The sequence below is a fragment of the Alteromonas sp. ABV4_150 genome, assembly GCF_056311745.1.
This window is the reverse complement of record NZ_CM149971.1, coordinates 1,384,117-1,614,802: the sequence shown is the minus strand read 5'-3', so window position 1 is coordinate 1,614,802 and position 230,686 is coordinate 1,384,117. Positions and strand designations below refer to the sequence as shown.

At 44.6% G+C, this 230,686-nt stretch carries 201 protein-coding genes, 1 tRNA gene, 4 rRNA genes, 4 pseudogenes and 1 riboswitch (2 of these 211 running past the window's edge); of the genes and pseudogenes, 109 read left to right on the top strand and 101 right to left on the bottom strand.

The window, feature by feature from the left end; translation table 11 throughout:
* Nucleotides 1-2,264 carry the 5' portion of a DNA polymerase I gene (gene polA, locus ACYX4M_RS07035; RefSeq protein ID WP_476082436.1) on the bottom strand. 526 nt of this gene lie to the left of the window's left edge, so the window shows 2,264 of its 2,790 coding nt (coding positions 1-2,264); the start codon lies at nt 2,262-2,264; its stop codon lies off the left edge, out of view.
* Nucleotides 2,265-2,685: 421 nt separating this feature from the next.
* On the opposite strand from polA, the gene elbB reads away from it, so the two are divergent.
* Both elbB and ACYX4M_RS07025 read left to right on the top strand, forming a co-directional pair.
* Nucleotides 2,686-3,339: an isoprenoid biosynthesis glyoxalase ElbB gene (gene elbB, locus ACYX4M_RS07030; RefSeq protein WP_476082435.1), complete on the top strand. Its 654-nt coding sequence runs from the start codon at nt 2,686-2,688 to the stop codon at nt 3,337-3,339.
* A 254-nt stretch (nt 3,340-3,593) separates the two neighbouring features.
* The gene (locus ACYX4M_RS07025; RefSeq protein ID WP_474803290.1) at nt 3,594-5,045 is read left to right on the top strand and encodes a TrkH family potassium uptake protein; all 1,452 of its coding nucleotides are present in this window, start codon (nt 3,594-3,596) and stop codon (nt 5,043-5,045) included.
* A gap of 145 nt (nt 5,046-5,190) precedes the next feature.
* On the opposite strand, the gene trkA is transcribed toward ACYX4M_RS07025, so the two are convergent.
* The 4 genes from trkA to def form a co-directional block, all read right to left on the bottom strand.
* The gene (gene trkA, locus ACYX4M_RS07020; protein ID WP_476082434.1) at nt 5,191-6,570 is read right to left on the bottom strand and encodes a Trk system potassium transporter TrkA; all 1,380 of its coding nucleotides are present in this window, start codon (nt 6,568-6,570) and stop codon (nt 5,191-5,193) included.
* Between the two features lie 63 nt (nt 6,571-6,633).
* The gene (gene rsmB / locus ACYX4M_RS07015; protein ID WP_476082433.1) at nt 6,634-7,953 is read right to left on the bottom strand and encodes a 16S rRNA (cytosine(967)-C(5))-methyltransferase RsmB; all 1,320 of its coding nucleotides are present in this window, start codon (nt 7,951-7,953) and stop codon (nt 6,634-6,636) included.
* A gap of 2 nt (nt 7,954-7,955) precedes the next feature.
* Entirely contained in the window at nt 7,956-8,906 is a 951-nt protein-coding gene (gene fmt / locus ACYX4M_RS07010; protein WP_476082432.1) for a methionyl-tRNA formyltransferase, read from the bottom strand.
* Between the two features lie 8 nt (nt 8,907-8,914).
* Entirely contained in the window at nt 8,915-9,424 is a 510-nt protein-coding gene (def, locus tag ACYX4M_RS07005; protein WP_476082431.1) for a peptide deformylase, read from the bottom strand.
* Nucleotides 9,425-9,640: 216 nt separating this feature from the next.
* Here def and ACYX4M_RS07000 point away from each other — a divergent pair, with 216 nt between their 5' ends.
* From ACYX4M_RS07000 to ACYX4M_RS06970, 7 genes are all read left to right on the top strand, one after another.
* Nucleotides 9,641-10,714, top strand: coding sequence for a LysM peptidoglycan-binding domain-containing protein (locus ACYX4M_RS07000; RefSeq protein ID WP_476082430.1), 1,074 nt, complete (start codon nt 9,641-9,643; stop codon nt 10,712-10,714).
* Between the two features lie 38 nt (nt 10,715-10,752).
* Entirely contained in the window at nt 10,753-11,862 is a 1,110-nt protein-coding gene (gene dprA / locus ACYX4M_RS06995; protein WP_476082429.1) for a DNA-processing protein DprA, read from the top strand.
* Nucleotide 11,863: 1 nt separating this feature from the next.
* Nucleotides 11,864-12,340, top strand: a complete 477-nt coding sequence (locus ACYX4M_RS06990) for a DUF494 family protein (RefSeq protein WP_014947732.1) — start codon at nt 11,864-11,866, stop codon at nt 12,338-12,340.
* An 85-nt stretch (nt 12,341-12,425) separates the two neighbouring features.
* The gene (locus tag ACYX4M_RS06985; protein WP_476082428.1) at nt 12,426-12,968 is read left to right on the top strand and encodes a DNA topoisomerase family protein; all 543 of its coding nucleotides are present in this window, start codon (nt 12,426-12,428) and stop codon (nt 12,966-12,968) included.
* A 33-nt stretch (nt 12,969-13,001) separates the two neighbouring features.
* Nucleotides 13,002-13,607: an L-threonylcarbamoyladenylate synthase type 1 TsaC gene (gene tsaC, locus ACYX4M_RS06980; protein ID WP_476082427.1), complete on the top strand. Its 606-nt coding sequence runs from the start codon at nt 13,002-13,004 to the stop codon at nt 13,605-13,607.
* Complete coding sequence (hemF, locus tag ACYX4M_RS06975) at nt 13,604-14,536, top strand: oxygen-dependent coproporphyrinogen oxidase (RefSeq protein ID WP_476082426.1); 933 nt, start codon at nt 13,604-13,606, stop codon at nt 14,534-14,536. The genes tsaC and hemF overlap by 4 nt, the downstream gene beginning before the upstream one ends.
* A gap of 213 nt (nt 14,537-14,749) precedes the next feature.
* Nucleotides 14,750-15,430 (top strand): OmpW/AlkL family protein, encoded by a 681-nt coding sequence (locus ACYX4M_RS06970; RefSeq protein ID WP_476082425.1) that lies wholly within the window; start codon nt 14,750-14,752, stop codon nt 15,428-15,430.
* Nucleotides 15,431-15,554: 124 nt separating this feature from the next.
* Here ACYX4M_RS06970 and ACYX4M_RS06965 read toward each other — a convergent pair whose 3' ends face one another.
* Complete coding sequence (locus ACYX4M_RS06965; protein WP_476082424.1) at nt 15,555-15,986, bottom strand: group II truncated hemoglobin; 432 nt, start codon at nt 15,984-15,986, stop codon at nt 15,555-15,557.
* Between ACYX4M_RS06965 and aroE the strand changes: the two genes are divergently transcribed.
* On the top strand, nt 15,985-16,824 hold the full coding sequence (gene aroE, locus ACYX4M_RS06960; protein ID WP_476082423.1) for a shikimate dehydrogenase: 840 nt from the start codon (nt 15,985-15,987) through the stop codon (nt 16,822-16,824). The genes ACYX4M_RS06965 and aroE overlap by 2 nt on opposite strands.
* Here the strand turns inward: aroE and ACYX4M_RS06955 are convergent.
* Both ACYX4M_RS06955 and ACYX4M_RS06950 read right to left on the bottom strand, forming a co-directional pair.
* A complete protein-coding gene (locus ACYX4M_RS06955) occupies nt 16,821-17,363 on the bottom strand; it encodes a gamma carbonic anhydrase family protein (RefSeq protein WP_476082422.1) in 543 nt (180 codons plus the stop codon). The two genes, aroE and ACYX4M_RS06955, sit on opposite strands and share 4 nt — an antisense overlap.
* A gap of 26 nt (nt 17,364-17,389) precedes the next feature.
* Nucleotides 17,390-18,208, bottom strand: coding sequence for a glycosyltransferase family 2 protein (locus tag ACYX4M_RS06950; RefSeq protein ID WP_476082421.1), 819 nt, complete (start codon nt 18,206-18,208; stop codon nt 17,390-17,392).
* A gap of 741 nt (nt 18,209-18,949) precedes the next feature.
* Between ACYX4M_RS06950 and ACYX4M_RS06945 the strand changes: the two genes are divergently transcribed.
* From ACYX4M_RS06945 to rrf (ACYX4M_RS06930), 4 genes are all read left to right on the top strand, one after another.
* Nucleotides 18,950-20,482, top strand: a 16S ribosomal RNA gene (locus ACYX4M_RS06945).
* 329 nt (nt 20,483-20,811) lie between these two features.
* Nucleotides 20,812-23,687 (top strand): 23S ribosomal RNA (locus ACYX4M_RS06940).
* 119 nt (nt 23,688-23,806) lie between these two features.
* A 5S ribosomal RNA gene (gene rrf / locus ACYX4M_RS06935) occupies nt 23,807-23,922 on the top strand.
* A 140-nt stretch (nt 23,923-24,062) separates the two neighbouring features.
* Nucleotides 24,063-24,178 (top strand): 5S ribosomal RNA (gene rrf, locus ACYX4M_RS06930).
* The 16S, 23S and 5S rRNA genes sit together here, the layout of an rRNA operon.
* Before the next feature lie 156 nt (nt 24,179-24,334).
* On the opposite strand, the gene ACYX4M_RS06925 is transcribed toward rrf (ACYX4M_RS06930), so the two are convergent.
* From ACYX4M_RS06925 to ACYX4M_RS06890, 8 genes are all read right to left on the bottom strand, one after another.
* Nucleotides 24,335-24,865 carry an acyloxyacyl hydrolase gene (locus ACYX4M_RS06925; protein WP_476082420.1) on the bottom strand — a complete coding sequence of 177 codons (531 nt, stop codon included), beginning with the start codon at nt 24,863-24,865 and terminating at the stop codon, nt 24,335-24,337.
* A gap of 279 nt (nt 24,866-25,144) precedes the next feature.
* Nucleotides 25,145-25,936: a hypothetical protein gene (locus ACYX4M_RS06920; RefSeq protein WP_476082419.1), complete on the bottom strand. Its 792-nt coding sequence runs from the start codon at nt 25,934-25,936 to the stop codon at nt 25,145-25,147.
* Between the two features lie 137 nt (nt 25,937-26,073).
* A complete protein-coding gene (locus tag ACYX4M_RS06915) occupies nt 26,074-29,163 on the bottom strand; it encodes an error-prone DNA polymerase (protein ID WP_476082418.1) in 3,090 nt (1,029 codons plus the stop codon).
* A gap of 41 nt (nt 29,164-29,204) precedes the next feature.
* Complete coding sequence (locus ACYX4M_RS06910) at nt 29,205-30,713, bottom strand: Y-family DNA polymerase (RefSeq protein WP_476082417.1); 1,509 nt, start codon at nt 30,711-30,713, stop codon at nt 29,205-29,207.
* A gap of 2 nt (nt 30,714-30,715) precedes the next feature.
* Nucleotides 30,716-31,456 carry a recombinase RecA gene (locus ACYX4M_RS06905; protein WP_334058891.1) on the bottom strand — a complete coding sequence of 247 codons (741 nt, stop codon included), beginning with the start codon at nt 31,454-31,456 and terminating at the stop codon, nt 30,716-30,718.
* A gap of 251 nt (nt 31,457-31,707) precedes the next feature.
* Nucleotides 31,708-32,220 carry a hypothetical protein gene (locus tag ACYX4M_RS06900; RefSeq protein WP_476082416.1) on the bottom strand — a complete coding sequence of 171 codons (513 nt, stop codon included), beginning with the start codon at nt 32,218-32,220 and terminating at the stop codon, nt 31,708-31,710.
* A 2-nt stretch (nt 32,221-32,222) separates the two neighbouring features.
* Nucleotides 32,223-33,974, bottom strand: a complete 1,752-nt coding sequence (locus tag ACYX4M_RS06895) for a DUF885 domain-containing protein (RefSeq protein ID WP_476082415.1) — start codon at nt 33,972-33,974, stop codon at nt 32,223-32,225.
* Between the two features lie 39 nt (nt 33,975-34,013).
* Complete coding sequence (locus tag ACYX4M_RS06890) at nt 34,014-34,349, bottom strand: DUF1820 family protein (RefSeq protein WP_476082414.1); 336 nt, start codon at nt 34,347-34,349, stop codon at nt 34,014-34,016.
* Nucleotides 34,350-34,535: 186 nt separating this feature from the next.
* On the opposite strand from ACYX4M_RS06890, the gene ACYX4M_RS06885 reads away from it, so the two are divergent.
* Nucleotides 34,536-36,173 carry a M28 family metallopeptidase gene (locus tag ACYX4M_RS06885; RefSeq protein WP_476082413.1) on the top strand — a complete coding sequence of 546 codons (1,638 nt, stop codon included), beginning with the start codon at nt 34,536-34,538 and terminating at the stop codon, nt 36,171-36,173.
* A gap of 45 nt (nt 36,174-36,218) precedes the next feature.
* On the opposite strand, the gene ACYX4M_RS06880 is transcribed toward ACYX4M_RS06885, so the two are convergent.
* Entirely contained in the window at nt 36,219-37,061 is an 843-nt protein-coding gene (locus ACYX4M_RS06880; RefSeq protein ID WP_476082412.1) for an adenylyltransferase/cytidyltransferase family protein, read from the bottom strand.
* Nucleotides 37,062-37,170: 109 nt separating this feature from the next.
* Here ACYX4M_RS06880 and ACYX4M_RS06875 point away from each other — a divergent pair, with 109 nt between their 5' ends.
* Nucleotides 37,171-38,235, top strand: a complete 1,065-nt coding sequence (locus tag ACYX4M_RS06875) for a CDP-glycerol glycerophosphotransferase family protein (protein ID WP_476082411.1) — start codon at nt 37,171-37,173, stop codon at nt 38,233-38,235.
* Nucleotides 38,236-38,326: 91 nt separating this feature from the next.
* Here ACYX4M_RS06875 and slmA read toward each other — a convergent pair whose 3' ends face one another.
* Both slmA and coaBC read right to left on the bottom strand, forming a co-directional pair.
* Nucleotides 38,327-38,914, bottom strand: coding sequence for a nucleoid occlusion factor SlmA (gene slmA / locus ACYX4M_RS06870; protein WP_012516568.1), 588 nt, complete (start codon nt 38,912-38,914; stop codon nt 38,327-38,329).
* A gap of 121 nt (nt 38,915-39,035) precedes the next feature.
* Entirely contained in the window at nt 39,036-40,259 is a 1,224-nt protein-coding gene (gene coaBC, locus ACYX4M_RS06865; protein WP_476082410.1) for a bifunctional phosphopantothenoylcysteine decarboxylase/phosphopantothenate--cysteine ligase CoaBC, read from the bottom strand.
* Between the two features lie 205 nt (nt 40,260-40,464).
* On the opposite strand from coaBC, the gene radC reads away from it, so the two are divergent.
* From radC to mutM, 9 genes and pseudogenes are all read left to right on the top strand, one after another.
* Nucleotides 40,465-41,142: a RadC family protein gene (radC, locus tag ACYX4M_RS06860; RefSeq protein ID WP_476082409.1), complete on the top strand. Its 678-nt coding sequence runs from the start codon at nt 40,465-40,467 to the stop codon at nt 41,140-41,142.
* Between the two features lie 92 nt (nt 41,143-41,234).
* Nucleotides 41,235-41,588: a hypothetical protein gene (locus ACYX4M_RS06855; RefSeq protein WP_476082408.1), complete on the top strand. Its 354-nt coding sequence runs from the start codon at nt 41,235-41,237 to the stop codon at nt 41,586-41,588.
* 94 nt (nt 41,589-41,682) lie between these two features.
* Nucleotides 41,683-42,372, top strand: a complete 690-nt coding sequence (locus ACYX4M_RS06850) for a YjbF family lipoprotein (protein WP_476082407.1) — start codon at nt 41,683-41,685, stop codon at nt 42,370-42,372.
* Nucleotides 42,372-43,121, top strand: a complete 750-nt coding sequence (locus ACYX4M_RS06845; RefSeq protein WP_476082406.1) for a capsule biosynthesis GfcC family protein — start codon at nt 42,372-42,374, stop codon at nt 43,119-43,121. The genes ACYX4M_RS06850 and ACYX4M_RS06845 overlap by 1 nt, the downstream gene beginning before the upstream one ends.
* Nucleotides 43,118-45,249 (top strand): annotated as a pseudogene (locus ACYX4M_RS06840) (YjbH domain-containing protein). Before ACYX4M_RS06845 ends, ACYX4M_RS06840 begins: the two are co-directional and overlap by 4 nt.
* Nucleotides 45,250-45,579: 330 nt before the next feature.
* Nucleotides 45,580-45,816: a 50S ribosomal protein L28 gene (rpmB, locus tag ACYX4M_RS06835; protein WP_012516576.1), complete on the top strand. Its 237-nt coding sequence runs from the start codon at nt 45,580-45,582 to the stop codon at nt 45,814-45,816.
* 11 nt (nt 45,817-45,827) lie between these two features.
* The gene (rpmG, locus tag ACYX4M_RS06830) at nt 45,828-45,983 is read left to right on the top strand and encodes a 50S ribosomal protein L33 (protein WP_012516577.1); all 156 of its coding nucleotides are present in this window, start codon (nt 45,828-45,830) and stop codon (nt 45,981-45,983) included.
* Between the two features lie 364 nt (nt 45,984-46,347).
* Nucleotides 46,348-46,809, top strand: a complete 462-nt coding sequence (locus ACYX4M_RS06825) for a hypothetical protein (RefSeq protein WP_476082405.1) — start codon at nt 46,348-46,350, stop codon at nt 46,807-46,809.
* A gap of 3 nt (nt 46,810-46,812) precedes the next feature.
* Entirely contained in the window at nt 46,813-47,622 is an 810-nt protein-coding gene (gene mutM, locus ACYX4M_RS06820) for a bifunctional DNA-formamidopyrimidine glycosylase/DNA-(apurinic or apyrimidinic site) lyase (protein ID WP_334058866.1), read from the top strand.
* Nucleotides 47,623-47,710: 88 nt separating this feature from the next.
* Here mutM and coaD read toward each other — a convergent pair whose 3' ends face one another.
* Nucleotides 47,711-48,199: a pantetheine-phosphate adenylyltransferase gene (coaD, locus tag ACYX4M_RS06815; protein ID WP_476082404.1), complete on the bottom strand. Its 489-nt coding sequence runs from the start codon at nt 48,197-48,199 to the stop codon at nt 47,711-47,713.
* 109 nt (nt 48,200-48,308) lie between these two features.
* Complete coding sequence (locus tag ACYX4M_RS06810) at nt 48,309-49,034, bottom strand: 3-deoxy-D-manno-octulosonic acid kinase (protein ID WP_476082403.1); 726 nt, start codon at nt 49,032-49,034, stop codon at nt 48,309-48,311.
* A 72-nt stretch (nt 49,035-49,106) separates the two neighbouring features.
* On the opposite strand from ACYX4M_RS06810, the gene ACYX4M_RS06805 reads away from it, so the two are divergent.
* The 8 genes from ACYX4M_RS06805 to glpG all read left to right on the top strand — a co-directional run bounded on the left by ACYX4M_RS06805 (nt 49,107) and on the right by glpG (nt 58,031).
* Nucleotides 49,107-50,132 (top strand): glycosyltransferase family 9 protein, encoded by a 1,026-nt coding sequence (locus ACYX4M_RS06805; RefSeq protein ID WP_476082402.1) that lies wholly within the window; start codon nt 49,107-49,109, stop codon nt 50,130-50,132.
* 86 nt (nt 50,133-50,218) lie between these two features.
* Complete coding sequence (locus tag ACYX4M_RS06800; RefSeq protein ID WP_476082401.1) at nt 50,219-50,692, top strand: hypothetical protein; 474 nt, start codon at nt 50,219-50,221, stop codon at nt 50,690-50,692.
* Nucleotides 50,689-51,864, top strand: a complete 1,176-nt coding sequence (locus ACYX4M_RS06795; RefSeq protein ID WP_476082400.1) for a hypothetical protein — start codon at nt 50,689-50,691, stop codon at nt 51,862-51,864. The genes ACYX4M_RS06800 and ACYX4M_RS06795 overlap by 4 nt, the downstream gene beginning before the upstream one ends.
* Before the next feature lie 9 nt (nt 51,865-51,873).
* Nucleotides 51,874-54,318 carry a putative bifunctional diguanylate cyclase/phosphodiesterase gene (locus tag ACYX4M_RS06790; RefSeq protein ID WP_476082399.1) on the top strand — a complete coding sequence of 815 codons (2,445 nt, stop codon included), beginning with the start codon at nt 51,874-51,876 and terminating at the stop codon, nt 54,316-54,318.
* Nucleotides 54,319-54,480: 162 nt separating this feature from the next.
* The gene (locus ACYX4M_RS06785) at nt 54,481-55,677 is read left to right on the top strand and encodes a glycine C-acetyltransferase (protein WP_334058852.1); all 1,197 of its coding nucleotides are present in this window, start codon (nt 54,481-54,483) and stop codon (nt 55,675-55,677) included.
* Nucleotides 55,674-56,699, top strand: a complete 1,026-nt coding sequence (gene tdh / locus ACYX4M_RS06780) for an L-threonine 3-dehydrogenase (RefSeq protein ID WP_334058850.1) — start codon at nt 55,674-55,676, stop codon at nt 56,697-56,699. The genes ACYX4M_RS06785 and tdh overlap by 4 nt, the downstream gene beginning before the upstream one ends.
* Nucleotides 56,699-57,010, top strand: a complete 312-nt coding sequence (gene glpE / locus ACYX4M_RS06775) for a thiosulfate sulfurtransferase GlpE (RefSeq protein WP_476082398.1) — start codon at nt 56,699-56,701, stop codon at nt 57,008-57,010. Before tdh ends, glpE begins: the two co-directional genes overlap by 1 nt.
* A gap of 157 nt (nt 57,011-57,167) precedes the next feature.
* On the top strand, nt 57,168-58,031 hold the full coding sequence (gene glpG, locus ACYX4M_RS06770; RefSeq protein ID WP_476082397.1) for a rhomboid family intramembrane serine protease GlpG: 864 nt from the start codon (nt 57,168-57,170) through the stop codon (nt 58,029-58,031).
* A gap of 27 nt (nt 58,032-58,058) precedes the next feature.
* Here glpG and ACYX4M_RS06765 read toward each other — a convergent pair whose 3' ends face one another.
* The gene (locus ACYX4M_RS06765; RefSeq protein WP_136783227.1) at nt 58,059-58,472 is read right to left on the bottom strand and encodes a flagellar basal body-associated protein FliL; all 414 of its coding nucleotides are present in this window, start codon (nt 58,470-58,472) and stop codon (nt 58,059-58,061) included.
* Between the two features lie 148 nt (nt 58,473-58,620).
* On the opposite strand from ACYX4M_RS06765, the gene ACYX4M_RS06760 reads away from it, so the two are divergent.
* The 4 genes from ACYX4M_RS06760 to ACYX4M_RS06745 all read left to right on the top strand — a co-directional run bounded on the left by ACYX4M_RS06760 (nt 58,621) and on the right by ACYX4M_RS06745 (nt 60,865).
* Nucleotides 58,621-59,190 (top strand): chorismate--pyruvate lyase family protein, encoded by a 570-nt coding sequence (locus ACYX4M_RS06760; protein ID WP_476082396.1) that lies wholly within the window; start codon nt 58,621-58,623, stop codon nt 59,188-59,190.
* The gene (ubiA, locus tag ACYX4M_RS06755) at nt 59,187-60,047 is read left to right on the top strand and encodes a 4-hydroxybenzoate octaprenyltransferase (protein WP_476082395.1); all 861 of its coding nucleotides are present in this window, start codon (nt 59,187-59,189) and stop codon (nt 60,045-60,047) included. Before ACYX4M_RS06760 ends, ubiA begins: the two co-directional genes overlap by 4 nt.
* A gap of 163 nt (nt 60,048-60,210) precedes the next feature.
* The gene (locus ACYX4M_RS06750; protein ID WP_476082394.1) at nt 60,211-60,585 is read left to right on the top strand and encodes a type II toxin-antitoxin system RelE/ParE family toxin; all 375 of its coding nucleotides are present in this window, start codon (nt 60,211-60,213) and stop codon (nt 60,583-60,585) included.
* A gap of 1 nt (nt 60,586) precedes the next feature.
* A complete protein-coding gene (locus ACYX4M_RS06745) occupies nt 60,587-60,865 on the top strand; it encodes a helix-turn-helix domain-containing protein (protein ID WP_476082393.1) in 279 nt (92 codons plus the stop codon).
* Nucleotides 60,866-61,014: 149 nt separating this feature from the next.
* Here ACYX4M_RS06745 and ubiK read toward each other — a convergent pair whose 3' ends face one another.
* A complete protein-coding gene (gene ubiK / locus ACYX4M_RS06740; RefSeq protein ID WP_012516595.1) occupies nt 61,015-61,266 on the bottom strand; it encodes a ubiquinone biosynthesis accessory factor UbiK in 252 nt (83 codons plus the stop codon).
* A 111-nt stretch (nt 61,267-61,377) separates the two neighbouring features.
* Between ubiK and rep the strand changes: the two are divergent.
* Nucleotides 61,378-63,394: pseudogene (gene rep / locus ACYX4M_RS06735) on the top strand (DNA helicase Rep).
* 30 nt (nt 63,395-63,424) lie between these two features.
* Here the strand turns inward: rep and ACYX4M_RS06730 are convergent.
* Together ACYX4M_RS06730 and ACYX4M_RS06725 are read right to left on the bottom strand one after the other, a co-directional pair.
* A complete protein-coding gene (locus ACYX4M_RS06730) occupies nt 63,425-66,025 on the bottom strand; it encodes a sensor domain-containing phosphodiesterase (RefSeq protein ID WP_476082392.1) in 2,601 nt (866 codons plus the stop codon).
* Nucleotides 66,026-66,127: 102 nt separating this feature from the next.
* Nucleotides 66,128-66,535 (bottom strand): c-type cytochrome, encoded by a 408-nt coding sequence (locus ACYX4M_RS06725; RefSeq protein ID WP_474828778.1) that lies wholly within the window; start codon nt 66,533-66,535, stop codon nt 66,128-66,130.
* A gap of 265 nt (nt 66,536-66,800) precedes the next feature.
* Here ACYX4M_RS06725 and ACYX4M_RS06720 point away from each other — a divergent pair.
* Nucleotides 66,801-66,877 (top strand) — tRNA-Arg (locus tag ACYX4M_RS06720).
* Between the two features lie 2 nt (nt 66,878-66,879).
* On the opposite strand, the gene ACYX4M_RS06715 is transcribed toward ACYX4M_RS06720, so the two are convergent.
* The 3 genes from ACYX4M_RS06715 to ACYX4M_RS06705 all read right to left on the bottom strand — a co-directional run bounded on the left by ACYX4M_RS06715 (nt 66,880) and on the right by ACYX4M_RS06705 (nt 70,882).
* Entirely contained in the window at nt 66,880-67,737 is an 858-nt protein-coding gene (locus ACYX4M_RS06715) for a helix-turn-helix domain-containing protein (RefSeq protein WP_476082391.1), read from the bottom strand.
* A gap of 74 nt (nt 67,738-67,811) precedes the next feature.
* Nucleotides 67,812-69,209 (bottom strand): sugar porter family MFS transporter, encoded by a 1,398-nt coding sequence (locus ACYX4M_RS06710; RefSeq protein WP_476082390.1) that lies wholly within the window; start codon nt 69,207-69,209, stop codon nt 67,812-67,814.
* Nucleotides 69,210-69,385: 176 nt separating this feature from the next.
* Entirely contained in the window at nt 69,386-70,882 is a 1,497-nt protein-coding gene (locus ACYX4M_RS06705) for a sulfatase family protein (RefSeq protein ID WP_476082389.1), read from the bottom strand.
* Nucleotides 70,883-71,473: 591 nt separating this feature from the next.
* Between ACYX4M_RS06705 and ACYX4M_RS06700 the strand changes: the two genes are divergently transcribed.
* The 4 genes from ACYX4M_RS06700 to ACYX4M_RS06685 all read left to right on the top strand — a co-directional run bounded on the left by ACYX4M_RS06700 (nt 71,474) and on the right by ACYX4M_RS06685 (nt 79,647).
* The gene (locus ACYX4M_RS06700; protein WP_476082388.1) at nt 71,474-73,813 is read left to right on the top strand and encodes a TonB-dependent receptor; all 2,340 of its coding nucleotides are present in this window, start codon (nt 71,474-71,476) and stop codon (nt 73,811-73,813) included.
* Between the two features lie 240 nt (nt 73,814-74,053).
* Nucleotides 74,054-76,345, top strand: coding sequence for a beta-glucosidase (locus tag ACYX4M_RS06695; protein ID WP_476082387.1), 2,292 nt, complete (start codon nt 74,054-74,056; stop codon nt 76,343-76,345).
* Between the two features lie 11 nt (nt 76,346-76,356).
* The gene (locus ACYX4M_RS06690) at nt 76,357-78,063 is read left to right on the top strand and encodes a sulfatase family protein (protein ID WP_476082386.1); all 1,707 of its coding nucleotides are present in this window, start codon (nt 76,357-76,359) and stop codon (nt 78,061-78,063) included.
* A 399-nt stretch (nt 78,064-78,462) separates the two neighbouring features.
* Nucleotides 78,463-79,647, top strand: coding sequence for an MFS transporter (locus ACYX4M_RS06685; RefSeq protein WP_476082385.1), 1,185 nt, complete (start codon nt 78,463-78,465; stop codon nt 79,645-79,647).
* Nucleotides 79,648-79,689: 42 nt separating this feature from the next.
* On the opposite strand, the gene ACYX4M_RS06680 is transcribed toward ACYX4M_RS06685, so the two are convergent.
* Nucleotides 79,690-80,400 carry a GntR family transcriptional regulator gene (locus ACYX4M_RS06680; RefSeq protein WP_474834267.1) on the bottom strand — a complete coding sequence of 237 codons (711 nt, stop codon included), beginning with the start codon at nt 80,398-80,400 and terminating at the stop codon, nt 79,690-79,692.
* A 210-nt stretch (nt 80,401-80,610) separates the two neighbouring features.
* Here ACYX4M_RS06680 and ACYX4M_RS06675 point away from each other — a divergent pair, with 210 nt between their 5' ends.
* The gene (locus ACYX4M_RS06675) at nt 80,611-81,654 is read left to right on the top strand and encodes a Rieske 2Fe-2S domain-containing protein (protein WP_474805514.1); all 1,044 of its coding nucleotides are present in this window, start codon (nt 80,611-80,613) and stop codon (nt 81,652-81,654) included.
* A gap of 19 nt (nt 81,655-81,673) precedes the next feature.
* Complete coding sequence (locus ACYX4M_RS06670; protein ID WP_476082384.1) at nt 81,674-82,627, top strand: PDR/VanB family oxidoreductase; 954 nt, start codon at nt 81,674-81,676, stop codon at nt 82,625-82,627.
* Between the two features lie 85 nt (nt 82,628-82,712).
* Here ACYX4M_RS06670 and ACYX4M_RS06665 read toward each other — a convergent pair whose 3' ends face one another.
* The 6 genes from ACYX4M_RS06665 to ACYX4M_RS06640 are packed head-to-tail and all read right to left on the bottom strand — an operon-like array spanning nt 82,713 to nt 88,132.
* Complete coding sequence (locus ACYX4M_RS06665; protein WP_476082383.1) at nt 82,713-83,846, bottom strand: FAD-dependent oxidoreductase; 1,134 nt, start codon at nt 83,844-83,846, stop codon at nt 82,713-82,715.
* A complete protein-coding gene (locus ACYX4M_RS06660; protein ID WP_474834261.1) occupies nt 83,843-84,205 on the bottom strand; it encodes a Rieske (2Fe-2S) protein in 363 nt (120 codons plus the stop codon). The genes ACYX4M_RS06665 and ACYX4M_RS06660 overlap by 4 nt, the downstream gene beginning before the upstream one ends.
* A 9-nt stretch (nt 84,206-84,214) precedes the next feature.
* On the bottom strand, nt 84,215-85,138 hold the full coding sequence (locus tag ACYX4M_RS06655) for a VOC family protein (protein ID WP_474805522.1): 924 nt from the start codon (nt 85,136-85,138) through the stop codon (nt 84,215-84,217).
* A 12-nt stretch (nt 85,139-85,150) separates the two neighbouring features.
* Complete coding sequence (locus ACYX4M_RS06650; protein ID WP_474834257.1) at nt 85,151-86,308, bottom strand: alpha/beta hydrolase family protein; 1,158 nt, start codon at nt 86,306-86,308, stop codon at nt 85,151-85,153.
* A 53-nt stretch (nt 86,309-86,361) separates the two neighbouring features.
* Nucleotides 86,362-87,150, bottom strand: a complete 789-nt coding sequence (locus ACYX4M_RS06645; protein ID WP_474834255.1) for a cyclase family protein — start codon at nt 87,148-87,150, stop codon at nt 86,362-86,364.
* Entirely contained in the window at nt 87,143-88,132 is a 990-nt protein-coding gene (locus ACYX4M_RS06640; protein ID WP_476082382.1) for a fumarylacetoacetate hydrolase family protein, read from the bottom strand. The genes ACYX4M_RS06645 and ACYX4M_RS06640 overlap by 8 nt, the downstream gene beginning before the upstream one ends.
* A gap of 150 nt (nt 88,133-88,282) precedes the next feature.
* On the opposite strand from ACYX4M_RS06640, the gene ACYX4M_RS06635 reads away from it, so the two are divergent.
* From ACYX4M_RS06635 to ACYX4M_RS06625, 3 genes are all read left to right on the top strand, one after another.
* Nucleotides 88,283-89,182 (top strand): LysR family transcriptional regulator, encoded by a 900-nt coding sequence (locus ACYX4M_RS06635; RefSeq protein ID WP_474803097.1) that lies wholly within the window; start codon nt 88,283-88,285, stop codon nt 89,180-89,182.
* Nucleotides 89,183-89,429: 247 nt separating this feature from the next.
* Nucleotides 89,430-89,831: a protocatechuate 4,5-dioxygenase subunit alpha gene (locus tag ACYX4M_RS06630; RefSeq protein ID WP_476055339.1), complete on the top strand. Its 402-nt coding sequence runs from the start codon at nt 89,430-89,432 to the stop codon at nt 89,829-89,831.
* Nucleotides 89,824-90,663 (top strand): class III extradiol dioxygenase family protein, encoded by an 840-nt coding sequence (locus ACYX4M_RS06625; RefSeq protein WP_474803091.1) that lies wholly within the window; start codon nt 89,824-89,826, stop codon nt 90,661-90,663. The genes ACYX4M_RS06630 and ACYX4M_RS06625 overlap by 8 nt, the downstream gene beginning before the upstream one ends.
* A gap of 92 nt (nt 90,664-90,755) precedes the next feature.
* On the opposite strand, the gene ACYX4M_RS06620 is transcribed toward ACYX4M_RS06625, so the two are convergent.
* Genes ACYX4M_RS06620 through ACYX4M_RS06595 form a run of 6 tightly spaced genes read right to left on the bottom strand, consistent with a single transcriptional unit; the run spans nt 90,756 to nt 96,467 of the window.
* A complete protein-coding gene (locus tag ACYX4M_RS06620) occupies nt 90,756-91,724 on the bottom strand; it encodes an aldo/keto reductase (RefSeq protein ID WP_474857218.1) in 969 nt (322 codons plus the stop codon).
* 30 nt (nt 91,725-91,754) lie between these two features.
* Complete coding sequence (locus ACYX4M_RS06615; protein WP_474803085.1) at nt 91,755-92,693, bottom strand: Gfo/Idh/MocA family oxidoreductase; 939 nt, start codon at nt 92,691-92,693, stop codon at nt 91,755-91,757.
* Nucleotides 92,694-92,728: 35 nt separating this feature from the next.
* Entirely contained in the window at nt 92,729-93,619 is an 891-nt protein-coding gene (locus ACYX4M_RS06610; RefSeq protein WP_474803082.1) for an amidohydrolase family protein, read from the bottom strand.
* On the bottom strand, nt 93,616-94,635 hold the full coding sequence (locus tag ACYX4M_RS06605; protein WP_474857220.1) for an amidohydrolase family protein: 1,020 nt from the start codon (nt 94,633-94,635) through the stop codon (nt 93,616-93,618). Before ACYX4M_RS06605 ends, ACYX4M_RS06610 begins: the two co-directional genes overlap by 4 nt.
* 21 nt (nt 94,636-94,656) lie before the next feature.
* Nucleotides 94,657-95,775, bottom strand: a complete 1,119-nt coding sequence (locus ACYX4M_RS06600; RefSeq protein WP_476082381.1) for a 4-oxalomesaconate tautomerase — start codon at nt 95,773-95,775, stop codon at nt 94,657-94,659.
* Nucleotides 95,776-95,780: 5 nt separating this feature from the next.
* A complete protein-coding gene (locus tag ACYX4M_RS06595) occupies nt 95,781-96,467 on the bottom strand; it encodes a 4-carboxy-4-hydroxy-2-oxoadipate aldolase/oxaloacetate decarboxylase (RefSeq protein ID WP_474803073.1) in 687 nt (228 codons plus the stop codon).
* A 124-nt stretch (nt 96,468-96,591) separates the two neighbouring features.
* Here ACYX4M_RS06595 and ACYX4M_RS06590 point away from each other — a divergent pair, with 124 nt between their 5' ends.
* Nucleotides 96,592-97,788 carry a LysR family transcriptional regulator gene (locus ACYX4M_RS06590; RefSeq protein WP_476082380.1) on the top strand — a complete coding sequence of 399 codons (1,197 nt, stop codon included), beginning with the start codon at nt 96,592-96,594 and terminating at the stop codon, nt 97,786-97,788.
* A 10-nt stretch (nt 97,789-97,798) separates the two neighbouring features.
* Here ACYX4M_RS06590 and pobA read toward each other — a convergent pair whose 3' ends face one another.
* Nucleotides 97,799-99,013, bottom strand: coding sequence for a 4-hydroxybenzoate 3-monooxygenase (gene pobA, locus ACYX4M_RS06585; RefSeq protein WP_476082379.1), 1,215 nt, complete (start codon nt 99,011-99,013; stop codon nt 97,799-97,801).
* A 127-nt stretch (nt 99,014-99,140) separates the two neighbouring features.
* Here pobA and ACYX4M_RS06580 point away from each other — a divergent pair, with 127 nt between their 5' ends.
* Together ACYX4M_RS06580 and nhaC are read left to right on the top strand one after the other, a co-directional pair.
* Nucleotides 99,141-100,052 (top strand): helix-turn-helix domain-containing protein, encoded by a 912-nt coding sequence (locus tag ACYX4M_RS06580; protein WP_476082378.1) that lies wholly within the window; start codon nt 99,141-99,143, stop codon nt 100,050-100,052.
* 85 nt (nt 100,053-100,137) lie between these two features.
* Nucleotides 100,138-101,544 (top strand): Na+/H+ antiporter NhaC, encoded by a 1,407-nt coding sequence (gene nhaC, locus ACYX4M_RS06575; RefSeq protein WP_476082377.1) that lies wholly within the window; start codon nt 100,138-100,140, stop codon nt 101,542-101,544.
* A 112-nt stretch (nt 101,545-101,656) separates the two neighbouring features.
* Here the strand turns inward: nhaC and ACYX4M_RS06570 are convergent, their stop codons facing one another.
* From ACYX4M_RS06570 to ACYX4M_RS06560, 3 genes are all read right to left on the bottom strand, one after another.
* Complete coding sequence (locus tag ACYX4M_RS06570; RefSeq protein ID WP_476055328.1) at nt 101,657-102,076, bottom strand: DUF6691 family protein; 420 nt, start codon at nt 102,074-102,076, stop codon at nt 101,657-101,659.
* Nucleotides 102,077-102,096: 20 nt separating this feature from the next.
* Nucleotides 102,097-102,525: a YeeE/YedE family protein gene (locus tag ACYX4M_RS06565; RefSeq protein WP_476082376.1), complete on the bottom strand. Its 429-nt coding sequence runs from the start codon at nt 102,523-102,525 to the stop codon at nt 102,097-102,099.
* 90 nt (nt 102,526-102,615) lie between these two features.
* A complete protein-coding gene (locus tag ACYX4M_RS06560) occupies nt 102,616-103,068 on the bottom strand; it encodes an RrF2 family transcriptional regulator (protein ID WP_474805553.1) in 453 nt (150 codons plus the stop codon).
* A gap of 129 nt (nt 103,069-103,197) precedes the next feature.
* On the opposite strand from ACYX4M_RS06560, the gene ACYX4M_RS06555 reads away from it, so the two are divergent.
* The 4 genes from ACYX4M_RS06555 to ACYX4M_RS06540 all read left to right on the top strand — a co-directional run bounded on the left by ACYX4M_RS06555 (nt 103,198) and on the right by ACYX4M_RS06540 (nt 108,549).
* The gene (locus ACYX4M_RS06555) at nt 103,198-103,998 is read left to right on the top strand and encodes a sulfite exporter TauE/SafE family protein (RefSeq protein WP_476082375.1); all 801 of its coding nucleotides are present in this window, start codon (nt 103,198-103,200) and stop codon (nt 103,996-103,998) included.
* A 10-nt stretch (nt 103,999-104,008) separates the two neighbouring features.
* Nucleotides 104,009-104,863: an MBL fold metallo-hydrolase gene (locus tag ACYX4M_RS06550; protein WP_476082374.1), complete on the top strand. Its 855-nt coding sequence runs from the start codon at nt 104,009-104,011 to the stop codon at nt 104,861-104,863.
* An 11-nt stretch (nt 104,864-104,874) separates the two neighbouring features.
* Nucleotides 104,875-106,548 carry a bifunctional protein tyrosine phosphatase family protein/NAD(P)/FAD-dependent oxidoreductase gene (locus ACYX4M_RS06545; protein ID WP_476082373.1) on the top strand — a complete coding sequence of 558 codons (1,674 nt, stop codon included), beginning with the start codon at nt 104,875-104,877 and terminating at the stop codon, nt 106,546-106,548.
* Between the two features lie 231 nt (nt 106,549-106,779).
* Nucleotides 106,780-108,549: a BCCT family transporter gene (locus ACYX4M_RS06540; RefSeq protein ID WP_476082372.1), complete on the top strand. Its 1,770-nt coding sequence runs from the start codon at nt 106,780-106,782 to the stop codon at nt 108,547-108,549.
* 66 nt (nt 108,550-108,615) lie between these two features.
* On the opposite strand, the gene ACYX4M_RS06535 is transcribed toward ACYX4M_RS06540, so the two are convergent.
* The 6 genes from ACYX4M_RS06535 to ACYX4M_RS06510 form a co-directional block, all read right to left on the bottom strand.
* Entirely contained in the window at nt 108,616-108,831 is a 216-nt protein-coding gene (locus ACYX4M_RS06535; protein ID WP_476082371.1) for a hypothetical protein, read from the bottom strand.
* 21 nt (nt 108,832-108,852) lie between these two features.
* The gene (locus ACYX4M_RS06530) at nt 108,853-109,140 is read right to left on the bottom strand and encodes a hypothetical protein (RefSeq protein ID WP_476082370.1); all 288 of its coding nucleotides are present in this window, start codon (nt 109,138-109,140) and stop codon (nt 108,853-108,855) included.
* A 183-nt stretch (nt 109,141-109,323) separates the two neighbouring features.
* Nucleotides 109,324-109,557 carry a hypothetical protein gene (locus ACYX4M_RS06525; RefSeq protein ID WP_476082369.1) on the bottom strand — a complete coding sequence of 78 codons (234 nt, stop codon included), beginning with the start codon at nt 109,555-109,557 and terminating at the stop codon, nt 109,324-109,326.
* Between the two features lie 295 nt (nt 109,558-109,852).
* Nucleotides 109,853-110,050 carry a hypothetical protein gene (locus tag ACYX4M_RS06520; protein WP_476082368.1) on the bottom strand — a complete coding sequence of 66 codons (198 nt, stop codon included), beginning with the start codon at nt 110,048-110,050 and terminating at the stop codon, nt 109,853-109,855.
* Between the two features lie 241 nt (nt 110,051-110,291).
* Nucleotides 110,292-111,818: a nuclease domain-containing protein gene (locus ACYX4M_RS06515; protein ID WP_476082367.1), complete on the bottom strand. Its 1,527-nt coding sequence runs from the start codon at nt 111,816-111,818 to the stop codon at nt 110,292-110,294.
* 2 nt (nt 111,819-111,820) lie between these two features.
* Entirely contained in the window at nt 111,821-113,317 is a 1,497-nt protein-coding gene (locus ACYX4M_RS06510) for an McrB family protein (RefSeq protein WP_476082366.1), read from the bottom strand.
* 123 nt (nt 113,318-113,440) lie between these two features.
* Between ACYX4M_RS06510 and dcm the strand changes: the two genes are divergently transcribed.
* Nucleotides 113,441-116,377, top strand: coding sequence for a DNA (cytosine-5-)-methyltransferase (dcm, locus tag ACYX4M_RS06505; RefSeq protein ID WP_476082365.1), 2,937 nt, complete (start codon nt 113,441-113,443; stop codon nt 116,375-116,377).
* Nucleotides 116,378-116,625: 248 nt separating this feature from the next.
* The gene (locus ACYX4M_RS06500) at nt 116,626-116,742 is read left to right on the top strand and encodes a hypothetical protein (protein ID WP_476082364.1); all 117 of its coding nucleotides are present in this window, start codon (nt 116,626-116,628) and stop codon (nt 116,740-116,742) included.
* A 946-nt stretch (nt 116,743-117,688) separates the two neighbouring features.
* Here the strand turns inward: ACYX4M_RS06500 and ACYX4M_RS06495 are convergent.
* The 4 genes from ACYX4M_RS06495 to ACYX4M_RS06480 form a co-directional block, all read right to left on the bottom strand.
* On the bottom strand, nt 117,689-118,180 hold the full coding sequence (locus ACYX4M_RS06495) for a hypothetical protein (RefSeq protein WP_476082363.1): 492 nt from the start codon (nt 118,178-118,180) through the stop codon (nt 117,689-117,691).
* Between the two features lie 53 nt (nt 118,181-118,233).
* Complete coding sequence (locus ACYX4M_RS06490) at nt 118,234-118,380, bottom strand: hypothetical protein (RefSeq protein WP_476082362.1); 147 nt, start codon at nt 118,378-118,380, stop codon at nt 118,234-118,236.
* Nucleotides 118,381-118,581: 201 nt separating this feature from the next.
* Nucleotides 118,582-118,995 carry a restriction endonuclease gene (locus ACYX4M_RS06485; protein WP_476082361.1) on the bottom strand — a complete coding sequence of 138 codons (414 nt, stop codon included), beginning with the start codon at nt 118,993-118,995 and terminating at the stop codon, nt 118,582-118,584.
* Between the two features lie 232 nt (nt 118,996-119,227).
* Complete coding sequence (locus tag ACYX4M_RS06480) at nt 119,228-119,848, bottom strand: hypothetical protein (RefSeq protein ID WP_476082360.1); 621 nt, start codon at nt 119,846-119,848, stop codon at nt 119,228-119,230.
* Nucleotides 119,849-120,219: 371 nt separating this feature from the next.
* Between ACYX4M_RS06480 and ACYX4M_RS06475 the strand changes: the two genes are divergently transcribed.
* From ACYX4M_RS06475 to ACYX4M_RS06460, 4 genes are all read left to right on the top strand, one after another.
* Nucleotides 120,220-120,654, top strand: coding sequence for a hypothetical protein (locus tag ACYX4M_RS06475; protein WP_476082359.1), 435 nt, complete (start codon nt 120,220-120,222; stop codon nt 120,652-120,654).
* A 103-nt stretch (nt 120,655-120,757) separates the two neighbouring features.
* Nucleotides 120,758-121,450, top strand: coding sequence for a hypothetical protein (locus tag ACYX4M_RS06470; RefSeq protein ID WP_476082358.1), 693 nt, complete (start codon nt 120,758-120,760; stop codon nt 121,448-121,450).
* A gap of 91 nt (nt 121,451-121,541) precedes the next feature.
* Complete coding sequence (locus tag ACYX4M_RS06465; protein WP_476082357.1) at nt 121,542-122,135, top strand: hypothetical protein; 594 nt, start codon at nt 121,542-121,544, stop codon at nt 122,133-122,135.
* A 4-nt stretch (nt 122,136-122,139) separates the two neighbouring features.
* The gene (locus ACYX4M_RS06460; protein WP_333971141.1) at nt 122,140-122,373 is read left to right on the top strand and encodes a hypothetical protein; all 234 of its coding nucleotides are present in this window, start codon (nt 122,140-122,142) and stop codon (nt 122,371-122,373) included.
* Nucleotides 122,374-122,481: 108 nt separating this feature from the next.
* Here the strand turns inward: ACYX4M_RS06460 and ACYX4M_RS06455 are convergent, their stop codons facing one another.
* Together ACYX4M_RS06455 and ACYX4M_RS06450 are read right to left on the bottom strand one after the other, a co-directional pair.
* Nucleotides 122,482-122,733 (bottom strand): hypothetical protein, encoded by a 252-nt coding sequence (locus ACYX4M_RS06455; protein ID WP_474372292.1) that lies wholly within the window; start codon nt 122,731-122,733, stop codon nt 122,482-122,484.
* Nucleotides 122,734-122,785: 52 nt separating this feature from the next.
* Nucleotides 122,786-123,154 carry a DUF2442 domain-containing protein gene (locus ACYX4M_RS06450; RefSeq protein ID WP_476082356.1) on the bottom strand — a complete coding sequence of 123 codons (369 nt, stop codon included), beginning with the start codon at nt 123,152-123,154 and terminating at the stop codon, nt 122,786-122,788.
* Between the two features lie 966 nt (nt 123,155-124,120).
* Between ACYX4M_RS06450 and ACYX4M_RS06445 the strand changes: the two genes are divergently transcribed.
* Entirely contained in the window at nt 124,121-124,666 is a 546-nt protein-coding gene (locus ACYX4M_RS06445) for a hypothetical protein (protein WP_476082355.1), read from the top strand.
* A gap of 599 nt (nt 124,667-125,265) precedes the next feature.
* Here ACYX4M_RS06445 and ACYX4M_RS06440 read toward each other — a convergent pair.
* The gene (locus tag ACYX4M_RS06440) at nt 125,266-126,963 is read right to left on the bottom strand and encodes a class I SAM-dependent methyltransferase (RefSeq protein ID WP_476082354.1); all 1,698 of its coding nucleotides are present in this window, start codon (nt 126,961-126,963) and stop codon (nt 125,266-125,268) included.
* A gap of 200 nt (nt 126,964-127,163) precedes the next feature.
* On the opposite strand from ACYX4M_RS06440, the gene ACYX4M_RS06435 reads away from it, so the two are divergent.
* Both ACYX4M_RS06435 and ACYX4M_RS06430 read left to right on the top strand, forming a co-directional pair.
* Nucleotides 127,164-129,257 (top strand): TonB-dependent siderophore receptor, encoded by a 2,094-nt coding sequence (locus ACYX4M_RS06435; protein ID WP_476082353.1) that lies wholly within the window; start codon nt 127,164-127,166, stop codon nt 129,255-129,257.
* Between the two features lie 423 nt (nt 129,258-129,680).
* Nucleotides 129,681-132,407, top strand: coding sequence for a TonB-dependent receptor plug domain-containing protein (locus tag ACYX4M_RS06430; RefSeq protein WP_476082352.1), 2,727 nt, complete (start codon nt 129,681-129,683; stop codon nt 132,405-132,407).
* 124 nt (nt 132,408-132,531) lie between these two features.
* On the opposite strand, the gene ACYX4M_RS06425 is transcribed toward ACYX4M_RS06430, so the two are convergent.
* Nucleotides 132,532-133,752 (bottom strand): acyl-CoA dehydrogenase family protein, encoded by a 1,221-nt coding sequence (locus ACYX4M_RS06425; RefSeq protein ID WP_476082351.1) that lies wholly within the window; start codon nt 133,750-133,752, stop codon nt 132,532-132,534.
* 223 nt (nt 133,753-133,975) lie between these two features.
* Here ACYX4M_RS06425 and ACYX4M_RS06420 point away from each other — a divergent pair, with 223 nt between their 5' ends.
* The 4 genes from ACYX4M_RS06420 (at nt 133,976) to ACYX4M_RS06405 (ending at nt 138,530) form a co-directional block, all read left to right on the top strand.
* Nucleotides 133,976-134,911: a LysR family transcriptional regulator gene (locus ACYX4M_RS06420; RefSeq protein ID WP_476082350.1), complete on the top strand. Its 936-nt coding sequence runs from the start codon at nt 133,976-133,978 to the stop codon at nt 134,909-134,911.
* Nucleotides 134,912-135,102: 191 nt separating this feature from the next.
* Nucleotides 135,103-135,864: an MBL fold metallo-hydrolase gene (locus tag ACYX4M_RS06415; protein WP_476082349.1), complete on the top strand. Its 762-nt coding sequence runs from the start codon at nt 135,103-135,105 to the stop codon at nt 135,862-135,864.
* Nucleotides 135,865-136,065: 201 nt separating this feature from the next.
* Nucleotides 136,066-137,457 carry a YcjX family protein gene (locus ACYX4M_RS06410; RefSeq protein WP_476082348.1) on the top strand — a complete coding sequence of 464 codons (1,392 nt, stop codon included), beginning with the start codon at nt 136,066-136,068 and terminating at the stop codon, nt 137,455-137,457.
* A complete protein-coding gene (locus ACYX4M_RS06405) occupies nt 137,454-138,530 on the top strand; it encodes a DUF697 domain-containing protein (RefSeq protein WP_476082347.1) in 1,077 nt (358 codons plus the stop codon). Before ACYX4M_RS06410 ends, ACYX4M_RS06405 begins: the two co-directional genes overlap by 4 nt.
* Before the next feature lie 98 nt (nt 138,531-138,628).
* On the opposite strand, the gene ACYX4M_RS06400 is transcribed toward ACYX4M_RS06405, so the two are convergent.
* The 11 genes from ACYX4M_RS06400 to hemC form a co-directional block, all read right to left on the bottom strand.
* Complete coding sequence (locus ACYX4M_RS06400; protein WP_474828636.1) at nt 138,629-139,855, bottom strand: threonine/serine exporter family protein; 1,227 nt, start codon at nt 139,853-139,855, stop codon at nt 138,629-138,631.
* 211 nt (nt 139,856-140,066) lie between these two features.
* Entirely contained in the window at nt 140,067-141,200 is a 1,134-nt protein-coding gene (gene thiH, locus ACYX4M_RS06395; protein ID WP_476082346.1) for a 2-iminoacetate synthase ThiH, read from the bottom strand.
* On the bottom strand, nt 141,197-141,967 hold the full coding sequence (locus tag ACYX4M_RS06390; RefSeq protein WP_476082345.1) for a thiazole synthase: 771 nt from the start codon (nt 141,965-141,967) through the stop codon (nt 141,197-141,199). Before ACYX4M_RS06390 ends, thiH begins: the two co-directional genes overlap by 4 nt.
* Nucleotide 141,968: 1 nt before the next feature.
* Nucleotides 141,969-142,178: a sulfur carrier protein ThiS gene (gene thiS, locus ACYX4M_RS06385; protein WP_476082344.1), complete on the bottom strand. Its 210-nt coding sequence runs from the start codon at nt 142,176-142,178 to the stop codon at nt 141,969-141,971.
* Nucleotides 142,165-143,052, bottom strand: a complete 888-nt coding sequence (locus ACYX4M_RS06380; RefSeq protein ID WP_476082343.1) for a HesA/MoeB/ThiF family protein — start codon at nt 143,050-143,052, stop codon at nt 142,165-142,167. Before ACYX4M_RS06380 ends, thiS begins: the two co-directional genes overlap by 14 nt.
* Entirely contained in the window at nt 143,045-144,667 is a 1,623-nt protein-coding gene (thiE, locus tag ACYX4M_RS06375) for a thiamine phosphate synthase (RefSeq protein WP_476082342.1), read from the bottom strand. The genes ACYX4M_RS06380 and thiE overlap by 8 nt, the downstream gene beginning before the upstream one ends.
* Nucleotides 144,664-146,574, bottom strand: coding sequence for a phosphomethylpyrimidine synthase ThiC (thiC, locus tag ACYX4M_RS06370; protein WP_476082341.1), 1,911 nt, complete (start codon nt 146,572-146,574; stop codon nt 144,664-144,666). Before thiC ends, thiE begins: the two co-directional genes overlap by 4 nt.
* A 316-nt stretch (nt 146,575-146,890) precedes the next feature.
* A riboswitch (TPP riboswitch) is annotated at nt 146,891-147,002 on the bottom strand.
* A gap of 111 nt (nt 147,003-147,113) precedes the next feature.
* Nucleotides 147,114-148,289, bottom strand: coding sequence for a heme biosynthesis HemY N-terminal domain-containing protein (locus ACYX4M_RS06365; RefSeq protein WP_476082340.1), 1,176 nt, complete (start codon nt 148,287-148,289; stop codon nt 147,114-147,116).
* Nucleotides 148,286-149,458, bottom strand: a complete 1,173-nt coding sequence (locus ACYX4M_RS06360) for a uroporphyrinogen-III C-methyltransferase (protein WP_476082339.1) — start codon at nt 149,456-149,458, stop codon at nt 148,286-148,288. The genes ACYX4M_RS06365 and ACYX4M_RS06360 overlap by 4 nt, the downstream gene beginning before the upstream one ends.
* On the bottom strand, nt 149,459-150,190 hold the full coding sequence (locus ACYX4M_RS06355) for a uroporphyrinogen-III synthase (protein WP_476082338.1): 732 nt from the start codon (nt 150,188-150,190) through the stop codon (nt 149,459-149,461).
* 77 nt (nt 150,191-150,267) lie between these two features.
* Complete coding sequence (gene hemC / locus ACYX4M_RS06350) at nt 150,268-151,206, bottom strand: hydroxymethylbilane synthase (protein ID WP_476082337.1); 939 nt, start codon at nt 151,204-151,206, stop codon at nt 150,268-150,270.
* 197 nt (nt 151,207-151,403) lie between these two features.
* On the opposite strand from hemC, the gene ACYX4M_RS06345 reads away from it, so the two are divergent.
* On the top strand, nt 151,404-152,465 hold the full coding sequence (locus ACYX4M_RS06345) for a GGDEF domain-containing protein (protein ID WP_476082336.1): 1,062 nt from the start codon (nt 151,404-151,406) through the stop codon (nt 152,463-152,465).
* 164 nt (nt 152,466-152,629) lie between these two features.
* Here the strand turns inward: ACYX4M_RS06345 and ACYX4M_RS06340 are convergent, their stop codons facing one another.
* Nucleotides 152,630-153,301: an alpha/beta hydrolase gene (locus ACYX4M_RS06340; RefSeq protein WP_476082335.1), complete on the bottom strand. Its 672-nt coding sequence runs from the start codon at nt 153,299-153,301 to the stop codon at nt 152,630-152,632.
* A gap of 278 nt (nt 153,302-153,579) precedes the next feature.
* Between ACYX4M_RS06340 and gmk the strand changes: the two genes are divergently transcribed.
* The 13 genes from gmk to ACYX4M_RS06275 all read left to right on the top strand — a co-directional run bounded on the left by gmk (nt 153,580) and on the right by ACYX4M_RS06275 (nt 167,504).
* Nucleotides 153,580-154,221, top strand: a complete 642-nt coding sequence (gmk, locus tag ACYX4M_RS06335) for a guanylate kinase (RefSeq protein WP_476082334.1) — start codon at nt 153,580-153,582, stop codon at nt 154,219-154,221.
* Nucleotides 154,222-154,389: 168 nt separating this feature from the next.
* On the top strand, nt 154,390-154,662 hold the full coding sequence (gene rpoZ / locus ACYX4M_RS06330; protein ID WP_179981967.1) for a DNA-directed RNA polymerase subunit omega: 273 nt from the start codon (nt 154,390-154,392) through the stop codon (nt 154,660-154,662).
* Nucleotides 154,663-154,804: 142 nt separating this feature from the next.
* The gene (gene spoT / locus ACYX4M_RS06325; RefSeq protein ID WP_476082333.1) at nt 154,805-156,916 is read left to right on the top strand and encodes a bifunctional GTP diphosphokinase/guanosine-3',5'-bis pyrophosphate 3'-pyrophosphohydrolase; all 2,112 of its coding nucleotides are present in this window, start codon (nt 154,805-154,807) and stop codon (nt 156,914-156,916) included.
* Nucleotides 156,917-156,940: 24 nt separating this feature from the next.
* Nucleotides 156,941-157,327 (top strand): RidA family protein, encoded by a 387-nt coding sequence (locus ACYX4M_RS06320; RefSeq protein ID WP_014975316.1) that lies wholly within the window; start codon nt 156,941-156,943, stop codon nt 157,325-157,327.
* Nucleotides 157,328-157,330: 3 nt separating this feature from the next.
* Entirely contained in the window at nt 157,331-158,038 is a 708-nt protein-coding gene (gene trmH / locus ACYX4M_RS06315; RefSeq protein WP_476082332.1) for a tRNA (guanosine(18)-2'-O)-methyltransferase TrmH, read from the top strand.
* A gap of 194 nt (nt 158,039-158,232) precedes the next feature.
* Complete coding sequence (gene recG / locus ACYX4M_RS06310; protein ID WP_476082854.1) at nt 158,233-160,305, top strand: ATP-dependent DNA helicase RecG; 2,073 nt, start codon at nt 158,233-158,235, stop codon at nt 160,303-160,305.
* Nucleotides 160,298-161,098 (top strand): class I SAM-dependent methyltransferase, encoded by an 801-nt coding sequence (locus ACYX4M_RS06305; protein WP_476082331.1) that lies wholly within the window; start codon nt 160,298-160,300, stop codon nt 161,096-161,098. The genes recG and ACYX4M_RS06305 overlap by 8 nt, the downstream gene beginning before the upstream one ends.
* A gap of 1 nt (nt 161,099) precedes the next feature.
* A complete protein-coding gene (locus ACYX4M_RS06300; RefSeq protein ID WP_476082330.1) occupies nt 161,100-161,573 on the top strand; it encodes a redoxin family protein in 474 nt (157 codons plus the stop codon).
* Nucleotides 161,574-161,915: 342 nt separating this feature from the next.
* Nucleotides 161,916-162,725 (top strand): hypothetical protein, encoded by an 810-nt coding sequence (locus tag ACYX4M_RS06295; protein ID WP_476082329.1) that lies wholly within the window; start codon nt 161,916-161,918, stop codon nt 162,723-162,725.
* A 9-nt stretch (nt 162,726-162,734) separates the two neighbouring features.
* On the top strand, nt 162,735-163,769 hold the full coding sequence (locus ACYX4M_RS06290; protein WP_476082328.1) for an extracellular solute-binding protein: 1,035 nt from the start codon (nt 162,735-162,737) through the stop codon (nt 163,767-163,769).
* Nucleotides 163,766-165,289 (top strand): ABC transporter permease, encoded by a 1,524-nt coding sequence (locus ACYX4M_RS06285; protein ID WP_476082327.1) that lies wholly within the window; start codon nt 163,766-163,768, stop codon nt 165,287-165,289. Before ACYX4M_RS06290 ends, ACYX4M_RS06285 begins: the two co-directional genes overlap by 4 nt.
* A complete protein-coding gene (locus tag ACYX4M_RS06280) occupies nt 165,289-166,320 on the top strand; it encodes an ABC transporter ATP-binding protein (protein WP_476082326.1) in 1,032 nt (343 codons plus the stop codon). Before ACYX4M_RS06285 ends, ACYX4M_RS06280 begins: the two co-directional genes overlap by 1 nt.
* A gap of 2 nt (nt 166,321-166,322) precedes the next feature.
* Nucleotides 166,323-167,504: a BaiN/RdsA family NAD(P)/FAD-dependent oxidoreductase gene (locus ACYX4M_RS06275; protein ID WP_476082325.1), complete on the top strand. Its 1,182-nt coding sequence runs from the start codon at nt 166,323-166,325 to the stop codon at nt 167,502-167,504.
* Here the strand turns inward: ACYX4M_RS06275 and ACYX4M_RS06270 are convergent.
* Nucleotides 167,501-167,968 (bottom strand): hypothetical protein, encoded by a 468-nt coding sequence (locus ACYX4M_RS06270; protein ID WP_476082324.1) that lies wholly within the window; start codon nt 167,966-167,968, stop codon nt 167,501-167,503. The genes ACYX4M_RS06275 and ACYX4M_RS06270 overlap by 4 nt on opposite strands.
* 221 nt (nt 167,969-168,189) lie before the next feature.
* On the opposite strand from ACYX4M_RS06270, the gene ACYX4M_RS06265 reads away from it, so the two are divergent.
* From ACYX4M_RS06265 to ACYX4M_RS06255, 3 genes are all read left to right on the top strand, one after another.
* The gene (locus ACYX4M_RS06265; RefSeq protein ID WP_476082323.1) at nt 168,190-168,498 is read left to right on the top strand and encodes a hypothetical protein; all 309 of its coding nucleotides are present in this window, start codon (nt 168,190-168,192) and stop codon (nt 168,496-168,498) included.
* A 161-nt stretch (nt 168,499-168,659) separates the two neighbouring features.
* The gene (locus ACYX4M_RS06260) at nt 168,660-169,832 is read left to right on the top strand and encodes a diguanylate phosphodiesterase (protein WP_476082322.1); all 1,173 of its coding nucleotides are present in this window, start codon (nt 168,660-168,662) and stop codon (nt 169,830-169,832) included.
* A gap of 214 nt (nt 169,833-170,046) precedes the next feature.
* The gene (locus tag ACYX4M_RS06255) at nt 170,047-171,594 is read left to right on the top strand and encodes a diguanylate cyclase (protein WP_476082321.1); all 1,548 of its coding nucleotides are present in this window, start codon (nt 170,047-170,049) and stop codon (nt 171,592-171,594) included.
* Between the two features lie 7 nt (nt 171,595-171,601).
* Here ACYX4M_RS06255 and ACYX4M_RS06250 read toward each other — a convergent pair.
* Nucleotides 171,602-172,487 (bottom strand): annotated as a pseudogene (locus tag ACYX4M_RS06250) (ArgP/LysG family DNA-binding transcriptional regulator).
* Nucleotides 172,488-172,701: 214 nt separating this feature from the next.
* Here ACYX4M_RS06250 and ACYX4M_RS06245 point away from each other — a divergent pair.
* Together ACYX4M_RS06245 and ACYX4M_RS06240 are read left to right on the top strand one after the other, a co-directional pair.
* Nucleotides 172,702-173,304 (top strand): LysE/ArgO family amino acid transporter, encoded by a 603-nt coding sequence (locus ACYX4M_RS06245; RefSeq protein ID WP_476082320.1) that lies wholly within the window; start codon nt 172,702-172,704, stop codon nt 173,302-173,304.
* Nucleotides 173,305-173,415: 111 nt separating this feature from the next.
* A complete protein-coding gene (locus tag ACYX4M_RS06240) occupies nt 173,416-173,733 on the top strand; it encodes a DMT family transporter (protein ID WP_476082319.1) in 318 nt (105 codons plus the stop codon).
* A 116-nt stretch (nt 173,734-173,849) separates the two neighbouring features.
* Here the strand turns inward: ACYX4M_RS06240 and ACYX4M_RS06235 are convergent, their stop codons facing one another.
* Nucleotides 173,850-174,566 carry a DUF1499 domain-containing protein gene (locus ACYX4M_RS06235; RefSeq protein ID WP_476082318.1) on the bottom strand — a complete coding sequence of 239 codons (717 nt, stop codon included), beginning with the start codon at nt 174,564-174,566 and terminating at the stop codon, nt 173,850-173,852.
* A 164-nt stretch (nt 174,567-174,730) separates the two neighbouring features.
* On the opposite strand from ACYX4M_RS06235, the gene ACYX4M_RS06230 reads away from it, so the two are divergent.
* The 6 genes from ACYX4M_RS06230 to ACYX4M_RS06205 all read left to right on the top strand — a co-directional run bounded on the left by ACYX4M_RS06230 (nt 174,731) and on the right by ACYX4M_RS06205 (nt 183,484).
* Complete coding sequence (locus ACYX4M_RS06230) at nt 174,731-175,402, top strand: DNA-J related domain-containing protein (RefSeq protein ID WP_476082317.1); 672 nt, start codon at nt 174,731-174,733, stop codon at nt 175,400-175,402.
* 309 nt (nt 175,403-175,711) lie between these two features.
* Nucleotides 175,712-176,857, top strand: a complete 1,146-nt coding sequence (locus ACYX4M_RS06225) for an efflux RND transporter periplasmic adaptor subunit (RefSeq protein WP_476082316.1) — start codon at nt 175,712-175,714, stop codon at nt 176,855-176,857.
* 21 nt (nt 176,858-176,878) lie between these two features.
* Entirely contained in the window at nt 176,879-179,977 is a 3,099-nt protein-coding gene (locus ACYX4M_RS06220; RefSeq protein WP_476082315.1) for an efflux RND transporter permease subunit, read from the top strand.
* 58 nt (nt 179,978-180,035) lie between these two features.
* Nucleotides 180,036-180,533: an alpha/beta hydrolase gene (locus tag ACYX4M_RS06215; RefSeq protein WP_118490741.1), complete on the top strand. Its 498-nt coding sequence runs from the start codon at nt 180,036-180,038 to the stop codon at nt 180,531-180,533.
* 133 nt (nt 180,534-180,666) lie between these two features.
* The gene (locus ACYX4M_RS06210) at nt 180,667-182,514 is read left to right on the top strand and encodes a GNAT family N-acetyltransferase (protein ID WP_476082314.1); all 1,848 of its coding nucleotides are present in this window, start codon (nt 180,667-180,669) and stop codon (nt 182,512-182,514) included.
* The gene (locus ACYX4M_RS06205) at nt 182,504-183,484 is read left to right on the top strand and encodes a histone deacetylase family protein (protein WP_476082313.1); all 981 of its coding nucleotides are present in this window, start codon (nt 182,504-182,506) and stop codon (nt 183,482-183,484) included. The genes ACYX4M_RS06210 and ACYX4M_RS06205 overlap by 11 nt, the downstream gene beginning before the upstream one ends.
* Nucleotides 183,485-183,528: 44 nt before the next feature.
* On the opposite strand, the gene ACYX4M_RS06200 is transcribed toward ACYX4M_RS06205, so the two are convergent.
* From ACYX4M_RS06200 to ACYX4M_RS06190, 3 genes are all read right to left on the bottom strand, one after another.
* The gene (locus ACYX4M_RS06200; protein WP_476082312.1) at nt 183,529-184,260 is read right to left on the bottom strand and encodes a MauE/DoxX family redox-associated membrane protein; all 732 of its coding nucleotides are present in this window, start codon (nt 184,258-184,260) and stop codon (nt 183,529-183,531) included.
* Nucleotides 184,261-184,380: 120 nt separating this feature from the next.
* Nucleotides 184,381-184,899 carry a DUF6436 domain-containing protein gene (locus tag ACYX4M_RS06195; RefSeq protein WP_476082311.1) on the bottom strand — a complete coding sequence of 173 codons (519 nt, stop codon included), beginning with the start codon at nt 184,897-184,899 and terminating at the stop codon, nt 184,381-184,383.
* A 38-nt stretch (nt 184,900-184,937) separates the two neighbouring features.
* Nucleotides 184,938-186,419, bottom strand: a complete 1,482-nt coding sequence (locus tag ACYX4M_RS06190; RefSeq protein WP_476082310.1) for a methyl-accepting chemotaxis protein — start codon at nt 186,417-186,419, stop codon at nt 184,938-184,940.
* A gap of 172 nt (nt 186,420-186,591) precedes the next feature.
* On the opposite strand from ACYX4M_RS06190, the gene ACYX4M_RS06185 reads away from it, so the two are divergent.
* The gene (locus tag ACYX4M_RS06185; RefSeq protein ID WP_476082309.1) at nt 186,592-187,464 is read left to right on the top strand and encodes an ATP-grasp domain-containing protein; all 873 of its coding nucleotides are present in this window, start codon (nt 186,592-186,594) and stop codon (nt 187,462-187,464) included.
* 108 nt (nt 187,465-187,572) lie between these two features.
* Here the strand turns inward: ACYX4M_RS06185 and ACYX4M_RS06180 are convergent, their stop codons facing one another.
* The 4 genes from ACYX4M_RS06180 to ACYX4M_RS06165 all read right to left on the bottom strand — a co-directional run bounded on the left by ACYX4M_RS06180 (nt 187,573) and on the right by ACYX4M_RS06165 (nt 193,316).
* A complete protein-coding gene (locus ACYX4M_RS06180; protein ID WP_476082308.1) occupies nt 187,573-189,021 on the bottom strand; it encodes a DUF3300 domain-containing protein in 1,449 nt (482 codons plus the stop codon).
* A 242-nt stretch (nt 189,022-189,263) separates the two neighbouring features.
* Complete coding sequence (gene ribA, locus ACYX4M_RS06175) at nt 189,264-189,878, bottom strand: GTP cyclohydrolase II (RefSeq protein ID WP_334058690.1); 615 nt, start codon at nt 189,876-189,878, stop codon at nt 189,264-189,266.
* 132 nt (nt 189,879-190,010) lie between these two features.
* Nucleotides 190,011-192,851 carry an EAL domain-containing protein gene (locus ACYX4M_RS06170; RefSeq protein WP_476082307.1) on the bottom strand — a complete coding sequence of 947 codons (2,841 nt, stop codon included), beginning with the start codon at nt 192,849-192,851 and terminating at the stop codon, nt 190,011-190,013.
* A 147-nt stretch (nt 192,852-192,998) separates the two neighbouring features.
* Nucleotides 192,999-193,316: a hypothetical protein gene (locus ACYX4M_RS06165; protein ID WP_476082306.1), complete on the bottom strand. Its 318-nt coding sequence runs from the start codon at nt 193,314-193,316 to the stop codon at nt 192,999-193,001.
* A gap of 105 nt (nt 193,317-193,421) precedes the next feature.
* Between ACYX4M_RS06165 and ACYX4M_RS06160 the strand changes: the two genes are divergently transcribed.
* On the top strand, nt 193,422-194,090 hold the full coding sequence (locus ACYX4M_RS06160) for a glutathione S-transferase (RefSeq protein WP_476082305.1): 669 nt from the start codon (nt 193,422-193,424) through the stop codon (nt 194,088-194,090).
* 75 nt (nt 194,091-194,165) lie between these two features.
* On the opposite strand, the pseudogene recQ reads toward ACYX4M_RS06160, so the two are convergent.
* Nucleotides 194,166-196,008: pseudogene (gene recQ / locus ACYX4M_RS06155) on the bottom strand (DNA helicase RecQ).
* A gap of 267 nt (nt 196,009-196,275) precedes the next feature.
* On the opposite strand from recQ, the gene ACYX4M_RS06150 reads away from it, so the two are divergent.
* The 3 genes from ACYX4M_RS06150 (at nt 196,276) to rarD (ending at nt 199,346) form a co-directional block, all read left to right on the top strand.
* Entirely contained in the window at nt 196,276-196,776 is a 501-nt protein-coding gene (locus ACYX4M_RS06150) for a thioesterase family protein (RefSeq protein ID WP_476082304.1), read from the top strand.
* 85 nt (nt 196,777-196,861) lie between these two features.
* Nucleotides 196,862-198,199: a magnesium transporter gene (locus ACYX4M_RS06145; RefSeq protein ID WP_476082303.1), complete on the top strand. Its 1,338-nt coding sequence runs from the start codon at nt 196,862-196,864 to the stop codon at nt 198,197-198,199.
* Between the two features lie 220 nt (nt 198,200-198,419).
* Nucleotides 198,420-199,346 carry an EamA family transporter RarD gene (gene rarD, locus ACYX4M_RS06140; protein ID WP_476082302.1) on the top strand — a complete coding sequence of 309 codons (927 nt, stop codon included), beginning with the start codon at nt 198,420-198,422 and terminating at the stop codon, nt 199,344-199,346.
* Between the two features lie 65 nt (nt 199,347-199,411).
* Here rarD and ACYX4M_RS06135 read toward each other — a convergent pair whose 3' ends face one another.
* Nucleotides 199,412-200,689 (bottom strand): GGDEF domain-containing response regulator, encoded by a 1,278-nt coding sequence (locus ACYX4M_RS06135; protein ID WP_476082301.1) that lies wholly within the window; start codon nt 200,687-200,689, stop codon nt 199,412-199,414.
* Nucleotides 200,690-200,731: 42 nt separating this feature from the next.
* On the bottom strand, nt 200,732-202,903 hold the full coding sequence (uvrD, locus tag ACYX4M_RS06130) for a DNA helicase II (protein WP_476082300.1): 2,172 nt from the start codon (nt 202,901-202,903) through the stop codon (nt 200,732-200,734).
* Between the two features lie 497 nt (nt 202,904-203,400).
* Between uvrD and cysE the strand changes: the two genes are divergently transcribed.
* Entirely contained in the window at nt 203,401-204,198 is a 798-nt protein-coding gene (gene cysE / locus ACYX4M_RS06125) for a serine O-acetyltransferase (protein WP_476082299.1), read from the top strand.
* A 120-nt stretch (nt 204,199-204,318) separates the two neighbouring features.
* Here the strand turns inward: cysE and ACYX4M_RS06120 are convergent, their stop codons facing one another.
* Genes ACYX4M_RS06120 through ACYX4M_RS06085 form a run of 8 tightly spaced genes read right to left on the bottom strand, consistent with a single transcriptional unit; the run spans nt 204,319 to nt 210,644 of the window.
* A complete protein-coding gene (locus tag ACYX4M_RS06120) occupies nt 204,319-205,059 on the bottom strand; it encodes an HAD-IA family hydrolase (RefSeq protein ID WP_476082298.1) in 741 nt (246 codons plus the stop codon).
* A 20-nt stretch (nt 205,060-205,079) separates the two neighbouring features.
* A complete protein-coding gene (gene xerC / locus ACYX4M_RS06115; protein ID WP_476082297.1) occupies nt 205,080-206,000 on the bottom strand; it encodes a tyrosine recombinase XerC in 921 nt (306 codons plus the stop codon).
* Between the two features lie 5 nt (nt 206,001-206,005).
* The gene (locus ACYX4M_RS06110; protein WP_476082296.1) at nt 206,006-206,701 is read right to left on the bottom strand and encodes a DUF484 family protein; all 696 of its coding nucleotides are present in this window, start codon (nt 206,699-206,701) and stop codon (nt 206,006-206,008) included.
* Nucleotides 206,698-207,528, bottom strand: a complete 831-nt coding sequence (gene dapF, locus ACYX4M_RS06105; RefSeq protein WP_476082295.1) for a diaminopimelate epimerase — start codon at nt 207,526-207,528, stop codon at nt 206,698-206,700. The genes ACYX4M_RS06110 and dapF overlap by 4 nt, the downstream gene beginning before the upstream one ends.
* Before the next feature lie 35 nt (nt 207,529-207,563).
* A complete protein-coding gene (gene lysA / locus ACYX4M_RS06100; protein ID WP_476082294.1) occupies nt 207,564-208,814 on the bottom strand; it encodes a diaminopimelate decarboxylase in 1,251 nt (416 codons plus the stop codon).
* Nucleotides 208,814-209,011 carry an LPS translocon maturation chaperone LptM gene (gene lptM / locus ACYX4M_RS06095; RefSeq protein ID WP_334058666.1) on the bottom strand — a complete coding sequence of 66 codons (198 nt, stop codon included), beginning with the start codon at nt 209,009-209,011 and terminating at the stop codon, nt 208,814-208,816. Before lptM ends, lysA begins: the two co-directional genes overlap by 1 nt.
* A gap of 51 nt (nt 209,012-209,062) precedes the next feature.
* Nucleotides 209,063-210,130, bottom strand: a complete 1,068-nt coding sequence (locus tag ACYX4M_RS06090) for an MJ1255/VC2487 family glycosyltransferase (protein WP_476082293.1) — start codon at nt 210,128-210,130, stop codon at nt 209,063-209,065.
* 1 nt (nt 210,131) lies between these two features.
* Nucleotides 210,132-210,644 (bottom strand): phosphatase PAP2 family protein, encoded by a 513-nt coding sequence (locus ACYX4M_RS06085; RefSeq protein WP_179982012.1) that lies wholly within the window; start codon nt 210,642-210,644, stop codon nt 210,132-210,134.
* Between the two features lie 368 nt (nt 210,645-211,012).
* Between ACYX4M_RS06085 and rraA the strand changes: the two genes are divergently transcribed.
* Nucleotides 211,013-211,498, top strand: coding sequence for a ribonuclease E activity regulator RraA (gene rraA, locus ACYX4M_RS06080; RefSeq protein WP_014947855.1), 486 nt, complete (start codon nt 211,013-211,015; stop codon nt 211,496-211,498).
* 160 nt (nt 211,499-211,658) lie between these two features.
* On the opposite strand, the gene ACYX4M_RS06075 is transcribed toward rraA, so the two are convergent.
* The 3 genes from ACYX4M_RS06075 to mpl all read right to left on the bottom strand — a co-directional run bounded on the left by ACYX4M_RS06075 (nt 211,659) and on the right by mpl (nt 214,527).
* On the bottom strand, nt 211,659-212,468 hold the full coding sequence (locus ACYX4M_RS06075; protein ID WP_476082292.1) for a S1/P1 nuclease: 810 nt from the start codon (nt 212,466-212,468) through the stop codon (nt 211,659-211,661).
* A 2-nt stretch (nt 212,469-212,470) separates the two neighbouring features.
* Complete coding sequence (locus ACYX4M_RS06070) at nt 212,471-213,103, bottom strand: flavin prenyltransferase UbiX (protein ID WP_014975357.1); 633 nt, start codon at nt 213,101-213,103, stop codon at nt 212,471-212,473.
* Between the two features lie 65 nt (nt 213,104-213,168).
* Nucleotides 213,169-214,527 (bottom strand): UDP-N-acetylmuramate:L-alanyl-gamma-D-glutamyl-meso-diaminopimelate ligase, encoded by a 1,359-nt coding sequence (gene mpl / locus ACYX4M_RS06065; protein WP_476082291.1) that lies wholly within the window; start codon nt 214,525-214,527, stop codon nt 213,169-213,171.
* 309 nt (nt 214,528-214,836) lie between these two features.
* Here mpl and ACYX4M_RS06060 point away from each other — a divergent pair, with 309 nt between their 5' ends.
* The 4 genes from ACYX4M_RS06060 (at nt 214,837) to ACYX4M_RS06045 (ending at nt 218,076) form a co-directional block, all read left to right on the top strand.
* Nucleotides 214,837-215,811, top strand: coding sequence for a class 1 fructose-bisphosphatase (locus ACYX4M_RS06060; RefSeq protein ID WP_476082290.1), 975 nt, complete (start codon nt 214,837-214,839; stop codon nt 215,809-215,811).
* A gap of 165 nt (nt 215,812-215,976) precedes the next feature.
* The gene (gene ppa, locus ACYX4M_RS06055; RefSeq protein WP_014947861.1) at nt 215,977-216,507 is read left to right on the top strand and encodes an inorganic diphosphatase; all 531 of its coding nucleotides are present in this window, start codon (nt 215,977-215,979) and stop codon (nt 216,505-216,507) included.
* Nucleotides 216,508-216,648: 141 nt separating this feature from the next.
* Nucleotides 216,649-217,134, top strand: a complete 486-nt coding sequence (locus ACYX4M_RS06050) for a DUF3299 domain-containing protein (RefSeq protein ID WP_474828504.1) — start codon at nt 216,649-216,651, stop codon at nt 217,132-217,134.
* Between the two features lie 27 nt (nt 217,135-217,161).
* Complete coding sequence (locus ACYX4M_RS06045; protein WP_476082289.1) at nt 217,162-218,076, top strand: dihydrodipicolinate synthase family protein; 915 nt, start codon at nt 217,162-217,164, stop codon at nt 218,074-218,076.
* 6 nt (nt 218,077-218,082) lie between these two features.
* Here ACYX4M_RS06045 and ACYX4M_RS06040 read toward each other — a convergent pair whose 3' ends face one another.
* Nucleotides 218,083-218,781 carry a 2OG-Fe(II) oxygenase family protein gene (locus ACYX4M_RS06040; protein WP_476082288.1) on the bottom strand — a complete coding sequence of 233 codons (699 nt, stop codon included), beginning with the start codon at nt 218,779-218,781 and terminating at the stop codon, nt 218,083-218,085.
* Between the two features lie 22 nt (nt 218,782-218,803).
* Nucleotides 218,804-219,223: an acyl-CoA thioesterase gene (locus ACYX4M_RS06035; protein WP_476082287.1), complete on the bottom strand. Its 420-nt coding sequence runs from the start codon at nt 219,221-219,223 to the stop codon at nt 218,804-218,806.
* 186 nt (nt 219,224-219,409) lie between these two features.
* Here ACYX4M_RS06035 and ACYX4M_RS06030 point away from each other — a divergent pair, with 186 nt between their 5' ends.
* Nucleotides 219,410-220,912, top strand: coding sequence for an Hsp70 family protein (locus ACYX4M_RS06030; protein ID WP_476082286.1), 1,503 nt, complete (start codon nt 219,410-219,412; stop codon nt 220,910-220,912).
* Between the two features lie 64 nt (nt 220,913-220,976).
* On the opposite strand, the gene ACYX4M_RS06025 is transcribed toward ACYX4M_RS06030, so the two are convergent.
* Entirely contained in the window at nt 220,977-221,144 is a 168-nt protein-coding gene (locus ACYX4M_RS06025) for a hypothetical protein (RefSeq protein ID WP_025256952.1), read from the bottom strand.
* Between the two features lie 202 nt (nt 221,145-221,346).
* Nucleotides 221,347-224,178 carry an excinuclease ABC subunit UvrA gene (gene uvrA / locus ACYX4M_RS06020; RefSeq protein WP_476082285.1) on the bottom strand — a complete coding sequence of 944 codons (2,832 nt, stop codon included), beginning with the start codon at nt 224,176-224,178 and terminating at the stop codon, nt 221,347-221,349.
* Between the two features lie 367 nt (nt 224,179-224,545).
* Here uvrA and ACYX4M_RS06015 point away from each other — a divergent pair, with 367 nt between their 5' ends.
* Together ACYX4M_RS06015 and ACYX4M_RS06010 are read left to right on the top strand one after the other, a co-directional pair.
* Nucleotides 224,546-225,883 (top strand): MFS transporter, encoded by a 1,338-nt coding sequence (locus ACYX4M_RS06015; protein WP_476082284.1) that lies wholly within the window; start codon nt 224,546-224,548, stop codon nt 225,881-225,883.
* A 66-nt stretch (nt 225,884-225,949) separates the two neighbouring features.
* On the top strand, nt 225,950-226,534 hold the full coding sequence (locus ACYX4M_RS06010) for an HAD family hydrolase (RefSeq protein ID WP_476082283.1): 585 nt from the start codon (nt 225,950-225,952) through the stop codon (nt 226,532-226,534).
* 23 nt (nt 226,535-226,557) lie between these two features.
* Here ACYX4M_RS06010 and ACYX4M_RS06005 read toward each other — a convergent pair whose 3' ends face one another.
* Nucleotides 226,558-227,154, bottom strand: a complete 597-nt coding sequence (locus ACYX4M_RS06005) for a hypothetical protein (RefSeq protein ID WP_476082282.1) — start codon at nt 227,152-227,154, stop codon at nt 226,558-226,560.
* Between the two features lie 223 nt (nt 227,155-227,377).
* On the opposite strand from ACYX4M_RS06005, the gene ACYX4M_RS06000 reads away from it, so the two are divergent.
* On the top strand, nt 227,378-228,241 hold the full coding sequence (locus ACYX4M_RS06000) for an alpha/beta hydrolase family protein (protein WP_476082281.1): 864 nt from the start codon (nt 227,378-227,380) through the stop codon (nt 228,239-228,241).
* A gap of 433 nt (nt 228,242-228,674) precedes the next feature.
* Here the strand turns inward: ACYX4M_RS06000 and ACYX4M_RS05995 are convergent, their stop codons facing one another.
* Nucleotides 228,675-229,676 (bottom strand): LacI family DNA-binding transcriptional regulator, encoded by a 1,002-nt coding sequence (locus tag ACYX4M_RS05995; RefSeq protein ID WP_334058638.1) that lies wholly within the window; start codon nt 229,674-229,676, stop codon nt 228,675-228,677.
* A gap of 309 nt (nt 229,677-229,985) precedes the next feature.
* Between ACYX4M_RS05995 and ACYX4M_RS05990 the strand changes: the two genes are divergently transcribed.
* A protein-coding gene (locus tag ACYX4M_RS05990) for an aldose epimerase family protein (protein ID WP_476082280.1) crosses the window boundary here: on the top strand, nt 229,986-230,686 show its 5' portion. Its footprint extends 322 nt past the window's final position; 701 of the gene's 1,023 nt are visible here — the first part of the coding sequence; the start codon lies at nt 229,986-229,988; its stop codon lies off the right edge, out of view.

Genomic DNA, 230,686 nt, shown 5'->3' with positions numbered 1-230,686 from the left:
CGTCGCTGCTCCGTGGTTACCTCATCAAGTGGTACGCCGAATACTTCAGATGCCGTTGCTTTATGAATATCTTTGCCATGAGCAAAGGCATCGAGTAGACCTTTATCACCAGAAAGGTGGGCCATGATACGCAGCTCAATTTGAGAATAGTCAGCCGCGACAAACTTATTTCCTTTCCTAGGAACAAACGCCTGTCGTACGCGACGACCTTCTTCATTGCGAATAGGAATATTTTGTAAGTTAGGATCGGTTGAAGAAAGACGCCCTGTTGCCGTTACTGCTTGATGATAAGACGTATGCACCCGACCTGTACGATGATTGATCATTTTAGGAAGTTTATCTGTGTAGGTATTCTTTAGCTTAGTTAAGCCGCGGTATTCCATGATCTTTTTAGGCAACGGATATTCAAGCGCGAGTTCTTGCAGTACATCTTCAGAAGTAGAGGGCGCTCCTTTTGGCGTTTTCTTAATAATTGGCAGCGACATTTTTTCAAATAAGACATGCTGAAGCTGTTTTGTTGAGCCTAAGTTAAACGGCTCGCCCGCTTCCTCATGAACTTCACTTTCAAGTTCGGCAATTCGACTAGCAAGATCTTGGCTTTGTTGGCTAAGTCTCTGGCTGTCAATCAGCACGCCTTCTTGTTCCATGCGAGAAAGTACGCACGCAAGGGGAACTTCAACGTCTATCAACAAGTTTTTAAGTTCTGGAATATCTTTTAACTTAGTCCAAATAGCGTTATGTAAGCGAAGCGTTATATCAGCATCTTCCCCTGCATAAGGGCCTGCTTCTTCTAGGTCAATTTGGTTAAAGGTAAGCTGTTTTGCACCTTTGCCAGCAATTTCTTCAAAGTGAATGGTTTTATGACCAAGATAAGCTAGAGCTAACGAGTCCATATCGTGGCGCTGGGCGGTGCTGTTTAGTACATAGCTTTCAAGCATGGTGTCAAAGCCAATGCCATTTAAGGTTATGTCATAGTTCGCTAGTACATTTCTATCGTACTTAATATGCTGGCCTACTTTTATAATCTTGTCTGATTCCAAAATAGGTTTTAATGCGTTTAATACGAACTCTCGTGATAGCTGTGCCGGCGCATCGGGGTAATCATGGGCTACAGGTACGTAAGCTGCCTCACCTGCTTCTATACAAAATGAAACGCCAACTAATTCGGCATCCATGTAGTTAAGGCTAGTAGTTTCGGTATCAAAGGCAATTAGCTCAGCTTTTTCAAGCTTAGCGACCCAAGCGTTAAAGCGCGCTTCATCAAGTACGGTTTCGTATTTCGATTTGTCGATATCTACCGATGTACTTTGTTCACTTTCTTGTGCACTGCTGCTATCTTCACTGCTAGATGTTTGGCTATTCGAGGCATCACCGCCCGCCACAAGCGCACTTACTTCTGTATGCCAGCGTTTAAATTCATACTCAGCAAATAGATCGCGAAGTTGTTCATTATCGGGTTGGCAAGGCATCAAGGCTTCAACATCATAGTCTAAGTCAAGATCGATGCTAATAGTGGCCAAGGTGTAAGAAAGGCGTGCTTGCTCCTCGTATTCCTGCATCTTAGCCGCCATTGACTTGCTACCTCTAAACGATAGATCGGCGATTTTATCCAGGTTCTTATAAATATCGTCTATACCGCCAATACCATTCAGTAAGGCTTGAGCACTTTTATCGCCTACACCAGGTACGCCGGGTATGTTATCTACTTTGTCACCCTTTAGTGCAAGAAAATCAATGACGAGTTCTGGAGGTATACCAAACTTAGTATTTACGCCTTCAACGTCCATTACCTGATTGGTCATAGTGTTGATCAAGGTGACATGCTCATTAACCAATTGCGCCATGTCTTTGTCGCCAGTGCTGATGAGGGTATCTATGCCTTTCTCTGTAGCATGTTTGGCTAAGGTACCTATAACGTCGTCTGCTTCTACGCCCGACTCGACAATAACAGGTAAGCCCATTGCCTTAATGATGGTATGTAGTGGCTCGATCTGGCTTCTTAGCTCATCCGGCATAGGTGGACGATTCGCTTTATACTCTTTATAGATGTCGTCGCGAAACGTTTTTCCTTTGGCATCAAAAATTACCGCCATATGCGTAGGGTTGTATTGTTTGATCAAGCTTTTAAGCATGTTTACAACACCATAAATGGCGCCGGTGTCTTGGCCTTTTGAGTTCGTTAATGGTGGTAAACCGTGAAAGGCACGAAAGAGATATGACGATCCGTCGACAAGAATAAATGGAGGCTTTTTAGAATCTGGCATAGCGGGCGATTTTCCAATATACAATATGAGCGCAAGGATGCCACAGGCTAGGTCAGATCGCCATATCATGAAAGAAGATTAAACGTGACAGTCGATCACATTTCGCCTGTGGATAACTTTGTGATCTAAAGTTTCAGGCACAGTGATCCGGATGATCTTTGTCAAGTTAAAGATCACCTTCTAAATCAAGAAAAATAAGGGAATGAGACTAAGGTGTGAAAACAGCGTACCTGCTACTAATCATTCCATTTCATGTGGATAACTTGGTGTACGTTTATTTTTGGTTTAACCAAGTTGGTCAAGTAATGTAGCATAACCGTTAACATTGTATACACGTATTTATAAGAACTTTTTTTGTACACTTGTGTGTTTAATAGCCAAATTTTGAATAAGTAGATGGCATAACGTCTAGGAGGACAATATGAAACAGGTAGCCGTTATTTTAAGTGGTAGTGGTGTGTTCGACGGGGCAGAATTACATGAGGCGGTATTAACGCTGCTAGCCATTGAGCAAGAAGGGGCGTCTTATCAATGTTTCGCGCCTGATGTAGAACAACTTCACGTGGTCAATCACTTAACCGGTGAAGTCGCGGAAGGTGAAACCAGAAACGTACTGGTAGAATCAGCCCGTATCGCCCGTGGCAATATAAAGCCCGTCACTGATTGTGACGTTAATGCGTTTGATACACTTATATTGCCCGGCGGCTTCGGTGCGGCGAAAAACTTGTGCTCCTTTGCTGTAGACGGTGATAAATGTACCTTTAACGAAGAGGTATTATCAGTCTGTAAGGCATTTGCACAAGCTAAAAAACCTGCAGCTTATGCCTGTATCGCACCAGCGTTAGCCGCTAAAGTGTATGGTAACAAGACCAAGATGACTATTGGTGATGATGAATCTACAGCTAGCGGCTTGAATGCATTAGGTGCCACTCATGTAGAGTGCCCGGTAGATGAAGTTGTCGTGGATAATGATGCAAAGCTGGTAACCACACCTGCTTATATGCTGGCCCAAAGCGTTAGTGAGGCAAATGTGAGTATTAGCAAAATGGTAAAGACTGTGTTAGCCATGAAATAGAAAGCGTGGTGTTGGCTTTTCTATCACCGAAAAGTTAGCTCAATCCCATGTGATTTGCTTAACGTTGTGGGGAGACAAAGGTTTCCCCCTACTCATTATAGTCCTATAATCAAAACCCAATACGAAACACACAGAACTTTACCTTCCTTATTTAAGGTAGATAAGTTTGTTTTTTGTAGTTAGTTTAAAAAAACATAAAAAAACAGGGCGCTTCCGCCCTTATGCGCGCTATAAGAATAAAGGCATAACAAACAATGCACTACCGTGCCATCATACGAATACTTGGGTTATTAATAGCGCTATTTAGCGTAACCATGATCCCACCAGCTATTGTGTCGTTGATTTATCAAGATGGCAGCGGCCTTCCTTTCACTCTTGCCTTTATTTTCTGTGTTATTGGCGGTATGGCCTTGTGGTACCCCAATCGTCAGCAAAAAAATGACTTAAGGGCGCGAGAAGGGTTTTTGATAGTCGCGCTATTTTGGTCTGTACTGGCAAGCGTGGGTGCAATACCGCTTATCTTACTTGAGCAACCTAGCATGACAGTTACCGATGCTTTTTTTGAATCGTTTTCTGGCCTGACTACTACAGGTGCTACGGTGATTGAAGGGATAGACTTTCTTCCACATTCAGTGCAGTTTTACCGCCAGCAGCTTCAGTGGTTAGGCGGTATGGGTATCATTGTACTTGCCGTTGCCATACTTCCTATTCTTGGTGTTGGGGGCATGCAGCTCTATCGAGCAGAAACGCCTGGCCCGGTTAAAGATAACAAGATGACGCCGCGTATCGCCGATACGGCAAAGCATCTATGGTATATCTACCTAACTATCACCATTGCATGCGCCGGTGCATATTGGCTTTCAGGTATGAATGTATTCGACGCTATTTGCCATGCATTCTCAACAGTAGCCATTGGTGGGTTTTCTAACCATGATGCGAGCTTAGGGTACTTCAACAGCCCTATGGTAAACGTGGTTTGTACAGTCTTTTTGCTTATTGCTGCGCTGAATTTCTCGCTGCACTATGCGGCGGTAAGCTCACGCTCAGTAAAAGGCTACTTTAAAGATCCTGAATTCAAAGCTTTCTTTATTATTCAAGCGTCGCTAATTGGTATTTGCTTTCTAGTACTCACTCTATCAGGCTACTATAGCTCAGCAGAGCAAGCCCTGGATCAGGCTATGATTCAGGCGGTGTCCATTAGCACAACGGCCGGATTCGCCACTACTGACTTTTCTGTATGGCCTACGTTTTTACCCATAATGCTTATTTTTTCTAGCTTCATAGGCGGTTGCGCCAGCTCCACAGGTGGCGGCTTAAAGGTAGTACGTGTGTGCTTATTGTTTTTACAAGGCAAGCGTGAAGTAGACAGACTTATCCACCCTAAAGCCGTGTACAGTGTTAAGTTTGGCGACCGTGCTATGCCTGACAGAGTGGTAGAAGCTGTATGGGGATTTTTCTCGGCTTACGCCGTGGTATTTGTGGTAATAATGATAGGCCTAATTGCTACAGGTTTAGATAATCTAAGTGCTTTTACTGCAACGGCGGCCATGCTAAATAACTTAGGCCCGGGCCTTGGCAGTGTGGCGGCAAACTATGCCGATGTAACTGATGCCGGCAAATGGATCCTAGTAACGGGGATGGTATTTGGTCGACTAGAAGTCTTCTCATTACTGGTACTCTTCTCGCCAACGTTCTGGCGAAGCTAATATCTCGAACTAATGGCTTTGCCTAATCGTTTAAAACAAGCTAAAAAAACAAAGGGCGATAATTATTATCGCCCTTTGTTTTATAAGTCTATATTCGAATCACTGTGCTCGGATATATTTGCGAAGCCTTAATTAAGAGGGGTAGCTAGCCAAAGAAGAATGCACTGGGCTGGAACAGCTTTTCTACATCATTGATGTACTTCTTATCTACCAAAAACAAAATGACATGATCGTTCGCTTCTATCTTGGTATCACTATGAGCAATAATCACCTGTTCGTCGCGAACGATAGCACCTATAGTCGTACCTGGTGGTAGCTTGATGTCGCCAATTTGTCTGCCAACCACTTTAGATGTGTTTTCATCGCCATGGGCTATGGCTTCGATAGCCTCTGCTGCGCCACGACGTAATGAGTAAACGTTAACAATGTCACCACGGCGCACGTGCGTAAGCAATGCCGAAATCGTGGCTTGTTGCGGTGAAAACGCAATGTCTATCTCGCCACCTTGGACGAGATCTACGTAAGCACTTCGCTGAATAAGCACCATGGCTTTTTGCGCGCCCATTCGCTTTGCCAGCATGGCCGACATAATATTCGCTTCATCGTCGTTAGTAACCGCAATAAAGGCATCGACCTGCTCTATATTTTCTTCGCTAAGCAATTCAGGATCAGACGCGTCCCCACTAAAGACAATGGTTTTATCTAAGTTGGCAGATAGATACTTTGCCCGCTCTGGGCTGTATTCAATAAGCTTAACGTTATGATTGTGCTCAAGCTTTTTCGCTAACCCTGCGCCAATTAAACCACCGCCGGCTATCATAATTCGCTTATAGCTAGATTCGAGCTTTTGAAGCTCACTCATTACTGCACGAATGTGCTTAGTGGCGGCAATAAAGAATACTTCGTCATCTGCTTCTATAACCGTTGTTCCCAGTGGACGAATAGGGCGGCCGCGACGGTAAATGGCTGCAACCCGGGTTTCAACGTTAGGCATGTGATCTTTAAGCGCAGATAACGCGTGGCCTACTAACAAGCCACCGTAATACGCTTTTACTGCTACAAGGCTGGCTTTACCGTCAGCAAACTCAACCACTTGAAGTGCGCCGGGGTAATCTATTAGACGCTTAATGGCCTTAGTTACCAATTGTTCAGGGGCAATAATGTGATCAACGGGGATGTCTTGCTGCTTATATAGCTGCTCTTGATAAATAATGTATTGTTCTGAGCGTACGCGGGCAATTTTGGTGGGCGTCTTGAATAGGCTGTAGGCAACCTGACAAGCTAGCATGTTGCTTTCATCACTATTGGTTACGGCTATGAGCATATCAGCATCTTCCGCACCGGCTTTGCGCAATACATCTGGGTGTGAACCCACACCCGTAACAACTTGCAAATCAAGGCGATCTTGCAGCGCGCGCAGAATAGTGGGGTCAGAGTCAATAACGGTAATTTCGTTATTTTCGCCTACTAGGTTTTCAGCAAGAGTTCCGCCAACCTGTCCGGCCCCTAAAATGATGATCTTCATCGTTATTATTTTGCCTTCATATCTGTGCAGGCCATAACTATGTAACCTGCACAACTATTAAACTCAGTCTGCCGACTTTACCAGCCTCGCATAATAGAAACCATCCATTTGTTGTTCCCCAGGTGTTATCTGACGTCCAGGTTTATCTGTGGTTTCTGTTTTCACTACAGGCGATAACTTGGCATTTGGCGTGTCGGCTAGAAACTGCTGTATTTGCGCCATGTTCTCTTTTGGTAAAATAGAGCAGGTTGCATAAAGCAAGGTGCCGCCTGGCTTTAATAGGCCCCACAGCGTATCTAATATGCTGCGTTGTAGCTGCGCTAAATTGTCGATGTCATTGGATTTTCGAAGCCAGCGAATATCTGGGTGACGGCGTATAACGCCAGTAGCAGAGCAGGGGGCGTCTAGTAATATCCTATCGAAGGGCTTTCCGTCCCACCAAGTTTCTGGATTAGCTGCATCACCTTGCTTAATATCCACGTCGTGCTTAAGACGCGTCATGTTTTCTTCAACGCGTTTTAGGCGTGTAGCATCGGCATCAAGTGCCAACACGTACTCAGTATCCGGCGCGCATTCAACAATATGCCCTGTTTTTCCGCCTGGTGCGGCGCAACAATCTAAAATACGCTCATTTGCTTGTGGCTGTAAGTAGTGTGCGGCTAACTGCGCTGCACCGTCTTGTACTGCAAAGTGTCCTTTATCAAAGCCAGGTAGGGCAGTAATGTCTTCACGCTTAGTTAGAATTACTGCATCTGCGTGATTGTCGCTAAGGGTATATTCTACGCCAGCACTATCAAGCGCCTTGGTAAATGCTGCCAATGTTGTTTGCAGCTTATTTACACGAAGCCAGATGGGAGCCATAGCGTTAGTTTCACTACGTACTTGGTCGGCATCGGCGCCATAGGCGTTTTCTATTGCCTTAAACAGCCACTTGGGTAACCCGCTGTTTATAATGGCATCGTCTACGTTTTCGTCGGCAAGGTTCTCTCGCTGAAAATTGCGTAATACCGCATTCACCAAGCCTTTAAGCGCTGCTGCATTTAAATAAGACGCTGCAGCAACGGTTTCACCTACTGCAGCGTGGTTGCTAACACGTGAAAAGTTAAGCTGGTATAAACCAAGAAGTATAAGGTGTTCAATAACCTTTTTATTTCCCTTTAAGGGTCTATCTAGCAAAGAGCGCAGCCAATGCTGTAAAAGGGGAAGGCGACGCATCACCCCTAATGACATCTCTTGAATCCATGCGTTATCTTTGGCGTTGTGCCTGCGCTGAACGCGCTCTAAGCATTCACGCGATGACTTGCCTTGCTCTAAAATTTGATAAATAACCCACGCACAATCTGCGCGCAGGTTTTTTTGTTTGGGAAGGGGGAATGGTTTCACGTTTAGTCCGCTTGTGTCAGACAACGACCCACTTCAAACCATGTTTGGCGAGCATTGATAACTTCTGACGCTGGAAGCGCCTTTTTACCTGGAATTTGAAGTGTTGTGATGCAAAGTGCATCGCGCCCTGTTGCTACGGTTATGCCTTCTTTATTCGCACTGACTATCGTACCTGGCTTAACCTCTTTATCTAATGTTACAACGTTAGCTGACCACACCTTCACGTTTTGATCTTCTACCTTCATCCACGCTACCGGCCAAGGGTTGAAGGCGCGAATGTTTCGTTCTATTTGTGCGGCATCGTCAGCCCAATTGATAAGCGCTTCTTCTTTAGAAAGCTTTTGTGCGTAGGTGGCTTGAGAATCTTCTTGTTTGGTGGGCGTGTAGCTTTCAAAGTTATCGACGACTTCAACTAACGCTTGTGGCCCCAGTTCTGCAAGCTTTTCATACAAAGTGGCGCTGGTGTCTTCAGGTGTAATAGGTAATGTGGCGATGTGCAGCATATCGCCAGTATCTAAACCTTCATCCATCTGCATTATGGTTACGCCTGTTTCAGCATCACCCGCCCATATAGCGCGCTGTATGGGAGCTGCGCCGCGCCACTTTGGTAAAATAGAGCCGTGGACATTAATACAACCTAGCTTTGGTGCATTAAGCACAGCAGTAGGTAATATTAGGCCATAAGCAACCACCACCATTAAATCGGCATTTAGCAAGGCTAACTCTTTTTGTGCTTCTGGCGCTTTTAACGATTGAGGCTGATAAACGGGAATGGCATTTTCCTCAGCTAGCACTTTAACTGGACTGGCCGTGAGTTTCTTACCTCGTCCGGCGGGTCTATCTGGCTGAGTGTAAACAGCAATAACCTCGTGCTCACTATCAAGCAACGTCGACAGATGTTTAGCTGCAAAATCCGGAGTACCGGCAAAAATCACTTTTAATGAAGTTGTCACGTTATTCCCTAGGCTTTTGCAGCAAGACGCGCTTCTTTCTCAAGCTTTTTACGAATACGCTGGCGCTTAAGTGGCGATAGGTAATCGATAAAAAGCTTACCTTTTAAATGATCGAGTTCGTGTTGGATACAGATAGCCAGCAGGCCTTCAGCATCCAATTCAAAAGTGTCACCGTTTTCGTCTAAAGCTTTAACCGTTATTGCTTCAGCTCGTTCAACTTTGGCGTAGTTACCAGGAACTGATAAACAGCCTTCTTCGCTAATCGTGGAGCCATCTTTACGAACGATTTCAGGGTTTATAAATACGCGTGGCTCGTTTTGATCTTCCGATACGTCCATTACAACAACTTGAACGTGGCGGTTAACCTGCGTTGCAGCAAGGCCAATGCCGTTCTCGTCTTTCATGGTTTCGAACATGTCCGATACCAATTGTTTAATTTCGTCGTTAACCTCTTCTACGGGTTTAGCTACCGTGCGAAGACGTTCATCAGGAAAACTTAATACGTCTAAAATTGCCATTTCTCGCTTACTTCACCTTTTCGCTGTATAAATTCATATACGATCTAATTGCCAGCACGCTTTACAGTGCTTATTAAGTTACTATTCTAACGTATATCGGGTGGTTTCGTGCAGTTTTTTGCCTAAACTCTATAAGAATACGTAGTTCTGCCGATATAGTGCTATTGTCTGAAAAATCAACAATAAATGACAGTGAATAATTTGCAGGTGGTCAATTTGAAAAAGCGATTAATACGCGCGCGTCGTGCAGCAATATTTATTCTTGGAGTGCTTTTGTCTTTGCCTGCGTTCGCGCTTCAATTAAAAGACACTGCGCCTGAAACCTATACGGTGAAGCGTGGCGACACCCTATGGGAAATTGCGAGTATTTTTCTAAATGAGCCTTGGCTATGGCCAGAGCTGTGGCGAACGAATACGCAAATCGACAACCCTCATCTTATCTATCCCGGCGACGTCATCGTCGTAGGTTATATTGATGGTCAGCCCGTCTTAAGCGTGAAGCGCGACAAGCTAGCCTACAACCTGTCACCGTCTACTGATAAGCGAATAAAGCCAAAACCTGTTGACGTCTTGTCTTGGACTACTATATCTCCTTTTGTTAGACAGCATATGTTGCTAGACGAAGACGACTATTCAGTCTTACCTCGACTCCTAGGTAACCAAGACGGAAATGTAAGGTTTGCTTCAGATGACTTTGTGCTTAGCCAGCAACAATTCAGTACTAACGACCAGTACAGAGTGATTAGAAAACACGCTACTATCAAAAACCTAGATGGAGAAACGCTGGGCATTCAGGTCACTCATATATCCAATGCTTCGTTGGTAGAGAAAGACCAGGCAGACGATACCATGCTGCTGTTTATTGATGACGCCAATCAAGAAGCAAAACGTGGTGACAAATTGATGGCCGGTGGCTTTACTCATCCAGAAGGTTTCGAGCTTACGCCTGCTACCTCACAACGAGGAGCGGTCGTGGGTGATTTGCATGATCACGACTTACTTGGCAAATATGACGTTGTCATTGTTGACCTTGGTGCAATGGATGTAGCACCAGGCACAGTATTGGGGCTGTATGCTCAAGGCCCAGCCATTATTGATGAAGATAGCCCGCGTTACGTTGATGAACCCGGTGCTAAAAACGGTGGTGAGTGGTTTATCGATACGGTAGCACAGCCCGCACTCAAAGTAGGTGAGATGATTGTTTTTAAAACATTCGATGCGGCAAGCTATGGATTAATAACACGAGCGAATAAAGGAATTAAGCGCGGCTTTATTGTCGCTAAGCCTTAGACGCTGTAGGTTTCATTGTCGCTCACAAAGGAGCGACAATGAAACAGTACACTTATCAATCAAACGGCGAGCTATTCGCATGGATAGCACTAGCATCGGCTCAGGGCATCTCCCCTAAAATCTGGCTACAGTCCCTTGAACACTATCAACTATCTCCTGCTGATTTAGTCGTTAATGCATCATCACTTCCCGACGCTGTGAAACAGCTCGTAAATCAAATATCAAAGCCCCTTATTGATGCTGCCTTCTCATGGGAACAAGCAACTGATAATAGACACATTATTTCTTATTCGTCTTCATACTACCCCCAATCGTTAAAGCAATTGGACAGTCCACCCCTAGTATTATTTGCAACGGGGGATAGTACTTTGTTGTCGAGTCCGCAAATTGCCATTGTGGGTAGCAGAAGGGCTAGCATTCAGGGTAAGCGTATCGCCAGTGAATTTGCAGTAGGGTTGTCTAGTAATGGGGTTGCAGTAACAAGCGGCCTTGCTATGGGCATTGATAGTGCAGCGCATCAAGGCGCTTTGTGTGGTAACGCAGGGACAATCGCAGTAATGGGGACGGGGCCTGAAAAGGTCTACCCCGCGAAAAATCACAAGCTCTACGAGGAAATAAATAATGACAAAGGCGTTACCGTCACAGAGTTCTTTCCGGGGCAGGGGCCTAAGCCTTGGCACTTTCCTAGAAGAAACCGAATTATCGCAGCATTATCACTTGGAACCTTGGTGGTAGAGGCAAAAATTAAGAGTGGCACCTTGATAACTGCGAATTTGGCCGCAGATATGGGGCGAGAAGTATTCGCTGTGCCTGGTAGTATCTTTCACGCGTACTCTGAAGGCTGCCATTGGTTAATCCAACAGGGCGCCAAATTAGTAACTAATATTATCGATATTCTTGATGAAATTGGTTTTCAACCTGAGCAACTGGGCTTGGATGTAAACGAGCAAAACGAAAAAAGTGCAGCGAATAGCTTGGCAACCGATAAATTATTAGCTAGTGTGGATTATGACATCACCGCTATTGATGTTATAGCCCAGCGCAATGCCTTATCAGTATCGCAAGCAATGGCATCATTATTAGAATATGAGTTGCGTGGTTTAGTAGCCGCTGTCCCTGGTGGTTACGTTAAATTGAGGGGAAAATAATATGTTCGATATCCTCATGTATCTGTTTGAAAACTTCATTCACAGTGAAACGGAAATTCGTGTTGATCAAGACGAGTTAACGGAAGAGCTTGTGCGCGCAGGATTCCATCACGATGAGATTTATAAAGCCCTCGCATGGTTAGAAAAGCTAGCGGCTCTGCAGGAAACGGATATAAAACCGTATTTCTGTAAAGGGATTAGCACCAGCTTAAGCCGCATTTACACCCACGAAGAACAGATGCGTTTAGATGTGGAATGTCGTGGTTTTCTTATGTTCTTAGAACAGGTCAATGTACTAGATGCGTCTACACGTGAAATGGTGATAGACCGGGTTATGGAAATCGATTCCAATGAATTCTGTTTAGAAGACCTGAAGTGGGTTGTGCTAATGGTACTATTCAACGTACCTGGCAAAGAGAAAGCCTACGCGCAAATGGAAGATCTTTTGTTCGAAGAGCCAGATGGCGTGCTGCATTAATGCAGTCGTAGTCACTGATACTTAAATCTTTACTTACAAAATGCGCTGTGAAATTACAGCGCGTTAAGGCCTTAACGTCTAATACATGTCTAAAATAGACCACTCACTTTTTTCAGCGCACGAGCATGCTCTTGATGATAACTTCGGAGACTGCCCCGAGTGCGGCAAGTCCCTTCATATAAAGAACAGTAAATCAGGCCCGTTTATTGGGTGCACAGGCTACCCGGAATGTAACTTCAGTAAGCCGCTACACGATAAACAAACTACCATTCTTAAAACCTTAGATGGCATAGCTTGTCCCGAATGTGATTCTGACCTTGCTATAAAAAAAGGGCGATTCGGTATGTTTATTGGCTGTACAAATTTTCCTACGTGCCATCACATAGAGCCTATTAAAGAAAAAGAAGACACCTTGGTAGATTGCCCAAAATGCAAGAAAGGGCACCTGATCTCGCGTACTAACAAATACGGTAAACAGTTTTTTGCGTGCAACCATTATCCACAATGTCGATATGTGCTAAATTTCACGCCGGTAAATGAAAGCTGCCCAGACTGCGGTTGGGGAGTATTGATAGATAAAAAGGGACAGTTACAGTGCCCTCAGCCGGCTTGCGGCTATAAAAAGTAATCACATAAAGAACTATACGTAGAGATCAAAACCATGTCTGATAACCAAAATGGGAACGTAAACACGTTTACCCCCGTTGAGGCTAACTCACCTGAAGTAGACCCTGTTGTTGCTGCATTCCAAGCTGGCAGTTTAATCGTTTATCCAACCGAAGCGGTAATGGGCATCGGATGTGACCCTGACAATGAAGCCGCAGTAAATGCGCTGTTAGAGATAAAACAGCGACCGGTAGAAAAGGGAGTGATCTTGATTGCTGCGAACTACAGTCAGCTACTGCCTTATGTCAACGACAATGCCATTCGGCCTGACAGACGCACAGATATTTTTTCGAGCTGGCCAGGCCCTAATACCTGGCTATTACCCAAGTCGTCATCTGCGCCTGTTTGGTTAACCGGCAAGCACAGTAAAATAGCAGTGCGCGTAACTAATCACCCTGTAGTAGTGGAATTGTGCAACAAGTTAGGAAAACCGTTAGTTTCTACAAGCGCGAATTTGACCGGTCAACCGCCGGCTACCACTTCTGAAGAAGCAAAAGCCGTATTCGCCGATTCCGTTTTCTACGTTGACGGCGTAGTAGGCGGTGCAACTAAACCCAGTACCATTCGCGATGGTGACACAGCAGAGGTAATAAGAGCATGACATCAGCAGAATTACTGGACGGTAAAAACGCCGCTGAAGTAATAGAACAAGTAAAAGGCTATCTACTAGGGCTGCAAGACACAATCTGTCAAACCCTTGAGCTTGCCGACGGAAAAGGTCAGTTTGTTGAAGACAGCTGGCAGCGTGAAGAAGGCGGTGGTGGTCGCTCGCGCGTATTAAAAAACGGTGCGGTGATTGAGCAAGGTGGCGTTAACTTTTCTCACGTTTTTGGCAGTCAAATGCCTGCATCCGCAACGGCAAATCGACCTGAGCTTGCGGGGAGAAACTTTCAAGCAATGGGCGTATCACTTGTCATTCATCCACATAACCCGTATATCCCGACGTCACACGCTAATGTTCGCTTTTTTATTGCGGAAAAAGACGGTGAAGCACCTATTTGGTGGTTTGGCGGTGGTTTTGACCTAACGCCGTTTTATCCGTTCAAAGATGACGTTGTACATTGGCATGATACCGCAAAGAAATTATGTAAGCCCTTTGGCGATGATGTGTACCCTAAGTATAAAAAGTGGTGTGACGACTACTTTTATTTAAAACATCGCAATGAAACTCGCGGCGTGGGTGGGTTATTCTTCGACGACCTTAATGAGTGGGGCTTTGAACAGTCATTTGCGTTTATGCAGGCTGTTGGTAACGGCTTTATCGATGCTTACGTTCCTATTGTTGAACGCCGTAAGCAAACAGACTTTGGTGAAAGAGAGCGAGACTTTCAGCTATATCGTCGAGGTCGTTACGTCGAATTTAATCTAGTGTTCGACCGCGGCACCCTGTTTGGATTACAAACTGGTGGGCGCACAGAGTCTATTTTAATGTCGATGCCGCCGTTAGCCCGCTGGGAGTATTGCTATACGCCGGCTCCGGGTAGCGCTGAAGCTAAGTTAACTGACTGGTTAAAGCCTACTGACTGGTGAATTTAACGCAGTAAGGTCGCTTCTACTGTTTTAACTAAATTCTTCAATAACAAAAAACGCCGTGTGAAATGAACACACGGCGTTTTTTGATCTGCATCAAGTCCGAATATCATCTTTGTTTCAGTGAGTTATCAAGCTTGCGCTGGATCAATGTTTCTCTTAACCAAGGGCGTAAAGTAGCGTCATCTTAGTTAAACACAAAAGAGACACATCATGCGCAAACACTTTTTATCTGCATCTGCACTTTGTCTTACACTTGCTGCACTTTCACCTTTAGCTAGCGCTCATCAGCAAGGCGATTGGATTGTCCGAGGCGGTCTGACTACCGTTGCTCCAGACGAGTCGACTTCTAATATTGTCGCTGGTGGTACTGACCTTGGTGTAGCCCTTAATATTGATAACGATACCCAGCTAGGTTTGAACGTTGCGTACTTTATTACCGATAATATTAATATCGAATTGCTTGCAGCAACGCCCTTCAAGCACGACGTGAACTTTTCTGTTGCAGACCCGTTAGGTACAGGGAACCAGCTTGGTGAAGTAACGCACCTTCCTCCTACATTAACAGCGAACTATTACTTTAATGACGCCAGCTCTGCATTTCAGCCTTACATTGGTGCAGGTATCAACTATACCTTTATCTTTGATGAGGAGTTTACGGGCGCAAATGAAACAGCGGGTTTAAGCGACCTATCGCTTGATAATTCATTTGGCTTATCAGCACAGGTGGGAATGGATTACCAAATAGATACCAAATGGCACGTCAATGCATCGGTTCGATTCATAGATATTGATACAGAAGCCACCTTTAAAGTGGGTGAGGCTGATGGAGCGGTTAGTGATATTGAAATAGACCCTTGGGTGTATACCTTATCGGTGGGTTACACATTCTAATTATTAGTTTCACGCCTTACTAACTATGAGGCTTTCACAATTGCACTACTTTATGCGCCATAAAGAGCGTAGACAGTAACAGGGGAGTTGCGCGTTAAAAGGTTAATCCTTTCAACGCGCTTTTTTATTTTGTATTCACCATATGATTGGCGAGCTGATCAAGTGCGTCTATCAACTGTTGAGCTAAGGCGATATCTTCAACCGTTTTAAACATGGCTTTTCGCATACAATACATCCACTGTGCTTTTAACTCTGGTGTTACTGTGTAGGGAAGGTGGCGTGCACGCAAACGGGGGCGGCCATACTGCTGCTGATAATCATCAGGACCACCAAGCCATAAACTCAAATATAAAAAGAATACATGACGAATTCTGTCTAATGGCTGAGGGTGAATAGCAAGTAGTTCATTTGCTAATGGGTCGGTCTCCATAATGTCGTAAAACGTATTTGCTAATTCCCGCACTTTCTCCTCTCCACCTATACGTTCATATGGTGTACTCTGCGAAGCACGATTATCGTTTTTCTTCTTTATATTAAATAAGTCTCGTATTCCCATGAAAAAATTCGCTGTATTCGGAAATCCTATTGCACAGAGTTTATCACCAACTATCCATCAAATGTTTGCTGAACAAGTGGGAGAAAAGATTTCTTATGAAAAGATACTTGCGCCAGTAGACGGTTTTGTAGATGCCGCCAACGCGTTTTTAGCTCAGGAAGGCGCTGTAGGTTGTAACGTCACCATGCCTTTTAAGCTCGATGCATTCAACTTGGCAAAGGTAGATGACCAAGCAGCCAAAGATGCACAAGCTGTTAATACGCTAATGAATGGTGACAGCGGTGAACTGCTAGGGTTCAACACAGACGGTGTTGGACTAGTAAATGATTTACTAAATAGTGGCGTGAAAATTAAAGATAAACGCGTATTACTTATCGGTGCCGGCGGCGCAGCCCGTGGTGTTATCTCTCCGTTATTAAAAGCGGGCGCTGCTTCACTGACTATTGCTAACAGAACGAAAGCAAAAGCTGAGGAAGTCGCAAGCGCCGCGTCTAATGCTAAAGTGCAGGTGGTGCCTCTTGAAGATATCGCAACGATAGCACCTCATATTATTATTAATTCAACAGCCGCTAGTTTAAATAATGAGTTGCCGTGTAGTTTGAACGATGGTGTTTTACAACACTGTGAAGTGGTTTACGACATGGTATATAAAAATTCGCCCACGCGGTTTATGAGAGATGCGGCTAATTTGGGTGTAAGTACACAAATAGATGGGTTAGGGATGCTAGTTGAGCAAGCTGCCGAAGCATTCTATATATGGACACAAAAGCGCCCTGATACCTCGGACATTGTGAAACAGGTTAGAGATATTGTTGAGCAAAGTGAGAAGCGAAACTAGTTCGCTTCTTCTAGGTACTCATTTTTCAATACGACATAGTTAACGGCAGACTGTTTCAGGAATGCCATTTCAGCGTCGTTGAGCGGTCTTTTCTTTTGCATGGGGTTTCCAACGTAAAGAAATCCGCTCTCTAATCTTTTGTTTGGTGGTACTAATGTACCTGCACCAATGAACACATCGTCTTCAACTATAACACCGTCCATTACAATTGCGCCCATACCTACCAGGATACGGTTACCTAATTGGCAGCCATGCAGCATACATTTGTGCCCAACGGTTACGTCGTCACCAATAATAAGTGGAAACCCATCAGGGTTTTTCTCTGATTTACGGGTAACGTGCAATACACTGCCGTCTTGTATATTGCTGCGAGCGCCAATACGAATCTTGTTTACGTCACCGCGTGCAGCAACCAATGGCCAAATACTGGCATCATCTTTTAATACTACATCACCGACTATTCTTGCCGAGTCATCAATATAGACATTCTTTCCTAAAGTAGGTGAGACACCCTTGAAACTATCAATTGGTTTATGCATTAAAGTAACTCTTGTTTATTACCGTTTTACTGTGATGATTCTTCTATTCCTACACGTGCCTTTATTACTTTATTCTTTTTAGTATCTTCGCGTATTGCTTTGCTTCTCTGCAGCATTTCTGGCGTAACATATCCGCGTTTATGGTCAAGGTGTATGCACACAGCGGAGTAACGTATGCGTTTAGCTTTAAGGCCATAGTTAACTAATCGATCGCCAAATTCACAATCTTGACCACCATATTGCATAGTTTCCTCAAAACCGTTTACGGCCAGAATGTGCTCTTTGTAACATGAAGCGCTATGACCATTCCAAGTCGGGCGAGCTGGGCTTATTTTATTTAAAAACTCTGCCCAAGTTCCTCTTGCAGTGAGCTTCATCGTTTTATGCGTCTTTTTTAAACCTTTACTAACTAACCAATCCACATTGAATGCACGCTGAGTTACGATATCCTCACGTGTGATTGCTTTACTTACACTCATGGGTAATTTGAAATACCCACCAGAAAGATAGGTATTTTTCTCTGATAGTCTTAGATGTTGCTCTACAAAGTCGTTTCGAGGAATGCAGTCGCCATCTGTGAAAATTAAGTATTCGCCCTCTGAGGCTACAATGGCTTTATTAAGAATACGGCACTTTTGGAAGCCATCGTCTTCTTGCCAAACGTGTTTGATAGGTATATCTGTGTCTTGCTTCAGACGTTGGATAAGTGCTTTAGTGTCTTCACGAGAGCCGTCGTCCGCAATAACAATTTCGAAGTTATCTGCGGTTTGTTCGAAGAAACCCCATAGTACTTTCTCTAACCACGCGGGTGAATTATAAGTTGTAAAAATGACGCTCGTTTTCATAATGCGTGATAGACCTCTATATAATGTAGTTAAGCAATATTGATATTACGTATCCAACTCCCCGCTAACAGATGCTTATATACTGACAAAATTGAGAGCAAGTATCGGCAGGTTATTTCCCGTAGTTTATCTAAGTGTGGGGAGTAATGACACTGCCGCTGTTAATCATTATGAATCATATGACTGATTAAAAAGGATTGTGGCATGCGCATGAAATTATTCTTTTTTACTAACTTAAAGCTAATGTGAAGAACCGAACAGATATATATAACGGTTCGATAAATACATTCTTATAGCTAAATAGATACCAGTGTTTTAGATTGAGAGCTTCAGATTGTTCAAATAAAGCTCATGTTGTGGGTAATTTGAGCGTTCAAAGCTAATATGACACTTTTTTTAAAATAAGTGTTGACGTGAGCGCTCATTTCCCTAAAATGCGCATCCACTTCGGGGGAAAAGCAAAACAGCAAGCCTCCTGAAGTAAGTCTCTACTACCTATATAGGCCAGTAAAGACGGGAGTTTAGAAGAAACGCTTCAGAAAATAAATTTTCAAAAAGTGTTGACAACGAAAACTTCCAGCGTATAATGCGCACCTCACTCGTACAGGGTGAGTCACTAAGAAGCGAACGGCTTCTAGTGAATAGCAGCGAAGCTGCTACGTTCTTTAACAATTTAGACAAGACAATCTGTGTGGGCACTCATTAAGAGTGTCACAACGACGATTCATATTTCGATATATTTAATTGAAGAGTTTGATCATGGCTCAGATTGAACGCTGGCGGCAGGCCTAACACATGCAAGTCGAACGGTAACAGGATGTGCTTGCACATCGCTGACGAGTGGCGGACGGGTGAGTAATGCTTGGGAACTTGCCTTTGCGAGGGGGATAACAGTTGGAAACGACTGCTAATACCGCATAATGTCTTCGGACCAAACGGGGCTTAGGCTCCGGCGCAAAGAGAGGCCCAAGTGAGATTAGCTAGTTGGTAAGGTAAAGGCTTACCAAGGCAACGATCTCTAGCTGTTCTGAGAGGAAGATCAGCCACACTGGGACTGAGACACGGCCCAGACTCCTACGGGAGGCAGCAGTGGGGAATATTGCACAATGGGGGAAACCCTGATGCAGCCATGCCGCGTGTGTGAAGAAGGCCTTCGGGTTGTAAAGCACTTTCAGTTGTGAGGAAAAGTTAGTAGTTAATACCTGCTAGCCGTGACGTTAACAACAGAAGAAGCACCGGCTAACTCCGTGCCAGCAGCCGCGGTAATACGGAGGGTGCGAGCGTTAATCGGAATTACTGGGCGTAAAGCGCACGCAGGCGGTTTGTTAAGCTAGATGTGAAAGCCCCGGGCTCAACCTGGGATGGTCATTTAGAACTGGCAGACTAGAGTCTTGGAGAGGGGAGTGGAATTCCAGGTGTAGCGGTGAAATGCGTAGATATCTGGAGGAACATCAGTGGCGAAGGCGACTCCCTGGCCAAAGACTGACGCTCATGTGCGAAAGTGTGGGTAGCGAACAGGATTAGATACCCTGGTAGTCCACACCGTAAACGCTGTCTACTAGCTGTTTGTGACTTTAAGTCGTGAGTAGCGAAGCTAACGCGCTAAGTAGACCGCCTGGGGAGTACGGCCGCAAGGTTAAAACTCAAATGAATTGACGGGGGCCCGCACAAGCGGTGGAGCATGTGGTTTAATTCGATGCAACGCGAAGAACCTTACCTACACTTGACATGCAGAGAACTTTCTAGAGATAGATTGGTGCCTTCGGGAACTCTGACACAGGTGCTGCATGGCTGTCGTCAGCTCGTGTCGTGAGATGTTGGGTTAAGTCCCGCAACGAGCGCAACCCTTGTCCTTAGTTGCCAGCATTAAGTTGGGCACTCTAAGGAGACTGCCGGTGACAAACCGGAGGAAGGTGGGGACGACGTCAAGTCATCATGGCCCTTACGTGTAGGGCTACACACGTGCTACAATGGCATTTACAGAGGGAAGCGAGACAGTGATGTGGAGCGGACCCCTTAAAGAATGTCGTAGTCCGGATTGGAGTCTGCAACTCGACTCCATGAAGTCGGAATCGCTAGTAATCGCAGGTCAGAATACTGCGGTGAATACGTTCCCGGGCCTTGTACACACCGCCCGTCACACCATGGGAGTGGGATGCAAAAGAAGTAGTTAGTCTAACCTTCGGGAGGACGATTACCACTTTGTGTTTCATGACTGGGGTGAAGTCGTAACAAGGTAACCCTAGGGGAACCTGGGGTTGGATCACCTCCTTACCATTACGTCGAAAGACGCACTTGATGCAGTGCCTACACAGATAGTCTTGTTTATATTTAAAGATGACTTAAATAAAAGCCCTTAGCTTTGATTTAAGATCAACCTAAGTGTTTTGAATTAAGCACTATGCTCTTTAACAATTTGGAAAGCTGATATTAATAGTAATCAATCAAAATTGAGTAACTGAGAAATCGAAAGATGAACTTTTTACTCTACTTGACTGAATTGCTTGTTATCAATTTATTGATAGCAAGGCAATTCTTCCGATTAGCTTGTCATGCATGCGACATAACTTAGACAGAAGTCAAAAGGCTGTTTGGGGTTGTATGGTTAAGTGACGAAGCGTATACGGTGGATGCCTTGGCAGTTAGAGGCGATGAAGGACGTGTAAGTCTGCGAAAAGCTGTGGTGAGCCGACAAAATGCATTTGAGCCACAGATGTCCGAATGGGGAAACCCACCTATTTATAGGTATCGTTACGTGAATACATAGCGTAACGAGGCGAACGAGGGGAACTGAAACATCTAAGTACCCTTAGGAAAAGAAATCAATTGAGATTCCCCTAGTAGCGGCGAGCGAACGGGGAACAGCCCTTAAGCTGTATTGAATGTAGTGGAATCCTTTGGGAAGAGGAGCGATACAAGGTGATAGCCCTGTACACGACGCAATCTTTACAGTGAAATCGAGTAGGTCGGGACACGTGTTATCTTGACTGAATATGGGGGGACCATCCTCCAAGGCTAAATACTCCTAACTGACCGATAGTGAACCAGTACCGTGAGGGAAAGGCGAAAAGAACCCCTGTGAGGGGAGTGAAATAGAACCTGAAACCGTATACGTACAAGCAGTGGGAGCCCTTCGGGGTGACTGCGTACCTTTTGTATAATGGGTCAGCGACTTATATTTAGTAGCAAGGTTAAGCGAATAGCGGAGCCGTAGCGAAAGCGAGTGTTAACTGCGCGTTTAGTTGCTAGGTATAGACCCGAAACCCGGTGATCTAGCCATGAGCAGGTTGAAGGTTGAGTAACATCAACTGGAGGACCGAACCCACTGACGTTGAAAAGTCAGGGGATGACTTGTGGCTGGGGGTGAAAGGCCAATCAAACCGGGAGATAGCTGGTTCTCCCCGAAATCTATTTAGGTAGAGCCTCGGACGAATTCCATTGGGGGTAGAGCACTGTTAAGGCTAGGGGGTCATCCCGACTTACCAACCCTTTGCAAACTCCGAATACCAATGAGAACTATCCGGGAGACACACGGCGGGTGCTAACGTCCGTCGTGGAGAGGGAAACAACCCAGACCGCCAGCTAAGGTCCCAAAATATTGCTAAGTGGGAAACGATGTGGGAAGGCATAGACAGCTAGGAGGTTGGCTTAGAAGCAGCCACCCTTTAAAGAAAGCGTAATAGCTCACTAGTCGAGTCGGCCTGCGCGGAAGATGTAACGGGGCTAAGCAATATACCGAAGCTGCGGCAGCATGTTTACATGCTGGGTAGGGGAGCGTTGTGTAAGTGGATGAAGGTGAGTTGTAAAGCTTGCTGGACATATCACAAGTGCGAATGCTGACATGAGTAACGATAATGGGAGTGAAAAACTCCCACGCCGGAAGACCAAGGTTTCCTGTCCCATGCTAATCAGGGCAGGGTAAGTCGGCCCCTAAGGCGAGGCAGAAATGCGTAGTCGATGGGAAACGGATTAATATTTCCGTACTTATATAATCAGTGATGGAGGGACGGAGAAGGCTAGGCAAGCTTGGCGTTGGTTGTCCAAGTGAAAGTGTGTAGGCTGAAAACTTAGGTAAATCCGGGTTTTCAAGGCCGAGACACGAGACGAGCTCCCAAGGGAGTGAAGTTGTTGATGCCCTGCTTCCAGGAAAAGCTTCTAAACTTATGATTATATGAACCGTACCCCAAACCGACACAGGTGGTCAGGTAGAGAATACTAAGGCGCTTGAGAGAACTCGGGTGAAGGAACTCGGCAAAATTGTACCGTAACTTCGGGAGAAGGTACGCCTCTGTTTGTGAACACTTCGCGTGGTAAGCAAATGGAGGCCGCAGTGACCAGGTGGCTGGGACTGTTTATTAAAAACACAGCACTCTGCAAACTCGTAAGAGGACGTATAGGGTGTGACACCTGCCCGGTGCCGGAAGGTTAATTGATGGGGTTAGTTTTCGGACGAAGCTCTTGATCGAAGCCCCGGTAAACGGCGGCCGTAACTATAACGGTCCTAAGGTAGCGAAATTCCTTGTCGGGTAAGTTCCGACCTGCACGAATGGTGTAACCATGGCCACGCTGTCTCCACCCGAGACTCAGTGAAATTGAAATCGCAGTGAAGATGCTGTGTACCCGCACCTAGACGGAAAGACCCCGTGAACCTTTACTACAGCTTGGCACTGAACATTGAACCTACATGTGTAGGATAGGTGGGAGGCTTTGAAGCACAGTCGCTAGATTGTGTGGAGCCGTCCTTGAAATACCACCCTTGTATGTTTGATGTTCTAACATTGGTCCCTTATCGGGATTGTGGACAGTGTCTGGTGGGTAGTTTGACTGGGGCGGTCTCCTCCCAAATAGTAACGGAGGAGCACGAAGGTTAGCTAATCACGGTCGGACATCGTGAGGTTAGTGCAATGGCATAAGCTAGCTTAACTGCGAGACAGACACGTCGAGCAGGTACGAAAGTAGGTCATAGTGATCCGGTGGTTCTGTATGGAAGGGCCATCGCTCAACGGATAAAAGGTACTCCGGGGATAACAGGCTGATACCGCCCAAGAGTTCATATCGACGGCGGTGTTTGGCACCTCGATGTCGGCTCATCACATCCTGGGGCTGAAGTCGGTCCCAAGGGTATGGCTGTTCGCCATTTAAAGTGGTACGCGAGCTGGGTTTAGAACGTCGTGAGACAGTTCGGTCCCTATCTGGTGTGGGCGTTGGATGATTGATGGGAGCTGCTCCTAGTACGAGAGGACCGGAGTGGACGAACCGCTGGTGTTCGGGTTGTCATGCCAATGGCATTGCCCGGTAGCTATGTTCGGAACGGATAACCGCTGAAAGCATCTAAGCGGGAAGCCGGCCCAAAGATGAGTCATCCCTGAACTTTAAGTTCTGGAAGGGTTGTTATAGACGATGACGTTGATAGGCAGGGTGTGGAAGCGTTGTAAGGCGTTAAGCTAACCTGTACTAATTGCCCGAGAGGCTTAACCATACAACGCCCAAGAAGCTTTAGGCTTTTGAGTGTTGTAGACAAGCTAAAGTAAGTAGAGTGAAAAGTAGTTACTCACTGATTGAATTAATATCCAGTTTTCTAGATTGTTACCAGTTTTTCCTGGCAGCCATAGCGATACGGTACCACCTGACTCCATTCCGAACTCAGAAGTGAAACGTATTAGCGCCGATGGTAGTGTGGGGTTTCCCCATGTGAGAGTAGGACACTGCCAGGTCCCATTAAGAGAAACCCGCCTAACGGCGGGTTTTTTGCTTTATATAGAAGCTATAGCATCCATGTATGTAAGCTAACAGAATTCAGTGAAGTTGATAAATATCAGCTTTACGCAGTAAACGCTACTGCAAACCAGTTTTTCCTGGCAGCCATAGCGATACGGTACCACCTGAAACCATTTCGAACTCAGAAGTGAAACGTATTAGCGCCAATGGTAGTGTGGGGTTTCCCCATGTGAGAGTAGGACACTGCCAGGTCCCATTAAAAGAAACCCGCCTAACGGCGGGTTTTTTGCGTTTGGAAGAAACAAAAATAATGGGGTCAGAGTACATTAATACTTTCAATTCTCCTTGAAATCAAAACAACCTTGAACCCAATTATTGCGAATTGAAGTGTACTCTGGCCCTATTTCTTTAAAAGTGGTAGGCGTAGGATAGATTCAGGAAGTCTAGCCCTGGGTTGTCGTTGTTAAAGCCACCGTTTGAAAAGTGCATATAGCGCAGCGCAACGTGTTGCTTCTTATCAATTTCTACAAACACGCCCAATCTGTCTTCAAATTGGTAGTTAGAGCCAATATCCTTCCCTGCCACCTCTTGATCACCAATGTAACTTGCACCTATTCCTGCTTCTAAATATACAGGGTATTTTTCATATAACGTAGTTACCTGTTTCATAAAAACAGGGGTCAGTGACGCGCCATAGCTTGTACTGTGTTTATCGTTCTTACCATATTCCCAAATGACGGCACTAACTTCCCAATAGAGCTTTATGTCGCCAAACCAATCGGTAGCTAATGTTTGTTCAAGCGGTCTATATGCGAAGCGCATACCGTCAATATCATCAAATCCATGCATATAGTCGACACTGACAGTCTGCTTTGCCTGCGCGCTACTGGCGGTAAATGTGATGAAAAAAGAAAATAAGAGTAGTGATAACTGTTTCATAAATGCTCCTTGATATAACAACCTACAAGCAAAAATTTTTCCAAATAAAAAAAGGTAATCATTTCAGATAGATAAATTATATCTAAGGTCAAGTATATAGCTGGCGAGAGTCTATATTACTGACGCCCTTGAAGTTTTTACAAGGGAAAATTGCTTTGCTTTACTAATCTAACCCAAACTAAGTTTTAAGAAATATTGTAAGAAGAGCAGTAGCGGCAACAGACCTATCAAATGCGCATGTGAATAGATGTGTGTCATTCTCGCAAAGCGACGAGTCCTTTATTTCCAAACTTCTTCAGCTTGCAAGTCCTGTTCTTTTAGAAGTTGCTGAGACAATTTTTCAAAAGAAGTTATTCCGTATTTTGCTTTTATGCTATTAATTAACTCGGGGTTTGAGGCTATGAAATTATTCAGTTCACTGATGATTTCTTTGTGGTAAAGGGTAGACAAAGAAAAAGGGATTTCGTTATGAGGAAGTGTTAAATCTAAAGTAAACGCGCCTTTCTCATAGGATAGTGGTGTGGAGCTTTGGCTGACAAAGTATTCCAAATCTAACCCATCGACACGCTCTTGATTTAAAAGGTCAAAGCCCTGCTGTATGCTAGTAACCCAAGTGATTTTTGTATGTTTATTGTCTATTCTTTGTTGCCAGTTTACTGGTGTAAACCCTAGCGGCATGGCTAGATGTTTTATTTTTTCAATGCCCTTACCTACATTCTCTCGTTTAACGATAGTTCCTGTTACTGCATTGGTTAAAGGAAGTGAAAAATACTTATCGCTCGAAGTGGTGATGCTGTTATACCAGCCTCTGTTATCAGGGTATACAAAATCAACATTACCTTTAACTAGCTCGAGTTGAAGTCGTCTTATGGGCAAACTCAAATAAATAAATTCGTGCCCAGAAGCTTCAGAAAAAGCCTCTAATATCGACCAGGCTACTCCTTTATCTCCAGGCGAAGAAAAATCGTAGTGAGGAAAGTAGGCTAAACCTTGTGCGCCAACTATATATTTATCTGCGTAGGTATTAAAACTAAATGCGCAAATAATAAAAAGCGCAATCCATCGCATCATTTTATACTCCGAAAATGACAACAATTATCTACAGGTATAGCTGAGTTATTCGAATGTTGCTTCACGAAAAGGAAGTTATTAATCAAACAATCACTATTAAGCACACCATAATCTATTACTTTGCCGCTGTAAAAAATTCAGTGAAAATCTCTAGAGCTTAATGTCAGCTTTTCGAGCCAAGGTGTACGGTCAATAAGCTTACCCGCAATAATGTGAATAACTCCCTCTTTGGAACATTCAACAATGCCATTAACTTGAAGAAGCTTAGCTTTCAAAAAAGTTTGTTGCTGTGCTCGCGCTGTAGCTTGCCATACCACAACATTCATATTGCCTATATCATCTTCTAAGGTCAGAAAGGTGACGCCTGCTGCTGTGCCTGGGGCCTGTCGTCCCGTGACAGCTCCAAGTACTTTAACAACAGATTTATTCTTTTTGTCTCTTAGCGAATCAGACCAGCTTATGTCGTTAAGCTCGTGTTGCTGCTTAAGCAGTGCAATAGGATGGTTATTTACAGACAAGCCTGTTGAAGCATAATCTTCAAGTAAGTTTTCTGCTTCAGAGGGGGCTGCGCCGAGCGTTTTGCCGCACTTCTCTGGATAAAACTTATCGGTATCAAAAAGCGGTAAACGTGTTTGGGTATCCATAATTCGCCAGCGGGTTTCGTAGCGATTCCCTGATATAGTACGAAATGCATCTGCGCTGGCAAGTGCCTCTAGTTCATTACGTTTAAGCGATAACTGCTGTAACTGTTCAACGTTGGTGTAGCCTTCGTCTGAACGGTTTTGAACAATAATCTGAGACGACGCTTCACTTAAACCTTTAATAAGCTTAAGACCAAGCTGTATATACTTTTCTTGCCCCTTTACAACTAACGTGTGCTCTGTACCAGACTGGTTAACGCAGGGCGCTTCTACCCGTATATAATGACGCTTAGCGTCTTGAACTAATTGGGACGGAGAATAAAACCCCATGGGCCAGCTATTTAACAGCGCCACGTAAAACTCGACGGGAAAGTAAAACTTCAACCAGCACGATACATAAGCCAATACCGCAAAAGACGCTGAGTGAGACTCGGGAAAGCCGTAACCTGCAAAGCCTTTTATTTGTTCAAATAAGTTATGGGCGAACGTACTGTCATAGCCTTTATCCGTCATACCCTTAATGAGCTTATCTCTGAACTCAAAAATTCTACCGTCTTTTTTCCAGCTAGCCATAGCACGTCGCAGCTGGTCGGCTTCTCCACCACTGAAGCCTGCGGCAACCATAGCAAGCTGAATTACCTGTTCTTGAAAGATAGGTACACCCATAGTGCGAGATAGCACCTTTTCCACATCTTTCGATGGGTAGCTAATTGTTTCGTTGCCGTGGCGGCGTATCAAATAAGGGTGGACCATATCACCCTGAATCGGACCTGGCCGTACAATGGCTATTTGTACAACTAAATCGTAATAACGACGGGGTTTAAGCCTTGGCAGCATAGACATCTGGGCTCGTGATTCTATTTGAAAAACGCCGACTGTATCAGCGCGGCAAATCATATCGAAAACCTGTTTGTCATCCCCAAGTTTGGTGATAAATGGAATACTGGTTTCAATAGGGTACTGTTTATTGATAAGAGAAAACGCGCGGCGTATAGCGCTTAGCATCCCAAGGGCCAGTACGTCGACTTTTAAGAGACCTAAGGTTTCAATGTCATCCTTATCCCATTGAATGATGGTACGGTCTTCCATTGCGGCATTTTCAACAGGGACAAGATCGTAAAGCGGACCTGCGCTAATAACAAAACCACCCACATGCTGCGACAAATGGCGGGGCGTACCCAGTAAAGCTTCGGTAAGGGTAATTAACTGCTGCACCCTAGGCTCTTCAGGGTTTAGCCCAAGCCCAGCCAGTTGAGACTTCCACGGAATAACGCTGTCTCGGCGATTAATCTGCTTTACCACAAAATCAAGCTGTGATTCGCTAAAGCCCAGGGCCTTACCCACATCTTTAAAAGCCGACTTAAAGCGATAGCAAATAACCGTAGCCGCGATAGCGGTTCTTTCTCTGCCGTACTTTTGATAAATGTATTGAATGATCTCTTCACGGCGCTGATGCTCGAAATCCACATCAATATCGGGCGGCTCGTTACGTTCTTTGGATATAAAACGCTCGAACAGTACGCTTATTTGTCTTGGATCTACGGCCGTTATTTCTAGGCAATAGCACACTACAGAGTTAGCTGCCGAACCTCGACCTTGGTACAAAATGCGCTGTCGCTTGGCAAACTGGACAATATCGTAAATGGTCAAAAAGAAATATTCATATTCTTGCTCGGCAATAAGTGTCAGTTCTTTTTCTATAATTTGGCGGATTTCAGAGGTTATACCTTCTGGAAAGCGCACTTTAATACCGGCTTCTACGCGCTCCCGTAGATAAGATGTAGGCGTATACCCTTCTGGCACAAGTTCCGAAGGGTAGTGATAGCGCAACTCTTCTAAAGAAAACGTGAATACTTGGGCTAGGGTATTGGTATTGGCTATCCACTTCTCAGGGTAAAGTTTCTTTGTTTTTTGTATGGTGCGCAGACTACGCTCTGCATTACTTAACGCTTCCCGACCTATTTTGTCTACACTGGTGTGCACATTAGTAGCATGCAATATATGTTGAAGCGGCAGCCTGTCAGCGTGATGCATTAACACACCTGTACAAGCAATAACCGGAAAGGGAAAGGCAGACTGTAAATGGTTGTAGTGCGCAAACCGCTGGTGATCCCGTCCGTCTAATAAACGCTGAGCGCCAATATAGGCATCAATGCTGGGATGCTTTTGCAGCCACTCAGCCCAATGCTTGTCGTGAGCTTCTTTTCCGCTAGGTAGCCAGATGAATTTGCAGTGGCGAATGGTACGCAAGTCCCATTCAGCAAGTTGATATTCTCCTTTCTCAGAGCGACGCCTGGCGTTAGTAATAATTCGGCACAGTTCGCTGTAGGCCGCTTTATTCGGGCACAGCAGTACAAAAGATAAGGTGTCATCAAATACAAAGTAACTACCAACAATAAGCTTAATAGGTAGGCCTTGATGGGTTATTTCATCGAAAGCGCGTACTACTCCCGCTACCGAGCATTCGTCAGTTATGGCAAGCGCGTCGTAGCCAAGAAAAGACGCCGTGGTCACAAGCTCTGAAGGAGAGGAGGCTCCGCAAAGAAAGCTATAGTTGCTTTGGCAAAAGAGTTCGCTGTATTTCATGATATTGCTTTTACCTCTACTTTTTCTTTAACCGCGTACGGCTAGCAAAAAAGACCCTGTACCCACCAGCGGCTCTCTTCATCTTTAAAGACTAAAAGCCTTACACATTGCTCAGTTTGGGCGATGAAATAATCTCGCTTTGTTGGGCTGTCATGCCACCACTCGCTGTGTAAACGCACGGGGCCAAAGCAAATGTGGGTTGCCTGAATAAGCGGTTTAGGTGTATCAAAAGTAAAGGTGGGCGTAATGTCACTGTTGTAAGCATAACTACCGGTGCCGTCACCGGCGCTTGATTCCGTTACCGTCATATATTCGAACTGATGACTGTCAGCAGCGCGAGGTTGAAACGTACTATTATCGCCTAGCTTGGCGTTTAAGCGCCCAATCAATTGTTTCTGTGCAACGTCATTAAACCTATCGCTAAAAAAGTCGCCATTTTGCGAATCTATTTCTTCAAACTGCTGGCAGGTAAGCGCAATCGCTGTGGCAGGCTCGGGTAACTCTAGGTTCTCAGTTTTAAGACTAAACAGCGGTAGCCAACTTTTCACCGATGACTGAGGCAGTGCAGAATGAATATTAATATCCATAACAGGTGCTTCTCTGAAATGAATACGCACGTTGATGCTGGATGTATATAAGTTTCTTGCTCGTAAATAGTGAGACAAATGTTCAAACTGCTGGGTGACAAAAGGCGTTAGGTGCTGTGTGTTTTCAATATCAAAAGGCAATAAAGTAAAGTTATCAAAATGCTCCAAAGGCCTAAATAGCGTAACCTGGGGAAAGGTTTCTCCTCTTAATGCAGTAAGATACATAATGGTGTTATTGTCGAAGCGCCGCCCCAGTTCTTGTACCGGCATGGCCAGCAGTTGCTGTACACGGGTAACTCCCACTCTTGCCAAAGAGTCAATGACTTTAGGTGACAAAGCAGTAATAGAAAGCGGGCACGTACTTAGCGCCTTTTTTATGTCATTGGGTGTATGTAAGTAGGTATTAAACTTATGAAGCGCTAATACTTTTGCGGCCTCAATTGTCCATGCGCTAGCAAAATGATAGCGAATATCTGCTTCTGCCAGAGTTTGACTTAAAGTTTTCCACAGTGGCGTATGACCGCCATAGTAATGAGTTAGGTTATCTAGCCTTACTGCCAGACCGCTTACACTATTTGCGTGAATGTGGTTGTCTAATACGATGTCAGAAGCCAGTGGATAAAGCCGATGGGCTAACTGGGTCAGCATATGCTTTTCGACTTCTTCACTGAAAGGCAGAATATGCACGTAAGGGCATAGCGCTGCTGCTTGGGCAAGTCCATGACCAATTTCAATGCCTTCTTTTTGCGCAATATCATTACACTGCGTAATTTTGTTTGTTTTACTGCAGTACACTGCAACGGGGGTATTCGACGGTAATGACGAAGAGCTTTTGTTAGCTTCGCTTCTAGGTTCATTTCTAAGATCGCCTTTAAGCGCTTGGCGGTGCGCATGTTTATTTTTAGCCGCTTTGATGTGGCTGTCTAAAGTGAGTTGATAGCAGTAAATATAGGCCCACAGCATTGTTAGCTCACAGAATGTAAAGCCTGATCGGAAAGCGTGTTATGTGCCATGGCCCATTTAATGGCGTGATTGTCAGGGGTCCACTGATGAGAAATAACAACGTTATCTTTTGGCCACCCATGACGTTGTTTGCGTATGTTCACCGATAAAGCGTGGGGTTTACCAAGTAGCGCAATATCTAAAGTGATGGGCAATGAACTGTCGCTTTGGCTTGGTGTATCAGCTTGTGAGCTTGTTTTTGAATAATTTAACGATGATGCCTGTTGTTGCGGGGGAGTATACAGCAAGCACAGTGCGTCATTATGCGTTGCCGCTACTTGCAGGCGCCGTGCTTCTTTTTGATTTACTGCATTACTCCACAGCACAACGCAATGGCAAGCCGTACTTTTTAAACATTGTTCTGCTGCCCATAAAGACTCCTGCTCAGTACCTGCTTTAACTACGAGTACCTGTTGTGCTTTCAGCCCCAGGTTTTCTAACCATGGTGACTGTAGTAATCCGGGAGGGTTAATAAACACCACCAGTTTATGCGTGCGATGCTGGCAAATAACTCGTTTAAATAATGAAAGCTCACCCACGCCGGTCAGTGAGGCAATACGCACAAGCCCCGTAGAAGCAACGCCACCGTTAAGTGCTTTATCTAGGCGTGGAAAACCCAGCGAAAATTTAGTTTCACTTTGCTTTTGATTTCTGGCCCGCCAAATTTGGGGATGATTGTTAAGCACGGATAACGATTTATTCATGGCACTCAAAATAAACTGTATTTTTATACAGTATTATAGGGCAGCAATAACCCTTTTCAAGACAAAAGGTTTTTGTCTTGTTGTTTTAACCGCTAACTCACTGATTAGTTTGAAAAGGTAAAAAGATTAAACTTTTAAAAGAGTGGGATATCGTGGAGGGCCGCCTACCTTAACTACATAGTAAAGCGGGTGACCCTAGCACGTCATTAGCACTAATGAAGTGCTAATGAGAGGAGAAATAGAATGCGAGGTTACTCTTGCGTCGACGGTTCTTTTTGTGATTTTGCTGCAGTACCGCTTACGGTTGCTGTAACGGTTTGGCAAAAAGCAATAAATCCATCGGCGGTATTTTTTGCCCACACCATGCGAACGTTGCTAGGTAGGGCCTTCACCACTTCACGAATTTCCTCAAGAGTAACTTCTTCATTCTGCAACGCTTTATTTAAAGACTCTTCAAGGGACATGCCTTTTTCACAACAAGCCATAATAATGGTTGAAAAGTTGCGCATAAGCGGGTGCAGTGCGTTGTATTGAGTTTGGTCGATAAGGCGGCTTTTATAGGCACTTTCAATACGTGCAGTAAGATTTTTTTCCAACGCATCTGTAACAAGAACGAGATTGCGATAAGCATACGTAACCTTATTGCTGGTCTGTTTGTTTGAGTGGCGCAACAGCGCCAGTTCTTTCTGTAAGTTCTGCGCTCGCAGCACAAAGTAAATTAAAAACAGGATAAGTAATCCAATAACACCAAATGCAACGATCATGTTTATTGTGCCTTTTGTTCTTCTATAAACGTGTTGATGTTTTGCTCCAAGATAAACAGTGGAACTGAGCCATTTTCTAACACGGCACGGTGGAATTTGCGCACGTCAAAACGCTCTCCTAGCGCTTTTTCTGCTTTCTTGCGAAGGCCTTTAATTTTGATTTCTCCAATCTTGTAAGACAAGGCTTGCGCAGGCCAAGAGATATAACGATCTATTTCAGTATTAACGTTGTGTTCTGAAAGCGCGGTGTTTTCCATCATATAATCAACCGCTTGTTGACGGCTCCAGCCCATGGTGTGCATACCGGTATCAACAACCAAACGACACGCACGCCACATTTCGTAGCTTAAGCGACCGAAGTTGTCGTACGGCGTTTCATAAATACCTGCTTCAATACCTAAAAACTCTGAGTACAAACCCCAGCCTTCACCAAACGCCGAAATATAGGTGTTACGACGCACCATAGGTAAGTCTTCAAGCTCTGCTGCCAACGATATTTGAAGGTGGTGGCCAGGTACTGCTTCGTGCAAGGTCAGAGCAGGTAATGCATACAAAGGGCGCTTATCAAGGGCATACGTGTTTACCCAGTAATATCCTGGCTGGTCATCTCGACTAGGGTGGATGTAACGGCCTGTTGTATATTTGGGCGCGATAGCGTCTGGCACAGGCGCTACGCCGTAGGGCGTTCTTGGCAGATACTCAAAGAGCGAAGGAAGCTTTGCGTCCATTTTCTTTGCAATAAACGACGCTTCTTTTAGTAAATCTTCAGCGCTGGTGGCATAGAATTGCGGGTCTTCGCGTAAAAACGCAATGAAGTCGTTAATGTCGCCATCAAAAGCAAGTTCATCCACAATTTGCTGCATTTGCGCGCGAATGCGTTTTACTTCAGACAAACCTAACTCATGGATTTCCTGAGGGGTCATATCCGTAGTGGTGTAATGCTTGGCTCTATTGGCGTAATACGCCACGCCGTCTGGCCAGTTGTTTGCGGCAATATCTTCACGGGCATTGGGAATGTATTCATCTACCATGAAGTCATAGAACATTTGATACGCAGGCAATACGCTGCTGTTTATGGCAGCCTTGCCTTGCTCCGTTAGCGCTGATTTTTGCTCGGCAGTAAAGTACTCTGGAAAACGGGTAAATGGAGAATAAAAACCACTGTCCGCTGCATTTTCAACAATATAAGACGCAACTGAGTCTTCAAACCCTTTAAGCACGACTTTAGGCTGCGTGTAGCCCTCTTTTAACGCCTGCTTCATGTAAGTAATTTGTTGGTCAAAATAAGGCTTAAGCGCGTTTAAGCGACTAATGTAAGCTTGATAGTCTTCTACGCGCTTAAACGTTGATAAATTGGGAAGCGAGGCCATGGCACTATGAAAGCCATATTCTGAATTGATGGGCACTAAGTGCGAGCGATACGTATATTCATCCACATAATTGGCTAAACGGTATTGCTGCATTAGCAAAGCAATATAAGCGTCGGTAGAGATATTGTCTTTTTTGTACCGATTCAAGGCTTTTTGAAACGTACGCCATTGTTCATTTTGTGCTTTAAGTGCTTCGGGCGAAATATCGGGTAGCACATGAGCGAGGGAAGTATCGCCTTGGCGAGACGCTAAAAGCGGGGAGACTGAAAGCTCATACTGCCAAATGTCATCAAGTAGTTGGTACAAGCTTTCATCGTTAAGGTTCTTTGCAGATGAACTAACACTGCAAATAAATAGTAATGCTGCTAATAGATAGCGATACATAAGGGTCTCCGGTAACCTTCACCGGTTTAACTCCGGCGGTTACTCTTTCGTTGGTGTATATATTGGGCTAGGGAAAGCAGTTACTTTATCAGATTTATTTTCTAATTGAGTAATTTTGGCTGTTCCTTTTTTATTTACGGCGTCAATGCGCAAAACGTTGTGCATAGGAACATAAGTTTTTGTTACTTCAGAAAATTCAGCTTTTAATCTTTCATGGCTAGGGTCTACAACAACGCTCGTGTGTGTATCCCACACAAAGTTGCCTATCTCGATAAAGCCAAACAAAGTGCCTTGCATAAGGGTTTTTACATATAGCTCATAGCGTTCACCATTACTGATAAATTGAACGCGGTAAAGAATATCGTCTTTCGACATAGGTGCTGCTCTTCACTAAAAAATAAATCCTTCCGGAATCTGATCCGGCGTTTGGCTAACAATTTTACCTTGCTCCTAAAATGCGAGCAACGGTAGGAAACACATGGTAAACGTGAGCAGTTTAATGGTATTCCCCCTATTAACTGCGTTACCATGACGCACACTTAGTTATACGGTGAAATTACAATGATAAAAAAACTACTAATAGGTAGTGCAATGACAGCAATGACCTTTGCTGCCACTGCGCATAACCACGCATCGACAGACAATGCTTTTAACCCTGATACACAGCGAATTAAATCACATCTGTTTTTCTTAGCAGATGATTTACTCGAAGGTCGTGATACTGGCTCTCGCGGTCATGAAATTGCAGCGCTTTATATTGCTACTGAATTTGGCAAATATGGTTTGAAGCCAGCAGGTACAGATGGCTATATACAAAATGTCTCGTTTCGTAAAGCAAACTTAGTACAAGAGTCGCCACAGTTTTCTTTTACGCACAATGGTGAAACCGTCGAGTTTGACTATCCGAAAGAGTATTTAGCTAGCCCGAGCTTGCTAAGCACTGAGGCTAATGTAAAAGGCGAAATGGTATTTGTCGGCTACGGTATCGTGGCTGACGAGCTATCCCACAACGATTACAAAGATCTCGATGTAGAAGGTAAAATAGTTGTTGCTCTTGCGGGCAAGCCAAGTGACTTCCCTTCAGAAGAAGGCGCTCACTTTGCATCTGGCTATCAAAAGCAAAAGTATGCCGTAGACAATGGTGCTATTGGCATGATCACTATCACTACGCCTAAAAATGAAAAAGTACGCCCTTATCAAAGTCGTTTAAACTATATTCATACGCCGCGTATGGCTTGGTTAGACGACAAAGGTCAACCGGCTAACCGCTTTTCTCAGCTTAAAGGCGGCGCTTATATGAGTGAAGGTGCTGCGCGTAAGTTATTTGAAGGCGCAGAAAAAAGCCTTGATGATGTTTATGCAGTTCTTGAAGCAGATAAAGTACCACAAGGTTTTGCGCTAAATGGTGTGGTAGATATCAGTAAAAAAAGTGTTCACGACACCATTACAAGCCCTAATGTTGTAGGAATATTAGAAGGTTCAGACCCTGAGCTTAAAAACGAATACGTGGTTTTCTCTGCTCACTCTGATCACATTGGTTTTGCCAAAACAGTGAAGAAAGACAACATTAACAATGGTGCCATGGACAATGCGTCGGGCACGTCAGTAATGTTAGAAGCTGCACGCCTGTTTAGCGAAATGAAAGAAAAGCCAAAGCGCTCAATTCTGTTCGTGTCGGTAACCGGTGAAGAGAAAGGCCTGTTAGGTGCAGACTATTTCGCTCGTAACCCAACCGTACCTGTTACATCAATGGTGGCGAACGTAAACCTAGATATGCCAATCCTGACCTACGAGTTTGCTGACGTTATAGCCTTTGGCGCAAACCACAGTGATTTGCAAGAATCAGTGGAAAAAGCGGCTGCTAATGCCGATATCGAGTTAAGCCCAGATCCATGGCCAGAACAGGCGCTTTTCACTCGCTCAGACCACTATGCGTTTGTAAAACAAGGTGTACCTTCAGTATTTATGGTACCGGGTCTTAAATCTAAAGATCCTAACGTAGATGGCAGCAAGGTATTTGGCCAGTTCTTATCTACGCACTATCACAAGCCGAGCGATGATATTAACCAGCCATTTAACTGGAATGCAGCAGAGACGTTCACCAAAGTTAACGCGCAAATTGGTTGGACGTTAGCAAATCAAGAAGATAAGCCTAAGTGGAATGATGGCGACTTCTTCGGTAATACGTTTAGTAAGTAAACTACTGTGACTGAGCTAGCAGATAACTGCTAGCTCATAACGCTGTTATAGCTTTCTTTTAAGGACGGTAGAGCTTACGTTGGGTGTATAGTCGAAATAAACCATATCACAGGTTACGCTAGGGTATTTTCCCTTCCAATCTGAACCCACTGAAATGGCGTCAATGTTATATTCATCAACCACCCTTTGTTTATTTTTATCTACCTGAGGGATGACCTCATCCACATATCGGTTTGATTCGAGGATGGAAATTCGTTCTTCAAACGGGATAAGCGGTGGTCGTCCTTTAGACTTCTCGATAAGCTCGTCGGTAGAGACACCTACAATTAAATAATCACAAAGCGCTTTTGTCTTCTTCAGTATATTTAGGTGCCCTTGGTGAAAAATGTCAAAGCAGCCTGATGTATACATTCTTTGATATTTTTTACCCGTTTCGGATGCGTTTGTAGAGGAAAGCAAGGCAAAGTCAGCGCGTAACGTTGCTCTCAATTCAGCAAAATAATCGTCATCCAATTCAAGCTTTTCGCTTAAGACTGGCGGTTTTGGCCAGTGTTTGTCTTCAAATGACTTTTCGCAAAAAACTACTGGATGTTCGTAACGAGGAATAACGTGAAAATGAACAGCCGGATCGACCATCATTAACATTAAATAGTTTATTTTGCAGAAGTTGAAACGCTTTTTTAGCACCTTCTCTATATCTGCAATAACTATCTTTTGTTCTTGAGCTGCGCTTTTTGAAATATCAGAATAGTTAAAGACATCTTCTTTACAAATAAGAACTAATGAGCCAAGAGTGACCTGTCCAGGTCTGAGTAAAACATGCCAATAGTCGTATGTTTTAAGAAGATTATCGGGATAACCGAATTTAGATAGGGTAGTGTTAAGCATAAATTTTATTTTATAAATGATATTGTTACACACTGTAATACAAATTAAGTATTACGCCCAGTCGCTTATTTCTTTTTGATACTTACAATAAATAATAATACGAAAATTTATGAAAATAGCTTTTGACACCGTTAATGTATATTACTTACCTCAATTTATTCCTATATGTGAAGAACTTGCTAAACGCGGTCATAAAGTTCAACTCGTTTGCTATAGCAATAAAAACAACGTTCAGAAATTCGAACAAGTTTTATTATCGCTAGGCTATGAGTTTTGCTGGGTAGATGACGATAAAGCAGCCAGAGACTTTTATTTGAAAGAGTCTCCTGACTGGATTTTCTTTGGCAATGGCTTTCCTTACTTAGATGATATTCACAAAGTCAGTAAAACCGCACAACTTGGCCATGGTATAGGCCCTAAGCCAAGCTACTATCACAAATCAGCTACGCCTATGACCGTGCGGTTTATTGAAGGTAAGGCACGTTTGGCTAAAATCAGGGAGCTTTATCCGAACGACGAATTTGTTCAAGTTGGTTTTTCTAAACTTGACCCTTTATTCAACAATACAGAATCAGGCTTAAGATATGCTGAATTAGGTTTAGATGAGAATAAGCCTACGCTGTTATTTGCGCCCACCTTTAACCCTAGTTCACTTGAGTGTTTTCCTGATGACTGGCCGAGCCACTTTTCTGATTTCAACATTCTTATTAAGCCGCATACTTTTACTTACTCCCGTGAAGCTTACAAAAATCAGCGGAAAAAACTGAAAAAGTGGGAAGGGTTTACCAATACCTATGTAGCAACTGAAACAGATATATCCTTACTTCCTTTCATGAAAGAAGCGGATATTTTGGTCAGTGAAGCATCGAGTACGCTCTTTGAATTTGTCGCATTATCTAAACCCGTGATCGTATGTAATTTCTTTAAGTTGAAGTGGTCATATCGGGGTATTTTCAAATACCGCTTTAAGAAGCGCTTTGGTAAAGATAACGTGATTTATCAAAATATCGGGCTTCACATAAACAGTTATAAAGAACTACGAGGCGCGATAGAAAAGCAATTAGGAAATAGAGATTTATATAAAGGAGAGCGAGAGGCGTATACGGAAGATCACGTAGGCCCTACTGATGGTAAAAGCTCGCTACGCATAGTTGACTATATTGAGAAAAACTAACTGCTAGTGTGAACGTGTCGAAATGAACCAGAATAAAGCATCAGTAATATGCAACAAAACAAAAACTGATGCTTAGTTCAAACCTACCGCCTTACACAAACATTTGTTTAAACGCGGCCCATTGTTCATTGAATTGCTCAGTGGGTTTGCGAGTAAAGCCGCTGCGAATAAAGCCGTTAATACGTCCGTCGGTATAACAAATCATCATATTGGCGATAATCGCTTCATCGGCAGAAAGGGTTTTTCCTTCGCGCAGCTTGCGTTCTCTTAGTACTTGCTTAAGCTGTGTTTCTAAACGCTCAAAAAGCTTGGCGATACGCGCCCGCAATCGGTCTTGCTCACCCATTAACGCGTCGCCGTTTAAAATACGGGTAATGCCAGGGTTTTTCTCGGCGAAGCCTAAAATAAGGTGAAGAATAAGCTGACAGCGCGTTAGCGAGTCTTTTTCTTCGTTCACAATTTTATTGATACGCGTAAATAGCGTTTCTTCAATAAATTCGATAAGCCCTTCAAACATTCGCGCTTTACTGGGAAAATGACGATACAGTGCTGCTTCAGACACGCCGACTTTTTCCGCTAACTTAGCAGTAGTGATACGTTGACCTGGGCTGGTTTCTAACATTCCAGCAAGTGCTTGCAGAATTTGGGCTCTGCGATTTGTTTTTTTGACAGCAGGCATGACGAAAGTGGTTCCTCCGCTACCGAGTTATAACAACCCGGGCTCCATGTTAAGTTGGCTTACGCCAAAGCGTTTATATTTATCGTTTTTATTATCGACACTTAAAAAGTATCTGTTAGTTTTAATTGTTGAAAGCGAAACGTTCTGCAATGAGCGCTAGCAGCTGCTCGGCTAACGCATTTTTGCTGGTGGCAGGCAATCTTTTATCGCCCTCTTGCCATATTACATGCAGCGCGTTTTTATCGCTATTAAACCCCAGACCTTCCGCTGTTATATCATTTGCAGCAATCATATCTAGCTTCTTTTTAGCAAGCTTGCCACGGGCATAATCTTCAACATTTTGGCTTTCAGCTGCAAAACCTACACAAAATGGGCGGTCTTGTCTGTTAGATACAGTTGCTAGAATATCAGGGTTTTTAACAAAAGTAAGTGTTAACTCATCGCCTGTTTTCTTTATTTTATTGTCCGCCACTGAGCATGCCCTATAGTCGGCAACCGCTGCGGTACTGATAAAAATATCTGTAGAAGGTACAAGTTTTTCACAAGCGTTAAGCATTTCATCTGCGGTGGTAACATCAATACGGTTACAAAGGGCAGGCGTAGAAAGCGTTACAGGCCCAGCAACTAGTGTTACGTTCGCGCCCGCTTCAGCCGCAGCTTGCGCAATGGCAAACCCCATCTTTCCAGAACTGTGATTAGAGATATAGCGTACCGGGTCTAACGGCTCCCTAGTTGGTCCTGCGGTAATCGTAATGTGTTTTCCCGCTAAATTTTTTAACGCTAATGCCAACTCAGAAGATTTATCTTCATTTTCATTTAATACATTGGCTATATCTACAGGTTCAACCATACGGCCCGAGCCAACATCACCACAAGCTTGCTCACCACTTGCTGGGCCAATAAAGGTAACACCGTCTGCTTTAAGTGTAGCAATATTGCGCTGTGTCGCCGACGCTTTCCACATTTGCTGGTTCATTGCTGGGGCAACAAAAAGCGTAGCGGTCGTGGCCAAGTAAAGCGTGGTTAGTAAATCGTCTGCCATGCCGTGGGCAAGTTTAGCGATAGTGTTTGCTGTGGCTGGCGCGATAAGTAGGATGTCGGCCCATTTTGCTAATTCGATATGTCCCATCGCAGCTTCAGCCGCAGGGTCTAAAAGATGCTGATGCACAGCATTTCCCGACACAGCTTGTAGCGATAAAGTGCTCACAAACTCTGCGGCAGAGTCGGTGACAACAACACGTACGTTTGCACCTAATGCGGTGAGCTTGCGCACTAAATCTGGAGCTTTATATGCGGCAATACCACCGGTCACGCCCAACAAAATGTTTTTATTAGCAATAGACATAAAAGAATACGAAATCTAAATATTAATATTAGCCTACCATGGTGACAAAAAATCGGATAGCTGAACAAAAGTCGATCTTGGCGTTTAGATACTGTTTGTATTTTATCTGCTCAACGTCAAAAGAAGAAACCCGCCTTTTATACAGTCGTTAATCTCTTTCAATTCATCTATAACCACTGTTTTATTGAGTTAACGGACCAAGTACATGTCGATAAAAGTATGGCCGATAAGTGAAAGGCCAAGAGAAAAGCTACTACAGCACGGCGCAGAGAGCTTAAGTGATGCTGAGTTGCTCGCGGTGTTGCTGGGCAAGGGGGTCAAAGGAAAGAGCGCCTTATCTGTAGCGCATGAATTGTTAAACGAACTCGGATGTTTGCGAGGAGTGGTAACCGCAACGAAAGAAAGCTATGCAAAAGTGTCAGGTATTGGGCCGTGTAAGTATGCCCAGTTCCAAGCAGGGTTTGAAATTTTTAAGCGCAATTTAGAAATAAAACTTAAACGCCAAGATGTGTTTAATAACGTAGACGACACCAAGCGTTACTTGCAGGCCAAATTAAGAGACTGCGAAAGGGAAAAATTTGCGCTTTTGATGTTAGATAGCCAACATCAACTTATCGCTTTTCGTACCATGTTTAACGGAACGATCAATAGCGCTGCAGTGTATCCGAGAGAATTGATCAAGCAGGTTATGATCGACAACGCAGCGGCGATCATTTTGGTCCATAATCACCCTTCAGGCGTAGCAGAACCTAGTCATGCAGACATTCGGCTAACAGCCGAGATCAAAAATGCCATGGCATCGATCGACGTGCCTGTGCTTGATCATTTTGTGGTTGGAGATAAAGAAACCATTTCATTTGCGCAGCGTGGCTTGCTAACATAAGATTTCTAAGTCATTTGTCGATTATAATCTAGTCAAATGGTTGAAAATGATTTAGCATAGGACTTAGTGGGTAATTTTATTAAAGGACTGTTATGAAGAAGTCAATTATTGCATTGTTTGCAGCTGCTACTATGGTAGCTGGTGTTAACGCACAAGATAACGAAGGTGGAACTTCAGGTATTGGTGGCGTAAGTGGTGGCATGATCGCTACTGGTGTTGTTGCTGCTGGTATCATTGCTGGTGTTGCAAACAACAACTCTGCAGATGCGCCAGGAAATGGTGGTACTACTCCAGGTCAACCTACTTGTGAAGGCGACGACCAAATCGTAGACGACGTATGTGTTGGTACAACTAACACTGTTACTGTAACTACTTCTGGTACAAGCACTGTAACTAAAACAATTACTGTGCCTGTTACATTTACTTACGCGCCGACCGTACAGTAAATTTAAGAGTATTCGAAAAAGCCGCTTCTTTTAGCGGCTTTTTTTATTTTTACAGCAAAACTTTCTCATTCTTAGTGTTTGTCGGCGTACTTTAATGAAACTATATATTCTATCGGCCCTTATCGGCTTTTTTTGCCTTTCTCTTTCGGGTTGTTCTACAACCACACTCGCTTATTACAATACGCTTAAACTTGCTTTAAAAGACCGCACAGTAACTTACACCGTTGAAGAAATTGCAGCGAGTAAGGCGGATATTATGCAAATTAAAGCGGGGGAACGAGACACAGCCTCTCTTGCATTAGCTTATATTGACGGTGATAAGTATAAATGGGTCTCGGGTGATAGAGTCATCTTCACCATGCACCACGGCATAATTGTAAAAACTGAAGGTTTAGATAACGACCTCTTTTATACAGGTAATTTGCAACATAATCCGTTAGCCACCAACGATGTTTTGCCTTTTAGCTGGAAGCGTAAAGTGGATATCGACGCAATTGGCTATGGTGTTCCGGTGGACTCTTCATGGCGAATTGTGGGAGAGGAAACTCGCGAATATCTAGGCTTTTCTGTGCCTCTTATTAAAGTCGTAGAAACCGTAGACTTTTCAGAATATACCCCCTTTATAGACGTGGGACTGTCGTGGGAAAATACCTATTTCCTACATAAACACACGAAAGAGCTTATGGCCACGAAGCAACAGTTCAGCCCTGAAGGTGACGTATACGACATGGTTTATCTAAGCCGTGTAGTACGTGAGATGAACAAACAAGGAGTAACGCAATAATGAAGTTTATTTCTACGCTTTTTATTGCCTTAGGTCTTATTACATCTACTAGTTTGTATGCCAATGACGGCCTTGTAAGCGTGATGGTGAACAAGCAAACTTATCAGTTCGACCGACCAATCAGGTTATCAAGTGTGTTGTCTATAGTGGCTGATAATGGCGATTGGTATTGGCCTACAGCTTCTGCATTTGATTTAACCAATCCAACAGCTGAAAGAGAAAAAGAAATAGCGCTGTCGCAAATAAGAGAACTGCTGGCTAGCTTTGATAAAGACTCAGACACTCACAAAGCGCTACAGAATTTGTTTGAACAAGTGTCATCATGGACAGTGTCAACGCGCATTAATATGCCTATCTCTTACAACCGAGCTAGGTTGTTCTTCGAAGACAACCCTATGTTCCAGCCGGGTAAGTATTGGATCCGTTTGAATGGGCGCCCTAACGTAGTGCATTTCTCGGGTGCGGTAATAAAGCCAGGCGCTTATCAACACCAAAGCGATACCTCAATATACACGGCGGCTCATACGGTCAAAAAGGCAGTAGACGCTGACAGAAGCGTTGTTTACGTTATTGACCCAATGGGTAATATAGAAGAGAAGGGTATTGCTTACTGGAATTTAGATTTTGCTCAGCTTATGCCGGGTAGCCAGGTTTACGTGCCTATTTCTTCAGAGCTTTTCAGCAATAAACTTAAGCAATTAAATGAGCGGGTTGCCGCGTTAGCTGTACATAGGGTTTTACCTCAATGAGTGCGCCATTATTATCTAAGAAAAAAGTATTTAAGAAAAAGATATCTAAGAAAAAAACACTCGCGTTGGTAATTGGCAGCGCATTATCATCTACCACGCTAGCCGATACCCAACTGCGCGTTACGCCTTCGCAGATGGTGCAAGGTGGTAATGGCCTAATCCAAACACCAACCGCGCGTATGCGAGACGAAGGCGGAATGGCCATCAACTATACCGATAACGGTGAATACCGCTTCTGGTCAGTTAATATCCAGCTTTATGATTGGATGGAAGCGACGGCTCGCTATACCGACGTACGTACCCGTTTATATAGCCAAGTTGAATCATTCAGTGGCGACCAAACCTTAAAAGATAAGGGCCTAGACGTTAAGTTCAGGTTATGGAAAGAAAGTTATTACCTACCAGATATTAGCGTTGGTTTTAGAGACTTCGGTGGCACTGGCTTTTTTGAAAGCGAATACGTAAACGCCAGTAAATCGGTGGGCCCATTTGATTTCCATTTAGGCTTAGGCTGGGGATATTTAGGAACAGCTGACAATATCACTAACCCATTTTGTGAGGTTCGAGACAGCTTTTGTGAACGTCCTGGCGGGTTCTCAGGCCGAGGTGGTAAGGTAGATTACGACCAATTTTTCAAAGGCACCACAGCCTTCTTTGGTGGCGTAGAGTATCAAACACCTTGGGAGCCGTTAACGCTAAAGCTAGAGTTTGAAGGAAACGATTACTCACGTGACAGAGCAGGCCAGTTAGAGCAAGATTCTCGCTGGAATGTGGGCGCGGTATATCGCTACAAAGACTTTGATTTCTCGTTAAACTACCAACGTGGAAATACCATTGGTTTTGGTGTGACATATCGCTTCAACATGAACACAGCATCACAGATCAAATTTGACGATGCGCCGCGAAACTTATTGGGAAGAAATGCACCGTCCAATGTTAAAGATGTGAATAAATCGCGTCTTTATAATGACCTTTATAATTCAGGCGGTTTTGTTTTGTCCGATGCTGAAATTAAAGAAGATAGCGCTACTTTCTATGGAACGCAGGTTAAGTATCGCGATCAAGATGAAGCTATCGAGCGCGTGGGACGCGTAGCGGCTCTGAACTTCCTGATAGTGTTAAAACTTATCATATGGTAGATAATCGTGGCGGCATTCCTATGGTCGATACACAAATAGATGCTGAAGCCTTTATCTCTGCCGCCCGCTACGAGTCAGTGGACGCTGAAATAACTGAGACTTACATAAGAACGTCACCTTCTGAAGAAGTGATGGACGCTTACGACCCTGCAAATACGTCAGGCTTTTTCTATAGCACCGACTTCTTTTTCACTCAATCGTTTGGTAACCCAGAGGACTTCTACCTTTATCAAACTGGGCTATTACTCAACGGTGGCTATGCGTTCAATGAAAATTTCTCGGTGGTGAGTAGTGCACGAGTGACGCTTCTTGATAACTTTGACAAGTTTAACTACCTAGTGGATGGTGAAGAAGTATCGTTACCTCGTGTTCGCACACGGGTTCGTGAGTATGTGTCTGAAAACGACGTATGGTTAGATACCGCGTTTTTACATTACAAAGACAGTATTGCCGAGGACCTTTATGCTCAAGCATATGCTGGTTATTTGGAGACCATGTTTGCCGGTGTGGGCGGTGAAATTCTTTATCGTCCTGTAGACAGTAATGTCGCCTACGGCATCGATATTAACTATGTTAAGCAGCGAGATCCTTACAGCCAAACAGGCTTAGAGGATTACGACGCAATAACCGGTCATGCAAGTGTCTATTGGCAGCCTGAATTCCTAGACGATACGCAAATTACGGTTAGTGCAGGTCAATTCTTGGCGAAAGATAAAGGCGTCAACATTGATTATGCTAAACGCTTTGACAGCGGCATTATAGTAGGTGCTTATGCTGCCTTCACTGATGTTTCGTCTGAAGAATATGGAGAGGGGAGTTTTACCAAAGGTTTCTATATTTCCATTCCTACTGACTTGTTCTTGCTAGAACCGTCGAAAGGTCGTGGATTGTTCCCTTGGGTACCCATCTCTCGTGATGGTGGTCAGCTGTTACGCCGACCTTCAAGGTTGATAGACTTAACCGAAGTTAGGTCTCCTTTTTATGATTAAGTAGAAAAACGCCACGTGAATGTGGCGTTTTTTTTGCCCCTAGATATTCCAATTCAGCTATAAAATTAAAATATACATTGGGTATTTATTCGTAGCTAAAAGAGCAAGAGAAAAGTACAATACAGGCCGTGAAAAATGAGTGCTGGTGGTATTTTGTGCAAAAATAGTACGTAAAAGTAACCTTTTTGTACTTTCTTATTGAAATGATCCTGCCTTTGCTGTATAAAATGCGCCCTCTAATTTATAGTAATACGTCATTTGACCCAACCACTGTTTGAGCGCTTGGGATTAACTGACGCGACAGTTATCGTTGTTCTGGAGACAAATACAATGTCAAGAGTATGCCAAGTAACAGGTAAGCGTCCAACGGTTGGTAATAACCGTTCACACGCACGAAATGCGACTCGTCGTCGCTTTTTACCAAACCTTCAAACACACCGTTTTTGGGTTGAGAGCGAAAGCCGTTTTGTAAAACTACGTTTGTCTGCTAAAGGCATGCGTATCATCGATAAGAAAGGTATTGATTCAGTACTAACTGACATCCGTGCCCGTGGTGAGAAAATCTAAGGAAGCCGACAATGCGTGATAAAATTAAACTAGTTTCTTCAGCAGGTACAGGTTTCTTCTACACCACTGATAAAAACAAGCGTAACATGCCTGGCAAAATGGAGATCAAAAAATATGATCCTGTTGTGCGTAAGCACGTTATGTTCAAAGAGGCCAAAATCAAGTAATTAGCTTGCTTTTGTCTCCACGAAAACCCAGCCTTTGCTGGGTTTTTTGCTTTTAAATTCGCAATACTTGCTCGCATACCTCACAGATCCCACAGGATCCCGACGTCGCATTTAAATGATCCCGCTTTTGTTCAAACATAAATAGTTGCCTTACCTGCAGCAGATCAGTCGTAAGCAGCAAGCTGATTAAGGCTTACAGTAACCTGTAGAAACTATTAAGTCAGGCTCCTAGCATCGCCACCTTTTCGTTAAAAGCGCCCAACACGGAGTTAAGCAGGTAATCTGCACATTGGATTAGCTTATAGGAAAACGAGGTATTACTATACTGCGTTGTTTATAGTCGACCATATTACGGGAATAACGCGTGGCAAGAATTTCTCAGCGGGCAATGAACAACGTCGTTATCATTGCAATGCTCATTATGATTGCACTGTTTAACTTAGACAGTTTGGTACCAAAGAAAGATTCTGTAAAAACGCGTAGCTTATTACCTGAAGATGCCTACGTACTCAAAATAGAGCAGGATAACAATAGTCTTGAGCGCATAGGGCAACAATGGCGTCAGAAAGGTCTTAATACCAGCCTTGCAGTAAAACCCGATGAACAGTTCTCACACTGGCAACGGGCTATGCTGAACCCGGCTACTGAGGTACCTGAGTCAGTCATGAATACGCAGCCGTATATTGTTGTAGTTTGGCTTGCGGGCAATAGTGACGGCAAGGTTTATGCTATTTACCCCAATACATCACCAACTGTGATCAAATTCGAAAATAATTGGTACACATTAACCAATACCAACCTTGATAAATTATTACCTTGGACATGATAAATGCCTGAATTACCAGAAGTTGAAGTAAGCCGGCTAGGCATATCACCGCATTTGCTCGGCAATACCATTACTCATGTAGTGGTACGGGAACGAAGAATGCGCTGGCCCATACCTGAGGAGGTCTCAAGCGTTGAGGGTCAGAAGGTAATTGCGGTAAAGCGTAGGGCGAAATACCTGCTGATTGAAACAGCAACAGGCACGCTTATTTTACATTTAGGTATGTCCGGCAAGCTGCGTGTCATCGACGCGGCGACACCCGTTGTGAAACACGACCACGTGGACATTGTTCTAAATACCGGGAAATGCTTGCGTTTAAATGACCCTAGGCGCTTTGGAGCAGTTCTATTTCAAGCGCCCAATACGCATCAAGCAATGTTTGACAACCTAGGCCCAGAGCCACTTACAGAGGACTTTGACGATAAGCGCTTGTTCAGTCTATCGCGCAACCGCAAAGGCCCGGTAAAGAATTTCATTATGGATAACGCAATCGTTGTTGGTGTGGGCAATATCTATGCAAACGAAGCCTTATTTCTTGCCGGCATAGACCCAAGAAGAGCCGCGGGTAATATCAGCGCTGCCCGCTACAAGTCGCTCACTGCCACAATAAAGCAAGTACTCGCTAAAGCTATCGAGCAGGGCGGCACTACGCTCAAAGACTTTGCACAAACCGACGGCAAGCCAGGTTATTTTGCGCAGCATTTAAATGTGTATGGAAGAAAAGGAGAGCCTTGCGAAGTGTGTGGCAAAGCTATTGAAAGCAAAGTAATAGGGCAGCGAAACACTTTTTTCTGTACCCGCTGCCAGCGCTAGATGTAGTTAAAAAGAGTTGTAGTTAGCAAGAGCTACAGTTAGAAACCAATGAACAACTTTACCTATGGTAAGTTACAAGCTGGTTTACTTAGCTTTTTTTACCCAGCCTGTCTTTTAGCGCTTGCTCTACTACGGGGTGGCAGAAACCACCTACTGCACCTCGGTGCAACGCCACTTCTTTTACTAGAGTAGAAGATATAAAAGAGTTTTCTTCCGCGGGGGTTAAAAATACGCTCTCAAGCTTTGGGTTTAGGCGTCGATTCATATTCGCCAGCTGGAATTCATATTCGAAATCGGAAACCGCGCGCAAGCCACGAATTAAAATAGTCGCATTTTGATCGTCGGCAAAGTCAGCGAGTAAACCCGTAAACCCTACTACTTCTACGTTAGGTAGATCGGCCGTTACCTTCTTTATCATTTCTACCCGTTCCTCTAACGTGAATAATGGCTTTTTACTTGGATTAGAAGCGATAGCCACAATAACGTGAGAAAACAACTGAGAAGCGCGTTCAATAAGGTCTGCGTGACCGTTGGTGATCGGGTCGAAAGTACCTGGGTAAAGTGCTCTAGTGTGCATAAAATTGAATCTTATCGTCGTATAGGGTTTATAGGTTCAACGGGGCTACTGTACCACATTAATAAGTAATGCTAAGTACTGCTACAATTATGTTTTTTATTCGTGGTCGTTAACGCTTAACCAATTCGTTATAGCCATCTAAGCATGCAGTCCAATCATCTTCTTTCCAATGAAATACTGCGTTTTTGGCTTGCTCTTTATGCAAAGAACGCAATAGGCGATCTAAATTATTTTGCTTCCAGCTATTCCCTTGGCGTTTCGAGCAGCGGTCAAAGTCGATAATCCAAATTTGTTTATCGCTATCAATCATAATGTTTCGAACATTTGCATCGTGATGATAAACCTGACAATTGTGCATTCGTGCTAGCGCTCGCCCTACTTCATTCCATTCGCCTTTTGATAATGGCTGCTGGCACAAAAAGTGGTGCAGATCTTGGCTATTTGGAATGTTAAGTGTGATGATATCGCCCCGATAAATCAGGCCTCTGCGATGGATACGTGCAGCAACAGGAATGGGTACTAGAAGACCTTCACCTCGCATGTATTCGAGTAATCTAAACTCTTCGAAAGGCCTAGAGCGCTCAATACCATTAAAAAAGTATTGGTCACTGAGTATCTTGCCTACCAAGCCGCCACGCATAAAGTGCCGTAAAACCCATTGCTGACCTTCATGCTCGATGAAAATGGTGGTACCACGTCCTTTAGCTTGGCCGGTTATTTTATTTTGGAGTTGCCAAAACTCAGGGCTAAACATTTCCGTGTTAGGCTGACTGACCAAGGTGTTGTCGAAAATAAAGTGGTGCCCAGCACCTATGTCTCGTCGCATCGTCGCCATGTTGCCCACAACTTATGGTAAATTTCATATTCTAATGATTTATTTTGGTTTTTCAGCAACGAGAGAGCTTCTGTGGGAAAAAAGATTTGTTTAATGCGCTTATCGGCTATTGGGGATGTGTGTCATGCCGTCGCTATGGTTACTCGAATTCAATCACAGTGGCGCGACGCTGAAATTACGTGGGTAATTGGGAAGGTGGAGTATCAGCTTGTTAAGCTGATGCCGAATGTACGATTTATTATTTTTGATAAATCAAAAGGCAAAGCAGCAGTGGAGTCGCTCAAAGCACAAGTGTCTGGTGAGACCTTTGATGCTCTATTGATGATGCAGGTGGCGTTAAGGGCTAACTTGGCTTCGCGAGTAATTAAAGCAAAACAGCGCATAGGTTTTGACTGGGCGCGAAGTAAAGAACTGCACTGGCTGTTCGCTAACAAGCGAGTTGCTGCTACAAAACGTGCTCATGTGCTTAAAGGTTTTATGGATTTTGCCGATGCATTGGGCGTACCTGAGCCAAAAGCAGTTTCTTGGAATATTCCTGTTGCATCAGAAGATGCAACGTGGGGAGCAGAACAAGCTAAAACCTTGGGTAAATATGTCGTTATTTCACCAGCTGCAAGTAAAGCTGAAAGAAATTGGTTGCCACAGCGATACGCAAGTATTGCTGACTATATCCAAGAAGCCGGCATCAGCGTGATATTATGTGGCGGTCCAGGAGATTTAGACCGCAAAACTGCTGATGCAATAAAAGCGTGTGTGAAATATCCGCTTAAAGACTTTACTGGGCAAACAACATTGCATCAGCTGCTTATGTTACTCAAGCATGCCCACCTAGTTATTGCACCAGACACTGGACCTGCTCATATGGCTACAACCGTTGGCACACCAGTAATTGGGCTATATGCACATTCTAATCCACGTAGAACAGGGCCTTACAATAACCTTGATAGGTCGGTATCGGTATATGACGAGTGTATAGAAGAGCAAAAAGGAAAACCTTGGAGCGCTTTACCGTGGGGAACGCGAGCCAAAGGGAGCCAGTTAATGGAAAAAATTACGGTGGATATGGTTAAGCAAAAAGTTGCGCAGTTCCTCGTTTAATTTTTTTATCGTAAGGTAAAACTACTAATATTATCTACACTTAGTGTGGTCATGTGTACTTCTGTTTAACAGGGAGTTGTTACTGAATGAATAAGCCCGCTTTGCGATGGCTGTCCGAGTTTCATGCTTTTACTACATCTAGGAAAGTACTGCTAACATTAACAGTGCTGTTTTTGTGTGTGCCTAAAGTAAAAGCATCAGAACTTAATGTCATGGTGAACGAGAGCGTGATGGTTGCAGAGCTCAGTCGCTCTGAACTTCGTCAAATTTTTACGGGACAGCGTCAATACTGGGACAATGGCACTAAAATTACCGTTTTCGTATTACAAGACAGCGACGAACTGCATCGTCAATTTTGTCGTGATATTCTCCAAATGTTCCCTTATCAATTATCTCGGCTTTGGGATCAAATTACCTATTCTGGCCAAGGTATCACTCCTATCAGAGTAACCTCTTATCAAGCGCTAGTTGATGCATTGGAAAGCACGGTGGGCTCTATCGGTTATGTTGAACGAACTGATATCGTTAAGCTTAGACGCGTTGAGGTAGATATAGAATGAAAAAATACATCGCTTTAGCGCTTGGGCTATTCGGAACATCTGTTGCTAGCGCGCAATCAGATTTTACATGGCATGGTTATCTTTCACAGGGCTTAACTCAGTCGAAAGACAGCAGCTTTATTACCGACGATAATAATGTGACGGGTGAACTCACTGAGATTGGCTTAAACGGTTATTATCAACTTGCAAAAAATATCTCTATTGCAGGTCAAGTTAACTATTTAGACGGGGGAAACCGTTTCGAACAGGGGGCTCGCCTGGATTATTTATTTGTCGATTGGAAACTGCCTGACTTACCAGGCGGGTGGCGAGGACAAATTCACGCAGGACGCTTTAAAAATACTCATTGGTTGTATTCCTCCACTAGGGATGTTCCTCAAACGCGATATACGTCAGTATTGCCTCAGTCGGTGTATTTTGACGGGTTCCGTGATATCGCTTTGGGCAGTAACGGTATTCTGACCAGTTTCTCTCATTACGGTAAAGAATATACGTGGGAGCTTAACTGGAGCTATGGGCGCTCGAACATCAATGACTCTCAGCGCGATTTTCTCTTAGGTAATGAAGCGAAAGGTAAGATAAAACAGGACTTTGTGCACCAAGCAAGTGTGTTTGTACAGCCCTCATTCATGACGTGGAGACTAGGGGCGAGTTGGCTTAACTCTGACTTCAGATATACGCCATCACAAGATGATAATCGCTTGTCGGGCGGGGCTAACGTAGAGCGGTTTATGCTTTCTGCCCAATATTTTGCAGAGAATTGGGAAGTATCTGCCGAGCTACTTCGTGAAAAGCAAGACAGCCAAGGTTTGTTTGCCCCTGACTTTGCTGAAAAACGTACCGGTGAAGGTGGCTTTGTTCAATTTAGATATCTATTTAACACCGAATTTAGCGGCCTTATTGGTTACGATACCTATATTAATGATACCTCCGACAGTGACGGTAAAGACTTAGAGGCAAGAACTGGCGGCCTTATTCCAGCTTACTTTGGCTATCAAGACACTTATACGTTGGGGTTACGCTGGAACATTGCACCTAAATGGAGACTACAGGGAGAGTATCACTGGGTTGAAGGGGCGACTCGCGTTGTAAGCCTGTTAAACCGCGATGTGGCATCCCACGCTGATAAACATTGGGAAATGTGGTCAATGCAGTTAACGTATTGGTTTTAAGGCTAAAAGATGAAGGTTCAGGTATCTTTTACCACTAAAACTATCGCTATTCTGCTGGCCATGGTTTTAACTGTTACTATCGTAATATCTACCGTGCTAATTAAAGAATCTGAAGCACATGTTGTCATGCAGCAGCGGGAAAGCCAAATTAGCAACCAGCGCCGGGTTCAGCTATTTGAAGATATACTTCACAGCCGCATGATTACCCTTATCGATATAATAAGTCGTAAAAATGGCGCGTATTCCAATAATCTTGATAAATTACATAGTACTTTAGATGACCTTAACGAATACCTAACGCTCAACTTTCAGGTCGAAAGCCTGTACCTATTCGATGAAAACGGCGTTGTCGGACAGCCTGCTTATCCTGTTAACACCACCATAGAGCGCCTTGTAGATTCAACCCGGGCAACATTTGAAAGCCGCTCGTTACTGGTCTGCGAGAGCGTATGCACTCATTATATTTCCATACCCATAATGTCGCCGAGCGATAAGGTGCCGGTTATTGTTGTGTCTACCTCCATGCGCGAGTTGCTTTACCTGTTCAGCCGCGCCACCGATGTGTATAAAGTGGCGGTAGTTCAATTAGATGAATCACAAACTGGAAAATTAGGGTTGAAGGTAGCAAGTCAAATTACCGCAGCTAATTGGCAGTTTTTGAGCTCGCTTTTCGACGCTTTACCCATTAACTGGCGCGTTGATGACCTTGTTATTAAAGGAGTGAACGTTGGTTTAGACAGCCAGCAGCTTTTAGTAAGCCTTCTACCTTTTGACCACGCGTCAGGCGACCATCCTTATTTACTAATTGTACAAGATGTGTCAGCAATGATGCGGCAAAATGAGCAATATCGTTACGTGGTCATCTCAAGTGCTGTCGGCTTATTTTTACTATTTTCATCATTGCTTTACCTCTTCTTAAATCAATATCGCACAAGGCTGCTGGATATAAGCGAACGCCTTCCAATGCTGGCTGAACATAAATTCAGTGAGTTTTATACTATTGCCGCTAAGCGTCGAAAGCCGCCTATATTTCAGCTGACCGACGAATTAGATGTGGTTGAGGAAGCGGCGAATGATTTAGCACGTCAGATGGAAAGCTTCGATGGTCAAATGGCAATCAATACCGCTAAGCTAGAAAAAATGGCGATGTTCGACGTGCTAACAGGTCTGCCTAACCGCAACATGCTGACCTTTCAAATTGAAAAACAATTGGCCAGTTCAATTCGCGATGACAGGCTAGTGGCTCTCATGTTCATGGACTTAGATGACTTTAAGAAAGTTAATGACAGCCATGGGCACGACGTTGGCGATAAGTTGCTTAAAGCTGCTGCAATGCGAATTTCCCGACCTATTCGGGAATCTGATATTGCGTCACGGTTCGGAGGCGATGAGTTTGTCATTTTGCTTTCGAATATAGAGAATAAAAAACATGTCGACACGGTAGCGCAAAAAATTATCGACGAGTTTAAAGAGCCTATCATTGTTGATGGCGTTACCTTTTATGTATCAATTAGTATTGGTATTGCCATTACTAACCACTCACGCGCTACGCCGGTTGAGCTGCTGCGTCATGCCGATATTGCGATGTACGAAGCCAAAGCGAAGAAAGGTGCTGAGTTTAGGGTATATGACGCCACTATGAACCTTAAGGTAATGCAAAAGGTTGAACTGGAGTCTGAGGCTCGTGAAGCGCTAAGAGGCGATCAATTTAGCCTTGCCTTGCAACCACAAATAGACATGCATAGCGGCAAGCTCATGGGGTTTGAAGCACTACTGCGCTGGTATCATCCTAAAAAAGGCCCTATATCGCCAGCCGATTTTATTCCATTGCTTGAGAATACGTCGTTTATGCTCGAGCTAGATTATTGGGTTATCACACGCTCCACGAACTTAATAAACGAGTTAAAAAATAGCGGCTACCCAGATATTAAGGTTGCGATTAACTTATCAGCAGGGCAGTTCCTTGACCCTAGCTTACCTGAGTTTTTACAGCACCAAATTATCAAAAACGACATCGCTCCCGACCAGGTCTGCTTAGAGCTAACGGAAACCGTTCTGGTCTCAGATATCAAACGGGCAATGGGAATAATGCAAACTATACGCGACATGGGCTGTATGTTGGCAATTGACGATTTTGGAACCGGCTATTCATCATTAAGCTACTTAAAGTCATTGCCTGCCGATTATGTAAAGATAGATCGCTCTTTCGTTGCTAACATTGCCAGCAGTGCAGATGACAGAAACATTGTGCACTCCACCATATCTATGGTGCGTAATATGGGCATGCAGGTAATAGCTGAAGGCATAGAAAGCAATGAGCAATACGAATTGCTGTGTCATTTCGACTGTCATCAGGGCCAGGGATACCTTATTAGTCGTCCTATACCTGAAGTAAACCTATGGGACACACTAAGCGATAAGGTTGAAAACGGCTTTTGGAAAGATTTCACATAGCGCTTGAAGCAAATTAGTGTGATTTTAGTGTTTTTCTTAGAGTGTGCTGAATAATTTACAAACTTAGTCGACAAACCCATTAAATACAGCGCATGGGTGTGTACCCTTTCACGCGCTTTCATTACACTAGCGGTTTTTATATACCCACACTTGGAGAATGGCATGTCTGCGGCATTTATTTCTCATTTGCAATCGCAAATTGAAGCCACAAAAGAAGATGGATTGTACAAAAAAGAGCGTGTGATCACGTCGCAACAACAAGCGGATATTGGTGTTGATGGTGGTGAGCAGGTTATTAACTTTTGTGCGAACAACTACCTTGGCCTAGCAAACAACGAAAGCTTAATCGAAGCGGCGAAAGAGGGCTTAGATAGCCATGGCTTCGGAGTAGCATCTGTGCGATTCATCTGCGGAACGCAAGACATTCACAAGCAACTAGAAGCCTCTATTAGCGACTTCTTAGGTACCGAAGACACCATTCTTTATCCATCTTGCTTCGACGCAAATGGCGGTTTGTTTGAAACCCTTCTTGGACCGGAAGATGCCATTATATCTGATGCGTTAAACCATGCGAGTATCATTGACGGCGTACGTTTGTGTAAAGCCAAGCGTTACCGTTATGCCAACAACGACATGGCGGCCTTAGAAGAGCAATTAAAGCAAGCCGAGGCTGACGGTGCACGTTTTAAAATCATTGCTACCGATGGCGTATTTTCTATGGACGGCGTTATTGCCGATCTTGCTTCAATCTGCGACCTAGCCGACAAATATGATGCTATGGTAATGGTTGATGACTGCCACGCCACGGGTTTCTTGGGCGAAAACGGTAAAGGTAGCCATGAATATTGCGGTGTAATGGGCCGTGTAGACATTATTACAGGTACTTTAGGCAAAGCCCTTGGCGGCGCATCTGGCGGTTATACGTCGGGCAAAAAAGAAGTTGTAGAGTGGCTACGTCAGCGCTCGCGTCCTTACCTATTTTCTAACTCAGTTGCGCCACCTATTGTTTCAGCATCATTAAAAGTGTTTGAAATGATGAAAGAGGGTGATGAGTTACGCGCTAATTTATGGAGAAATGCCAACCACTTCCGCAACCGCATGGAAGAGGCGGGTTTCACCCTTGCCGGTAAAGATCACGCCATAATTCCAGTAATGCTTGGTGATGCCCGCTTAGCCAGTGAAATGGCTGACAAGCTGCTAGAAAAAGGCATTTACGTTATTGGCTTCTCTTACCCTGTTGTGCCAAAAGGCCAAGCTCGAATTCGTACGCAAATGTCTGCAGGTCATAGCCTTGAACACGTCGATAAAGCCATCGATGCGTTTATCGAAGTAGGCCGCGAAATGGGAGTGATTTCATGAAGTCGCTAGTAAAAGCGAAAGCGGAAAAAGGTATTTGGCTACAAGACACACCAAAGCCTGAAGTAGGGCACAACGACTTACTGATTAAAATTCGCAAAACCGCGATTTGCGGTACCGACATGCACATTTACAATTGGGATGAGTGGTCGCAGAACACTATTCCAGTCCCTATGGTGGTTGGTCACGAATACGTTGGCGAAGTAGTCGGTATGGGCCAAGAAGTAAAAGGCTTCAACGTTGGCGACCGCGTATCAGGTGAAGGTCATATTACCTGTGGCCATTGTCGTAACTGCCGTGCTGGCCGCGTACATTTATGTCGCAACACCGAAGGTGTGGGCGTAAACCGCCCTGGTGCGTTTGCAGAATACCTAGTTATTCCAGCGTTCAACGCATTTAAGATTCCAGACAATATCAGCGACGACCTCGCGTCTATTTTCGACCCATTTGGTAATGCTGTTCATACCGCGCTAAGTTTCGACCTAGTAGGCGAAGACGTACTTATCACAGGTGCAGGACCGATCGGTATCATGGCCGCAGCAGTAGCTAAGCATGTTGGGGCGCGTCATGTAGTTATCACTGATATCAACCCGTATCGCCTTGAACTTGCTGAAAAGATGGGCGCCACGCGCGCTGTTGATGTAAGTAAAGAAAACTTACAAGATGTTATGAACGAACTGGGTATGACTGAGGGCTTTGATGTGGGCCTTGAAATGTCTGGTGTACCAGTAGCGTTTAGAGACATGCTAGATAAAATGAATCACGGCGGCAAAGTAGCCATGCTGGGTATTCCTCCGCAAGACGTTGCTGTTGACTGGAACCAAGTTATTTTCAAAGGGCTGGTGATAAAAGGCATTTACGGTCGTGAAATGTTCGAGACTTGGTACAAAATGGCAAGCTTGCTACAAAGTGGCCTGGACCTTTCTCCCATCATCACCCATACCTTTTCCATTGATGACTTTCAGAAAGGGTTTGATACCATGGGGTCAGGACACTCAGGTAAAGTTATTTTGGATTGGCAATAATGACAACATTCTCACACATTAGCGTAAGCGACGTTGCTAACTTTCAAGGCGACGTAACGATTGTGGATATTCGCGATCCTCAATCGTTTGCTAATGGCCATATGCCCAATGCGGCACCGCTCAACAACGACAACTTTGGGGCGTTTATTGACCAAGCGCCTAAAGATACCCCTGTTGTTGTAGTGTGTTACCACGGCGTAAGCAGTCAACAGGCTGCGCAAGTGATAGCTCAGCAAGGTTTTGAGACCGTTTATAGTATGGACGGGGGCTTTGAAGCGTGGCGACTGGCTAACCCGGTAGTAACCGAATAGCGATTTTCTAGAGGTGCACAATGTGCACCTTTATTTTATGTTTTGCAGGTCCTTCACTATTTCAGTATAAAGAATCATTGACGAGAGCTAGGATTCTACGCTCTTGTATATCACTATCGCTTTACACTCTTTTTGCTTTTGGGGTAACAACTAGCTTATGGGTCATCCTTTAATTGCGTTTAATCAGCAAAGTCCAGCGCACCTTCTCGCCAACTATTTAACCAGTCAGCAAATCAACGCCAACGTAGTACAGCACGAAAAAGAGTTTGTGGTTGTGCTGGATAACAACGAGCATATCGACCGCGCAAAAGTGATCGCTGAAGACTTTTTAGCAAACCCAACAAACCCTAAATATCAGCAAGCGGCATGGGACAGTGGTAAGAACGTACAGCTTGCTCCATCAGGCGGCGGCTTTTCGTTAAGCAAAATAGTGTCCGATGCTGTTAAAGCGCCGTTTACCTCTGTGGTGTTCGTGCTGTGTGCAGTGGTTTACCTATTGTCTTTATTTGGGCTATTTGCCCCCATTGCTCAGCACTTACTGATGCAGCCGTTTTTTGTGTTGTCACAAAATCACGAGTGGTGGCGACTGCTCGGTCCGGCGTTCATTCATTTCTCAGCGCTTCACATCATATTCAATCTACTATGGTGGGGCATGCTAGGGGCCAAAATTGAACGTACTTTAGGTATTAGTATGCTGCTTATTGTATTTTTGGTTTCAGCTACAATTTCAAATGCCGCGCAAGCGCTATTCAGCGACCCAGTACAAGGCAACTTATTCTTGTTTGGTGGGCTTTCTGGTGTGGTATATGCCGTAATGGGCTTCGTGTGGTGGCTTGGCTGGCTGCGCCCAAGTTGGGGGCTTTCGCTGCCAAACTCCATTGTCGGTTTTATGCTGGTTTGGTTAGTGCTTGGCTATGCCGATATATTATGGGTGAACATGGCGAACGCAGCGCATACTGCGGGGCTTATTTCAGGCTGCTTACTTGCCGCCACTCTTAGTTTAGGCTCTGCTAAACGTTAACCGCTGGCCAGGCAGCGGTTATCCTGCCTAAGCACCCTGATATAAATACTTGGTAAAAATAACGTTTTTAATGACCTCACCACCTGTTTCTTGCTGCATGTGCTCTTGAAGTGCTTTTAAAATAGCGCGACGAATATCTTCACGGCCGGTGAGCGACTTTACTTTCTCTGCAGGCTGCTGCCCGAATATCTCAATGGCGGTAGAGCGTAGCAGCGGCATGTGGTGTTCAGCAATTTCCAGTTGGTTCACATCGTGAATCATTAATTCAACCGATACGCGAACATAACCCAGCTTCTGTGCGCTGTCGCTAATATAGTTGGTAACAATCTCTGGTTCTAAGCCCAAATAAGCATAGTTGGCTTTATCTTGTGCCAATGCTGAGCTGCAACCAAAAACAAAAAAGCTAACCGCTAATATACGTAAAATTAGTGACTTAAACATAGTGAAGCCTGAAACACCAAAATAATAAATTCACTTGGTAGTGTAGCAAATCTCTGATCAAACACACTACTGCAAAAGTTTAACCAAGTGAAAATATTTGGACATGACGTGTTATCATACCAACAGATTCATTATTCGGGCTTTTCGTGTGAGTTTTAATGCCACTTTTCCAGTGGGTTTGGCGGTTGACTGGCAAGCACCTTCTGGCATCACAATTCCAAATGCTCAGCTAAAAAACTGGCTGTTAGATACCGGGTCATTAACCGAGCGGGTGCAATCATTATGCGACCATTTCTCGCTAGAGCTTATCGGTCAACACACGCAAATACCTCACGATAACGAATTATCGCTGCTACGCAGTAACGGCAATACCAGCTATCAAGCCCGTGAAATTCTATTATGTGGCGATCACCAACCATGGGTATTCGCGCGCTCTATTATTCCTCAAGCGTTTGTAGACCGTGAGCTTTCTGATTTAGGTCGCGAGCCTCTGGGAAAACGCTTATTTAACGACACGCGGTTCACCCGTTCACAATTCCAATTGTGTACTGCCCAAGCTTCTCAGTTTGGTATTAACAGTAACCAAGTTTTGTGGGGAAGACGTTCGTTGTTTACGTTAGACAACTACAGCATGATAGTGGCAGAAGTATTTCTTCCCGATTCTCCGGCTTACGGCTATATAGCGACAAGTGAAAAGGAAAGCGAACAACAGTTATGAAGCATAATTGGAATGCGTATGCGCGACTTATGCGCCTAGATAAACCTGTAGGTATTTATTTACTGCTGTGGCCAACATTGTGGGCGCTGCTCATGGCGGCTGAAGGTTTACCGCCTTTAAGTATTACGCTTATCTTTGTGGCTGGCGTGGTCGTAATGCGTTCAGCAGGCTGCGTTATCAATGACTATGCTGACAGAAAAGTGGACGGACGCGTAAAGCGCACAACACAGCGCCCGTTGGCAACGGGCGAAGTTAAGCCTAAACAAGCACTGCAGTTATTTGGCGCGCTTATCGCCATCGCGTTTATTTTGGTGCTGTTTCTTAACTGGCAAACTATCGCGTTATCTGTTGTAGCGCTTTTGCTTGCTGCAAGCTATCCCTTCATGAAGCGTTATACCCACTTGCCGCAGGTGGTATTAGGCGCGGCATTTGGCTGGGCCATACCTATGGCTTTTATGGCCGTGCTAGAAACTGTACCAACGTACGCTTGGTGGTTGTTTATTGCTAACTTACTATGGACAGTAGCGTACGACACCATGTACGCCATGGTAGACCGCGACGACGATTTGCAAATAGGCGTTAAATCTACCGCTATATTGTTCGGTAAAAACGACGTGCTAATTGTGATGTTGTTGCAAGCCTTGGCGCTAACTATTCTGTGGTGTATAGGCTTAACAATCAATGCGACATGGCCTTACTACATAGCGGTACTGTTTTCTGCTTTGCTATGCGTGCGCCAATATCAGCTTATTAAACGCCGTCAGCGTGAAGGCTGTTTCACCGCGTTTATTGAAAACCACTACATTGGCTTAGCTATTACGCTTGGTGCGGCGCTGCATTTTTATTTGGTAAGGTAAAACTTACCAACAGCAAACTTCAACCTGTACCAATGTCCCCTTATAACTAATTTATAGCCAGTCTAAAGTATTCACTAGCTTATACAGGCACGCGCTTTAATCACTAAGTGTTTTTAAAGCTGTGCACAAATTATGCTACTAAGTGTTATACTTTAGCTGTCGAATGGAATCTATACGCATATATAAATTGAAGTGGTTCAAGAGGTGGGCTAGTAAGGAAGGTTTATCAGACAGCTTGCTAAAATTAGCAATTGCAGAAATGCAACAGGGATTAGTTGACGCCGATTTAGGTGCAAATGTATATAAAAAGCGAGTACCTCTTTTGGGGCAAGGCAAAAGTAGAAGTTTAAGAACCCTCATAGCTTTTCAAGTGGATAATAAAGCCTTTTTTATTTACGGTTTTTCCAAAAACACCCGCTCTAATATAAGTGTTAAAGAGATGAAGTCTTTAAAACTCTTAGCTAAAGAGCTACTGAACTACAGCGAGGAAAAGCTTAAGAAAGCTATAGATTCAGGTAGTATTGAAGAGGTGAGATAACATGAAAGAAAGCATTTTAGATGTAGTACATAATACTGCAAAAGATTTGAGCGAAGCCGGAGTAATGGATAAGCAGACTATGCATAAGTTTGATGCATTATGTTTACCCAAACTCAAGCAATATGATGGACAGCGGATAAAAGCGATACGTGAAAAAGCAAGAGTAAGCCAAGCTGTTTTTGCTGCCTATTTAAATATCACGCCATCTACAATCAAGCAGTGGGAGCAGGGCAACAAAAAGCCTCGAGGTACTTCTTTAAAAGCTTCTGAACCTTGTTGAGCAGAAAGGTTTAGAGATCTTGATGTAGCCTTCCAAAGCCTTAAAAGACCTTTGAAAAGAGAGCGGTAATAGATTTAATGTTTTATTTCATCTAGCTTGACAAAAAAGCGCCATAAAGGCGCTTTGAGTTTTCTATAAGCTGTGAACAACTATTTTTCAGCTAGTTTTGCTTCTAGCTCGGCAATGCGACTTTCCATAGCGTCTAGCTTTTCGCGGGTGCGAATAAGCACCTGGCTCTGAATGTCGAACTCTTCGCGAGTGACTAAATCAAGTTTCGACAGCTGCGACTGCAATACTGTTTTCACTCGGCCTTCTGCTTCTTCAGCCATGTTTTTAACGCCTGGTGGTACGGCATCAGCAATTTGTTTCGCTAAATCTTCGAGTTTCTTCGGATCCAACATGGAATTCCCTTATAATGCGCAGCTCAAAATGTGAAAGCTATTCTATCGGTATCGTCGCGACATGCAATGAAAACCGTGTTACTCCCAAACGTACGTTGTTTTAGGAACTAAATGAAACTAAATGAAGCTCAAGAATCTGCCGTAACCTATGTGTCTGGGCCATGTTTGGTGCTGGCTGGGGCGGGCAGTGGTAAAACCCGTGTAATTACCAACAAAATTGCTCATTTAGTTAGAAACTGCGATATGCCAGCACGCTATATTGCGGCGGTTACCTTTACCAACAAAGCGGCACGTGAAATGAAAGAACGTGTAGCACAAACCTTGGGCAAGCCAGAGGCACGCGGGTTAAAGGTATCTACTTTTCACACCATGGGCTTAACTATCATTAAAGCGCATGTAAAAGACTTAGGCCTAAAACCGGGGTTCTCGCTGTTCGATGATAAAGATTCGTTTGCTCTGCTTAACGACCTAACGTCTGACACCCTCGATGGTGATAAAGATCAGCTTCAGCTACTGCAAAGCTGCATTTCGAACTGGAAAAACGACCTCATCTTACCCGATGCTTTATTAAAGTCGGCAACCAGCACGGGCGAGAGAGAATTTGCAGAAGCCTACAAGCGTTACCAAGACAACCTAAAAGCCTATAACGCACTCGATTTTGACGATCTTATTCTGCTGCCCACGCTGCTTCTGAAAAAGCAGCGAAACAATAAGAGCCAAATGGCAGAGCAAAATTCGCTACTTGCTGGTGGATGAGTACCAAGATACCAATACCAGCCAGTACGAGTTGGTAAAGCTATTAGTAGGTGAGCGCGCACGCTTTACTGTAGTTGGCGACGACGACCAGTCTATCTACTCATGGCGTGGTGCAAAGCCGCAAAATCTGCATTTGCTTCAAGAAGATTTCCCGCGACTGAACGTGATTAAGCTACAGCAAAACTACCGCTCGTCAGGGCGTATTCTGCATTGCGCGAATATTCTAATTCAGAACAACCCGCACTTGTTCGATAAAACCCTGTTCTCTGAACTGCAGTACGGCGAGCCGCTTAAAGTGATAGAGGCAAAGAACGAAGAACATGAAGGTGAGCGAGTGGTGGCAGAGCTGCTGGCGCACAAGTTCATGAACCGCACGCAGTTTAAAGACTACGCCATTTTGTATCGCGGAAATCACCAAAGCCGTATCTTTGAAAAGCTGTTAATGAGTAACCGCATTCCTTACAAAATAAGCGGTGGCATGTCGTTCTTTGGTCGTGCCGAAGTGAAAGACATCATGGCCTATTTAAGGTTACTGGTGAATCAGGACGACGATAACGCTTTGCTTCGCATCATTAACACGCCAGGGCGCGGTATAGGCCGCGCTACGCTAGAAAAGTTGGGTAACTTTGCCAATAGTTTAGGCGTGTCTATGTTCGAAGCGGCGACCCACCCAAATTTAAATAGCGTGCTGCCCGACAAAGCTTTTCACTCGGTTTCGACCTTTGCCCGCTGGGTAGTGGAGTTATCAGACAATGCTGAACGTGGCAACACCGCTGATGCAGTACGCACCATGATCCGCACCATGGGTTATGAAGAGTGGCTATATGAAACCAGCGCCAGCCCCAAAGCCGCTGAAATGGCGATGGCCAACGTAAGTACCTTATTTGGCTGGGTCAACGATATGCTGGAAGGCAACGACTTAGACCAACCCATGACCTTAACTGAAGTGGTGAACCGCTTAATTCTGCGCGACATGATGGAGCGCGGCGAGGACGATGGGGAAGGGGACCAGGTCCAGTTAATGACCCTGCATGCCTCAAAAGGTCTAGAGTTTCCCATTGTGTTCTTAGTGGGTATGGAAGAAGGCTTATTGCCGCACCAAAGCAGCATTGACGAAGACAACGTAGAAGAAGAGCGCCGGCTTGCTTATGTAGGTATTACCCGTGCACAGCGCGAGCTGATATTTAGCCTTGCCAAAGAGCGCCGACAGTTTGGTGAAGTCATAAACCCTGAGCCAAGCCGCTTTTTATTTGAACTACCAGCTGACGACGTACAGTGGGAAAACCAAAAGCCGAAAGTTACCAAAGAAGAGCGCCAGCAAAAAGCACAGGTAGGCATTGCTAATTTAAGAGGCATCTTAGGGAAGAAGTAGTAGAGCCCGGGTGTGAGTGAGTACTTGCTTTTAGCTCGCTAGCGACGTCATATCAAGCACTTTTGCGTGCTTCAATATCTTGCCTTGACCGTATGAACATTCAATTTCACTAAGGGCATCAAGCTGTGCCTGAGAGTCTACACCTTCTGCAATTACCTGAAACTTCAAATGCTCAGAAATGAGCATAACCGACTGAATCAGCTTTAAGTTACGTTGAGAGCGCGGCAGCGATTTCACAAATCTGTGATCAATCTTGATGAAGTCGAAGGGGTAGGCAAACAGATAGCTAAGCGAAGCCAAGCCGCTACCAAAGTTATCAAGCACAAGGGTTACGCCAGCCCGTTTAAGCTTTTTAATTGCCGGTAAGATAAACTGCGAACGGCGGTTTAAGTCATTTTCGTCAAACTCAAACACTAGCTGGCTTGGCGTAATGTTAGATGTTGCGATCATATCTATCATTTGATTAACCATGGAGGCCTGCAGTAAATGATTAATCGATACGTTAACTGCTATTTTGTTGATAGGCTCATCGGTATTTTTATAGTGATTTAGCAATTCGCACGCTTTGGTCAGCTGAAATAAATCGAGGTCTAGGGTTAGACCGCTATGTTCCGCAACTTGTCTGAACTGCTCGCGGGCTATTTTACCGTAGGCAGGGTGAGACCAGCGAATATACATTTCCTTATACAGCGTGCTGTTGTCATTTAAATCAATAACGGGCTGCAAAAAGTAATCAAACTCTTCTTCACGCAGGGCGCGCCTAAACTCATTTTCAAGCTCAAGCTCTTCTATCAGCCTATCGCGCATGCTCTTATCAAACATGACATAGCGGCCACGCCCGAGGGTTTTCGCTTGATACATGGCAGCGTCAGCATCGCGTAGTACCTCGTCGGCGCTGCGATAATAGGTTTCTAAGTGAGCGATACCCACACTGGCGCCGGAATACATTTCTCGGCCATCCAGCAAAAAAGGCTCTGAAATAGATGAAATAATACGGCTGGCTACTTCTTCAACATCCGCTTCATCTTCGAAGTTATCCAGTAGCACAACAAACTCATCCCCTCCTAAGCGGGCTAATAAGTCGTGACCGCGAATACACAGCGCAATGCGTCTTGCGACCTCAATTAAAAACTCGTCGCCCGCGTGGTGACCTAGCGTGTCGTTAATAACTTTAAAGCGGTCCAAGTCGATAAATAACACCGCGAATAAGTTATCGCTGTAACGTTGCTTACTGGCAATGGCTAGTTCTAATCTGCTGGTGAACATAGCGCGGTTAGGTAAGTCGGTTAATGAGTCGTGGTGAGCGTCGTGAATTAGCTTAAGCTCAATCTCTTTACGCTCTTCAATTTGCTGCTTTAAAAACTTGTTCGCGCGGTTAAGCTCTGCAGTGCGCTCTTTCACGCGCTCTTCAAGCTCAATGTTATAGCGCTGCATCGACTCGGTGTTGCGCTTGCGCTCAATGGCTACAGCAATATGGTGCGAAACAAAGCGAAGTAGCTCTTGGTCGCGGGAGTTATATTTTGCCAATTTACCGTAAGTTTGCACTGCAATAACCCCGGCTATTTCCCCTTCAACGACAAGTGGGGAGCCAAGCCAAGAGTTAGCGCTATTTAGCATGTTCTGAGCAACCGTAACATCTAGGTCCCCCGACTCAGCCAACTCTAGTACTTTGGGTGGGTTAATTAGCTCGGCTTGCCCTGTACGTAAAACGTATTCGGTAAGCCCTAAGCCAAGAGGTCTAGCGCTGATTTCTTTTTGCTTCGTGTCGCTGAAATACGGGAACTCCAGCATCTCTTTATCTTTGTCGAGAATTGCTATGTAGCAGTTAGGGGCACTGATCAGCCGTGCAAGAATATCGTGTAGGCTGGAATAAAAGGCATTCATATCGCCTTCTAGAGTGGCCGCCAATTCAGAAATTTCAAACAGCGCTTGCTGTAACGACTCTACTTTTTGGCGTTCTAAAATTTCTTCTTGAAGGTCGTCGTTAATCTTTCGAAGCTGGCGGGTACGTTCTCGAATGGTACGTTCAGTAAGCTCTCTGTTCTTTACTCGATCTACTGTTGTGACAATATGCTGTGAAACAAACAGCAGAACTTCTAAATCTTCTTGAGTGTAATGCACGCCTTCATCGTAAGTTTGCACTACCATGGCACCAATCACCTGACTGCCACGCTTTAAAGGCACGCCCAGTAACTCAAAAGGTTGGGAACCGACTAGCTTAATGTCGTGCTCAGAGGCGAAAGTTTCTTCTTCGTCGCGCTTATAAAAAAGGTGGTTGCCGGTTCTGAGAATATAACCCGTCATACCGTCCATCAAAGATTCAGCGGGAAGCTGAGGAACAGTTTGTTCGTCGAACTCATCAATAAAATAGGCAAAGTCGACAATGTGGGTTTCTGGTTCGTAAAAGGCAACAAAGAAGTTGTCTGCATTCATGAAGTCGGCAATGATTTCATGAATAGCGGAGTAAAGGCGATTTAGGTGGCTTACAGAACTGGCAAGTTCAGAAATATCAAAAAGCGCCTTCTGAACACGTTCAGCACGCTTATATTTGTCGGTAAGTTGTTGAAGCTGCGGTATAAGTTCGCGCAGTTCCTCTTCCGTCAACTCATGTTGCGTCGAATCTTTTGACATTCCGCTCGCCAGTAAAAAAGTAACGTTTCCCAACGAGTTAAATTACCCGATTAGAGGATAAAACGCTACTTTTTCCATCAAGTTGTTGTGATTGTGTAGGTTCTAGATACCTTCAATCATGTACTCAATAGCTGCTTTAATTTCGTCATCAGAGCAATTGCCACAGGTACCACGAGGAGGCATAGCATTAATACCGTTCAAAGCGTTTTGCCATACACCATCAAGACCGCGCTCGTCCAAACGAGGCTGCCAATCAGCTGCATTTTGAAGCTTAGGAGCACCTAAAACGCCCGCTGCGTGACACGCAACGCATGCAGAGTTATAAACGTCTTCGCCAGACTTCGCGCCGCCCGCTGCGCCTGCACTACCTTCAGCTGCTGCACCTGCAACGTGTACTTGACCTACCGGCTTAATGCGATCGGCAATTTCATCGTTACTCATTTCTTGCGCTTGTGCTGCAAAAACAGTTAGCGCAGTAGCAGCAACAGTTAACCAAGTCTTTAATTTCACATCTGTCTCCAGGCAATGATGAATTTGTTTAAAATATAACTCGCCAGATTATAACGGTTAATTGGGGCTGAACAACTATTTGAGGCCAATTACCCATAAAAAGTAAGGATTTTTAACACTTCTGCCAAGCCATCTAAAGAGATTTTAATAAATGAGTTGAAGCCAGCCCGTGGCGTCAGTATTATTACGCCCCGTTTGCTGCATACGTTTAGCCACGGAGTTCATTACAGTAAACGCTCGGTGATTATTTCACTGGTACTACAAACCGCCCTTAGCTCAGCTGGATAGAGCGCGGCCCTCCGGAGGCCGAGGTCAGAGGTTCGAATCCTCTAGGGCGGGCCATTTTATTTGTGGTTTTTGCGGAAACTAGAAGGCGTATAGTGAGTCGCTTTCTTAAAAAATTTAGTGAAATGAGCTTGGTCTTGAAAACCCAGACGCTCTGCTACGGCAGAGATGTTGATATTCGAAAAAATCAAAAGCCTTTTCGCCTCATCTAATAAGTACCTGTAAATCAATTCTGAAGCGCTTGATTGAGAATACTGCCTGCAAATTACATTAAGATGAGCGCTACTTACTCCTATCTTATTCGCGTACCACTTCACTTGGTGTTGTTCGCAACCATACTTCTTAATTAGCATCTCGTAAAAGCGGACTTTATGTTCAGATCTAGACGGCTTAATCACAGGTTGACTTGTTGATGGCTCAACCCTACCGAGAATAATTAAAAGTTGTTGAAGTAACGCTATTGTCATCGCCCCGCTACAAGCGAAGACGTTCCGAGCTTCGTCTTCCAGCTTTTGGCACAAATAGACGATATCATGTATGTACTTTCCGTCTAAACTCCCTATTAATGCGTCGTCAATGAAACCCAAGGAATCTACATTCTGTGCTATTTGTTTTACCACGGGTGAAACAACAGATAATACATGCCCTTTCGACCCGACGTCCCAATCAAACCCATGAACAACATTTTCAGGTATAAAAAGCGCGCAGGGAGCGGTCACTATCGTATTCCTGTCATCGAGTTGAACTTTACAACCGCCAGTCGTGATAACAAAAATTTGGCAAAGCGCCTTGTGACGATGAGGTAGTATCTTCCACCCGTGTTGTTGGCTACGAACGGTCAGTGCTTCGCTATGAAAGAAAGCTTCGAACTCGTCAAAGCTATTCTCTACATAGAGCTCGAGATTTTTAGCGGTCAATCTTTACCTCCGCCGTGAACCATTTCCCTGCTTGACGAAAGTTGATGACAATAGCGTCACTTTTGGTGTTGCTGTTACATTGCTTCAAGTGATTTGCCTTTCGTCTCTTTCACGAACTTCACGACAAAGAAAATAGATAAAAATGCAGCAAGCGCGTAAAGACTATAAGCACCAACCAAACCAATTCCTAAAAGCAATATTGGGAAGGTTATTGTAATGAGGAAGTTGGCGACCCACTGTGCAAGGCCACTTATAGCTAAACCAGACCCTCTTACTTGATTAGGAAACATTTCACCTAACATTACCCACATCACGGGCCCCCACGATAAATTAAAGAAGAAAACGTAAACATTAGCCGCCACTAGAGCGAGTGTTCCCATATGACCCGGCAGCTGAAGCTGTCCATCTATAAATTGTCCGCTTTGAAATGCGATAACCATTAACGCTAGTGCTGTTGCCATACCGACAGAGCCGACAGTGAGTATGGGCTTTCGGCCCCATTTATCGATCAAGGTAATGGTAATAATACAAGCAAAGATACTCAGCCCTGCACTGAGTATATTTATTAGTAATGCATCTGACTCTGTAAACCCAACGGCTTGCCACAATACGGCACCGTAATAAAACACCACATTTATACCAACAAGCTGTTGTAAAACGGCTAGACCAATACCTACCCACACAACAGGCCTAACTTTGTTCGTTGATGTGTCGAAAATGTCTCGCATTGAAGGCTTATGATCAGCTTGCAGCGAGTTAGATATCTCGCTGTATATAAGATTGGCCTGCTGTTCTCCAAAAAGCGCACTTAACACGCTTTTGGCTTTTTCTTCTTTTCCAGAGAAAACTAAATATCTTGGGCTTTCTGGTATAAAGAACAGTGCGAAAAAAAACAAACTTGCTGGGGCAAGTTCTACCCAAAACATCCAACGCCAAGCTTCAAATTCTGCCCACAATATGTCAGTTGATTTGCCTGCGGATAGCGCCAATGCATAGTTGCTAACAAATGCCGAGAAGAGACCAGCAATAATGGCAACTTGTTGAATAGTCGCCAAAGCGCCCCGGTATCTAGCTGGTGCAATTTCTGCAATATAAGCCGGTGACATGACGGAAGCTGCCCCTACAGCTATCCCTCCAAGTACGCGGTATATAACAAATTCAATCGAGCTACTAGCGAGCCCCGAGCCTAACGCTGAGATAATAAAAAAAACTGCTGCGACAATCAGCAGGCTTTTCCTACCAAAAATATCTGCTAATTTCCCCGCAAAAAATGCGCCAATGGCACAACCTAATAGCATTGATGCAACGTTAAAACCTGTGCCTACATCATCGGCATTAAACGCAGATTGCAGTCCGTCGATGGTCCCATTAATCACGCCACTGTCGAAACCAAATAAAAAACCGCCAATAGTCGCCACCAAGCTGACCAGAATAATAGTGAATCGGTTTTCGTTAGTGTTTGCTTGTTGCACAAACTTTCTCCTAGTTGTTTTTATTTAGACCTTCCATGAAGGGAAAATAGAGCTCACCTTTTCTTTCCTTTTCTATTTTCAAAGGAGTATCAGGGAATAAGCCGTTGTATTTATCAAATCTATTAGGTTCTACTTTCCACCAATCGGGAAAGGGAGCTGCTTCTAAACCCTCTTTTTTACGTAAGTTCAACCCCTCTGAGAGGCGAGCGTTGAAAGGAACAGAAGGCTTTGCCCCTGTTGCTGGAAATAAAGATTGATAAAGCGCTTTGCGAAGAGGAAGCTAGCTTTTCTGCGTAATCAGGGTGGCGAATTAAGTTTTTCCGCTCATCGGGGTCAGTACTTAAATCATACAGTTCTTCTATGTCCCAAACGCCGTGGTACTGAATGTATTTAAGGTCGCCTCGTCGTATTGAGAATGTGGTTGGGGTCATAGGAAATGAATATTCCCAGTAATACTCGTACACAAAGTCAGGGGCATCCCACTTCTCTTCCTTTACCGCACCAGTGGCAACGGGTAAGAAGCTTTTCCCTTCGAAGTGACTTGGTGCCGCTATACCAGCAAGGTCTAGAAATGTTGGGGCTAAATCAAGGTTTCGCACTAATGTATGGTTGCTCTCTCCTTCAGGCAGCAAACCAGGAGCACTTATAACAAGCGGTACCTTAATAGAGCTTTCATAAGCATTTCGCTTATCAATTAGTCCGTGTTCCCCAATCATAAAGCCGTTATCGCTGTAGAAAACAACCATAGTATTATCAAAGAGGTTTTTCTTTTTCAGATAGCTAATAATTTCGCCTAAACCATCGTCTACCGCTGACAACGTTGCGTAATAATTTTTTAAGTAGTCACTCATTTTTCTGTCACTGGCATAGAAAAATTCTACGCCATGCCAGCTATTTCTTTGATTGTGAACCCACATAGGCTTGTTTTTAGCATCTTCTTTTGTCACCTTTGCGCTTTCAGGCAATGTAAATTCGACATCCTTGTACTGGTCTTTGTGGCGAGCGGCAGGCGTTGCATCTGAATGCACTGCTTTATGGCTTAGATAAAGTAAAAATGGCTGTGTTTGGTCGATATCGTTATCTAGCCACTCAAGTGCATAGTCGGTTAACTCATCTGTGATATAGCCTTTTTGATCAACGTGAACACCATCCACGTTTAGCTGGTTTACAATCCCTTTATTGCGTAATGGTGGAGGTACCCGGTCTTGCGGATAATAGGTTCCCTGACCGGTGAAACTTACCCATTTATCGAAGCCTTTACGGGGCATATCTGAGTGAGACCCCATATGCCATTTCCCAAAAAAGCCCGTTTGGTAGCCCGCGTCTTGTAAATACTGAGGGAAAAAAGTTAACCCCTCTTCGCTAGAATTATTATTATCAACGATCTTATGATTGCGAGTAGACATGCCTGTCAAAATTGATGCACGGCTAGGTGAGCACAAAGACGAAGTCACCAATGCATTTGTGAAGTGCACGCCGGTTGATGCCAAATCATCAATATTGGGGGTTTGGAGCGTAGGCTGAATGAAGCCCATTCCGTCATATCGAAGATCATCAACTAATACAAATACAATGTTTCGCTTCTGGCCATGCTCGCTTTCAGTTGCCGAGGCCTGGACAAAAAGAGTAAATACACTGCAAACCGTGATAAAAACCTTTAATGTGCGCTTCAATTTATGCTCTCCAAAAAAGTGCGCCGCCTCAGCGGCTCACACTATTGCGAAACTTCACAGTCGTCTGATGGTTCAAGCGAGATGTAATGTGATCATGTCGAGGTGAAGTAAGATATGGAAAAGTAATGCGTGCCCCAATCAAGCGCTGAGCTACCTGCAGTGAATGTAACCTACGGCGTGTATTTTGTCGCTGGTCATGAAACAAATTACTTTTAACATTTCAGTAACCACCGATCCTAGAAAAAGCCGCGGTAAGGTAAAAATCGAAATTACAGATACTAAATATCTCTATACTCGATAGACGTTGTTGCCGTTATTTTTTTCGATGTTTACTCGGCTCAATAAAGAAGCGAAGTCCACGGGTTTAGCTGCGTTTAGAGCTTAGGTGTTAAACGTTTTGCTAAGTATCATAGTTTGCGATAGGTGGGTATCACGAAATCGGAGTGTTCAAACGTTTCTATTTGGTTAAATTCTTGTAAACCGTTGGGTGGCTAGATTCAAAGACCGCTTTGTGAAACTAGCTAGCACATAACGCATTTTAATAACGCGGCACAAATAACACTCTCGAATGACTACTGAGAAGAGGGACACATGAAAAGCACATCAAAATTTAAACAGTCAGCGCTGGTAACCCTTATAGCAGCTGTTTTTGCTCAATCAGCCGTTGCGCAGAACGCTGAAACCGAAGCCAAGGACTCTGAAGGCTTTGAAGTTATTATGGTTAAAGCACAGCGTACTTCGCAAGATATTCAGAAAGTACCGGTAAGTGTACAAACATTATCTTCTGACGATTTACAAAAACAAAGCATCAATGAAATCACTCAACTTTCAACGCTTGCGCCTACATTACAACTAGGGCAAGACAACACCTTTGCCATTCGCGGTATTGGCACGCAAGTGTTTGCAGAAACCATTGACCCGAGTGTGGCGTTGGCAATTGACGGCGTAAGCTTAGGGCGAAATGCGCTTGCTGGCCAACCATTCAACGACATTGCCTCTGTTGAAGTACTTAACGGTCCTCAAGGCTTGTTATTTGGTAAAAACGCATCCGCAGGTTTGGTAAACATTACAACAAGAAGGCCTGAGTTTGATGAATTCTCAGGTAATGTCTCATTAGAATATAACTACAGAGATACCACGCCCACAGATGCCAAAGGGCACATTATCAGAGGGACGGTAAATGTTCCTGTTTCAGATAATTCAGCGCTTCGTGTAAATCTGCTCAAATCGTCTCAAGATCCGCTTATCGAAAACGTGTTTCCTAATGACGATGTAAGAACAGACTTAGGTCAGGATAAATCGGGGATTAAAGTTAAGTACCTTTATGAAGATGGCCCCTTTTCTTTATACGCGATTGCCGATTACAACGAAAACGAAGGCACGGCTGAGCGCTACAGCCGAACCTATCGAACCGTAGATCCAAACAGTGAGTTATTGGACTTTTTTGAGCCAGACAATATTGTTCCAGGCCCTGAAAATATGACCAACAATTCAGATGGTGCAATGTTTAGCGACGTAGAGACAGGTGGAGCGCAAGTTGAGTTGGCGTATGAGTTTGATAGCGGTATAGAGCTCATTAATATTGCTGCGTGGCGTTACTTTGAAAGCGATACAAATTTGCACAATGACTTTGCATCTAGAAGAGACATTGTTGATAACCCAAATACCAACGACTACGAGCAATATTCAAACGAAGTGCGACTCGTATTCCCCAAAAATGACGATTATTCAGGGCAGGTTGGACTTTTCTACTTTAATTCTACCTCTGATATGACCAACAGCTTAGACGTTGAAGGCCCTCCTCCATTTGTTGCAGTTGGGTTCCCATTTTGCGTTGGCGCAGAGATTTCTGGACCGCCGCCAGAATGCCCGTATAGCAATGACGTTTTCTTAGGGAACGACAGCGATACTGAGCTAAAACAGGAAAGCTATGCTGTTTTTGGTCAGTTCGACTTTTACTTGACCGATAAATTAACGGCTGTCGCAGGTGCTCGCGTTACGCAAGACGACATTTCAACAGACGTTTTACAAATGCAGCGTAATTACTTTGTTGGAATAGGTGGCCCGCGTGGTCGATTCCAAGAATCAGTCGATAATACCAACGTCAGTTGGAAGTTGGGCGCTAACTATGAGTACACCAATAAGGTCATGCTGTACGCATCGATTGGGCAAGGCTATAAAGCACCTGGATTTAATACAGATAACCAAGGTAACCCTGATATTCCATTTGCAGTTGAAGATGAAATATCGACCACGTTCGAGGCCGGTGTAAAGAGCAGACTGCTAGATAACAATGTTATCTTGAACGTGTCTGTGTTTAACACTGATTTTGATAACTACCAAGCGCAGTCGTTTAATCTAGACGCTCAAGCGTTCATTATTCAAAATGCGGCAAGCGTAACGTCCCGAGGTGCTGAAATTTCATTAAAGGCCATGGCAACTGAAAACCTCACGCTCCAATGGGACACGTCATTACTAGACGCAACGTTTGATAACTTTGAAGGTGCATCGTGTACGCCGGATTCTGAAGTTTGTGGTCCTGACGATGCGTTCTTTGATGCCTCGGGTTACACGCTACCAATGGCACCTGACATTACATCAACGCTGCAAGCAAACTATGAACAAGAGTTGACCGAAAACATGTATGGTTTTGTGAATGCAAACGTATACTACCGCTCGGAAACGTCTTATGGAATTGGTTCGCCTCAGAGAGAACTTGATGCAATAACAACTTTAAATTTGAGTGCCGGTATCTCTACCTACGATGGCTTAAACGTCTCTGTTTTCTGCAACAACTGTACTGATGAAAAGTATCCTGTTTCTATCGGTTTTGATGCAGGTGAAAACAATGCCGGGTTAGCCTCAACCGTACAGACATGGGGACTTAACTCAATGCGTACCATTGGTATAAGAGTATCTCAAGAGTTCTAATCAACTAAAGCGCTAGGCCTGCGCCTAGCGCACTTTTCACTCATTAAAGTCCCAAAAATTCGATATCCTGTAACTATCGTTTTTAACGATAGTTATATATCCAAATTATCAACTATTTCTCACTTTGTGATTCTTTTAGCATAATTTGTTAATTTTGTTTTAAAATTTTTCGACGATGTTGCGATTTACATGGCCTGGCAAACAGGGCAAAAGCGCGCATACTGCATGGAAAAAATTCATATGAAGTTTATAAAAAGATGCTCTGTTTTGATGGTTTTTCTTTCCGTACCCACTTTTTCTTCAGCTAATACGTCAGACGAGCTTAAACTTGGCCACGCGCCAGTGGAAGACATTGTTAAAGCAATGACGCTAGATGAAAAGGTAATGCTTGTTCGAGGAACGGGCATGGCCATGGAAACCGGTGGGCCGCAAGTCGGTGTAACTAAAGATAAAGTGCCTGGCGCCGCAGGAACAACTTATGCGATAGAGCGATTAGGTATTCCTTCCATCGTTTTTGCCGACGGACCTGCAGGTTTGCGTATCTCGCCCACTAGAGATGACCATGAAGCAACCTTTTACGCCACTGCTTTTCCTATCGCAACCTTAATCGGTTCAAGCTGGAACCTTCCTCTTGTTCAAAAATTTGGGCAAGCGGTAGGTAATGAGGCCAAAGCGTACGGCATTGATGTGATGCTAGCGCCTGCATTGAATATACACCGGCATGCAATGGGAGGACGGAACTTTGAGTATTTTTCTGAAGATCCCGTTGTAAGTGGAATGATGTCTGCTGCGTATGTTGAAGGCCTGCAATACCAGGGAGTAGGTGCAACGCTAAAGCACTTTGTTGCTAACAACCACGAATGGAATCGTGATCAAATTGATGTAGAAGTAGATGAAAAAACGTTTAGAGAAATTTATTTAAAAGGGTTTGAAATTGCCATAAAAGAGAGCGCACCATGGGCGTTAATGTCTTCGTACAATAAAGTAAATGGCGAATATACATCAGAAAGCAGTGCTATTTTAACGGACACCCTTCGTCACCAGTGGGGGTTCGACGGCATCGTGATGACGGATTGGTTTGGTGGCGATAATCCCGTAAAGCAAATGTCGGCGGGCAACGATTTACTGATGCCTGGTATGGATCATCAAAATGCTATCATCAAAGGTGCCGTTGAAAACGGTGCACTAGAAGAGTCTGTTTTAGATCGTAACGTTAGCAATATTTTGAATCTAATCGTCAAAACCCACTCGTTTAAGAAAAGCACAGTCACCAACAAACCACCCCTTCAAGAAAATGCCAAACTCGCTCGCGAAATCGCTACAGAAGGGATGGTACTGCTTAAAAATGAACACCAGGCACTACCTTTACAGGCTGGTGCTTCAGTTGCGTTGCTTGGAAATAGTTCGTATCAAACAGCGATTGGCGGCACTGGCAGTGGCGATGTTCATGAAGCTTACAGTATTTCAATTGCGCAAGGGCTTAAGAACGCAGGAATACGTTTAAGCGAGGAATTATCATTACGTTACGATAAACACATCGCAACTGAAACTGCCAATTTGCCTGTATCCCACCACCCTTTAGCGGACATGATGCCAAGCCCTGCATTAGGTGAATTAGACATATCAACAACACTAGCTGAAGCGCTTGCACAAACCCACGATGTTGCCATCTTTACTTTAGGTCGCAATTCAGGAGAGTTCGTAGATAGAGAGCGTGAAGACTTTTATCTTACAGAACATGAACAGGCTCTTTTGACTGAGCTATCACGCGCTTTCTCGGCCAAAAACAAACCTTTTATCGTTCTTTTAAATGTTGGCGGTGTAATCGAGACGCAGAGCTGGAAAGAAAAAGCTGACGCCATATTGCTTACTCATCTACCTGGACAAGAAGCCGGTAATGCAGTGGCTGATATACTTACTGGTGAAGTAAGCCCGTCAGGCAAGCTTGCATCAACATGGCCACTTAAGCTTGAAGATTATCCATCAGATAAAGGCTTTCCTGGTTTTATCACCGATAAAGAAGCAGAACCAAATGGCATAACCGGCTCTCAACCATCTAAAGTTGTTTATCAAGAGGGGACACGAGTAGGCTACAGGTACTTTGATGGGGCGAACGAAGCGGTAGCATTTCCTTTTGGCTTTGGCCTTTCATACGCTAACTTTAGCTATCAAAACGTGTCTTTAAGCAGTACGTCTTTTTCAGATGAGGTGAAAGTTAAGGTAACGGTTACTAATACCGGGGAGGTGCCAGCCAAAGACGTCGTTCAGCTTTATATTGGTGCACCACAAGGCCCACAATCCTTAATTAAAAAGCAGTTGAAGCATTTCGCTAAAACAACGCTGTTAGCGCCCAAGGCGTCAGAAGATGTAGTGTTTACCTTAACCGCAGAAGATCTCACGTCGTTTAATACAGAAAAGAACGCTTGGTACGCCGAGGCCGGGTTGTATGACGTGCATCTTGCTTCTTCATCTAAAAACATTTTTTCAACCCAGCCCCTTGAGTTGAAAAGCTCCATTTACCAGCCGCTTTAAAGGAGATTGCGATGTTAAGAAAAATTATAGCGATAGCATTATTAGCGGCGAATACGTCACAGGTAATGAGCGCTGAATTTGATAAGCAACGAGACAGCGAAAAGCCGAATATCGTTCTTGTTGTGGCAGAAGATTTAAGCGCGCGTATTGGTGCCTATGGTGACGACGTTGCGCGTACGCCAAACTTAGACAGCTTGGCTAACGAAGGCGTAATGTTCAACAATGTGTATACCATGGCTGGTGTTTGCGCACCATCTAGAGCGGGGCTTATCACTGGTGCTCCGCCACACAGAGTAGGCCTTCAGCATATGCGTACTGCAGACAGAGAGTATTTTGGTGTTCCGCCTGCACAGGTCAAAGCCTATCCTGAAATTCTTCGTAAAAATGGCTACTTTACTTACAACGATATCAAGACCGACTACCAATTTGCCAAAGGTGCCGTTGGCGTGGGGCCTTTTACTATTTGGAGTGCTAACGGAAATGTTCGCAACCCTGAAGACTCGTTAGTGCCTTCGGCATGGAGAACACATGACCTGCAGGGTAAACCGTTTTTCCTAAACTTAAACCCTTTTATTACACACGAGTCAGCGCTGTTTATACCAGAAAATACGCCACCTCATTTACAACAAATGAACCAAATCAGTGAGGGGATCCGCGCAAACTACCAATTCAGTACACCCGACTTAGATAAAATTACGGTGCCTCCTTATTTAGTCGATACAAAAGAAACGCGGCAGGAAATCGCGAGGTTTTATGAGAATATCGAGGTAATGGACCAACAAGTTGGGACTGTCATCGAGAATTTGAAGAAAGATAAACTGTGGGACAACACCATCTTTATATTTACCACCGACCATGGTGATGCGTTGCCTCGCAGTAAGCGCGAAGGGTTAGTTTCAGGTATCAAAGTGCCAATGATTATGCACATTCCTGAAAAATATAAACCTGATTGGATGCCAGAAAGTGGCCAAACAATAGACCGGTTAGTGTCTTTTGAGGACATTGCCCCAACCCTGTTGGGTTTTGCAGGCATCGAAAGGTTACCCTATATGCAGGGAATTGATTTGTCTGATGACGCACCGGTCAAACGGCACTATATTTTTGCTGACCGCGCCAGAATGGATGCTGTCGATCTTCGCTCTTACTACGTGTTAGACGAAAAATATCAGTACGTACGCAACTACGCTACCCAACCAAATGGCTCTGAAATTAAATTCAGAAACGTACTCTCATCAGTTAAAGCGTTGAACAATGCTAAAGCGAGCAACACGCTTACGGCTCAGCAGAAAACATGGTTCGACAGCAAGGTGCCAGAGGAGCTTTATGACTTATCAAAAGATGCCGAGCAGCTTGTTAACTTAGCGAGCAATCCTGATTACGCCCATGTTCTGTCGCGTTTCAGAGAGCAGTTGGATAACTGGCGTAATCTTGGTAGTGACTACAACTTAATTGAAGAGAACGTATTAATTCAAGATAGCGGAAATCGTCATGACGCGCAGCAAACAACCCTTCCTGCCGTTGCCGAGATTGATGAGATCACAGGTAAAGTTTTCATAGCCCCTAGAACAGAAGGTGCATCCATAGGCTATAGCTATGACAACAAAGTATGGCAAGTTTATGATAAAAGCTTTGTACCAGATAGTGCGCACAATAAGCTTTTCATCAAAGCGGTACGCTATGGCTGGGCAGAAAGTGAAGTTATCACATTAATGTACTAGCCACCACTAAGCTGGCTCTGCAAGGCAGCGCCAGCGCCTTCAAAGGGCTCTCTCTGTAAAAAAATCTGCTACAGCCTTCTAGTCCAGCTGTAGCTATTTTTGTAATCTTTCAATACCTAACTATTTGCTACCTCTTATTCCTTAAAACATTTTCCTTGCGATAAAAAGTACATCTAGCTAGCGGCGGGTCGGAGAGAGAACGCATAGCTTAGACCAGCACGTATCAGTGAAAAGCTCACTCATGAATATGTCACAAGGGCCTTTTATGAGCACATACAGTAAGTATCGCCATTGCCAATACCTTTATATCGAGGCGAACAATTATCCTTCGAATCCTATGCAAATTACTATCAAGTGAGATAAGCGGTAGAGACAATAAAAACCAGAAGGGGTACTTGTATGACTGCTTTAGATAAACAAGGCGTAGCGGCGTCTAAACATGGTGTGATTTTAGTTTTAGCAGCCATTATGCCCACTATGGCAATTATTTCTTTAGTACCAGTTTTGCCGCTATTTATGAAAGAATTTGCCTTTATAGAAGGCGCTGAATTTCTAGTACCAATGGCAATGACAATCCCCGCGCTTTGTGTAGCGCTGTTCTCTCCCATAGCCGGATGGCTATCAGATAGGGTTGGCCGAAAGCCAGTGTTACTTACCGCGCTAATCATCTATGCATTCATTGGACTTGCACCCTTCTTCCTCACTAATTTGTTCCATATTATTTTATCTCGCGTGGTGTTAGGTATGGCAGAGGCTGCCATTATGACGGTCGCAACAGCACTCATTGCAGATTACTACACGGGTAAAGCACGTCAGCGATGGGTAACAATACAAATTGCCAGTGTCAGTATTAGTGCAATAGTACTTATTGCCTTTGGCGGTATTTTAGGAGAGCTGTTAGGCTCAAGAGGCCCTTTCTTATTGTATATTCTCGCTTTACCCATAGCCCTCTTAGTCCACCGGGTTTTGTTTGAACCTTCCGCGTCTTCTAAAAATACCGCATCCGGCGTGAGAACGCCGTGGCGCGACATTCTTCCGATACTTATAACAACGTTATTTGTTGGTGTAATCTTCTATACCATCATCGTTAAATTAGGAGAAATATTAGCGCTATCAGCCGAGGTCTCACCAGGTGTCATTGGGGGGATTGGTGCCGCTGCGAATATCGGTGTTGCGCTAGGGTCTATCGCATTTAAAAAAGCCAAAGGGTTAACTGGCCCATCGCTTATAGCTGGTGGTCTAATGCTAGCTACTTTAGGCTATGTGGGCGCGGCGGTTTCCACGTCGTTGGTTATGACTTCTGTATCTGTGGTGATAGCTTGCTTGGGCTTTGGCTTGTTACTACCCACCACACTCAACTGGGTATTGAAAGTCCTACCAGTAAATGTTCGCGGAAAAGGCACTGGACTGTGGACTGGCGCATTTTTCCTTGGGCAATTTAGTGCGCCAATTCTGGTTACCTTACTTCAGGTAGAGTTTGGTGGTCTGTATAACGTATTGATGCTATTTGCGACGCTAGCGTTTTTGGCCGCGCTACTAGCGCTTGTAAAAACAAAGCATGCGCAGCCGCTTGTTGCAAAATAGCCGATAATTAAGATTCTCTGCGGGCCCTCATGCACCTAGGGCCTACATTTTTCTAGGCTTGTATAGCTTATACGTATTAGAATTAAACAAGTCGATATGATTGATAGTGGCAAGAGAGTGCTCTTTTAATAAAGCCTCCACACGCGCACCTTGTCCTTTGATCATGGCATCTGCAATAGCATGATGCTGAGTATGAGCGTATTTGAGGCGATGAAACTCTCTGTCTAATTGGTTCGGGTCGTATGCAATGGCACTTACCGAGGCGAAAGGAAAATGTTCATTTAGCTGCAACGCACTTTTAATCGACGTGTTTCCGCTTGCGTTGATAATAATATCGTGAAAAGTTTCGTTCATCTGTTGATATGCTTCTATGCCAGCCTCATCAATGCTGCCATCAACAAATAGTGCATCTCCTTGTGCCAAGCACGTTTTTAGCTGTTCAATTGTGTGCTCGCTGCATCCTATCTCAACCGCTTGTCTGGCTGCTAGCCCTTCAAGTACACCGCGCACTTCTACCGAATTCGTAATTTCTGTGACGGTGACTTCTTTTACTCGATAGCCTCTAGCAGGAAGCTTTTCAAGAAGTCCTTCCTGCGCTAAAGAGCGCAGCGCAATACGAACCGGGGTTCTTGATACTCCCAAGGCTTCTGCAGCTTGCGTTTCTGCCAGACGCTTCCCAGCAGGGAATTCACCCATCAATATTTTCTCTCGAAGAATACTTACTACGGCTGGGTTCGTTTTTGTCTCGCTCATAATTCACTTACATACATCGAAATTGGATCCAATTTACCGTTTTTAATCAGTGCAACTCAAGCCCTGTTTCCTGCTAATTGGTGATTATCAAGGGTACTTAGGGCCTTAAAGGACACGTTATTTAATTATTGGATCCAATTTACGTTTAAATAACTTGATTTTAACGTGTTATGGCATATATTGGATCCAATTCTGGATGGGGACAACAATATGAAAGAAAAAATTTATCCGCTAAACACATGGTATGTAGCGTGTTATTCACATGAAGTAAATTCTGACAAACCATTAGCACGTACAATTTGCGATGTGCCGCTGGTTTTTTTCCGTGATAGCAATAAAACCGTTGCTGCAGTAGAAGATTTTTGCCCCCACCGCGGCGCACCTCTCTCGCTAGGCTATGTTGAAAATGGAAAGTTGGTGTGTGGTTATCATGGCCTCGTGATGGGGAGAGAAGGTAAAACCGACGCTATGCCCAAGCAGCGGGTAGACAAATTTCCATGCATCAAAGCGTTCAAAGTCGTCGAAAAGTACGGCTTTATCTGGCTGTGGCCGGGTGAACAAGACCTTGCAGATGAAGATGCGTTACCTAATCTATTTTGGGCTGATAGCCCTGACTGGGCTTATGGTGGTGGGCTGTATCACATTAATTGCGATTATCGATTAATGGTAGATAACCTGATGGATCTCACCCACGAAACCTACGTGCACTCAACAAGTATCGGGCAATCAGAAATAGAAGAAGCACCAGTAAATACAAAAGTTGAGGGTGCACAGGTTGTGACCTCACGCTTTATGGAAAATATTGTAGCCCCTCCATTTTGGCAAGCGGCTTTGGAAGCTAATGATTTACCTAAAGAAGGAAGCGTAGACCGATGGCAAGTTTGTCGCTTCGACTTACCCAGCCACATTATGATTGAGGTGGGTGTGGCTGTGGCGGGAGAAGGCGGTATCAATGCGGCACCAGATAAAAGGGCTGGCAGTATCGTTGTCGACTTTATTACGCCAGAATCTGACCAATCCATACATTATTTTTGGGGAATGGCGCGAGATTTCAAAGTTGATGATACAGCATTAACTGAGCAAATTAAGCAGCAGCAGGGAGCGGTATTTGCTGAAGATCAAGAAATCTTAGAAGAGCAACAGAAGAACTTAAACTTATATCCCGATAGGCAGCTTCTCATGCTGGATATCGATTCTGGCGGTGTTATGGCCAGAAGAATGATAACCCGCGCTATCAAAGCTGAAAGCCGTTAAGTCACGGGAGATAAAGTTTATGCAAAACGTTAAGATAACACTTAAAGAAAAGCTCACCGATAACATTACAAGGCTTAAACTAAGTGCCGTTGATGGTACAAGTCTGGCGCCATGGGAACCCGGTGCACACATAGAATTGCATTTAGCTAATGGGTTACTCAGACAATACTCCTTGTGTGGCGCTTCTAACAATAGCGACTATGAAATTGCAATTCTGCGTGAAAGTAATAGCCGTGGCGGCTCATCGTATATTCACGATGAGTTGGAAGCAGGTCATGAGCTACAAATTAGTGAACCCAGAAATCACTTCCCGTTTTCCCACACCGCTAAGGATACTACAGTGCTATTTCTTGCCGCAGGAATTGGCATTACGCCTATTTTGCCTATGGCAGAGTTATGCAAGGAAAAAGGGCTGCCCTTTGAATTTAGTGTGTGTGCAACTAATTCCTCTGCAATGCCCTACGGCGACAGAATAAGGCAGTTGCCAAATACGAAGTTCTACTTTTCTAACGATACTCAGTCGTCTCGGCTTAGCGTAAAGGACTATTTGAAAAGTAAATCTACCCATATGCCTATTTATGTGTGCGGCCCTCAGCGGTTTATTGACGACGTTATAGAAAGTGCACTTGCGCTTGGGTGGAATGACACGCTAATAAACCGAGAGTACTTTTCAATCGATAAAAGCAGTCTTGAAAGTGACGAAGATAAAGCTTTTGATGTCGAGATAAAAAGTACCGGTCAAATAATTCACGTTCCAGCAGATGAAACCATTCTTACCACATTAGAAGACAGCGGCATTTTTCTTCCTGTTGCGTGTGAAGAAGGGGTCTGCGGAACCTGCGTAACTAAAGTTCTGGAAGGTGACGTCGAACATCGTGATGTGTTTTTAAACGAAGAAGAAAGAGCGGATGGCGCCTTGATGACACCGTGTTGTTCTCGAGCAAAAGGCACAAAGCTGGTATTGGATCTTTAACTTTAATAGGTTTTAGTTTTTTATATTTAAAGCAAAAAAGCTAGCAGTAAACTGCTAGCTTTTATTTTATAAGCACTTTAAAAGTTTAGATAGGCTGTGCTAAAGCAATAATAGATTCGCGCATAATTTGTGTGTGCTCTTCTTTATCGCCACCTTCTATTTCTATATGACATAAGCGAGCAGAATTTTCGACAACCATTCTACAGCGCTCCCAGCGTCTTTCTAAGAACGAATTGAGTGCCTGTTCAACTGTAACATCCTTTGCTAACTCTTCAGCTAAAACGATGGCACTTTCAATGCCTATGCACGCCCCTGAAGCTAAATGCGGAGTGGTTGCGGCCACAGTATCACCAATCAGCACCACTCTTTTTCTATGCCAGGGGGCAGGTACTAAAAGATTACCCAGAGCTCGAAAATCGATAAGTGAATTTTCATTCAGCATATCTTTAAACTGATTAACCATGGGGGCAGGGAAGGTACCCATTAATTCTTTCAGTTTTTCAACGTAAGTGGCAGGGTCGTATTTAGGTCTTTCCTTTTTGTCTTCTGTCAAAAACAAGTACATTTCATCTTTAGACATAGGGTTAACACCAACTTTCAAGTGCGGACCTACCCACATCATTGTATTTTTTACTTCAGGAAGTTTTGGCAGCACAGCGCGCCACACACCTTGGCCGATATATTTTGGTGCTTCAACTTCAGGAAATACATCTTTACGTACTTGCGAGTGCACGCCGTCTGCACCGATAACTAGGTCGTAGGTTTTGGTCGTACCGTCGGTAAAACTGACTTCTACGCCCTCGTCGGTATTTACCATTTCTTTATAGGTACAGCCTAAGCGCACATTCGCGCCAGACGCCAGGGTTTTTTCGGCAAGGATCTTTGCAAGGGTAGGTCGCATAATTGCGCCTGCGCCTGGTATGCCCTCAGCGTTGGCAACAGAGGGCGTAGGGACATGCGCTAAATGCAAACCGTGCGGCGCAAACAAATCTAATCCATTGTGTGCATGACCTTGCTCTAAAAATTCATCCAATATCCCAATCGTTTTGAATGCTCGTAAAGTTGCACCGCCAATGCTGATACCCGCGCCGTCTGTACGCCAGTTTTCATCTATCTCTACTAAGTCTGTTTCTATATTGCGCTTTCTTAATTCGATAGCGGCGGTCATACCTGAAAAACCGCCCCCAATTATTAAAACATTGCTCACACTTGATTTCATAATTTAAAGGCCTTTATTGTTTTTTTTGAAATCCAAATTTGTTGGTTCGATTCAATCCGTATGGGTATTTTTTGAATTCGCTGATGTTTACAAGGTCCTTGAATACAAACACCCGTCGCTATGTTGAACAGCGCGCCATGTGCAGCACAAACAATATGCTCGCCTTTTACATCAGTGTACTCATGTCGCTTCCATGGAAGTGTAGTACTGTTGTAGTGAGGGCAAACATCTAAATAAGCGAAAAACTGGTTGTTTTTTCGAGTAACGAAGAACGTATCTTTACCATTTTCGCCTATCTTGAACCCTTTTGCCTTCCCTTCCGGGATCTCTTGGGTACTGCACACTAAGTGTTCGTCCATAACGGCAGTCTATTTAGCAGGTGGTCCACCTGAGGGTGCCCACTTCTCTCTATGTTCTAACAAAAAGATTTGAGAGTAGTCTGGCCCCATGTTCGCTGCGCGCTCCTGCCACGTGTCGTCATGTTGATCCATATCGGCATCAAATTCCATATTGCAACCAAACGGACTTTTGAAATACCAAAACCAATTCGACCCATAAATGTGGCGACCGGGCCCCCAAAAGCTCTGATAACCTTTGTTCACCATGTTTGTGCCCGCCCTGACAACATCTGTCGGGCCGCCAAGGTGGAACGTAAAGTGCTCAATACCCTTCATGTGAGGTGGGGTCTTTATAAAGAACAACGTGTGATGGTCTGTTGTACCTGCCGGGCGCATAAACGCCCCAACACCATTAAATCGGTCAGTGGTTTTAAAGCCCAGGCGCTGCTCGTAAAACTGTTCCATAGCGGCTGAGTCAGGCACAAAATATACAACGTGAGATAATGAGTGGATCTTTGGTGGCGTTGATTCGTCTACTCCGTTCACATTCACGCCACGGTTAATATCGCCCGGCGCATTTATTTTTTCTGACCGTAAGTCTGTTGTGTTGCGAAGGGTAATTTGAAAACCTAATACAAAGCCTAAATCGTCGACAGCTTCAATACTTCCGTCAGAAAGTACTTTTACTTCTCTGTCTTTAGACAATTCGGCGTTAATGGCATCTAAACTCGCTTGATCCGGAACACCGTAAACCGTTTTTCTAATGCTAGCGCCGGTTTCTAACGGTGCAGGTAATGAAGGGTCGTCTTTCAACCGAATTTCTAGGCCGGTACCGTCTTGAGCAACAAAATTGTGCTCATCTACTTGTTTAAGCCCATAATCCAAAACGAATTGTGTTGTTGCATTTGTGTCATCTACACCAAAGACTAGCTTGTCTAAGCCAATAATATTCATCGTTTTTTCCTTCTAGGCAGTGCGTGCGTTAAAGGTTTCTGCAACCCAGTCCGCAATGTATTGACCCGCGTTAGCACTGTTATCGAAACTCGAGTGTTGAACACCACCTTCTCGCTCGGTAAAAATCTTAAGTTCGCGTTTCGGGCTGTTTACAAGCTGCTCATAGGTTCTTTCTGCCCATTTAAGAGGGATTTGTGAGTCCTTCGAACCATGGGTGACCAAAAATGGCACTTTGATCTTTTCAATTTGCCCGTCTAAGTGAACTTTCTCGGCGATTTCCATGAATTCTTCCATGGTTTCTGCACCCCATACCCATTTCACGTGCGCCCAGTAATGCGGCACTGGGAAATCACCTTCCTTTTCTAAGCGGCGCTTCTGAACATCACGCCAGTCATGGTTTGCACCCCAGCATACACCCAAGGCTAAACGTGGCTCGTTAGCGACTGCGCGGGGGCAGAAATAACCGCCTAACGATACGCCTTCCATGCCAATGCGATTGCTGTCTATCTCTTCGCGCTGTTCAAGCCAATCAACAGCTGGAGACGTCCAGTGCTCGCTGTCGTAACGGGCGTGAAGGCCTTGCAGTCTTAACGCTTCACCTGTTCCAGGCTGATCTAAAATCAACGAAGAAACCCCACGCTTGGCCAGCCAACCCGGTAAGCCAACGCGATATTTCATTTCTTTGGTTGAGTCTAAGCCGTTAACCTGGATTAATACGGGCGCGGGGCCTTCTACATTTTCAGCTCTGACATACAGTGCTGATATGTGTTTGCCTTCATAAGGAATTTCCACACGCTCGCAGTTTTCTTTGCCCAAGGTAATAGATTTTTGAAAAAGCTCGAGCTGATGCTTGTACAACTCTAGGCGTCCTGGCGCTTTGTGGGCTTGTAGGCGTTCGCACGTAATTAAGTACGAGGAAGCACGGTTGTATTTTTCAGCCGCTGAAAACAATCGGCCTCGGCTTTCATCTTCTTCAGCAAGCTCGACGAGTTTATTTGCCATTTTTGCCCAGGTATCACGAAATGCCTGCACACCTTCTTTGTCGGGTTGTTTTGCCGCTTCTTTTAATGGCGCACACATTTCTTCAATTTCGCCAATACGTGCACCCATCTCTATGGCCAGGTCGACTGACAGGTTCCAAACATAGTTTGTCGGGAAATATTTAAACATTGTAGTTTCCTGATTTTTCTGCGGCGCAAATGCGCCAAGTTAGCTCTGATAATTTATTTTTTTATAAATGCAACTGCGCGAACAAAGCCTGCAGAGGCGTGTTTAATTTTGTAAGGAAAACAAGAGATCAAAAATCCAGTTGCGGGCAACGCTTCTAAGTTGCTCAATTTTTCCATTTGACCGTAACCAATATCTCGACCTGCTTTATGGCCTTCCCAAATTAAGGAGGCATCGCCGGTCTCGGCAAAGCGTTCACGTGTGTATTTGAAAGGAGCGTCCCAACTCCAGGCGTCAGTGCCCACCACTTTTACGCCTCTTTCAAGCAAATACATTGTGGCTTCGCGGCCCATGCCGACCCCTGCGTCTAAGTAACCTGGTTCGCCAAATATCTTGCCCGCACGGGTGTTAACCACAACAATGTCCAGCGGCTGTAAATCGTGATTAATGCGTTGCAGCTCTTTTTCCACATCGCTGGCAGTAATAATGTAACCGTCTTCAAAGTCGCGAAAGTCCAGCTTTACGCCCGGTTGGAAACACCACTCCAGGGGCAATTCATCAATACCGAATGCAGGCTTACCGCCATCAGTAGTTGAGGCATAGTGCCAGGGTGCATCCATATGGGTGCCGCTATGGGTGGTTATTGCAAGTCTTTCTGCCGCCCATGATTCGTTGCCAGGTAACTGATCGAGGGTCAGCCCCGGAAACATTGACGCCATTTCGGGCCAGCCTTCCTGGTGGTCCATGTAATCGATTTTGGGCAATAAAGGCGGTGGGTCGGTGTGTGGGTTATTGTCTAACGTCACCGACAAATCGATAATTTCGTATTCTCTTGGGTTAAACATTTGAGGTCTCCAACTCTACGTTTTGGATAATGTCGCCAAACAAGCTGAAGCCATTTTTATCTGGCGCTCGCATCGTTATTGTTTCGCCCACTTTTAAGAAAGGCGTCTTGGGTTCGCCAAATTGAACAAGCTCTTTCGCGCGGAGTTCTGAAAGGCAGGCTTGGCCTTTGTTAGGTGTGTTATCAGATACCGTGCCCGAACCAACGACTGAGCCAGGTGGAAGGCTTCGTGCTACAGCAATATGTGCAATGAGTTGGTCAAACCCAAAGAACATCTTTGCGCCGTCTGGTGCACCAAACCATTCATTGTTTCGATGGATTTCTAAAGGAGCACAGACCTTTGAATCTTGCCAATGCTCACCAAGTTCATCTGGCGTAACGGCAATAGGTGCGAAGGCTGTATCGCCTTTTGCTTGTACAAAGCCGAACCCCGTTTTCATTTCGCGGGGGGCAAGGGCACGGAAACTGACATCATTTAACATGACGACCAAGCGAATGCTCTGCTTGGCCTCTTCTTGTGAAGCACCTATAGGAACATGGCCGGTTATGACGCCGAACTCACCTTCAAAATCGATACCGTGTTCTTCTTGTGCGGCAAAAAGCGGTTCGCGTGGACCCCTAAACGAAATGCCAGAGCCTTGGTAAACCAAAGGGTATTTGTCGGCGCCTTCAATAGGATCTAAGTTGAAGGCTCTTTGCATTAAGTGCCCGTGATTTAAATAGCAAGAGCCGTCAAGCCAGCTCCAAGCGCGGGGTAGGGGCGCTAAACATTGCTCGGGCTTAAAGTGAGACGCATTATTCGCGTTCCCATTATTAAGTAACTGATATTGCTCGTTAAGCTTGTCATAACACGCATCCCAATTATCCAGTGCAAACTGCATAGTAGGGGCAATATCACTAACCTCTGTACACAAACTATGGTCCTTAGAAACAAGAACTAGCTTGCCATCAGGCCCATTGCTTTTGAGTGACGCTAACTTCATTGAATAAAGTCTCTTCGTAATTAAAAGTTTTAATTATTGTTAACAGAAGATGGTAGTATTCAGAGTTACTAAGCAAAAATCGTTTGTGCCGATACGTGATATCTCAAAAACCGTTGGTACAAAATAGGTAGATAAGTTCTCGGGGTAGAAATGCGGTACGAAAAACTAGACTTAAACCTGCTGGTGGCGTTAGAAGTTTTGCTAGAAGAAAAAAACATTACGAAAAGCGCTTATCGACTGCACCTTTCGCAGTCGGCAACAAGTGGTATTTTATCTCGCTTGAGGGACTATTTTGATGATGATTTGCTTGTACAAATGGGTAAGCAAATGCACATCACGCCACTTGCCGCTGAAATGCAGCAGCCAGTCAGCGAAGTGCTAAGCACTATTAGAAACCGCATTATAGATAAGAAAATAAACACACCAGAATTATCAAATCGCAATTTCAAAATTATTGCGTCAGACTATGTAATGCAGGTTGTGCTGGCTGATTTATTGGCCTACGTCACGAAAGTAGCGCCGAACATAACATTTGAATTTATGTCTACTTTTGCTGGTGATTTAGACAGCCTCGCAAAACAAGGCGCTGACCTTATTATTGCCCCTTCTGCTTTCATGCTCGATGGCTATTCATCCCAAGAAGTTTTAGATGATGAGTTCGTTTGTATAGCGGATGAAAACAACAGCAAGCTAAATGGCCATATTACCCTAGAACAATTCTCAGACATTGGCCATGTAACCATTGGCTATGAAAAAGCGAGTCAATTGAGCATAGAGAAATGGATGGTAGACTCAGATGAAGTTAACCGCCGCGTAGAAGTCATCGTCAACGATTTCTCTAGTATGTTTTTTACAGTGATAAATACCGAAAGGGTGGCCCTAGCACCAAAGCGTCTTGCTGAAATTAACGCAAAACATCTCCCTATAAAAATTTATGATATTCCGTTTAAAACGCCACAGTTGAATGAGTCTATGATGTGGCACCCAAGTTTAAATAACGACCCGCTACACAAGTGGCTGCGAGAACAAATTCTTAAACATAGGCCCTAAAAAGGTTATAAAAAAGGCCTCTGCGGCCTAGTATTGCTGCTGCCTACCCCCTCCAGTCATTGGAGCTTGGTCAATACAGCGTTAACCGTTGTCCCATAATGGTTAGTGCTGTATTTGTACCAAAACCATGCGTTTACTCACCTTCGACAAAAATCTATGAAATGTACAAATATTGATGCGCTTTCGCCATTATAAAAGCAGGGCGCATTCATATAATAAAGGTACGTTTTAATTTGGAATACGTCTAATGACTTGGCAGAAAAAAGATTACGAGGACATTCCTGGTACCTATGTGTTCGATGGTAAGCGCGCTCACCCTGCTTATGCTCTAAATAAGCTACTGTTTTCTTTTAACAACGAAGAAAACAGAACGGAATTTGATAAAGACCCTGCAGCCTATTGTGACAAGTATGGTGTTAAAGGTGAGTATAAAGACGTCGTGGTAAATTCTGATTTTCTACAAATGCTTCGATTAGGCGCCAACATATACTTCATGGCAAAAATGGCTATTCCTCGCGGCGTGTCTGTACAAGACGCAGGTGCCGCTTTTCAAGGTATTACAACGGAAGAATTTAAGCAGAACTTGGTGGCCAAAAGTGACGGTCTTATAGAAAAAATTACGAAAAAAGGAGACTACTGGAATGGCTAAAATCATTGGTGGAATAACCAGTTCGCACATACCTGCCGTTGGCAACGCTATTACTGAAGGTCTTCAGCAAGAGCCTTATTGGAAAAGGTTTTTTGATGGGTACGGACCTGCGAAAGACTGGTTAAATGAAGTAAAGCCAGACCTGGTTATTGTTGTATATAACGACCATGGCTTAAACTTTTTCTTAGATACCGTTCCGACCTTTGCTTTAGGGTGTGCAGATGAGTATCACAATGCCGATGAAGGGTGGGGCTTAAAGCCGGTTAACCCGTTTAAGGGTAATGCACCACTCTCTTGGCATATCGCAGAGTCGCTTATTGAACAAGAAATAGATATCTGCACTTGCCAAGAAATGAAAGTCGATCATGGTTTCGTTAATCCTATTCGCGCGTTGTTTGGCGATTGCGAAGAGTGGCCGGTAGAAGCTATTCCGCTTGCTGTAAATACAGTTCAGCACCCAGTACCAACTGCTGCTCGTTGTTTAAAATTGGGCAAGGCGTTGGGTAAAGCACTGGAGTCATATCCTGAAGACCATAAAGTTGTGATATTGGGTACGGGCGGCATGTCGCACCAGCTTCAAGGCGAACGAGCCGGTATTATAGACGTCGACTTTGATCTTGAGTGCATGGATAAGATAGCTGAAGAACCTGAGTGGATGACGCAGTTTTCAAATGCTGAAATTATGGAACGAGCGGGAACAGAAGGTATTGAAACCATCATGTGGCTGGTCATGCGCGGTGCGCTAAAAGACGATGTTAACGTGATACACAAGCACTACCATGCACCTATTTCAAATACGGGCGCAGGTGTGTTGGTTTTAGATAACCGCTAAGATAACGCGGCGTACATAACGCCGTAAGCATAGCGTAAAACAAAAAAGCGGCGAGTACATGTGAAGTACTCGCCGCTTTTTATTTAGCAGTATTAAAACTCTTCTGTGTCTATATCAGCCTGTGCAGCGGCCGGATATCTTGGGCCTTGCACCGTTTCTTGATTAATTAACTGACCGGCGCGCACTAATATATTGCTATCAATGGTTAATTCGCTCGCCCGCAAATTCTCCTCTAAATGAGTGATAAAGCGGGTGCCGGGTAAAGCGTGTATATAGTCTGCTTGTTTCAAAACCCAATGAATGGCCAGTTGCGCTGGTGTACATTCAGCTTCATTTGCTAAGGCTGCAAATTGGGTAAATATACGTCGGTTTTGCACCCAGTTTTCACCTTGGAACCGAGGCATTCCCCGCCTAATATCACCACTATCTAAGTCATCAATATGGGCAAATGTATTACTTAAATATCCACGTGCTAAAGGGCTAAAGCCAACGAAAGCAACGTCTAGTTCTTCGCATTTTTTCAGAACCGCAATTTCTGCATTACGTGTCCACAGTGAATACTCTGTTTGCATCGCGGCTATTGGATGAATGGCGTGCGCTTTAACAAGCGTTTCGGCAGACGCTTCAGATAAACCAATCGCGCCAATCTTGCCTGCTTTAACCGCATTTGCCAACGCGCCAACACTGTCTTCTACCGGCACGTTAGGGTCAATCCTGTGCAAATAGTACAAGTCGATAAAGTCGGTTTGTAAGCTTTTTAACGCATTATTAAGCGTAGCCTCTATAGCTTTAGGCGAGCCATCAATAGTGCGCTTGCCGTTCACGCCAGTCATCCCGCACTTACTGGCCAGCAAAATCTTGTCTCTGAAGGGTTTTATCCCTTTTCCGACAATGCGCTCATTTTCTCCGAAGCCATATAATGCCGCAGTATCAAAATGATCGACGCCTAAATCATAAGCCTTGTGTAGTAAATCGATAGCATCATTTTCGCTGAGTTTGCCAGAATAGGCATGGCTAAAGTTCATACAACCAAAGCCAATCTCACCCACCTGTTTACCCAAAAGATTACGCGTTTTAATAATCGCCTCCAATTACGCTAGCTGTTGCTCAAGGTCATGAAGCACTTTATAGCAGCCCAATACGCTCGCTACGCTAGCGTTGGGTTGGCGGCCTTCTTTTATCGCGCTAATAAATTCGCGGTCTTGTAGCTCAATACCATTTAATGATACATCAACGGTGGACACATCAATTGGTTCTTCATGGCCGTTAACAAGGTCGTCGTATCTTGCGATATAAGTGCCGTTGTCGCAGATGTATCGGAAGAATGTACCTAACGGTCCGTCATTATTGAAAGATAGTGAAAGGGTACAAATGGCGCCATTTTCAGCTTGAAGCTGAATTGACATATCCATAGCAATACCCAGTTCAGGGTGAATCGGCCCCTGTACGGCGTTCGCTTTTACAATAGGCGAGCCTGCTTGGTAGGCAAATAAATCAACCGTATGAGCAGCGTGGTGCCAAAGCAAATGGTCTGTCCAAGAACGAGGCTCACCTTTCGCATTAATGTTTTTGCGACGAAAGAAATAAGTTTGAACATCCATTTGCTGAATATTTAATTCACCCTTGCGCAAACGCTTGTTTAGCCATTGATGAGACGGGTTAAAGCGGCGAGTATGACCCACCATGCATACCAAATTAGACGCTAGTTGTGCATCCATAACGGCTTGAGAGTCTTCCCAACTGTCGGCGAGCGGTATCTCAACTTGTACGTGTTTGCCCGCCTGCATGCATAAAATAGACTGCTCGGCATGCATCTGGGTAGGGGTGCAAAGAATAACGGCATCGGCATCAGAGGTTAGTGCCTCTTCAAGTGTGGTGTACACATGGGGAATCTTGTACTCATCGGCAACCGCTTGCGTTTTTTGCGGGTTTCGGCCCACTAAACCGACAACCTCAGCATCATCAATTTTGCTCAATGCATCTAAGTGCTTTATACCAAAAGCGCCAGGACCTACAACTATAATTTTCATAAAATCTTCCTCAATTTCAAAAGCAGTATCTAGCCTTAAGACCAGTAAAGCTTCATTGGGTTATCAACCAAAAGTTTGCGCTGTAATCTTTCTGTAGAGGCAATAAGCGGAATGAAATCAACCAGCTTTCCGTCATCCGGCATGTGACTTTTCATATTCGGGTGAGGCCAATCTGTGCCCCAAATAACACGGTCTGGAAAGCGTTCAACCACTTCTCTGGCGAAAGGGATGACATCGTGGTAACCGTTACTCGGCCCAGCCAGTGAGATTCGCTCTGGGCAACTCACCTTCGACCAAAAATTGGTGTTCTCTGTCATTAGTTTTAGAAATAACCCAAACTCTTCACCGTCAACCGGTTTACTCACGTCGGGACGACCCATGTGATCAACAACAACCGTGGTAGGCAGTGCGGTAAAAAACGAATAAAGCTCAGGTAGTTCTTGGGCTTCAAAGTAAATAACAATATGCCAGCCAAGTTCTTTAATGCGGTGCGCTACTGTATTTAATGCATCAAACGGCAGGGCATCGACTAAACGTTTAACAAAGTTAAAGCGCACGCCTCGTACGCCAGCTTCGTGCAGTGCATACAATTCTTCATCTGAAATATCAGGTTTTACGGTGGCAACGCCTCGCGCAAGTCCCTGAGAGTTGTTTAGCGCATCAACTAATGCACGGTTGTCGGCACCGTGACATGTCGCCTGCACAATAACATTTCGGCTAAAACCTAAATAATCACGCAGCGCCCACAACTGCCACTTAGATGCGTCACATGGTGTGTATTTTCGCTCAGCAGCAAAAGGAAATTGTTCACCAGGGCCAAACACATGGCAGTGCGCATCTACCGCGCCTTGCGGTAATGTAAACTGTGGTTTCGACGGTGATGGGTGCCAGTGTAACCAATCTGGATCAACGGTAAATTTGCTCATAGCCCCATTCCTTTTAGTTTGGCATCTAGTCGAGGGTATACCCTACGAGCATTGCCAGAAAATATTAACTGCTTATCTTCTGTTGGAATATCCAACGCATCAATATAGCGTTTTGTGTCATCAAAATAATTACCCGTTTGAGGGTCAATACCTCGCACTGCGCCAATCATTTCTGAGCCGAATAGAATGTTTTTAATGTCAATAACATCGAACAACAGGTCTATCCCAGGTTGATGGTAAACACAGGTGTCAAAATACACGTTTTGCATTACATGTTCATCGAGTGGAGGCTGCTTTAGCATATCAGCTAAGCCACGATAACGCCCCCAGTGATAAGGTACGGCGCCGCCGCCGTGTGGAATAATAATGCGTAGTTCGGGGAAGTCCTTAAATAAATTGCCCTGCAAAAATTGCATGAATGCCGTGGTATCTGCATTCATATAATGTGCACCCGTAGCGTGGAAGTTCGCGTTACACGAGCCCGACACGTGGATCATGGCTGGTACATCTAGTTCTACCATTTTTTCATAGAAAGGATACCAGCTTTTGTCCGTTAAAGGCGCTGATGTCCAATGGCCACCTGAGGGGTCTGGATTTAAGTTGCAGCCTACAAAGCCCAGCTCATTAACACAGCGCTCTAGCTCATCTATAGAGTTTTTAATTGGAACACCGGGTGACTGGGGTAATTGACACACACCAATAAAGTGTTGAGGGTATAAATCGACAACGCGCTTAATCAGGTCATTGCATGCGCTGGTCCACTGCTTTGATACTGCTTCATCGCCAACGTGGTGCGCCATCGCAGATGCGCGCGGCGAAAATATTGTCATGTCTGAACCACGCTCTTTTAGTAACTTAAGCTGGTTTTTCTCAATACTTTCTCGAATTTGGTCATCGCTAATATAAGGAACTTCAGGCAGCGCCTTGCCATCTTTAAACGCTTTAATTTGCGCCTCTCTGAAAAGCTGTAGTGGCTCGGGTGCAGTGGTGTAATGTCCGTGGCAATCAATGATCATGTTCGGTCCTCTTTATCGTTTTTATTCATGAGCTAGTGTAGGGTCAGAGTCGGGAGCAAACACCGTTCCCTGCATGAGCAGTCTGGCTGTGCGCAGTAAAGCGGCGCGCTTCACTTCAAATGTTTCGAATGCATCAGCATTTTCGACCTCCATATCTACCTTGAACGCTCCCGTTGGATGCTCAATTGCAAGGGGCACAGCAGATTGCAATTCGTTATCACGTTTAGCGCAATGGCGGCGATAAAGGTCGTAGGCAACGGTGCCTTTTGCCAAGCAAGCCGTCGCAACGCTAACTGAGCCTAAAACGCCAATAGCGTCGTGTACTCTGTGTGGAATAAAGGTGCGAGTATTGATATCTCCGCCATTGAGAGGGGCAGAAATGATCGTCATCTTAGGGACCGTTTTGGCCGTGACATCGCCTAACTGCATCATTTCGCCAGCCTTAAGCCTAATAGCTTCTACTTTTTGTTTTAAGGCGGCATTACTTTCTAATTGTTCTGGTGTTTCGTTTCCCTTAAGTCCCAGCGAATGGGCATCAATTAGCACGACCGGCATACCATTATCTATGCACGTAATGTTAATCTCTTCTACGGTATTTTGAGCGGCTCCAGTGGGAAATAAGCTTCCACAGGAAGAGCCTGCAACATCTAAAAAGTCGATATAAACAGGGGCGGCGGTATTAGGTACGCCGTCAATACTCGCACTGCCTTCGTAATTGACCACGCCGTTAGGCGTTTGAACTCTTACTACAGCGAACGTGTTGGTATTCACCATGCGAATACGTACATCGGTTGTCGTATCCTGCGCTTTTACTAGCCCCTGCTCAATAGCAAATGCACCCACGCCGGCAAGGATGTTTCCGCAGTTTTGCGTATCGCTGACCTGGGCTTTATCTACCGCTACCTGTAAAAATAAGTAGTCAACGTCGGCTTCTGGATTAGACGACGGGTTTACAACGGCCACCTTACTTGTTAGCGGGTGACCACCGCCCACACCGTCTATTTGCCGGCTATCGGGGGAGCCCATAACCGACAATAAAAAGGCATTTCTACGATGAACATCAAGGGGTAAATCTTTGGCTAAAAAATAGAGTCCTTTAGAGGTTCCGCCCCTCATTAGGCACGCAGTTACGGCTTTCATAAGTGCTATTGCTCACCGTGCTTTACATAGCGAAGGCCTTTAGCTGCCAGGCGTTCGCGCATATTATAAATATCCAGACCAAGCTCACCTTGTTCAAGACGTTTGCGTTTGGACTCTTCGTTTTCTACGCGCAGCTTAACCTTTTCAAACGTGTCATCTGCTTCTTCTTGTTTAACCACCACCACGCCATCATCATCAGCAACAACAATATCCCCAGGGTTTATCAAAGCACCCGCACAAACAACAGGTACATTGACACTAGCAATCGTCTCTTTTACGGTGCCTTGCGCAAACACGGCTTTAGACCACACGGGGAATTTCATGTCAGTTAAGGTAGCGATATCGCGAACACCTGCATCAATAATCAGCCCTCTTACCCCTCTTGCTTTTAACGATGTAGCCAACAGGTCACCAAAAAAGCCATCTGAACAAGGGCTGGTTGGCGTAACAACCAATACATCTCCCGGCTGACACTGCTCAACCGCGACATGAATCATCCAGTTGTCTCCTGGCGCTACTTGGCATGTAACCGCAGGGCCGGCTATTTGAGCAGGTCGATAAATAGGGCGCATATCTTGCGCTAAAAGCCCCTTTCTACCCTGCGCTTCATGAACGGTAGCAACCTCTGACCCCTGATATTTTTCAATGGTTGACAGAGAAGGTCGTGGGCAGTCTGTTACGCAAATAGCCATTAGGGTATTCCTTTAATATTGAAGTCTCTCGATTATGGATAACTCGGCGCTGAAAAGAACGTTAGATTGCTGCCCTTTGCTATTAATTTTTTCTATAATGACTTAAAAACATTAGGGGCATACGTTGATTTTTAATACGCGTCACTTGCTTAGTGCTATGAAAGTTAGAGAGTTCGGTACGCTAACCGAAACGTCTCAGCATATTCATTTATCACAATCGGCCTTAACGCAAGGCATCAACAAGCTGGAGTCTCAGCTTGGCCACACAATTTTCGAACGCACCCAGTCAGGTATGTTTACAACAGATGTAGGCGATGTTTTTTTGAAGCGGGTAACAAGAGCGTTCGACTATTTACTGTCTTTTGCCAATAACGTGTTTGAAAAAAGTGCGAAGAGAAAAGAAGGGTTTTTACGGCTTATAACAACCCGTCAACTTATTGCATTAATTACGGTTGTAGATACCGGAAATTACACCAACGCAGCGACAAAGCTGGGTTTAACGCAGCCAACGCTGGGTAAAACGATCAAAGACCTAGAATTTACGCTTGAACAAAAGTTATTTCGTCGAATTCCCACTGGTGTTGAACCAACGTGGAGAGCAAAGCAGCTTGCTCGTCTTGCTCATTTATTTGTAGCTGAAATTGAACAAGGGCTGCAGGAAGTCAACGAGTTCGTTGGGCAGCGCGCTGGCAAAATACGTATAGGCAGTTTGCCGCTGGCAAGGGCAAACATAGTACCTATGGCGGTGTTACGGTTATTAGAGGAATATCCCCAAGCAGAAGTGAGTATTGTTGACGGCCCATATGAGGAACAACTTGTTGGCTTGCTGCAAGGGCAAGTTGATATCATTGTAGGGGCATTGCGTGCCTCCAACCTTGATAACACAATCACGCAGCACAAATTGTTCGACGATAAACTGCACGTTGTAGCGCGCAAGCACCATCCTTCTTTAGCGACCATAGAAGAGGGGACTTACGCTTCCAACATAAGTAAATGGCAGTGGGTTATTCCCAAAGCCGGTACGCCAACGCGAAAGGTTTTTAATCGCATGTTTGAGCTTGAAGCTATGCCGGTACCCAAAGATATTATCGAATGCAGTACTATGATGGCGATCCGCGGGATCTTGTTAAAAAGCGACAGAGTAACCTTGTTATCTGCAAGGCAAGTTCAAGACGAGGTCGATGCTGGTTTACTTTATGTAAGCCCCAACCCGTTGCCAGATAGCTGTCGAGAAATAGGCTACACACTAAGACGCGATTGGCAGCCAACAGCACTTCAAAGACGCTTCCTTGAAGTGCTAGATGAGTATAAACGTGATTGAACGTCTGCGACTAATTACTTAAGTTTTCATAGGGCATGCCTACATACTGGTTGGCAATAACCTTTTTCCCTTCCTCGGTAGACGTGTAGTAATCCAGCTCAGAGTTCATGAATCGCTGAAATGTCTCTGGGCCCATATCGTTGACATGCTCATTATCGAAATTATGCAGCATGTTCGAGAGCCACCACGAAAATCGTTCGCCGTGCCATACCCTTCGTAATGCAATTTTTGAATAGTCTTCAATGTGTGAGTTGTCGCCTTCAAGATAAACGCGACAAAGTATTTTGTACAAAGTTGCCACATCGGATGCTGCTAAGTTTAAGCCTTTTGCACCTGTTGGGGGAACAATATGTGCAGCGTCTCCAACAAGAAAAAGTGCACCGTATTGCATAGGTTCGCAAACAAATGAACGCAAAGGAGCAATACTTTTTTCAATGCTTGGCCCAGTTATGAGTTTTTGGGCAACATCTGCAGGTAAGCGCTTTTTAAGCTCATCCCAGAACCTTTCGTCTGTCCAATTTTCTACCGCGTCAGTGGCAGGCACCTGAAGGTAATAGCGCGAACGCGTAGAAGAACGTCTGCTTGCTAAAGCGAAGCCCCGTTGGCTTTTGCAATAAATAAGTTCTTCACTAACAGGGGGCGTATCGCTCAGCACTCCTAGCCAGCCAAATGGGTAAACTCGCTCGTGCTCTGTTCTTTCCGACTCAGGAATAGTTTTACGAGAAACACCGTGAAAACCATCACATCCAGCGATATAGTCGCAATTTAGCTTGTAAACATCGTCCCCTTTTTTGAAAACCACATTGGGCGATGCGGTATCAATGTCGTTCAAAGTCACATCTTCAACTTCGTAGAAGCTGGTTAACTTTGCCGCCTCGCGTGCTTCCATAAGATCTTTAGTGATCTCGGTTTGGCCGTAACACATCACAGCTTTGCCGTCTGCCAACGCTTTTAAATCGATATGAACCGTTTTATCGTCAATGGCAATTTCGAAACCATCATGCACTTCACCTTCTTTGTCCATGCGAGCACCAACGCCGGCCTCTCGCACAAGATCGGTAAACCCCTGTTCCAAAATGCCCGCTCTAATACGACCTAAAATATAATCCTTGTTTGCTCTATCTATAACAATGTTATTTATGCCTTGCTTAGCTAAGAGTTGACCAAGCAATAAACCAGAAGGGCCAGAGCCAACAATAGCTACTTGTGTGGTTAATGTTTTCATCTTCACTACCTTTGCGAATATTGTGCAAATAGTGTGAAGTTAAATGCGGTAACAAATTATTAACTTTTCACTCATTTTATTGTACTTTTCAATCAAGTTAATAATTATGTTTAATATGGCTTTTAGAATGACATCGCAAATTCATCAATATCCAAACTACGACCTATACGGAGAAAGTGGGCTTATAGAAAGGCCGGGAGCGGTGCATTTGGAAGATATCTCCACGCGAAGTGAAAGTCTGGACTGGGTAATAAAACCACACAGACATGCACATTTATTTCAAGTGTTGTACATTTTAGATGGGCAGGCAAACGTTACGTTAAACAAAAAAACATTCAGCATAAGGGGGAAATGCGCAGTAACTATTCCTATGGGGGTAGTACATGGCTTTACGTTTCAGCCAAACATTAAAGGTTTTGTACTATCTGTTACAAGCGCTATCCTGGGCGAAGAAATGCAAAATGCGCAAGACACCGCCATAAACAACCTTTTCCATTCTGCTCATGTGTTTCAAGAAGACAGTCCGCAGTTTAATAGGTTAACGCGATACTTCATTGATATTCGCGACGAGCTAAAGCGTGCCCTACAAAATCAAGACCAATCATTGCTGTTGTTAACAAAGCTTGTGTTGTTAACCCTTCAACGACTAGCAGCAGAGCAGCAGCTTGAATACAGTGCTGGGCCACACGAAGCGCGCATATTGACCAAATTTAAAAGGCTAATAGAAGAGCACTACCTAGAGCACTGGCCCTTATCCAAATATGCCAGCGAACTATTTGTTTCTATGTCTAGCTTAAATCGCCTATGTAATAAAAATTTAGGAGAGTCACCCAAAAACATTATTCAAAGGCGATTAATTGACGAAGCGAAACGGAAATTGGTTTACACCCAACAACCAATACAAGACCTATGCTACAGCCTTGGCTTTAAGGATTACCCCTACTTCTCAAGGTTCTTCAAAAAACACATAGGCATGACGGCGGGTTGTTATCGACAATCTTTTCAAAATGCTCCTCGGCAGAAAGGCAAACCTGAGTAGGTAATGACTAACGCTCTTTTCTTGATCGCAACGCATTGCAAAGTCGTTATACTGTTCTTACTACTTAATTTTTAAGCGTATCCACGTGTCACTAACGTCGCCTCCATCTTTGCGTAGCCCCAGTTTTGCTCAGTCACTGCTTTGTTTTAGCGTTATTGTTGCGCTAATCGCAGGTGGATTGTTCGGCTTGGGTATTAGCCTGCATGCGCTCATATTTGTATGTTTGCTGTGGGCTGGGGCGAATGCTTTTAGTTTGGGGTACACGTACCTGCAAATTCGCGAATTAATGACCAGTGCATTAACCCGGGCCATGCCGGCCATTTATATCTTCATACTTATCGGAATGGTTATCGCCAGCTTTATGCAAAGCGGCACTATTTCAACGCTCATTTATTACGGGTTAAGTTGGCTGAACCCAAGCATATTTCTAGCGGTGGGGTTAATTTTGTGTGCGGTAATGTCGGTAGCTACAGGCACATCGTGGGGTACGGTGGGGACTATGGGCGTGGTGCTAATGGGCATTGGCGCGGCCATGAACATACCATCTCCCATTGTGGCGGCAATGGTGGTGTGTGGCGCAACCTTTGGGGATAAAATGTCGCCGGTCTCTGATACCACTAACCTTGCGGCTATGAGTGCGGGCACGAACCTCTATCGGCATATGTATTCCATGCTTTATACAACGGTGCCTAGCTTCCTTCTTACTTTCGTTATTTTCTTGGTAATAGGTTTTAGTTACGCAAACCAGAATTTAAATGTTGAACAGGTCGTTGAAATTAAAGCAGCGCTTGCCACGCATTATAACCTTGCGCCCTATATAACACTGTTACCTCTTGTATTGCTTACGGTACTAAGCATCAAAAAAGTCCCTGCTGAAGTCACCATGTCATTCAGCATTCTGCTTGCCGTTATCATTGCTATCTTCTACCAAAACGCTAACACCATAAGCGTACTCAATGCGCTTTGGGAGAATACCCCACAAAATACGGGTATCGCGAATCTAGATGCTCTACTAGGGCGGGGCGGCATCAGCAGTATGAGCTGGACCTTACTGCTGGCCTTAATGGCAATCGCACTAGGCGGTATATTACACGGCGCGGGTTTTTTAGCGGCGCTGTTGGCGGGCATCATTAAACGGGTGAAGCGCACAGCAAGCTTAATTGCGGTAACCATAGGCTCTGGTTTTTTGGGCAATGTGGCTATGGGCGAAGCCTACATCTCAATCATATTAAATTGCCAGTTATTCAAAGCAAAATATGAACAACAAAACCTCGACCCTGCTGTACTGTCTCGGTCGGTAGAAGAGGGCGCTACTATGACCACAGGCCTTATTCCTTGGACAACCGCAGGCGCGTTCTACTCTGCCACCCTTGGGGTTGAGGTTTTCGACTATGCACCCTATGCCTTTTTCAACTATTTGAATGGTGTGGTTGCCGTTATCATGGCTGCATGGGGGGTAGGTTTATTAAAAGCGAAAACCGCAAATCGTTAAGTGAGCTATTTTCACTTTTTGTAAGTGGCTGCCACGGCTTATCCTCTAGAGGGGATAATTACGACTTTATCCCCTCTAGAGGATAAAGCCGCAAGGATAGTGGTGTTATGTTTTAAGCCGATTTAGGCTTCAGCCAATGCTGCGCCAACATGCCAATAATCATCGCGCCAACAAACATCAGTACATCAGTTTGAAGCGAGGCAATAGCAACTACGGCAGGGCCTGGGCAAAAACCGCTAATGCCCCAGCCAATACCAAAAGCGGCAGAGCCCAATATCAATTTAGCATCAATAGTTTTGCTAGTTGGTATATCGAACTTGTTCGCAAACATCGGCTTGTTGCGCTTGCGCACCCAATACATGCCTGGCGCAGCCACTAAAATAGCACCGCCCATTACGAACGCTAACGTGGCATCCCAGTTGGCGCTTAAATCTAAAAAGTTAAGTACACGGGCAGGGTTACTCATACCTGAAATTAGCAGGCCTAAGCCAAACAACAGCCCACAAAGTAGCGAGGCGATAATTGCTCTCATAATATTCTCTCCTCGGTTATTTACAGGTGTCTGATAATTGTTGTGGTAAGTACAGCCGCACCCATAAACGTGAGCGTGGCAACAATAGAGCGGGGTGATAACCTTGAAAGGCCAGCCACACCATGGCCCGATGTACACCCAGAGCCAAGGCGTGTACCAAAGCCTACGAGTAAGCCAGCCACAACTAACCATGCCGAGCTCATTTGCGTTTGCACCTGTAAATCGCCAACAAACACCATGTAAAACACGGCAGATAAAACAACCCCTATTAAAAACGCCATGCGCCAGTAGCGTTCAATGCCGCGCTGTGTCATCGCGCCTGCAGCAATACCTGAAATACCTGCAATACGGCCTAGGGTAAGCAGTAATAAAACCACCGATGAACCAATAAGCAGCCCGCCTACCAAACCAGCAAGCGGCTCAAAGGGCGTTGATGTCCAGTTTTCCAATTTTCTCTCCTAAACTTACTTGTGTAATGCCTTATTCAAAAAGCATTTTCATATAAAACATATTATAAACAGCAGCCTAAATAAGAGCTGCTATTCAACTTCTATAAAATCGATGGCAAGGTGCATGGCTAGTGCGCCCTCTCTGTCTTTTACCAAATCATGCAGCGTAAATTGGTCAAGCTCGCTGATGAATTTATCAGCCGCGTCTTGAAGAATTGACTTCAAGCGACACGCGGGCGAGATCACGCATTTATTCGTTGGTGATGCAAAGCATTCTGCCAATGCCACGTCTTCTACGGTAAGGCGAAAAACATCGCCTAAATTAATTTCTTCTGCTTCCTTGGCCAGCGTAATACCACCACCGCGACCTTTTGTGCCAGTGACATACCCCTGCTCAATAAGCAGCGTAATGACTTTTTTTAAGTGATTGAAAGACACGAAGTACGCATCTGCAATATCGCTTGTCTTGACAAGATGGTTTTTTCGTAGCGCGAGATAGATCAAAACGCGAAAGGCTAAATTGGTAAAGGTATTGATTTTCATGGAATTTATCATAAACGCTAAGTTCAACTTTCTTGATATTACAGCAGCACGAAAATTAAATATATATTTGAGATGTACATTATTATATATTTTGTTCTATGATATAACAAAATGAAATAAGGTGTCGATATGATTATTCTTGGTTACATCGCTGCTGTTCTAATGGGAATGGTGTTAGGCGTAATAGGCGGAGGGGGCTCTATCCTTACCGTGCCTATCCTTGTTTACCTTATGGGCGTTACGCCAGATATCGCCACCGGCTACTCATTGCTTATTGTGGGTGCCACAGCCGCATTTGGCGCAGTAAGGTATTTCAAAGAAGGCTTAGTTGACGTCAAAGCGTCTATTTTATTTGCTGTGCCTTCCATCATTGCTGTTTATCTAACACGGGCCTTTCTCATGCCCGCCATTCCCGAAACTATTTCTTTTCAATCGCTAACCATAGATAAAAATCTGGGCATCATGGTGCTGTTCGCTATGCTGATGTTGGCCTCGGCAGCCATGATGTTAAAAAAGGCTTACAGCAAATCAGCGCCAGCAGCACAGGTTATTGAGAATAAACAACCCAACGTTGGGCTGATAATTATTGAAGGTGCCGTAGTTGGTGTTGTTACCGGCATACTCGGCGCGGGCGGGGGCTTCCTTATCATTCCTGCCTTGGTACTTATTTTAGGCATGCCCATGAAGAACGCGGTGGGCGCGTCGCTATTCATTATCGCCTTAAAGTCGTTGCTTGGCTTTATTGGCGACCTACAAACCGGAATTCAATTGGAGATGCCTTTGCTGCCGCTTATGCTGGTAGCCACGTTTATTGGGATGGCTGTCTCCACGAAGGTAGCGGGAAAACTAGACGGTGCAGCTTTGCAGAAGTTCTTTGCATTCTTCACTCTAGTTATTGCCGTTTTCATCATGACCAAAGAACTTCTTTAGGAGAACACCCATGAACGTTGAAACCTTTTACGATAACAAAACGGCCACGTTTACCTACGTGCTATTCGACCCCGCTTCCAAAGAGTGTGGCGTGATAGATTCGGTTGCCGATTACGATATCTTTTCGGGGCGCGCATCAATGGAAAGCGCCGACAAAGTTATCGATTTCATCAACCAAAACCAGCTTAAGAACAAGTGGATTTTAGAAACCCATGTGCACGCCGACCACATTACCGCGGCGCACTATTTAAAGTCTAAAATTGGCGGCAAAATTGGTATTGGCTCAGGTATTAAAACAGTGTTAGATACCTGGTTAGACGTATTTGAGACGGCCAACGATACGCCGAGCGATGGCAGTCAATTCGATGTGCTGTTCGAAGAAGGCGACACCTTCAGTATTGGTGAATATGAAGTAAAAGTATGGCACACGCCGGGGCACACTCCAGCCTGCGCCAGCTTCTTGGTAGACGGCAAAATATTTGTAGGCGACACCATGTTTGCCCCTAATCTAGGAACGGCGCGCTGCGACTTCCCGGGAGGCAGTGCCGAGCAACTTTACAATACCATTCAGCGCTTCTTCACCCTGCCTGACGATACTACTGTTTATCTTGGTCACGACTACCCTAAAGACGGTGCAGCTCCGCTATCAACAGTATCTATCAAAGAAGCCAAAGAAACGAACAAGCAAATTCGCCCAGACGTAACCCTTCAGGAATATGTGGAAAAACGCGAGGCAAGAGACGCAACCCTTGCGGTACCCAAATTACTGTTACCCGCCATTCAAGCAAACCTTCGAAATGGCCAGTTTGGCGATAAATCTGAAGGTGGTAAGCAGTTCATCAAAATTCCTGTAAATGCCATTTGAAGGGGTGAGTTATGCAATATGACAACGTAACGCAACAGCTATCTGTCTGCCCTCAAATTTCAGTGGATGATCTGGAGGCAATAAAAGCAGCAGGGTTTAACTCTATTATTTGTAACCGCCCTGATGGTGAAGGGGCTGACCAGCCTACCTTTGCGGAAATAGAAGCAAAAGCATCGTCGCTAGGTTTAACCTGCGTATATCAGCCGGTAGTTAGCGGAAAAGTAACCCAGCAAGACGCAATAACGTTTGAAGCGAACTTACAAAAGCTAGAAGGCCCCGTATTTGCCTACTGCCGCACAGGCACACGCTCTATTACGCTATGGGCCATGACCGCAACCAAAACGCTTTCTTATGAAGACATACTCTGTTTGTCACAAAAAGCTGGCTACGACTTAAGCGGGGTAGTGCGACGCCTAAAAAACGGCGGTGAAACACCCAGCGACCATGCCGATCACTCTCATGCGATAGTGATTGTAGGGGCGGGCGCGGGCGGTGTTGCTGTTGCCTCTAGTTTGAAGTCGCGATGCCCAGATTTAGATATCGCCATAGTAGAGCCCAATGAAGTGCACTACTACCAGCCAGGCTGGACGCTAGTAGGCGGGGGCGTGTTTAACGCTAACGACACCGTGCGCACTGTGGCCTCTGTCATACCTGACAATGTTAAATGGATAAAAGCCGGCGTAGCGGCCTTTGCGCCAAAAGAAAACATGATTGTGGTAGACGGCTGCCGCACCATTAAATATGAACACTTGGTGGTTTGCCCCGGCATTAAGCTAGATTGGAACAAAGTGGAAGGCTTAAGCGAAACCCTGGGGGAAAATGGTGTAACGTCAAACTACCGTTTTGACTTAGCGCCCTACACATGGGAATTGGTAAAAAACCTTAAAAAAGGGAAGGCAGTATTTACACAGCCACCGATGCCTATTAAGTGTGCAGGCGCGCCGCAAAAAGCCATGTATATGTCTTGCGACCACTGGTTTAAAGAAGGCGTGCTAAACGATATTAACGTTGAGTTCTACAACACGGGCGCCGTACTCTTTGGGGTAAAAGAATACGTGCCGGCACTTATGGAATACATTAAGAAGTACCACGCAAACCTTAACTTTGAACACCAGCTGGTAAAGGTGGACGGCAAAGCAAAAGTGGCTTCATTTAAGAAGGTGGCAGACCCAGACGCCCCGCTTGTTGAAACTGAGTTCGACATGCTGCATGCGGTTCCGCCCCAGTCCCCGCCAGATTTTATCAAAGTTAGCCCGCTTGTTGATGGCAATGGTTGGATTGATGTCGACCAATCAACGCTGCAGCACAAGTCGTTTGAAAATATCTTTGCCCTTGGCGACGCCATAAATGCGCCTAATGCTAAAACAGCGGCGGCGGCGCGTATGCAAGCGCCAGTGGTTGCCAACAACTTACTTTACGAGCGTGGTGTGAAAACAGATAAAGCCATCTACAACGGTTATGGCAGCTGCCCACTTACTGTAGAGCGAGGCAAAGTGATATTGGCCGAATTTGGCTACGGTGGGAAAATTCTTAACAGCATGCCAGCGTGGGTATTGGATGGCACGAAACCGTCGCGCCTAGCATGGTATTTAAAAGAAAAGTTGCTTCCTCCCATTTATTGGGAAGGCATGCTAAAAGGCAGAGAGTGGCTGGCAAAGCCCGAAACTCAGCACGTGAATAAATAACGTATGGTCTACATGAAAACGCTTTAGCCCAACTGATTTGGGCTAAAGCACTTACGTGCAAACTCTTCGTTAACAATCCTTTTTTAAAACTCTTTGTGAACAACGCGCAAGCGCGCTAAAAAATCATTGCCCACCTCATTTCACACTATTCTGTTAAACTATTTTAAAAGAATGCCCGTTTAAAGCGGTACAGCATAATGGCGTCTATAAAAATAAAACAAAGGATCGTGTATGAGTAGTAATACCCGAGATGCAGCCTCATCAAAGGCTGGCACTGAACAGGAAACCGCGTTTAGCGTAATTGATAAGCCTACGTTTTTTGGCTCTCTTATTCTTCTTCTTTCTGTCACCATTCCTCTTATCATTTGGCCCGACCAAGGCGCACAGTGGGTAGCCACGGCCAAAGAGTTTGTTACCAGTAAGCTTGGCGTTTTATACCTCTTACTCGGTGTAGGCGCAGGTGGCTTCATGGTGTACATCATGTTCAGCGATATCGGCCAAATAAAACTGGGCGAGCCTGAAGAAAAGCCTGAGTTCTCGCCCGTATCCTGGGCCGCCATGCTGTTTTGCGCCGGCATTGGGGCGTCTATCTTATACTGGTCAATGATTGAGTGGGTGTACTACTACCAAGCGCCGCCGTTTCATATAGAAGGCGAGACTCCAGAAGCCGCAAAATGGGCCGCGGCCTACGGTATATTCCACTGGGGGCCGTTAGCCTGGGCTATCTACCTTATTCCTGCGGTACCTATTGCTTACTTTTACTACGTGCGTAACCACAGCGTACTTAAAATATCCGAAGCCCTAATGCCGGTAATTGGCGAGAAAATGGCGCACGGCTGGCTAGGTAAAATTATCGATATCAGTTTTATTTTCGGCATGTTAGGCGGCGGGGCAACAACGCTTGGCTTGGCGGCACCTATGATAAACGAAGGGGTACACGAACTGTTCGGTGTACCTAAATCGCTGACTACGCAGGTGCTGGTGCTAATAACCTGTACCGCCATATTCGGCTACAGCGCGTATGTTGGCCTTAAAAAAGGCATTAAGCTGCTGTCAGACATTAACTTTTGGCTGGCAGTTGGCTTACTGCTATTTATCTTCATTGTTGGGCCCACGCTATTTATGGCCAATACCGGCTTAGACGCCCTTGGCCGAGTAATGAGTAACATCATTAAAATGGCCACATGGCTAGAGCCCTTCGCCGAATTCAACGGCTTTGAAGACACCCATTTCCCTCAAGATTGGACCATTTTCTACTGGGCTTGGTGGCTGGTGTTCGCGCCAAGTGTAGGCTTATTTATTGCCCGTATTTCAAGGGGCCGTACCATTCGTACTATGGTGGCGGGCTCTATGTTCTTCGGTACCATGGGTTGCTTCTTATTCTTCATGGTAATGGGGAACTACGGCCTATATTTACAGCTATCGGGTGAACTAGACGTAGTTACCATACTGAACCAAGAAAGCCCAACAGCGGCTATTTTTGCCATGCTGCATACGCTGCCGCTCGACTACTTAGTTATTTCTGTATTCACGCTACTGGCGCTTATATTTACCGCCACCACGTTCGATTCCATTTCATACATTTTGGCGGCTGTAGTACAAAAAGAAGTAGACGAAGAACCACTACGTTGGAACCGTTTATTTTGGGCCTTTGCGCTATCTTTCATGCCCATAGTGCTTATGTTTGTGGGCGGGTTAGAAACGCTGCAAACCGCATCGATAATAGGGGGCGTGCCGCTATTAGCCGTAGCCTTTATGTTGTGTATTGCTATTGTGCGGGCCGCAAACTATGACATGCGTTACCAGCCCGACTATTCGGTAAAAGAAATCAACATAGGCGAGTTCCCAGACGACGACCCATGGAGCGAAGAGGGCAGTTGGGACATTGACGAAGAAAGTGAGGAAGCCGAAGAAGACGTGCCTATTGCCGCAAAACCCAAACCACGCGGGCCAAAAGACCAGATTGAAGGCGACCCGCACAGCAAACCATCGAGGCTGTAGGTTTACTGATTAACTTACAAATAGTGACTAAGCTATAAAGCAAAGCGCTGCCAAAAGGTGGCGCTCTTATTTATTCCAATCTCTAGCTCGTACCCTACCGGTTTGGTAATAAGTAGAAACGAGCCGTATGTAATCCTTGAAGTCAGAGTTTTCGACTAATATTCGGTTTACTGACTGCCAGTCAACGTCAGCTCTAGCCTTTGCAGGAAGCATCATTTCACTCTCACTTGGGTTCTCGTTATTTAAGAGAATAACGCTAATTCCATGCAAGGCAGAAAGCATTCTTAACTCTTGTTCAGCACTTCAGTCTGAAATAGACGTTGCAACTAGATAACCCTCATTAGCCCAACTTGAGTTACTCACTGCTTGGAAGAAACTTTTCCTAACATTGGAGTTGGTTAACTCTTTTTTTACTTCGAAAGACCACAAACGAACACTTTGCCCTGCCCCTTGCTTCACACGACTTCGAATAAGTTCGTTCCATTCTTTATCAACGGGCTGCATAGCTACGATATCTGGGTGCAACCAATGATTGCCGCCATTTCCACGTGAGTTTTTTGAACGCTTTTCATCGATTTTTTGGCAGTACAAATTTAATTCTGTCTTCAAGTAGTCAATTAGTATCGGATAGAGATCGCGTTCAGCAAACGTTATTGCTTCAGGTATTGTTGCAACCTCGTCGCTATCCTCATCAATTTCGTCTGTTTCAGTCTTTATCTGACCAACCGTTTTTTCAGGATTATACCAATAGACCCTTGGACGTGGCTTGTCCTGTCAGAATACGTGCGCATCGCTTTTCACTATCTGATCTTTTTGTGAACCAATCTCTGCAACAACTTGAGACATAAAGGCTCTATCATCAACAAACCTAGGATTCTGCCTTTTGTCGCTATAATCTTCTGGGTACGAGTCGACTATTTGCTTAGCTATTTGTCTAGCATTGAACTTTTGAAACAGCTTTGCCTTCAAAAATTCCACTATTTTTTGAGGTTGTGACAGTCGCGACACCTAAAATTTCATTAAATCATCACCTAAGCTTGATTTACCGAAGAGAAGTAATAACTTATTGCGAAAAGTACGTAAACAAAAGTTATGAAACTAGTATGCCTTACATTAATAATCTAACTTTTATCTGCTTTGCCAGTGTCTCATTAAAAGGGAAGTGGACACAACGACCTCAATGTGTTCGAGTATGTGATGGCTTGTCTTGATGAACTGAGCAAGCCTAACGTCGGTGTTGAGCAACTGCTACCATGGTTGTTTGCTAAGCGCTAGGTGGGATTACCGGACGCTTACCTTAAGTTTATTCTTGTAAGAGTTTAATAGCTGTTTGAATTGTGACCTTAACATCATCAATGGGAATGCAGAAGGTCTTACTTTCTCCGTCGCTTAACGCGAGAAGGTTAGACAAAAGAACTTCAACTTGTGTTTCTTTCAAGTTTTCTTGATGAATTAACCATTTTAATTCGGTCAGCGATGCATTTGGCCTTATTGTTATCATTCATTGTCCCTCATCGTTTTTTGACAGGTTACAGAGAAATTTAATAAAAAAAAGCTAAACTATAGTCCAGTTATTGCATTTATAACGTACAAATTAATTAATTCATTAGTTCAGTGTTCTTTGTCAAAGCTTTAGGAGCGCACACTTATGTGAAACTCATAGAAGAGTTCTTTGTAAGAGGAAAAACTTTAAGTTACTTTATAAGCATTCGAATATATGTACGTATCCATAAAGTTGATAACTAAGACTGTAATTCTAGTAATGGAAAGTAATTAGAAAAGAGTTCCGATTTTATATTCTCTGAAGCCAATGGGGTGCAGTAAAGCGCCCCAACTACAGAATCATTACACTTATAAAGTTCATTTCTACTCCCTGGAAAAAGTACAACTGATCCTAAGGTGTATTTTATGGCATGTGTATAGGTGTGCATTTTATCAATGTCCTCCTTCTTAGCTACACCATTATACGTTTTATACTTGGCGTCCAAGTGAAAGTATTGTGGCTTAGTTCCTGGTTGCCAGAATGCTATAGTGTAGTCAGGATCATACCTTTGAGAAAAAGATCCAATTCCTTTAGAAAAACTCTTTTTAAAATATAGAGTTAGGTTTTTTTCCTTATATTTTCCTAAAGATATTGGCTTTGACTTATCTATTATCCATCCAAAATTGTCTTTTGTAATTAACGACCTTATGGATTCCTTGCTGACTTCAAAGTCTTCTAGCAATTTAATTAAACAGTAGTACTCATATAAGTGTTCGAATGAGTCCATATCTAAATATACAGAGTCATTTGAAGAAAATGCTTCAAAAGATCGCCGCATTCGCAGGTATAAATTTAACAAACCTTTGAGGTGAAAATTGTTATGAATTTTTAAGGAAGTGAAGTCAAAGTTATGAGATGGTTTTACATTTTTTAAAACTGGATTTTTAATAAACGAATTTAACTTTAATTTTATATTACGCACTTCATTGATATTTTCATAAACTCCAGTTCTTTCTAGCTCTAATTTATTGATATCATTAGTTATACCTTCAGTATGTTTGGCTTTTAAGTTGTTTATTTTTTCGTCAATCACTTCTATGATTTTTGTCAGTCGTCCAATACGTCTTCGCAGTAAATTTATACAAAAAAACAAAAAGAACTTAACAAATTTCATTTCGACAATATTATGTGTTTGTAAGCGACAAGGTGAAGTAAAAACTTTTGGTAAATTTTTATCATTAAATTTAATTAATGAAGAATTTGTATTTGTTAAATACTGAAAGTCAAGTTCATCTATAACAGCGCCCTTAGTTAGATCTTTGTTACGAGGAAGGTCAACAAAACCAACATTTGGGTCATTAAAAATTACTCTAAGCGATTTTTTGGTGTTACCTTTTTTCCATGATTCCAAAAACAATGAAAGCGCGATATCTTCAAAATATTGCCCTTGTGACAAAGCTAAGCTATCCGAAATTCCATTTTCTGATATTAGTAAGTATTTCTCAATTTCATAAATTTTCAACTTGATTTTATCAAAAAAATCATCTCCTAGTTTTGAGCGAATTCGAAACTTGATATTTTCTATTTCGATATGGCCAACTTTGTTAGTAAACGATATTAGTGCTGCTTGATTGGTGACATACTGAACGCCTTTTTTTCGTTCGTTGGTATTAAACTCGCCTTCTGTACAAATAGCCCTATAAACAAAGTTTTCTTCAATAATAAATTCATCATCAAAGCACTCTACTTTTGCGTTGGTTTTTAATTCAAAAAGGTCAATTTTCATAGTCAAACATTTGCAAAGTTTACAAAACCGTTTTGGTCATAATACTGGTACATTCTCTGTAATTTTTTTAAAGTCGTTGGAAACTTATGTTGGCTCATATCTTCCTGTAAAATATCAGTTACTGCATGTACTTCGCCATATGTCAACTGATCTATTGTGTGTTGTATACTTTTCTCTATTCTTTGGTCTGCTCCCATCAGTTTAGGCACTAACTTTTGACAAAACTGAAAATCGAGTGCTTGTATCGCAAATTCACTTCTTTTGGAGAAATTTAACGGCTCGACATAGTTGTTTATATAATGAGCCATTTCAAAGATAGAACGGTGTCCCATATTAGTTCTGTACTGAATCAGCTTATCATTTACAGAGTAAATTAAATCAACTAAATCAGGTGCATAACTATTTAAATGCCTGATACTGTGGAGTGTCGGAATCGATTTTATTGTAGAAAAACTTGTATCAATATTAGAAATTTTTAAATGGCCAGATTGGGCTAACTGTTTTTGCAATATATCTTTTGAGACATTATTCATTTCTATAGTATTTGCTCTGTCTAGCACCTTGCTGCTAAGAGGATGTGTTGATTCGTCCATGTTAATAGTGCCAATAATATATAGATTCAAAGGAATTTCTTTAGATTCAGTACCATTTTTGTTTTTGTAGATTTCTAATTTTTGTTGACGTATTTTAATCTGCTGGTTTAGTAATTTTTCGACGATATCAGATGAAAGTTCGCTGATTGAGTATTTCTGCGTGGTCCTAAACTTATAAACTCCAGAAGAAACTTCCTCGAAAAATTTTCCCGCTAACCTTGTATTATTGCGTTTATCGTTTTTTTGATTGAACTCTGTTCGAAATTGCGGGGTCCAACTGGTATCTTTTCCTGTATAATTGTTATCCTTCCATTCCAGAACAATAGGATGATCCCTCAACCTTTTAAGGGGAAAAGGAGCGTTTAGCTCTAGCTCTTGTTTTTCCACAGAATCTAAGAATGCAAAAATAGCGGCTTGGCTTAATGTAGTATAATGCTGGCTTGAAATTTTTGTTTTCCAGCCATCTAACTTATGATTAATACCGCCTTCTTCCCTTCTGCTTTCTAAACATGACAAAAAGTCCGAGAAGTAATGCTCTACTACCGACAAGTTCATTTCGTCCAATATCAGAAAATAAGGCTTGTCCTGATTGAGCTCAGCTATTTTTAGAAATGAATAAAAAGCAGACTCGATGAAACAGTCATTTAAATAATCATAGAATCCCATCAAATCTGATGGCGAAGTCCAGTTTGGTCGAACGGGCACGAAACAAGTTTGGTTTTTTACATCAAGACCCTGCTCACTGCATATATAATCTGCATATAGTTCAGCTATCTTGGATTTACCAGTTCCTGAGGGACCATAGAGGATAGTAAATGGCTTAGTTTGGAGACAGCAGTGAAAGTTATATAATGTCTCGTCATCAAAATAAAAGCTCTTCGCTAAACAATATTCTTGAATGTCCATACTAAATTCTTTTTTGCCTTCATAAGTTACGTACATTATCAAGTAATAACAGACATTTAGCTAGTATTTGTTAGGCTTCCAAGTGTACAATATAATGAGCGCTTAAAAGATAGGGTAATACTCATGAAAAATCGAAAAGCCTTGATTAAAACCAGCGAAGTAGCAGAAATATTGGGCCTTTCTCCAGCCACTATTAAGAGATGGGAATCAGATCAAAAAATAACCTCTCTCAGAAATGAGCGAAATCATCGAATGTATTGCAAAGAAGAAATCATGGGATTAAAAAGTACACTTGAAAAAGAGCTAGGCCAAAGTCGATATACTATTCCTATTACAAAAGCGATAGAGCCTAAAGCGCACCCTGCGCATTACCTAATGCATAAATATTGGGGAAGAAAACCTCATAATGTTGTAGCAGAGTACATTGCTGCTCATACGAAGAAAGGCGATAGAGTCTTGGATCCATTCATGGGGAGTGGAGTTACCGTTATTGAATCAGCAAAGCTTGAGCGAGAAGTAATTGGGGTTGATCTAAATCCTATGAGTAAATTTATAGTCGATAACACTATAAATAAAGTAAATATTGCAGAGTTCAAAGTTATCTTTGAAACTATTTATTCAAAAGTATATTCACAATATAAAGATTTATATTACTCGCAATGCCCCCATTGTGACGCAACTGTTGAGTTTTCTTCGCTTGTTTGGCAAGGCAGCGCGATTGCTTCAATTAGATTAAATTGTCCAACTTGCAAAAAGGTAATTAAAGATCCGACGAATGCGGATCATAGCTTGTACCGAAAAATAGAAGACAGTTTTGCGCATTTAGTGGACGAAAAATCTTTTCCGGCGGATAGAGTTTTACAATATGTAAAGCGTAGCGGGAATGAAAGAATCGACGAACTGTTCACCAAGCGCGCGCTGGTTGTACTCTCATCCTTTCTCTATCAGATTAATCAAGTAATAGATTCTTCGATTAAGAATTTATTGCTGTTTGTGTTTTCGTCCGCGCTCCCCAATTGTTCCAGAATGTTACCGGGTGATGTTAAAACAGCTTCATATAAGTCTGGTTGGGTAATTAGTAAATTTTGGGTACCTAAAATACATACTGAGAGAAATGTGTTTGAGTGCATCAATTTGAGATACAAAGCGATTTTGAAAGGAAAAAGTGAGACCACTCAGATAGACTCCCGATTCGTAACGACTTTAAATCAAGATTCTAAGTGTTTATCACAAATTGACGATGAATCTATTGATTATATTTGGACTGATCCCCCTTATGGAGAAAGTATAGCTTACTTAGGGCTTAGCCATTTATGGAATTCATGGTTAGGATTTGATCCCGATTACCACAATGAAATAATTATTGATTCGTTCAGAGAAAAAAGAATTGAAAGTTTTGAAAACGGTATGGATGGTGTTTTTAGAGAGCTAAACCGAGTGCTGAAGAAAGGAAAGTACCTATCGTTTTCTTTTCATAATAGAGACCTTAAAGTTTGGAAGGCTGTCATAGAACCGTTATTAAAAAACGGCTTCCAACTTGTGAATGTGGTTATGCAGCCGCAGGCTGTTTCGTCTGGTACACAAGGTATAAATAAAAACAATACTTTAAAAGGTGATTTTATTTACAACTTTATGAAAGTTTCAAAGCCATTTGAAAAGCAGTTTAAACATCACAGCGGCGCGTATAACTTGATTAAAAATTTAGCTTTTGAATTTTTAAAGGAAAAAGGGAAAAGCAGTGCAGCAGAGCTTTATGAATATTTAATACCGCAAATTATTTCAAACCATGCATTCATTGACAAAGATAATAAAATAATAGATTTGGAGGTTCTACTGAATAAAGAGTTTACTTACTATTCAGACGGAAGTGATTATTATTGGAAGAATAAAATGACTTTGTGTAATAAAGCTTTAGGAGTACTAGATTTATTTTCTGGAGCAGGTGGCTTTTCAGTAGGTTTTCAAAAAGCTGGATTTACCGTCGCATCAGCTGTTGAGTTTGACGAAGATATAGCAAAAACTTACATACAGAACCATTCTAATGTTGCCATGCACAATGTTGATATTCGTGAACTTGACACGCGAACAGTATTAAAGGACTTTGAAGCTAAAAATGTTTCGTGTGACGTTATTATCGGAGGCCCTCCTTGCCAAGGCTTTTCGATGTCTGGAAACAGAATAAGGAAAAGCTTTGGAGGAAAGTTTGATGAGCGAAATGAGCTCTTCATGGAGTTTTTTAGATTTGTTAGAGATATTAAGCCTTCGTATTTTATAATTGAAAATGTAGAAGGTATCTTAAATTACGACAATGGGCGCGTTAAAGACGAGATATACCGACTTTTTAATAATATTGGATACAAACTTGATTCTAAGGTGTTGATTGCGGCTGACTATGGCGTACCTCAATTAAGGAAACGAGCATTTTTCTTTGGTACTTGTAAGTCAATTAACCCGTCAAATCTTATTCCAGAGCCTTCGCATAGTCCTAATAACTATGTATCGGTTTGGGACGCAATAAGCGATCTTCCTCAGATTAAAAGTGCAGAAGGAGCAGATTTAATCGTTAAAGAATACCACCCAAATTATTCAGAGTTTCAAAGAATCTTAGGGGCGCATCGCCAAAACGTAATCTATAACCATAAAGCTTCACTCCATAGTCAGGAAACAATTGATAAGCTAAAGATGATTAACAGTGGGAAAAAACAAACTGACTTGCCAGATCATATGCGAACAAAGTCAGTTCACAGTGGTTCTTGGGGCAGAATGGAAAAGGAAAAGCCAGCTTACACACTTACTACAAGAATCAATACCCCTTCCGTAGGAAGAATAGTGCACCCTGAGGCAGATAGAACAATCACACCGAGGGAGGCTGCAAGGATTCAATCTTTCCCCGACGATTTTGTTTTCCATGGGGGTATTACAACAATTGGCAAACAGATTGGTAATGCCGTATCACCATTATTGGCCGAAAAAATTGCATTAAAAATACTCGCTGCTGAAAAGGTCGAGTGCCAGATAGCAAAGAAGGATAGTACAGATTATAAAGTCACTAATTGCTAGTAATTCTAATACTAAGTAGAAAGTCACTGTTGACTTATTCTCTTTCGGTTAATTGCCAATATTTTAGGCAATTAACCGGCTCCGCTCATATTTCGCTATACTTTATCAAGAGTGGCTTTCTAGTACTAGGAAGAAAAACTAATTGTCTTTAGCCATTGATAATAGTTATTGTACGTACTAATTCTGTCGCTAGAAAGTTTGAGTTAATCAAAGAGCTTTTTGCAATTATTAACGTAGTGACATAGTCTGTGAAATCTTTGCTGGAAAAAGGTGAACTCTCCGAGGAAGAGGAGAAGCGTAGACTATATTATCGTGCAAGGCTTTTGATTGATTATGTCAGCGGCATGACTGACAGTTTCGCATAGCAAGAGTATCGTGAGCTTACAGCATCCATATAGAATCAGAAAATATCGGGGTGGTGGTAAAAAAATAGCCGATAGTGAAAATAGTCGTTATAAAAAGAGTAAAACCCACATACGGAATTAACCAAACGGGAAGTAACGTCTCTTTGGGTAGAAATACAAAAAGTATCAATGCCAAATTGACAAGAAATGGAGTTGCTGACACACCCATATCACGAGTTGGAGTACTGTGCCTCTGTTTGTTTTCGAAATTCTTCAAATTCAAAAATCCAGACCTAGATTCAAATTAACTGAAAAATTGTCCAAAAGCCCAGACTGAGCTAAAGAAGCTCAGGATATTTAAGAATGAAAAACATAAGGTTACATATTAGAAAAACAGCGTAAATGATAGGTGACATGATAAAAATTGTGTCGAATGGCTCATTAAGATTGGCACGAATTTCGGGGTTTACTAAGTGGTCAATATCAAATATGTAAAAAGCTAAAAAAAGCTGAGCTATCAATGGACATGCAGATAAAAACTATTTCCGTTTCGAAGATTTATGTTTTCCCAGACGCTAAATTGTCTTGTAAACGCCTTTCCAGACCGGGATGAGAGCAACAATTATGAGTAGTGTGATAATTATTGTGGTTATGAATGTCATTTTACCCTCTTATCTTTTCAGTTTTGGTGAATAATAGTTTTTACATAGCTTTTTTTTAAAATTGCGTTATCGTGGCCTGCTTTTTAACAAGCCAGCGTTTCTTTCTTCGTGTGCTATTGCGTCATCGTTGCTTGTCCAAGAATAGCCTAGTCACACTCAGTACAAACCCTACACTGTTTAAAATAACGGCAAGCCTAAGGAACTGACTTGTGCTATTACTCTCCAAAAAAGAAGCAATAATAAGAACTATGTTGATAAAAAACGCGGTTGCCATGCAGGCTACAATTTTTTTCATAACTGCAATCCTAAAGTAGTTTCTCAGAATGCTTATCTTTAGCATTTAAGGCGTCTGACGTGTTTGCGTAGTTATCAGTAACAGCGTCAGACAACATCCGACTCATCTCATCGGTCGTGTAAGGGGCAAGCGCATGTTGCGCTAACTTTGCATTTCGAGAGCGAGCTTCCTGAGAGGTAGGGGCATTTAGAACGTAATTACGCAGACATTTTTTCTGTATTTTATCTGTTTCTGAGATGATTAATTCGGACTCTCTGTTAAATTTTCTGAAGTGTAGTTGGTTGTAGAAGACATCATACGCTGCACTTTGACTGCATTTTCTTATATTTAGAGTTAAGTAATCGCGGTCAAAGTCTGCCAAGCCCTCTGCATCTTCAGCGATTTTTTCGAGTGAAACCTCTGCTAACAGTTTACTATTATCTTCAATTAAAAATGCAGCTCTTAAAAGCAGAATACATATAAGTAACAATGAAATGATTGCAACTAGAAAAGGTTTTGGCATGCTATTTACCTGTCGTCAGTCCATTACAGTTCGTTATTCAATTTGATGCCGGATTATGGTAGCGATTGAGGTTTACCAATGCAGTAGTAATAGCCATCTGCATTCACACCAACATGACTACCTAATCGACAGCTTGTTACTTGTTGCGTCTTATGATGTAGATGATAGCCAGCGTCATAAGCAGAGCCGGTAGTAGCCAAAGCAATTCCACATTCATATATCCTGCTTCCTTTCATCTAGGTTCGAAAACTGCTTTTGAATATAGTTTTTCGCCAGCAGGTAAGACACCGTTAGCGCGACAGCGAGTGTGCTCAGAACCGTCAGGGTGAATCTCTGCTCAGGAAAACCTACAGCAACAAAAAACACAACAGAGATGAGGCAAATTGTCAGAATAAATTTCTTCATGCGCAAAGCTGCTCAATCATCTTTTCATCGTACTTTTCCCGATTTGCATAGATGCACTTATACAGGTCGTAAAGACATAAGCTGAAAAGATTATGACGGAGCGTAAATGCCCGTGCCGAAAGAGTGATTCTACCGACAGATACAAGAATACCGACAGTTGCTTCTGAGTCAGCAACTGTCCGCCCAAAATCTGCTACAAAGATTTCGTCAGGGCCGTGCTCTTCGAGGAGCACGCTTTCAGCATCTTGAATAACACGAATATAAATTTTCTCGCCATCCCGAACGGCGTTAATGTCAGTGTGGTTGTCGGATGAGGCTTCCAGCTGATAGCCAAGCTCGCTCAGAAAAAGTACAATCTCGTCACGGAACCTCAATTGCCCCAGCCCTTCTACCCATGCAGCAAACTCCATTAGCTCCGCCCTACTGACTCGTTGGGAATGATACCTTTTGCAGAGATTCATCAGCGGGTAGCAGGCTCGAGTGAATGCAGAATATACGGGTTTATCTATTGTTTCTGTTTGTTGGATAACTTCTTTCATTTTTCAATGTCCTCTTTGTGTGAGTTATTTACTTTAACGAGCGAAGGCATAAAGTCCCAAACTGGAAACTTCCGGTTGTACAGCGCATAATTTCTATGAATTTTTACTCAAGCGGCAGAGCCGCCCACGATGCCCATTTTTTATCCAGAATATTAATGAATGTATCAGCTTCAGTTTTTAGCAGACTGAGAAGTGCTTCTTCATCGAACTGAATAATGCCTGGAAATCGTTTTGCTATATACATGAGAGACTCGAAGTATACGTTGTGGAAAAACATATCTAGATAATTGAAGAATTGACGATGATAGTTATGCCATTCTTCAATTATATGTCTGCTTAAACCTTCGAAAATCGGTTCATCTGAGTATACAAGAAGACAAAGACTGCCAAATTCAGAATCCGTTAAAAATGGCATGAGATCTTCACGAGTTATGTCCAATGTAATCGCACCTTCATGATCATATAAGAGCTCTTTAAGAGAGATTGTTTGGTTTTGACTGTCAGTATTTCCACCTCTTACACCTCCGCTACGCTCATTTTCTTGATTAAGGAGTAAATTCTCAAAAACTTCTGCGTAAGTAGATGAATCACCGCTAAGTTCTTTTAACTTAGCATACGCCTCATTGCTCAAGTGAATTGCAATTTGTTTCTTACTATTCTTTAAAGCTGCCCGTTGTTTTCTTTTCGCTATACGTAACTGCTCTTTGCGAGAAGGTGTATCCATTGTTTGCTGTTCCTATGACTAGTCATCAGTCAATGTTAGCAGCTTTATACTAAGAATTATTAATGGTTTACCGTGACATAAATAGTCGCATGATTAGTCAGAAAGTTCTGATTAGTAACAGCCTTAATATTGAGCTATATGCTATGTAGACATAGCCATATCTAAGAGAAAGAGAATGACTCCTTTTACTTTGGCCATGCTGGTGCTGCTGGCTCTTTTTATACTTGGTCTTGTATTCTACCCCTGCATCAACCGGAGAATTGAACAATGTGCTAAAGACGCACTTAAATGAAGGAATTTATTGGAACAACAAAATCTGATGACTAGTCATCAGGCTGTAATCTTCGCTAATCAATTGAAAACGGATACGTATGACTTTAAGCACTCTGACGCCACTTAAAAACCTTAAAATTCATAAGGATAGACATGAGGTCTACCTGCATTCATTTTCATGCCGGGTTGATGAGGATGGGATTCGGTTAATCAGTCTGCCTTGTTCCAGGTACATTGGCTATTATCTGGACAGCCCGCTGCCGCCAGGAACACCGGTAGAGTTTTCTATTGTACCGGTGAAATCTTATTGCGACCTAATCACACCTGCTCCAGACCAAAACAAGAATATTGACGCATTTTTAAACTATATAGCTGAGCTTTCGTGCGTAATGGCTTCACGGGAAGTTATCGCTACAGCCGTCTACCACGGTACATCTGTAGTGGTAGAGCGAGATGGTAAAACTAAAGAGGTCGACCCACTGAGTATTATCGACAACATGCTGTTTAAGGTTCTTGATAAAAGCGAGAGGTAACAAACCAACGCCGAAAATATTCTTAAAAAAATAAAAAAAAGTGTTTGCTTTTCGTTTTTAAAACCTTATAAACCTTGTGAGCCTTTCGAAAACAGGAGGAAATATGCAAGGCTCACAACAACTTACATCTTATAAAATGGATAGTCACAACGCACTGATGTTGGGCCCCCGCAATACCTATCTGAACTGGGGTTGCGGTCCTGATAATGGAAACAGTGACAATCAGAATGCAGTAACTCTTACTGAAATAACCATTCACTTGTCGGCAAACCAAGCGAGTTCAACAACGCGCAAAAAATTCAGAATCGATTTTTCAACCGATGACGTCAGCAAAGTTTTGTCAGTGCCACTTAAAGTAAGGGAGGCGACTTACCTTTGGGCGTGGCTGAAGCTTAATGGTACAGCAGCCAGATTTCCCTCTGACGAACTTGGGCTGCTTAAGGCCACTTGTTATGCGTCTTTGTTAGTCGGTCGAGTTTTACCGGTATTTGGTTCTGCTATTGAGGCATATCACTTCTTCAAAGCCGAATTACCGCCCGCAGCTATGCGAACACTTCTGGGAGAGAACGAAGAGGAGTTGGCCACGCGAATAGAAAATGGTCACTTGTCTGGTCTCGGCGGGTACCTTGGCGGGTTGACAGAAAGTAAAGATAAAACACAGTTTAAAGCTGCGATCAGTAGCCTTTTGCCGTCAAAAATCACAGAACAACTCGTCCCGCAGCCCGTTTTAAACGAACGCGGTAAGCGTGTAAAAAACAAATTTTATTTCTCAGCTCCAAAGTACACAGTAAAGTAAGGACACTACAATGTTAAAAGCAACCATAACGAAATTTTCTCTAGTACTTATATCTATTCTCAGTTTTAGTAATGGTAACGTTCCTCTGGGAATGCTTGCTCTTCTGGGAATACCGATCGCCATTATCTACTTCGGAGTAAGCAACGCCGACTCAAACGATGATTACAGAGGCGCGAAAAGAAATGAAAAAGGATTTTTTACTGATAATCGTGGGCACGTAAAGCCATCACTTCCAGTCTATAAGCCAAAATATATCCTTGATTCGGAAAAAGAGGGAATTGCAAAGACAGCCGCAGGTATCGGTTTAGTTACCGCAGCCACAGCCTTGGCATCTGACGACCATGCTGACAGGAATGCATCCTTCTTCGACGATGATACAAGTATAAACCCAGCTACCGGGTTACCAATGTTCGGTGGCGTCGATAGCGCCGGTAATCCATTTGGAAGCGCTGGATCTACTGATAGCAGCGTGTCAGAGGATCTAACGTTTAATCCGGCAACCGGGCTACCGATGAGCGGGGGCTTTGATGCTGCTGGCAATACTTATGGGCATGACAATGCGAGCGAAAGTGTTTCCCTTGATACGTTTGATGATGCCGGTTCGATTGATTCTTTTGATACCACTGACACTTTTGATTCGTTCGATAGTTCAGACAGCTTTAGCTCTTTTGATGATAACTGGTGATAACATGATATTTGATGACAAATTAGCTGAGTTAAATTCGGACACTTTGATTGCGTTGCTTAGCTGTCCATCCTGTAGCAAGGAAACAGTCGCTCTTCCTGACTATCAACATTGTGACTTTATTCCTTGTAAGCACTGTGGAGTAGGGCTGTCCGAGGATAATATAAAAGACTGGGTGTCAGCCAGTAACGCAGATATACAGCTTTATATAGATGCCGGTGTATTGGAAATTGAGTGAAAAAAGTGTGTATACCTATTTCTTTGGTTTTTACTCATTGAAATAAATGGTTTTACGCATTATCAACAAACGTTGGGAGCAGTATACCGGTGTTGGTGTTTAACCATTTTAAATGGGGCGTTCGAAAAAAGCGGGGTCCAGTGCAAATAGTATATCGCTGGGCGCCCAATGCTCTTCGAGTAGTTTAAGCATGGGTAGAAAAGCTTTCTTAGGAAAAAAGCCATGTTTGCGTCTGAATAAAGAAATTGCATCAGCGATATCCCGTTTTAGTTCAAGGTTCGGTATCTTTTCTGGCAACTCATGTTCGGCAAGTAGTTGGTCTGCTTCCTTGTAACGCGGAAACTGGACGACGGTGGTCATAGGATTAGCCTTTTTCTAGGTTAAAATTCTCTTACAGGTTTGAAGCTGGTATCTATTCTTTGTGCCTCACTTTTCCTGAGTATAACTGGTGTAACGGGATGCATAGGTCGAGGTCATTCCAGTCCAGTTCTCCTTCGATTACTCTGAACTGCTGGAATTTCTTCAAATCGAGGTAGCTTCTTGTTACGGGGTGTTTTGCTGATTTAAGAAATCTTTCGAAGTCGACTCGTTTTACAGTACCGTCATTGAAGTAAATTTCAATTGTATAACCACTGATGTAGTTAGCTCTCTTTATGAAGAGAGAGTTCTTTGCTTTGCCCTTACGTGACACCTCAAATTCTCGATAGGATAGGTGTGCAGTAAACGTCACGCAGGCGACAACAAACAATGATATGGAGGTAATAATGTAAACAGTTTCCATATAGCCTTAACTCCAGTACTTATAACTACCTTTTATTATTCGAAGGTTTGCTAAGGCCAGAGACCCATGAAAAACCTATGTATATAATTAAAAATGTAACGACCGTACTTATAAGCGCAAATAATTGTATTACGTCCATACTTAGCCTCTTTTACTAACTCCCATATTTGTTATTCCGTCGGTTTCAAAAAGCAGTGTTGCAATAGTAATCGCACTAACTTTCTAAAATACGAAGCGTTGAAGCTGTTTTGTGTATTGAAAATAGTTAAAAACTACTAGAACGATTCTGTATGAAAGAAACTGACCTGACGTTAAACAGAACTTTCCGATATAGCCTGATGCTCTTTTCTTAAGGTCTAATACTGGAAGTCGGCTGCTGGAGAAGACTATGTTACCGGATGAGTTAATATTTTTACTCCCCCTAGGGCTAATGATTTTTGGTTGCTGGTATGTAAAGCGAAACAAATAAGTTCAGAGGTTACTTCCCTTGGTTATTGAAACCAAAGGAACTGAGCGGGATAAAACTGAAAAGCCTTGTTTCGCTGGCTGCAGATTGGCAGATATTGTGTATTCGTGATACTTCAAAAAGGAGGTTATATGTATTTGGGAACTGTGATTAGTCTGATTGCTTATTACGTACTTTCTATATGGGCGCTGACTAATATTAATAAAAGAACGAGACGTTTGAGTAGATTTTTGCAGGGCTTTATTCGAGTTTTTTCAATCATATGCTTTGCAGCTGTTCCAACTGGCTTAGTTTTGAACTTGGAGAGTCGAAGCTTATCTCTAAGCAGCGCTGTCAGCTGGTCTTTTGCAGTAATAGTTGGCTGCGTAGTGGTATCCCTAGTTTTTATTATTACGAAGGATATCAGGAGCAGGAAAATAAGTTTTGCTGAGTGGTGTAAAGAAGAGTACTAACTCGTTAGTGTAACTAACATAGAAAGCGAGAGTGTCTCGAGGGGTTATATGGATTGTATGATTCACGCTTTAATGCCTGCCGCTTTATCTTTTGGCATCTTGCTATTTTTAACGATGGCTTGGTATTACATCTTGCAGGATAACCAAAAGAAATTGCAAGTTGGCGAGTACTATAAAAATCGGAAGACCCAAAACGACAAGATTGTCCATGTAGAGGCATATTTCACCGGCAAACCGTTAAAAGCCAGGTGGGCTTTTGGTCCAATGTTAGTATTTTTGCTAGTAATAGTAAAAATATTTTTCATTGCCCAGATTAATCGAAGCTGTACAGAAACTTTTTCTTTCTCGATGGGGGTAATCGTAATGATTGCCATGGTATTCAATCTTTGGCTAGGCTTCTGGATTTGTGCTTATTCGAAACGTCTTTATGAAACCTGTTACGAGCAGGCTGCTGATAAATATTGGGAGTGGCTTTCAACGTGTGATGTACAGCAATTAAAAAAATTATCATCAAGTAGCGAATTAAGCGAAAGCTCCAAGACTGTTATTTTATGCTATCTGGATGAAGTGCATCCTGGTTGGACATTAATTTAAATTTATTACTTACAAGGAGACAAAAATGCCAGCTGAAATTATGTTTTTGCTACCAATAGCCACCTTAATAATTGGTGCAATATATCTTATCAAACGTCATTACAAGTAATAGTTGTAATGACGTTTTGACTGTATTACTTTTAAAGTAGCTAAAAGCACTACCTTCCTGAAAAAAAATCAATAACCGTTTTTACAAAACTGGTGTTCCTTCTCTTTGCCGCTGTTATGAAAAGGGTTGTCGAGTATACGAATAAAACTACTGTAACACTCAAGAATACTAACCTTGCATAATCAGTTTTAAGTAAATTACCAACATGCTGGGCGTTATCTCCAGCAAAAAACCAGGTTGTAAAAGCCGCACAGCTGATTGAAACCCAAAAATTGTTAAAAAATTGGTGAAATTTAGCATTAATTTCTCGCATAGGTTTCCTCAGTGCAGTGTAAATTAGTGGACAAAAAGCCTCGGTATGGCAGAGCTTCAGCGTCATATGTAGCTGTCTTTAATTGCAACCACTTCTACTTTAAACATTCCACATAAAAACTATCAAATTGGAAGTTTCCGTTTTGATAGTTGTTGCAAAGAAGCGAGAAGCTGTGATTTATCGCCAGTCCTCCAACTGCTGCAACGCCTTAATACGGTCACGTTGCAGAGCGAAAGCTTCAAATACATCATCAAAGTTTGTGTTATTTGGCTTTAGGTTAGGTAAGGCTAAATTGGCCTGGCTAAAAAACTCAATTTGATTGTTTTTCCAGCCTTGTTTCCACCAAGAAACGATTAGTTCACGAGAGTTAGAAAGCTTCAAACCTGTGGGTAATTTATCGGATTTGCTAGCATTTATACTCGACTGGGTCGGTAACAAATTCCAAAGGTCGTTATTGGGCCATCGCGCAAAAGGAAAAGCGTGATCGATAGCGTAGCTAGATAACCTCAAACGCTTACCTGACCAACAGCATGCAACATCTTCACTTTCTAGTAATTCGTTAACGCGTTTTCGAATTCTTGAAGTGGTGCGTTCTGGGTCGTCCCATCTAAGCGCATTGAGGTAATCTACTTTAGTAAGTGGCCTTTGTTTGTTATGGCTGTACCCAGCCATCAAGGAAGACCATTCATTAATCAAAGTAGGCTCTATCCATACGCTAAACTGCGTTAATGAATCCCAAATATGAGTAGGAACATAGAACTTACCCAGTGAAGACAAAAAATCGAAGTCTAAGAGAAGGTCGGTTTTAGGTTTTCGAGTTTGATTAAGTTCAACATGAAAAACACCTTTATCAGTGCCAGGTAACGTGGTGTGCTTAGCGGGCATGTTTTTTACTGTCGAAGCGATGTCTTTTAGAGTTCGGTAAATCGCTTGCACTGTTGCACTATCTGAATAATGCGCGCCAATATAAAAATCATTACTAGAAAAGGCTTTAATTTGCTGCCAGCCGTCTTCCTTGATAAATCCTAATCCTCTGCTCGCATTGCTGTTTTGCTGCATTTCGAACTTATCAATTAAGGGTTTGTAAAGCTTCAGCCAATAGAGCGCCACCAGCCCAACCGGTAAAACAACATGCTCGTTTGTTTGCTCTATTACAGCGCCTGGATGGCCTTCGGCGATTCTAAGCAGTGTTCGTAATAGTGCTATCTTATACGTTGATGATTTACTGTCGTTTATTACGATATTCCTGATTAAAGGAAATGCACCTGTACCATTATCAGGTAGCGTCAGTAAAACCGTTTGCCACTGAACATCCGCACGACCTAGCTCATCGTTTGACTTTTCAGGAGTAAGCAGTCGATAAGTAAGCCCGAACTGGCTAGCAAATTTAGCCAGTTCATCTGCTGAAACAGGGTACATGGTACGTTCGTCAGCGCACTTGCCATGTCGCAGCGAGATGATTAACGTGCCATTAGGCTTTAGCAAAGAAGATAGCTTTCTAAAAGCACGTTCTCGCGACGATGGCGCGATGTGCATCCAAACTGCACTTAGAAGTATTAAATCAAATTTAGTTTGTAAGCGAAAAACTTCAGTCAGTTCGGGTAGTGTATCTGATATCCAGTGAATTGGGTTTGAAACGGTATAGCCTTGCGCGAGCTCTCTAATGCCAGTTGCGGGCTCGACCGCAACCACACCCAAACCCTTTGAGGCTAAATAACGCGCATCACGTCCAGAGCCTGCACCCACATCCAGCACCATTCCTTCTTTAGGTATGGCGTATAACCATTCTTTGTGAACAGACTCAAAGGGTACGCTATCGTATTGTTTCGCAAGTGTCGAAGCGTTAGTTGAGTAGTACGTTATATTTTGGGTCAAACCGCTAACTTATTGCCAATCCGTTGAGTGTCTATTTCTAAATCATTTAGCAAGTAAACTCAAATCATCCTTCTGAAAACGAATGAACATTATCGCTGAATTGTAAATAACAATAATTATCATTTAAATTAAGTTTAAGCTATTTTATACTCCTGCCCCGAAAACATACAAACCCTCCAAAACCAATAGCAGAGAAAACCATGAAACTAAGCAGTTTATTTGCACTAACGCCTATCGCGTTTGCGTTGTCAGTAAATGCGCAAACTACACAAAGCGATACGGTAGAAGTTAAAGAAGCAGATGTTGAAAAAATTCGTATTGTTGGCGTTCGTCAAAACCGCGTAAGCCGCGGTGCAACGGGCTTAACCATGGAAATTAGCGAAACGCCGCAGTCCATTAGTATTCTGTCTGAAGACTTAATGCAGTCGTTTGGTGCGTTTAATATTAATGATGCGCTAAAGCTTGCGCCGGGTATTAACGTAGAAGAGTGGGAAACTAACCGTACTAACTACACAGCCCGTGGTTTTGAAATTAAAAACACCCAAATTGACGGTGTAGGCCTGCCGAACGACTGGGGCATTGTTACCGGCTCTGTTGAAGCTTACGGCTATGAGGAAATTGAAGTTATTCGTGGTGCCAACGGCCTGCTAACCGGTGTGGGTAATGCGTCGGGTACCATTAACTATGTGCGCAAGCGCCCAACCAATGAAGAGGGTGGTGAAATTGGCGCAAGCATTGGCTCGTACAACTTTAAGCGCGTACAGGGCGACTATTCAATGCTGCTTACTGAAGACGGCAGCTGGGCGGCCCGCGTGGTAGCAAGCGTTGAAGATAAAGAGTCGCACCTAGATGGCCTGGAAAACGATCGCAGCTTTGTGTACGGTGTTATCGACGGCCAGTTAACCGACAACGCTACCGTAACCTTTGGGTTGTCTTATCAAGATGCGAATACCGACGGCAACACCTGGGGCGGGCTAGTATTTAATTACACCGATGGCACCCAAGCCGAGTGGGATATTAGCGATACCACGGCCCAAGAGTGGTCGAAATGGGATACCGAAACCACCAATGCCTTTGTAGAGCTAGACTACGTGTTCGATAACGATTGGCAGCTACTGCTTAGCTATAACTACCGCGACTTTGAAGATCAAAGCAAACTGTTTTACGCCTACGGCGCAATTGATAAAGACACGAGCTTAGGCCTTATTGGCTGGCCGGGTCGTTATGACTCAGAGCGCGATTCTCATCTTGTTGAAGGCCGTGTATTTGGTGATTTTTCGCTATTTGGTCGCAATCATGAAGTGAACTTTGGGGTAAGCCACGCTACTAGCGATGACGTGTCTTTTGTTCACGCCTTTGATTACGCTGCTACACCTGCTTACGGCCCAACGCCTGCGTTTCCTTATGCGCTAGATGCCATTGCCGAGCCAGATTGGCTAGCTGCTGCTGAATATTCAAATATTGAGCAAAACCTAACCCGTTACTTTGGCTCTGCGCGTTTCAGCGTTACTGATGAAATGCATGTTATTGCTGGCTTTAACGCCATCGATTTTGAGCGAACAGGGCAAAACGCTGGCGCGGTTATCGATAACTCAGAAAGCGAAGCCAGCCCTTATGTTGGTGCTACTTACGCAGTCACTGAAGATGTGAACGCGTACGTAAGTTATTCAGACGTGTACCAGCCGCAAGAACAGTACGATATTAACGGCCAGTACCTAGACCCTACCAAAGGTCAAAACTTTGAAGCGGGCGTGAAAGCCCAATGGTTTGACGACCGTTTATTAACAACGTTCGCGTACTTTACTGCAGAGCAAGACAACTTGGCAGCTTACTCAGGCACTAACCCAGACACGCTTCAGTACTACTACAAAGGCGTGTCGGTAGAGTCTGACGGTTTTGAAATTGAAGTAGCCGGCCAAGTAACCGATGCCTTGCGTGTTAATGCGTCTTACACCGCTATCGACGTAGAGGATGAGCAGGGCAATGATGCTAACCTATGGGCACCCCGTGACGTAGTAACGTTCCAGCTAGCGTACACAGTGCCGCAAGCACCAGAGGTTGAAGTAGGCTTTGGCGGTCGTTGGCAGTCTGAGATAAGCAATGTTGATTACAACGTTGAACAAGGTGCGTATTTCTTGGGTAACGTGTATGCATCACAAGCGTTTACTGAAGATCTTACCGTTCGCATGAACATCAATAACATCTTCGATAAGAAGTACATTAACAGCCTGCACACTGTGGGTTACTACGGCGCGGGTATTAACGCCCAGCTAAGTGCGTCGTATAGCTTTTAATTCAAGCGCTTCATGAACGAATAAAGGCGCACGGCACTGACGATAATCCTGAAAACTACCCTTCAGTAATTCTTACTCTTATAACACCAAGCCACTGCCTTGATTAAAATTAGGGCAGTTGCTAGTGTGTTTAATCTGCTTTTATAAGCGCTGCATGTTGTTGTGTGCGGCGTTTTCTCGACTCTCCTTAATAACAAAGCGTTCTTTTATCCTAAAGGCTAATATAATATTCGTCTAATGGGTGATAATTATCTCTTAAAAGTATACTTTTTAGTGAATCTATTCTAATTTGGGTGTGCATATTAGTTTGGTTGTATCACATTCTATTCAACAACCGCTAATAAGTGTTGCCTACACCAATAATAAAAATAATCAAAAAACTTAAAACGTTTAAAAAACAACAAGTCTTGAAGGAGAAACACATTGGATCAAGGTAACTTCCCTAAAGGGAAAAAACTTAATCGAATAACCTCAGCCATTATTGCTAGTTCATTACCGTTTTTTGCGGCAATGTCAGCACCTGCTTTTGCACAAGAAGCAGAAGAAAAAGCAGAAGATGTTGAAAATATCATTGTAACCGGTACGCGTATGAGCAACCGTTCAGCGGCTGATTCACCCGTACCTGTAGACGTAATTACCGGTGATGAATTCCGCCAAAACTCGTCAAGCGACGTGCAAGATATGCTGCGTACTAACGTACCGTCCTTCGATGTAAACACACAACCAATCAGTGATGCGGCGACCATTGTGCGCCCAGCTAACATGCGCGGCCTATCACCAGATAACGTGTTGGTGTTGGTAAACGGTAAGCGTCGTCACCGCGGCTCAATCATTTCTTTCCTAGGCGGCGGTATTTCTGACGGTGCGCAGGGTGTGGATATTTCAGCAATCCCTTCACTGGCGCTAAAACAAGTAGAAGTACTGCGTGACGGTGCATCGTCACAGTACGGTTCAGACGCTATCGCCGGCGTACTTAACTTCTTACTTCGCGATAACGACGAAGGGTTTGAGTTCCGCGCTAACTACGGCTCTACCTATGAAGGCGATGGCGACAACTACACCATTTCAGCCAACGCCGGTTTCTCGCTAGGTGCAGACGGCTTTGTAAATATCACAGGTGAAATTCGTGATGTTGAAGGTACCGTGCGCTCAGTTGTGCGCAACGACGTACAAGGTATGGTTGATGCAGGTTACTTAACACAGTCTGATTTTTCTACCATCAACACTTATACCAATGAGGTGCCACAGTACTGGGGCCAGCCAGACGTAGAAGACGACTATAAAGTTTTTATTAACTCAGCGTACGAGCTAAACGACAAAGCTGAACTTTACCTATTTGGTAACTACGGTAAACGTACGGTTACCGGTGGTTTCTTCTACCGTAACCCAGTAACCGAAGGCAGCCAGCGCGGCGGTGTATACCGAGGTCCATTGGTTGACCCACTAACCGGTTTAGCCGACCCAGACGGCGTACACTCAGTACTTGTTGGTGACCTTGACGGTGTTGGCGTAGGTGGAAGCTGTATCGACGGTATTCCTATTGGCGGTAATGGTAATGTATTCCCAGATCCAACTTTCCTAGCGCAAGTACAGGCAGACGATAACTGTTTCTCGTTCATCGAAACTATTCCAACGGGCTTTGTACCTCGCTTTGGTGGCGACAACGAAGACATGGCGTTTACCGTAGGTGTGCGTGGTGACTTAGAAATTGGTAACGGTTTAGGTTACGACTTCAGTGCACAGCGTGGCTCGAACCGCACCGATTTCTTCATTAAGAACACCATAAACGCGTCATTAGGCCCAGCAACGCCGCGCGACTTTGTACCAGGTGGCCAAGAACAAACCGAAACACTAGTTAACCTTAACTTTGTGTACGGTGTTGATGTAGGTTTAGCGTCTGACTTAAACGTTGCGTTTGGTGCTGAATACCGTAAAGAAGAGTTCGATCTATTTGCCGGTGATGAAGCGTCTTATGCGCTTGGTCCGCTAGCAAGCCAAGGCTTCTCATCTAGTTCGAACGGTTTTGGTGGTTTTCCTCGTGATACTAGCTCGTCACAAGACAGTAACGCGGTCTATGTTGACTTGGAAGCTGACGTAACAGACCAACTAACCTTGCAAGCAGCGCTGCGTCGTGAAGACTTCAGTGAGTTTGGTGATACTACCGACTTTAAACTGGCCGGTATTTTCCACGTAACGGACGACTTCCGTTTACGCGGTGCATACTCAACCGGTTTCCACGCGCCAACAGCGGGCCAGGCAAGCATTACTAACGTTACCACGCAAAACGTGAATGGTGTGCTAATTGACCAAGGTACACTGCCATTATCATCGGCGGCAGGTCAGCTAGCGGCTGATTTCATTGAAAGTCAAGGCAACGGTCGTCCAGAGCTAGGGCCAGAGGAAGCGGTTAACTTCTCATTCGGTGCATCAATTGATGTGGCAGATATGAGCTGGACCATCGACTTCTACAACATTGAAATGGAAAATCGTGTAGCACTAGGTGCCAACGTAAACTTCCTAGATGCGCTTAATTTCGCTGGTGGCGGTACAGACTACGCAACCGTATCTGAAGCGCTTACTGAGCTTGATGCGTCGGGTATTATCGACCGCTCAGACTTTATCGGCTTAGACGATTTGTCACAGTTCCGCTTCTTCTCGAACAGCTTCGACACCACTACACGCGGTATCGACATTGTAGGTAACTACAGCTTCGATTTATGGGAAGGTAATTCACGTATTACGCTAGCGGCGAACTACAACGAAACCGAAGTGGACGATGTAGGTACGCTTAACCCAATTGGCGAAGGCCGTGTTGCTGCAATTGAAGACTTACTGCCAAACCTTCGCGGTAATATTTCATGGACACACACCCAAGGCGCACTTCGCACCCTAGTTCGCGCTAACTACTACGGTGGTTGGGACGACACGGGTAACGGTGTAGACGGCATTGATGCGGCTATCTTGATAGACGTAGAAGCCAAGTACTCTTATAGCGAAAACCTTGATCTTGTTATTGGTGTGAACAACCTATTCGACGAATACCCAGAAGAAAACCCAAGCGCAGGAAGCTTAGGCCAGCTTTACTCAGAAGCTAGCCCGTTTGGTTTCAATGGTGGTATGTGGTACGTGCAGGCACGTTATACTTACTAAGCCTTAAAGCAATAAAAAATGCCGTTTCATTGAAACGGCATTTTTGTTTCTGGCCCTAAATTGGGCGCCTTATAAGTAGGCTTCTATCAAGCTTGCTTTGTTTTCAAACGCCTTTGTAGAAAGCTTATTGATATTTTTTAAGTTCTAACCTAGACACCATACCCTTGTGCACTTCGTCAGGGCCATCTGCCAAACGAAGGGCTCTTGCGCCAGCCGCAAAACGGGCTAGTGGGAAGTCGCTACACATACCTGCGCCACCGTGAATTTGCAGTGCCATATCCACTACGCTTTGCAACATGTTTGGCACTACCACTTTAATGGCCGAGATCTCTGTCATAGCGTGTTTCACGCCAAGGTTATCTATCTTCCACGCCGCGTGAAGGGTAAGCAAACGCGCTTGCTCTATTGCCATGCGAGCATCCGCCACACGCTCTAAGTTACCACCTAAGCGGATGATAGGCTTACCAAAGGCAACCCGTTCGTGACCGCGCTTAAGCGCAAGCTCTAATGCTTTTTCGGCCATGCCGATAGCACGCATGCAGTGGTGAATACGACCCGGGCCCAGGCGACCTTGTGCTATAGCAAAACCTTTGCCTAAACCCATTATAATGTTGTCTTTACTTACGCGTACATTATCAAAGTGCATTTCGCCATGGCCGTAAGGCGCATCGTAATCGCCGTAGGCATCTAGCATACGCTTTATTGTAATTCCGGGTGTGTCTAGCGGCACTATAACCATACTATGGCGGCTGTGCTTGTCGTTATCTGGGTTTGATAAACCCATGAAAATAGTAAATGCCGCGTTAGGGTGGCCTAAGCCTGTCGACCACCACTTCTTGCCGTTAATAACGACGTCGTCACCGTCTTCAATGATGGTGGCGGCCATGTTGGTGGCGTCAGATGACGCAACATCAGGTTCTGTCATGCCAAACACTGAACGTATTTCACCTGCCAGTAAGGGTTTTAGCCACTGTTCTTTTTGTGCATCGTTGCCGAAATGATAAAGCACTTCCATGTTACCGGTATCTGGCGCATTACAGTTGAAGATTTCGGGGGCAAATAAGTATTTACCCATGCGCTCTGCCATTGGCGCGTATTCCAGTGTGGTTAGCCCCTGACCTAGTTCAGCATCTGGCAGAAACAAATTCGCTAAGCCCACTTCACGTGCTTTGGCTTTTAGTGCCTCTGTGCCAGGGTGTAGCTTCCAGCTTTTCCAGTCGCCATGGTTATTCTCTTTATGATGAAAGTCGTAAACCTCATTTTCAATTGGCGCAATATGCTCAGCAATGAAGTTATCCAGCTTTTCTAATAAGGCTTTGGTTTTGTCGTTATGTGAAAAATCCATAGGGTACCTTTATTTTTAAATTGTTCGCTTTAGTTTGTAATGCTTGCAAGCAGCGTATTTAGGCTTTGCATCACATGGTTATTTTGCTTGTAAAGAGCGCACTAAATTCATGCTCCTTAGCCATCGATGAATGTGTGCAAAAGTACTTCGTTAGCTTAATACTAGAGAAACTTGCTCAGTGAATGAAATGAAATATAATCCTTAAATGGTGTGAATTTTATTCATGGTTTGGCCAATGCTTGAAGACAGACAATTTGAAAAGCTTGATTTGAATTTGCTGAAGGTGTTTGAAGCCCTTTGGCAGCATAGAAATATGACCCGCGTGGCCGAGGCGCTGCACATTACGCCGTCTGCCGTTAGTCATGCCATGCGCCGGTTTCGGGATATTTTAGGCGACCCGCTTTTTGTAAAAGAAAAGCAAAGCATGTTGCCTACCGCTGCCTGCGAACGACTAGCGCCCGCTATTCTAAAAGCTCTGGGTGAAATTCGAAAAGCATTAGGCGAGTTCGCCGATTTCGACCCGCTGTACAGCCATCAGCGCTTTGTCGTTGCTATGCAGGAATCGTTAGAGTTAGGTGTGCTGCCCATACTGCTGTCAACCGCAGAAAAACAAGCACCTAATATCGAAATAGTAAGCACTCGCTTACATCGCGATACCATGTTGGCAGACCTATCAAATCGAAACCTTCATTTAGTTATTGATATTGGCCGCGCCGTTGCCGCGCCTATTTCACATTCTTTATTGCGTCGCGATACCTACAAAGTGCTTATGAATGAGCAAAACCCATTGGCACAGAATTTAGATAGGAAAAAGTATGTGGCGGCCCGTCATATAACCGTGTCTAATCGTGCTAAAGGCGCGTCGGTAGAGGAAATTGCGCTTCAACAATTGGGCGTAAGTCGGCCTTCTTTGTGGCGCTGCCAAAACTATCGCGCGGCAGCCGATGTAGTGGCTAATACAGACGCTTTGTTAACCTTGCCAGGCTCCGTAGCTGATGCGGTAAGCGATGACAATTTAATAAGTACTAAATTGCCGTATCAACTTCCGGCTTTGGAAACACACCTTTACTGGCATAGCCAGCAAGAAGGCGAGCCAGGGCTAATGTGGCTTAGGGATTTAATGTTACACTTGTTCGCTGAATCTGGTCATACCAGATAGATTCTGATAGGATTCATACCAATCATCGCTAATAGCATACAGGTACTAGCACAGTATTTTACGCTTTGTAATGCCAAGCGACTTTCACGGTAAAAAGCGCGACGGTATATAGATAAGTAGAAGTAAGTGCTTAGGCTAATTAGGCAGTACTTTTAGCAAGCGTTGCAGGTTCGGGTGAAAAGGAAGCGGTAATGAAAATTCACACATTAGCAGGCTATATACAGCACATTTATCTTGTTGAAGACGAGAGCGGCTTGCTGTTGCTTGATGGCTGTAGCCGGGCCGATGTAGACAAAGTGTGCAAATATATTACGCAAACCCTAGGGCGCCCGTTGCAAGACCTAAAGCTTATTGTTGTTACCCACATGCACCCTGATCACGCTGGTGGGGCTATTAAATTGCGTCAGCGTACAGGTGCGCAGGTTGCGTCCCATCCTAAAGCTATTAAGTGGTATGCGGGCTTTGCCGGGCGTACCGCTCACGGCATTGATTTGCTGCTAACCTGGTGGGTGGCAAACCGTATTGGCAAGCCTAGAATGCCTATTTGGTATAACCCAATATTAGCGCCAGATATCACGCTTGCCGACAATCAGCGGTTGCCGGGTTTTCCCGATTGGCAGGTAATGTACACGCCGGGTCATACCGATCACGACCTAACCCTTGCGCATATTCCCACGCAGCAAGCTTACATTGCCGATGTATTGGTACAGGTTAAAGGGGAGTTAGTACCGCCGTATCCGCTATGTCATCCTAATCAATATCGTGAAAGCTTAAAAAGGTTGGCGCAGTCACAAATTGATACATTCTTTTGTGCGCATGTACCGCCAACGAAAAAGTCGGATATTGATTTTGAGCATGTTATCGAGAATGCACCTCGCAAACCTAAGAACCACTGGCACTCCAGCAAAAATCGTATAAAGAAAAAGCTCTTCAATCAAACTCGCGAGCATTAACTTGCAGGCCAAGGGTAACCTGGCTTTGCCTGCTAAGTGGCGTGTTTAAATGGCACTGCCCTTGCTTTTAAACGTACAAAACCTCATTACTCTTGTATCGCGAACTTTATATTAAAGTAAGTGCAGCCCCTCTCGGCACGTTATGTTTGTTGAGATAGGCTCAAAGGTATAGGAGCTGCAAAGGCAGAATATAAAACAATAATGCAAAAAAATATCGCTACGCTTTTTGACAAAACTCGGGAATTAGCGTCGCTAACCGGCGACAAACTAAGTAGTGCGTTTAACAAAGAAACGCACCGGTTCACTATTACTGGGCTGAGTCGAAGCGGTAAGTCCATGTTATTTACCAGCCTTATCACCATGCTGAAAAGCCGTAGTGAAGAGGGTTATGCATGTTTGCCTTTGTTGCGATATTTGCCGCCTTCCCATGTGCTTGATATGCGCATAGAGCCCATTGAAGGCTATAAACCTTTTCCGCACTTGCAGAACATTGGTGATCTTGAAAACGGCCAGTGGCCAAAAGCTACCGAAGAAGCGTTTGGTTTTAAGTTAGTGGTACGTTTAAAAGAAACAACATCATTTAAGCGCCATGTTTTGCCCCATAGCGAAGTGGTGTTTGAGTTTATCGATTACCCTGGCGAGTGGGTGACCGACATTCCTATGTTAAGTAAAACCTATGCTCATTGGTCTGACTCTGCGTGGGCGCAGCTTAGCAGCGGGCCGCAACAATATTTTGCAAGTCAGTGGAAAGCCTTTGTTAATCAATTCGACTTTGAACAAGAGCCCACAGAACATCGCATTCAGCTGCTTGTTAACGCCTACCGTAATTATTTAGCTGAAGCTAAAGCTAACGGTATATCTTTGCTGCAGCCGGGCAGTTTCTTATTGGAGTCGAGCGACTTTGATTGGCAGGCATTTGGCTTTACGCCTCTGCCTTCTAGCATTACCAGCGATGTGTCGCACCCTTGGTTTAAAATCTTTGATAAGCACTTTTCGAAGTTTCAAAGTGCGTGGCTAACGCCGTTAAAACAGTCCATTTTCAAAGAAACCGATAAGCAAATTATTTTGGTAGATTTGTTTGAAGGGCTTAACCATAGCAGACAGCATTTGTATCAGCTAAAGGAAACCCTAAGCCATTTGGCCGATACTTTCGTGTACGGGCAAAGTAATTGGTTTTCGCGCAATGTGCTGAAAAAAGAACAAATAGGCAAGGTGGCGTTTGTGGCCACGAAGTCTGACTTGGTGCCGGTAAGTCAGCGCGGTAATTTACTTAATTTGCTTACCCAGATTACCGAAGGGGCACGAGCACGGTTCGACGGTAAACCTATTCAGTTTGAACATTTCTTAGTGTCTAGCATGCAAGTCACAGACGACGGCAGCAATGAAGACGCTATTCGCTATAAAGACAGCGAAGGCCGCTATGTAGAATCTACGTTTGAACCCATACCCAGCACACTAAAAGATATGGAAGAGGGCAGTCACTTCCCGGTACCTAATGTGAGTGTGCCCAGCGATTTTAAAGCGCGTATTTTAGCAGGTAAGGGCGTAGACAGATTGCTTCAGTTTTTACTGGGCAAAGGAGAACAAGAATGAGCGATAAACCTTATACATTTGATGAAAGCCCAGAGCCGTCTAGCTCGTCCGATATTAGTAATTCGCCCAGTTTTAGAAGCGACGCGCCTTATGGCGCGAATAGTGACCAGCAAGGTAATTCAGATAGGCAATTTCAAACTGCCTCTCAGGGCGAACAAAATAGTAGTGCGGTAAACAAACCGCAGTATAAAACCAAGGTTAAAACACAAACCTTAGATATTGCTCAGCCTGAAACCAAGCTTCCGCAGCAGGTTGGTGAAGATGTGTGGGAAGTTGAAGCTAAGAAAGACGGTTTTTCGTTAGGCGCCGCAACCCTCGGGTTTGGTGTAGTGTCGTTAATTGGCTTTTTTGTTTTTGAAGCCTATACCACCCTTGCTGCTAACCTTTCTGAGCACCCCATAGGGACAGGTTTTTTGGGTGCGCTGCTAGTGGGGTTTGTTAGCTGCTTCAGCTTTTTAAGTTTTAAAGAATGGCGCGGCTATAAGCAAGTAAATACTGCGATGGAAGATGCTGGTGTTATCCGGGAATTGCTGGCTAATAACGGTAGTGAGACATCGCCGCAACAAATAGACCGCGTATTAAGTCAGCACGGTAAACGCTTTTCTAGAGGTTCTTACGCGGCCCATTGTTTCGACCGTTACAAACAGCAATTCCAAGACGATATGACAGGGCCAGAACGACTAGGCCTGTACGAAGATACGGTATTGAAACCGGTGCAGGAAAAAGCACACAAGGTGTTGAACAAAGAGTCGGTAACGGCAGGAAGCCTGGCGTTTATTAGCCCCAACAATCTTATTCAAACCTTTGCCGTGATTTGGATTAGCTTTCGTACCATTCGTCGTATGGCTCGAGTGTACGGGTTACGACCAAGTACAGCGGGCAACTGGAAGCTACTAAAAGTACTGGCACAAAACATAGCGGCGCAGGGCGTATTTGACTTGGCTACCGATGAAGTCGCCAATCAAATTGGTGGCAGCTTGTCGGCCAAGTTTATGGAGAATTCGGCTGAAGCCATTGCCGCTGGCGCGCTTAACGCTCGTTTAGGGCGAGCGTTAATCAAGTTGCTTAAATAGCACGTCTCGCCTACTTGTTAGGCTGCGCTTGCAATTGTGCGCAGCCTAATGGTATCAGCCGCGCTCTAACGCGAAACCCTCAGGTTACTGCATTAACGTTATAGCGCCTTTTTGGTAGGCATAACCACGTTAGCAAAGATAAGCCCCGCCACTAGCGACATAAAGATCAGAAACACTTCTTGGCCCAAATGGTCGGCCTTTACAAAGTCTTGGCCGGTCATAAACGAGTTCAAGCCAATATAGGTTTTAGAACCCGGCACCAGAACAATAAGACCGTGCATTGCAACAATGGTGGCGGGCTGATCGGCAATGCGGGTGAACGCATTAGCAAAAATGCCTAGCGCAAATGCGCCTACGAATGCACCAAGCCCAGGGCTCATGTAATCAGAGCTCCACGCGGTAGCGCTATAAGCAATAAACGCAGCTGCCAGTGCCCAAGGTATGTGCTTAATACGGGTTCTAAATATGGCAACTAGCGCAATACAAAGTAAAAACACAGCAAGCCAGGTTGCCCAGTAAGGCAGCGATTCTGCAGGGGTATACACGTTTTCACCAAATACACTGAACCCTACCGAAACACCCAAAAACGCACCGAAATACAGTTTAAATAGTTGCATTATGGCGTCCATTGTACGAGCCGTGCCCGACACCATGTTACGGGAAGATAGTTCCGCTAAGCCCATCGTCAGCGCAAGCCCAGGCACAAATACAATCACTGATGAAAGCACAACCAAAGGAATATTAATGCCCGGGTCAACGTACTGGCTTATGGCACAGGTTAAAATGCCGCCTACAAATGCGGTAACAGGCTCTAGCATTAGGTTTACGCGCTTCGAGCGCTCTGCCCATAACGTCCACAAATAGGCCACTATTCCCAGCGCAGCAGACCAACCTATTTCGCTCCAGCTTGCACCCATTAGCATAGCGAATGCACCGGTGGCCATGGCAAATGCCGTACCGGTAGATAATTTACCGTAGGGGCTGCCCATCGCATCTATTTCATTTAGGCGCTTATCGGCTTCAGCTAGCGAAAGGTTTCCCGATAGTAGCTCGCTGGCTAATTCATCGGTTAGCGACAGCGCATTCATATCCAAATCGCCTGGCTGTAATCGCGCCGAGTGGTTGTATTCGTCTTCGTGACGGTCACTCCAGATAACAAAAGTAAGCGATGTAGGTGTAGAAATAAATGACGCGTGCACACCTAAATACTGAGCGACTTCACCAAGATAAGCTTCCAGACGGAACGCAGGAGTACCATACTTGTGCAGCATTTTGCCAAGTTTTACTATAAATCTACGAATTTGAATAAATTCAACGGTATCCAACGCACTGCCCTTAAGTTTTGATAACTTTAATATGAAATAAATAAGACAAAAAAGCCAGACACATAGGTAAAGTGTCTGGCTAAAATTTGGGCGGATTCTACGGAGGGTTTTACATGAAAGCAAAACAAATTTTTTATTTGTTTTGCCCTAAAAAAACTAATCTTTTAATGCGTGATAAAGCAGCGTTTAACTGCTGCTTCAACGGGAACATTTATGCTCGTGCTTCAAATGGCATCCAATCCTTCCAAACAGGCTCTAGGCCTTTCCTAGCAATTGCGTTTACCACTTTTGGCACCGAGCGGCTGTCATCAATATCAAACTGATTTAAAGCCTGTGAAGGTTCGCTATAGCCGCCCGGCTGAGTTTGCGATGCAGCACTCATAGACGTTATCCCAAGCGGCATTACGCCGTCTCTAAATGCGGCCGACTCGCGGGTAGACAGAGATAATTCCGCTTGCGGGTTAAACAAGCGATGAGCACATATCAGCTGCAGCAGATCACGTTCGGTAGGTAGTTTGTTATTGGTAAGAGCGTTGCCGCCAGTGCTATTACCTTCACAGCTTCTAAGGCGCGGAAAAGCAATAGATACACGGCTTTGCCAATAGTGCTGTTGTATCAACTTGCCATGGAGGGCGGTCATAGCGCTGTCAACCCGCCAGTCACCTAAACCAAGTAACGCACCTATGCCTATTTTATCGATCCCCGCTTTCCCAATACGGTCGCTGGCTTCTAATCGCCATAAGAAATCCTGCTTTTTACCTCTGGTGTGGTAGCGGGCGTAGTGCTGGGGCGAATAGGTTTCTTGATATACCAGCACCGCATCTAATCCCAGATGTTTTAACGTTTGGTATTGTTCCCATTTTAGCGGCTGTACTTCCATCATGAGGTAGCTTACCTTGTCGCGAATGGCGCTAAGGGTTTGCTCAAAATAGTTCATGCCCACCTTAGTTTCGTGTTCGCCTGTAACCAGTAACACTTGGGAAAAGCCTAAATCTTTAATGGCTTCAATTTCAGTGAGCACTTCGCTTATAGATAGGGTTTTGCGCTTTATCTTATTGCTCATGGTAAAGCCGCAATAGGTACACTCGTTGGCACACAGGTTCGACAGGTACAAAGGCACAAAAAGCTGCATAGTATTGCCAAAGCGATGGCGGGTAAGGGCCTGCGCTCGACTTGCCATGGCTTCCAAGTAATGTGAGCCGGCAGGTGAGATCAGCGCCAAAAAGTCATCGAGTGAAAGGGATTCTTTACCTAATGCGCGCTCTACGTCATTCGCAGTTTTACTGTTCATTGACATGGCGAGATGGGCTAAGTCTTGCTGCATTAGTGCTTGAGCTACCTTCATACCGCAGGCTCCAAAAACGCAGTAAGTGGGCTTGATGCCTGTGCAAAATTGCTGGTTGCCCCTAGTCCTGCTTCAAACGCTTTTCGGCCTGTTTCTACAGCGCTTGCAAAGGCCGCTGCCATGGCAACAGGGTTTTGGGCGGTGGCAATAGCCGTATTTACCAGTACCGCATCTACGCCCATTTCCATGGCCGCCATGGCTTCACTGGGCTTGCCAATACCCGCATCTACAATGACCGGAATAGAGGCTTGTTCAACAATAATTTGCAAAAAAGGCTTAGTTTGTAAGCCTTGATTACTGCCTATAGGAGCGCCTAACGGCATAACAGCGGCGCAGCCTACTTCTTCAAGGCGTTTACACAAAACGGGGTCTGCCCCGCAGTAAGGCAGTACGTTAAACCCTTTTTTTACCAAAGCCTCGGCGGCCTGAAGGGTTTCGATTGGGTCGGGTAGCAGGTAGCGCTGGTCGGGGTGAATTTCCAACTTTATCCATGGGCTACCTAGCGCTTCATAAGAAAGTTCTGCGGCAAATATCGCTTCTTGGGTATTTTTAGCTCCCGATGTGTTAGGAAGCAGTGTAACTCCTAACTCTCGAAGGGCCGATAGCGTTTCGTCTTGCGCGCTATTGCTTGCCACGCGCTTCATTGCCAGGGTAACAATGTTACTTTGTGCAGCGGCCACTGCGTCTTTCATAGTGATGGCGTTGCTGAACTTTCCTGTACCGGTTAAAAGACGTGATGAAAAAGTGTGGTTTGCAAGCGTTAGCATATTAGCCTCCTGCAACTAGGGTGAAAATATCAACGGTGTCGTTGTCTTTAAGGTAAGTGGTCGACCATTCTTTTTTACTCACTATGGCGGCATTTCTAGCAATAGCGGTACCGTCGTCATTCAGTTGTTTAAGGGCGACTAACTCGCTAAGTGAGATGGGCGAGATCACGTTCATAGGTTGATTGTTTACGTTTACTTTAATTTGCGTCATTGCAAACCTCGCAGGTAGAAGCGGGGGGTAATGCAAAGCTTTGTAGTGAACCCAGGCCTGCATTCCCAGTTAGGTAGTGACCCCACTTAATGTCGGCTTGGAACCCTTTGGCTAAAAACAGCAAAGCTTGTGTTGCCTGATGGCAAGCAGCCATACCAACAACAGGGCCAAGTACGCCTTTGCTCAAGCAATCTTCACGCACAGAAACCTTATTTACTAGGCACTCGTAACAACCACAGGAGTTCGAGTTTTGCGGCAAATTAAGTGCTTGCCATGTAAGGCCGCTGGCGGCTGCAATAAAAAGTGGAATAGAGGCGCGGTTGGTCGCAGCATTAATCTGCCGCCTTACCCTAATGTTATCGGTGCAATCCAGTACACAGGTGGCAGATGAGATTAAGGTTGGTAAGTTATTACTATCAGCAAACTTGCTTCTATACTGAATGTTTAGAACAGAGTTAACTTTGCGAAGTTCGTTATATAGAGATTTGGCTTTAAGCTCACCTAAGTGCATTTCGTTGTAGCTAACTTGGCGCTGTAAGTTACTGATATCGACAGTGTCTCCATCTATCAAAGTGATATTGCCAACACCTGCGCCAGCAAGATAGCGGGCAGTTAAGCTTCCAAGGCCGCCCAGCCCAATAACAACGGCGTGTGCGTTTGCTAAATTAAGCTGGCCGTCGTGGTCGATACAGTCGAGCAAGAGCTGCCTGCTGTAACGGCGTATGGCTTGATGTTCAATCTGGGCGCTAGCGAAGCCATTGGTGGGAGTAACTGTGCTACTGGCGTTATTGAATGAACCGTTACCGGTATTAAGTGAGCCATTAGCGTTATTGGCTGAGTCAGTCGCGGTACGATGTGCTGCTTGACTATGCAAAACCTGCCTCCTGAACCAATGCTTGGTAGGCTTTAAGCGGATGCTCCGCATGTGTAATGGCACTAACCACGGCAATACCGTCAACGCCAGTTTTAGCCACGTCACCTATAAGCGATAAATTAATACCGCCAATGGCAACTGTGGGTATGCCTTCACACAGCTTCACATATTTTGCCAAGCGCTCTACACCTTGGGGTTTAGAGGGCATGTCTTTTGTATTGGTTGGAAAGATATGACCAAGGGCAATGTAAGACGGGTTTAAAGCGCGAACCCGCTGAATCTCAGCGAACCCATGAGTTGAAATGCCCAGCCTTAGCCCGGCGCTTCGAATAGCGTTTAAATCTGCAGTATCAAGATCTTCTTGGCCTAAATGAACACCGTAAGCCCCCAGCTCTATAGCTAACTCCCAATAGTCGTTAATAAATAACTGACAATTGGTGTGTTCCACTAACTCAATGGCTTCTTTTATCTGTTGGCGAATGCCTTGTTGTGAGCCTTTCTTCATCCTTAGTTGAATGATTTTTACGCCCGTTGGCCAAAGCCTCGCTATCAACTCAACGCTGTCTACCACGGGATAAATGCCTAAGTTAGTGTTGGTGAGTGGACGAAAGTGGGCGCGATTGCCTTGTGTATTATCAAAGGTTTGGTCGCTGTTAGACGAATTCTCTAGGCACAAATCTTTATTGTGAAAAACACCGCTACCTTGGCGAAAGTTTACTTTTGGAAAACTTACAGCGTTGGCGGGGAAACCGTTAGTTCGCGGAAAGTACGTAGGCAAATTAGCCCCATGATTATGCGTCTTAGCGCTGTCCGTATCGGGCTCGCAAAGGGTCTTTCGCCTTACTTCACACACATAGGCATTAGCTAGGGTGAGCGCATCTTCAATGCAATAGTCGTTAACAATAAAAGCTGCAATCGCACTTGCTAACATGCAGCCAGTACCCCGAAGTTTACCGTTATTAATTATCGGTTGACTAAAGTGAAGGGTGTGCGAGGCGCAAACAAAGGTGTCATATACCTGAGCCTGCCATTCGGCGTGGCCGCCTTTGACGTAAACACTCTTTGCCCCTTTTCCTATTAGCCGGTTTATTGCTGACGCTAAGCTGGTATCGTCGTTTACCGGCAAATTAGACAGCCAAGCGAGCTCGTCGATATTTGGGGTAACCAAATCAACCGTGTTCAGCAACTCGTCAACAACGCTTTCGCTTAAGTCGCTTAACATTCCGCCAGATGAAGAAGCCTGCACAGGGTCCCATATTACAAAGGGCCGAGGCGCTACTAATGACTGGAGACGTGCGCAAAGTAAAAGCGCTTGTTCATCGTTTGCGATAGCGCCTATTTTAATGGCGCGTGGTGGCGTATCTTCGTAAAGCACTTGCCACTGCTGGTTTAACGCAGATGCACTCATACTTTCTGTATTAAGCAGATGCTGGTTTGATTGCACAGTAAATTGTGTAGTGAGCACACAGGCATGAACGCTTAAATCGGCAAGCGTGATGGCGTCGCGAGTTATACCCGCGCCACCACTTGAATCAACGCCGCCTATGCACCACACCACAGGCAGCTTAATGCTAGGCGGCTCTAGTACGGGTTTGGTTAGGTGGCTGTTTATCATGGCAGCTCTACCTTGCTATCTGCAGTGTGATAAAGCTCAGCGCCCGATTGATTAAACGCATCAGCCATGTCTTTCATGCCTTTTTCTTTTTCAAACTTTTGTTGCTCTGCTTGTTTAGCGACGTCACGTACTTCCTGAGAAATTTTCATGCTGCAGAATTTTGGGCCGCACATAGAGCAAAAGTGCGCAACTTTACCAGAAGCCTGCGGCAAGGTTTCATCGTGATAAGCACGAGCAGTGTGGGGGTCTAATGCAAGGTTAAACTGATCTTCCCATCTAAACTCGAAGCGCGCTTTCGACATAGCATTGTCGCGTATTTGCGCGCCGGGGTGGCCCTTCGCTAAGTCGGCAGCGTGAGCCGCTATTTTGTACGTGATAAGCCCCTGTTTAACGTCTTCTTTGTTAGGTAAACCCAAATGCTCTTTAGGCGTTACGTAGCACAGCATTGCGCAGCCGTACCAACCAATCATGGCGGCGCCAATACCTGAGGTGAAGTGATCGTAACCAGGTGCAATGTCTGTGGTAAGCGGGCCAAGGGTATAAAACGGCGCTTCGTGACAGTGCTTAAGCTGCTCTTCCATGTTCGCTTTAATCATGTGCATTGGCACATGCCCAGGGCCTTCAATCATTACCTGAACATCGTATTCCCATGCTATTTTGGTCAGCTCACCAAGGGTACGTAACTCAGAGAACTGCGCATCATCGTTAGCGTCAGCCACGCTACCAGGGCGCAAGCCATCACCTAGCGACAGCGCTACATCGTACTTCGCGCATATTTCGCAAATATCGTGGAAGTGTTCGTACAAAAAGCTTTGCTGGTGGTGGCTTAAGCACCACTTCGCCATGATTGAACCGCCGCGAGATACAATGCCAGTAACCCGCTTTGCGGTAAGGTGCACGTATTCAAGCAACACGCCTGCGTGAATGGTGAAGTAGTCTACCCCTTGCTCGGCCTGCTCAATTAGGGTGTCTTTAAACATCTCCCAGGTTAAGTCTTCGGCTACGCCATTCACTTTTTCTAGCGCTTGATAAATAGGTACGGTGCCAAGAGGTACCGGGCTATTTCGCAGCAGCCACTCGCGGGTTTCGTGAATGTTTCTGCCGGTAGACAAGTCCATGATGGTATCGGCCCCCCAGCGCGTTGACCATACCAGCTTTTCTACCTCTTCTTCGATAGATGAAGTCACCGCTGAATTACCAATGTTGGCGTTAATTTTCACCAGGAAGTTGCGGCCGATAATCATTGGCTCTAACTCGGGGTGATTGATGTTGCATGGAATAATGGCGCGGCCTGCTGCCACTTCCTGGCGAACAAATTCAGGCGTGATGGTATCGGGCAAATTCGCGCCAAAGTGCTCTCCTTTGTGCTGCTGCGTTAGCTCCGCATCTTTAATAGCTTGGCGGCCCATGTTTTCACGAATGGCAATATATTCCATTTCAGGGGTAATAATGCCTTGTCTTGCGTAGTGAAGCTGAGTGACGTTCTTGCCCGCTTTCGCTTTTAACGGTTTGCGGCTGCGGATAAAGCGAAAATCTTCAGTAAATATGTCGTTTTCACGCTCTTTTGCAAAGCTTGATGAAACGCCTTCTAGTTCAACGGTATCGCTGCGCTCTTCAATCCACTTCTGGCGAAGCGGGCTTAAACCTTTATGTACATCTATGTTTTCTTGCGGGTCGCCATAAGGGCCAGAGGTGTCGTACACCGGAATGGGTGGGTTTGGCTCTAGAATGGGGTTTTCTTCGGTGCCACCGACTAAACTGTCGTGCTGGTGGATAAGGCGCATGGCCACACGGATATCGTTGCGGCTGCTACACTCGTAATGACGTGTTGAATTTGGGTAAGCTTCGCCCGCTAGTTCATTTATGAATTGCTGAGCTTGTTGGCGCTGTTCGCGTCTGTTCGACATAGCATTTTACCTTGTAATTTTAGGTTCTAAAAATGCTTGTCAGGAGTGAAGGAGAATACAGTGTGTGAGTGTTAAAAGGAGTGAACCTTCTACTGTAGCGAGGTTGAAAGTAAAGAAGCTAAGAATGAGCCCGTTACTTTTTATTGATGTTTGCTCTTGAGGCCTTAAGCAATTTACCTTGAGTTAGAAATGACATCATTGAAATTTGATGCTTTATCTCAAAGTAAACGCTCGGTGCCTGTTATGAAAGTAACAAACAAACCACTAAGTAATCTAACCTTGCTTCACAATGCCAAACTGTTGCTTAACATCGTGCACATTGTATTTTCTTGTTCCCTTCGCAGGTACTAGCCTGATCAGGTTCTACGGATCCCACTTTCGCGGTCTCAGCTTACTGGGTTACCAGTGAAGCACTCCGACAAGTTGTTTAAGTCAATTCGGGTTGTGGTTGAAACAACCCGAATTGAGAATTCCTTTTTACTATATCTTCAACTTTAGTTGGATTACAAGTGTTACTAGAAAGCTAAACGAATATTCATTTAGCTAGCTAGTTGCTGTCCTTCTTTGTAAAGCTGAAGTGCGGTAGCTGTGTCATGCTTGCGTTCACTAATGGCAGATAGCAGCAATAAATCTTCTTTGCGCGACTGCATTTTAGTGGCTTTAAGCAATGCTTTTTCCGCCAACACATCGTCGCCAGAGTTGAACGCCACTTGACCTAGCGTGGAATAAAGCTCAACGTTTTCTTCGTCTTGCTTTATCCAGCTTTCAAGTAGACGTAATGATGGTGATGCGTCAGGAATATTAAGCTGCGTGAACAGCGGGAATAGAGCGCTGTTCGGGCCCCGTTTTTGCCATTCAACTAACAAATTTTGAGCGTCGGCATGCATACCTTGGTCAAGCAATTGCTGAATATAAGCGGCGCGATAAGCGTCGTCGTGACGTAATTTTCGAGGCAGGGTGTCCCAGTATGATTTAAGCTCAACAGCACCTTGTTTACTGGCAATTTCTGCAAACTTACCTTTAGCAATACGTTGGCTCCACGCGGTGTAGTCATCTTTAGGCAAAGCTTTACGCCAGCCTGATAAATTCTCTTGAAGCACCTGCCACTTACCTAGCTTGGCAAGAATTTGCGCTTTTAGCTTCACAACCTGCTTGTTGTCACGATCTTGCTCGTCTAGTTCATTAAGCTTTTCGAGTGCTGCATCAAACTTTTCTTCAGCTACATCAATGCGAGCATGCATTACCGTTGCCGCTACTTTCGCTTTCGGAAAGTCCGTGGCCTGAACCAGAAAATAACGGGCTTTAGCTAGGTCGTCGTTGGCAAAAGCAATTTGCGCCGAGGCCAAATAGTTTACGCCTTCAAAATCACCATTGGTGGTTTTGCCTAATGCTTTTTGTGCCGAATCAAAATCACCTGCGGCCATGGCGTGCAAGCCATCGTAAAATGCGCGCTTGCGTTTACGTTCACCTAAGGTGCCGAACCATTTATGCGAGCCTGTAATTAAGCTTAACGCCCACAGAACAAAACGGGATAACACATACCAAGCAATAACGGCACCAATAACCAAAATACAAAAACTGATCACGGTCATTTCAATAGCTGTGCTACCTAGGGAAATAAGTACGTAACCTTTGTCGCCAAGTATCATTGGACCAACAATAAGCGCAACAACGAATGCGGCTAATACCGCAAGGGCAATAGCTAACCATTTCATAGTGCACTTGCTCCTTGTCCAAACGCCTGCTTAACACGGCTATCCAGTAAACGCTCTAGCGGTTTTTGTGACGCTAGCTCTGTAGGAATCGGGCGCGAAACATCGGTAGCAATCAGGTTTTGAAGTGCATCAACAAAACCGGTTACTTGGCTTTTTTCAGTATCGTATTTTTCAATAAGCAGCGTTTGTGCGTACTGAAGCGATTGGCTGTAAAGACCCGCATCGCCTTGAAGCGCGGCGGTTTGTGCATGCATAAGCTGAAGACGAAGCTGCTCTTTTGCCAAGAACTGCGCTTCCAATGAAAGTACCGGCTCAACCGGGCCTTCAATGGTCTTAACGGTAAGAAAATCATTTACTAACGAACGCCACACCTTCGCAAGGTTGTCTTGCCAATCGTCAGCCGACTCTGACAAGGTGGTGTCTTCTGCGCTAGCATCTTCTGGTTTCTCGAAGGTATCCAACGGGAGCTTGTCGATTTGCGCAATCATGCCGGTAAGGGCTAGTGCCACCGAACTTTGCGATACAGGGTTTAGCTGCTGTAGCGTTTGAATATCTTCAGCTAGGCTAGCGCGAACGGGTAGCACCGACGGATCAGCCAATGATTTTAAACGCTTATCTGCATTAACCAGTAGCAATATTGCTGTGCGAACATCGTTTTCAAGCCAAAGCTTTCGGCCCGCCATGCGAACTAAATAGTCAGCTTCTGCTATTAGCCAGTCGGCTGGGCGGCGACCTTCCATATTGTTAAGCTGTTGAAGCGTAGACTCGGTCTGTAAGCTAAGTTTCTCGTTTTCAGACTTAAGTTCATCTACCGTATTTTGTAAGGCTTTATTCGTTCGCGACACTGCTTCTAGAGACGCGAGAATATTGCTACGCTCACGCTCAATCGTATTTAGTTTAGCGGTGTTAGTTTGCTGGGCGGTAACAGCGTCTGCACTTACTGACTGCTGCTGCATGTAATACCAGTAGCCTGTGCCAGCCATACCTATTACGGCGAAGAATAAAATGATTACAACAAACCATAGCAAGCCATTGCCTGATGATTTATTTTTCTTAGCGCCAGATTCAGTCGATTCACTCTGCGTGGCAGAAGACTCAATTACTTCTTTTTCAGCTTCCACTTTTACGAGTTCCTCTTTTTGTGGGCTATTTTCGTTATTGTTGGCCATTCAATACTCCCAGTTATCCTTTACCCAGGCGATGAGTGCCTGATCGGTGGCTCGCTGACAAACCGCTACCTCTTTAACACCTTTGCTGTTAAGGGTTTGGGCGACTCGGTCACTCACTGTTAACCATTTAAAGGCTAACAAAGCGTTACCAAATTGTTCTATCAATTGCAGTGCCATTGCTTCGCTTGTAGCGATAATGCCGCTAACTTCGCCCATTTTCCACCGTTTTGTGTAAATTGGGCGTGTAAGTTGCTCTCTTTTGTAAACGCAAAAGCTATTTACTAAAATACCGTTTTCGTCTAACCCTTTTGCTATGGCGTCTCGCCCACCTTCACCTTTAATAATAACGACATGCTGGCAGTTTGCCTCATTAAGTTGATGCATTGCCAGTATACCTTCGGATGTATGAACCTTTGGAGTAATAACGTTTGCCGAAGAAATCGTTTCAAGGCCTGCCTGAAGTTTGCGAGCTGTGGCATCACCAACGGCGATAATCAAAGGGAGTGGGGTGGCTGTGTTGCGCAGCCCCGAAATAACACTACTCACAGCGTATACGCTGGTAACAATAATTGCGTTTACTGTATTGGAAGCTAAATACTCTGCTGCGGCTTTTCGTTCAGATGAGATGTCAATTATGTCAGAGGTGGCTACCCCTACCGCGTTAATGCCCGCTTGCTCGAAAGCTGAAGCACTTGCTTTTAATTTTGGCAGTGGGCGCGTGAACAGAAGCATTCTATCGAACTCTCATCCTTTTAAGTTTGCTGCGCATTCCCACGTGTTTAGGAAGGCGCGCTTCTACTAAATATAACTTAGTTATAAAGTGCTTTAAGAATTTCCCCAGCACCTTGCTCTAAAAGCGCTTCAGCGACTTCGATGCCGATGTCAGTGGCTTTTTCGCGGGATGCGGTAGCCGACGCAAACAGCAACTCAGAGCCATCTGGTTTCCCAACCATACCGGTCAGCGTAAGTACGTCGCCATTAAGGGTAGCAAAGCTACCGATAGGTACTTGGCAGCCGCCTTCCAGTCTTTCGTTCATGGCGCGCTCTGCGGTAACACGCGTATTGGTATCTGTATGATTTAATGCCTGCAGCAAGTCAATTAGCTCTTCGTCGTCGTTACGGCATTCGATTCCTACAGCGCCTTGACCTACAGCCGGCAGCGAGATATCAGCTGGTAACGCCATGCGAATACGAGATTCCATTTCAAGGCGAATAAGACCTGCAGAAGCTAGAATTATAGCGTCGTATTCACCCGCATCTAACTTTGCTAAGCGTGTGTTCACATTGCCACGCAAATCTTTAATGATGAGATCGGGGCGATACTTGCGAATTTGGCACTGTCTGCGAAGGCTCGAAGTGCCCACTACTGCGCCATGTGGTAACGCGTCTAGGCTATCGTGATCATTTGAAACAAAGGCATCAAACGGGTTTTCGCGTTCACAAATAGCATGCAAACCAAAACCTTCAGGAAATTCTACCGGTACGTCTTTCATTGAGTGAACCGCAATATCAGCACGGCCTTCCAGCATGGCTATTTCAAGTTCTTTAATGAACAGCCCTTTACCACCAATTTTCGCCAATGGCGTATCTAAAATTTTGTCGCCCTGCGTACTCATAGGCACAAGCTCAACGGTCATTGATGGATAATGCTCCATTAATTTTGCCTTCACATATTCTGCTTGCCAAAGCGCAAGCGCGCTTTTTCTAGTAGCAATTCGAACGGTGCGGGTAGTGTTGAGGTGACTCATGGCTATTCCAAACTCTGTAAAAAAGAAACTTAAACGTTGTAACACAACGCTATACGAGATACCTCGTAGTATACGCATTTTCTGCGCTAATGTTTGAAATTAGGCGCAGTTTTCTACTTGGTTTTTGTGCAAATATACGTCTATGATTACAACGATGAAATAGTGTGCTTATAAATTTGGGGAGTACAGTTGTTAGTATGGACAACACGCCAGTAGGACAATTGCTAAGAAACGCACAGCAAGATGAGGCTGAAGAAAAAAGGCGCAGGTTGACGCTGTACTTCATTTCCTACGTCGGGGCGACCATTATGGCGTTCATGGCATGGCTTAACTGGGGCACGGATAACCCATTGTTAGTAGGCGCTTTAGCTACCTCTGCTTCGGTGATTTATCTCAATGTTGCGCTGTCGCATATTTTTCCGAAAAGTGACGTCTTTTATTATGTCGCAGGGGTTATCGTTTTATTTACTATTAATGCTCTGGTTTATACCGGAGGATTGAATAGCACAGGTCTATATTTCATTTTCCCTCTGATATTTATTCAAATAATAGTGGTGCGATTCAAGCCAGCCATGGTCTATGTTGCAGTCACTATGGTGCTTGCTATCTATATGCTCTACAACCAAGATGTCATCGTTGCGAAATACCCTGATGAACATGTTTCTCGGTTTTTGATTGCAACCTTTTGCTTTATTTGCGTTGCCTTTATTGGTGAAAATTTCTGGCACAAAAGCCGAAAAGAAATGCTGCGTGAAAACTTAGAGCGCATGAGACAGGCTAATACTGACCCCCTCACCAAGTTACCGAATAGACGTTTTCTAGAAACCGTCTTTTTTGAACGCGCTCTGAAAGACCCAGGCGCCTATTTCCCCCTAACCGCAGTGGTTGTCGATATAGACCACTTCAAGAAGATTAACGACACTTACGGGCATGATATCGGTGATGAGGTACTAATCCACTTCACTAACATCATCAAAAGTGCGGTTAGAGCGTCTGATATTGTTGCGCGCACCGGAGGAGAAGAATTCTTAGTACTCTTTCCTCTAGCGCCTTTGAGCCAAGGTGTAAAACTTGCCGAGAAGATGAGAAAGGTAGTTGAAGAGAACTCATTTACGGAAGGTGACATCAACCATAACATAACGGCCAGCTTTGGCGTGGCTACCGCGCTTACCGACGACAAGCTGCACGCTAGCTTAAAACAAGCCGATGATAATCTTTATAAGGCAAAAAATGGGGGCAGAAACCAGGTTGCAGAATAGCATGATGTTTAAAACATATTGCTTTTGGCGTTCAGTTACAAACCATATGTGCAACCCGTGGATGTAAATGTAATAGTCGGGGCGGCGCTCGACGCAGTGCGATAACTAGTCTTGGTGTAGCTAGCTATCACACTGAAACCAAACTGGATAATGCCTCAAAAAACTTAATTTAAAACCTTCTGAAGCCAAGCGCTTATATCGTTTAGTTCTTGCATGCAGACATTATGCTGCATTGTATACGTCTGCCAAGTAGCGTTAAAACCGCTCTCATTTATCGTTTTAAATGCCGCATTGCCCATAAATACCGGTACTACTTCATCTTGGTCACCGTGTGCCATCATAATAGGCGTTTCACGGTTTGTGTCTGTTGCCTCACTTGCAAGTAGCGATGGCTCGCACATATAGGTTGATAGTGCAATAACGCCAGCAAATTTACGGCTATATCTAGGCGCTAGGTGAAGTGCAATCACACCGCCTTGAGAAAATCCGGCAAGCACTATGCGTTCACTGGGAATACCACTTTCAATTTGCGCTTCAATAAGTGCTTCTACTTGTGCAGCAGACTCTTTTACGCCGTCCAAATCGGCACGACTTTCAAAATCTAGTGATTTAATGTCGTACCATGCTCGCATACGCATTCCACCGTTAATAGTAACGGGTCGTTCAGGTGCATGGGGAAATAGAAATTTGACTGCCATTGATTCAGGAAGCTTTAATTCAGGCACGATAGGCGCAAAACCGTGGCCAGAATCGCCTAAACCATGTAGCCAGATAACGCAGGCATCAGGCGCAGTGGATGGATTTATCTCTACGCACGGCAGAAGTTGCTGAGTCATTCTTTGTTTCCTAATTTTGTTGTTACCCTATTACCAATGGTTATCCTTTCTCACAGGCAATCTCTGTCTTCCCCAAGAAGTGTGGGGTCAGAGTACTTTTTCTACCACCATCATTCTCAGAAAATTATTATTGTTATTTATTTTGCTAACACCGGCCTGCGACTAAAGAGTATGCACCATCAATGGATAAACCCGATAATCGCAGTTACGGCGCAATGGCTTCATATGCTATCATTGCCGCTAGAAATCACCACATTTTGATAGAATTTTAATACCCTATGGCTTCACTACTCGGCAATTTATTTATTCTTGCTGCTCCTTCAGGAGCAGGAAAATCAAGCCTTATCAAGGCACTAATGGAAAAGTATGAAGGCAATGCAGCCACACCTATGCAGGTGTCTGTGTCTCATACCACGCGTCAACCGCGTCCGGGTGAACTAGACGGGGTACATTATCATTTTGTAAGCCGAGAGCAGTTTGAAGCGCTTATCGAACAGGGCGTTTTTTTTGAATATGCGGAAGTGTTTGGCAATTATTACGGCACATCTCGTGTGACTATCGAGCAAACACTGCATCGCGGTATTGATGTGTTTTTAGATATTGATTGGCAGGGCGCTCGCCAAGTCAAAAAGCTTATGCCAGACACATGTGGTATTTTCATTCTTCCTCCGTCACTCGATGTATTAGAGCAGCGCTTAAACAACCGCGGCCAAGACAGTGAAGAAGTGATTGCAGGGCGCATGGCACAAGCCGTAGCAGAGATGTCTCACTTTAGTGAGTTCGATAGCGTGATCATTAACGATGACTTTGCAACGGCGTTGAACGACCTAGAAGCCATTGTGACAGCGCAGCGTCTTCGCACGGTAAAACAGCAGATGCGTCATCAAGTGCTATTGGACGAACTGCTCGGTAGCGCGTAAGCTTAATAATATTATGGGTGTTTTGTTTAACATCAGGCGATCGCTGCCAAAATTACACGATCTGACTGCTTCAATTTCAAACAAAATACTAGGATCGCGTTATGTATCTGTGTATACTACGCGGCCGTTTTTTGAATAACTTGCTCAACCTAATTTTCGGAGAAATACATGGCTCGCGTAACTGTAGAAGATGCCGTAGATAAAATTGGTAACCGCTTTGACCTAGTGCTTGTTGCTGCACGCCGTGCACGTCAAATTGCCACTGAAGGCAAAGATCCTATGGTTGACGTTCAAAACGACAAGCCAACTGTTACAGCACTTCGTGAAATCGAGGAAGGTCTTGTAACTGCATCGACACTTGAACAAGCTGAACTTCAAGCACAAGAGCAGCAAGAACACGCTGAATTTGCATCAGTAGCAAACATCCTATCTGATCAGTAAGACCTCCTTTTAACGGTTTTATCGATATTTTGGCGCCAGTGCTTTGAAAAAAGCACTGGCGCTTTGCTTTTGGTGTATTGGCTTATTGCACAATAAAACGTATTCTTAGGGTTGTAACGTTAGATAAGGGTCACGCTCCACTGTGTATTTGTTTGAAGGTTTAAAGCAGAAAGTTTTAGAGTATTTATCAGCTGAACGCGTACAGCTGGTTCAGGAATCTTTTGTGCTAGCCCAAGAAGCGCACGATGGACAAATGCGCTCAAGTGGCGACCCCTATATTACTCACCCTGTTGCCGTGGCCGGTATTCTTGCCGACATGCACCTTGATCACGAAACGATCATGGCGGCTCTTTTACACGACGTTATTGAAGATACCCATTACAGCAAAGAAGATTTAGCTGAAGCTTTTGGTGAGACTGTTGCCGAATTGGTAGAAGGTGTTAGTAAGCTAGATAAACTTGCCTTTAGCACGAAACAAGAAGCGCAGGCGGAAAACTTCCGCAAAATGATGATGGCCATGGTGCAAGACATCAGGGTTATTCTTATCAAGCTTGCCGACCGTACCCACAATATGCGCACGCTGGGCTCGCTTCGCCCAGATAAGCGCCGTCGTATCGCACGTGAAACACTAGAAATCTATGCGCCTATTGCCCACCGTTTGGGTATTCACGATATTAAAAATGAGCTTGAAGATTTAGGTTTTCAGGCCATGTACCCCATGCGACATCGCGCATTAAAATCTGCCGTGCGTCAGGCTCGGGGAAATCGTAAAGAAATCATCGAGAATATTCGCGAAGAGCTTAAGACACGCCTTGATGCCTACGAGATTGAATCTGACGTATTAGGCCGCGAGAAGCACCTATATTCCATTTACCGGAAAATGAAAAACAAAGAACTCATGTTCAACGAGGTAATGGATATTTATGCGTTTCGTATCGTGGTCAAATCAGTAGATAACTGCTATCGCGCGCTTGGCGCTATGCATGGTTTATACAAGCCAATTGAAAATCGTTTTAAAGACTATATTGCTATTCCTCGTACCAACGGCTATCAGTCGTTACACACGTCATTAATTGGCCCGCACGGCATTCCTGTGGAAATTCAAATTCGTACCCAGGAAATGGATCAAATGGCAGACAAAGGTGTAGCGGCCCACTGGCTTTATAAGGAGCCCGGCGATAATGGCACAACTGCACAGCTACGTGCGCGCAAGTGGATGCAAAGCCTGCTTGAACTTCAGCAGTCAGCCAGTTCATCGTTTGAATTCATCGAGTCGGTTAAAACTGACCTGTTCCCTGATGAAATTTACGTGTTTACACCAGACGGACGAATTATCGAACTGCCAATGGGTGCAACCGCTGTTGACTTTGCCTATGCAGTGCACTCTGATGTAGGCAATACCTGCGTGGGCGTGCGCGTAGAGCGCAGAAACTTCAGCTTAAGTAAGCCTCTTGAAAACGGCCAAACCGTAGAAATTATTACCTCGCCAAAAGCGAAGCCTAATGCGAATTGGCTGAACTTTGTGGTGAGCGCCCGCGCGCGTACCCGTATTCGCCAGTATCTGCGTAAGCAGCATTCTCAAGAAGCAGTGAACATGGGTAACCGTCTACTTCGTCATGCATTAGGTGCAGTGAAGTTAGATGATATTCCTAATGCAGATATTGAGCGTGTGGTGGCAGAAACCAAGCACGCTAATTTTGACGACCTATTGGTAGATATTGGCTTAGGTAACGAACTAAGTGCTATCGTGGCTCGCCGTTTATTAGGCGAGAGTACGACGGATCTGTCTGACAAGAAAGGCAATGTGGCCATTCGTGGTACAGAAGGCTTGCTTGTTCACTATTCTCGATGCTGTCACCCTATACCTGACGATGAAATTGTAGCCGTATTGAGCCCAGGCCGAGGTATGACTATTCACCAAACTGGCTGTAACAATATTCGCAAGCTTACCCGTGAAGAGCCTCAGCGCGTGCTACCTATGCAGTGGGACGACAATCCGCAGGGTGAATTCAAAGCGTCGCTACGCATTGAGTTGTTTAACCATCAGGGCACACTGGCAACTTTAACGAACACTATTTCAGGGTGCGATTCCAATATCATTGGACTGCAAACTGAAGAAAAAGAGAGTAATATCTACTTTATCGACCTAGAACTTACTACGCACAACCGTGTGCACTTGGCCCGCGTGATGAAGAAAATACGCACCATGCCAGAAGTTCAGAAAGTGTCTCGTCATAGTCAATCACGACACTAATTACTACACTATTTAGGAACTACTATGTCTAAGTCTATTATTCAGACCGATAAGGCACCTGCTGCTATTGGTACTTACAGCCAAGCAGTTAAAGCAGGCACTACCGTTTATCTTTCAGGCCAAATTCCTTTGGTTGCCGAAACCATGGAAATGGTTTCTGACGACTTTGAAGCGCAAGCGGTACAAGTTTTTGAAAACATTAAAGCGGTGTGTGATGCTGCTGGCGGCACTACAAACGATTTAGTGAAAGTGAACATCTTCCTTATCGACTTAGGTCATTTTGCAACGGTTAATGAAATCATGAGCCGTTATTTCACTAAGCCTTACCCAGCACGTGCTGCCGTTCAGGTGTCTGCATTGCCTAAAGGTGCACAAATTGAAATTGATGGTGTAATGGAACTGCCGGAGTAAGCCATGTCACCTGAGCGTTACCAGCGCATAAGACAAGTGCTGGAAAGAAGGCAAACTGATCTTACGGTTTGCCTTGAAAATGTACACAAGCCGCATAACGTATCTGCAGTAGTGAGAACCTGTGATGCCGTTGGCATTCATCGCGTTCACACCGTGTGGGAAAAGAAATATCAGTTCCGTCGCGGCACCGCTATGGGTAGCCAACAGTGGGTGCGCCAAACCAATCACGATAATATCAACGACGCGATGGCTGAATTAAAAGGCCAAGGTATGCAGGTGCTGGTAACCCACTTATCTGATACCGCTGTCGATTTTCGCGATATAGATTACACCAAGCCTACGGCTATTTTGTTTGGTCAGGAGAAATACGGTGCCTCTGATGAGGCGAAAGCCATTGCCGACCACGACATTGTTATTCCTATGATGGGCATGGTGCAGTCGTTGAACGTATCGGTGGCCGCAGCGCTAGTGCTATACGAAGCTCAGCGCCAACGTACCATAGCGGGCATGTATAACACTCAGCAGTTACCCGAAGAAGAATGCCAAGCATTGGCCTTTCAAAATGGTTACCCGCGTTTGTATAAACTTTGCCAGCGCAAAGGTTTGCCTTTGCCTGCTATTAACGCCATTGGTGAAGTGGATGCTGACGATAGCTGGTGGAAAGAAATGCAGATCACAAAAGCAGAAGCAAACGCGCTTGAGGCCGACTAGGGCCTAACCTATTGGTTGCACTTTTAGTTTTGTTCTTACTTGTATAGGGGCCAGCGTAAAAAACTGGCCTAAAGCGTACTCGCCAACCCCTCAACAATCCTTTACACTTCTTTTCCTATAACACGTTGAATAACACCAGCTTGTGCCAATTCAAAGGTTAAATAGTTAATGTTCCAAAAGAAGGATATCGCTTGATGCAAGCACTGGCCACTACCCCCATTACTGCGCTTAAAGGCGTAGGCGCTAAGGTGGCAGAAAAGCTTAACAAAATAGGCTTGTTTACCCTTCAAGATATACTGTTTCATCTTCCTCATCGCTACGAAGACAGAACCCGTATTTACAGTGTGGCAGAGTGCCGCCCGTTTACCCATGTAAGCGTGCAGGGTGAGGTAATGAGCGCCGACATTCAGTACGGCAAAAAACGCATGCTGGTGGTTAAGCTTAGCGACGGTACGGGTACCATAACCTTACGCTTTTTCCACTTTGGTGCCGTGCAGCGCTCTATTATGACGCCGGGAAACACGGTGCGATGTTTTGGAGAAGTGCGTACTGGCAAGTGGGGCATTGAAATGATGCACCCCGAATTTAAGCTAGTGGACGAAGAAGCGCCACCCACAGAAGAATCACTGACACCAGTTTACCCCACCACAGACGGTGTCAAACAGCTAACCCTTCGCAATTTAACTGATCAGGCGTTAAAACTTCTAGATAAAGGCGCGCTAGCTGACCTACTGCCCGACGGCATTTACGATGACCAAATTAGCCTTAATGAGGCGCTTCATTTGGTGCATCGCCCACCACCCGATGTAGACGTACACGAAATGGAAGAGGGGCTGCACCCTGCTCAGTATCGATTAATTCTTGAAGAGCTGTTGTCACACCATTTAAGTGTATTGAAAGTACGCAAACTATCTGACGCACAGCCCGGTATTCCAATTAGTGTGAACCAGCCGCTTATCGATAAGATGCTTGGACAGTTGCCATTTTCACCTACCGGCGCGCAGGCGAGGGTAGTAGAAGATATACAAAAAGATATGCAGCATGCACGGCCTATGATGCGCTTAGTACAGGGGGACGTGGGCTCGGGTAAAACCTTAGTGGCAGCACTGGCAGCACTGTCAGCTATTGGGGCTGGTCACCAGGTAGCGCTGATGGCGCCAACAGAGCTATTGGCTGAACAACACGCGAATAACTTTCGTGGCTGGCTAGAACCTTTAGGTATTGAAGTAGGCTGGCTTGCCGGAAAGCTAAAAGGCAAAGCTCGCAATGAAGTTTTAGCGCGCTTAGAAGCTGGTGATATTCAAATGTTGGTGGGTACGCACGCTATTTTTCAGGAAAGCGTGAACTACCAGCAGCTAGCACTGGTTATTGTGGATGAACAACACCGCTTTGGTGTACATCAACGTTTGGCCCTACGTGATAAAGGTGAACAGCAAGGTCGCTACCCTCATCAGCTAATTATGACGGCAACACCTATACCAAGAACGCTGGCCATGACAGCCTATGCCGACCTAGATACCTCGGTCATAGATGAGCTGCCACCGGGCAGAACGCCGGTACAAACCGTTGTGCTACCAGATACACGCAGGGCCGATGTGATAGAACGCGTGCGTCAGGCTTGTAAAGATAATGGCAGACAGGCTTATTGGGTGTGTACGCTTATTGATGAGTCGGAAGTATTGGAGTGTCAGGCCGCTGAAGATGCCGCGGTTACCTTGCGTACCGCATTGCCAGACTTACACGTTGGCTTGGTACACGGGCGCTTAAAACCTGCTGAAAAAGCGCAGGTTATGGCTGATTTTAAAGATGGCAAGCTAGACTTATTAGTGGCAACTACGGTTATTGAGGTAGGCGTAGACGTGCCTAACGCCAGCATTATGATTATTGAAAACCCTGAACGTTTGGGTTTAGCACAGCTTCATCAGCTACGTGGCCGAGTAGGGCGGGGTGCGGTGGAAAGTCAGTGCGTGCTTATGTACCAAAGCCCACTATCCAAAACCGCTACTCAGCGTCTAGGCGTACTGCGTGAGTCTAATGACGGATTCTATATAGCACAGCGGGATTTGGAAATTCGCGGCCCAGGTGAGTTTATGGGGACAAAACAAACCGGAATGGCAGAGCTTAAAATAGCAGATCTGGTTCGCGACGCTGCACTTATTCCAAAAGTTCAAGAAATCGCCTATACCCTTTGGGATAAATATCCTTCTCACGCCCAAGCAATTATCAATAGATGGATAGGGCATAAGGAGCAATACGGTCATGCTTAAGAGTGTGCCTTTGGTTGTATGTGATAACGACAACAGCGCTAACGCCAATAGCGATGACGCTGCGCTAATTAGCGCAATTAGCGAAAAATGGGGCTTTCCTGTTATCAGTAGCAGTGAAAAACCTAGCGAAGGCTTGTATTTGCAGGTTCAAAACGGCGTGCTTGGCCTTGCCGACGCAGGCGAGAAAAAAGTAAACCCGGTTGAGGTTGATTTTGCTTCGCCTGCTAGTTTGTATCGCAAGCAACATGGCGGTGGGCGCAAAGAGCCCATTGTTAAAGCCATTGGCCTTAAAGGCAATGAAGCATGGCACGTAGTGGATGCAACGCCAGGACTAGGGCGTGATGCATTTGTGTTGGTAAGCGTAGGCTGCAAGGTCACTATGATTGAACGCTCGCCAGTGGTTGCCGCTTTACTTGAAGACGGTATTCGTAGATTAGCACTTAGTTTTCCAGAACTTGCAGCTAAAATGTCGCTTCAACATGGAAATAGCGCTGAGGTAATGCAATACTTCACTGGTGAGGATGTGAACGCTATTTACTTAGACCCCATGTTCCCACACAAAAAGAAGTCAGCCTTGGTGAAAAAGGAAATGCGGCTGTTTCAGCAACTGCTTGGTCATGACCCAGACGCAGATGCGCTGTTACCGCCAGCACTAGAGCTAGCCACGCACCGGGTAGTGGTGAAACGCCCAAACAGTGCAGACGTGCTGGCAGGAATAAAAGCATCAATGGCTATTGAAAGCAAAAAACACAGATTTGATGTGTATTTGTGTCAAAAAAATCTAGGAGAGTAGCATGATACAAGTTGGGGGCACTTTGCCTGAAGTAGATTTTAGCCTTTTAGTAAATGGCGAAATAACTAACCCAGGAACGAACGAACTGTTTTCAGAAAAGCGCGTTGTACTATTCGCTGTACCCGGCGCTTTTACACCTACTTGCTCACAAGCTCATTTGCCAGGCTATGTTGCGCTTGCAGATAAGCTTAAGGCAAAAGGTGTTGATAGCATTATTTGTCTGAGTGTGAACGATGCATTCGTTATGGATGCGTGGGGTAAAGCAAACAATGCAGAAGAAATTACCATGCTGGCCGACGGCAACGGTTTCTTTACGAAACAAATTGGTTTAGACATGAGTACAGGCAACTTCGGTGGCTTGCGTTCGCTACGCTATTCTATGCTTGTAGAAGATTGCGAAGTTAAAAAGCTAAACGTTGAAGACCCTGGTCGTTTCGACGTAAGCGATGCGCAAACCATGTTAGATAGCCTTTAATTTTTAAAAAGGCGTTAAATACCCAAAGCCCGCAACAATTGTTGCGGGCTTTTTTCGTTTAGCTTTTTGTGAACATTCATTGATTCACATATGCGTATACTTGGTCGCTAATTTCATTAAAATGTAATCCAACTATGATCTAGCAGTTTGCTAATTGCGTTGAATATCAATGTGTTCAGCTAGGGTTAATGAACTCACCTGCATTATTCTTGGTCGAAAATGTAGATAAATTAAGGGCTAATACGCTGCGTTACTTAGCGTGTAGCCTCGTTTAGTTACCTTTACTTGATTAATGATAATAAGTATCATTTGCGTGAAAAGACAAACGTTTTAGGAAAAATTATGACAATAACACTGAAAAAAATAAGCGCCTTAGTACTGGCTTCGGCCGTTACTTTATCGATGTTTTCTTCACAGGCGCTTGCTAACGGTGCAATTGGTGACCACGTAAATAACCTACACGCGCATATTGGTGAGTACACCGAAGAAGTACATTGGTTAGAGAGTAAGTTTGGCAGTGTTGTTGATGCGTATGAAGCAAAAGACAAGTCTTTAAAAACAGACGTGTTAATCGAGTACTGGGAAGAAGTAGATTTTCACTCGGCTATCGAAACCCAGTACGTGCCTATCTATGCTTCTATTTGGCAAGGAATTTATGGCGTGAAAGTCGCCATTGATGAAGGCAAGCCTGTTGCTGATGTACGCGTAGAGCAAGAGAAGCTAAATCATGCCTTGTGGCAGGCGCTAGGCGCAGTTAAACTTGCGTCTCAATATCAGAAGAAAGGTTTGGTAGGCAAAGTTCAAACTACTGAAAAAGAGCCGACTACAGGCCCTGAAGTTATCGACGATATCAAAACACGTCTTGATCGTGTTGTTGCCAAGTACGCAGAACAGCTGCACGAAGTGGCAACAACATTAGTTCACGAGACCTACCTTCAACGTTTTGAAGGTGTAGAAGGTGACTTGATCGCGAAAGACGCAGCCTTGGTTGAAGACCTAGAGAAAGATTTTAACGTAACGCTGCCACAAGCCATTTCGAAAGATTCGGGCGTAGATGCCGTACGTAAAGTTGTAGAATCTATGCAGACTAAACTTGATCGAGCTCGCGCACTGTTAGTTGAAGTAGAGAAAAGTCGTAAAGACGTTTTTTAAGGAAGGGGTATGCAACGTAGAACATTTTTGCAGGGTCTAGCCGCAGCTGGTGCATTAACTAGCCTGCCGTTTAGCTTTGCTCACGCCATGACCCAAACAGGCAGCGTGTCAGTAGAGTCTTTGCCTAAATTAGAGGGTGATCTCACCCTTTATTTAGGTCGTGGTGAAGGCGGTTTGTACGAAAATGTTCTTAAAGCTATCGAAAAACGAAACCCCAAACTGAACTTAAAGGTTCGACGTGGTGGCTCGGCAGCGCTGGCAAACACCATTGCTGCAGAAACGAAAGCTGGCGTTAAACGTGCTGACTTGTTTTGGGCTGTAGACACCGGTTCTATTGGCGTTGTTACTGATGCTGGTGCTGCAAAGCCATTGCCTGATGATTTACGTTCGCAGCTTCGCGAAGACTTTCAGTACCCTAGCTGGTCACCGGTAACTGGGCGTGTGCGTACACTGCCTTACAACACTGAGCGCGTTAAACCCGAACAAATTCCTGAAAGCGTTATGGCGTTAGCCGATAGCGATTTGAAAATTGGCTGGGCGCCAGCTTATTCGTCGTTCCAGTCTTTTGTTACCGCTATGCGTATTTTAGAAGGCGAAAAAGCCACTAAAGCTTGGCTTAAAGGCATTAATAAGCATTCTAAAAAATACGCTGGCGAACTAGGCGTGGTTATGGGTGTTGAACGCGGTGAAGTAGATATTGGCTTTGCCAATCACTATTACACGCTTCGCCTTAAATCAGGCAAGCCAAACGCCAATGTGGCTCTTGCTTACAGCAAAGGTGATGCAGGTTGCTTGGTTAATGCGTCTGGCATTGTGGCATTAAGCGACGGTGACTTACCGGTTAACTTTATTCGTTATCTACTGTCGCAAGAAGTGCAGTCTTACCTTGCTCGCGAGGCTTATGAAATACCTTTGGTTCAAGGGGTTGAACCACCACGAGGCTTAGCGGATTTAAGCACGCTTTCGCCACCTGAAATGGACCTTCGTAAACTGGCTGATTTACGCCCAACACTTAACCTTATGAGGGAAGTTGGCGTACTGTGACAAACTGGCCAAAGTCGTATCCACTGGCACTTCTTATTGCGCTGATGGCTTTATTGCCCGTGGGCGTTTTGTTTTCTTTAGCTCAAGATAGTGCGCAGTTTTTCGATACCCACAACCTCCGTGTTCTGGGCAACACAATATCTCTTGTTGTACTGACTATCATTGGTTCGGTGCTCTTAGGTGTGCCCCTTGCCTTTTTAACTGCCTATGTACAAATGCCATTTAAGCGGTTCTGGCTTATATTGTTGGCCGCGCCGCTGGCACTGCCAAGCTATATTGGCGCATTCGCCATGTATTTTTCATTCGGTCGTGGCGGCGAAATAGAAAATGTATTGGGGTTTTCCACCCCGCCGATTAGCGGGTTGTGGGGCTCGGCTCTGGTCATGAGTCTATACACCTATCCCTTTGTAATGATGACAACTCGTTCAAGCTTACTGAGTTTGGATGCAAGCTTAGTTAACGCGGCGCGTACACTAGGTCTATCGCTTGGCGCAAGCTTATGGCGCGTGGTGTTACCGCGTGTGGTAAATAGCGTCGCCGCGGGGGCACTTCTTGCTGCGCTTTACGCCTTATCTGATTTTGGCACGCCCGCAATAATGGGGTTCGACACTTTCACCCGCGTTATCTTTGTTGAATACAACGCTTTTGGTTTGAGTCAGGCGGCTATGCTAAGCCTACAGCTGATGGTGATTGTTGGGCTCATTCTGTTTATAGAAAGTCGTATAGGCGGGGCACAAGAGCGCCCAGGAAAGCACTTATCGTTATTCCCTGCACGTTGGCAGCGCAACCTCATGTTGCTTGCGACCATGCCTATTGTCTTTATGGCTATCGTACTTCCTCTAGCTATCTTCACGCTGTGGTTAGTGCGAGAGGGCACAGGCGGTTTTGAATTAAGCTATGCATGGAATTCAGCCCATGCGTCATTTATTGCCGCGATTGTGGCCGTGCTACTTGCCATTCCGGTTGCTCACGCGGCTATTGCGGGTAAAGCTGGTCGATTTATGGAGCGCATTACCTATTTCGGCTTTGGTGTACCAGGCATTGTGATGGGTACAGCGCTGGTATATGTAGGGCTTACGTACTTGCCTGCGCTATATCAAACCTTAAGCTTATTGGTTATGGCCTATGTACTGCGTTTTATTCCTCTTGCGGTGGGCAGCGTAAGAAGTACTGCAGAGAATATAGATTCGGGCTTAGTCAAAGCTGCTCGTGTACTTGGCGCAAGCCCTCGTGAGGCGTTTATACGAGTTACGCTGCCACTTACCCTTCGTGGTATGATTGCAGGGGCTGCTTTAGTATTTTTAGAAGCCATGCGCGAGTTGCCCGCCACGCTAATGTTGGGGCCTACAGGTTTTGAAACCTTAGCCACTTACATGTGGCGTGTTTACGAGGCGGGTTACTTTGGACGCGCTGCCGTGCCGGGGCTTTTACTTGTTTTATTATCAGGTGTGGGGTTAATTCTCATGCTGTCGGGCGAAAGAAAAGCCCAGTTTACCGTTACCGAGGATGATCGTTCGTAATGCTTAGTGTAAATAATTTGTCAGTGAATTATGGGTCTACCCGCGTTGTCGACAAGTTAAATCTTGAGCTGGGGCAAGACGAAATCCTTATGCTGGTAGGCCCAACCGGCTGCGGTAAAACTACTATTTTGCAAGCTTTAGCGGGACTCATCCCTATTTCAGAAGGCGCTATGAGCCTTGGTCATTGGGAAAGTACAGCAAGCAAACACGTACCGCCTGAAAAGCGTAATGTGGGCATGGTGTTTCAAGATTTTGCGCTATTTCCCCATCTTACCGTTCAGCAAAATGTATGTTTTCGTTTAAAAGACACTAAGCTTGCTGATCACTGGCTTAAACTGTTAGGTCTAGATAACTTCCGCGATGCAAAACCTGCACGCCTTTCTGGCGGTCAGAAGCAGCGTGTTGCATTGGCCCGCACCCTAGCGCATGAACCTTCTTACGTATTGCTAGACGAGCCCCTGTCTAACTTAGATGCTGCGTTGAAAGACAGTTTGCGCTGGGAAATTCGCGATGCGCTTAAAAAGGCTGGCGTTCCTGCAATTTGGGTAACCCATGACCAAGAAGAAGCGTTAAGTGTTGGTGATAGAGTGGGCATACTAAACAAAGGTGTGTTGGAACAATTAGACACCCCTGAAGCCTGTTACTCTTCGCCAGCAAGCCGCTTTGTGGCGCGTTTTATGGGTGAGGCAAGTTTCTTAAGTGCAACCTTTGATGCTAGCGAAGTAAATACAGACAAAACGGTCGTTACTGAAATTGGCAAGGTGCCAGGCACGCCACTTCAAGGTGCTAACGGCGATGTAGATTTGCTGGTGCGTCCTGACGATTTAAGTTTAGATGCCACACTTAGTGAAACGAACTGTACCGTTGAGTGGGTGCGCTATGAAGGCGAAAGCAGACTATATGCAGTTATACTAGACAGCGGCGATGAACTTAAAGTACGCGTAAGTCACGAAAATGCCATTAAGCCAAATACTCGTGCGTTCGTTCAGTTGATTACAACACACCCATTGGCCGTGTTCCCCAGAGGTTAATTTTGATTAAGCGCGATGTTATTGTGATTGGAGCAGGTGCAGCAGGGCTTTTCTGCGCGGCACAGGCAGGCGCACGAGGGCGCAGCGTAGAAGTGCTCGATCATGCCAAAAAAGTCGGCCGCAAGATCCTTATGTCAGGTGGTGGGCGCTGCAATTTCACCAATATGTACGCGGGGCCAGAAAATTTTCTCTCGCAAAACCCTCACTTTTGTAAGTCGGCACTAAGCCGCTATACCCAATGGGATTTTATCGGTTTGGTTGCCGAGCATGGTATTGCCTATCACGAAAAAACCTTAGGTCAGCTATTTTGTGATGACAGCGCCAAAGATATCGTCGATTTATTGCTTAACGAATGTAAGAAAGCAGGCGTTACCATTACTACTCGCTGTGAAATTACAAGCGTAGAAAAGGTTGAATGTGGGTACTTACTAACTACGTCGAACGGCGAATATAGCTGTGAGTCTTTAGTTATCGCAACCGGTGGTTTGAGTATGCCAAAGCTGGGGGCGACGCCATTCGGTTATAAAATAGCTGAACAATTTGGCCTGAACGTATTACCCACACGGGCCGCGCTTGTGCCTTTTACCTTGCATGATAAAGACAAAGAGACACTGGCAGAGCTTAGCGGTATAGCCGTTGACGTGTACGCCAGCTGTAACGACACCACGTTTAAAGAGGCAATGCTCTTTACCCACCGTGGTTTGAGCGGCCCTGCTATGCTGCAAATTTCAAGTTATTGGGAGGCGGGTGATAGTTTAAGCATTAATACGCTGCCCAATGACGATGCCACTGTACTTATACAAACTGCTCGCACCGAAACGCCAGATGCACTACTTGCTACCTGCTTAAATAGAGTATTCCCCAAACGCATGGTGCAAAGCTTTATTGAATATCATAACTGGCGCAACGTACCGGTAAAACAACTTACTCACAGCGAATGCGATGCTATTGCTGACACATTAGAAAATTGGCAAATAAAGCCTAATGGCACCGAAGGCTACCGAACAGCGGAAGTAACCATAGGTGGCGTAGACAGCAACGAACTTTCATCAAAAACCATGATGGCCAAAAACGTCGAAGGCCTTTACTTCATAGGTGAAGTGGTTGACGTTACCGGCTGGCTCGGCGGCTTTAACTTCCAGTGGGCATGGAGCAGCGGCTGGGCAGCAGGGCAGGTGGTTTAAAACGACATACCAATTGCCAACCCGGCAACAACCGCGCTTTTGTGGTTTCTGTGGTAATCGTAATGAAGCTGGGGTGATACGGTAATGCCCGACATTTCAAATTCATATAATAAGCCTACTCGGGCTACCTCCATTTTATGGCTGCCGTGAAACTCAACGCCAGGGCCTATCTGGGCAATAAAGTTGTTAGTAATGTGAAGGTCGGCAACAAGTAGATAAGTATAAGCGTCTAAGTCTTCAAAGGCATATTCAGCAACAAACCCCACACCGAGAAAGTCACTAAGTCGATACTCATAGTCAATGCCCAACGTAAAGGCGTTGCCACACTCCTTTGTGTAAGTGGTACCGACTAGTGCCGATAAATGATGAGGTGACGTTTCCCAATGATGAGCATTTCCTTTTGCTGCAACAGCAGGAGCAAACGCCATGGCTGTGACCATTCCCAAGGCTATTCTTACTCGCATAGTGATGCTCGCTTACGTTTGTCTGTGAATTCCTGAAAGTTAAACTTTCAGCACTTGATAAAGCGTAGGTGTTATATGGCGTTCTCACCAATGAACTTTAGTTGTAGCTATTTTTTAGTGCGTTATGGCGAGGGTAACGCGACACTATGCTAGTTTTTTGGCGCTATCTAAAATGATTAAATATCATTAAGGTAAAAAGGTTTAATGAAAGGGATGCGCGAATGCAAAGCAAGAATGAAAAAGACACGTTTATAGACGCCTGCACAACACAGCTACTGAGTCTTTATAAGGCGAGCAAAGATGGCAAAAAGGTAGAAGCAGAAAAGTATAGAGTGCAAGGATTTATGCACGCAGGCGAACTAATGGGCTTGATCAGCAAAGAAGAAGGTAAGGCACTTATTGCTGATTTGCATGTAGAAGTGTTCGGTGAAACTATCAACGAAAGGGCACAAAGAAAGCGCAAACTCGAAGCATTAAAAGAGTCAGATTTAGATGCTTACTTTGCGATACCGGCCATTGAGCGTCGTTAAACAAACCTTCGCTTATGAACTTACTTTGTGAAAACGGCGTTTTTACTACTATGATTATTCATGTGGGTTTACCCGCATCGGCTACAAATGGACGTTCTGCAAATTTACAACATCAGCCTAGCTCTAGAACGGATCGGAGTATGAAGTAAAAGAGAGGTCTTGTGCTAAAACAGTTAGTTTATAGAAGCCATTCGACTGGTCACGTAGATGAAACAGGTTTACAAAAAATAATTGGTGACTCTTTACTCTTTAATGAACGTCACAATATAACAGGTATTTTGCTTTTCGACGGAGAGTATTTTTTTCAGGTACTTGAAGGTGAGAGTGAGCACGTAGACTTTCTATTTGAGCACATAAAAAAAGACAGCCGCCACAATAATGTGGTGAAGGTAACGGAAATTGTTGTTCACAAGAGAAATTTTGGTGATTGGCATTTACGAGCCTTATCAATAGTAGAAGGCAGCAGTTGTTACTGGTTACCCCCCGATATTACACTCGAACGGGAAAGCCGGATGTTTGCCCTTCTTAATAGCTTTGCTTCTGGTAAATGGCGCACATGTTTAACTGATGAAGCCCGCAGAAATCTGACGGTAAATATAGTCACACCAGAAAAAGACATTGCACCCTACAGAGATTCCCCTATTCAGTTTGCGTTCCAGCCCATTGTCGATACAAGTAGAGGGAAAGTGTCATCCATAGAAGCCCTCATACGGAGCGAAGACGGTAAGTATCCCGAAGATATCATGCGGTGTTTTGACGGAGCGGATAAGTACGAATTTGACTTGGAGACGAAAGCTATTGCCATAAAGCAAGGGGCGGCGCTAATCTCTTCTGAACAATCGCTGTCGATAAATCTATGTCCCGGTGCTATTACCCACCGAGCAAATGTAGGCGAATACTTACATAGCCTTGCTACTTGCTCAGGCCTTAAACCCCAGCAGTTAGTCTTAGAGGTAACTGAGGTTGAGATAATCAGTGAAAGTGATGCGTTTCACACCGCAATTGAACAGATTCGTTCTTTTGGTATCCGTATCGCTATTGATGATTTTGGCGCAGGCTATGCTGGACTTTCGTTACTTGCAGACTTTTCTCCGGACAAAATAAAGTTAGACAGAAAAATCACAACAGGTATTCATGAAAATGGACATAGGCAAGCTATTACTGAGGCGGTACTGGAGTTTGCGAATTCGATGGGTATTCCTTTAGTGGTTGAAGGGGTAGAAGACCTAGATGAATGGTTGTGGTTACAGCATGCAGGTGTACAACGCTTTCAAGGGTATTTATTTGCTAGGCCTAAACTCAACGGCGTAAGTGGTGTTAAGTTCAGTGTCTAAGGGTTTGTTAACTTGGATTACTATATATTCTAAATATTAACTTTAAGTGTTTAAGGAGAAAATTTTAAGGCGAGCTGAAAATTATAAACTAAACTTAACGTGTGCTGGTTTTCATACCTAAATATAACCAAGCATAACTTATCTTAGTGTAATAGCCGTACAGGGATATTTTTGCTACACGGATTTGGCTGCGGTATCAGTAGGAAGCAAATCTATGACATGGCGTGTGTCAGGCAATTTTATTCGCTTATTTATCGGGCTTTTTTTGTTTGTAGCAAGTGCCCACTCGCTTGCTAATTGCGATTTAGAAAACAAATTTAATGGGCCGACTTCGACAATTTTTCCTCTTAAAGCGGGAGATCAGCGACTCGAGTTAACCTGTAATGTCGATGCGCAGTATGTTCTGTATTTCCCGCGGAACTATATTAATTACAACCAGCTATACGATAGCAAAATGCGCAAAGTGGATAGATTATCTAGTGCCTTCGAAGCATACATGATCGACAGTTCAAACAAGCGCTTTTATCTAGATATCAATGCACAAGTGGATCGCAGCGTATCGTTTAAAGTGATGCCGCTTAGTGACTTTCATAAATTTGCTTCTATTCACACGCTCACAATGAGCTTATTTATTGGTTTTTGTTTGGCGCTTACTCTATATGTAGGCATGCTCGGCACTAGCATGCGTAATTATGGGTTTTACTCGTATAGCTTTTACGTTTTTAGCGCTGGCATATTCTTTTTGCTTCAAGAAGGTTTATTAAACATTATATTCCCGCAAGTCCCTTTTCTTGCAAATTTCCAACTGCACTTATTATTTGCTGGGGTCACAGTTTTTGCCGGTGTGAAATTTTTAGACCAGCTTCTTGATTTTAAATCGCTACTAAAAGTGTGGCAGCGTCAGTTTTTATTAGGAATGGCTTGTACCGCACTGGCGTTTTCTGTAGTTCAGCTTGTCCTTCCGGTCTCAGGTGCTATGAAAATTAACAGCATGTTGAGCTTGATAACTCTCATAACCATGATGTGTACGCTAGCAAGTTGTATTTATGCTGCGTATCGCAACGTGCATTGTGCAAACTTGGTAATGCTTGGGATAGCAGTGATGGTCTCGTCCATGCTTTTTCGTTTGGTTTTTACAGAGGTATCGCCATTTTTATACCGATACGCCCTTGTGTTGGGTATAACTATTGAGGCTTTTATCTTTGCTGTTGCTACATCGAGAAAGGTTAAAAAGCTTGATGATGATAGGCTGAGTGCATTTAAACGCGCCTCTACAGATTCGTTATGCAAAGTGTTAAACCGCAGTGGTTGGGAAGGCGTGGCGCAGTCGCTGCTGAATAGCTTCAATAAAGAGGGTGGCTATTTAACTCTGTTGTTTATTGATATCGATAAATTCAAAGAAATTAATGACCAATATGGACACCACGCAGGGGACAAGGTCTTGCAGGTCGTGGCAAAAATTTTAGTGAGCCGCTGTCGCGAGCAAGATGCCGTGGGGCGCTTAGGGGGCGATGAATTTGTGGTATTAAGTCACTGCTACAGTGAAGGTCAGTCTGAACGTCTGGCTGCCCGCATTGAGGAAAGCTTGGCTGAGCGTGATATCAGAACAGATAACGTGGTGATAAATACCACAGCGAGTGTAGGAGCTTACATCACCAAAGAACGCTACAAAGACTTACCAAGCTTGTTAAACAAAGCCGACAAGTTGATGTATAGCGTGAAAGAAAAGCGTAAAAACGCCGAGTTTGCTACTAGCTCTTAATATAACATTATCTTAATTGTGCCTTCGCGACCTGCTTAACAGCTTTCGTAAGGTCGGCAAGCGCGGACGACTCGAGAGTTGCGTAGTGCCAAAAAAGAGGAACCGCTAGTGCTTTGTCTGGGAAAAGCGCAGTAAGCTCGCCTTCTTTCACTTCTTGTGCCACCTGAAGGGCCGGGAGTAGAGCCCACACTACGCCGTCCAGCGCCATTTTTACAAAACCGTGAGACGAAGGATACCAGTGACATGACGTAAAAGTAGGCGCAATATTTAAACACTCTCTTTGAAAATCAGTAAGCAGTGTCACGTCGTGTTCGTCGTACAAAAGGCCTGGTGTGTTCATCACATTTTCAGGCGTTATACCCTTATGAAGATATCGTTCAACAAACCGTGGTGACGCGTAAAGCTGATAGCGCATGGTTCCAAGCCTCATCGACTGACCACCAGTAACCGGTGTGCCCGTTTGACTAATACACGCCATAACGCGGCCTTGCTGAAGAATGTCTCGGGTTTGGGTTTGATCCGCGTTAACAATGTGAACAGGGTTGGCTCGCTTTTCGCTGAATGCTGCCATAACTTGTGAAAACCAAGTGGCAAGCACATCATTATTCACCGCTACGCTAATAGGTACCGCGGAAAGCTTCTAAACCACTTTTTATATTTAGTGCTTCTTCAAGCACGCTCACTTTTTGTATATGCGAAAGCAATTCTTGCCCCAAGGGTGTAGCGCGAAGGGGCTTGGTTCGCACCATAACAGGCCCGCCTACACTTTGTTCAAGGCGTTTGATTTTTTGCGAAACAGCAGACTGCGTAAGGTTTAACGCTTGAGCGCCTTTTTCGAAGCCACCATAGCGCAGTACTTCATGAAAACATCGAAGCGCATCATAATCGAGCATTTTTAAAGCCTGTGAAAGGAAAGTTATAATTATTAATTTTACTTATTGAATACAAGTATCATTAATTTAATTAAGTATCGCAAGCTGTATAAAATAGCGCCACTTCAAATTCTTGTTTGGCTGGCAATTTCTAACACTAGGCACCATAAAGCCCTGCAAAGAAAAACCAAACAATAGAACGTAAATTCATTAATCATCTAAAGAGGCATTTAGCATGTTGGCGGCAGTAACCAGTGGTTTTGTAATGGGCGGCACTCTTATTATCGCAGTAGGCGCACAAAACAGCTTTCTGATTGAACAGTCGATGAAAAAGCAGTGGACAACTCTATTTGTCTTACTGTTTATTTTAAGCGATGCCATTTCTATTAGCTTAGGTGCCATGGGCTTTGGCTTGTTACTGCAAGAGTACCCAATGCTAGTAACGGTTACCAAGTGGGCTGGCGTAGCGTTTTTGTTGTGGATCGCTTTTAACAAGATAAAGTCTTCGCTGGCAAATGATGCTCTTGTTTTAGAAATGGCACAAAAGCAACTATCGTTCAAAAAAGCGCTACTTATTGCGCTAGCAGTGACCTGGCTAAATCCACATTTTTATTTAGATACATTGCTGCTAATGGGCAATTTGGCGAGCCAGTGGCAGGAAAATAAATGGTGGTTTGTGGGTGGTGCGATTGGTGCGTCTATTGTCTGGTTTGTCGGTTTAAGTACGCTTACGGCACGTTTTGCCCATCATATGCAGCGGCCCAACTTTTGGCGTTGGTTTAATCGGTTAAATGCAGCAGTACTTGGAATGGTGAGTATCCAGTTGGCAAGTCTTTAGTGAGAAAAACGCTGAATAGCAAAATACTAAGATGCGTTGAATATCTTGCCATCGGGGAATTAGTATACTTCTACATATACGCCAAAACTGCTGTTTTAAAGGGATATATAAGTGAGCTGGATTTATTTGATTGTTGCGGGCTTACTGGAAATTGGATGGCCCGTAGGACTTAAAATGTCGCAAGAAACGGAAACCCGCGTTATGGGAATTCTGCTAGCCATAGGTTTCATGGCTGCCAGTGGTTTCTGCCTTTGGATGGCACAAAAACAAATACCCATAGGTACGGCGTATGCCGTATGGACGGGGATAGGTGCCGCGGGCACGTTTTTGGTGGGGGTGATGTTTTACGGCGACCCGTCTTCATTAGCGCGTTACTTCGGCGTGGCGCTTATCGTGGCCGGTGTAGTGGTGCTCAAACTCGCGCACTAGTACGAAGTTGATTTCTGTTTGAAATGGCCCCGTTTAAACCAAATAGATACGACAAAAAAGCCCGTTGGTAATTTACTGACGGGCTTTTTAGTTTGCGTTTGATTTTCTAAGTGAGCCTATTGATAGCCTAGCTGGTTTCTTAACTCGGCCATAAAGGTTTCAATCCGTTCAGCATTTTTGCCTAAATCGCTTTTACCTACACGCGACTTACTGCGAATATCAATAAGGGTATCATCACTTTTTGCAGTTAAACGAATGACCACATCGTCTTTAAAGCCAAACCATGTCGTTGTATCTGTGGCTTCTAGTGTGTTGGGCTGTGCACCTTCACTCACTCGCTCCCAGCCTAGTGTTTCTATGGCTTTTTCTGCAGCTATATAAACTTGATTAACAGGTTGTGGCAGCAGCTGTGTTTTAATTTCAGGGTAAGCCTCAAGCTGCTGCTTGGTTACATCACCGCCTTCATAGGCTACAGAGTTAGGTGCGCCTTCTCTTAGCGGTGCAATAGCGACAAATTCAGGTGGGTTTGTAACATCGGTTGTAATGTCGTGAATTGGTGGAACGGCGCTAGCTTTGCTCATCATGCTAACAGGCATGCCAACGGCTACTAGAGCAAGTACTGCACACAAAAATGTGCTTCCCCAACTTATGTTCTTACGATTAATCAATACCTGTAAAATAATAAGTATTAGAGCTGCACCACCCACGTATACACCAAAACGAAGTGACGTGAATGCGGTACCTAAACTAACACCGGCATATTGATAAAGTGGTCCGGGTAACACCACCATTAAAAAACCAACAATACTGGTAAGGGCAATGAGTGCTTTCAAGGGAACTCCAAGGTTATTCTTTTTAGTTTGACCAGCCTACTTTAACAGTGAAAGCGGTAATTTGGTTTACTTTCGTCAAAGAAAAATTCAACTAGGCCCGCGCGTAACATATTTGTACACTGGTCCTGTCTTTTTTATCAGCATCAAGTTATAGGTAATAGGTTTTGCATACACAACCAAACGCTAGTCATACGTACGAAATGCAGGCTGAACTTCTTGTTGATATTTTATCGACGCAAAAAAGCCAGTTCATCAAGGGTGTTACTGAATATGCGCTCATTGAGATGTTAAAAAAACCGCCTTATCAGCTTTTTGATGAAGATGCTTTGCGAGACCCGCTAATGCTTTTTAAAACGCATTTTGTTCTGTTTAATGCACTGTATCAGTTGAGGCAGTATTGGATAAAACAAAGCGAAGGTATGTTAGAGATCCACGCACTTGGTATAAAGCTAAACCTGTTTAGCGAGAGTCAATTGCCGCAAAGGAATGATGAACTAAGTGCTACGGCTTTAGATAATCCTGACCCACTTGCAACGTATTATCTCGACTGGGGAAATTTTGAAGAAGCTGACCGTGATACTGTCGATACTCTGCTAAACGCGTTTTGGCAAAAAATGTTGAGGGGAGATACTGGCAGCTATACGCACGGGGATATTGAAAAAGCGCATGATGTACTTGGTCTTTCTAAGAACGAGCCAGTTACGTTGTTGCAGTTAAAACGTGCTTACAAACGTGTACTGCAATTTGCACATCCCGATAAAGGTGGAACACAGCAAGATGCTCAGGAAGCTATTCATGCCTACCAAACCCTCACTCAACATTATTCGTTAAAATAGAACGTGCGTTGGCCTTAAACTTCGTATTATTCGCATAGTGTATACGGGCTTTTGTAATTGACCGACAACATCGGTAACTTCAGCTTCATTGGCTTTTCTTGTGCGTGATAAATGCGCACAATATGACCTATAAGAGCGTAGATTCGTATCAATGATCGCTTAACTATGCCACGCCTTTTCCGATTGTCCCCACGTCCAAGTTATAGGATTAGGATGAATCGGCGCATTGGAAGCAAAACTAACGTTAAATTTATCCGTATAGAACCCAGACCGCGTTCTATGTGAAAGTTATTGGGAAATAGAAAATTTATGAGTCGCATTTTTTATGTTACTGCAGCACTAATAACATTGTTCGGTGTTATTGGGTGTTCAAATGAAGGCGAGCAAGCGCAGCAAGGTGCTCAGCAAGGTATGCCTGCACCTTCAGTGTCGGTAGTTACGCTGAAACAGCAACCTGTAGTACATGAAATGGTGTTGCCTGGGCGGATAAGCCCATCGCGCCAGTCGCAAGTGCGCCCTCAGGTAGATGGTGTTATCACCGAACGTTTGTTTGAAGAAGGCGCATATGTGGAAAAAGGGCAACAGCTATATCAAATAGATGAAGCGCGTTACTTGGCCCAGTTGAACAGTGCAAAAGCTGACTTGAAAAGCGTTCAAGCAAATCTAAAAACTTTAGAAGCTAAGGCGCGACGTTACGACGATCTTGTCGCACAAAATGCGGTAAGTAAGCAGGAGTACGACGACGTAATTGCGCAAAAAGACCAAGCGCAAGCCGCTATCAGCGTAGCCGAATCGGCAGTTGATGTGGCAAAGGTAAACATGGGCTACACCAAGGTATACGCGCCTATAAGCGGTCGAATTAGCCGTTCATATGTCACCGAAGGCACGTTGGTTACTACCAACCAGGCACAGCAGTTAGCCACTATTACTCAATTAGACCCTGTTTATATTGATATGCAGGAGTCTGGTGCGTCTATCATCACGCTACGCCAGTCTATGCGTAAGCAAGGCTCAATGGATGTTGAACTAACAGTAGATGAAGTCACGGGTAAGCGCTACGAACAAACAGGTAGTGTGAAGTTTTCTGAAGTGACCGTAGATGAATCTACAGGCTCGGTTACTCTGCGCGCCGAAATGCCAAACCCTGATGGTGTGTTGCTTCCTGGTTTGTTTGTAAAGGGCCATGTCATTACTGGTCGTGAAAATGCGCTTTTGGTTCCCCAGCGCGCGACGACCCGCCAGCCAGACGGTTCGCTTTCTGTTTATGTAGTGAACCAGAACAATGAGGTAGAGGGCCGAACCTTAGAAATCGGCAAGATATACCGTGATCAGTACGTAGTGATAAGCGGCGTAAATGAAGGCGAAAACGTCATTGTAACTGGTTATCAAAAGGTAAAGCCTGGGGCGAAAGTTAACCCGTCAGAATGGCAACCATCTTCACGTGGCTCACGATAGCAAACAAGGGATTTAAGTAATATGGCTCGTTTTTTCATAGACAGGCCCGTGTTTGCATGGGTGCTAGCAATTATCACAATGATGGCGGGTGTGTTGGCGATAACCTCACTCCCCATTGAACAATACCCTAAGGTAGCGCCTCCGTCGGTTACTATCTCGGCAACTTATCCTGGTGCTTCAGCAGAAACCGTTGAAAACTCGGTAACGCAGGTCATTGAGCAAAGCTTAACGGGTATCGATAATCTCCGCTATTTCTCGGCAAGTAGCTCTAACAGCAGTATGTCAATTACGCTGACGTTTGAGCCGGGTGCAGACCCAGATATCGCCCAAGTACAAACGCAAAATAAGGTGCAGGGCGCATTACCCTTACTGCCAACGCAGGTTCAGCAGCAAGGGGTTACCGTTACCAAAGCAAACAGTGCATTTGCGCTAGCCGTAGGCTTTTATTCTGAAGACGATTCGATGACGCAGTATGATCTGAGTGACATGCTGGTTTCAAACTTTCAGGACCCTATTTCCCGAGTAAACGGTGTAGGTAACGTAAGAGTATTCGGTGCACAGCGCTCTATGCGTATTTGGCTAGACCCAGACAAGCTGTACAGCTTCAACCTAACGCCAACTGATGTACAGGCCGCAGTCCAGGTTCAAAATACTGATGTCTCAGCAGGTCAGTTAGGTGGGTTACCAGCTATCGAAAACCAGCAAATTAACGCCACTATTCAGGCGCAAAGCCGGCTTCAAACCGTAGAAGATTTTGAAAATATCGTGCTACGTGTGAACACAGACGGGTCGCAGGTACGTGTGCGTGACGTGGCCCGAGTAGAGCTGGGTGCACAAAGTTACGATGTTATTGTTCGTTATGATCGCAAGCCCGCATCGGGCATGGCGATAAGCCTAGCGTCTGGTGCCAATGCGCTAGATACTATCAAAGCAGTAAAAGCTCGCGTTGAAGAGCTGCGCTCAAACCTACCCGATACAGTGAAAGTTGTTTACCCGGTAGACAGTTCGCCTTTCATCGAGCTTTCTATAGAGTCGGTAGTACATACACTTATTGAAGCAGTTGTACTGGTATTTTTAGTGATGCTGCTGTTCCTTCAAAACTGGCGTGCAACGCTTATTCCTACCATTGCCGTACCTGTCGTATTGCTCGGGACTTTCTCGGTGTTACTGGCCTTTGGTTTTAGTATCAACGTATTGACCATGTTTGCCATGGTGCTGGCTATCGGTCTTCTTGTTGATGACGCTATTGTTGTTGTAGAAAACGTTGAGCGTATCATGGAAGAAGAAGGTCTGCCGCCTGCTGAAGCGACAAAGAAATCGATGACGCAGATCACCGGCGCACTGGTGGGCATTGCCGCGGTACTATCTACGGTCTTTATCCCTATGGCGTTCTTTAGTGGTTCAGCCGGGGCTATCTATCGTCAGTTTTCAGTAACTATTGTTTCAGCGATGGCGTTCTCTGTGTTGGTGGCTATCGTACTCTCGCCTTCTTTATGCGCCACGTTATTGAAGCAGCATTCCGAGGATCACGATAAAAATAAAGGTTTCTTTGGGTGGTTTAACCGCACGTTTAACAAAGGGCGTGACCGCTATCAGAAAACAACAAACCACATGGCAAAGCGTTTTAAGCGTTACTTCGTTGTATACGGCTTACTTGTTGGCGGGATGGTGTTTATCTTCAGTCAGCTTCCTGGTGCCTTCCTTCCAGATGAAGACCAAGGTCGAATGATGGTATTGGTAAGCACACCTCCAGGCGCTACCGCGGGTCGTACGCTCGAATCCATTAAGCAAGTGGAAGACTACATTCTTGAAGAAGAGAGCGAAGCGGTCAACGGTATGTTTGCTGTAGTAGGCTTTAGCTTCGCGGGGCAAGCGCAAAATGCCGGTATGGCGTTCTTAAACTTCAATGATTGGAGTGTGCGTGACGAAAAGAACTCGGCCTTCGCGGTAATGAATCGAGCTTTTGGTGCATTTAGCCAAATTGAAGATGCGTCTGCGTTTCCTATTGTACCGCCACCTATCATGGAGTTAGGTAACGCAACAGGCTTTGATATGCAGCTGGTAGACCGCGGTGGTAACGGCCATGAGGCCCTTATGAATGCGCGTAATCAGCTTTTAGGTATGGCTGCGCAAAACCCGAAATTGGCGGGTGTCCGTCCTAACGGTTTAAGTGATGTGCCCCAATTCAAAATCAATATTGATAGTGAAAAGGCGTCGGCGCTTGGCTTAAATCTCAGTGATATTAACAGTGCGCTGCAAATTGCTTGGGGTTCAAGCTATGTGAATGACTTTATCGACAAAGGGCGTATTAAGCGGGTATACATGCAGGCAGACCTTCCTCATCGTATGACACCAGAAGACCTAGATAAGTGGTTTGTACGCAATAGCGATGGTGAGATGGTGGCTTTCAGCACCTTCTCAACAACCGAGTGGGTATACGGCTCACCCAAGTTAGAGCGCTTTAACGGTATATCGTCGGTAAATATACAAGGTAGCGCTGCTGAAGGTATCTCTTCAGGTGAAGCCATGGATGAAATGAAGAAGTTGGTAGAACAGCTGCCTCCTGGGTTTGCAATTGAATGGTCAGGCTTGTCTTTTGAAGAGCAAGAAGCGGGCTCTCAGGCGCCTATGCTGTATGCCATTTCTATTTTGGTTGTCTTTCTATGTTTAGCGGCGTTGTACGAAAGCTGGTCGGTACCCTTTGCGGTAATGCTTGTTGTACCTTTAGGTATTTTAGGTTCGGTAACTGCGGCCTTCATATTTAACCTGCCCAACGATGTGTACTTACAGGTCGCATTTTTAACTACCGTAGGCTTAGCTGCGAAAAACGCGATTCTTATCGTAGAGTTTGCCAAAGAACAGTACGAAAACGGCGAAGACCTGATGACGGCTGTGTCTAACGCCGCGTCTCAGCGCTTCCGTCCCATATTGATGACGTCTATGGCGTTTATCTTAGGGGTTACGCCGTTAGCACTTGCTAGTGGCGCAGGTGCTGCAAGCCAAAATGCTATTGGCATAGCGGTAATGGGTGGCATGTTTGCAGCGACCTTTTTGGCCATATTTTTCGTTCCCATGTTCTACGTAATGGTAGAAAAACTATTTCATAAGGAAGACAAGTAACGAGCAAGTACGCTAGAGTGGGAAAAAACTTTTCATTTTTTACATAGGGATATTGGTAATGACCACCGTTGTTTTTTCTCACGGTAAAGAAAGCGGCCCATGGGGCAGTAAGATAACCACGCTTTCGAATGTAGCAAACGATATGGGCTTTGGTGTTGAGAGTATCGATTATCAAGATCTCGACTGCCCCGAAGCCCGCCTTGAGCGCTTAAAAGAAACTATCGCCGAAAAGTGTAATGACGTCGTGTTGGTGGGTTCGAGCATGGGCGGCTACGTATCACTTGCCGCTGCCAGTCAGATCTCTGCTAGAGGCGTATTTTTGATGGCACCGGCGCTTTACTTACCCAACTATAAAGTTCAACGCTTCCCGTACGACGGCTATGTAAGCTTAGTGCACGGCTGGAACGACGATATCGTGCCAATTGAGAACAGCCTTAAGTACGCCCGTCATCAAAAGGCACAGCTATTGCTGCTTAATGATGGGCACCGCCTTGCGAACAGTAAGTCTGTTATTTCACCTTTTTTCAGAAACTGGTTAGAAAAATTCCGCTACTAGTGCGTTAACCTCCAGCGCGACGGCTGCAGCGTTTTATTAAGACTAATCGCTTATAACGCTGCGAGGGGTTAATACATGAAATTGCCTATATTTATGGCATGATGGGGTATTGCTTAAAACAGGGCAGATGGAAATGGCATTTAACTTACCTCAAGCGCCGCAATGGTCGTCGCTGATAAAGTCGGGTTGTCGTGTCTTTGTTGGCGGAAATGCGGCGGTACCGCACGCGCTGGTTCAGCACCTTATTGATAACAGCGAAGGGTTCAGCGATATCGAACTGGTGCATATGCTGGCTTTAGGCGATACGCGGTGGGTAAAAGACGAGTATAAAAACCTCTTTAAAGCCAATACTTTCTTTATCGGTGGCGAAGCCATGCGAAAGGCTGTTGATGAGGGGCGAGCCGACTATACCCCCGTATTCCTCTCTGAAATTTCAAGCTTGTTTAACGATGGCACGCTGGCCCTCGATGCAGCCCTTGTTAATGTAAGCCCGCCAGATGAGTTTGGGTATTGCTCGCTAGGCCCAGCTGTAGATATTGCCATGTCTGCAATTAGGCAAAGCAAAAAAGTCATAGCCCAAATTAACCCTCAGGTGCCAAGAACCTCAGGGCACTCTTATATTCATATCAGTGAAATAACCGCGTGTATAGAAGCGGAAGAGCCACTAGTAGAAGTGACGCCGCCGCCAATAGACTCAGTCGCAGAACGTATTGGCCAATATGTATCTATGCTGGTGGATGATGGCGCAACGCTCCAATTTGGTATTGGAAAAATACCCAGCGCCACGCTTAAATACCTCTGCAATCATAAAGATTTAGGCATACACAGTGAAATGCTTACCGACAGTATTATCGAACTGTTGGAATCTGGCGCTATTACCAACAAGAAAAAGACGTTTCACCCCGGTAAAATTGTTACCAGTTTTGCTATTGGTACCCGCCAGCTATACGATTTAATTGATAGCAACCCGCATATTGAATTTTACCCGAGTAGCTACGTTAACAAACCGACTAATATTGCCAAAAACGACAATATGGTTGCCATAAACAGTGCCCTTGAAGTGGATCTAACCGGGCAGGTGGTAGCCGACTCACTGGGCTATGATTTTTATAGTGGCATAGGTGGGCAGGTTGATTTCGTCACTGGCGCGTCTATTAGTAAAGGCGGTAAAGCCATTATTGCGCTTCCTTCTACCGCAAAAAATGAAACTATTTCACGTATTACGCCGCGTATAAGCGAAGGTGCTGGGGTGGTAACTTCCCGCGGTAATGTACAGTATGTGGTAACCGAATACGGTATAGCTTCACTTAAAGGTAAGAGTATTCGAGAACGTGCGTTAGAGCTTATTCGCGTGGCCCATCCTAAATTCCGTGCTGCACTATTAGAAGAAGTGCGTCAGCATTATTGGGTGCCCCATTATCAAGAAAAGTACCCCACAGATATTCCGGAATTGGGAGCTATTCAGCTTAAAAAGCTTAATATACAGGGCGAGACGTTTTACATGCGCCCGCTGAATCCGGCAGACGAAAGACGACTGCAAGAATTCTTTTATTCCCATACAAAAGAGACATTAAGGCTGCGCTACAACTACGACCCCAAAAAAATGTCCCGCGAGAAGTCGTGTAACTTGGTATCGGTAGACCAAAGCTCTGATGCGGCGCTGTGTATTGTGAGGCAAGAGGGCTCGCGCATTACTATTCACGCAGTGGGGCGCTTTTACTACAACCCAAACGACAATACCTGCGAAGCCGCTTTTGTCACTCGGGAAACCCAGCAAGGAAAAGGCATGGCAAGCCGCTTGTTAAACGAGCTTATCACGGTAGCAAAAATAAGAGGTATTGCGAAAATGATGGCATATGTGCGTGGCGATAACAGCCCCATGATCACTATTTTCGAACAAGCCAAATTTAAACGGAAATTTACTGGCGACCCCAGTGATATAGAGTTAGTACTAGACGTGGCATCACTGCATGACAATTAAAATATTTCGCGGCAAGCACGGCACCAAACACGATTTAGGTAAGGACCATCCCGAATCGCCAGACCGTTTATTTGCTATTGACGACCAACTGCTTTCTTCAGGACTCGATATGGTGTGTGAGCATGCTGACGCCACTCCTATTGCTGAAGCCTACCTGAAACTAGCGCACGACCCATATTATGTGAAGAGTGTGTTTGAGCATGCAGCTCAATCTATCTTTAACGACCACGAAAAAACGCTCTATTCAGAAAACAAAGACAACGTGGCTTGGTTAGATGAAGACACAGGTTTAATGCGCCACAGCTTAAACGCTGCGCTAGAGTCGGCGGGCGCAGGGTGTAATGCTGTCGATTGGGTAATGGAAGGCAATGACCGACAAGCCTTTTGTGCTACTAGACCACCCGGGCACCATGCGACATACGATAGTGCTATGGGGTTTTGTATTTTTAATAACATTGTTATAGCTGCTCGCTACGCGCTCCAAAACTATGAGCTAAAACGGGTTGCCATTGTCGACTTTGACGTGCACCACGGAAATGGTACCGAGCAGATTGTAGCCGGCGATCAGCGCATAATGTTGTGCAGTAGTTTTCAGCATCCCTTTTATCCACACAGTGGCTCGCCGGTTTCAGCTAGTAATATTCTCTCGGTACCGCTTGAAGCTGGTGCTACAGGAGACGTTTTTAGGGAAAAAGTGCAGTATTGGTTCGATGCATTACGTAACTTTCAGCCTGAACTGATTTTTATCTCTGCAGGCTTTGATGCTCATGCTGAAGACCCAATGGCTCATCTACGCCTAGTAGAAGATGACTATTTCTGGGTAAGCCAACAGCTTCGCGCCGTTGCTGATACATGTTGCGAAGGTCGTATCGTAAGTATGCTAGAAGGCGGTTATGACCTAAGTGCCTTGGGCCGCAGCGTAGTGTCTCATCTAAAAGGCATGAGTCGTCCTATCGAAGACACCCAATAGGACGAAGGGTTATCTAGCCTCAACAATCTTTCAGACTAGGCTAGTCATCTTGCAAGCATATAAAGACCCGCACCTAGCATAGCAAGGTTTTCTGTCAGTGAAATAAAGCCAAGGGGTAGGTCTGAATTTCCGCCAACACAGGCACATTTAAGCTCTCGCTTATCGATATAGACTGCCTTGATAACTGAAACGGCACCGATAGCGCCGATAAAAATGGAAACCGGTGAAACCAATAAAGCAGGCAGCCCCGCTAACATGCCAAGCCCTGCAAATGCCTCTGCGAAAGGGTAAATATAGGCGTACCTAACGTGCTTCATTGCCAATAAATCATAGGTGATAAACTGGTTTGAAAAAGCCACTAAGTCTTGGAGCTTTTGGAGGGCAAGAATCACCATTGCCACTCCAATAAAATTCAATATAAAAGGCTCTAATCCTGCCGGTAGGCCGCCTTTTAGCATAAGGGCAAATACGATAAGTGCCGCTAAAGAAAAAATTACGATAATAGGTGTGTAGCGCGACCCAAATTCACTTTCTTGCTTTAAATTGAAGTAATCTCTCAAGTCGTCATAACCGCCAACACGTTTATCGTCTATGAACGTCTGCGGGGTTGTTTTCACACCATGCCTTTCTTTAAAGGCGTCGGTTTCACTTCTGTTAGACAGATGATGATCATCAACCTTATAGCCTTTTCTTTCGAGCAGGTCCTTTGATTTGAGTCCAAAAGGGCAAATATGCTCTGGGGTAACCATGCGATAGAGAGTGGCTTGCTTAGACATAGTGGACTCCTTGTAAAGCTTTCACGATAGAGCAAAGAGCGTGCAATGTTTGCCGGCTTTTTGCGCTATCTAAAGGGATATAACGTGATACAAAGAGAGTTACATAATTTATGCCAGCGTTTAGCAGAAGCAACCTGTAGCATCAGTATTAATAACAGCGCCTGCATAGGGAAGTTGCGTGGTGTAGCTTACTACCTGTTCGACGAGGTTTTTGCCAGTAAAGCACCCATAGCCTGTGGCGTAAGGGCCTAAATAGCGAAGTTGCTCTTGTTTATCTAACACGATAAGTGCAGGCACGGCCTCAAGCATAGCCGCTAGTTCAGGTACATCTTCCACATCCAGCCTGACTTGGTGAAAATCGTCTCCCAGTTTTAAGTGAAGTTGAGACTGGTGTGGCGTTGTAAGCGTGTCGCAATAACAGCGAGACTGCGTTCCCACATGAACGATAGATCCTGATTGGATATCCTGCTTTTTTAGTAAGGCTACAAGGGATGCGTCAAAGTCTGGTGCCGTGGTGCGGTGCAGTAATTCGCCGTTAGGATCGAAATCTGATAGCTGGCGCTGACCATATACTAATAAAGCGGTGAGTAAACCTATCGCCCATAATACTAGTAGCAGCCAGCTCCCTTTTTTATGCATATAGCAAAACGCCATTAGTCATGCTTCAGGCTCAGCGCCTAAATTTTAAAGCGTTCAATAGCGCCGCGCATGCGTTGAGATATTTGTGACAACACTTCTACTTCGCCCGCAAGCGACTCGGCGGTAGCAAGCTCTTCAGAAGTAAGTTCACTCAAACGCGCGGTGCTCTGCGCAATGGAAGATGACGCGGTTTCTTGTTCTACAGCAGATGTTGCTATTTCAGTCATACTTTCGCTGGCATCGCGAATTTGCTGCATAATTTCTGTCATAGCCGAGGTGGCGCTTTCACTAGAAATAACAGCTTCATCGACCAGTTGTATACAGGTTTGCATTTGATCAACCGAGCTTGCCGTTTGCGCAACAAGTTGTTCGGTTATACTGGTAATTTGGTCTGCACTTTCTTTTGAACGAATTGCAAGGGTGCGCACTTCGTCCGCTACTACGGCGAAGCCGCGACCGTGTTCACCAGCACGGGCTGATTCGATGGCAGCGTTTAGTGCCAGCAGATTAGTTTGTTCAGCCACAGCAGTGATTGAGCGCATGGCATCAGAAATGTGGGAGCATTGTTCGTTAAGCGCTGTATTAGTTTGCGCTGCCGAATTAAGTGTATTGCGCAACGAGTCAATAGTATGACTGGATTTAGAAATAGAGTCCCGCGTAGACTGAGACGCATTTTGCGCTGCCGACGCTTTATCACTAGCAAGGGTAGTCTGCTCTGTTGATAGCTGCATGGTTTGCGCGATTTCTTCTGACGATGCTGATACCATGGCAAGCTCTTGATCAGTATTTCTACTGATTTCAAACATGTTATTTGCCGCTAACTCCATATTTGAAGCGCCTTTAACCACGTCATCAGTCAAATTAGAGGCAAGCTCAATGAGGGATTTCACTTGGTCAATAAGTTCAGCGAAAGGCTTAACTATTTTATTGTCTCGATTTAGCTCAACAGACAAGTCGAGCTTGCCATCATCTTGCTGCATGGTTTCAATGGCTAGGCGTAGTTCGGCGGCGCCAGCACCTTCTTGGTGGGCTTGCTTGGCCATGTACATCAATACGCCACCCTCGGACAATGCAAAAGCAGCATGCATAAGCAGGATAGGGAAAGTTACGTGACCTTCCTCAAAAATCATCAACGGCGCTCCGCCAGACTGTAAAAAGAAGAATGAAATATGATGGACAGCAACAACGGCGGTGCCTGTTGCTACTACTTTCCAATCTCTGAAATAAGAAAGAAAGGCAAGAAGTACGAAAATTTCAAAGTGAACTTCAATTAATCCAAAAGATTGGTGAATATGCAGTGCGGTAAGTAGCTGAACACCTATAGCCATTGCGTGACGGCTTATCGCCGAGTAAGGGTTTTGAACACTAAGTACCAGTGGCAATGCTGCAATAGGTACACCAAAGATAAACGCAGGTAGAAGTTCACCTGTAAACACACCAATAGCGATAGCAATGAGTAATTGAACAACAATTACAACACGAAAAATTTTATGACCTTCGAGGAGCCAAGGGTACTGCATGCCAATCTCCGATGGTTGTTTTGCAATAAGTGTAGGTTAAAAAAGGTGGGTGTGCTAATTTCTCGCTAGTCTACGTAAATCATGGTTTCTACGCTATTTAACTTTGGTATAGATAACTCATTTATTACATAAAGTTAATGCGTCAAGGCTCTTACAAGCTAAGGATTTTGTTATGCCCGCTATCGCTTTTTTGTCTACCGATAATCTTGAAGACTTTTTTGTTTATGATGAATTATTAATTCCGTTTTTTGAAAAGTTCGGGTGGTCGGTAGAAACTGTATCTTGGCATGACACCTCGCAGCATTGGGATAAGTTTGACTATGTTATTGTTCGCAGCACATGGGATTATCAGCAGCACGCTGAAGACTTTTTAGCGTGTTTAGAAGGCATTGATGCGTCGAATGCGGTGTTATTAAACCCGATATCCTTAATGAAGTGGAATATTGAAAAGCACTACCTTAAAGACTTACAGGAAAAAGGGGTTCATATTGTCGAAACAACCTGGTGTAGCGAATTTAATAACCATGTTATAGAAGAGTCATTTGAGCGCTTTAGTTGCGACACTGTGGTAATTAAACCCACGCTCAGTGCTAATGCTGACGATACCTTTAAGCTTTCCGCTGCCGACTGGCATGTGAATGAGAGAGTGCTCTACGATACATTTCTACAGCGAGATTTCATGATCCAGCCTTTCTTAAGTAGCGTTGTTGATGAAGGGGAGTACTCATTATTTTACTTCGGTGGTGAGTTCAGCCATGCCATTAAGAAAGTGCCGCAAAAAGGCGACTTTCGCGTGCAAGAAGAGCATGGCGGCAGCTTGCACTGTATAACCGTAGACAGTGAACAATTGGCTGTCGCTGAAAAAGCACTGGCAGCTATGCCCTGTGACGCACTATATGCGCGGGTTGATTTGGTGAAACAGAATAACAACTGGGCGATTATGGAGCTTGAGCTCATTGAACCCTCGCTGTATTTCAACCTTGACCGCCAGTCTCCGCTTCGCTTTGTAGAGGCTTTAGTGAGATTCCACGCGTCAGCGCAGTGAACAGAATAAAAAAGCGGCATGCAAACTCTGAATCTGCAAGCCGCTATTTAGTTAACTGTCCTTGTCCGAGTTTATTGAAAGGCGAGCGTTTAAAACTAGCCCTTAAAATCAGCGCTTTAAGCTATTTCCTTTCGAAACGCTGCGTTCCACCCGAGATATTTGCCTTTGTGGTCTTTCTCGCTGAGACTGTTTTACCGATCTATGGCTAGATGTTCGTTCTACACGCTTAGGTTTACTACTTTCACGGGCAACTGAACGGTGTTGTGGACTCGTCCTTTCAACCCGTTGACGATTGACGTTTTGCTTCACTGAGCCTTGCACTGCGCCTTTTTTGTTAACATACCTCTGGGACTGTGGCGAAGGCGTTATTCTAGCCGGCTTGTCACGTTTCAACGCTTTAAGTGTATTGTCTCGCGTTGGCTTTTCCCTTTTTGCCACCGATTGATTGCGTTTCAGCGCATGCTCTATCGATTGTTTGCGCTTCACAGAGTTCTGTTTGCTCGGTAGACGGGGTTCTCTAAGAGGCGTTACTTGTTTAGGCTCAATCGTCCGCTTTATCGGCTTAGCATTATTGGTACGTGCCACAGAGCTAACTGAGCGCTTATTGTCGTTATGTGCTGTGCGGTTGGCCGCTCTAATATGTTTATTAGAAACATGTTGTGCGCGCATCACACCAGCATGCTCATAGCGCGCAGGCGCACTGTGAACCACGCGGTTAGAGTAACGTGCTCGGCGATGCACTGTATTGTGCTCCCAACGGTGATAGTCACGACTTACCACGCGTTTTCTCGGGCTGCCGTGATAATACCTGCGCACTGGCTCGCGATGGATGACCACATGGCGGTTGTGCCAATGCACGCTGCCAAAGAAAAAGAAGGTAGAAAGGCGAACACTGGGAGACCAGTATACATTGCTATGGTGATGATAGCTTACATGGTGTCTCCAGCGAATAGGCGAGATTGGGTGCCACCAGTTACCGTAGACAACGTGTGGGTCGTAATATGGGACATATACCACTTCTCGCTGGCGCGGCTCTATGTAAATAATTTCTCGACTGCTTTCTCGTTCTCTTTCAACTTCAATGTAGTCGTTAGTTACCAAGTTACCCGTGTTATGGGCATGCTGCCTAAGTACCTGAACACGATCTAACACTCGACTTTGATCAATAAGTACATTATCGCCAAGCTGCTGTAACCACTCAAGGTCACTGGCCAAGGTATTAAGTAGCTCGGTGAATGGCGCGAGTGCTTTTACGCTCGGGTCCCAAGAAACACCATCCAGAACATTCTCTACCTGATCTGGCGTTAAATGTTTATTACTTTGGCGCCAACGGTCGGCTGCGACTACATCTAAAGGGTAGGTAGAAGCAATGAGAATATGGGTAAGAAGTGTATCGGGGTAAAGGGCAATGGGCGCAAGTGCACTATCTAATTCGGCATCAGAATATTGCTGAGCTGAAGATGAAACCTGAGCAAGGCTTGCATTTGACAGTGCAAGTGCGGGCAACGCCTGCGCACTGGACAGTGCTATAACTATCGATAAGGTTATGTTTTTCATACATTCTCCTTATACCAATCCGCTTGAATAATTGCCCTCTCAGAAGAACATTTTCTACGAGGACTGGTATTGAATTGCTATGCTGAAAGCCGCTGCTTTATACACGCAATGTGGTAAGTCTGAATGCATTTTGCTTGAACGATAATTAACCGAAGCTGAATGGAAAACGCCCACGTTTCGGTGGGCGCTTTCAAAAAAAATAAAAAATGTTAGCTTATATAGGCTTTGCTAAAGTCCCTAGCTTATTTTAGTACGTGCGGATCAAAAGCGTGACCGAGCTTTTCCGTCTTTGTCTTTAGGTAGTGTTTGTTGTCTTTGGTGATGCCGTGATCTATCGGCTTTCTTGCTACAACATCAATACCCAGTGCTTTTAGTGCTGCAAGCTTCTTAGGGTTGTTTGTCATTAACTCAACGTGTTTAACATTGAGAGTGTCCAACATAAGCTTGCAGATGTCGTAACTTCTAAGGTCCGCGTCAAAACCAAGATGTTCGTTAGCTTCTACGGTATCCATGCCGCTATCTTGAAGATTATAAGCGCGAATTTTGTTTAAAAGACCAATACCGCGGCCTTCCTGGCGCAAGTAAAGCAGTACACCGTGACCGTTATCTACAATATTTTGCATGGCTTTTTCTAACTGAAAGCCACAGTCGCAGCGGGTGCTAAATAAAGAATCACCGGTTAAACATTCTGAATGAATGCGAATAGGCACTACGTCATCTTCTTTCCACTCTCCGTAAGAAAGGGCGACGTGCTCCTGACCACTGGCTTCAACAAAGCCGTGTATTTTAAAATCACCCATTCTTGTGGGTAACTTTGCGGTGCTGACATATTCGTATTTAGGCTGTTTGCTACTCATGTTACTTCTACGCTTTGGACAGTAGGCAATAAGTGGGGATGACTTCTATTTTTGCAAGTCTACCATTTTATTATACGCGAGTTGACGCTTGTGCTATCACTTTTTTCGTAAAGGGTGTATCAGGGATAGTTATCAGAGGGGCTTAAATTCCCGTAGAGGCGCGGGTTTAGCAACACCGAAGCCCTGGGCGTAATCAACGCCCATTTTGCCTAGCTGTGCCATGGTGCCTTCATCTTCAACAAATTCGCCGACAGTTTGCATACCCATAGCTTTCGCTACATCGTTGATAGAAGCAACCATAGCCGTATCTACGCTGTCGTTAAGCATATCTCTAATAAACATACCGTCTATTTTTACCTGACTGACGGGTAAGCTTTTAAGGTAGTTGTACGAGGAGAAGCCACTGCCGAAGTCGTCGAGGGCAAAAGAACACCCAAGGCGGTTGAAGGTGCGCATGAAGGCAAGTGTGACTTCCATTTTAATTATGGCTACCGACTCAATAACCTCAAAACATATTTTGTTGTAAGGGATATTGAAGGTTTCAAACGCATTTAGAATGAACAAGGTAAAATCTCTATCTGCCAGTGAGTGGCAGTTAAGATTGATGCTGCATCGTTTCAACTCTGCGAGGTGCTCAGGGTTTTCAGAGAGCCACTTGAACGTATTCGTCACTACCCATTTATCAACACTGACGTTCATTTCAAATCGCTCAGCCGTGGGTAAAAAATTGGCGGGCTCGACAAGTTTCCCGTCTTTTTCTCTTAGGCGAAGAAGTATTTCGTAGTAGTGCCCATCACTAGTTTTACTTAAAGGCCTTAGCGATTGATAAAAAAGCTCGAAGCGACTCTCTTCCAATGCGTTGTTAATAGAAGATACCCAATCAAGCTCGCGCTGGTAGCGCTGCATACTTTCGTCATCTCTATCATATCTGTGGACCTGATTTCTGCCTTGCTCTTTAGCGAAGTAACATGCGGCATCGGCCATGCTCAGATACTGACCCGGGTCGACATCGTTATCGTCGCATACCACCATACCTATGCTTACGCCTAAGTTAAAAATGCGGTTATCCCACATAAAACGATAAGCCTGCACGGCGTTAAGGATCCTTACTGCATTTAAGTAAACGGCGTCGGAATCAATGTTTGAATAGATAACGCCAAATTCATCGCCGCCAAGGCGACCTAGCTGCGCGTCTGAAAGTAAAGTGTTCTCAATCAAGCGGGCAATGTCTTTAATAAGTACATCACCAGCTTTATGGCCACAGGTATCGTTGACTACTTTAAACCTGTCGAGATCTAAAAACAGCAAACACAATGGTGCATCGCATCCGTTGACGACTTTATCTTTGAACACAGATTCAAACTTTCGCCGGTTGTATACGCCCGTCAGCGAGTCATGGGTAGCTAAATACTGCAGGCTTAAGTCTGACTGCTTCTTTTCAGTGATATCTACGATAGAGCCATAGAGAAAGTCGCTTTCGTCATTTTCTCGAATTTGACAGGATAGGGAAAACCAAAACTCGCTTCCGTCACGTCGCTTACCTCTAATTTCCCTACCGGTAACATGACCGTTTTGTGATATTTCACCGAGTAAAACCTGCCTATCTTCAACATTCGCGTAGAAAACTTCTGTGTTGCCGGCTTCATTAAGCAACTCTTCTTCACTTTCATAGCCGAATACTTTACACATGGCTGGGTTGACTGAAATAAGTTTTCCATCCCATGTTGAGGTGTAATGACCTTCTGCTGAATGTCTGAATAAATCATAGAAATGATTCAAGCTTGATATAGTTTCTGCCTGTGTTGAAAGTTGGCGTTGATTTAACACGTTTTCTTTTGCGATGACTGCAAAGCCAAAACATAGAAAACCGAGGGTGAGGAAGAAAAGCATACCGATAGCAACGTTTAGGGTATAAACCAAATTACTGAATAGGTTTTGTGTTACTAACGCATAGAATGCAAAAAAGGAAAGCCAGGCAAGAATGTAGGTGATACTTACTGAACGGCTCCCTTTGTCTTTAAACGCTAATGCCAGTAAAACGTGATAAAGCCCCATACCTGCGGTTAGCAGCAGAAGTGTGATAGACGTGTTATAAGTGGTAACCATAAAACAGTAGACGGTAGCTACAACGGGAACAAGATAGCTCACAGACCGCAAAAAAAAGGGCGTTCGGGTGAATAGGTCGTGCGTTACTTTGGCAATGCATAGTAACAGCATGCAAAAACAGACGGCATAGAAATGCTCGCTGGCGTTAGTTAGGCTTGGCCAAATAGCTAACCCGCCAGCAGTGATAAATAATAAAGCTAAAAGAACGAGGGACGACATGGCCAGCCAAAAGCGGGTAGCAATGCGCTGATACAGGTAGGAAAACAGGAAATAGAGCGCAATCAGCGCCATGATGCCCGTTACTGCGCCAAGCAAAGTGAGCATATTGGTGTCGTGCTGTGCGAGTAGATCTCTTTCCCACAAGGTGATTGGAAAGTACTTTAACCCTTTGTCTTTTACCGCAATCAGTAAGCGAGCGTCCTGATAGGGCTGAAGGGTAAATGCTAGCCTTATATTAGGAAGAGGCTGCCTCAGAGAATAGTCGCCTTTTCCTGCTTGATAGCGATAAGACTTAATAATTCGTTCACTACTATCAAGTAGAAATATCTGCAAATCGTCAACATTTAGGCGGTCAACATTAAGTACTAGTGGTATAGGACTGTAGCCTGTATGTACGAGTTCGGTGGAATACCATATACGTTCATCGGAAAAAGAGGCATTGACCGAAGTGTTCTTTGTGTTTCCCTTTAAAATATCAAAATATGTGGCGCTAATAGGAGCAACAGACAATCGCGCATGAAGATTTATGACCTCCCGCTCAAAGGACTCGTTAACGGTAAGCTGACTGCTAGCCAAAACGTTTACGCTTAGCAACATCCAGCTGATGAGCAATGCTGATACGTACTTAAATAGGCGGGCTGTTACCACTCGTTAATTCCTTGTACCACATACTAAGAGGATGTTTATAAAGGCGAAAGATATGTTGTTAAGCCCTCTTATCACTCGGGTGCTTTTCTTAGGATAATACTAGTTGTAATGAAAAGCCAAACCCAAAGTACAGTGATAACTTAAGTGTTATGCTTGCAAAAGGTAGTTAAAAATTGCCGATGGCGACTGCTGTCTACCTATAGGCTCTAGCCATATTGCTTCACAGAGCCATTCTATGCAAAGCATACACTGCAAATCAGTGTCGCTTGCACTTGCAGTTATGACTGCCTGAAACCGCTCAGCTCCCCAATCGGTCTCTGAAAGTTTGAAATTAAACAGAGCACAAAACTGTTCCACCCACTGTTGAGTTTTAAGTGGGGTAGCGGGTAGCGCTGTGCGAATTTCTACGCTGCCTTCGTTAACAAGGGCATGTTGCAGAATGTCTTCTTTGTTGAGGTTTTGCATAGAAGTTATCAATTTATTGGTAGTAGTAAACCCGCTTGCGTTAAAAAGTGTATATAGTACAACACAAAAACAATAGCGTTAAACTAAGCGTATTAAGGACGGAGTATGCTAACACTTCACCATTTAAATAACTCTCGCTCACAGCGAATTTTGTGGCTTTTAGAAGAGCTAGGCGTAGAGTATAAAATTGAATTCTATCAACGAGACAGCACTACGAATCTGGCGCCTGACTCGCTGCGAGCGGTTCATCCACTGGGACGCTCACCCGTGCTTACTACGCCGCATGGTGAAATTGCAGAATCTGGCGCTATTGTGGAATATCTCGTTCGCCATCATGCGACTGATGCATTTGCTGTGCCCCAAGACCCCGAGGCACTACAACAATATTGGTTTTGGCTGCATTTCGCTGAAGGCTCATTAATGCCGCCGTTAGTCGCTAACTTAGTGCTAGAAAAAGCACGGCAAAAAGGTTCAAAGCCCTTTTTCATCAAGCCTATCACTAACAAGTTAATAGACGGCATTCTCAATGCCTACTATGGCCCTAACCTAGCCCAAAGCTTGCGCTACGTAGAGTCTTATTTATCGAAAAATACTTGGTTTGCAGGTGATGCGCCTAGTGGCGCTGATGTTCAAATGATATTTCCTCTTGAATCGCTGGTCGCCAGCGGCCGCGCTAAAGACTTTACCGCTATTCAAGGCTTTGTTAAGCGTGTTCATGCCAGAGAAGCTTACAAAGCTGCATTAGAAAAAGGCGGCGAATACGCATACGCTTAGCGTGTGTTGCTCACTGAGTTGATATCATGCCCTGAGGCCGGCGGGAAGATAATCCTATAGCTGGCTTAACAGTCTCTAGTGGTCGCGATTTATATAATCGTCGATGAGCTGAATAAAGGCCTCACCATAGCGCTCCAGCTTAGTTTGGCCTACACCACTGACCTCTAGCAAGGTGTTGCGTGTAGTAGGCAGCTTGCACGCCATGTCAACCAAAGTAGCGTCGCTGAATACTACATAGGGCGGCACTTCATTTTCTTCTGCTAATACTTTGCGCAGGTGCTTAAGGCGCGTAAACAGGGTTCTGTCGTAGTTAGCCGGTGCTTGCTTTGACTTTTTCTTATCTGGCTTAAATTCAAGTCGTGGTGAGGCAAGCTGAACGGCAACGTCGCCTTTTAGCACTGGCCGTGCGGCTTCGGTCAACCTCAATGCAGCGTGAGCGGTAATATCCACGCGAATAAGCCCTTTATGCACAAGCTGGTTGATAATGTTATGCCAGTAGCTGTCCGATTTATCCTTACCTATACCGTAGGTAGAAAGCTGATGGTGGCCCGCCTCTTGGAGGCGCCTTAACTGCTTACCTCGCAATACGTCAATTACGTACTGGCTAGACGCTTGTTGTGAAAGCCTAAGTACGCACGACAGTACTTTTTGGGCGATCACCAAACCGTCAATCATTTTAGGCGGGTCTAGACAGATATCACAGTTGCCACAAGCGCTGTCACTAAACTGCGAAAAATAGTTCAGCAGTACTTGCCTGCGGCAGGTCTGCGCCTCGGAAAAGGCCTCCATAGCAGCAAACTTCTGCAGCTCTATTTGATTTCGCTCGGCTATTTCGCCTTGCTCTATCCATTGCTTTACGCGGGCCGCGTCTTTTTCGTCAAACAACAATAAAGCTTCAGACTCTAGGCCATCTCGCCCGGCCCGCCCGGTTTCTTGGTAATAGCTTTCAACACTGCGGGGTACATCGTGATGTACTACATAACGCACGTTCGACTTGTTGATACCCATACCAAAGGCAACAGTGGCCACCACAATATCGATTTTGTCGTTAAGAAACTGGCGTTGTACCAGCTCTCGTTCGTCGTTATCCATACCGGCGTGATAAGCGGCGCAGCGAAACCCTTGCCTGAACAACTTGGCGTGGAGGTCGTCGACTTTAGCGCGACTATTACAATAAATAATACCGCTACCATCTTGCTGCTTTACATAAGCTACCACTTGATCAAAAGCTTTGTACTTACTCATTACGCGGTAGCGAATATTGGGTCTGTCGAAGCTTTCCTTTGTAAACGAGCGGGTCGTTTAGGTTTAGCTGGGTCAATATGTCTGCTTGCGTTGCTGAATCTGCCGTAGCCGTTAGCCCGATAACAGGAATGGTGGGAAAACGAGACTTTATTTGCCCCAAGGAGCGGTAATCCTGCCTAAAATCGTGACCCCAGTGGGAAACGCAGTGCGCTTCGTCAATGGCAAATAAGGCGATGTCGGCATGCGCTAGTGACTGCTGAAAGTAATACTGCATTAAACGCTCAGGCGAGACGTAAAGCAAATCCAGTTTACCAGCTTGGAGCGCATCGTTTATGCGCGCTTGTTCGTCAGCTTCCAGTGTTGAATTAAGATAGGCGGCGTTTACGCCAAGTGCTTTTAGCTGCTCTACCTGATCTTGCATCAATGAAATAAGCGGCGAAACAACAATAGCGGTGCCGCTTCGCACCAGCGCGGGAATTTGATAGCACAACGATTTACCGCCACCTGTAGGTAGCAGAACAAGTGCGTCTTTTCCTTCACATACTTGGTGAATGACTTCGCCTTGCCCATCGCGAAAAGCATCGTAACCAAATACCTCTTTCAAGACGGTTTCAGGCGTTTTTGCGTGCTGGGTTTTAGGCGTTAATTCTGATGGCGCTATTGCAGTTGTCATGGCGCAGGATTTTACGCGTTTTTGGGCTCGGCTTCACGGGGCAATTAAAAAAACTAGACTAAAATGCAGTGAAGACTTGGCTAATCAAGGTTAAATAACTGTGGTCGTACATTTTTTACACATCTTGTGTGGCGGGAAGGCGATGAACTCGCGATGGCGTTGAGCCAAATAATCCATTCTAATGAGATATTATTGGTTGGATGAATTTCCTTGCTCGTTATATTCAGTAGTAATGTTATCGATACTTTACAGTAAGTGGATTACATAATGCCTGATAATGAAAAGCCTACGATAAATAAACAGCTAGACCATCAAACTATGATCGATCATGTTATTGCGCTTTTTCGTGATAATATGCCGTTTAACCAGTTGCTTGGTTTGGAGTTTGTCACACAAGGTACTGGTATAGATACGCAGATTTCGTTGCACCTTAATTGGCAACCTACGCTTACCGGCAATCCAATGCAAAAAATTCTACACGGTGGCGTAACAGCGACTATGCTAGACACCATCGGTGGTTTAGTTTCAATTATAGAGACCATCAAGCAAACCACAGAAGAGCACCTTGAAGACCTGCAGATTAGATTGCCCACCATGGGTACGGTTGATATGCGTGTTGACTACTTGCGGCCAGGACGAGGCGAACGCTTTATTGCAACAGCGGTTATTATACGTAAAGGCAGTAAGTTAGTGGTTTGCAGAATGGAATTACACAACGAAAAAGGCGACCATATAGCTTTCGGCACAGGTACTTACATGCTGGGGTAGCATTCTTATCCATGGGTATGAACCATCTCTGAACGTCAGTGCTTATAAGTCTAAAGGAAGTTAGCGGTAAAATAGGAGGTGTAGCATGGCAGAGCCATTACCTGATTTGATAGAAGAGATTGTTACCGAAAGTATGGCTGATGATCCGGCTACCTTACTTGCTGCTTTAAGCGGGCAAGACGAGGTCTATATTGCATCGCTGCTAGAGTCACTGCCCGTTGAAGAGCGTCTAGCCGTGTGGGACGGTATTTCTCGCGACCGCAAGCTCGATGTGCTTGTTGAGATGCGTAGCGATCCCCGTGAAATCCTAATCGACAATACGCCTCATAATGAATGGGCGTCTATATTTGCTGATATCGATGCCGAAGATTTACTAGAGCTACTGGATTCACTGCCAAAACGCCTAGTCGATATGGCGTATGAGTCACTTGATTCTAAAGAGCGAAAATACTTCAGAGAAGCCACACAATTCCCTGATAACCAAATAGGGCACTGGGTTAACCACGAACAGTTAGTGCTGCCGTCGAACGCCAAAGTACGCGAGGGTTTGCGCTTGTTAAGGCGGGATATTCCTCAGCACTGCGATAGTATTTTTCTGGTGAACCGCTCCGGTCAGTTTTCTGCCTTGGTTAAAATAAGTCACCTGTTTAATGCACAAGATCACGTGTCGCTATTTGACTTATCTGAAGAGAACGTGGCCACTATTCAGGGAGAGGATGACACCATGAATGCATCACTTCTTGTACAGCGCTCAGGGTTGGCGTCGCTGCCGGTAGTTGATGAGAACAACAAACTACTTGGCCGTTTAGATGTGACCTCGGCGAGTGAATTGGTCAATGAGTTTTATGAACGCCAAGTGATGGCTTCGGCCGGTATGGATGAAGACGAAGATTTATTCTCACCTGTGGCAAAAAGTGCCAAAAACCGCGCCCTATGGCTTGGTATAAACCTGCTTACCGCGTTTATGGCGTCTTGGTTTATCGGACTATTTGAAGGTACGCTACAACAAGTTGTTGCCCTTGCGGTGTTAATGCCCGTGGTGGCAAGTATGGGCGGCATTGCAGGTAGTCAAACGCTTACTCTTATTGTACGAGGGCTTGCGCTGGGGCAGGTGACCCCTGCCAACTTAAGGGCGCTCATGGTAAAAGAGTTGAAGGTGGGCGGGGTCAATGGTGTTATATGGGCGTTGGTTATAGGCATTGTGGCTTATTTCTGGTTCACTGACGCTATGCTTGGTTTGGTGATTTGTTTAGCCATACTGTTCAATATTGTAGCTGCAGCCTTGGCTGGAGTGTTCGTACCCGTCATTTTAGACAAGCTAAAAATAGACCCTGCACTGTCTGGTTCGGTCATACTGACCACTGTCACTGATATTGTCGGTTTTGTAGCGTTTTTGGGTTTAGGAACCCTCTTTCTTCTGTAACCCGTTTACTAGGTATACTTAAAAATTACGTAAAAGCCACGTTTATATAGGGCTACAGCTTATAAAGAAGGGGGGCCCATTACACTCAGTGTGGCTTTTACACTGAATATTTCGCGCAGTTTGTGGCCTTTGCCGCATTGGAAAGCGTTAAGGGTTGTGTATTCATCTAACCTGATAAACAATACGCGCCTTCTTAACCTGAATCTCGTTGGAGCCAGCCTTGTCTAAGCAAGCCAGTGCCGCCCAAGTCGGCGTTATTTGCGCGATTGCCGCATACAGTATGTGGGGTGTTGCACCTGTCTACTTCAAACAGTTGATGGTGTTACCTGCTGCTGAAATACTTATGCACAGGGTAATCTGGTCCGTTGTGCTTTTAGTTGGATTAATTGCTGCGCTAAAACAATGGCCAAAAGTAGGTGCTGCCTTTCGCAATAAGCGGGTTATGCAGATTTTGTTTGTAGCCGGGCTGCTGCTGGGAGCAAACTGGCTTTTGTTCATCTGGGCAATCAATAACGATCATATTCTTGATGCAAGCCTGGGTTATTATATTAATCCCCTTATCAACGTTTTCTTAGGTCGTCTTTTCTTAGGCGAAAGGTTACGCAATCTGCAGCGCGTAGCGGTTGGACTCGCAGTTATTGGCGTGGCAATTCTTATTTTCTCATACGGCCACGTGCCCTGGATTGCCTTAGTACTCGCCGGAAGCTTCAGCGTGTATGGCTTATTGCGTAAGCAGGTGGCAGTAGACTCGCTACCAGGTCTATTCATTGAAACCTTAATGTTATCGCCATTAGCTATCGTCTACTGGGTATTCTTTGGTTCTGAGTACAGTAACTTATTGAATAACGACGCTACCTTAAACTCCCTTATTCTAACGGCAGGTATTGTTACCACTGCGCCCCTGCTTTGCTTTACTGCTGCGGCAAGGCGCATCATGTATTCCACATTAGGCTTTTTTCAATACATAGGGCCAACGCTCATGTTCATATTAGCCGTCTATCTTTATGGCGAGCCCCTCGAAGAGTCACGCTTGGTTACTTTCGGCTTTGTGTGGCTTGCACTTATCTTGTTTAGTGCCGACTCGTTAGTTAATTACCGCAGTCAACGAAAAGCACAAAAACAAATAATAAAAGAGAGTATGGAATAAGCCAGCAAAACACTCGGCGCCTGCAAGCCATTAAAAGGTAGGGTTTAAAGAAATAGCTGATGAAGCTAAGGTAAGGATCCTTGCTCTCGACGAGGTGTATCAAGAGGGTCGCACTTCACTTGGTTACGCCCACTATTTTTGGCAGCATACAGTTGCTTGTCTGCAAGGCTTAGTAGCTTATCCACGCTCTGAGTATGAACGCCACTAACTCCAATACTGCAGGTCACTTTTATATCGGTTTTGGGAAGCTGGATAACTTCAGCTTCTACCACTTTTCTAAAATCTTCTAAGCGTTCGCAGGCTTCATCAAGAGGCGTTGAAGGCATGTAAATACAAAACTCTTCACCACCAAAGCGCGAAATAATTTCATCAGGGAAGTAAAACTCAATGAGTGCCGCCATGGCCTTTAGCACAATGTCACCGGCGTCATGGCCATGGGTATCGTTAATTGATTTAAAGAAGTCGAGGTCGATAAGTGCCAAGGCATGATCATCAGATAAATTTTGATGCTGTACCGTTACCATGTAAAAGAAGTGGCGTCTGTTGGGAAGGCCCGTCAAATAATCCGTATTCGCCACGCGGCGAATTTCTTCAACACTTTCTATATATTCGACGTTTTGCATTACGCGACACAAAAACTCTTCATGACAGTACGGTACGCGCAAGAAGTCATTAGCGCCGCTTTTGATAAAGTGTGCAGACATTAGCATACCTTTACCTCCAGCAACGCCCATTATGGCTAGCTGCTCTTTAGAAAATGCTTTTCTTAGGCTAGCGACAAAATGTGTTCCCGTCATGTCGGGCAGCGTATCATCAGTGATGACAAGACGTACATTTTTGTGTTCAGAAAGGCACTGCATTGCGTCGGTAGCTGTTAAACATTCAAAGGCAATAAAATTATGACGCTGAAGTAATGAAACCGTTTTTGAGCGTAAAACACGATTGGTACTCACCACTACAACGCCGGTAGATTTGTTTTTTTCTAGGCGGCTGATCAAGCGGTTAAGATAGTCGTAGTTTTGCGAATTTTCTTTGGGAATGTAATCGACAACATCTCGTTCAAGAACCTTGTCGCGAATAGCATTATCTAGGTTCTCTGTTGTTGCAATGGTAGGAATAAAAGATCCGACGGCAAAGTCGATGGCTTCCCCTTTAGGCGCATCGGGTAATGAGTAAGCAACAATGGCACACAAGAAACTTTCAGGCATTTCTTGTGCAAAGCGTACCTTTCCTTCGGTGAGCGACGTAGCGCCCACGGGCGTAAGGCTAGAACGGCGTACTAACTTCGCAATAAGTTCAAGGTTGCCTTCACCATTTTCGATGATCAGCACGTGTTGCTGCATACATTCCAACTCAGAGTTAGGCTACCTTGCCAATTAATAACGCTACGCCTTCTCCAGTTTTGCGTAAGCAAGTACCAGCCATTTACTGCCAAATTCATCGAAGTTTACTTGAACTCGACCATGCTCACCACTGCCTTCGTAGTTAAGCACAATACCTTCCCCGAATTTACGATGCACTACGCGCTCACCTAAACTAAAGCCTGTTTCTTCAAAACTGGCGTGCGAGGTAGCTTGGCTAAAGCGATTGTGTACAGGCCGCGATATAGTGGATTTTAGTCTGACTTCTTCCACGCAATCTGCTGGCATCTCGCGAATAAAGCGCGAAGCCGTATGATACTTATCTTGACCATATAATCGACGACTTTCTGCGTAAGTGATATACAACTTTTGCATAGCGCGAGTCATACCAACATAGCAAAGTCTGCGTTCCTCTTCCATCCTGCCTGGTTCGTCGTTGGTCATCTGGCTAGGGAACATACCTTCTTCCACGCCAGCTAGAAACACCAATGGAAATTCAAGGCCTTTTGCAGTGTGGATAGTCATCATTTGCACAGCATCTTGGTCTTTATCTGCTTGGGTTTCCCCTGCTTCAAGGGAAGCGTGGGCCAAAAACGCGGCCAGCGGCGACATTTCTTCCGCTTCTTCAGGTACGATAAAAGTCTTACAAGCACTGACCAGCTCTTCCAAGTTTTCAAGTCGAGCCTGGGCCTTTTCTCCGCGTTCTGCTTGGTACATGGCGTACAGGCCTGACTGGCGAATGGCTTTATCGGCCTGCTGGTCAAGAGGCTCGTCTAGCGTGGCTTGCTCTAGCTCGGTAATAAGCAAAACAAAGCTTTGCATAGCGTTTAATGCACGGCCTTTAAAGCCACCTTCGTTGATAAGCAGCTGGCTGGCTTGCCACATAGAACAGTTATGCATACGTGCAGTGTCGCGCACTTGTGAAAGGGTTTTCTCACCAATACCGCGACTTGGAGTGTTTACCACACGCTCGAAAGCAGCATCGTCGTGCGGGTGGCTGACCATGCGCATATAGCCAAGGGCATCTTTAATTTCTTGGCGTTCGAAGAAGCGCAAACCACCGTAGATGCGATAGGCCAACCCTTCATGTAGCAGGGCTTCTTCCAGTACTCGAGACTGGGCGTTGTTTCTGTAAAGAATAGCGGTGTCGCTAAGGGCGTTGCCTTGATTTAGCCAGTCTTTAATTTTTGAAACAATGAAGCGGGCTTCGTCGAGTTCGTTAAAACCGGCATAGACAGAAATAAGTTCGCCCTGGGCATCTTCTGTCCACAGCTCTTTCCCTAAACGGCCCGTGTTGTTGTCGATAACCGTATTCGCTGCTTTCAGAATGTTCCCAGTAGAACGGTAATTCTGCTCAAGACGAATAGTGGTAGGTTCATTAAAGTCTTTAAGAAAATGCTGAATATTATCTACGTTTGCACCGCGCCAACCGTAAATAGACTGATCGTCGTCGCCAACAATCATAATGTTGTTATTGTTGCCGCTACAAAGCATGCGAAGCCATGCATATTGGATATTGTTGGTATCTTGGAACTCGTCAACTAACACAGCACGGAAACGGCGCTGATAGTGGGCCAACACTTCAGGGTTCTTTGCCCATAACTCGTGAGCGCGCAGCAATAACTCGGCAAAATCTACCAAGCCTGAACGGTCGCAAGCGTCTTGATATGCAGCGTAAACTTCACGCATGGTCTTTTGGATATGATCGCCATGGGTCTCGATATGCTGAGGACGCAGGCCTTCGTCTTTATTACCGTTTATGTACCACTGGATTTGACGAGGGGCCCAATGCTTTTCATCTAAATTCATGGCTTTTAAAATGCGGCGAATCAAACGGTACTGATCGTCAGAATCGATAATCTGAAAATTTTCAGGCAAATTTGCTTCAGCGTGGTGTGCGCGTAATAGGCGATGTGCAAGCCCGTGAAAGGTACCAATCCACATATTGTGTAGGCTGCGGCCCATCAATGATTCAATACGGCCACGCATCTCTTTCGCTGCCTTATTGGTAAAGGTAACCGCTAAAATAGAAAAAGGTGCGATGTTTTCGACTTCCATCAACCACGCAATGCGATGTACTAATACACGGGTTTTACCACTACCTGCGCCAGCTAATACTAGAGCATTAGACAATGGGGCTGCTACTGCTTCACGCTGTTTATCGTTAAGCTCGTCTAGCAGTCGAGATACATCCATAGTTGGCACCTGTTAGTTGATATTGTTACACATTCAGCAGCACGCTATTATGCCATCAGCCTGTTAATTTATACAGTCCAGTTTTTCGCCCTTTTTGTTAAATAAAAGCGCGTTTTTTTGCCTATCTAAGGTGTTCGGTTATCCACGCCTCTCAATGAAAGAAACGGGCGCTTTAACCGTTCTAATTAAGCAGTGACAGAGCCTAGTGTGGCCGACGTAAGGCTCATGGGTACGCAAATAAAAGATACAGTTATTAGCTATAACGAATTAATACGATAAATTGATCGAATTATGCGCTTGGCAGGTATCACATCGGTATTGCATCACGCCAAACTCGGGTAAACTTTCTGTTCTTTCATTTGTTTACCTCTGCACTTTCATACAAGGCGAGAGTTAGCAAAAGAGTTAAGCCACTTTAGGCAAGCTGAAAAAGCACACGGCCCCAATTTTTTACGACGTATATTGGCACACAGACAGCACACTAACGGGACATGCTCATGACCGCACTTTCAACGCCCATCGATTTCTGGTCGACGCTCAAACAAGAAGCGCAAATTGTTGCTGACAACGAACCTTTGCTATCTAGCTATGTGCATGCAAGTGTTCTTGCGCACCATAATTTCGAGTCGTCGCTAAGCTTCATTTTGTCAAACAAAATGGCAGATGACGTGATGCCTGCGATTGCTATACGTGAGGTGTTCGACGAAGCTTACTTATTAGAGCCTGGCATTAGCGAGGCAGCTATCGCCGATATTATCGCGATAAATGCGCGGGATGCCGCAGTGAATGACTACCTAACTCCCTTGCTTCACTTTAAAGGTTTCCACGCCGTGCAGGTGCACCGGATGGCGCACTATCTTTGGGTTCACGGACGCCACCAGTTAGCCTTATTTTTGCAAAGCCGTAATTCATCAAGTTTTGGTGTAGACATCCACCCAGCTGCGCGAATTGGCAAAGGTGTTATGTTCGATCACGCTACCGGTATTGTGGTGGGTGAGACTGCGGTAGTAGAAGATAATGTGTCTATTTTGCAGAGCGTAACCCTAGGCGGTACGGGTAATGAGTCAGGCGATCGTCACCCCAAAATTCGCCAAGGTGTGTTAATTGGCGCAGGTGCCAAGATCCTAGGAAATATCGAAATCGGTGAAGGCTCAAAAGTCGGCGCTGGTAGCGTTGTACTGAACAGTGTTCCAGCCCATGTCACTGTGGTGGGCGTACCAGCAAAAGTGGTTGGCAGACCGGTTTGTCAAAGCCCCTGCGAGTCCATGCGCCAAAACGTCCTAGAAGATAACTAAAATATGGGGTCAGAGTACATTAATAATGGGGTCAGAGTACATTTCCCGTTTTATACTTCGTAAAAGTTTAAAGTACTCTGACCCCACGCTTAAGCTATTAAAGTACTCTGACCCCATTATTCATAGGAAGTCGGTTAACTCGTTGAGGTTGTCTAGTGCTACGTGAGGCAATACGCTTACAGGTTCATTCGCTAGCGTCATGGGTCTGTTACAGGCAAACCATGCGGCTTGATAGCCAGCGTTAATCGCGCCTTGTACATCCTTGATAATATTGTCGCCTATGTGAAGAATGTGTTTCGGTGCAATGTGTAAATGTGCTGCGGCTTCATCAAACATGTCGCGGGCTGGTTTCATCGGGCGCGATGTGCTGGCGTGGAGAATGGTTTCAAAATAACCATCAATCCCTATTTTTTCTGCGTTTACATTACCATTAGTAATTCCTATGAGCGGCAGCTTACTGCTTACGGATTTTAACGCTTCGTGCACATCGTCCGCGAGCTCAAAGTTGCTTCTTGCATCGTAAAAGCAGTTGAAACATGCCTCTACTGCATCACTTAGCTCACCATTACTGGTCAGGTCTGTTGTTAACTTTTCAGGGGTCGTATTAGACAGCGCAGCAGTAAGCACTACACGTCTAAGCTGACCCATGTCAGAGGCTAAGCGCAAATCCTTTTTAATAGCTGCTCGCTTTAGTGCTAACCAGTCGTTTAACGATAGTGCGGCAGCTGACTTATGGTGTTTTGCAATATGCGCTTGAAGCGCTTCTTCGGCCCGTCGAATAATAGGTTCGTTATTGTAAAGGGTGTCGTCAAGGTCGAAGGTCATCGCCTCGACGTTGTTAATAGACCTGAAAAACTGCATGGTGAAACCTTAAGTTAGTATTACTTTTTGCGCGCCCGCGGATGAGCCGCATCATACACATTGGCAAGGTGCTGAAAGTCGAGATGGGTATAAACTTGTGTTGTCGACAAGTTAGCGTGACCTAACAGTTCTTGAACCGCACGTAAATCGCCGCTGGATTCTAGTACGTGAGTAGCGAAAGAATGGCGCAGTTTGTGGGGGCTTACTTTTTGCGACAGAGATTGCTCTTTTGCCATTTTATCCAAGCGGTTAGCAACCTGCCTATTTGATATTCGAGTTTTACGCTTACTGACAAATACTGCACTTTCGTAAGGTGACGCATAAGCAGGGCGTACTTTTAACCATGCATTTAGCGCTTTTTGTGCGTGTCGACCCAATGGCAATATTCGCTGTTTACTCCCTTTACCTATGACTTTCACCGTACCGTCTTTCAAACAGTCGGCTAAATTAAGCCCGGTAAGTTCGCTTAAGCGCAGGCCACAGCCATAAAGCAGCTCAAACATGGCTACATCCCTTAACTGCATGCCTTCATCATCGTCACTGCTTTGAGGCGACGCATTAAGTAACTGCTGCATCTCATCCACGCTCAGCTGCTTTGGTAACGGCTTTCCTTGTTTCGGTGCTTGAATGCCTTCTACGGGGTTACTGAATAGCTGTTGGTGGTCGATTAGGTATTGGCAGAAGGTTCTGAGTGCCGATAGTCTAAGTGCTATACTACGCGGGCTGTGCCCAGACATTTTGGCATCGGCCATAACGCGCTTAATATCGCTTGGCGTGAGCCCAGACCATTCGTAAAGGCCAAGTAGCTTTGCCACTTCGGTTAGCTGGCGCTGGTAGTTTTTGATGGTGTGTAGGGATAAACCGCGCTCCACTTGAAGATGAAGCAGAAACTTATCTAGCCATTGCTGGCAGGGTTCGCTGATTAAGGCGTCCGTAGACACTTCACCTAATATCCCATCATTTCAGGCAAGATGATATTAAGCACTTGCTGAAGCTGTTGAAGCAAAAGGGTATCCATGTCTGGAGTAAAGTGGCTGGCATCGCTGCTGCTAATTCCCAAAATACCTAATTCACGGTTGTCACCAAGTAGCATTAACGCGACAGATTCTGCCGGGCTTTCGCCGAAAAGCAGCTGGCGTTCGTGCTGTGACAAACGACCAAAGAAGAAGTTGGTATTTTTAAAGCGCTTTTCCGTGAAGAGGCGCTGTTGCAGCTCAGGAATAGCGTGAGGACCTTTAAAGCTTTTGATTACTGCTGAGGACAACTGCAAACGCTCTTGCAGCACATCTTCTAAGGTAAACTGCACTTCGGCGACACTCTCACAGCGCAGTAGTTGTACGTTCAAATCGGTATAAACGCGATAAATTTTTTCGTTTTGCTTCGCTATAGTGACTAACTGATTTAGTTTGTAATTAAGCTGTCTGACCTTTTGTCTAAGCTGATCACTCTGAATTTCTACAAGTGAAACACTGCCTTTGTGTTCGTGGGGAAGCTTAATTTTTTCGAGAATGTCGGCATGCTCTGCAAAGAACTCAGGGTTTTGTAATAAGAACGCGCGCACATCAGCACTCGACAATTCCGTTGTGTCGTTAAATGGCTCAATTAATTGCGTGGCGTTAGATTGCCCTGATATTTCGCTCATAAATTTATATGTCCGTCATATACGTGTTCGGCAGGCCCTGTCATTTTTAACACGCTATCTGGGCCTGGCCAGCGTATACGTAAGCTGCCTCCGGGCAAATCTACCCGTACGTCTTTACTTAATTTACCCTGTATTTGACCAATTGCAACTGCTGCACATGCGCCGCTGCCGCAGGCCAAAGTTTCACCTGAACCACGTTCAAATACGCGAAGTTTGATATGTGAGTCGTTAATTATCTGCATAAAGCCCACGTTTACGCCCTCGGGAAAGCGCTCGTGCTTTTCAACAAGTGGGCCAATTTCGGCTACATCGGCCGTATCAACGTCGTCAACTTCCATAACGCAATGAGGGTTGCCCATCGACGCTGATCCAATAAACAAGGTGCGTTCTCCAACACGTAAAATATACGTGTTCTCTTGCTTGTTGGCTGTAAGCGGAATACTCGCAGGCTCAAACTCGGGTTTGCCCATGTTAACGGTCACTTGTCCGTCTTTTTCTAGGTAAAGCACCATCTTTCCTGCTTTGGTGCTTACCACTATTTTATTGCGATTAATAAGGCCCTTTTGTTTAACAAAACGCGCAAAGCAACGGGCGCCATTGCCGCATTGTTCTACTTCTGAGCCGTCTGCATTGAAGATACGATAGTGGAAATCTTGTTCAGGGTCGTATGGCGGCTCTACCATCAACAGCTGGTCGAAGCCAATACCGAAGTTTCGGTTAGCTAATTGCTGAATTTTTTCTTTGGAGAAAAAGACGTTTTGAGTAACGTTATCAATAACCATGAAATCGTTACCCAAGCCGTGCATTTTAGAAAATTGAACCTGCATTAAACGCGCATCTATCTTGTTAGTTTGTCTCTAGTTTACGGAAGTTTGTACTCACCTTGCCAGAGATCTTTTTGTTTTTCTCGTTCGCGAACCACAATTGCTTTATCGCCGTCTACCATAATCTCCGCTGGACGACAGCGGCTGTTGTAGTTTGAGGCCATCACAAAACCATAGGCACCGGCGCTGCGTACAGCAAGTAAGTCGGTAGGTTCAATGGCTAATTCGCGATCTTTCCCAATGAAATCACCGGTTTCGCACACCGGCCCTACAACGTCATAGGTTCGAAGCGCTGCCGTGCTTTCTTCTTTCACAGGAATAATATTTTGCCAAGCAGAGTAAAGGGCTGGTCGCAATAAGTCGTTCATGGCAGCATCGACGATAGCGAAACTCTTTTCTTCACCCTCTTTGATAAATTCAACTTCAGTAACCAAAATTCCAGCGTTAGCTGCAATAGCGCGACCAGGTTCAAGGATAAGCTTTAAGTTCTCACGACCTACCATTTTTTCAGCCATGGCTTGTGCGTAGGCTTTTGGATGAGGCGGTTGCTCGTCGTTATAAGTTACGCCAAGACCACCACCTACATCTAAGTGCTCAATAATAATGTTGCGCTCAGCCAGTTCATCAATAAGCAGAAGTAGTCGTTCTAGCGCATCTACAAATGGGCCAATTTCAGTAAGTTGTGAGCCTATGTGACAGTCCATCCCAACCACATTTAAATGTGGTAGCGATGCAGCTAGCTCATAGGTAGCAAGTGCGCGCTCACGAGCAATACCAAATTTGTTGGCCTTCAATCCCGTAGAAATATAAGGGTGAGTTTTAGCATCCACATCAGGGTTTATGCGAAGCGAAATCGGAGCTTGCACACCCATTTCACTAGCCACTTGGTTAATGCGATGAAGTTCTGGCTCTGACTCTACGTTAAAGCACATAATGCCTTGTTCCAAGGCATAGCGAATCTCGTCGTGCTTTTTGCCTACGCCTGAAAATACCACTTTGCTTGCGTCACCACCGGCCTCAATAACACGCGCCAATTCACCCGCTGAAACGATGTCAAAGCCTGATCCTAACTTCGCTAAAACACTTAATACACCAATGTTTGAGTTAGCTTTTACTGCATAACATACAAGGTGAGGATGTGCACCGATAGCATCGTTAAAGGCATGCCAATGGCGCTCTAACGTAGCGCGTGAATAAATATAAACCGGCGTTCCGTGCTGGGCTGCAATATCAGAAACAGCTACTTGTTCAGCGTGCAGCTGACCTTGGCTGTAGGCGAAAAAATCCACTAGTTCAGCTCTCCAGAAGTAGTTGCGGGGGAGGGGGTATTGGCGCTAGATGAATCAGCGGCTTCTGCACTTTCAGAAGACGTTGGTTCAGTAGAGGTGTTTTGTGCAGGCGCGTCAGGAATATAAAGCGCCCCTTTATAACCACAGCCACACAATGCTGTGAGTGTTAGCAAGAAAACAACTGACTTTTTAAGCACGAAAAATCCCGCAAAGAATACGACAAATACCGCTATCATCGCATTGCGGTGTTAAATTGCAAGAGCCAATAAACGTTCTTGTGTTTTATCGCCGTATTGAACGTTTTTCCAAAGCGTATCGCACAGGCTTTTGGTATCAGAAAAGTCTTTATTTTTAAGCCAGTCAATTAGGATATTCGGGTTATCTGGAAAGGCAATGGCTTCGTTTTCAGGCGCCTCGAGCCACTCTTCAACAATATCGGTATCAAGCTGAAACAGAGTCTGGCATAAATCCAGTTTGTTAAGGGTTAACACGTTGGATAGCTGCTCAAACTGACCGTGTAACGGTTTAATTAATAACTTTTTGCCCAGTTGAAGTGCTTCGCTTGATAGCTCAAAACCACCGTTTGCAATGACACCACTGGAATGCTGTAACGCCTTTTGAAAGTGCTTTTTTGAGGTCGGGTGCCAATGGATATGGCCCGACTCTTTCGCTTCGTCAATGTATGGGTGGAAACATTCGAATACTTGGTCGCTTAGCGGCTCAAGCATTTGTTGAATGTCTTCGATATCTTCAAAAGGCAAGTAAACCAATACGTGGCCGTTACCGGAAGATGCAACAGGTTTTTCTGAAACGAACGGCGGGATAATAGGCTGATTAAAATGATACCAGTGCACACCTAGTTGGAGATCGGTAGGCGCGAATAGCTTCATTATAAAACTATCGAAAATGGTATTGCCACTTTTAGGCACGTTATACGCGAACGCCGCTTGGTGGCTGATAGAAATTGAAGGTAGCCCCTGTTTTTTTGCAGCCCATGCAGTAACGGGTTCAAAGTCATTAACAAGCAAATCGTAGCCGCGGGTATCGAATGCTTTGATGTCTTTGTTTAGCTGTCGAATGTTGGCATCCTTAACGGTAGACCATTTGTCTACGCGCCCGCTTTTCGTAATAAAGCTCAGTCCTTTGTATGTTTGGTATTCCCCGAACACTTCCATATCAAAATATTTTTCAGGGGCGCGGCCGGTAAAAACAAAGTCAACGCTAATGTCATCCCGCTGCGCTAGTGCGGCGGCCATAATTCGTGCTCGAGCAATATGTCCGTTACCGGTGCCTTGCACTCCATACAATAATTTCATACTACCCCAGAATAGAAATGCTTAGAGTTGCAATAGTTACGCCTAGAAGCGATCCCGCGACCACGTCGGAGGGATAATGTACACCGAGTAGCACGCGCGATAGCCCAATAAGTGCGGCCCAGCAGTAGGCCAGCAGAGCGAAAGGCGGGTAATAGTGCGCAACGATACACGCCATTAGTGTAGCCGCAGCAGTATGGCCCGAGGGTAGGGAAAACTTATCAGAAGGCGTGACATGTGCTGTTAAATTCATTAGAAAATCGCAAGGGCGAGGGCGCTTGAACATTTTCTTAAGCAGCACATAGATGGGTAATTCCAGCGCATATGCCATCAGCGCTGTGTAAAGGAAAAGCTCACCGTGCTCTGGCTCAAATGCCCAAAGCAGCATACCGATAACAAAGTATAAGTAGCCGTCACCTGTTTTCGACAACCAAACAATACTTCTACAGTCTCTTTTTTGCGTCAGTTTGTAGAGGCGATAAAATAAGTCAGTGTCGTACTTGGTCAAGGATTTCATCAACATCGCCTTGTCCTCTATCGGTTAATTACTGCACAGGCTAAAGATTGTCTATGACTAGTGGGTGACGGAAAAAAGAAACTTTTTTGACATTTAACGCGATTTCTATTTTTTGCCATGCACCCTTTGCATATACGGGGAAAGTGGTTATTAAACAAAACTTTTTAGCAGAACAAATTTAGCTAAATGCATGAAGCAAAATACGTGCTCAATTAATGCTCATCTGCGCTGAATCATTGCTTTTCTAACGAAACATAAAAATTTGATGAAACGCGTTAAATCAACCGTTTGCATCACCTTAATTAATGCTATGCTAGGTTTAACGAGCATAGAGCTTCAACGCTTCTCAATTTTAGTAAGGCAAAATAATGGAATACAACACATCTGAATTATGCGACTTGTTTGCTGACAGCGTAGACGTAGTAGATCCGATTTTCGCAAGCTTTGGTGGCCGTTATTCTTTCGGTGGTGAAATCACCACAATTAAGTGCTTTGAAGACAGAGGTCTTATCGACCGTGTTCTTGCACAGCCTGGCGCAGGTAAGGTGCTGCTGATTGATGGCGGGGGGTCAAGTCGTCGTGCTTTGTTCGATGCATCATCTGCGCAAGTCGCCATTGATAACGACTGGGAAGGCGTTGTAATTTACGGTAGCGTTCGCGAAGTCGATAGTCTTGCTGAACTTGATATTGGGGTATTAGCCGTTGCCGCAATTCCAGTAAATGCCGAGTGTGAAAGCATTGGCGAAGTTGACGTGCCGGTTAACTTTGGCGGCGTAACGTTTTTACCTGAAGACCACCTTTATGCAGATAGCACCGGCGTTATTCTTTCTCCTGAGCCGCTAGATTTAGATTAAAGTTAAACAGTAAGCGGCAGCCAGCTGCTTTGAGAATTAAAAAACGGAGGCGTATGCCTCCGTTTTTGTTTTTAATGCTTGCAGCGTTTCCGCTAATACCAATAAGGCTAATTGTTCAGCCTTAATACAACTTGGAAGTGACGTTGGTGTTAGTTAAAACCTACTTGTTCGCTTCTTCAAATACCTGATTCAGATATATTGCGATGCGAATACCAGCCATCTGCAAACGCTTTTTCGCTGTAGGTAAATGATTGTACAGGTAGTCGTAACTCATGTTGTTGGCATTATCTGGGTAGATGGTATCTCGAATAGCGGTACTTTCTTCAATCCATACCATAGGGTCTGTTGTCGCCCAACTGCGAATGTCTTCTGAGCTAATGGTTTGTGTAAGCCACTTAGTCCACTCAGAATAGGACAGGTCGCGCTGATCTAGCATTTGCGAATCCCACACGCGGTGCAAATTAGAATCTTGCCAGAAAAAGCGTACTTTTACATCGTTTCCACCGCGGTCAGTGCCGTTACCAGCGTGCAGTGGCTGATGCAAGTCGCCAATGATATGCACGATGAACTGAAGGGCTAAGCGCTTCTCTTCAATGCTGGCTGTGTCGCTTTTTAAAGTTTCGGTAAATTGCTTTAACGCGGTAACCGCATCACCTTGCTTTGGTGCACCGACCTCTTCGTAGGTTTTACCCTTGGGCACAGATACATAGTGCCATGGGCTAGCCGTTTTCTGCCAAAATTCGCTGGGGTTAGAACGCATTTCATCGGCATGGGTCGAGGCTTCAGCCAAGGAGCCATGTGGTAGCAACTCCATAAGTGCCGCATGTGAAAGGGGGCTTAAATACTGCTGGGCAATAGCACCCGTTACTCTATGGCCTGTTTGACCCCAGCCGAAGGCGGGTGATGCAATGCACAACGTAAATAGTGTGCTAAGCGCTACTGCGCAAATCCTGTTTGCAAACGCTAACATAATTAATCCTCAGAATGTTTAGAAGACTGATAGCCCCATCTGGCGACGAGAGACTGTTCAATACCTAGGTGGTCTAGTATGCGCGCCACAACAAAATCGACCAAGTCGTCGATAGTTTTTGGATTGTGATAAAAGCCTGGCGCTGCAGGCATAATAGTAGCACCCATTTGAGAAAGCTTGAGCATATTTTCAAGGTGAATAGAAGAGAGCGGCATTTCACGTGGCACTAAAATAAGTTGGCCCCGTTCCTTTAATACCACATCAGCTGCTCGCTCAATGAGATTGTCGCTTGCGCCAATACTAATAGCCGATAATGTGCCTGTAGAGCATGGACATACCACCATTTTTGCTGGGGCAGCCGAGCCTGAAGCTACTGGTGAAAACCACTCTTCTTTTCCAAACACTTTTATTTGGTCGGGTTTAGCATTGCAGTGCTCGGTAAAAAACGCCGCTGCGTCTTCGGGACGGCCCGGTATTTTTACGTTTTCTTCTGTGGCAAATACCACTTTGGCAGCCGAAGAAATAAGTACGTAAACTTGATAGTCTGCATTAACCAGCGATTTCAGCAGTGTTAGGGCGTAAGGTGCACCAGATGCACCTGTAATAGCAAGTGTCACTTGCTTATCGTGTTTCATGGTTTAGCCTCTGTTGATGACAAGCCTAAAGGCTTGCCAATCGAATATAACGTCGTTTTAATTTTTTAAAGTTTGGACTTCATATTTAAAGCGTCAAGGATACGGCTGTGAATGCCTTCGAAACCGCCGTTACTCATTACAAGAATATGATCGCCCGGTTGTGCTACGTTGCAAACACTTTGAACGATCTTCTCTACATCTCTAAAACAGTGGGTAGGCGCATTGCTGTGCGCTACCGAATCAACTAAAGACCAGTCCATGCCTTCAGGTTCGTAAAGGTAAACTTCATCGGCTTTTTGCCATGAATTAGCCAGTGTATCTTTATGCACGCCCATTTTCATGGTGTTCGAGCGCGGCTCTAGCACGGCTAATATACGTGCATTACCTACTTTTTTACGCAGTCCATCAAGTGTAGTCGCTATAGCGGTAGGGTGGTGCGCAAAGTCATCGTAAAGCGTGACTCCGTCGACTTCGCCCTTAACTTCCATGCGGCGTTTAACATTCTTAAAAAAGGATAAGGCTTCTATGGCATCAGGTAAGGTAATGCCCGCATGATGTGCTGCAGCTATGGCCATTAGTGCGTTGTCTACATTGTGCTGACCAACCAGCGCCCACGTTACGGTTCCGGCTACAACGCCGTTATGTAGAACGTTAAATTCACTACCGTCTTTCTTTAGCAGCTCAGCATGCCATTCTTTGCCTAACGATTGACGAGAAGACCAGCAGCCTTTCCTAAGCATATCTTCTATCGCAGGTGTACTGTCTGGTGTAAGAATAAGTCCATTTTCAGGCACCATGCGAACCAAATGGTGAAACTGAGTTTGGATAGCAGCAAGGTCAGCAAAAATATCTGCATGGTCAAACTCAAGGTTGTTAATAACCAAGGTTTTCGGGCGATAGTGCACGAATTTCGAACGTTTATCGAAAAATGCGCTGTCGTATTCGTCGGCTTCTATGACAAAAAAGGGGCTTTCACCTACGCGAGCTGAAACACCAAAGTTCTCTGGGACGCCGCCAATTAAATAACCAGGATTAAGACCAGCGTGTTCAAGAATCCACGCCACCATACTGCTGGTTGTTGTTTTACCGTGGGTACCAGATAGACCAATCACCCAACGATCTTTGAGTAAGTTGTCGAGTAGCCATTGCGGGCCGCTGGTATAAGGTAAATTGCGGTTTAGCACATACTCCACAGCCGGGTTGCCGCGCGACATGGCGTTACCAATTACTACCATATCGGGTGCTGGATCAAATTGGCTTTCGCAATAGCCTTGTGTAAGCTCGATGCCAAGCGCTTCAAGCTGAGTGCTCATAGGAGGATAAACATTTTTATCTGAGCCTGTAACCTTGTGGCCTAGTGATTTGGCAATGGCGGCAATGCCACCCATAAAACTTCCACAAATGCCTAAAATATGTACATGCATAGCGCATTCTCGGTGATTTATCATGTTATTGGGGTACTGTATCAGAACCCTACGACCTATAGATAATTCAATTTTTACCAAAGCAGTGCAGCTGACAGCCTTTATGTACCTTAAACATTCAGGTGTTTAAAGTATGTAAACTGGTATGGTGTGTGTATGACTTTTGGTTAGTATGTTTCACTTAGCAAAGAACGCGGTTACAATCTAAACACAGGCTCAAAACCTGTGTGTACTTCAGATAAACGCCGGTAAGGAAAGCTGAGCGACTGCAAGTACAACACCCTACACATAAAAAAAGGCTTACATTCAATGAAACGTTTAAATTCCCAATTGCAACAAGACGGTGCACCGCTTGAGTTAATACTACTCATTCGTACACTGCTAGCGGGCTGTAAAGAAATTTCTTTCCGCGTGAGTCAAGGCGCACTTGCTGGCGTGCTCGGTTCAACCCTTTCAGAAAACGTTCAGGGCGAAACGCAGAAAAAGCTCGACGTTATCTCTAACCACATTTTAAAAGACACGCTAAGGGAATCTGGCTACGTTAAAGCCATCTCGTCTGAAGAAGAAGACGATGTAGTACCGTGCAATCCAGAAGGTAACTACCTAGTAAGCTTCGACCCGCTAGATGGCTCGTCAAATACCGAAATAAACAGCCTAATTGGTACTATTTTCTCTATTACTCATGCACCGCAGTGGATGAAGCCAGATGACCCATCTGCTTTTCTGCAGCCAGGCACACAAATGGTTGCTGCAGGCTATGTACTGTACGGCCCTTCTACTATGTTGGCGCTAACTACAGGTCGCGGTACGCACATCTATACCCTCGATAAAACTCACGGCGGCTTCCTACTTACTCACCCGAATATTAAGGTGCCTGAAGAAACCTCTGAGTTCTCTATTAACGCGTCGAACCAGCGTCATTGGGAACCGGCGATGCAAGCATATATTGCCGATTTGTTAGCGGGTAAAGAAGGCCCTCGCGGTAAAAACTTTAATATGCGTTGGGTTGCGGCAATGGTGGGAGATATCCACCGTTTACTATGTCGCGGCGGTATCTTTATGTACCCATTTGATAATCGAGACCCGTCTAAGCCAGGTAAATTGCGTTTGCTTTACGAAGCAAACCCAATGGCATTTTTGATGGAGCAGGCCGGTGGTAAAGCGGAAACGGGTAATGGCCGTATTCTAGAAGTTATGCCTGAAGAAATTCACCAGCGCGTACCTTGTATTATCGGCTCGAAAGACGAAGTTGAAATGTGCTTGAGCTACAACGACAAAGCGTAGTAGCGAAAAATGACCCGTCGGGGTCATTTTTTTATTAAAAAGCAGCAAAATTTAACGAAAAATAAAGAGATTAGTACGACATGGGTCGTAAAGCGTTTTTATTTTGCTGTTGTCACCGTATACTTACGGCCAAAATTTTTAATACATTACTGAAAGGACCTAAGAATGAGCTTGAGTGCTATTTCTGCTGGTAAAAATGTACCAGATGAAGTGAACGTAATCATTGAGATTCCAGCACACGCTGACCCAGTGAAGTACGAAGTAGATAAAGATACAGGTGCGCTTTTTGTTGACCGTTTCATGGCAACTTGCATGCACTACCCAACTAACTACGGTTACGTGAACAACACCCTGTCTGAAGACGGTGACCCAGTTGACGTTCTAGTGATGACGCCGTTCCCACTACTTGCAGGTTCTGTAATTAAGTGTCGTCCAGTTGGCGTACTAAACATGACAGACGAGTCTGGTAAAGACGCAAAAGTACTAGCGGTACCAGTAGATAAGCTTTCTACTATTTACCGTGACGTTAAAGAAATTGCAGACGTACCTCCGCTTCTTCTTAAGCAAATCGAGCACTTCTTCGAGCACTATAAAGATCTTGAAGAAGGCAAATGGGTGAAAATTGACGGTTGGGCAGACGCTGCAGCTGCAAAAGAAGAAATTACCGCAAGCATCGCGCGTTTCGAAGCAGAATAATTCACGCTGCTTTAAATTGATGATACAAAGGGCTGGTGTAATACCAGCCCTTTTTGTATGTGGTCTAAAAGTGAAGATTGAAAACAAAAAGCAAAAGCCTATTCAAAAAAGCGAACAAAATACTCAACGATAGAGAGCAGTATGATCCACCATAAATTATCCATGACCTCATTATTCGCTGTAGTAATGATGGTTGTAACCTTCAATGCTCTGGCAGATGAAGCTCCGGTAGAGGTATATTGGGAAGACCTAGTGCCTGAAGGCTTTAATGAACTTGCGCCACCATCAGTTCAACACAATGGTGAAATGAGTCAGCTTCAGCCTGATGCACCAGTAATCGATACCTTTGACGGTAAACGAGTCAAAATCCCTGGTTTTGTTGTGCCGCTAGAAGGTACCGCTGAGCTTACCACTGAGTTTTTACTTGTTCCGTATTTTGGCGCCTGTATTCACGTACCACCACCACCTTCTAATCAAATTGTGTACGTGAAATTTGAAGAAGGTGTGCGTATCGATAATATTTACGACGCAATTTGGGTAACAGGTGAACTGTCGACTGACGGTTGGAAAGGCGATATTGCGTCTGTAGGTTACCGTTTGAAAGGCGAAGCCGTAGAAGGGTTTTAAGCATAAAACGTTTAAAAAGGATATCAGGTGTTTACAGGTTTATCAGCGTTTCCCATTACCCCCTTTAAACAAGAAGCTATTGATTACAAAGCGTTTAAAGGGCTTGTTGATAATTTGGCTTCGGCGAATGTAGATTCAATTTGCGCGATAGGTTCTACTGGACTGTATCCTTATCTAACGCGAGAGGAAAAGTACGACGTAGCAAAGCTCGCCGTCGACCACGCAAATGGCATTCCTGTTATGGCAGGCGTTGGGGCGCTGAGAACCTATGACGTGCTAAAAAACGTTGAAGCTGTGCAGCAAGCAGGTATTAATGCTGTGCTGTTAGCACCAGTTTCCTATCAAGTGCTTAACGAAGATGAAGTGTTTGGCCTATATGAGGCAGTGAGTCACGAGGTATCTGTGCCTATCTGCGTTTACGAAAATCCTCGCGTGACTAATTTTACCTTCAGCGATGATTTATATCGTCGCCTAGGGCAGTTACCGAATATAGGGACGATTAAAATACCGGGTTCTCCGTTTGGCAAAAGTGCAACTGATGGTAGTACTAGTAACGGTGCTCGCCGATTAGCATCATTACGGGAGATAATGCCTGCACATATTGCTATAGGCGTGAGTGGTGATAGTTTTGGCGCAGCAGGAATGAGTGAAGGTTGTGACCTTTGGCTTTCTGTTATAGGGGGAATATTCCCGCGAACTGTAATGCGTATTATCGACGCCGCTCAGTCTGGTAATGCTGTCGATGCACAAGCCCAGTCACAAGCGTTAAGCGGAATATGGAGCATGTTTGCGCGCAATGGCGGCGGCCTTCGCGTGGTAGCAGCCGCAGCAGAAATCTTAGGCTATTGTGAAACGCCTAGCTTGCCTGCTCCATTCTTACCTATCGACAAAAACGAGTACGGCGAGCTAGAACAGATTATTGCGCAGCTGTCGTTAAGCTAGGCTCGCTTAGCCCTGAGTATAAATTTGTTCAGCGCGGTTAAACAGAAGCCACGACGTTAAAATGTACTTGTCGTTACTTTTTGGAATTTGGCCGCGGTGCGTGTGAGTAAAGTAGGCCGGCGCAATCACCATTCTGCCTGCTTTGGGCTTAACCGCACGGTTTTGATAATAAAATTCTGTTTCGCCGCCTTCGTCCACATCGTTTAAGTAGTACATAAACAGCAACACGCGGTGCAGTGCATTGTTATGTTGAAGCTGTGGATACACTTCTGAGTGCCAGTAAGGGTAACCGCCGTTGCCTGCGGTATAGCGCTGTGCATTAACATCGCCTACGCGGAATAGATAGTTAACTAGGTTGGCTAGATTTGGCTTACCCACTTCTTCAAAGTTTTCACCAGTTACCTTCACCGGTTCGCCAGTTTTGGGGTGACGTACGGTCAAGCCAATAGGCCCAACAAGCGCAAAATAGTACTTTTCAATGTAGGAGACCAGTTGCTTTCCGGTATGCTGCATCACTTGCTGGAATAAATCTTTAAATTCCGGGCTTCGGCTTATCGACACATCCATGCTGCGCTTTTTATCTAAATCTACACCACCACCAGTGCGACCTTGGCTAAGATTAGGACTGTTTTCAAAGCGCGCCATAAGTTGTTTGCACAGCTCTGGTGGTAACACATCATCAATAACTTCAATTAAATCGCTCATGGGTACCTCGTACTGCGCTTTATTACTTAGTGGGTAGTTCTTTAAAGTGTGACTGTAGCTCCGACTTCACATCATCTGGAATTGGCGCAGAACGCTGTGTTTTATAGTCAAAATGCACCATGGTGGTCACGCCAGTTGAGCATAGATTGCCGTCTTGCCAAAGCTCCTGAAACACATCGAATGCACTGTTTCCCAATCGGCTAATATAGGTTTTCACCGTCACCGGTTTGCCGTAAAAAATTTGCGCTAAAAAATCGACCTTATAGCTGGCTAAAATAAGCGGCCAGTTTTGTAAGTCTAGCTCAGGGGTAAACATTCTGAAAATGGGCTCTCGGGCCGCTTCAAACCACGCAACCAGTGCCGTATTACTAACATGCTGTAAGGCATCGGTTTCGCAAAAACGCACGTCAAAAGAAGTGATAAGTGGTGCTGTATTACTCATAATTTTTTGTAGGCATTGTTATAAGTTTAATTCCTACTCTAGCATTATGGGCAAGGGTTTTCAGTAAGCCATTGTGTAAGCGATTGTGTTTAAGGTAAATCGTTGTGTTTTGATTAGCTTACAGGGGGTGTGCCGTTAGGTTCTTTTGCATTACAATCCGCTTCTAACTTTTTGAGCGAACATACTATGACTGCGATTGGGATTGACTACGGTACATCAAATTCTGAGGTTGTGTATTTTGATGGAACGGCCCATCAGCACATCAAACTTGACCCGCTAGATAAGAAGGGCAATAAGATTCGCTCTTCGGTATTTATCTATTTCGAAGATGAACTACCACCGCCGCCAGACGCTATGGTTGAAGCGAAAGTTGCGCAGTTGCAGCGAGTGATCAGCGAACAAATAGACAAAGCCAAAGACGGCTATTATTCGGCAAAAGACCCGAAAGAGCAGGCAATGTATAGCAGCCGAATCGACTCGCTTCGTGGTGACCTTCATAACAAGCCATCCCTTCAACGCAAAGCGATTCAGCAGTTAATGCACGCTATGTCGCTAGACGAGATTCCTTTGCTGCGTTTAGTAGAGCACGGCAAGTTTGCATTTGGTGAAGAAGGGTTTAGACGCTTTCTTAAAATGCCGGACAAAGGCCGACTTATTTATTCACCAAAGAACTTTTTAGGCGCATCGCTAGATGGCGACCAAAAACAGGCGTTCATCGGTATTATTGCCAAGCAGCTAGCTTACTTTAAACAGTGTGCCGAGCAGCAGCTAGGCAAGGTGGTAAACAATGCCGTTATCGGCAGACCCGTGAAATTTCACGGCACCCGTGGTGAAGAAGGGAACGCTCAGGCCATTCAAATTATGACCGAAGCTGCGACTAAAGCAGGGTTTTCTGGGGTTAATTTCCTAGATGAGCCTATAGCAGCGGCGTATAAAATTGAGCAAACATTACCAAAAGATACCACCACACTGATTGTAGATATTGGTGGGGGAACAACGGATATTTGCTGTATTAAGCTTTCGCAGGAACGTTCCAACCAGCTTGACCGTAAAGACGATGTGCTAGCGGTAACAGGCAGGCGTCTGGGCGGTATGGACTGTGATAAAAGCTTGGTTCTTAAAGGCATAGCCCCTGAAATGGGTATGGGCCTTAAGATGATGAACGGGCTTCCTGTTCCGCCTACCTATTTTTCTGATATGTGCGCGGTTGATAATATTCCAGCACTTACACGCTTTTTCTCTGATGACTATGGGTTAGACATTTCACAAACCATGTCAGTGATTAAAGAGCCGGCCCAGTTAGAACGTTTGCTTATTGTGCAAGAGAACAAATTGTCTGCCCGAGTAGTAAACTCAGCTCGATTAGCCAAAGAACTACTTTCGAGCAAGCAAAACATTACGCTGCCGCTGCACTATATTGAAGATGATTTTGACGTGGAGATTTCACAAGACTCGCTCAAAAAAGCATTAAAGCCTTGGCTTGATAAAGTGAAAGCGCTAGTGGTGGAATGCTTGGAAAATAGTAGTGAAAAACCAGAAGTGGTAATGATAACGGGTGGTATGAGTTTATCGCCTATTGTCGTTGATGCACTCTATGAAAAACTGCTTACGGGGCTGCCTCGATTAGAAAACGATGCATTCAACTCGGTGTGCGAAGGATTAGCTATTCAAGCGGCTAAGCACGCGTAACATCGTTTACAAATAAACACTAAGCCTTAGCGTAGTAACGCCTACTACGCTAAGGCTTTTTTGATCAGTGCTTAAGAATATTGTGTTCTTTCAAATAAACTGCGATGGCTTCTGGCGACTCGAAAGCATTTAACAGCATTTCTTGTGCGCGCGCTTTCACATCGTTATCTTCAGATGATGAAAGTAAGTGGTACCAAGTCTTAACTAAGGCTAGTGGTGGCGTTTGAGTCATTGGGTTTCGCTCCAGCAATTCTTACTGCAAAATTCACATAAATCATCGTAACGTATGATTTGCCAAAACAAACTCTGACCAGCGTAAAAAATGTGTAAATAAGCATCAACGCGCACTTTTTACAAATTGAAGTGTAAATTTCACAACAACTCGCAAGAAGAAATCGTGCACTTAATGCCTAAGAATTTACATCATAACTGGCTCAAGCTTGTGTGAGCATGGGTTTCAGAAAACGACCTGTATGTGAAACTTCTTGTTGTGCCACATGCTCAGGTGTTCCTTCTGCAATAATCTGGCCACCTCCAGATCCTCCTTCAGGTCCAAGGTCCACAATCCAATCCGCGGTTTTGATTACATCCAGGTTATGCTCAATAACCACAACGGTATTACCGTGATCGCGTAGTCTATGAAGGACGGCTAATAACTGTTTAATATCGTGGAAGTGCAAACCGGTGGTTGGCTCATCCAGAATATAAAGTGTCTGCCCAGTGTCTCTTTTTGACAACTCTTTCGCCAATTTCACACGCTGTGCTTCACCACCTGATAACGTAGTGGCTGCTTGGCCTAGTCGAATATACGACAAGCCAACGTCCATGAGGGTCTGCAATTTACGTGAAATAGCCGGTATAGCGTCGAAGAACTGACGGGCATCTTCCACCGTCATTTCTAATACTTCGTGGATGTTCTTATCTTTGTATTTTATCTCTAGGGTTTCACGGTTATAGCGTTTGCCCTGACATACATCACAAGGCACGTACACGTCTGGCAAAAAGTGCATTTCTACTTTAATTACGCCGTCACCCTGACATGCCTCACAGCGCCCGCCTTTCACGTTAAAGCTGAAGCGGCCAGGTTTGTAACCTCGTGAACGTGACTCTTGCGTGCCGGCGAACATTTCACGAATAGGAGTGAAAATACCCGCATAAGTTGCTGGGTTAGAACGCGGGGTTCTACCGATAGGGCTTTGGTCAATATCTACTACTTTGTCGAGTTGGTCTAACCCTGTCATCGACTTATGCGGCGCAGGTTCAGACGTGGTCGCCTTGTTCAGCTCGCGCTGCGCAATTTTGTAGAAAGTGTCGTTAATCAGCGTTGATTTACCCGAGCCAGACACCCCCGTCACGCAGGTCATCACACCGGTAGGTATACGTAAATCAACGGATTGCAAATTGTTGCCGGTAGCGCCTAAAAGCTCTAACCATTTATCGTCTTTAACTGGCGTACGGTTAGCAGGTATCTCTATTTTTTCCTTACCAGATAGGTATTTTCCGGTAAGTGAGTCTTCACTGTTTTTAATGTCTTCCAGCGAACCTTCGGCAATAATTTCACCACCGTGTACACCAGCACCCGGGCCAATATCCACAATGTAATCGGCTTCGCGTATGGCATCTTCGTCGTGCTCAACAACTAATACCGTATTACCAAGATCGCGCAAGCGTGTAAGTGTGCCAAGCAACCTTTCATTGTCACGTTGATGAAGACCGATGGACGGTTCATCGAGTACGTACATTACGCCAACAAGACCTGCGCCAATTTGACTTGCTAATCGAATACGCTGGGCTTCACCACCGGATAGGGTGTCGGCGCTGCGTGACATAGAAAGATAGTTAAGGCCCACATTCACTAAAAAGCTTAAGCGGTCCATAATTTCTTTTAAAATCTTTTCAGCTATTTGCGCTCGCTGGCCTTCTAGATTAAGTGACTCAAAGAAGCCAAACGCATCTGCAATCGACATTTCTGCAATAGCAGGTAAGTTAGTATCTTGAATAAATACGTTACGCGCTTCAACCCGCAAACGGGTGCCGTTACAGCTACTGCAATGCTGTTGGCTTAAATATTTTGCTAGCTCTTCACGAACTGAGTTCGACTCGGTTTCACGATAGCGGCGCTCCATATTAGGAATAATGCCCTCAAATGGATGTTTGCGTTCCATAACATCGCCGCGCTCATTAATATATTTGAAAGACAGCGATTTCCCTTTGGACCCGTAGAGCACGATGTCTTTGTGTTTGTCATCGAGTTCTTCAAACGGCACAGTAAGACTAAATTTGTAATGTTCTGCTACTGCCTGCAACATCTGGAAATAGTAGTAGCTGCGCTTGTCCCAACCGCGAATCGCTCCGCCAGACAGGCTCAATTCGGTATTGCCGACTACGCGTGCAGGATCAAAAAACTGTCTTGTACCTAGCCCGTCACAAGTTGGGCAGGCACCGGCTGGGTTGTTAAATGAAAACAGGCGTGGTTCAAGTTCACTAATGCTGTAGCCACAGTGAGGACAAGCAAAGTTGGCTGAAAACACGATTTCTTCCGCGTCTTTATCGTCCATATCAGCGACAACAGCGTTACCACCAGCTAGGCTCAGCGCTGTCTCAAATGATTCTGATAAACGCAGTGCCATATCGTCACGCACTTTAAAGCGGTCCACCACAACTTCAATGGTGTGCTTCTTATGCAAATCCAGTGGCGGTGGATCGGACAAGTCACAAACCTCGCCGTCGATACGAGCGCGGATAAAGCCCTGAGCAGAGAGATTTTGCAGCGTCTTAACGTGCTCGCCTTTACGGTCTTTAACAATAGGCGCTAGCAGCATTAACTTACTGCCTTCCGGCATCGCTAATACTTTGTCGACCATTTGACTAACCGTTTGCGCATCTAGCGGCACATCGTGCTCCGGGCAACGGGGTGTGCCAACGCGTGCAAACATCAAACGTAAGTAGTCGTAAATCTCAGTGATAGTACCCACGGTGGAACGTGGGTTATGCGACGTCGATTTTTGTTCAATGGATATTGCAGGTGATAAACCCTCAATATGATCAACATCGGGTTTTTCCATCATGGAAAGAAACTGACGCGCGTAGGCGGACAAAGACTCTACGTAACGACGTTGACCTTCCGCATAAAGCGTGTCGAATGCAAGAGACGATTTACCCGAGCCAGAAAGGCCGGTTATCACCACCAGTTTGTCTCGTGGCAGTGTTAAATCGATGTTTTTCAAGTTGTGGGTGCGAGCACCGCGAATTTCGATTTTATCCATTGAAGCCTAAATGAGAGAAAAAGAATCAGTATGCCATAGGTGTCAAGTAAAGTGATATGACATTCAAGTTATACTGTAAGCGGAGCAAGCAGATCACCTCACGGTCATAAGCTTACGATTAGTTCTCGCTTAACGACATTGCAAAGTGGCGATTTTATCCCCACTTTTAAACCCCTATTAAGGCAAAAAGGTAAATCAACCTCGCGAGTTGAAGAAAATGCCAATTGTATTAACCGAATTTAAGGTAAGTGGGCATAAATGCAATTTATGCTACACTTCGCGACCTTATTCTTGATGCTGCAGAAACAAGTGTTCTCTGCGCGCTTTTATGTTTTTTTGATTTTATTTATTGAGGGAAACAGACGCTTTGAACGCTTTGGAATTACGCGCCGCGCTTGCACTCGCCTCCGTTTACGTATTACGCATGATGGGGTTGTTCATGGTTATGCCTGTATTGGCTGTGGCCGCGATGGACTACCCGGATTACTCACCGCTATTGGTGGGGCTTGCCGTGGGTGGATATGGCCTAACCCAGGCTGCGCTGCAAATTCCTATGGGCATGATGTCTGACAAATGGGGGCGTAAACCCGTTATTTTGCTGGGGCTTGCTGTATTTGCTTTAGGAAGCTTTGTGGCAGCCAATGCTGACAGCATGGCTATGATGATTGTTGGGCGTATTCTTCAAGGCGCTGGGGCTATTGCAGGTGCGATAATGGCGCTTGCTACCGATGTCAGCCGGGAAAGTCAGCGTGCTAAGGTGTTAGCTATTATAGGTATAGCCATTGGGTTTTCTTTCTATTTAGCCGTTATTTTAGGGCCTCTTATTGCAAACAGCTACGGACTTGCCGGTGTGTTTGGTATTACTGGTATTCTGGCCATTCTTTGCATGCCGCTGGTTAAATGGGTAGTCCCAAATGGTGTGCAGCTTAGCAGCGGCGATACACTTCCACAAAAAGACCAGCTAAAGCGCTTAGTCTTCTCTTCTCAGTTATGGCGTTTAAATATCAGCGTAATGATTCTACACATGATGATAACGCTGTTGTTTGTTCAACTGCCCGTTACGCTACTGAATTTTGATATGACGTTAGAAAGCCACTGGACAGTTTACTTACCCGTGCTTGGAGCGTCGATTGTTGGTCTAATTATAATGATGGGAGCAGCAAGAGGCCGCACGCCAAAATCACTTCTTGTAATCGGTGTAGTGCTGATGGGCGGCGCTTTTTTAGCGCTTAGCTTAGAAGACCAAAGCTGGTGGTGGGTTACCGCAGCTGTAGTTCTGTTCTTCACTGGCTTTAATTATTTAGAAGCGAATTTCCCTGCTTTGGTGTCGAGCATTGCACCTGCGGGGCAAAAAGGGACGGCTATGGGGCTTTACGCCAGTTTTCAGTTTTTCGGTGCGTTTCTAGGCGGTGTGATTTCAGGTTTAGTGACTGACATATGGTCACAAGAATTTGCTTACGGAATTGGTGCGGCTAGTACTTTGCTATGGCTCTTCATTATTTATGGCGTGAAGGAAGTGAGCCGGGTAAAGCGTGTGATGATGAACGCAGAGTTTGATAATTCAAAAGCCTCCACAATCGAGTCAGAATTAATGTTAGTGCCAGGTGTGCTGGAAGTAACACTAAACGGTCAAAATAATGCAGTTTATCTTAAGGTAGACCGTGAATTTGACGCAGTAAAAGCGCGAGACGTGCTGTCGGTATAGAGATGCCATTACGTTACATACCAAGATAGGTTAACACCATAGTAATTTTGAAAGGAAGGGAGCACCATGATCGACCTAAGCAGCTATAAAGCCATTATTTTTGACATGGATGGCACCCTGGTTGATTCAATGGGCGCGCATATCGATGCCTGGCAGCTGACTTGCGATGCGTTTGGCTATCCTTTCGACCGAGACTATCAACATAGTCTCGGTGGAGTTCCTACCTTCGAAACCGTGCATCTTATGAATGCCAAGTATGGTAAAAGTCATGAACCAGCAGAGGTCGCCTTATATAAAAAACAGGCCTTTGAAGGACTAGATCATGTGCCAAAACTTATCCAAGATACCCTTGATGTGTTTAATCACTATAAGGGAAGCATGCCCATTGCTGTGGGTACGGGCTCAGATAGGCAGCACGCGAAATGGGTGCTAAATGAGCATGGGTTATTAGAGCAATTATCAGCGCTGGTTACCTCTGATGACGTAACTAAAGGTAAACCTCACCCTGAAACCTTTGTGCGTGCGGCAGAGTTGATGGGTGTAGCACCACAGCATTGTGTGGTGTTTGAAGATACCGACATGGGTAGAAAAGCGGCCCTTGACGGCGGCATGGCTTGCTTTATGGTCGATAACTCGCGGCTTATCTACTAAAGCATTGTGATTACCGCAATATATTAGACTGCCTCTAGTTCACTTAACGCGTCGCCACAGTTATGTAAAAGTGACGATTTTATACGTTTGGTGGCATCTTCAATGGCAGTTTTCATCGCATCAATGGCGATTTGGTTGCTCTGCTCCTCACCCGTGTTGACGTTCATGCTTCTGCCTTTAAAAACAGTAACGGGTGAATACTTCTCTGCGTAAGCAGGCTTGAATTTGACGTTAAGCACTACAGTGGCAACTATGTTAGTTCCCAAGCTTTTGACAAAAGCGCGATTAAGCACGACTTTCACACTATTACTCGCCTCAATATCAGGACTCACGTTCATTTCCTCTAAGCTTTGCTGTAGCAGCGCATAAAGTGCGTCTTCGGTTACGTTACTGCTCCCCACTAATAAGTCTTTGCTAGCTCGAGAATCAATAAGCTCCGCTAAGTTTACCGGGCAAGCCTTCGCTTTAGACATTGTCAGTCGATAATCGGCCTTTTGTGACTCGGGTATTAACGAAGAGTCGAATTCAGGTGGCGTTGACTCACAAGCAACAAGCAAAGGTAGAGCGCAGAAGGCAAAAAATATTTTTGCTGATTGCCTAACATGGAGAGAGAAAAACATTTTATTTTTCATTCTTTTAATTTTTTCTTATATATAGATTATGTCAATAATATAGACTCAAGTATAAGAAAGTTTGTAGTGCGAAGGAACTTAACAACTGTTGCAAACTGTTACAGCTGGTTTAGCATATCAAAGCATAAAGTTTGTGCAGTGATGAGACTTTCAAGCATTCGTAAGTTAAATATAAACTTCCCTTTTACAAATCAACACGGACAGTTCCTAAATGATAACCTTTAAAAACGCAGTAATTAGTGTAATTGTGACTGTTTCACTATTAGGGTGTGCAATTAACGTATCTCCTTCAGCATTCTTCCATCAAGATACGCAACAACAACCTCTGGATACTACAAATCTGCACGCTGCTATTCAAAAAGATAAAACCTCAGCGGGCATCACCCGTGTTGAAGTCAAAAATGACCAAGGATTAACATTAAGAGGCGTTGCGGTTTCATACGCGGACCCTATCGTTAATATTGTTTTCTTCGCAGACAATCGTATGGCGCTAAGTGAAAATAACAGCATTATTCACAGGCTAGGTAAGCTGCCCGCTAATATTTTATGGCTCGATTATCAGGGGGTAGGGGCCAGTGATAAGGCAAAAAATTTGAGTATTAACGCTATAAAGCAAGACGCGTTAACCCAGTTTGATTACGTCGAAAATGCGTTTGATGCATCACTTCCCACCATTGTACATGGCCGAGGTATAGGTAGTTATTTCGCAAGTTATGTTGCTGCCAATAGAAAGATTGATGCTCTGGTTTTAGACGGGGCTTTTAATAATATTTCTGACCTTATCGCCAACATGGTACCAGGCTTTTCTAATTCATTTACCAGCATGAAGCTTCACGACGAGGTTCATAGTATGCAAATCGCACCTATTTTGCGTCACTATGATGGTCCTCTTTGGCTACTTGTGGGAGAGGAAGATTCGATAACCCCTTATCCAATCAGTCAACAATTACTAGAAGATGCATCAAGTAGCGAAAAATATATTTCGGTTATACCCGGGGCTACGCACAATGCAACGCTTAAAAGTGACTATGCCATTGAACAGTACAAACAATTTTTAGCGAGATTTACTCAATAAGCGAGTTTTATTGGCTGTGGATAAATAGTGGAAAACCTTGTTGGTAAGTCTGTTAATAGCCATATATACCGGCAGATCACGATCTTATTGTAACGTTCTGGTCGGATCACGAAATATCAGTTAAATCAAGCGTTGTAGAGCACTCCATGCTGATCTTAATGTTTTTTGATCGTAAATATGCGCAAGATCAGGCAGTTTTTCGAATTGGGGATAAAAGTCTAGGGTGAAACGATCAGTCGGGTATTTTTGTCAATAGTATCGCGTAATAAAATTTTTAGAATACAGTTGCACGGTAATGCATCAAATTGCGATTAATCACTCATCAAACTGGCTTACTACTGATTAAATAAAATACCCGCCAACAGGCGGGTATTTTTTACTTTTAATTTTCGTAAACTATTATCTATGTACATTGGTACTAGATAAGCGAAGACTACACTCTTACTACTGAATCGCGTTTTACTACCGTAGGAGTATATTTAAAGGTCAAGCCATCTTCTGGTGTACTTCCCGACGCGTATTTCAATGCAAGTTCAGCGGCCTTTGCCGCCATCATTTCTACAGGGTAACGCAGAGTGGTTAATTTAGGGCGACAGTACTTCGCAAGCAGCACATCATCATACCCCATAACAGATACTTGCTCAGGTACGGAAATACCGTGGTCCTGCAGCATAGTCATCGCCCCAGATGCCATAGCATCATTATAGGCTAAGACAGCGGTAAATTTAGCGCCAGTGGCTAGCAGGTTTTGCATAGCTAGCTCACCACCTTCCTGATCCGGTGTGGAATACTCAATCATGCTCTCGGGTAAGCTTAGTTGTGCTGTGTCTATAGCGTTCCTTATCCCTTCAAGGCGCTGATTAGGGTCGTCAATACGATACTGACTACTAATTACCGCTACATGCTCATGTCCCTGATTAATAGCATATTCGGCCATAAGGCGGCCGCCGGTCACGTTATCTAGCCATACGCAACGATTCGCTATTTCAGGTATGTAACGGTTGATTAAAACAAAGCCCGGAATTTGGTTAGCAAAGCCAATCAATGTTTCATCATCAAGGGCTTTGCTGTGAACAACCATGGCTTCAACACGGTGTTCCAACAGAGTTTCGATGGCGCGAAGTTCTGTCTCTTTTTCAATCGACCCTGCACTTAGAAGTATTTGAACGTTATTTTTGCGAGTAATCGATTCAACGCCATGCGCCAACATAGCGAAAAATGGGTCGTGGAGTTCGGCAATAACCACTCCCAATGAGGCACTGCGTTTGGTTACAAGGGCCCGTGCGTTTGCGTTGGGACGGTATCCCATTTCTTCCATGATTTTTTTAACGCGCTGTCGAGTATCGTTGCCTACTTTTGGGCCGTTATTAATAACCCTAGATACTGTGGCTAACGAAACGCCAGCGGCTTGGGCTATATCTTTTATTGTTGCCATTTTCTCTTTAACTTTGTTTTTTTAATGCATTGAAGACCTCGGGGTCCGACTGCTATAGCGTACATTATATTTACATAAAAAGGTAAAATTCTCTCTGTTCTAGGTACAACGGTATAACTTAAGCAACAGGCAAAAGTATCGACTACGTTTACCATATATAGTTCTTGGCCAAACCACTGTCAAAAGTAATGGAAAACGTATAACCTTTTATCTTTTTTAAGTGCTCTATTGTTACTAAACCATACGAGCGATAGCGTTAAATTGCCCGAGCCTATTTAATCGAGCATCCAAGAAGGTAAAAAAATTGTTATGAAAATAAATGTATCTACATTTGGTGAAGTAGACGGCGAAATCGTTAACGCTTTTACTTTAAGTAATGACAGCGGTATGTCAGTTACCTTGCTCAACTACGGCGGAATTATCAAAGAACTTTATTTTCCAAATGCAAAGGGCGAATTGATAAACTGTGTCCAAGATTTTGATACGTTGCAGGGCTATATTGATGACCCTAGCTACCGCGGTGCAATTGTAGGGCGCTACGCTAATAGAATAGGGCATGGCACATTTACTTTAAACGGCCAACAGTACACGTTAGATAAAAATGGTGGAGAGCATAATCTGCACGGGGGCTATGCCGGCTTTCACAAAAAGTTATGGCAAGCTAGCACCCAAGAATTCACCGACAGCGCCAGTGTAACATTCACGTTGTCTAGCCCAGACGGGGAGGGTGGCTTCCCTGGAAATATTAATGTCGAGGCCTGCTATACGCTTAATCAGTTCAACGAGTTGTCCCTTGTCATCAAAGCAACAACAGATAAAGAAACACCCCTAAGTTTCACCCAACATGCCTATTTTACACTAAGCAACCATGAGAAGGTGGGTAGTACACTGCTGTATATCAATGCAGAAAAGGTGACAGATGCAGATAGTACGCTGTTACCAACTGGTGCTTTGGTTGATGTTGCTGATACACCTTTTGATTTCACTTCATTTACTAAAATAGAAGAAAG

What these genes read in the sequence shown, in the direction of transcription:
- elbB (WP_476082435.1), top strand. Translation starts at nt 2,686, where the DNA reads ATGAAACAGGTAGCCGTTATTTTAAGTGGTAGTGGTGTGTTCGACGGG.
- ACYX4M_RS07025 (WP_474803290.1), top strand. Translation starts at nt 3,594, where the DNA reads ATGCACTACCGTGCCATCATACGAATACTTGGGTTATTAATAGCGCTA.
- trkA (WP_476082434.1), bottom strand. Translation starts at nt 6,570, where the DNA reads ATGAAGATCATCATTTTAGGGGCCGGACAGGTTGGCGGAACTCTTGCT.
- def (WP_476082431.1), bottom strand. Translation starts at nt 9,424, where the DNA reads ATGGCAATTTTAGACGTATTAAGTTTTCCTGATGAACGTCTTCGCACG.
- dprA (WP_476082429.1), top strand. Translation starts at nt 10,753, where the DNA reads ATGAAACAGTACACTTATCAATCAAACGGCGAGCTATTCGCATGGATA.
- ACYX4M_RS06990 (WP_014947732.1), top strand. Translation starts at nt 11,864, where the DNA reads ATGTTCGATATCCTCATGTATCTGTTTGAAAACTTCATTCACAGTGAA.
- ACYX4M_RS06985 (WP_476082428.1), top strand. Translation starts at nt 12,426, where the DNA reads ATGTCTAAAATAGACCACTCACTTTTTTCAGCGCACGAGCATGCTCTT.
- tsaC (WP_476082427.1), top strand. Translation starts at nt 13,002, where the DNA reads ATGTCTGATAACCAAAATGGGAACGTAAACACGTTTACCCCCGTTGAG.
- hemF (WP_476082426.1), top strand. Translation starts at nt 13,604, where the DNA reads ATGACATCAGCAGAATTACTGGACGGTAAAAACGCCGCTGAAGTAATA.
- ACYX4M_RS06970 (WP_476082425.1), top strand. Translation starts at nt 14,750, where the DNA reads ATGCGCAAACACTTTTTATCTGCATCTGCACTTTGTCTTACACTTGCT.
- aroE (WP_476082423.1), top strand. Translation starts at nt 15,985, where the DNA reads ATGAAAAAATTCGCTGTATTCGGAAATCCTATTGCACAGAGTTTATCA.
- ACYX4M_RS06965 (WP_476082424.1), bottom strand. Translation starts at nt 15,986, where the DNA reads ATGGGAATACGAGACTTATTTAATATAAAGAAGAAAAACGATAATCGT.
- ACYX4M_RS06955 (WP_476082422.1), bottom strand. Translation starts at nt 17,363, where the DNA reads ATGCATAAACCAATTGATAGTTTCAAGGGTGTCTCACCTACTTTAGGA.
- ACYX4M_RS06950 (WP_476082421.1), bottom strand. Translation starts at nt 18,208, where the DNA reads ATGAAAACGAGCGTCATTTTTACAACTTATAATTCACCCGCGTGGTTA.
- ACYX4M_RS06925 (WP_476082420.1), bottom strand. Translation starts at nt 24,865, where the DNA reads ATGAAACAGTTATCACTACTCTTATTTTCTTTTTTCATCACATTTACC.
- ACYX4M_RS06920 (WP_476082419.1), bottom strand. Translation starts at nt 25,936, where the DNA reads ATGATGCGATGGATTGCGCTTTTTATTATTTGCGCATTTAGTTTTAAT.
- ACYX4M_RS06915 (WP_476082418.1), bottom strand. Translation starts at nt 29,163, where the DNA reads ATGAAATACAGCGAACTCTTTTGCCAAAGCAACTATAGCTTTCTTTGC.
- ACYX4M_RS06910 (WP_476082417.1), bottom strand. Translation starts at nt 30,713, where the DNA reads ATGCTGTGGGCCTATATTTACTGCTATCAACTCACTTTAGACAGCCAC.
- ACYX4M_RS06905 (WP_334058891.1), bottom strand. Translation starts at nt 31,456, where the DNA reads ATGAATAAATCGTTATCCGTGCTTAACAATCATCCCCAAATTTGGCGG.
- ACYX4M_RS06900 (WP_476082416.1), bottom strand. Translation starts at nt 32,220, where the DNA reads ATGATCGTTGCATTTGGTGTTATTGGATTACTTATCCTGTTTTTAATT.
- ACYX4M_RS06895 (WP_476082415.1), bottom strand. Translation starts at nt 33,974, where the DNA reads ATGTATCGCTATCTATTAGCAGCATTACTATTTATTTGCAGTGTTAGT.
- ACYX4M_RS06890 (WP_476082414.1), bottom strand. Translation starts at nt 34,349, where the DNA reads ATGTCGAAAGACGATATTCTTTACCGCGTTCAATTTATCAGTAATGGT.
- ACYX4M_RS06885 (WP_476082413.1), top strand. Translation starts at nt 34,536, where the DNA reads ATGATAAAAAAACTACTAATAGGTAGTGCAATGACAGCAATGACCTTT.
- ACYX4M_RS06880 (WP_476082412.1), bottom strand. Translation starts at nt 37,061, where the DNA reads ATGCTTAACACTACCCTATCTAAATTCGGTTATCCCGATAATCTTCTT.
- ACYX4M_RS06875 (WP_476082411.1), top strand. Translation starts at nt 37,171, where the DNA reads ATGAAAATAGCTTTTGACACCGTTAATGTATATTACTTACCTCAATTT.
- slmA (WP_012516568.1), bottom strand. Translation starts at nt 38,914, where the DNA reads ATGCCTGCTGTCAAAAAAACAAATCGCAGAGCCCAAATTCTGCAAGCA.
- coaBC (WP_476082410.1), bottom strand. Translation starts at nt 40,259, where the DNA reads ATGTCTATTGCTAATAAAAACATTTTGTTGGGCGTGACCGGTGGTATT.
- radC (WP_476082409.1), top strand. Translation starts at nt 40,465, where the DNA reads ATGTCGATAAAAGTATGGCCGATAAGTGAAAGGCCAAGAGAAAAGCTA.
- ACYX4M_RS06855 (WP_476082408.1), top strand. Translation starts at nt 41,235, where the DNA reads ATGAAGAAGTCAATTATTGCATTGTTTGCAGCTGCTACTATGGTAGCT.
- ACYX4M_RS06850 (WP_476082407.1), top strand. Translation starts at nt 41,683, where the DNA reads ATGAAACTATATATTCTATCGGCCCTTATCGGCTTTTTTTGCCTTTCT.
- ACYX4M_RS06845 (WP_476082406.1), top strand. Translation starts at nt 42,372, where the DNA reads ATGAAGTTTATTTCTACGCTTTTTATTGCCTTAGGTCTTATTACATCT.
- rpmB (WP_012516576.1), top strand. Translation starts at nt 45,580, where the DNA reads ATGTCAAGAGTATGCCAAGTAACAGGTAAGCGTCCAACGGTTGGTAAT.
- rpmG (WP_012516577.1), top strand. Translation starts at nt 45,828, where the DNA reads ATGCGTGATAAAATTAAACTAGTTTCTTCAGCAGGTACAGGTTTCTTC.
- mutM (WP_334058866.1), top strand. Translation starts at nt 46,813, where the DNA reads ATGCCTGAATTACCAGAAGTTGAAGTAAGCCGGCTAGGCATATCACCG.
- coaD (WP_476082404.1), bottom strand. Translation starts at nt 48,199, where the DNA reads ATGCACACTAGAGCACTTTACCCAGGTACTTTCGACCCGATCACCAAC.
- ACYX4M_RS06810 (WP_476082403.1), bottom strand. Translation starts at nt 49,034, where the DNA reads ATGGCGACGATGCGACGAGACATAGGTGCTGGGCACCACTTTATTTTC.
- ACYX4M_RS06800 (WP_476082401.1), top strand. Translation starts at nt 50,219, where the DNA reads ATGAATAAGCCCGCTTTGCGATGGCTGTCCGAGTTTCATGCTTTTACT.
- ACYX4M_RS06795 (WP_476082400.1), top strand. Translation starts at nt 50,689, where the DNA reads ATGAAAAAATACATCGCTTTAGCGCTTGGGCTATTCGGAACATCTGTT.
- ACYX4M_RS06790 (WP_476082399.1), top strand. Translation starts at nt 51,874, where the DNA reads ATGAAGGTTCAGGTATCTTTTACCACTAAAACTATCGCTATTCTGCTG.
- ACYX4M_RS06785 (WP_334058852.1), top strand. Translation starts at nt 54,481, where the DNA reads ATGTCTGCGGCATTTATTTCTCATTTGCAATCGCAAATTGAAGCCACA.
- tdh (WP_334058850.1), top strand. Translation starts at nt 55,674, where the DNA reads ATGAAGTCGCTAGTAAAAGCGAAAGCGGAAAAAGGTATTTGGCTACAA.
- glpE (WP_476082398.1), top strand. Translation starts at nt 56,699, where the DNA reads ATGACAACATTCTCACACATTAGCGTAAGCGACGTTGCTAACTTTCAA.
- glpG (WP_476082397.1), top strand. Translation starts at nt 57,168, where the DNA reads ATGGGTCATCCTTTAATTGCGTTTAATCAGCAAAGTCCAGCGCACCTT.
- ACYX4M_RS06765 (WP_136783227.1), bottom strand. Translation starts at nt 58,472, where the DNA reads ATGTTTAAGTCACTAATTTTACGTATATTAGCGGTTAGCTTTTTTGTT.
- ubiA (WP_476082395.1), top strand. Translation starts at nt 59,187, where the DNA reads ATGAAGCATAATTGGAATGCGTATGCGCGACTTATGCGCCTAGATAAA.
- ACYX4M_RS06750 (WP_476082394.1), top strand. Translation starts at nt 60,211, where the DNA reads ATGGAATCTATACGCATATATAAATTGAAGTGGTTCAAGAGGTGGGCT.
- ACYX4M_RS06745 (WP_476082393.1), top strand. Translation starts at nt 60,587, where the DNA reads ATGAAAGAAAGCATTTTAGATGTAGTACATAATACTGCAAAAGATTTG.
- ubiK (WP_012516595.1), bottom strand. Translation starts at nt 61,266, where the DNA reads ATGTTGGATCCGAAGAAACTCGAAGATTTAGCGAAACAAATTGCTGAT.
- ACYX4M_RS06730 (WP_476082392.1), bottom strand. Translation starts at nt 66,025, where the DNA reads ATGTCAAAAGATTCGACGCAACATGAGTTGACGGAAGAGGAACTGCGC.
- ACYX4M_RS06700 (WP_476082388.1), top strand. Translation starts at nt 71,474, where the DNA reads ATGAAAAGCACATCAAAATTTAAACAGTCAGCGCTGGTAACCCTTATA.
- ACYX4M_RS06695 (WP_476082387.1), top strand. Translation starts at nt 74,054, where the DNA reads ATGAAGTTTATAAAAAGATGCTCTGTTTTGATGGTTTTTCTTTCCGTA.
- ACYX4M_RS06690 (WP_476082386.1), top strand. Translation starts at nt 76,357, where the DNA reads ATGTTAAGAAAAATTATAGCGATAGCATTATTAGCGGCGAATACGTCA.
- ACYX4M_RS06685 (WP_476082385.1), top strand. Translation starts at nt 78,463, where the DNA reads ATGACTGCTTTAGATAAACAAGGCGTAGCGGCGTCTAAACATGGTGTG.
- ACYX4M_RS06680 (WP_474834267.1), bottom strand. Translation starts at nt 80,400, where the DNA reads ATGAGCGAGACAAAAACGAACCCAGCCGTAGTAAGTATTCTTCGAGAG.
- ACYX4M_RS06675 (WP_474805514.1), top strand. Translation starts at nt 80,611, where the DNA reads ATGAAAGAAAAAATTTATCCGCTAAACACATGGTATGTAGCGTGTTAT.
- ACYX4M_RS06670 (WP_476082384.1), top strand. Translation starts at nt 81,674, where the DNA reads ATGCAAAACGTTAAGATAACACTTAAAGAAAAGCTCACCGATAACATT.
- ACYX4M_RS06665 (WP_476082383.1), bottom strand. Translation starts at nt 83,846, where the DNA reads ATGAAATCAAGTGTGAGCAATGTTTTAATAATTGGGGGCGGTTTTTCA.
- ACYX4M_RS06660 (WP_474834261.1), bottom strand. Translation starts at nt 84,205, where the DNA reads ATGGACGAACACTTAGTGTGCAGTACCCAAGAGATCCCGGAAGGGAAG.
- ACYX4M_RS06655 (WP_474805522.1), bottom strand. Translation starts at nt 85,138, where the DNA reads ATGAATATTATTGGCTTAGACAAGCTAGTCTTTGGTGTAGATGACACA.
- ACYX4M_RS06650 (WP_474834257.1), bottom strand. Translation starts at nt 86,308, where the DNA reads ATGTTTAAATATTTCCCGACAAACTATGTTTGGAACCTGTCAGTCGAC.
- ACYX4M_RS06645 (WP_474834255.1), bottom strand. Translation starts at nt 87,150, where the DNA reads ATGTTTAACCCAAGAGAATACGAAATTATCGATTTGTCGGTGACGTTA.
- ACYX4M_RS06640 (WP_476082382.1), bottom strand. Translation starts at nt 88,132, where the DNA reads ATGAAGTTAGCGTCACTCAAAAGCAATGGGCCTGATGGCAAGCTAGTT.
- ACYX4M_RS06635 (WP_474803097.1), top strand. Translation starts at nt 88,283, where the DNA reads ATGCGGTACGAAAAACTAGACTTAAACCTGCTGGTGGCGTTAGAAGTT.
- ACYX4M_RS06630 (WP_476055339.1), top strand. Translation starts at nt 89,430, where the DNA reads ATGACTTGGCAGAAAAAAGATTACGAGGACATTCCTGGTACCTATGTG.
- ACYX4M_RS06625 (WP_474803091.1), top strand. Translation starts at nt 89,824, where the DNA reads ATGGCTAAAATCATTGGTGGAATAACCAGTTCGCACATACCTGCCGTT.
- ACYX4M_RS06615 (WP_474803085.1), bottom strand. Translation starts at nt 92,693, where the DNA reads ATGAAAATTATAGTTGTAGGTCCTGGCGCTTTTGGTATAAAGCACTTA.
- ACYX4M_RS06610 (WP_474803082.1), bottom strand. Translation starts at nt 93,619, where the DNA reads ATGAGCAAATTTACCGTTGATCCAGATTGGTTACACTGGCACCCATCA.
- ACYX4M_RS06605 (WP_474857220.1), bottom strand. Translation starts at nt 94,635, where the DNA reads ATGATCATTGATTGCCACGGACATTACACCACTGCACCCGAGCCACTA.
- ACYX4M_RS06600 (WP_476082381.1), bottom strand. Translation starts at nt 95,775, where the DNA reads ATGAAAGCCGTAACTGCGTGCCTAATGAGGGGCGGAACCTCTAAAGGA.
- ACYX4M_RS06595 (WP_474803073.1), bottom strand. Translation starts at nt 96,467, where the DNA reads ATGGCTATTTGCGTAACAGACTGCCCACGACCTTCTCTGTCAACCATT.
- pobA (WP_476082379.1), bottom strand. Translation starts at nt 99,013, where the DNA reads ATGAAAACATTAACCACACAAGTAGCTATTGTTGGCTCTGGCCCTTCT.
- ACYX4M_RS06580 (WP_476082378.1), top strand. Translation starts at nt 99,141, where the DNA reads ATGACATCGCAAATTCATCAATATCCAAACTACGACCTATACGGAGAA.
- ACYX4M_RS06570 (WP_476055328.1), bottom strand. Translation starts at nt 102,076, where the DNA reads ATGAGAGCAATTATCGCCTCGCTACTTTGTGGGCTGTTGTTTGGCTTA.
- ACYX4M_RS06560 (WP_474805553.1), bottom strand. Translation starts at nt 103,068, where the DNA reads ATGAAAATCAATACCTTTACCAATTTAGCCTTTCGCGTTTTGATCTAT.
- ACYX4M_RS06555 (WP_476082375.1), top strand. Translation starts at nt 103,198, where the DNA reads ATGATTATTCTTGGTTACATCGCTGCTGTTCTAATGGGAATGGTGTTA.
- ACYX4M_RS06550 (WP_476082374.1), top strand. Translation starts at nt 104,009, where the DNA reads ATGAACGTTGAAACCTTTTACGATAACAAAACGGCCACGTTTACCTAC.
- ACYX4M_RS06545 (WP_476082373.1), top strand. Translation starts at nt 104,875, where the DNA reads ATGCAATATGACAACGTAACGCAACAGCTATCTGTCTGCCCTCAAATT.
- ACYX4M_RS06540 (WP_476082372.1), top strand. Translation starts at nt 106,780, where the DNA reads ATGAGTAGTAATACCCGAGATGCAGCCTCATCAAAGGCTGGCACTGAA.
- ACYX4M_RS06535 (WP_476082371.1), bottom strand. Translation starts at nt 108,831, where the DNA reads ATGCTTTCTGCCTTGCATGGAATTAGCGTTATTCTCTTAAATAACGAG.
- ACYX4M_RS06520 (WP_476082368.1), bottom strand. Translation starts at nt 110,050, where the DNA reads ATGATAACAATAAGGCCAAATGCATCGCTGACCGAATTAAAATGGTTA.
- ACYX4M_RS06515 (WP_476082367.1), bottom strand. Translation starts at nt 111,818, where the DNA reads ATGAAAATTGACCTTTTTGAATTAAAAACCAACGCAAAAGTAGAGTGC.
- ACYX4M_RS06510 (WP_476082366.1), bottom strand. Translation starts at nt 113,317, where the DNA reads ATGGACATTCAAGAATATTGTTTAGCGAAGAGCTTTTATTTTGATGAC.
- dcm (WP_476082365.1), top strand. Translation starts at nt 113,441, where the DNA reads ATGAAAAATCGAAAAGCCTTGATTAAAACCAGCGAAGTAGCAGAAATA.
- ACYX4M_RS06495 (WP_476082363.1), bottom strand. Translation starts at nt 118,180, where the DNA reads ATGCCAAAACCTTTTCTAGTTGCAATCATTTCATTGTTACTTATATGT.
- ACYX4M_RS06485 (WP_476082361.1), bottom strand. Translation starts at nt 118,995, where the DNA reads ATGGAGTTTGCTGCATGGGTAGAAGGGCTGGGGCAATTGAGGTTCCGT.
- ACYX4M_RS06480 (WP_476082360.1), bottom strand. Translation starts at nt 119,848, where the DNA reads ATGGATACACCTTCTCGCAAAGAGCAGTTACGTATAGCGAAAAGAAAA.
- ACYX4M_RS06475 (WP_476082359.1), top strand. Translation starts at nt 120,220, where the DNA reads ATGACTTTAAGCACTCTGACGCCACTTAAAAACCTTAAAATTCATAAG.
- ACYX4M_RS06470 (WP_476082358.1), top strand. Translation starts at nt 120,758, where the DNA reads ATGCAAGGCTCACAACAACTTACATCTTATAAAATGGATAGTCACAAC.
- ACYX4M_RS06465 (WP_476082357.1), top strand. Translation starts at nt 121,542, where the DNA reads ATGCTTGCTCTTCTGGGAATACCGATCGCCATTATCTACTTCGGAGTA.
- ACYX4M_RS06460 (WP_333971141.1), top strand. Translation starts at nt 122,140, where the DNA reads ATGATATTTGATGACAAATTAGCTGAGTTAAATTCGGACACTTTGATT.
- ACYX4M_RS06455 (WP_474372292.1), bottom strand. Translation starts at nt 122,733, where the DNA reads ATGACCACCGTCGTCCAGTTTCCGCGTTACAAGGAAGCAGACCAACTA.
- ACYX4M_RS06450 (WP_476082356.1), bottom strand. Translation starts at nt 123,154, where the DNA reads ATGGAAACTGTTTACATTATTACCTCCATATCATTGTTTGTTGTCGCC.
- ACYX4M_RS06445 (WP_476082355.1), top strand. Translation starts at nt 124,121, where the DNA reads ATGGATTGTATGATTCACGCTTTAATGCCTGCCGCTTTATCTTTTGGC.
- ACYX4M_RS06435 (WP_476082353.1), top strand. Translation starts at nt 127,164, where the DNA reads ATGAAACTAAGCAGTTTATTTGCACTAACGCCTATCGCGTTTGCGTTG.
- ACYX4M_RS06425 (WP_476082351.1), bottom strand. Translation starts at nt 133,752, where the DNA reads ATGGATTTTTCACATAACGACAAAACCAAAGCCTTATTAGAAAAGCTG.
- ACYX4M_RS06420 (WP_476082350.1), top strand. Translation starts at nt 133,976, where the DNA reads ATGGTTTGGCCAATGCTTGAAGACAGACAATTTGAAAAGCTTGATTTG.
- ACYX4M_RS06415 (WP_476082349.1), top strand. Translation starts at nt 135,103, where the DNA reads ATGAAAATTCACACATTAGCAGGCTATATACAGCACATTTATCTTGTT.
- ACYX4M_RS06410 (WP_476082348.1), top strand. Translation starts at nt 136,066, where the DNA reads ATGCAAAAAAATATCGCTACGCTTTTTGACAAAACTCGGGAATTAGCG.
- ACYX4M_RS06405 (WP_476082347.1), top strand. Translation starts at nt 137,454, where the DNA reads ATGAGCGATAAACCTTATACATTTGATGAAAGCCCAGAGCCGTCTAGC.
- thiH (WP_476082346.1), bottom strand. Translation starts at nt 141,200, where the DNA reads ATGAAGGTAGCTCAAGCACTAATGCAGCAAGACTTAGCCCATCTCGCC.
- ACYX4M_RS06390 (WP_476082345.1), bottom strand. Translation starts at nt 141,967, where the DNA reads ATGCTAACGCTTGCAAACCACACTTTTTCATCACGTCTTTTAACCGGT.
- thiS (WP_476082344.1), bottom strand. Translation starts at nt 142,178, where the DNA reads ATGACGCAAATTAAAGTAAACGTAAACAATCAACCTATGAACGTGATC.
- thiE (WP_476082342.1), bottom strand. Translation starts at nt 144,667, where the DNA reads ATGATAAACAGCCACCTAACCAAACCCGTACTAGAGCCGCCTAGCATT.
- thiC (WP_476082341.1), bottom strand. Translation starts at nt 146,574, where the DNA reads ATGTCGAACAGACGCGAACAGCGCCAACAAGCTCAGCAATTCATAAAT.
- ACYX4M_RS06365 (WP_476082340.1), bottom strand. Translation starts at nt 148,289, where the DNA reads ATGAAATGGTTAGCTATTGCCCTTGCGGTATTAGCCGCATTCGTTGTT.
- ACYX4M_RS06360 (WP_476082339.1), bottom strand. Translation starts at nt 149,458, where the DNA reads ATGGCCAACAATAACGAAAATAGCCCACAAAAAGAGGAACTCGTAAAA.
- ACYX4M_RS06355 (WP_476082338.1), bottom strand. Translation starts at nt 150,190, where the DNA reads ATGCTTCTGTTCACGCGCCCACTGCCAAAATTAAAAGCAAGTGCTTCA.
- hemC (WP_476082337.1), bottom strand. Translation starts at nt 151,206, where the DNA reads ATGAGTCACCTCAACACTACCCGCACCGTTCGAATTGCTACTAGAAAA.
- ACYX4M_RS06345 (WP_476082336.1), top strand. Translation starts at nt 151,404, where the DNA reads ATGGACAACACGCCAGTAGGACAATTGCTAAGAAACGCACAGCAAGAT.
- ACYX4M_RS06340 (WP_476082335.1), bottom strand. Translation starts at nt 153,301, where the DNA reads ATGACTCAGCAACTTCTGCCGTGCGTAGAGATAAATCCATCCACTGCG.
- gmk (WP_476082334.1), top strand. Translation starts at nt 153,580, where the DNA reads ATGGCTTCACTACTCGGCAATTTATTTATTCTTGCTGCTCCTTCAGGA.
- rpoZ (WP_179981967.1), top strand. Translation starts at nt 154,390, where the DNA reads ATGGCTCGCGTAACTGTAGAAGATGCCGTAGATAAAATTGGTAACCGC.
- ACYX4M_RS06320 (WP_014975316.1), top strand. Translation starts at nt 156,941, where the DNA reads ATGTCTAAGTCTATTATTCAGACCGATAAGGCACCTGCTGCTATTGGT.
- trmH (WP_476082332.1), top strand. Translation starts at nt 157,331, where the DNA reads ATGTCACCTGAGCGTTACCAGCGCATAAGACAAGTGCTGGAAAGAAGG.
- recG (WP_476082854.1), top strand. Translation starts at nt 158,233, where the DNA reads ATGCAAGCACTGGCCACTACCCCCATTACTGCGCTTAAAGGCGTAGGC.
- ACYX4M_RS06305 (WP_476082331.1), top strand. Translation starts at nt 160,298, where the DNA reads ATGCTTAAGAGTGTGCCTTTGGTTGTATGTGATAACGACAACAGCGCT.
- ACYX4M_RS06300 (WP_476082330.1), top strand. Translation starts at nt 161,100, where the DNA reads ATGATACAAGTTGGGGGCACTTTGCCTGAAGTAGATTTTAGCCTTTTA.
- ACYX4M_RS06295 (WP_476082329.1), top strand. Translation starts at nt 161,916, where the DNA reads ATGACAATAACACTGAAAAAAATAAGCGCCTTAGTACTGGCTTCGGCC.
- ACYX4M_RS06290 (WP_476082328.1), top strand. Translation starts at nt 162,735, where the DNA reads ATGCAACGTAGAACATTTTTGCAGGGTCTAGCCGCAGCTGGTGCATTA.
- ACYX4M_RS06280 (WP_476082326.1), top strand. Translation starts at nt 165,289, where the DNA reads ATGCTTAGTGTAAATAATTTGTCAGTGAATTATGGGTCTACCCGCGTT.
- ACYX4M_RS06270 (WP_476082324.1), bottom strand. Translation starts at nt 167,968, where the DNA reads ATGCGAGTAAGAATAGCCTTGGGAATGGTCACAGCCATGGCGTTTGCT.
- ACYX4M_RS06265 (WP_476082323.1), top strand. Translation starts at nt 168,190, where the DNA reads ATGCAAAGCAAGAATGAAAAAGACACGTTTATAGACGCCTGCACAACA.
- ACYX4M_RS06255 (WP_476082321.1), top strand. Translation starts at nt 170,047, where the DNA reads ATGACATGGCGTGTGTCAGGCAATTTTATTCGCTTATTTATCGGGCTT.
- ACYX4M_RS06245 (WP_476082320.1), top strand. Translation starts at nt 172,702, where the DNA reads ATGTTGGCGGCAGTAACCAGTGGTTTTGTAATGGGCGGCACTCTTATT.
- ACYX4M_RS06225 (WP_476082316.1), top strand. Translation starts at nt 175,712, where the DNA reads ATGAGTCGCATTTTTTATGTTACTGCAGCACTAATAACATTGTTCGGT.
- ACYX4M_RS06220 (WP_476082315.1), top strand. Translation starts at nt 176,879, where the DNA reads ATGGCTCGTTTTTTCATAGACAGGCCCGTGTTTGCATGGGTGCTAGCA.
- ACYX4M_RS06215 (WP_118490741.1), top strand. Translation starts at nt 180,036, where the DNA reads ATGACCACCGTTGTTTTTTCTCACGGTAAAGAAAGCGGCCCATGGGGC.
- ACYX4M_RS06210 (WP_476082314.1), top strand. Translation starts at nt 180,667, where the DNA reads ATGGCATTTAACTTACCTCAAGCGCCGCAATGGTCGTCGCTGATAAAG.
- ACYX4M_RS06205 (WP_476082313.1), top strand. Translation starts at nt 182,504, where the DNA reads ATGACAATTAAAATATTTCGCGGCAAGCACGGCACCAAACACGATTTA.
- ACYX4M_RS06200 (WP_476082312.1), bottom strand. Translation starts at nt 184,260, where the DNA reads ATGTCTAAGCAAGCCACTCTCTATCGCATGGTTACCCCAGAGCATATT.
- ACYX4M_RS06195 (WP_476082311.1), bottom strand. Translation starts at nt 184,899, where the DNA reads ATGCATAAAAAAGGGAGCTGGCTGCTACTAGTATTATGGGCGATAGGT.
- ACYX4M_RS06190 (WP_476082310.1), bottom strand. Translation starts at nt 186,419, where the DNA reads ATGCAGTACCCTTGGCTCCTCGAAGGTCATAAAATTTTTCGTGTTGTA.
- ACYX4M_RS06185 (WP_476082309.1), top strand. Translation starts at nt 186,592, where the DNA reads ATGCCCGCTATCGCTTTTTTGTCTACCGATAATCTTGAAGACTTTTTT.
- ACYX4M_RS06180 (WP_476082308.1), bottom strand. Translation starts at nt 189,021, where the DNA reads ATGAAAAACATAACCTTATCGATAGTTATAGCACTGTCCAGTGCGCAG.
- ribA (WP_334058690.1), bottom strand. Translation starts at nt 189,878, where the DNA reads ATGAGTAGCAAACAGCCTAAATACGAATATGTCAGCACCGCAAAGTTA.
- ACYX4M_RS06165 (WP_476082306.1), bottom strand. Translation starts at nt 193,316, where the DNA reads ATGCAAAACCTCAACAAAGAAGACATTCTGCAACATGCCCTTGTTAAC.
- ACYX4M_RS06160 (WP_476082305.1), top strand. Translation starts at nt 193,422, where the DNA reads ATGCTAACACTTCACCATTTAAATAACTCTCGCTCACAGCGAATTTTG.
- ACYX4M_RS06150 (WP_476082304.1), top strand. Translation starts at nt 196,276, where the DNA reads ATGCCTGATAATGAAAAGCCTACGATAAATAAACAGCTAGACCATCAA.
- ACYX4M_RS06145 (WP_476082303.1), top strand. Translation starts at nt 196,862, where the DNA reads ATGGCAGAGCCATTACCTGATTTGATAGAAGAGATTGTTACCGAAAGT.
- ACYX4M_RS06135 (WP_476082301.1), bottom strand. Translation starts at nt 200,689, where the DNA reads ATGCAGCAACACGTGCTGATCATCGAAAATGGTGAAGGCAACCTTGAA.
- uvrD (WP_476082300.1), bottom strand. Translation starts at nt 202,903, where the DNA reads ATGGATGTATCTCGACTGCTAGACGAGCTTAACGATAAACAGCGTGAA.
- cysE (WP_476082299.1), top strand. Translation starts at nt 203,401, where the DNA reads ATGACCGCACTTTCAACGCCCATCGATTTCTGGTCGACGCTCAAACAA.
- ACYX4M_RS06120 (WP_476082298.1), bottom strand. Translation starts at nt 205,059, where the DNA reads ATGCAGTTTTTCAGGTCTATTAACAACGTCGAGGCGATGACCTTCGAC.
- ACYX4M_RS06110 (WP_476082296.1), bottom strand. Translation starts at nt 206,701, where the DNA reads ATGAGCGAAATATCAGGGCAATCTAACGCCACGCAATTAATTGAGCCA.
- dapF (WP_476082295.1), bottom strand. Translation starts at nt 207,528, where the DNA reads ATGCAGGTTCAATTTTCTAAAATGCACGGCTTGGGTAACGATTTCATG.
- ACYX4M_RS06090 (WP_476082293.1), bottom strand. Translation starts at nt 210,130, where the DNA reads ATGAAATTATTGTATGGAGTGCAAGGCACCGGTAACGGACATATTGCT.
- ACYX4M_RS06085 (WP_179982012.1), bottom strand. Translation starts at nt 210,644, where the DNA reads ATGAAATCCTTGACCAAGTACGACACTGACTTATTTTATCGCCTCTAC.
- rraA (WP_014947855.1), top strand. Translation starts at nt 211,013, where the DNA reads ATGGAATACAACACATCTGAATTATGCGACTTGTTTGCTGACAGCGTA.
- ACYX4M_RS06075 (WP_476082292.1), bottom strand. Translation starts at nt 212,468, where the DNA reads ATGTTAGCGTTTGCAAACAGGATTTGCGCAGTAGCGCTTAGCACACTA.
- ACYX4M_RS06070 (WP_014975357.1), bottom strand. Translation starts at nt 213,103, where the DNA reads ATGAAACACGATAAGCAAGTGACACTTGCTATTACAGGTGCATCTGGT.
- mpl (WP_476082291.1), bottom strand. Translation starts at nt 214,527, where the DNA reads ATGCATGTACATATTTTAGGCATTTGTGGAAGTTTTATGGGTGGCATT.
- ACYX4M_RS06060 (WP_476082290.1), top strand. Translation starts at nt 214,837, where the DNA reads ATGAAACGTTTAAATTCCCAATTGCAACAAGACGGTGCACCGCTTGAG.
- ppa (WP_014947861.1), top strand. Translation starts at nt 215,977, where the DNA reads ATGAGCTTGAGTGCTATTTCTGCTGGTAAAAATGTACCAGATGAAGTG.
- ACYX4M_RS06050 (WP_474828504.1), top strand. Translation starts at nt 216,649, where the DNA reads ATGATCCACCATAAATTATCCATGACCTCATTATTCGCTGTAGTAATG.
- ACYX4M_RS06040 (WP_476082288.1), bottom strand. Translation starts at nt 218,781, where the DNA reads ATGAGCGATTTAATTGAAGTTATTGATGATGTGTTACCACCAGAGCTG.
- ACYX4M_RS06035 (WP_476082287.1), bottom strand. Translation starts at nt 219,223, where the DNA reads ATGAGTAATACAGCACCACTTATCACTTCTTTTGACGTGCGTTTTTGC.
- ACYX4M_RS06030 (WP_476082286.1), top strand. Translation starts at nt 219,410, where the DNA reads ATGACTGCGATTGGGATTGACTACGGTACATCAAATTCTGAGGTTGTG.
- ACYX4M_RS06025 (WP_025256952.1), bottom strand. Translation starts at nt 221,144, where the DNA reads ATGACTCAAACGCCACCACTAGCCTTAGTTAAGACTTGGTACCACTTA.
- uvrA (WP_476082285.1), bottom strand. Translation starts at nt 224,178, where the DNA reads ATGGATAAAATCGAAATTCGCGGTGCTCGCACCCACAACTTGAAAAAC.
- ACYX4M_RS06010 (WP_476082283.1), top strand. Translation starts at nt 225,950, where the DNA reads ATGATCGACCTAAGCAGCTATAAAGCCATTATTTTTGACATGGATGGC.
- ACYX4M_RS06005 (WP_476082282.1), bottom strand. Translation starts at nt 227,154, where the DNA reads ATGTTTTTCTCTCTCCATGTTAGGCAATCAGCAAAAATATTTTTTGCC.
- ACYX4M_RS06000 (WP_476082281.1), top strand. Translation starts at nt 227,378, where the DNA reads ATGATAACCTTTAAAAACGCAGTAATTAGTGTAATTGTGACTGTTTCA.
- ACYX4M_RS05995 (WP_334058638.1), bottom strand. Translation starts at nt 229,676, where the DNA reads ATGGCAACAATAAAAGATATAGCCCAAGCCGCTGGCGTTTCGTTAGCC.